At 41.8% G+C, this 230,686-nt stretch carries 221 protein-coding genes and 1 tRNA gene; 88 read left to right on the top strand and 134 right to left on the bottom strand.

Annotated features, from left to right (window positions below):
- Positions 1-11: 11 nt before the first annotated feature.
- Positions 12-377, top strand: coding sequence for a hypothetical protein (locus HC175_RS08995; RefSeq protein WP_168138153.1), 366 nt, complete (start codon positions 12-14; stop codon positions 375-377).
- A 92-nt stretch (positions 378-469) separates the two neighbouring features.
- Here HC175_RS08995 and HC175_RS08990 read toward each other — a convergent pair whose 3' ends face one another.
- From HC175_RS08990 to HC175_RS08955, 8 genes are all read right to left on the bottom strand, one after another.
- Complete coding sequence (locus HC175_RS08990; RefSeq protein ID WP_168138152.1) at positions 470-817, bottom strand: response regulator transcription factor; 348 nt, start codon at positions 815-817, stop codon at positions 470-472.
- A 57-nt stretch (positions 818-874) separates the two neighbouring features.
- Positions 875-3,268 carry a PAS domain S-box protein gene (locus HC175_RS08985; protein ID WP_168138151.1) on the bottom strand — a complete coding sequence of 798 codons (2,394 nt, stop codon included), beginning with the start codon at positions 3,266-3,268 and terminating at the stop codon, positions 875-877.
- 172 nt (positions 3,269-3,440) lie between these two features.
- Positions 3,441-4,874 (bottom strand): glycosyltransferase family 2 protein, encoded by a 1,434-nt coding sequence (locus HC175_RS08980; RefSeq protein WP_168138150.1) that lies wholly within the window; start codon positions 4,872-4,874, stop codon positions 3,441-3,443.
- Positions 4,861-5,724, bottom strand: coding sequence for a hypothetical protein (locus tag HC175_RS08975; RefSeq protein ID WP_168138149.1), 864 nt, complete (start codon positions 5,722-5,724; stop codon positions 4,861-4,863). Before HC175_RS08975 ends, HC175_RS08980 begins: the two co-directional genes overlap by 14 nt.
- Positions 5,708-6,076, bottom strand: a complete 369-nt coding sequence (locus HC175_RS08970; RefSeq protein ID WP_168138148.1) for a response regulator transcription factor — start codon at positions 6,074-6,076, stop codon at positions 5,708-5,710. Before HC175_RS08970 ends, HC175_RS08975 begins: the two co-directional genes overlap by 17 nt.
- A gap of 14 nt (positions 6,077-6,090) precedes the next feature.
- Complete coding sequence (locus tag HC175_RS08965; RefSeq protein WP_168138147.1) at positions 6,091-8,520, bottom strand: ATP-binding protein; 2,430 nt, start codon at positions 8,518-8,520, stop codon at positions 6,091-6,093.
- Between the two features lie 134 nt (positions 8,521-8,654).
- Positions 8,655-9,059, bottom strand: a complete 405-nt coding sequence (locus HC175_RS08960) for a response regulator (RefSeq protein WP_168138146.1) — start codon at positions 9,057-9,059, stop codon at positions 8,655-8,657.
- Positions 9,025-12,735, bottom strand: coding sequence for a PAS domain S-box protein (locus tag HC175_RS08955; RefSeq protein ID WP_168138145.1), 3,711 nt, complete (start codon positions 12,733-12,735; stop codon positions 9,025-9,027). The genes HC175_RS08960 and HC175_RS08955 overlap by 35 nt, the downstream gene beginning before the upstream one ends.
- Positions 12,736-13,009: 274 nt before the next feature.
- Here HC175_RS08955 and HC175_RS08950 point away from each other — a divergent pair, with 274 nt between their 5' ends.
- Positions 13,010-13,351: a hypothetical protein gene (locus HC175_RS08950; protein ID WP_168138144.1), complete on the top strand. Its 342-nt coding sequence runs from the start codon at positions 13,010-13,012 to the stop codon at positions 13,349-13,351.
- A 388-nt stretch (positions 13,352-13,739) separates the two neighbouring features.
- Here HC175_RS08950 and HC175_RS08945 read toward each other — a convergent pair.
- From HC175_RS08945 to trxA, 3 genes are all read right to left on the bottom strand, one after another.
- A tRNA-Asp gene (locus HC175_RS08945) sits at positions 13,740-13,813 on the bottom strand.
- Positions 13,814-13,899: 86 nt separating this feature from the next.
- On the bottom strand, positions 13,900-14,829 hold the full coding sequence (locus tag HC175_RS08940; protein WP_168138143.1) for a DUF58 domain-containing protein: 930 nt from the start codon (positions 14,827-14,829) through the stop codon (positions 13,900-13,902).
- 87 nt (positions 14,830-14,916) lie between these two features.
- The gene (gene trxA / locus HC175_RS08935) at positions 14,917-15,234 is read right to left on the bottom strand and encodes a thioredoxin (RefSeq protein WP_029034062.1); all 318 of its coding nucleotides are present in this window, start codon (positions 15,232-15,234) and stop codon (positions 14,917-14,919) included.
- A 309-nt stretch (positions 15,235-15,543) separates the two neighbouring features.
- Here trxA and HC175_RS08930 point away from each other — a divergent pair, with 309 nt between their 5' ends.
- On the top strand, positions 15,544-15,687 hold the full coding sequence (locus tag HC175_RS08930; RefSeq protein ID WP_168138142.1) for a hypothetical protein: 144 nt from the start codon (positions 15,544-15,546) through the stop codon (positions 15,685-15,687).
- A gap of 87 nt (positions 15,688-15,774) precedes the next feature.
- Here HC175_RS08930 and dnaE read toward each other — a convergent pair whose 3' ends face one another.
- Both dnaE and HC175_RS08920 read right to left on the bottom strand, forming a co-directional pair.
- On the bottom strand, positions 15,775-20,157 hold the full coding sequence (gene dnaE, locus HC175_RS08925; protein ID WP_168138141.1) for a DNA polymerase III subunit alpha: 4,383 nt from the start codon (positions 20,155-20,157) through the stop codon (positions 15,775-15,777).
- A gap of 199 nt (positions 20,158-20,356) precedes the next feature.
- On the bottom strand, positions 20,357-20,806 hold the full coding sequence (locus HC175_RS08920) for a ferritin-like domain-containing protein (RefSeq protein ID WP_168138140.1): 450 nt from the start codon (positions 20,804-20,806) through the stop codon (positions 20,357-20,359).
- A gap of 240 nt (positions 20,807-21,046) precedes the next feature.
- Between HC175_RS08920 and HC175_RS08915 the strand changes: the two genes are divergently transcribed.
- The 4 genes from HC175_RS08915 (at position 21,047) to HC175_RS08900 (ending at position 24,443) form a co-directional block, all read left to right on the top strand.
- The gene (locus HC175_RS08915; RefSeq protein ID WP_168138139.1) at positions 21,047-21,616 is read left to right on the top strand and encodes a 30S ribosomal protein S16; all 570 of its coding nucleotides are present in this window, start codon (positions 21,047-21,049) and stop codon (positions 21,614-21,616) included.
- Between the two features lie 19 nt (positions 21,617-21,635).
- A complete protein-coding gene (rimM, locus tag HC175_RS08910; protein WP_168138138.1) occupies positions 21,636-22,160 on the top strand; it encodes a ribosome maturation factor RimM in 525 nt (174 codons plus the stop codon).
- Positions 22,161-22,290: 130 nt separating this feature from the next.
- Positions 22,291-22,974 (top strand): tRNA1(Val) (adenine(37)-N6)-methyltransferase, encoded by a 684-nt coding sequence (locus HC175_RS08905; protein ID WP_168138137.1) that lies wholly within the window; start codon positions 22,291-22,293, stop codon positions 22,972-22,974.
- A gap of 290 nt (positions 22,975-23,264) precedes the next feature.
- A complete protein-coding gene (locus tag HC175_RS08900; protein ID WP_168138136.1) occupies positions 23,265-24,443 on the top strand; it encodes an acyl-CoA dehydrogenase family protein in 1,179 nt (392 codons plus the stop codon).
- Between the two features lie 275 nt (positions 24,444-24,718).
- Here HC175_RS08900 and HC175_RS08895 read toward each other — a convergent pair whose 3' ends face one another.
- From HC175_RS08895 to trmB, 7 genes are all read right to left on the bottom strand, one after another.
- A complete protein-coding gene (locus HC175_RS08895) occupies positions 24,719-25,057 on the bottom strand; it encodes a 2Fe-2S iron-sulfur cluster-binding protein (protein WP_168138135.1) in 339 nt (112 codons plus the stop codon).
- A 49-nt stretch (positions 25,058-25,106) separates the two neighbouring features.
- Positions 25,107-26,168 carry an NAD(P)/FAD-dependent oxidoreductase gene (locus tag HC175_RS08890; protein ID WP_168138134.1) on the bottom strand — a complete coding sequence of 354 codons (1,062 nt, stop codon included), beginning with the start codon at positions 26,166-26,168 and terminating at the stop codon, positions 25,107-25,109.
- A gap of 26 nt (positions 26,169-26,194) precedes the next feature.
- Entirely contained in the window at positions 26,195-26,437 is a 243-nt protein-coding gene (locus HC175_RS08885; RefSeq protein WP_168138133.1) for a NifU family protein, read from the bottom strand.
- A gap of 2 nt (positions 26,438-26,439) precedes the next feature.
- A complete protein-coding gene (locus HC175_RS08880) occupies positions 26,440-27,567 on the bottom strand; it encodes an Mrp/NBP35 family ATP-binding protein (protein ID WP_168138132.1) in 1,128 nt (375 codons plus the stop codon).
- A gap of 125 nt (positions 27,568-27,692) precedes the next feature.
- Positions 27,693-28,019: an MGMT family protein gene (locus HC175_RS08875; RefSeq protein ID WP_168138131.1), complete on the bottom strand. Its 327-nt coding sequence runs from the start codon at positions 28,017-28,019 to the stop codon at positions 27,693-27,695.
- Positions 28,019-28,642, bottom strand: a complete 624-nt coding sequence (locus HC175_RS08870; protein ID WP_168138130.1) for a LysE family transporter — start codon at positions 28,640-28,642, stop codon at positions 28,019-28,021. The genes HC175_RS08875 and HC175_RS08870 overlap by 1 nt, the downstream gene beginning before the upstream one ends.
- Before the next feature lie 5 nt (positions 28,643-28,647).
- A complete protein-coding gene (gene trmB, locus HC175_RS08865; RefSeq protein ID WP_168138129.1) occupies positions 28,648-29,322 on the bottom strand; it encodes a tRNA (guanosine(46)-N7)-methyltransferase TrmB in 675 nt (224 codons plus the stop codon).
- 67 nt (positions 29,323-29,389) lie between these two features.
- On the opposite strand from trmB, the gene HC175_RS08860 reads away from it, so the two are divergent.
- Positions 29,390-30,445, top strand: a complete 1,056-nt coding sequence (locus HC175_RS08860; RefSeq protein ID WP_168138128.1) for a glycosyltransferase — start codon at positions 29,390-29,392, stop codon at positions 30,443-30,445.
- Here HC175_RS08860 and HC175_RS08855 read toward each other — a convergent pair.
- Positions 30,383-31,459, bottom strand: a complete 1,077-nt coding sequence (locus HC175_RS08855; RefSeq protein WP_168138127.1) for a sensor histidine kinase — start codon at positions 31,457-31,459, stop codon at positions 30,383-30,385. The two genes, HC175_RS08860 and HC175_RS08855, sit on opposite strands and share 63 nt — an antisense overlap.
- Positions 31,459-32,145 carry a response regulator transcription factor gene (locus HC175_RS08850; protein WP_168138126.1) on the bottom strand — a complete coding sequence of 229 codons (687 nt, stop codon included), beginning with the start codon at positions 32,143-32,145 and terminating at the stop codon, positions 31,459-31,461. Before HC175_RS08850 ends, HC175_RS08855 begins: the two co-directional genes overlap by 1 nt.
- 571 nt (positions 32,146-32,716) lie before the next feature.
- Here HC175_RS08850 and HC175_RS08845 point away from each other — a divergent pair.
- The 4 genes from HC175_RS08845 to HC175_RS08830 all read left to right on the top strand — a co-directional run bounded on the left by HC175_RS08845 (position 32,717) and on the right by HC175_RS08830 (position 39,085).
- The gene (locus HC175_RS08845) at positions 32,717-35,509 is read left to right on the top strand and encodes a TonB-dependent receptor (RefSeq protein WP_235942565.1); all 2,793 of its coding nucleotides are present in this window, start codon (positions 32,717-32,719) and stop codon (positions 35,507-35,509) included.
- 45 nt (positions 35,510-35,554) lie between these two features.
- On the top strand, positions 35,555-37,534 hold the full coding sequence (locus HC175_RS08840) for a hypothetical protein (RefSeq protein ID WP_168138125.1): 1,980 nt from the start codon (positions 35,555-35,557) through the stop codon (positions 37,532-37,534).
- A 169-nt stretch (positions 37,535-37,703) separates the two neighbouring features.
- Entirely contained in the window at positions 37,704-38,060 is a 357-nt protein-coding gene (locus HC175_RS08835) for a T9SS type A sorting domain-containing protein (RefSeq protein ID WP_168138124.1), read from the top strand.
- Positions 38,061-38,107: 47 nt separating this feature from the next.
- Positions 38,108-39,085, top strand: a complete 978-nt coding sequence (locus HC175_RS08830) for a LuxE/PaaK family acyltransferase (RefSeq protein WP_168138279.1) — start codon at positions 38,108-38,110, stop codon at positions 39,083-39,085.
- Positions 39,086-39,217: 132 nt separating this feature from the next.
- Here the strand turns inward: HC175_RS08830 and tyrS are convergent, their stop codons facing one another.
- On the bottom strand, positions 39,218-40,513 hold the full coding sequence (gene tyrS / locus HC175_RS08825; protein WP_168138123.1) for a tyrosine--tRNA ligase: 1,296 nt from the start codon (positions 40,511-40,513) through the stop codon (positions 39,218-39,220).
- A gap of 79 nt (positions 40,514-40,592) precedes the next feature.
- Between tyrS and HC175_RS08820 the strand changes: the two genes are divergently transcribed.
- Positions 40,593-41,612: an NAD-dependent epimerase/dehydratase family protein gene (locus HC175_RS08820; RefSeq protein ID WP_168138122.1), complete on the top strand. Its 1,020-nt coding sequence runs from the start codon at positions 40,593-40,595 to the stop codon at positions 41,610-41,612.
- Position 41,613: 1 nt separating this feature from the next.
- Here HC175_RS08820 and HC175_RS08815 read toward each other — a convergent pair whose 3' ends face one another.
- From HC175_RS08815 to HC175_RS08805, 3 genes are read right to left on the bottom strand one after another with little or no spacing between them, the layout of a single operon-like run.
- A complete protein-coding gene (locus HC175_RS08815; protein WP_168138121.1) occupies positions 41,614-42,120 on the bottom strand; it encodes a DUF4296 domain-containing protein in 507 nt (168 codons plus the stop codon).
- Position 42,121: 1 nt separating this feature from the next.
- A complete protein-coding gene (locus tag HC175_RS08810) occupies positions 42,122-43,462 on the bottom strand; it encodes a dihydroorotase (RefSeq protein WP_168138120.1) in 1,341 nt (446 codons plus the stop codon).
- Positions 43,462-44,193: a polyprenol monophosphomannose synthase gene (locus tag HC175_RS08805; RefSeq protein WP_168138119.1), complete on the bottom strand. Its 732-nt coding sequence runs from the start codon at positions 44,191-44,193 to the stop codon at positions 43,462-43,464. Before HC175_RS08805 ends, HC175_RS08810 begins: the two co-directional genes overlap by 1 nt.
- A 101-nt stretch (positions 44,194-44,294) precedes the next feature.
- On the opposite strand from HC175_RS08805, the gene HC175_RS08800 reads away from it, so the two are divergent.
- A complete protein-coding gene (locus HC175_RS08800; protein ID WP_168138118.1) occupies positions 44,295-44,963 on the top strand; it encodes a DUF4271 domain-containing protein in 669 nt (222 codons plus the stop codon).
- An 11-nt stretch (positions 44,964-44,974) separates the two neighbouring features.
- Positions 44,975-45,727: a uroporphyrinogen-III synthase gene (locus tag HC175_RS08795; RefSeq protein ID WP_168138117.1), complete on the top strand. Its 753-nt coding sequence runs from the start codon at positions 44,975-44,977 to the stop codon at positions 45,725-45,727.
- Between the two features lie 73 nt (positions 45,728-45,800).
- Here the strand turns inward: HC175_RS08795 and pckA are convergent, their stop codons facing one another.
- Together pckA and HC175_RS08785 are read right to left on the bottom strand one after the other, a co-directional pair.
- On the bottom strand, positions 45,801-47,402 hold the full coding sequence (gene pckA, locus HC175_RS08790) for a phosphoenolpyruvate carboxykinase (ATP) (RefSeq protein WP_168138116.1): 1,602 nt from the start codon (positions 47,400-47,402) through the stop codon (positions 45,801-45,803).
- A 79-nt stretch (positions 47,403-47,481) separates the two neighbouring features.
- The gene (locus tag HC175_RS08785; RefSeq protein ID WP_168138115.1) at positions 47,482-47,871 is read right to left on the bottom strand and encodes a DUF423 domain-containing protein; all 390 of its coding nucleotides are present in this window, start codon (positions 47,869-47,871) and stop codon (positions 47,482-47,484) included.
- Positions 47,872-47,949: 78 nt separating this feature from the next.
- On the opposite strand from HC175_RS08785, the gene HC175_RS08780 reads away from it, so the two are divergent.
- The 3 genes from HC175_RS08780 to HC175_RS08770 all read left to right on the top strand — a co-directional run bounded on the left by HC175_RS08780 (position 47,950) and on the right by HC175_RS08770 (position 50,334).
- Complete coding sequence (locus tag HC175_RS08780; protein WP_168138114.1) at positions 47,950-49,323, top strand: saccharopine dehydrogenase family protein; 1,374 nt, start codon at positions 47,950-47,952, stop codon at positions 49,321-49,323.
- A 96-nt stretch (positions 49,324-49,419) separates the two neighbouring features.
- Complete coding sequence (locus tag HC175_RS08775; RefSeq protein WP_168138113.1) at positions 49,420-49,731, top strand: hypothetical protein; 312 nt, start codon at positions 49,420-49,422, stop codon at positions 49,729-49,731.
- A gap of 87 nt (positions 49,732-49,818) precedes the next feature.
- Positions 49,819-50,334 carry a ferritin gene (locus HC175_RS08770; protein ID WP_168138112.1) on the top strand — a complete coding sequence of 172 codons (516 nt, stop codon included), beginning with the start codon at positions 49,819-49,821 and terminating at the stop codon, positions 50,332-50,334.
- A gap of 66 nt (positions 50,335-50,400) precedes the next feature.
- On the opposite strand, the gene HC175_RS08765 is transcribed toward HC175_RS08770, so the two are convergent.
- Entirely contained in the window at positions 50,401-51,093 is a 693-nt protein-coding gene (locus HC175_RS08765; RefSeq protein ID WP_168138111.1) for a zinc metallopeptidase, read from the bottom strand.
- Between the two features lie 115 nt (positions 51,094-51,208).
- Positions 51,209-54,025, bottom strand: coding sequence for a leucine--tRNA ligase (gene leuS / locus HC175_RS08760; RefSeq protein ID WP_168138110.1), 2,817 nt, complete (start codon positions 54,023-54,025; stop codon positions 51,209-51,211).
- Positions 54,026-54,177: 152 nt separating this feature from the next.
- Here leuS and HC175_RS08755 point away from each other — a divergent pair, with 152 nt between their 5' ends.
- The 6 genes from HC175_RS08755 (at position 54,178) to HC175_RS08730 (ending at position 58,543) form a co-directional block, all read left to right on the top strand.
- Positions 54,178-55,056 carry a cell division protein FtsX gene (locus HC175_RS08755; RefSeq protein WP_168138109.1) on the top strand — a complete coding sequence of 293 codons (879 nt, stop codon included), beginning with the start codon at positions 54,178-54,180 and terminating at the stop codon, positions 55,054-55,056.
- A 423-nt stretch (positions 55,057-55,479) separates the two neighbouring features.
- On the top strand, positions 55,480-55,734 hold the full coding sequence (locus HC175_RS08750) for a DUF3098 domain-containing protein (RefSeq protein WP_168138108.1): 255 nt from the start codon (positions 55,480-55,482) through the stop codon (positions 55,732-55,734).
- Positions 55,735-55,736: 2 nt separating this feature from the next.
- Complete coding sequence (locus HC175_RS08745; protein WP_168138107.1) at positions 55,737-56,537, top strand: undecaprenyl-diphosphate phosphatase; 801 nt, start codon at positions 55,737-55,739, stop codon at positions 56,535-56,537.
- A gap of 1 nt (position 56,538) precedes the next feature.
- Entirely contained in the window at positions 56,539-57,243 is a 705-nt protein-coding gene (gene truB / locus HC175_RS08740; protein ID WP_168138106.1) for a tRNA pseudouridine(55) synthase TruB, read from the top strand.
- 2 nt (positions 57,244-57,245) lie between these two features.
- Positions 57,246-57,968, top strand: a complete 723-nt coding sequence (locus HC175_RS08735; protein ID WP_168138105.1) for an energy transducer TonB family protein — start codon at positions 57,246-57,248, stop codon at positions 57,966-57,968.
- Positions 57,968-58,543, top strand: coding sequence for a DNA-3-methyladenine glycosylase I (locus HC175_RS08730; RefSeq protein WP_168138104.1), 576 nt, complete (start codon positions 57,968-57,970; stop codon positions 58,541-58,543). The genes HC175_RS08735 and HC175_RS08730 overlap by 1 nt, the downstream gene beginning before the upstream one ends.
- A 57-nt stretch (positions 58,544-58,600) precedes the next feature.
- Here HC175_RS08730 and aat read toward each other — a convergent pair whose 3' ends face one another.
- The 3 genes from aat to HC175_RS08715 form a co-directional block, all read right to left on the bottom strand.
- On the bottom strand, positions 58,601-59,239 hold the full coding sequence (gene aat / locus HC175_RS08725; RefSeq protein WP_168138103.1) for a leucyl/phenylalanyl-tRNA--protein transferase: 639 nt from the start codon (positions 59,237-59,239) through the stop codon (positions 58,601-58,603).
- A gap of 62 nt (positions 59,240-59,301) precedes the next feature.
- Positions 59,302-59,673, bottom strand: a complete 372-nt coding sequence (locus tag HC175_RS08720) for a DUF3127 domain-containing protein (RefSeq protein ID WP_168138102.1) — start codon at positions 59,671-59,673, stop codon at positions 59,302-59,304.
- A 1-nt stretch (position 59,674) separates the two neighbouring features.
- Complete coding sequence (locus HC175_RS08715; RefSeq protein WP_168138101.1) at positions 59,675-60,553, bottom strand: flavin reductase family protein; 879 nt, start codon at positions 60,551-60,553, stop codon at positions 59,675-59,677.
- A 111-nt stretch (positions 60,554-60,664) separates the two neighbouring features.
- Here HC175_RS08715 and HC175_RS08710 point away from each other — a divergent pair, with 111 nt between their 5' ends.
- Entirely contained in the window at positions 60,665-61,825 is a 1,161-nt protein-coding gene (locus HC175_RS08710; RefSeq protein WP_168138278.1) for a sensor histidine kinase, read from the top strand.
- Here HC175_RS08710 and HC175_RS08705 read toward each other — a convergent pair.
- The 3 genes from HC175_RS08705 to greA form a co-directional block, all read right to left on the bottom strand.
- Positions 61,809-62,219 (bottom strand): acyl-CoA thioesterase, encoded by a 411-nt coding sequence (locus tag HC175_RS08705; protein ID WP_168138100.1) that lies wholly within the window; start codon positions 62,217-62,219, stop codon positions 61,809-61,811. The genes HC175_RS08710 and HC175_RS08705 overlap by 17 nt on opposite strands.
- Complete coding sequence (locus HC175_RS08700; protein ID WP_168138099.1) at positions 62,219-62,608, bottom strand: HIT family protein; 390 nt, start codon at positions 62,606-62,608, stop codon at positions 62,219-62,221. Before HC175_RS08700 ends, HC175_RS08705 begins: the two co-directional genes overlap by 1 nt.
- Positions 62,609-62,714: 106 nt before the next feature.
- The gene (gene greA, locus HC175_RS08695; protein WP_168138098.1) at positions 62,715-63,191 is read right to left on the bottom strand and encodes a transcription elongation factor GreA; all 477 of its coding nucleotides are present in this window, start codon (positions 63,189-63,191) and stop codon (positions 62,715-62,717) included.
- 101 nt (positions 63,192-63,292) lie between these two features.
- Between greA and HC175_RS08690 the strand changes: the two genes are divergently transcribed.
- Positions 63,293-63,736 (top strand): Rieske (2Fe-2S) protein, encoded by a 444-nt coding sequence (locus HC175_RS08690; protein WP_235942564.1) that lies wholly within the window; start codon positions 63,293-63,295, stop codon positions 63,734-63,736.
- Positions 63,737-63,798: 62 nt separating this feature from the next.
- On the opposite strand, the gene HC175_RS08685 is transcribed toward HC175_RS08690, so the two are convergent.
- Positions 63,799-66,156, bottom strand: a complete 2,358-nt coding sequence (locus HC175_RS08685; protein WP_168138096.1) for a TonB-dependent receptor — start codon at positions 66,154-66,156, stop codon at positions 63,799-63,801.
- Positions 66,157-66,455: 299 nt separating this feature from the next.
- On the opposite strand from HC175_RS08685, the gene HC175_RS08680 reads away from it, so the two are divergent.
- Entirely contained in the window at positions 66,456-68,870 is a 2,415-nt protein-coding gene (locus HC175_RS08680) for a hybrid sensor histidine kinase/response regulator (RefSeq protein WP_168138095.1), read from the top strand.
- Here the strand turns inward: HC175_RS08680 and HC175_RS08675 are convergent.
- The 9 genes from HC175_RS08675 to HC175_RS08635 all read right to left on the bottom strand — a co-directional run bounded on the left by HC175_RS08675 (position 68,860) and on the right by HC175_RS08635 (position 75,797).
- Entirely contained in the window at positions 68,860-70,203 is a 1,344-nt protein-coding gene (locus HC175_RS08675; protein WP_168138094.1) for a sigma-54-dependent transcriptional regulator, read from the bottom strand. The two genes, HC175_RS08680 and HC175_RS08675, sit on opposite strands and share 11 nt — an antisense overlap.
- 252 nt (positions 70,204-70,455) lie before the next feature.
- A complete protein-coding gene (locus HC175_RS08670; protein WP_168138093.1) occupies positions 70,456-70,818 on the bottom strand; it encodes a hypothetical protein in 363 nt (120 codons plus the stop codon).
- 188 nt (positions 70,819-71,006) lie between these two features.
- The gene (arfB, locus tag HC175_RS08665; protein WP_168138092.1) at positions 71,007-71,411 is read right to left on the bottom strand and encodes an alternative ribosome rescue aminoacyl-tRNA hydrolase ArfB; all 405 of its coding nucleotides are present in this window, start codon (positions 71,409-71,411) and stop codon (positions 71,007-71,009) included.
- Positions 71,412-72,962, bottom strand: coding sequence for a DUF4301 family protein (locus tag HC175_RS08660; RefSeq protein WP_168138091.1), 1,551 nt, complete (start codon positions 72,960-72,962; stop codon positions 71,412-71,414).
- Positions 72,952-73,530, bottom strand: coding sequence for an AAA family ATPase (locus HC175_RS08655; RefSeq protein ID WP_168138090.1), 579 nt, complete (start codon positions 73,528-73,530; stop codon positions 72,952-72,954). The genes HC175_RS08660 and HC175_RS08655 overlap by 11 nt, the downstream gene beginning before the upstream one ends.
- Positions 73,488-74,123: a nicotinamide riboside transporter PnuC gene (gene pnuC / locus HC175_RS08650; RefSeq protein WP_168138089.1), complete on the bottom strand. Its 636-nt coding sequence runs from the start codon at positions 74,121-74,123 to the stop codon at positions 73,488-73,490. Before pnuC ends, HC175_RS08655 begins: the two co-directional genes overlap by 43 nt.
- Positions 74,107-74,367 (bottom strand): YkoF family thiamine/hydroxymethylpyrimidine-binding protein, encoded by a 261-nt coding sequence (locus HC175_RS08645; protein WP_168138088.1) that lies wholly within the window; start codon positions 74,365-74,367, stop codon positions 74,107-74,109. Before HC175_RS08645 ends, pnuC begins: the two co-directional genes overlap by 17 nt.
- 84 nt (positions 74,368-74,451) lie before the next feature.
- On the bottom strand, positions 74,452-75,162 hold the full coding sequence (locus tag HC175_RS08640) for a phosphoglycerol geranylgeranyltransferase (protein ID WP_168138087.1): 711 nt from the start codon (positions 75,160-75,162) through the stop codon (positions 74,452-74,454).
- A complete protein-coding gene (locus HC175_RS08635; protein WP_168138086.1) occupies positions 75,162-75,797 on the bottom strand; it encodes a 4'-phosphopantetheinyl transferase family protein in 636 nt (211 codons plus the stop codon). Before HC175_RS08635 ends, HC175_RS08640 begins: the two co-directional genes overlap by 1 nt.
- A 61-nt stretch (positions 75,798-75,858) precedes the next feature.
- Between HC175_RS08635 and ahcY the strand changes: the two genes are divergently transcribed.
- Entirely contained in the window at positions 75,859-77,175 is a 1,317-nt protein-coding gene (ahcY, locus tag HC175_RS08630; RefSeq protein WP_168138085.1) for an adenosylhomocysteinase, read from the top strand.
- Between the two features lie 85 nt (positions 77,176-77,260).
- Here the strand turns inward: ahcY and HC175_RS08625 are convergent, their stop codons facing one another.
- The 4 genes from HC175_RS08625 to HC175_RS08610 form a co-directional block, all read right to left on the bottom strand.
- Positions 77,261-77,479 carry a putative signal transducing protein gene (locus tag HC175_RS08625; protein ID WP_168138084.1) on the bottom strand — a complete coding sequence of 73 codons (219 nt, stop codon included), beginning with the start codon at positions 77,477-77,479 and terminating at the stop codon, positions 77,261-77,263.
- Between the two features lie 142 nt (positions 77,480-77,621).
- On the bottom strand, positions 77,622-77,882 hold the full coding sequence (rpmA, locus tag HC175_RS08620; RefSeq protein ID WP_029037342.1) for a 50S ribosomal protein L27: 261 nt from the start codon (positions 77,880-77,882) through the stop codon (positions 77,622-77,624).
- 26 nt (positions 77,883-77,908) lie between these two features.
- A complete protein-coding gene (gene rplU / locus HC175_RS08615; RefSeq protein ID WP_168138083.1) occupies positions 77,909-78,394 on the bottom strand; it encodes a 50S ribosomal protein L21 in 486 nt (161 codons plus the stop codon).
- A gap of 92 nt (positions 78,395-78,486) precedes the next feature.
- On the bottom strand, positions 78,487-78,951 hold the full coding sequence (locus HC175_RS08610; RefSeq protein WP_168138082.1) for a DUF4199 domain-containing protein: 465 nt from the start codon (positions 78,949-78,951) through the stop codon (positions 78,487-78,489).
- A gap of 174 nt (positions 78,952-79,125) precedes the next feature.
- Here HC175_RS08610 and HC175_RS08605 point away from each other — a divergent pair, with 174 nt between their 5' ends.
- Positions 79,126-80,445, top strand: coding sequence for a M16 family metallopeptidase (locus tag HC175_RS08605; protein WP_168138081.1), 1,320 nt, complete (start codon positions 79,126-79,128; stop codon positions 80,443-80,445).
- Between the two features lie 14 nt (positions 80,446-80,459).
- Positions 80,460-82,526, top strand: coding sequence for a M16 family metallopeptidase (locus HC175_RS08600; protein WP_168138080.1), 2,067 nt, complete (start codon positions 80,460-80,462; stop codon positions 82,524-82,526).
- A 113-nt stretch (positions 82,527-82,639) separates the two neighbouring features.
- On the opposite strand, the gene HC175_RS08595 is transcribed toward HC175_RS08600, so the two are convergent.
- The 6 genes from HC175_RS08595 to mutY all read right to left on the bottom strand — a co-directional run bounded on the left by HC175_RS08595 (position 82,640) and on the right by mutY (position 87,334).
- Complete coding sequence (locus HC175_RS08595) at positions 82,640-82,813, bottom strand: hypothetical protein (RefSeq protein ID WP_168138079.1); 174 nt, start codon at positions 82,811-82,813, stop codon at positions 82,640-82,642.
- Between the two features lie 69 nt (positions 82,814-82,882).
- Positions 82,883-83,767 carry a DMT family transporter gene (locus HC175_RS08590; protein WP_168138078.1) on the bottom strand — a complete coding sequence of 295 codons (885 nt, stop codon included), beginning with the start codon at positions 83,765-83,767 and terminating at the stop codon, positions 82,883-82,885.
- A 44-nt stretch (positions 83,768-83,811) separates the two neighbouring features.
- Positions 83,812-84,369 carry a gliding motility lipoprotein GldD gene (gene gldD, locus HC175_RS08585; protein WP_168138077.1) on the bottom strand — a complete coding sequence of 186 codons (558 nt, stop codon included), beginning with the start codon at positions 84,367-84,369 and terminating at the stop codon, positions 83,812-83,814.
- Positions 84,366-85,685 (bottom strand): gliding motility-associated protein GldE, encoded by a 1,320-nt coding sequence (locus tag HC175_RS08580; RefSeq protein WP_168138076.1) that lies wholly within the window; start codon positions 85,683-85,685, stop codon positions 84,366-84,368. The genes gldD and HC175_RS08580 overlap by 4 nt, the downstream gene beginning before the upstream one ends.
- A gap of 21 nt (positions 85,686-85,706) precedes the next feature.
- Positions 85,707-86,201: a single-stranded DNA-binding protein gene (locus HC175_RS08575; protein WP_168138075.1), complete on the bottom strand. Its 495-nt coding sequence runs from the start codon at positions 86,199-86,201 to the stop codon at positions 85,707-85,709.
- Positions 86,202-86,293: 92 nt separating this feature from the next.
- Positions 86,294-87,334: an A/G-specific adenine glycosylase gene (gene mutY / locus HC175_RS08570; protein WP_168138074.1), complete on the bottom strand. Its 1,041-nt coding sequence runs from the start codon at positions 87,332-87,334 to the stop codon at positions 86,294-86,296.
- Positions 87,335-87,456: 122 nt separating this feature from the next.
- Here mutY and HC175_RS08565 point away from each other — a divergent pair, with 122 nt between their 5' ends.
- The 4 genes from HC175_RS08565 (at position 87,457) to HC175_RS08550 (ending at position 90,911) form a co-directional block, all read left to right on the top strand.
- A complete protein-coding gene (locus HC175_RS08565; protein ID WP_317172104.1) occupies positions 87,457-87,762 on the top strand; it encodes an HU family DNA-binding protein in 306 nt (101 codons plus the stop codon).
- Between the two features lie 297 nt (positions 87,763-88,059).
- Entirely contained in the window at positions 88,060-89,601 is a 1,542-nt protein-coding gene (locus tag HC175_RS08560) for an Rne/Rng family ribonuclease (protein WP_168138073.1), read from the top strand.
- A gap of 76 nt (positions 89,602-89,677) precedes the next feature.
- Positions 89,678-90,226, top strand: a complete 549-nt coding sequence (locus tag HC175_RS08555; protein WP_235942563.1) for a GNAT family N-acetyltransferase — start codon at positions 89,678-89,680, stop codon at positions 90,224-90,226.
- A 205-nt stretch (positions 90,227-90,431) separates the two neighbouring features.
- Positions 90,432-90,911: a regulatory protein RecX gene (locus tag HC175_RS08550; protein ID WP_168138072.1), complete on the top strand. Its 480-nt coding sequence runs from the start codon at positions 90,432-90,434 to the stop codon at positions 90,909-90,911.
- Here the strand turns inward: HC175_RS08550 and HC175_RS08545 are convergent.
- From HC175_RS08545 to HC175_RS08505, 9 genes are all read right to left on the bottom strand, one after another.
- The gene (locus HC175_RS08545) at positions 90,908-91,333 is read right to left on the bottom strand and encodes an ester cyclase (protein WP_168138071.1); all 426 of its coding nucleotides are present in this window, start codon (positions 91,331-91,333) and stop codon (positions 90,908-90,910) included. The two genes, HC175_RS08550 and HC175_RS08545, sit on opposite strands and share 4 nt — an antisense overlap.
- A gap of 129 nt (positions 91,334-91,462) precedes the next feature.
- Positions 91,463-92,341, bottom strand: a complete 879-nt coding sequence (locus tag HC175_RS08540) for a cupin-like domain-containing protein (RefSeq protein WP_168138070.1) — start codon at positions 92,339-92,341, stop codon at positions 91,463-91,465.
- Between the two features lie 30 nt (positions 92,342-92,371).
- The gene (gene bioB, locus HC175_RS08535) at positions 92,372-93,466 is read right to left on the bottom strand and encodes a biotin synthase BioB (protein WP_168138069.1); all 1,095 of its coding nucleotides are present in this window, start codon (positions 93,464-93,466) and stop codon (positions 92,372-92,374) included.
- 70 nt (positions 93,467-93,536) lie between these two features.
- Positions 93,537-94,697 carry a beta-ketoacyl synthase N-terminal-like domain-containing protein gene (locus HC175_RS08530; RefSeq protein ID WP_168138068.1) on the bottom strand — a complete coding sequence of 387 codons (1,161 nt, stop codon included), beginning with the start codon at positions 94,695-94,697 and terminating at the stop codon, positions 93,537-93,539.
- A gap of 56 nt (positions 94,698-94,753) precedes the next feature.
- Positions 94,754-95,341, bottom strand: a complete 588-nt coding sequence (locus tag HC175_RS08525; RefSeq protein WP_168138067.1) for an SET domain-containing protein — start codon at positions 95,339-95,341, stop codon at positions 94,754-94,756.
- 68 nt (positions 95,342-95,409) lie between these two features.
- Positions 95,410-96,690, bottom strand: coding sequence for an adenosylmethionine--8-amino-7-oxononanoate transaminase (bioA, locus tag HC175_RS08520; protein ID WP_168138066.1), 1,281 nt, complete (start codon positions 96,688-96,690; stop codon positions 95,410-95,412).
- 2 nt (positions 96,691-96,692) lie between these two features.
- Positions 96,693-97,310, bottom strand: a complete 618-nt coding sequence (gene bioD / locus HC175_RS08515; RefSeq protein WP_168138065.1) for a dethiobiotin synthase — start codon at positions 97,308-97,310, stop codon at positions 96,693-96,695.
- Positions 97,307-97,720 (bottom strand): DUF2007 domain-containing protein, encoded by a 414-nt coding sequence (locus tag HC175_RS08510; protein WP_168138064.1) that lies wholly within the window; start codon positions 97,718-97,720, stop codon positions 97,307-97,309. Before HC175_RS08510 ends, bioD begins: the two co-directional genes overlap by 4 nt.
- Positions 97,717-98,850 carry an aminotransferase class I/II-fold pyridoxal phosphate-dependent enzyme gene (locus tag HC175_RS08505; protein ID WP_168138063.1) on the bottom strand — a complete coding sequence of 378 codons (1,134 nt, stop codon included), beginning with the start codon at positions 98,848-98,850 and terminating at the stop codon, positions 97,717-97,719. Before HC175_RS08505 ends, HC175_RS08510 begins: the two co-directional genes overlap by 4 nt.
- Before the next feature lie 26 nt (positions 98,851-98,876).
- Between HC175_RS08505 and HC175_RS08500 the strand changes: the two genes are divergently transcribed.
- Positions 98,877-99,326, top strand: a complete 450-nt coding sequence (locus tag HC175_RS08500; RefSeq protein ID WP_168138062.1) for an MgtC/SapB family protein — start codon at positions 98,877-98,879, stop codon at positions 99,324-99,326.
- Here the strand turns inward: HC175_RS08500 and mnhG are convergent.
- Genes mnhG through HC175_RS08465 form a run of 7 tightly spaced genes read right to left on the bottom strand, consistent with a single transcriptional unit; the run spans position 99,323 to position 105,056 of the window.
- The gene (gene mnhG, locus HC175_RS08495; RefSeq protein WP_168138061.1) at positions 99,323-99,706 is read right to left on the bottom strand and encodes a monovalent cation/H(+) antiporter subunit G; all 384 of its coding nucleotides are present in this window, start codon (positions 99,704-99,706) and stop codon (positions 99,323-99,325) included. The genes HC175_RS08500 and mnhG overlap by 4 nt on opposite strands.
- Complete coding sequence (locus tag HC175_RS08490; RefSeq protein ID WP_168138060.1) at positions 99,706-99,978, bottom strand: cation:proton antiporter; 273 nt, start codon at positions 99,976-99,978, stop codon at positions 99,706-99,708. Before HC175_RS08490 ends, mnhG begins: the two co-directional genes overlap by 1 nt.
- Positions 99,975-100,451 carry a Na+/H+ antiporter subunit E gene (locus HC175_RS08485; protein WP_168138059.1) on the bottom strand — a complete coding sequence of 159 codons (477 nt, stop codon included), beginning with the start codon at positions 100,449-100,451 and terminating at the stop codon, positions 99,975-99,977. Before HC175_RS08485 ends, HC175_RS08490 begins: the two co-directional genes overlap by 4 nt.
- Before the next feature lie 6 nt (positions 100,452-100,457).
- Positions 100,458-101,966 (bottom strand): proton-conducting transporter transmembrane domain-containing protein, encoded by a 1,509-nt coding sequence (locus HC175_RS08480; RefSeq protein ID WP_168138058.1) that lies wholly within the window; start codon positions 101,964-101,966, stop codon positions 100,458-100,460.
- Complete coding sequence (locus HC175_RS08475; RefSeq protein ID WP_168138057.1) at positions 101,963-102,316, bottom strand: Na+/H+ antiporter subunit C; 354 nt, start codon at positions 102,314-102,316, stop codon at positions 101,963-101,965. The genes HC175_RS08480 and HC175_RS08475 overlap by 4 nt, the downstream gene beginning before the upstream one ends.
- Positions 102,317-102,320: 4 nt before the next feature.
- Positions 102,321-102,734: a Na+/H+ antiporter subunit B gene (locus HC175_RS08470; protein ID WP_168138056.1), complete on the bottom strand. Its 414-nt coding sequence runs from the start codon at positions 102,732-102,734 to the stop codon at positions 102,321-102,323.
- A gap of 3 nt (positions 102,735-102,737) precedes the next feature.
- A complete protein-coding gene (locus tag HC175_RS08465) occupies positions 102,738-105,056 on the bottom strand; it encodes a putative monovalent cation/H+ antiporter subunit A (protein ID WP_168138055.1) in 2,319 nt (772 codons plus the stop codon).
- 312 nt (positions 105,057-105,368) lie between these two features.
- On the opposite strand from HC175_RS08465, the gene HC175_RS08460 reads away from it, so the two are divergent.
- Positions 105,369-107,141 (top strand): M61 family metallopeptidase, encoded by a 1,773-nt coding sequence (locus HC175_RS08460; RefSeq protein ID WP_168138054.1) that lies wholly within the window; start codon positions 105,369-105,371, stop codon positions 107,139-107,141.
- A 1,679-nt stretch (positions 107,142-108,820) separates the two neighbouring features.
- On the opposite strand, the gene HC175_RS23855 is transcribed toward HC175_RS08460, so the two are convergent.
- The 6 genes from HC175_RS23855 to HC175_RS08435 all read right to left on the bottom strand — a co-directional run bounded on the left by HC175_RS23855 (position 108,821) and on the right by HC175_RS08435 (position 115,369).
- Positions 108,821-108,964: a hypothetical protein gene (locus HC175_RS23855; protein ID WP_209309958.1), complete on the bottom strand. Its 144-nt coding sequence runs from the start codon at positions 108,962-108,964 to the stop codon at positions 108,821-108,823.
- Between the two features lie 14 nt (positions 108,965-108,978).
- Complete coding sequence (locus HC175_RS08455) at positions 108,979-109,269, bottom strand: FoF1 ATP synthase subunit delta/epsilon (RefSeq protein WP_168138053.1); 291 nt, start codon at positions 109,267-109,269, stop codon at positions 108,979-108,981.
- A gap of 73 nt (positions 109,270-109,342) precedes the next feature.
- Positions 109,343-110,854 (bottom strand): F0F1 ATP synthase subunit beta, encoded by a 1,512-nt coding sequence (atpD, locus tag HC175_RS08450; protein ID WP_168138052.1) that lies wholly within the window; start codon positions 110,852-110,854, stop codon positions 109,343-109,345.
- 273 nt (positions 110,855-111,127) lie between these two features.
- Positions 111,128-112,975: a glutamine--fructose-6-phosphate transaminase (isomerizing) gene (glmS, locus tag HC175_RS08445; protein WP_168138051.1), complete on the bottom strand. Its 1,848-nt coding sequence runs from the start codon at positions 112,973-112,975 to the stop codon at positions 111,128-111,130.
- A gap of 3 nt (positions 112,976-112,978) precedes the next feature.
- Positions 112,979-114,544 carry a BamH family beta-barrel-assembly machinery protein gene (locus tag HC175_RS08440; RefSeq protein WP_168138050.1) on the bottom strand — a complete coding sequence of 522 codons (1,566 nt, stop codon included), beginning with the start codon at positions 114,542-114,544 and terminating at the stop codon, positions 112,979-112,981.
- Between the two features lie 15 nt (positions 114,545-114,559).
- Complete coding sequence (locus tag HC175_RS08435; protein ID WP_168138049.1) at positions 114,560-115,369, bottom strand: glycogen/starch synthase; 810 nt, start codon at positions 115,367-115,369, stop codon at positions 114,560-114,562.
- Positions 115,370-115,476: 107 nt separating this feature from the next.
- Here HC175_RS08435 and panC point away from each other — a divergent pair, with 107 nt between their 5' ends.
- Genes panC through radA form a run of 5 tightly spaced genes read left to right on the top strand, consistent with a single transcriptional unit; the run spans position 115,477 to position 120,220 of the window.
- Entirely contained in the window at positions 115,477-116,325 is an 849-nt protein-coding gene (gene panC, locus HC175_RS08430) for a pantoate--beta-alanine ligase (RefSeq protein WP_168138048.1), read from the top strand.
- Positions 116,326-116,329: 4 nt separating this feature from the next.
- Positions 116,330-116,680 carry an aspartate 1-decarboxylase gene (gene panD / locus HC175_RS08425; RefSeq protein ID WP_168138047.1) on the top strand — a complete coding sequence of 117 codons (351 nt, stop codon included), beginning with the start codon at positions 116,330-116,332 and terminating at the stop codon, positions 116,678-116,680.
- Positions 116,681-116,683: 3 nt separating this feature from the next.
- Positions 116,684-117,649, top strand: a complete 966-nt coding sequence (locus HC175_RS08420) for a lysylphosphatidylglycerol synthase transmembrane domain-containing protein (protein ID WP_168138046.1) — start codon at positions 116,684-116,686, stop codon at positions 117,647-117,649.
- A gap of 34 nt (positions 117,650-117,683) precedes the next feature.
- Positions 117,684-118,829: an alpha/beta hydrolase gene (locus HC175_RS08415; protein WP_168138045.1), complete on the top strand. Its 1,146-nt coding sequence runs from the start codon at positions 117,684-117,686 to the stop codon at positions 118,827-118,829.
- Positions 118,830-118,855: 26 nt separating this feature from the next.
- Positions 118,856-120,220 carry a DNA repair protein RadA gene (gene radA, locus HC175_RS08410; RefSeq protein WP_168138044.1) on the top strand — a complete coding sequence of 455 codons (1,365 nt, stop codon included), beginning with the start codon at positions 118,856-118,858 and terminating at the stop codon, positions 120,218-120,220.
- 76 nt (positions 120,221-120,296) lie between these two features.
- Here radA and HC175_RS08405 read toward each other — a convergent pair whose 3' ends face one another.
- Both HC175_RS08405 and katG read right to left on the bottom strand, forming a co-directional pair.
- The gene (locus tag HC175_RS08405) at positions 120,297-120,500 is read right to left on the bottom strand and encodes a hypothetical protein (RefSeq protein ID WP_168138043.1); all 204 of its coding nucleotides are present in this window, start codon (positions 120,498-120,500) and stop codon (positions 120,297-120,299) included.
- Positions 120,501-120,669: 169 nt separating this feature from the next.
- Positions 120,670-122,931 (bottom strand): catalase/peroxidase HPI, encoded by a 2,262-nt coding sequence (katG, locus tag HC175_RS08400; protein WP_168138042.1) that lies wholly within the window; start codon positions 122,929-122,931, stop codon positions 120,670-120,672.
- A 346-nt stretch (positions 122,932-123,277) separates the two neighbouring features.
- Here katG and HC175_RS08395 point away from each other — a divergent pair, with 346 nt between their 5' ends.
- Positions 123,278-124,030: a M23 family metallopeptidase gene (locus tag HC175_RS08395; RefSeq protein WP_235942562.1), complete on the top strand. Its 753-nt coding sequence runs from the start codon at positions 123,278-123,280 to the stop codon at positions 124,028-124,030.
- 36 nt (positions 124,031-124,066) lie between these two features.
- Positions 124,067-124,339, top strand: a complete 273-nt coding sequence (locus HC175_RS24700) for an SH3 domain-containing protein (protein ID WP_317172103.1) — start codon at positions 124,067-124,069, stop codon at positions 124,337-124,339.
- 2 nt (positions 124,340-124,341) lie between these two features.
- Here HC175_RS24700 and HC175_RS08390 read toward each other — a convergent pair whose 3' ends face one another.
- The 5 genes from HC175_RS08390 to HC175_RS08370 form a co-directional block, all read right to left on the bottom strand.
- On the bottom strand, positions 124,342-125,307 hold the full coding sequence (locus HC175_RS08390) for an OmpA family protein (RefSeq protein WP_168138041.1): 966 nt from the start codon (positions 125,305-125,307) through the stop codon (positions 124,342-124,344).
- Positions 125,308-125,336: 29 nt separating this feature from the next.
- Positions 125,337-126,098 (bottom strand): exodeoxyribonuclease III, encoded by a 762-nt coding sequence (locus tag HC175_RS08385; RefSeq protein WP_168138040.1) that lies wholly within the window; start codon positions 126,096-126,098, stop codon positions 125,337-125,339.
- A 75-nt stretch (positions 126,099-126,173) separates the two neighbouring features.
- Positions 126,174-129,116: a GEVED domain-containing protein gene (locus HC175_RS08380; RefSeq protein WP_168138039.1), complete on the bottom strand. Its 2,943-nt coding sequence runs from the start codon at positions 129,114-129,116 to the stop codon at positions 126,174-126,176.
- A gap of 108 nt (positions 129,117-129,224) precedes the next feature.
- The gene (locus tag HC175_RS08375; RefSeq protein ID WP_168138038.1) at positions 129,225-130,763 is read right to left on the bottom strand and encodes a glycine--tRNA ligase; all 1,539 of its coding nucleotides are present in this window, start codon (positions 130,761-130,763) and stop codon (positions 129,225-129,227) included.
- Positions 130,764-130,828: 65 nt separating this feature from the next.
- Positions 130,829-131,710, bottom strand: a complete 882-nt coding sequence (locus HC175_RS08370) for a hypothetical protein (RefSeq protein WP_168138037.1) — start codon at positions 131,708-131,710, stop codon at positions 130,829-130,831.
- A 73-nt stretch (positions 131,711-131,783) separates the two neighbouring features.
- Between HC175_RS08370 and HC175_RS08365 the strand changes: the two genes are divergently transcribed.
- Together HC175_RS08365 and HC175_RS08360 are read left to right on the top strand one after the other, a co-directional pair.
- Positions 131,784-132,464 carry a ComF family protein gene (locus HC175_RS08365; RefSeq protein ID WP_168138036.1) on the top strand — a complete coding sequence of 227 codons (681 nt, stop codon included), beginning with the start codon at positions 131,784-131,786 and terminating at the stop codon, positions 132,462-132,464.
- Between the two features lie 51 nt (positions 132,465-132,515).
- Complete coding sequence (locus tag HC175_RS08360; RefSeq protein WP_168138035.1) at positions 132,516-134,159, top strand: Ig-like domain-containing domain; 1,644 nt, start codon at positions 132,516-132,518, stop codon at positions 134,157-134,159.
- On the opposite strand, the gene HC175_RS08355 is transcribed toward HC175_RS08360, so the two are convergent.
- A complete protein-coding gene (locus HC175_RS08355; RefSeq protein WP_168138034.1) occupies positions 134,149-134,928 on the bottom strand; it encodes an amidohydrolase in 780 nt (259 codons plus the stop codon). The genes HC175_RS08360 and HC175_RS08355 overlap by 11 nt on opposite strands.
- A gap of 104 nt (positions 134,929-135,032) precedes the next feature.
- On the opposite strand from HC175_RS08355, the gene HC175_RS08350 reads away from it, so the two are divergent.
- Positions 135,033-135,548: a DUF1440 domain-containing protein gene (locus tag HC175_RS08350; RefSeq protein WP_168138033.1), complete on the top strand. Its 516-nt coding sequence runs from the start codon at positions 135,033-135,035 to the stop codon at positions 135,546-135,548.
- On the opposite strand, the gene HC175_RS08345 is transcribed toward HC175_RS08350, so the two are convergent.
- From HC175_RS08345 to HC175_RS08325, 5 genes are all read right to left on the bottom strand, one after another.
- Positions 135,549-136,706 carry a methionine aminotransferase gene (locus HC175_RS08345; protein WP_168138032.1) on the bottom strand — a complete coding sequence of 386 codons (1,158 nt, stop codon included), beginning with the start codon at positions 136,704-136,706 and terminating at the stop codon, positions 135,549-135,551.
- A 76-nt stretch (positions 136,707-136,782) separates the two neighbouring features.
- A complete protein-coding gene (locus tag HC175_RS08340) occupies positions 136,783-137,526 on the bottom strand; it encodes a succinate dehydrogenase/fumarate reductase iron-sulfur subunit (protein ID WP_168138031.1) in 744 nt (247 codons plus the stop codon).
- A 25-nt stretch (positions 137,527-137,551) separates the two neighbouring features.
- A complete protein-coding gene (locus HC175_RS08335; RefSeq protein ID WP_168138030.1) occupies positions 137,552-137,929 on the bottom strand; it encodes a four helix bundle protein in 378 nt (125 codons plus the stop codon).
- A 31-nt stretch (positions 137,930-137,960) separates the two neighbouring features.
- The gene (locus tag HC175_RS08330; RefSeq protein WP_168138029.1) at positions 137,961-139,964 is read right to left on the bottom strand and encodes a fumarate reductase/succinate dehydrogenase flavoprotein subunit; all 2,004 of its coding nucleotides are present in this window, start codon (positions 139,962-139,964) and stop codon (positions 137,961-137,963) included.
- 3 nt (positions 139,965-139,967) lie between these two features.
- Positions 139,968-140,681 (bottom strand): succinate dehydrogenase cytochrome b subunit, encoded by a 714-nt coding sequence (locus HC175_RS08325; protein WP_168138028.1) that lies wholly within the window; start codon positions 140,679-140,681, stop codon positions 139,968-139,970.
- Positions 140,682-140,977: 296 nt separating this feature from the next.
- On the opposite strand from HC175_RS08325, the gene HC175_RS08320 reads away from it, so the two are divergent.
- The 3 genes from HC175_RS08320 to HC175_RS08310 all read left to right on the top strand — a co-directional run bounded on the left by HC175_RS08320 (position 140,978) and on the right by HC175_RS08310 (position 143,502).
- The gene (locus tag HC175_RS08320) at positions 140,978-142,270 is read left to right on the top strand and encodes an aminopeptidase P family protein (RefSeq protein WP_168138027.1); all 1,293 of its coding nucleotides are present in this window, start codon (positions 140,978-140,980) and stop codon (positions 142,268-142,270) included.
- 122 nt (positions 142,271-142,392) lie between these two features.
- A complete protein-coding gene (locus tag HC175_RS08315; protein ID WP_168138026.1) occupies positions 142,393-143,166 on the top strand; it encodes an alpha/beta fold hydrolase in 774 nt (257 codons plus the stop codon).
- Positions 143,167-143,232: 66 nt separating this feature from the next.
- Positions 143,233-143,502, top strand: coding sequence for a hypothetical protein (locus tag HC175_RS08310; RefSeq protein ID WP_168138025.1), 270 nt, complete (start codon positions 143,233-143,235; stop codon positions 143,500-143,502).
- On the opposite strand, the gene thiL is transcribed toward HC175_RS08310, so the two are convergent.
- The gene (gene thiL / locus HC175_RS08305) at positions 143,499-144,551 is read right to left on the bottom strand and encodes a thiamine-phosphate kinase (RefSeq protein WP_168138024.1); all 1,053 of its coding nucleotides are present in this window, start codon (positions 144,549-144,551) and stop codon (positions 143,499-143,501) included. The genes HC175_RS08310 and thiL overlap by 4 nt on opposite strands.
- Positions 144,552-144,826: 275 nt before the next feature.
- On the opposite strand from thiL, the gene HC175_RS08300 reads away from it, so the two are divergent.
- The 14 genes from HC175_RS08300 to HC175_RS08235 all read left to right on the top strand — a co-directional run bounded on the left by HC175_RS08300 (position 144,827) and on the right by HC175_RS08235 (position 155,596).
- Complete coding sequence (locus HC175_RS08300; RefSeq protein WP_168138023.1) at positions 144,827-145,156, top strand: HesB/IscA family protein; 330 nt, start codon at positions 144,827-144,829, stop codon at positions 145,154-145,156.
- Between the two features lie 40 nt (positions 145,157-145,196).
- On the top strand, positions 145,197-145,586 hold the full coding sequence (locus tag HC175_RS08295; RefSeq protein WP_168138022.1) for a four helix bundle protein: 390 nt from the start codon (positions 145,197-145,199) through the stop codon (positions 145,584-145,586).
- 37 nt (positions 145,587-145,623) lie between these two features.
- On the top strand, positions 145,624-147,069 hold the full coding sequence (gene sufB, locus HC175_RS08290) for a Fe-S cluster assembly protein SufB (protein WP_168138021.1): 1,446 nt from the start codon (positions 145,624-145,626) through the stop codon (positions 147,067-147,069).
- 8 nt (positions 147,070-147,077) lie between these two features.
- Positions 147,078-147,488 carry a hypothetical protein gene (locus HC175_RS08285; RefSeq protein WP_168138020.1) on the top strand — a complete coding sequence of 137 codons (411 nt, stop codon included), beginning with the start codon at positions 147,078-147,080 and terminating at the stop codon, positions 147,486-147,488.
- A 29-nt stretch (positions 147,489-147,517) separates the two neighbouring features.
- Complete coding sequence (gene sufC, locus HC175_RS08280) at positions 147,518-148,270, top strand: Fe-S cluster assembly ATPase SufC (protein ID WP_168138019.1); 753 nt, start codon at positions 147,518-147,520, stop codon at positions 148,268-148,270.
- A gap of 58 nt (positions 148,271-148,328) precedes the next feature.
- The gene (gene sufD, locus HC175_RS08275) at positions 148,329-149,642 is read left to right on the top strand and encodes a Fe-S cluster assembly protein SufD (protein WP_168138018.1); all 1,314 of its coding nucleotides are present in this window, start codon (positions 148,329-148,331) and stop codon (positions 149,640-149,642) included.
- Positions 149,643-149,662: 20 nt separating this feature from the next.
- Positions 149,663-150,901: an aminotransferase class V-fold PLP-dependent enzyme gene (locus tag HC175_RS08270; RefSeq protein ID WP_168138276.1), complete on the top strand. Its 1,239-nt coding sequence runs from the start codon at positions 149,663-149,665 to the stop codon at positions 150,899-150,901.
- Between the two features lie 84 nt (positions 150,902-150,985).
- Entirely contained in the window at positions 150,986-151,315 is a 330-nt protein-coding gene (locus HC175_RS08265; protein WP_168138017.1) for an META domain-containing protein, read from the top strand.
- A 1-nt stretch (position 151,316) separates the two neighbouring features.
- Positions 151,317-151,742 carry a SufE family protein gene (locus HC175_RS08260; protein ID WP_369074330.1) on the top strand — a complete coding sequence of 142 codons (426 nt, stop codon included), beginning with the start codon at positions 151,317-151,319 and terminating at the stop codon, positions 151,740-151,742.
- A 1-nt stretch (position 151,743) separates the two neighbouring features.
- Positions 151,744-152,067, top strand: a complete 324-nt coding sequence (locus tag HC175_RS08255; protein ID WP_168138016.1) for an SUF system Fe-S cluster assembly protein — start codon at positions 151,744-151,746, stop codon at positions 152,065-152,067.
- Positions 152,068-152,090: 23 nt separating this feature from the next.
- On the top strand, positions 152,091-152,594 hold the full coding sequence (locus HC175_RS08250; protein ID WP_168138015.1) for a DUF2480 family protein: 504 nt from the start codon (positions 152,091-152,093) through the stop codon (positions 152,592-152,594).
- Between the two features lie 2 nt (positions 152,595-152,596).
- Positions 152,597-153,481, top strand: coding sequence for a DUF3078 domain-containing protein (locus tag HC175_RS08245; protein ID WP_168138014.1), 885 nt, complete (start codon positions 152,597-152,599; stop codon positions 153,479-153,481).
- 126 nt (positions 153,482-153,607) lie between these two features.
- Positions 153,608-154,831 carry a GTPase HflX gene (hflX, locus tag HC175_RS08240; RefSeq protein ID WP_168138013.1) on the top strand — a complete coding sequence of 408 codons (1,224 nt, stop codon included), beginning with the start codon at positions 153,608-153,610 and terminating at the stop codon, positions 154,829-154,831.
- 39 nt (positions 154,832-154,870) lie between these two features.
- On the top strand, positions 154,871-155,596 hold the full coding sequence (locus HC175_RS08235; protein WP_168138012.1) for a hypothetical protein: 726 nt from the start codon (positions 154,871-154,873) through the stop codon (positions 155,594-155,596).
- Positions 155,597-155,654: 58 nt separating this feature from the next.
- On the opposite strand, the gene HC175_RS08230 is transcribed toward HC175_RS08235, so the two are convergent.
- Positions 155,655-157,208, bottom strand: a complete 1,554-nt coding sequence (locus HC175_RS08230) for an NAD(P)/FAD-dependent oxidoreductase (RefSeq protein ID WP_168138011.1) — start codon at positions 157,206-157,208, stop codon at positions 155,655-155,657.
- Between the two features lie 211 nt (positions 157,209-157,419).
- On the opposite strand from HC175_RS08230, the gene HC175_RS08225 reads away from it, so the two are divergent.
- On the top strand, positions 157,420-159,591 hold the full coding sequence (locus tag HC175_RS08225; protein ID WP_168138010.1) for a S9 family peptidase: 2,172 nt from the start codon (positions 157,420-157,422) through the stop codon (positions 159,589-159,591).
- 23 nt (positions 159,592-159,614) lie between these two features.
- Here the strand turns inward: HC175_RS08225 and HC175_RS08220 are convergent, their stop codons facing one another.
- Together HC175_RS08220 and HC175_RS08215 are read right to left on the bottom strand one after the other, a co-directional pair.
- A complete protein-coding gene (locus tag HC175_RS08220) occupies positions 159,615-161,012 on the bottom strand; it encodes a DUF5689 domain-containing protein (protein ID WP_209309957.1) in 1,398 nt (465 codons plus the stop codon).
- Between the two features lies 1 nt (position 161,013).
- Positions 161,014-163,806 (bottom strand): peptidase associated domain and porin domain-containing protein, encoded by a 2,793-nt coding sequence (locus HC175_RS08215; protein WP_235942561.1) that lies wholly within the window; start codon positions 163,804-163,806, stop codon positions 161,014-161,016.
- Positions 163,807-163,915: 109 nt separating this feature from the next.
- On the opposite strand from HC175_RS08215, the gene HC175_RS08210 reads away from it, so the two are divergent.
- The gene (locus tag HC175_RS08210) at positions 163,916-164,974 is read left to right on the top strand and encodes an endonuclease/exonuclease/phosphatase family protein (RefSeq protein ID WP_317172102.1); all 1,059 of its coding nucleotides are present in this window, start codon (positions 163,916-163,918) and stop codon (positions 164,972-164,974) included.
- Position 164,975: 1 nt separating this feature from the next.
- Here the strand turns inward: HC175_RS08210 and HC175_RS08205 are convergent, their stop codons facing one another.
- The 12 genes from HC175_RS08205 to uvrC all read right to left on the bottom strand — a co-directional run bounded on the left by HC175_RS08205 (position 164,976) and on the right by uvrC (position 183,141).
- On the bottom strand, positions 164,976-165,416 hold the full coding sequence (locus HC175_RS08205; protein WP_168138008.1) for a hypothetical protein: 441 nt from the start codon (positions 165,414-165,416) through the stop codon (positions 164,976-164,978).
- Positions 165,417-165,506: 90 nt separating this feature from the next.
- The gene (locus HC175_RS08200) at positions 165,507-167,138 is read right to left on the bottom strand and encodes an Ig-like domain-containing protein (protein ID WP_235942560.1); all 1,632 of its coding nucleotides are present in this window, start codon (positions 167,136-167,138) and stop codon (positions 165,507-165,509) included.
- A gap of 100 nt (positions 167,139-167,238) precedes the next feature.
- A complete protein-coding gene (locus tag HC175_RS08195) occupies positions 167,239-168,978 on the bottom strand; it encodes a hypothetical protein (protein ID WP_235942559.1) in 1,740 nt (579 codons plus the stop codon).
- Positions 168,979-168,990: 12 nt separating this feature from the next.
- A complete protein-coding gene (locus tag HC175_RS08190; protein WP_168138006.1) occupies positions 168,991-171,528 on the bottom strand; it encodes a TonB-dependent receptor in 2,538 nt (845 codons plus the stop codon).
- Between the two features lie 185 nt (positions 171,529-171,713).
- Positions 171,714-173,348, bottom strand: coding sequence for a glucose-6-phosphate isomerase (gene pgi / locus HC175_RS08185; protein ID WP_168138005.1), 1,635 nt, complete (start codon positions 173,346-173,348; stop codon positions 171,714-171,716).
- Positions 173,349-173,350: 2 nt separating this feature from the next.
- The gene (locus tag HC175_RS08180) at positions 173,351-174,589 is read right to left on the bottom strand and encodes a peptidoglycan DD-metalloendopeptidase family protein (protein ID WP_438865920.1); all 1,239 of its coding nucleotides are present in this window, start codon (positions 174,587-174,589) and stop codon (positions 173,351-173,353) included.
- A 12-nt stretch (positions 174,590-174,601) separates the two neighbouring features.
- On the bottom strand, positions 174,602-175,558 hold the full coding sequence (locus HC175_RS08175) for a tryptophan 2,3-dioxygenase family protein (protein ID WP_168138004.1): 957 nt from the start codon (positions 175,556-175,558) through the stop codon (positions 174,602-174,604).
- A 3-nt stretch (positions 175,559-175,561) separates the two neighbouring features.
- On the bottom strand, positions 175,562-176,335 hold the full coding sequence (locus HC175_RS08170) for a DUF3108 domain-containing protein (protein ID WP_168138003.1): 774 nt from the start codon (positions 176,333-176,335) through the stop codon (positions 175,562-175,564).
- Positions 176,336-176,632: 297 nt separating this feature from the next.
- The gene (hppD, locus tag HC175_RS08165) at positions 176,633-177,769 is read right to left on the bottom strand and encodes a 4-hydroxyphenylpyruvate dioxygenase (RefSeq protein WP_168138002.1); all 1,137 of its coding nucleotides are present in this window, start codon (positions 177,767-177,769) and stop codon (positions 176,633-176,635) included.
- An 82-nt stretch (positions 177,770-177,851) separates the two neighbouring features.
- On the bottom strand, positions 177,852-179,012 hold the full coding sequence (locus tag HC175_RS08160) for a homogentisate 1,2-dioxygenase (protein WP_168138001.1): 1,161 nt from the start codon (positions 179,010-179,012) through the stop codon (positions 177,852-177,854).
- Positions 179,013-179,123: 111 nt separating this feature from the next.
- A complete protein-coding gene (locus HC175_RS08155; protein WP_168138000.1) occupies positions 179,124-181,349 on the bottom strand; it encodes a patatin-like phospholipase family protein in 2,226 nt (741 codons plus the stop codon).
- Positions 181,342-183,141 (bottom strand): excinuclease ABC subunit UvrC, encoded by a 1,800-nt coding sequence (uvrC, locus tag HC175_RS08150; RefSeq protein ID WP_168137999.1) that lies wholly within the window; start codon positions 183,139-183,141, stop codon positions 181,342-181,344. The genes HC175_RS08155 and uvrC overlap by 8 nt, the downstream gene beginning before the upstream one ends.
- 316 nt (positions 183,142-183,457) lie before the next feature.
- Here uvrC and HC175_RS08145 point away from each other — a divergent pair, with 316 nt between their 5' ends.
- The 6 genes from HC175_RS08145 to HC175_RS08120 are packed head-to-tail and all read left to right on the top strand — an operon-like array spanning position 183,458 to position 188,223.
- The gene (locus HC175_RS08145) at positions 183,458-183,883 is read left to right on the top strand and encodes an ATP-dependent zinc protease family protein (protein WP_168137998.1); all 426 of its coding nucleotides are present in this window, start codon (positions 183,458-183,460) and stop codon (positions 183,881-183,883) included.
- Positions 183,880-184,752 (top strand): 30S ribosomal protein S6--L-glutamate ligase, encoded by an 873-nt coding sequence (gene rimK, locus HC175_RS08140; RefSeq protein ID WP_168137997.1) that lies wholly within the window; start codon positions 183,880-183,882, stop codon positions 184,750-184,752. Before HC175_RS08145 ends, rimK begins: the two co-directional genes overlap by 4 nt.
- A 3-nt stretch (positions 184,753-184,755) precedes the next feature.
- Positions 184,756-185,757, top strand: coding sequence for a succinylglutamate desuccinylase/aspartoacylase family protein (locus tag HC175_RS08135; protein WP_168137996.1), 1,002 nt, complete (start codon positions 184,756-184,758; stop codon positions 185,755-185,757).
- Positions 185,732-186,304 carry a 5-formyltetrahydrofolate cyclo-ligase gene (locus HC175_RS08130; RefSeq protein ID WP_168137995.1) on the top strand — a complete coding sequence of 191 codons (573 nt, stop codon included), beginning with the start codon at positions 185,732-185,734 and terminating at the stop codon, positions 186,302-186,304. Before HC175_RS08135 ends, HC175_RS08130 begins: the two co-directional genes overlap by 26 nt.
- 48 nt (positions 186,305-186,352) lie before the next feature.
- On the top strand, positions 186,353-187,804 hold the full coding sequence (locus HC175_RS08125) for a sensor histidine kinase (RefSeq protein ID WP_168137994.1): 1,452 nt from the start codon (positions 186,353-186,355) through the stop codon (positions 187,802-187,804).
- A gap of 5 nt (positions 187,805-187,809) precedes the next feature.
- Positions 187,810-188,223, top strand: coding sequence for a response regulator (locus HC175_RS08120; RefSeq protein ID WP_029038145.1), 414 nt, complete (start codon positions 187,810-187,812; stop codon positions 188,221-188,223).
- Here HC175_RS08120 and HC175_RS08115 read toward each other — a convergent pair.
- From HC175_RS08115 to gdhA, 7 genes are all read right to left on the bottom strand, one after another.
- Positions 188,220-188,852 (bottom strand): lipoprotein signal peptidase, encoded by a 633-nt coding sequence (locus tag HC175_RS08115; RefSeq protein WP_168137993.1) that lies wholly within the window; start codon positions 188,850-188,852, stop codon positions 188,220-188,222. The genes HC175_RS08120 and HC175_RS08115 overlap by 4 nt on opposite strands.
- 34 nt (positions 188,853-188,886) lie before the next feature.
- Complete coding sequence (locus HC175_RS08110; RefSeq protein WP_168137992.1) at positions 188,887-189,507, bottom strand: DUF4097 family beta strand repeat-containing protein; 621 nt, start codon at positions 189,505-189,507, stop codon at positions 188,887-188,889.
- 66 nt (positions 189,508-189,573) lie between these two features.
- The gene (locus HC175_RS08105; protein ID WP_168137991.1) at positions 189,574-189,957 is read right to left on the bottom strand and encodes a TraR/DksA family transcriptional regulator; all 384 of its coding nucleotides are present in this window, start codon (positions 189,955-189,957) and stop codon (positions 189,574-189,576) included.
- Positions 189,958-189,962: 5 nt separating this feature from the next.
- Positions 189,963-193,367: an isoleucine--tRNA ligase gene (gene ileS, locus HC175_RS08100; RefSeq protein ID WP_168138270.1), complete on the bottom strand. Its 3,405-nt coding sequence runs from the start codon at positions 193,365-193,367 to the stop codon at positions 189,963-189,965.
- 128 nt (positions 193,368-193,495) lie between these two features.
- A complete protein-coding gene (locus HC175_RS08095; protein WP_168137990.1) occupies positions 193,496-195,898 on the bottom strand; it encodes a TonB-dependent receptor in 2,403 nt (800 codons plus the stop codon).
- Positions 195,898-196,617 (bottom strand): DNA repair protein RecO, encoded by a 720-nt coding sequence (gene recO, locus HC175_RS08090; RefSeq protein ID WP_168137989.1) that lies wholly within the window; start codon positions 196,615-196,617, stop codon positions 195,898-195,900. Before recO ends, HC175_RS08095 begins: the two co-directional genes overlap by 1 nt.
- A gap of 186 nt (positions 196,618-196,803) precedes the next feature.
- Positions 196,804-198,147 carry an NADP-specific glutamate dehydrogenase gene (gdhA, locus tag HC175_RS08085; RefSeq protein ID WP_168137988.1) on the bottom strand — a complete coding sequence of 448 codons (1,344 nt, stop codon included), beginning with the start codon at positions 198,145-198,147 and terminating at the stop codon, positions 196,804-196,806.
- A gap of 183 nt (positions 198,148-198,330) precedes the next feature.
- Between gdhA and HC175_RS08080 the strand changes: the two genes are divergently transcribed.
- Positions 198,331-199,107, top strand: coding sequence for a THC0290_0291 family protein (locus HC175_RS08080; protein ID WP_209309956.1), 777 nt, complete (start codon positions 198,331-198,333; stop codon positions 199,105-199,107).
- 58 nt (positions 199,108-199,165) lie between these two features.
- Here the strand turns inward: HC175_RS08080 and HC175_RS08075 are convergent, their stop codons facing one another.
- Positions 199,166-200,308: a cystathionine gamma-synthase gene (locus tag HC175_RS08075; RefSeq protein ID WP_168137987.1), complete on the bottom strand. Its 1,143-nt coding sequence runs from the start codon at positions 200,306-200,308 to the stop codon at positions 199,166-199,168.
- A gap of 94 nt (positions 200,309-200,402) precedes the next feature.
- Between HC175_RS08075 and HC175_RS08070 the strand changes: the two genes are divergently transcribed.
- The 3 genes from HC175_RS08070 to HC175_RS08060 are packed head-to-tail and all read left to right on the top strand — an operon-like array spanning position 200,403 to position 202,416.
- On the top strand, positions 200,403-201,167 hold the full coding sequence (locus HC175_RS08070) for a DUF3298 and DUF4163 domain-containing protein (protein WP_168137986.1): 765 nt from the start codon (positions 200,403-200,405) through the stop codon (positions 201,165-201,167).
- Positions 201,168-201,176: 9 nt separating this feature from the next.
- A complete protein-coding gene (locus HC175_RS08065; RefSeq protein WP_168137985.1) occupies positions 201,177-201,530 on the top strand; it encodes an arsenate reductase family protein in 354 nt (117 codons plus the stop codon).
- The gene (locus HC175_RS08060; RefSeq protein ID WP_168137984.1) at positions 201,523-202,416 is read left to right on the top strand and encodes a DMT family transporter; all 894 of its coding nucleotides are present in this window, start codon (positions 201,523-201,525) and stop codon (positions 202,414-202,416) included. The genes HC175_RS08065 and HC175_RS08060 overlap by 8 nt, the downstream gene beginning before the upstream one ends.
- On the opposite strand, the gene HC175_RS08055 is transcribed toward HC175_RS08060, so the two are convergent.
- Positions 202,406-202,891, bottom strand: coding sequence for an acyl-CoA thioesterase (locus HC175_RS08055; protein ID WP_168137983.1), 486 nt, complete (start codon positions 202,889-202,891; stop codon positions 202,406-202,408). The genes HC175_RS08060 and HC175_RS08055 overlap by 11 nt on opposite strands.
- Positions 202,892-202,976: 85 nt before the next feature.
- On the opposite strand from HC175_RS08055, the gene HC175_RS08050 reads away from it, so the two are divergent.
- The 6 genes from HC175_RS08050 (at position 202,977) to HC175_RS08025 (ending at position 208,200) form a co-directional block, all read left to right on the top strand.
- Positions 202,977-203,939 (top strand): YheT family hydrolase, encoded by a 963-nt coding sequence (locus tag HC175_RS08050; RefSeq protein ID WP_168137982.1) that lies wholly within the window; start codon positions 202,977-202,979, stop codon positions 203,937-203,939.
- A 69-nt stretch (positions 203,940-204,008) separates the two neighbouring features.
- Positions 204,009-204,842, top strand: coding sequence for a DUF1206 domain-containing protein (locus HC175_RS08045; protein ID WP_168137981.1), 834 nt, complete (start codon positions 204,009-204,011; stop codon positions 204,840-204,842).
- An 82-nt stretch (positions 204,843-204,924) separates the two neighbouring features.
- Complete coding sequence (locus HC175_RS08040) at positions 204,925-205,782, top strand: YicC/YloC family endoribonuclease (protein WP_168137980.1); 858 nt, start codon at positions 204,925-204,927, stop codon at positions 205,780-205,782.
- On the top strand, positions 205,782-206,369 hold the full coding sequence (gene gmk / locus HC175_RS08035) for a guanylate kinase (protein WP_168137979.1): 588 nt from the start codon (positions 205,782-205,784) through the stop codon (positions 206,367-206,369). Before HC175_RS08040 ends, gmk begins: the two co-directional genes overlap by 1 nt.
- Entirely contained in the window at positions 206,369-206,953 is a 585-nt protein-coding gene (gene nadD / locus HC175_RS08030; RefSeq protein WP_168137978.1) for a nicotinate (nicotinamide) nucleotide adenylyltransferase, read from the top strand. Before gmk ends, nadD begins: the two co-directional genes overlap by 1 nt.
- Positions 206,954-207,204: 251 nt before the next feature.
- The gene (locus HC175_RS08025) at positions 207,205-208,200 is read left to right on the top strand and encodes an NAD(P)H-dependent glycerol-3-phosphate dehydrogenase (protein ID WP_168137977.1); all 996 of its coding nucleotides are present in this window, start codon (positions 207,205-207,207) and stop codon (positions 208,198-208,200) included.
- Positions 208,201-208,312: 112 nt separating this feature from the next.
- Here HC175_RS08025 and HC175_RS08020 read toward each other — a convergent pair whose 3' ends face one another.
- From HC175_RS08020 to HC175_RS08005, 4 genes are all read right to left on the bottom strand, one after another.
- Positions 208,313-208,708 (bottom strand): hypothetical protein, encoded by a 396-nt coding sequence (locus HC175_RS08020; RefSeq protein WP_168137976.1) that lies wholly within the window; start codon positions 208,706-208,708, stop codon positions 208,313-208,315.
- Between the two features lie 3 nt (positions 208,709-208,711).
- Entirely contained in the window at positions 208,712-208,876 is a 165-nt protein-coding gene (locus HC175_RS08015; RefSeq protein WP_168137975.1) for a hypothetical protein, read from the bottom strand.
- Positions 208,873-209,892, bottom strand: a complete 1,020-nt coding sequence (pheS, locus tag HC175_RS08010; RefSeq protein WP_168137974.1) for a phenylalanine--tRNA ligase subunit alpha — start codon at positions 209,890-209,892, stop codon at positions 208,873-208,875. Before pheS ends, HC175_RS08015 begins: the two co-directional genes overlap by 4 nt.
- A gap of 99 nt (positions 209,893-209,991) precedes the next feature.
- Positions 209,992-210,348 carry a hypothetical protein gene (locus HC175_RS08005; RefSeq protein ID WP_168137973.1) on the bottom strand — a complete coding sequence of 119 codons (357 nt, stop codon included), beginning with the start codon at positions 210,346-210,348 and terminating at the stop codon, positions 209,992-209,994.
- Between the two features lie 47 nt (positions 210,349-210,395).
- Between HC175_RS08005 and HC175_RS08000 the strand changes: the two genes are divergently transcribed.
- Positions 210,396-210,929, top strand: a complete 534-nt coding sequence (locus tag HC175_RS08000) for a CvpA family protein (RefSeq protein ID WP_168137972.1) — start codon at positions 210,396-210,398, stop codon at positions 210,927-210,929.
- Between the two features lie 28 nt (positions 210,930-210,957).
- Here the strand turns inward: HC175_RS08000 and can are convergent, their stop codons facing one another.
- From can to HC175_RS07940, 12 genes are all read right to left on the bottom strand, one after another.
- Positions 210,958-211,593, bottom strand: coding sequence for a carbonate dehydratase (gene can, locus HC175_RS07995; RefSeq protein WP_168137971.1), 636 nt, complete (start codon positions 211,591-211,593; stop codon positions 210,958-210,960).
- 89 nt (positions 211,594-211,682) lie between these two features.
- Positions 211,683-213,233 carry a SulP family inorganic anion transporter gene (locus HC175_RS07990; protein WP_168137970.1) on the bottom strand — a complete coding sequence of 517 codons (1,551 nt, stop codon included), beginning with the start codon at positions 213,231-213,233 and terminating at the stop codon, positions 211,683-211,685.
- Between the two features lie 162 nt (positions 213,234-213,395).
- A complete protein-coding gene (locus HC175_RS07985) occupies positions 213,396-213,686 on the bottom strand; it encodes a hypothetical protein (RefSeq protein WP_168137969.1) in 291 nt (96 codons plus the stop codon).
- A gap of 132 nt (positions 213,687-213,818) precedes the next feature.
- Positions 213,819-214,568: an SH3 domain-containing protein gene (locus HC175_RS07980; protein ID WP_168137968.1), complete on the bottom strand. Its 750-nt coding sequence runs from the start codon at positions 214,566-214,568 to the stop codon at positions 213,819-213,821.
- Positions 214,569-214,574: 6 nt separating this feature from the next.
- The gene (locus tag HC175_RS07975; RefSeq protein WP_168138268.1) at positions 214,575-216,335 is read right to left on the bottom strand and encodes a BatD family protein; all 1,761 of its coding nucleotides are present in this window, start codon (positions 216,333-216,335) and stop codon (positions 214,575-214,577) included.
- A 6-nt stretch (positions 216,336-216,341) separates the two neighbouring features.
- On the bottom strand, positions 216,342-217,223 hold the full coding sequence (locus HC175_RS07970) for a tetratricopeptide repeat protein (RefSeq protein WP_235942558.1): 882 nt from the start codon (positions 217,221-217,223) through the stop codon (positions 216,342-216,344).
- Positions 217,223-218,263, bottom strand: a complete 1,041-nt coding sequence (locus HC175_RS07965) for a VWA domain-containing protein (RefSeq protein ID WP_168138266.1) — start codon at positions 218,261-218,263, stop codon at positions 217,223-217,225. Before HC175_RS07965 ends, HC175_RS07970 begins: the two co-directional genes overlap by 1 nt.
- An 11-nt stretch (positions 218,264-218,274) precedes the next feature.
- Complete coding sequence (locus HC175_RS07960) at positions 218,275-219,279, bottom strand: vWA domain-containing protein (protein ID WP_168137967.1); 1,005 nt, start codon at positions 219,277-219,279, stop codon at positions 218,275-218,277.
- Positions 219,279-220,913, bottom strand: coding sequence for a DUF4381 domain-containing protein (locus tag HC175_RS07955; protein ID WP_168137966.1), 1,635 nt, complete (start codon positions 220,911-220,913; stop codon positions 219,279-219,281). The genes HC175_RS07960 and HC175_RS07955 overlap by 1 nt, the downstream gene beginning before the upstream one ends.
- Positions 220,914-220,920: 7 nt before the next feature.
- Positions 220,921-221,784 carry a DUF58 domain-containing protein gene (locus HC175_RS07950; protein ID WP_168137965.1) on the bottom strand — a complete coding sequence of 288 codons (864 nt, stop codon included), beginning with the start codon at positions 221,782-221,784 and terminating at the stop codon, positions 220,921-220,923.
- Positions 221,785-221,873: 89 nt separating this feature from the next.
- A complete protein-coding gene (locus HC175_RS07945) occupies positions 221,874-222,878 on the bottom strand; it encodes an AAA family ATPase (RefSeq protein ID WP_168137964.1) in 1,005 nt (334 codons plus the stop codon).
- A gap of 148 nt (positions 222,879-223,026) precedes the next feature.
- Entirely contained in the window at positions 223,027-223,842 is an 816-nt protein-coding gene (locus HC175_RS07940) for a DUF4382 domain-containing protein (protein WP_168137963.1), read from the bottom strand.
- Positions 223,843-223,992: 150 nt separating this feature from the next.
- Between HC175_RS07940 and HC175_RS07935 the strand changes: the two genes are divergently transcribed.
- From HC175_RS07935 to HC175_RS07910, 6 genes are all read left to right on the top strand, one after another.
- The gene (locus tag HC175_RS07935; RefSeq protein ID WP_168137962.1) at positions 223,993-224,760 is read left to right on the top strand and encodes an aldo/keto reductase; all 768 of its coding nucleotides are present in this window, start codon (positions 223,993-223,995) and stop codon (positions 224,758-224,760) included.
- A 21-nt stretch (positions 224,761-224,781) separates the two neighbouring features.
- Positions 224,782-225,534, top strand: a complete 753-nt coding sequence (locus HC175_RS07930) for an SDR family NAD(P)-dependent oxidoreductase (protein ID WP_168137961.1) — start codon at positions 224,782-224,784, stop codon at positions 225,532-225,534.
- Between the two features lie 5 nt (positions 225,535-225,539).
- Positions 225,540-226,676 carry a DUF5929 domain-containing protein gene (locus HC175_RS07925; protein WP_168137960.1) on the top strand — a complete coding sequence of 379 codons (1,137 nt, stop codon included), beginning with the start codon at positions 225,540-225,542 and terminating at the stop codon, positions 226,674-226,676.
- A gap of 1 nt (position 226,677) precedes the next feature.
- Positions 226,678-227,406 carry a metallophosphoesterase family protein gene (locus HC175_RS07920; protein ID WP_168137959.1) on the top strand — a complete coding sequence of 243 codons (729 nt, stop codon included), beginning with the start codon at positions 226,678-226,680 and terminating at the stop codon, positions 227,404-227,406.
- Positions 227,407-227,506: 100 nt separating this feature from the next.
- Positions 227,507-228,511, top strand: coding sequence for an acyl-ACP desaturase (locus HC175_RS07915; RefSeq protein WP_168137958.1), 1,005 nt, complete (start codon positions 227,507-227,509; stop codon positions 228,509-228,511).
- A 333-nt stretch (positions 228,512-228,844) separates the two neighbouring features.
- A complete protein-coding gene (locus tag HC175_RS07910) occupies positions 228,845-229,786 on the top strand; it encodes an EamA family transporter (RefSeq protein ID WP_168137957.1) in 942 nt (313 codons plus the stop codon).
- Positions 229,787-229,800: 14 nt separating this feature from the next.
- On the opposite strand, the gene HC175_RS07905 is transcribed toward HC175_RS07910, so the two are convergent.
- Both HC175_RS07905 and HC175_RS07900 read right to left on the bottom strand, forming a co-directional pair.
- Complete coding sequence (locus HC175_RS07905) at positions 229,801-230,178, bottom strand: hypothetical protein (protein ID WP_168137956.1); 378 nt, start codon at positions 230,176-230,178, stop codon at positions 229,801-229,803.
- A 98-nt stretch (positions 230,179-230,276) separates the two neighbouring features.
- Positions 230,277-230,686: nuclear transport factor 2 family protein (locus tag HC175_RS07900; RefSeq protein WP_209309955.1), on the bottom strand; the 410-nt coding region annotated here is incomplete at its 5' end.

The raw sequence follows: 230,686 nt of genomic DNA, 5'->3' as shown, positions 1-230,686 counted from the left end.
TAGTCATAAAGGTGAGTAGTATCAATAAATACTACGGAGAGCTTTCAGGATTTGTGCGAGAAGCTAATCTCTATGGGGTAACCAACGGAAAGATCCATTTAATGGCCGAAATGATGGAGCCTCCTTACAACCTGTATAACCTCACAGATCAATACCTCATTCCCCTGGGATTAGAGGAAAAAAGGGATTTTGTTTTGGTCACAGAGCAATTGCTGCCAGGGCGCAAGCAAAAATCCAAGCCAGCTCGACCCATCCCCGAATTGGAGAATGTTCCGTGGCTAGATGGCATCATCACTGAAGACGGGTATTACGTTTGGTACCAGGAAAAAAATACTTCTGAAAACTCAAAAGATATTGTACGACGTAAAATTCTATAACTCAAGATTCAGTCTTCTGTCAATTTTTTAAAAAAAATATCTCCTGTTTCTCAGCAATCAGTCTTTATTATTCCTATCCAAAAATCTCCTTTTTAAACCAGTTGTTTTTCAATTCTTTGAAGCAGCTCATCTACATCAAAAGGTTTAGCTATAAAATCATCGGCTCCTTCCATGCGATTAATATCTGCATGTGCAGACATTAGCACTACTGGAATGGCTTGAGTAGATTGGTTCTCCTTCAATTCCCTGCACAATTCCAGTCCGTTACCGTCTGGCAACATGATGTCAAGGAGAAAAAGATCGGGTACCTCATTTGGAACCGCCCGGTGAAAAGCCCTGGCTGTAGGAAAGGTTTTGACAGAATAATTCTGACTTACCAGGAGAAATTCGATAAGTTCCCGGATCCCATCATCATCTTCTACAATAAAAATCTCTTTCATAACAATTTACTTTCAAAAATGGCATTTTTGGCGGGTATTCTCTTCATCTTCATCCCGCTAAACTACCTTTGCATTTTTAATTTTTTTCTTTTTCAAGGGAAGGCTGAAATAAAATTCTGAACCCCTTCCATATTCACTATTTACTTTTATGATCCCGTTATGTCGATCAATGATTTGCTTGGTGAGATACAATCCCAGGCCAAGTCCACTAATCCCTTTGGTATCTTCGGCGCGATAAAAACGGGTAAAAAGTTGTTCCTTCTGTTCATTAGTCAGACCAATTCCTTCATCCCTAACCCGTACTGTAACTTCATCATCTATCACTTCAAGATTTATATATACCTCCTCCGCTTTAGGAGAGTATTTAATGGCGTTGGTCATGAGATTAAGAATAGCCTGCTCAATACGCTGACTATCTCCTTCTATAATTGCTTCGGAATTTCCGAGATCTGAAACGATCTTATGAGATTGTGCCGACCAGGTAAAGGTCTCGATGATCTCTCCCAGCATCACTTTAAGATCAAAGACTTCAATGTTGAAATTGAGTCGGCCAGATTCAATGCGAGACATATTAAGAAGATCTTCCACCAGGGTGTTCAGCTTATCCACCTGGTTCAGAGATTTTTTCAGAAATAATTCCGAAAGATCATCCTGTGATTTCTTTGCCAATACCTGGAGATAACCTTTGATGGTTGTGAGCGGCGTCTTCAATTCATGACTGGCCAGAGCGATAAATTCATCCTTCTTTTCACTAAGAGATTTAACCTGCTCAAAGAGTCGAGAATTATCTAAAGAAACTGCTGCCTGTGCTGCAATATTCACTACAAGAAGTTCATGTTCTGCAGTAAAAACTCCTGGTTCCGGATGGCCATAAAGCAAACCTCCAATCACGCCTCCCGATTTTGAAATGACAGGCACTGCGAGATAACTAACTACTGGAAAATGTCCTTTTGGCATTCCAAAAAAGGGCGCATTCTTGCCGTGGCTGCTGTGCTTGCGAATGTCATCTACCCGAACAACCTTTTTCTCAACAAAAGTTGGCAGGAACATTTCGGTATGTCGCGGCATTGCAAATTGCTCAAAGATTTCTCTTGGTGCGCCAGATAAGGTGAACAGCTGAAAAGAATTGCCTTCCCTGTCCACGTTATTATAAAAGAATGCACCAAATGCAGCTCCAGATAACTTGGTAGTTGCATCTGTAACCCGCTGAAGAATTCCCTGTACATCGAGATTTTCAGAAATGCTTTTTCCAACCGTATTGAGCATTTCGAGATTCCGGGTATATTTTTCCCTGGCCTCATTCGCCTGCACCTGAAAAGAGATGTCTCGTGCTACTTTTGAAGCCCCAATGACCTGGCCCTTTGAATCCATTATTGGAGAGACCGTAATTGAAATGGGAATCTCTCTTCCAGATTTATGCCTCCGTATGGTTTCGAAGTGATCTAAAGCTAATCCATTACGAATTTTGCTGAGAATCACTGTTTCTTCGTCAAGTCTCTCCTTCGGAATGAGAATGGTGATTGACTTCCCAATCACTTCATCTTCTGTATATCCAAAGATCTTTTCTGCACCCTTGTTCCAGCTGGAAATAATCCCTTCCAGGTTCTTACTGATAATAGCATCTCCAGAGGATTCTACAATAGCCGAAAGTCTGGCATGTTTTTCATCGGCCCTAATGCGGTCAGAAATATCACGTGCAACTTTTGATGCGCCCACAATTCGTCCAGACGCGTCCTTGAGAGGTGACACTGTAACAGAAATGGGAATTTGGCGACCATTCTTATCAACACGAACGGTCTCAATATGGTCAACTCTATTCCCCTGCCTAATATTTGAGATGATCTCATCTTCCTCACTAAGACGGTCCTTTGGGATGAGCATGGTGATGTGTTGTCCAATTGCTTCTTCTTCGGAATATCCAAAAATGCGTTGTGCTCCCGCATTCCAGCTGGTGATCACACCATTGAGATCTTTACTGATAATAGCATCATCTGAAGATTCCACTATAGCCGAAAGGGTTGCCTTCTTGACCTGATCTCGCTGCTGTTCGGTGATATCGACAAGCGTATTATTTGCACCACAAAGTTTTCCGTCACTATCAAATAAAGGTCGTGGAAAGGCGAGTAAACTCCTGAAGGATCCATCGGGCCGCTGAATACGGATCTCTGTCTTTTCCTCTGCCTGGCCAGTCTTAACGGCATTGGCCATAGGACTTTCTTCAAGTGGCATGGGAGTACCATCTGCATAAAACTTTTTCCAGGAACCACACCATTTATCCTTGCCTATAACAGGAGACCGACCCCACAGGTTTGAAGCGGCCTTATTGAAGTAGAAAATGTGCCCTTCTGCATCACATGTGTAAAAGGCTATAGGAGATTCATCAAACATTTGCTGAAAACCCACACCTAATGTATCCGAAGGCGTACTTCTTCGATTAATATCATTTCCCATGTTGCTCGTTTATACCTCGTCGTGCAGACGATCTGGATACCTGAAGCCGGCCACAGCCAACTTATTGACTAACAAATATAAGTTTTACTGCTACAAATGATTCTCACAGCTCGTATCTTATGATTCCTTTAACACGGGTCTTTTATAGGGCATATGAATAAATAGGACAATTTTATCCAGTTTGCTTATCGAAGCCTTTTCTGGTCATTTCTCCCCAGCCTTTATTGCCGGTGATCTTTTCCCAATTTCCTCTTACTGCTGCATAAACTGTAAAAGGATGAAACATGAGAGGCTCCAGTAGTGCGGCAAGGGTCAACTTTCGAAGATCTTGTATGGTTTCATACCTCTTAAAGGTAGATTCCTCAGTGAATAATGCGATCATGGAAAACATTACCGCAAAAGAATAGACGAAGAAAAGGAAGAGCAAAAACCATTTCCAGCTAATGATTCCCAATACCGCAAGAAGAACGGTTATTGATATGCCAATGACCTCGATGAGCGGGGCGTAGTACTCAAAGAACAGCCAATAAGGGTAGCTTAGCATGCCCAGTATTTTATACTTCGGGTTGAAAAGCATTTTTCTATGGGTGAATAAAGTCTCAATAGTGCCTCTCATCCACCTGCTGCGTTGTTTTCTTAGGATGGAGTAAGATTCTGGTGCCTCTGTCCAACACAATGGATCGGGGATATACTGCACTGCATATGGCTCTTTTTTCTCGATCATGAACCGTCTCATTCTAACGATCAATTCCATGTCCTCCCCCACAGTTCTTGTATCATAGCCTCCACATCTTACAGCGATCTCCTTATCAAACATCCCGAAAGCTCCACTAATGATCAAAAGTCCATCGAGTTTGCTCCAGGCCATTCTCCCCAAAATGAAAGCTCTTAGATATTCTATTACCTGTATTCTCGCCAGTAAATTCTGCGGCGCCTTTACCTCTACCAGCTTCCCAGATTTTATAATGCAGGAATTAGCAATACGTACAACGCCTCCCGTGGCTATAATCCTCTTATCGGAAAATTCGAGATATGGTTTTGCCAGTTTTAGCAGAACATCTTTATCCATAATACAATCCACGTCTATGCAAACCAGGTATGGATTTTCTGAAACGTTCATTCCAGTATTCAACGCATCTGCTTTTCCACCATTCTGCTTATCAACTACAATGAGCTTGGAAAAGGCCTTATTTGAAGATTGATAGATCGCCTTAACTTCTTTGGTAGGGATCAAGGCCTTATATTTCTTTTCTGAAATTTCCAGTTCAAAGGCTTTTTTGAGAATGGCAATAGAATCGTCCTTACTGCCGTCATTCACCACAATTACGTCGAAATTATTATAATTAATTGCAAGGAGCGATTTGACGTTTTCCACTATGGTCCTGCCTTCATTATATGCGGGAGCAATAAGTGAAACTCTAGGTGCAGTTTCCAGGGCCAGGAGCGTGTTGTAATTTACAAACCGATTTTGCCGCAAATAAGCCTTCAGGGAAAATCCGGAGATGATGGCGAGTACGATGTACGAGAGCATCACCGTCACTGCAAAGATCAGGATGAGGTAATTGAATACCAGAATAAAAAGATCTAAAAAATTATTGCCCGTCATCCTGGATAATAGTTTCGGTTTTGGAAAGAAGACCTGAAATTTCTGTTTTCAATTTCAAACTTTTACACTGGCGTGAAATTTCCATTAACTCCGTTTCAAATTCGGTGGTGCCATAATAGCTAATTAATCTCACTGCCAGCAGTATTAGGGTTTCATTGCGACTTTTAAGCATGAGCCCAAAATTTGCAGGTGGTGGAATCTTATGCTTCTTTATTGTGTAAAGTATACTGCTTTGTATCCAGTCATTGAGCTGTAAGCCCGTATTTTGAAATTTCATGATCTCCTCAATCCCACGCATTTTGATTAGGGCAATAAGCACTTCTGTTTTTACCAGATCATGAGGATGAATGATCCTTGAAGCAATGCGGCTGTACGATGGTTTATGATTAAGCGTGGAGAGATCCCTTATCCCCTCAACGATATATGGCCAACGACTCGATTCGAGCTTTCCAATGGAATAATTCACAAGCCTGCTTTCTTCAAAAAAAAGCTCCAGCTTCCTGCTATAAGTCCCACTATAATTCTTGTGAAGAGAAATTATGGTTTTTATAGCCACACGTTTAAAGAGGGGATCTGCCTGCATTTGAAGATAATCGGGGTTCTCCAAAGCCTGCTGTACACTTAGGTCCTCAAAAAGGTATTTAAAGAGAACATTTTCTACAGAGATCTGGTAAAGTGTTTTCTTTTTATTCCTTTTAAGCCTCCTTAACTTCTTATAAAGAGTAAGCAGAAAGAAGAGTAATGCAGTACCGAAAACAGCAAAAATAACGAACAGGACAAGCTGTTCCATAAATGGAGACAACACATCTCCCATTGCTGAAGCACGGCCCACCTTACTGCTTAACAACAAGTTTGTTGATCCTTTTAAGCAAGACCGGAGGACTAAAAGGTTTGGTAACAAATTCATCTGCTCCCAGGTCAAAAACCTCCAGCTCTGTTGCTTCTACGCTTGACGAAGTGAGCACGATCACAGGGATCTCCTCTCCTGGTTTGTCCTTAACAGCCTGTAGCACCTGTCGGCCACCGGCAAACGGCAGGTTAAGGTCTGTAATTACGAGATCTATCTGGCTTAAAGTATCTTCGATGTATTTGATCGCATCACTACCGTTGTCAAAAGCTTCTACCTGAAATTTATTGGATTGCAGGTAAAAAACAAGGGATCTGCGTAGCATTTCATCATCTTCCACAAATAGGATATTCATCTTGGGGGTAAAATTTAATTCTTTAAAATAATAAAAATTTCAACTAATTGCTTTTCGAGCTCCAACAACAGATCTTTCAGATCCTCCTGACCCTTATTGTTTTCTATTTGATGAAGTAAGTGACTATCTGCCCCTACTACTCCAAAGGAGCCTTTAAGCTTATGAGCTTCCTGAGATAATTCCTTCCACTGGAAATTTTGGAAATGCTCCTGCATCTTGTGCAGAGATTTCTGTGAATTTTCCATAAATAATTGGATCATTTCCTGCTGAAATTCCAAATTGCCGCCAGACATTTGCTCCAGGTGCTCAAGGGAAATACCAGAATAGGCCTGGATTCTTCGTACAGAAAGCTTTTCCTGTTTATATTTAAAGATCCACCTGCCAATGATCTCAAAGAGTTCTGCTTTATTAAAAGGCTTTGAAAGGTAATCATTCATTCCTTCCTTGAGGCATCTCTCCCTTTCAATATTGATAAAATTGGCTGTAAGAGCCACAATTGGCACTGAGGATTTTATCTTCTCCCGAATGATCCTGGTAGTTTCTTTTCCGTCCTGCCGTGGCATTTGGAGATCCATCAACACCAGGTCATATTCACTTCTTTTGAACAGCGCGATCGCTTTTATACCGTCACCTGCAATATCCACTTTATAGTGCTTCTCTTTTAAGATCGCTTCTATAAGGCGTTGATTTAGCTCATTGTCCTCGCACAATAGAATTCTACCTGTAGCAAGATCCAAGCTTTTATCTTCGGTTTCCTCGTGCAGTACCTCTTCTGGAACCTCGCCGGCTGCATAGGGTATTGAAAAGGTGAATTTTGATCCCTTTCCTTCCGTACTTGTTACAGTCATTGTTCCATGTTGTCGCTCGACGAGCTGCCTGGAAATGTTAAGCCCTAAACCTGTACCTCCGTACTTTCTGGAGATACTTTCATCTGCCTGGGAAAACCGCTGAAAAATACGTTCCAGCTTATCTTCGGGAATACCCATTCCTGTATCCCGGACTTCAAAATGTACCATAAAGGTGGCGTCCTCAATTTCTTCCGCAGAGATCACCAGGTCTACGCTGCCCTTTAAAGTGAATTTTAAGGCATTTCCTAAAAGATTGAGAAGGACCTGAGAAAGCCTGTTGCTATCTCCTATTAAAAATTCGGGTACTTCGGGTGCAATTTCATATGATAGCTTGAGCTGCTTTTGCTTGGCTTTTAAATGCAGAATTGAAAAGACATTTTGAACCACCTGCCGTACGCTGAAATTCGAAAGATGCATCTGTATGATCCCGGCTTCGATCTTGGAGAGATCCAGAATATCATTGATGATGAACAGGAGACTATCTCCAGCCGTTTTGACAGATTTTAAATAGGAAAGCTTTTGGGGCTCTGTTTCCTGTTCTAAAAGTAATTCAGTAAAACCCAGAACGGCATGGATTGGCGTTCTTATTTCATGGCTTACATTGGCAATAAAACTATCTTTTTGCCTGTTAAGGGATTCGGCTGCAAGTTTTGCTTCCTGCAGGGCTTTTTCAGCCTCAATTTCCAGGGTAATATCCTGCGCGATCTTGATCACCTTATTAACACTTCCGTCAGGAGATTTTATAGGATTATAGGTCGCTTGCATCCAAACTTCCTGCCCACTCTTTCTAATTCGTTTGAATCTCCCGGCTTTATAATCTCCATTCTGGAGAGCCTGCCAAAATTTGTCACTTTTGACACCCTGGTCACCATCCAGCAACATGGAGTGATGCTGCCCCAAAAGTTCTTCTTCACTATATCCTGTGAAACTTCTGAAAATAGAATTTGTGGAAAGAATGTACCCTTCAGGTGAGAATTCAACTACGCTATTAGATCGTTTAATGGATTCCAGTAAATGCTGATATTCATTTTCCTTCAGAATTAGTTTTTCTTCAGCCTGTTTGATCTTTTCGTTTAGGATGTACTGAAGTTCCTTAGTAAGTTCGCGGTTCTTTTTTCTCGCTTCCAGCAGCGTCATAACCTGCCGGGAAAGCAGCTTTAAAGAACTTTTTTGAGAGGCCGAAAGTTCTCTGGGCTTAATATCGGCAACACATACGGTACCTATGTTGTGACCATTTGGAGCTTGTAGCGAAATACCTGCATAATACCTTATCCCGTTTTCTGCCTTTACATGGGGATTTTCTCGCACCCGTTCATCCTTGAGTGCATCTGTGATTTCCAGGATCTCATTTTGCAGAAGGGTGTACTGGCAAATGGTTTCATTTTTTGGCAACTCTGTGGCATCCATTCCCACCTTGGCTTTATACCACTGGCGTTGATCATCAAGCATGGAAATGATCGCCACCGGCACCTCGCAAATGGCCGCAATAAGTTGTGCTAATTCCTGAAATTCTTCTTCGGGTTCAGAATCAAGGATCCCGTAAGACAGCAGGGTCTTGAGTCTTTTAATCTCCTCGGAATCTGTTGTTTTCTTCACGGCTCAAAAGTAGGATAAAAAGAAACAGTTGCGAATAAATCCCATAAAGGTTTCGTGAATATTTGCCCCATTGCACTTCCTGTTCTGCTCGCATTTGCAGAAGCCAGACTTTTAATAATTGTCGTGCTATTCATTCAGATCATTTTTGCTAAAACTTCCTGCTGAATCTTTTCCAGGTAAGGGAGCTTTAAAGGCTTTGAAAGAAAATCCTTAACTGCAGTAAATTCCTTTGCTTTTGATGAAAAATCTTCAATTGAAGAAGTCAGCATGTAAATCCAGTATTGTTCCCTGACCTCCTTTGGCAGCTTTTCAAAGAGAATTAAAAACTCAAAGCCCGAGAGCGTCGGCATATTCACATCGAGAAACAGAATACAAATTTCATCCTGAAAGCCCGTTTCCTCAATAAAATTTAAGGCTTCGAGCGGATCTCTGAAAAGACTGATCCTCGCTTCCTTATCAAACCTCTGGATAGTGAAATTGCAAATTAAATTACTGGTCGAGTCATCATCGACTACCAGATAGTGATAATGTTTTTTCATTCTCTTCTCTTAGAACAAGCTTTTCTTTAAAAAAAATAGTAAAAGTAGTGCCCTCATTGACTTTACTTTCAATATTGATCTTCCCTCCTAACATTTCGACCTGGGTCTTGACCATAAAAAGCCCCATCCCTTTACCTTCCACATGGTGATGAAATCTTTTATACAAGTTGAAAACCTGATCTCCTCTTGATTCCAGGTCAATTCCCAAACCATTGTCTCTAAAGGATATCAAAAGAAACTCCCCCTTGGTAGTAGCATTGATCTCAATTACGGGGCGAGCCTCTGGTCTTCTGTATTTAATGCTATTGACAATTAGATTGTAAAATATACTGTAGAGGTAGGTTTTTACTGTGGTAATGACTGAATTTTTATCAAAATCACATATTATTTCAGCACTCTCCTCTTTAATGAGACGGGGAATACTTTCCTGAATCCCACGAACAAGTTCATACAAATTAATATTCTCCTTTTTCGCCTTGACATCTACCTTCGCCTGTAAGATACTATTGAGGTCTGTAATTACCGAATCCAGCCGTTCTACGTTCGTAAATATTTCTGAATAGAACTGTTCTTTTACCTCCTGCGGATATTCATCATGTTTTAATAGCTCGGCAAGACCGAGAATATTGGCCACCGGAGATCTCAGGTTATGTGAAACGATATATGAAAATTGCTCGAGACCCTTGTTTGCCGTTACTAACTCCCTGGTGTGGGCCCTAAGGCTTTTGTTTAGTTCCCGCAATTTGGCATTTGACTTTTTTCGCTGGGTCACGTCCTTAAAGAAGACCGAAAGACCTTCATTTGAAGGATATACCATAACCTCATACCAGGCAGAAGTTCTTTCAAAAAACGATTCAAAATGTCTTTTCCGCTTATCTGTCATCGTTGCTTCATAGTTCCGCTGAAAAGCCGTTCCCTCCGCGTCTGGAAAAACATGCCACAGAACTTTATTCAAAATTTCCTCTTTTGGACACCCCAGAAGCGTAGTGGCGTGTTTATTCCAATAGGTTACCTTCCAGTCTTGATCCACACCAAAAAAGGCATCCCCAATGCTATCAAGAAGCGTTTCCTTTTCCTGAGCAGCGCTAAGGATCTCCAGTTCTGCGCGTTTAATTTTGTCTATATCCTGAAAACTTCCGGTAATTCGTACGCATTGGCCATTTTCGAGCTCTGGCTCTCCCATTGCTCTAATCCAGACTTCACGACCCGATGCTGTTATGATTTCCAGCTCCTCATCAAAAGGGGTATGGTTTGCAATAGACATTTCCAGGACTTGCTTTACCCTCTCCCTATTGTGACCTTTTTTATAAAACTGAACTGCAGAATTCAAGTCGGGAATAAAATCTTCTTCTACTTCGTGGATAATTCGGGTCATAGGTGACCAGTAGAGATCGTCATTTTTCAAGTTAAGTTCAAAACTTCCAATACGAGATAATGTATTAGCTTTTTCAAGGAGGACCTCCAGCTTCTTTTTCTCTGTAATATCCTGAATTGCACCTACCATTCGGTATGCTTTACCCTCAGAGTTTCTGAGGATGGATCCTTTTTCAAGCACATTGGCAAATTCCCCATCCTTTTTTCTTAACCTGTATTCGGCGTACCACTTCGTATCTGTTCCATCAATTGCCTTTTTCAAGTTCTCGAGAATTCCAGGAGCATCTACAGGATGAACTATATTACCCCAGGCTTCTAATGTTCTGAGATTTTCTGGTTCATAACCAAACATATTTTTCAAGGTTTTTCCCCAGGATAGATTTCCGGTTCTCAGGTCCCAATCCCAGATCGCATCTGAAGTGGCTTCAGTAATTAGCTGATATCTCAGCTTACTGTCTTTAACCTGCTTTTCGGCTTTTACCCTTGCAGAAATATCTACTCCTACACATTGAATTTCTGAAGGTTCTCCAGCTGCATTCAGAAGACAAACAAAATCCCACAGCGTTGTGCGAATACCTTTCTTCTTGGGCTTATCTAATTCTATCTGAAATGCGGTACCAGGCTCCAACACGCAGCGTTGTATCATTTCCAACACCGATTTGTGATGGTATGGCATAATAGAAGAAAGAGCAGATTCTCCAAGTATCTCTTCTCCGCTATACAGCCATCCAAAATCCGAGCAAAACTTTTCATTACAGTAGGTATAGTTACCTTGCATGTTGGTGCGGATGAGGTAATTGCTCTGGGATTTTAAGATCCCCCGATATCTCGCCTCACTGATGGTCAATTTTTCGATAAATCTCTTATGGTCTGTGATATCCTGGACCGTTCGTTCTACTATGAAGGGTTTGTCATTCTGCCATCTTAGGATCCTCCCTTTTTCCAGGATCCATTTAACATCACCAGCAGGGGAAACGATGCGGTACTCCAGGTCGTGCGTCGCACCCTGGGAGATCGAATCCTCCTGAGCTTTTAAGAATTTTTCCAGATCTTCTGGGTGTATGGTTCCTTTGACTAATGTCCAGGACGGAGATTGATCAGTCTTTTCTAACTCCCAGATCCTGTACATCATCTCACTGAAAAAAAGCTTTTGCGAGGAAACATTCAAAGTCCAGTATCCCACTTTAGCGATTTCCTGAGCTGCAGTAAGTCTGGCTCTCTTCTGTTCCAGTCTTGCAATAGTTTTCTCTCGTTCACTAATATCCATACATGCCACAAGCCTGTAATTCTGATTTCCCTGTTCGAACCTGTACCCAAAAACTTCCACTTTTAGAAGGCTACCATCTTTTCGGCAATGGGAAAATTTTCCATGTCGCACTATTCGGCCAGCTTCGGTATTGTCGTTGAGATGTTTTTCCAGGTTAGGTATTTCTGCTGTTGGTCGTAACTGCAAAATATTGAGCTTCAGAAATTCCTCTCTAGTGTAACCGTAATTTGTTAAAGCCACTTCGTTCACGTCAATAATTTGAAGCGTATCCCGATCATAGATCCAATAAGGGATCGGACTTTGGTAAAACAGGGTTTTATAGCTCTCATGAGAAATCCGTAGCTGCTCCTCTACTTTCTTACGTTCCCCAATATCGCGCAGAATAATTATTGTCCTTAGCTCTCCCTGGGGATTTTGAAAAACAGAAGAAGTAAGTTCTACAGGAAATTTGAAACCACTCTTTTTAATAAAGTTAAGTTCTGTATGAGCCTTGCCCAATTTTTCTCGCTGCGAGATAGCATCCTTTAGTCGAGGATCGGTAAGGTCTACAATCCCAGAACGGCCTGCCTCACAAATTTCTGCCTCGGTCCTCTCCAGCATTTCACATGCTGCCGGATTAGCCGCCAGTATTGTCCCATCGGGTTTGGTCACTAATATGCCATCAAGACTATTCTCGTATACTGCTTTATATTGTTCCCCCAGCTCTCGCTGCTCAAGATCAACTGCATCTTCAAGATTATTCTTAGTTAAGGCCAAATTAGCTAATACAGGTAAGACACCAGAAAGATCTCCATTTGATTCACAGATCATAAGGGGAGACTTCCCGGTCTTTCCAAATGCTTTAAAAGCATCAAATGCTGAAACAGGTGATTCCAAATTACTAAGAATGACATCAGGTTCGAAGCCAGGAGCAGCCAGATTTAGGTCTTTATGCGAATAAACAAATCGCACATCATAATCACCTAATTTTTTTTCGTGGGCCTTATCGTTGAGGGATGCTTTCTTTATATAAAGAATGCGTAGAGATTTGTTCAAATTGGAGTCTGTTAGGGGCGTTAACTCTTAATTCTGAAATACTAAGATAAAATAAAGTTCTTTACTCTTAACATTTTATTAAGATTTCGGATGCAAAGTTATAAGATTATAATCAACAATCTAGACGTAATTTCGAAGCCCATTTTTTCAGCAGGTTCAAAAAGGGCATTTTCAAGAGGAGGCAAAATATATTTTTAAAATATGATTTCGGTCATGTTTTACAGTCGGCTGCTGCTGTTACTTTGTTTATTGATTAACAGGTGATTAAGAGCAGATGAAATCTTTAGAAAAAATTTTGAACCTCATTGAACAGGGAGATCCTATCCCGATCCTCGCAGATGAATCCCTGACAGAAAATTTTAATTTCCTGCTTCAACACGATCTAATTGAAATTCTGGATGCCCGGATAATTCTTACTCAAAAGGGAAAAATTGCGCGAGATAAAGGTTTTGGTAAAATGATGGAAGAACTCAAGGAGCAACAAGAGCTAAGCGTTTTTTCTCCAAGTGTGCAAAAAAAGGAATCCCGAATTTTAAATTTTTGTTTTGGGATTTGCGTCTCCTTTCTCTTCCTTTTCCTGGCTTTTAGCCTTACCGACTGCAGCATTACTTTTTAAAGATGATAAAGCTCAAAGACCGTCTTTCGGCCAAAGATCGTTGGGTATATGTAAGCCTGACACTGATGATGCTCACGCTTATTTATTTAAGCAATTTTTTTTGTCTCTGATTTTTCTCCCCTACAGAATTTCGGAGACGTGACCCCTTGCTGCGGCAGGGGTCTTTTTAATTATAAAAGTAAATTTTTGTGAAAAGAGGAAAATGGATCGATTTTTTGAGTTTCAGCCTGGAAACCTCTACAAAACAAAAAAGCCCTTCCCTCAAAGGGAAAAGCTTCTCATTGGTTTACTTCTAAACCCAGGTAAGTCAAAGACTTACCACAAACAACACAACTAATCTTTATTGCGAAAAAAAGCTCCCCGATGTGAGGAGCTTCTTTGCAATTTGCGGTCTGGACGAGACTCGAACTCGCGACCCCCTGCGTGACAGGCAGGTATTCTAACCAACTGAACTACCAGACCATTGCTTTATTGCGAGGGCAAATATACAGTACATTTTAAATTCCGCAAACCTTTTTTAAAATAATTTGGAACATTTTTTTAAGCCACTAAACAAACTTCTGCCGTTCAACGAGATATGTAGATAAAATCTTTTGAAAATCTTCATTAGTATCTGCTTGTACATACTTAATTCCATACTGTAGGCACTTCAACTGTAGGCGATCAAAGTATTCACTTACGGTTTTTCTATATCCCTCCTTCACATTCTCAGCATATAGATCTATCTTTTCGCCCGTTTCAACATCAGTAAATCTCTGTGGCGTGTTCCCAAATTCAAAGTCAAGCTCCCTTTTCCTATCCAAAACGTGAAACAGCACCAATTCATGCTTATTATATTTTAGGTGCCTTAGGGCGGTAAAGAGTTCCTCTTCTTCTACTTCCTCCTGAAAAAGATCTGAGAAAAAGAAGATCAAAGACCTACGCTTCATTTTTTCAGCAATTTGATGTAGGTAAGTATAAGTATTGGTAGGCGTGCGCTCTACCCGCTTCTTAAGTATATCTTCCAATTTATGTAGCAACATGCGGCGATGCCTTTCACTACCTTTTTCAGGAGCGTAATATTCGTACTGGTCACTGTATATACTTAATCCAACTGCATCTCTCTGTTTTTTTAAGATCTGCATCAAACAAGCCGTAGCAAGCACAGAAAAACCGATCTTGTTCAAATTAGAGAGGGCCTGATCCTTTTTCAGCGGAAAATGCATGGAGGCCGAATTATCAAGAATAACATGACAGCGTAAATTTGTTTCTTCCTCATATCGCTTGGTAAAAAGCTTATCTGTCTTGGCGAACAGCTTCCAGTCAATATGCCGGGTACTTTCACCAGAGTTATATACCTTATGCTCTGCAAATTCTGCAGAGAAGCCATGAAAGGGACTTCTATGCATTCCTGAAATAAAACCCTCTACTATTTGAGTAGCTAGTAACTCCAGATTGGCAAATCCGCCGACACGATGTATCTCCTGCTCTAGTTGCATTTCAAAAATTTAATCTCTGAATATACAGATTAATCCATAAAAAAAGTCCGGCACAAACCGGACTTTCTACTATTGTCTGAAACTGCACTATAGCAACTGATCTAGTGCTTCTGCATATGTATTTTTTGGCGCAACACCAACCTGTCTTCCCACTACTTCTCCATTTTTAAAGATAAGTACGGTAGGTATATTTCTTACACCATATTTCGCAGCAAATTCCTGGTTAGCATCTACATCTAACTTCCCTACTACTGCTTTTCCTTCATATTCTTTACTAATATCATCAATGATGGGACCCACCATTCTACAAGGTCCACACCAGGCTGCCCAAAAGTCTACCATTACAGGTTTGTCGCTTTTCAGCACTTTTTCTTCGAAAGTCGCGTCTGTTATCTCTAAAGCCATTTTTTTCTCTTTAAGTTCTTAATTTTTGTATGGGTAAAAATAAACAAAAATCTATCCAATGTTATTACCAGGGATATTAGATTTGGCTATAACCTCATTATCAGCACCTATTCACCTAATAGAACTTCTTAATTGAAGGAATTTTCTTACAACAATTAAGAGGTTTCCGGTTTCTGCCGAAGATTTTCGGAAGTCATCGTTTTGTAGCCATCTAAATGAAATTATCTCCCTGTTCTTTAGTAAATTTATTACGTAAGTAATTCAAAATCACTAAATATTCAACACATTTACCCCTAAAAATTTATTACAATGACAGCATTATCCCAGCTTTGGAAAAATCAGACTACTGGTTTCTCACTTGTTCAAAAAGCTATTTTAGGACTCATTATTTCTTTTATCCTTATTACAGCTATTTCTGCCCTCGTACTTGTTTATTTAGAATTAACTAAATAGACTCTTACGTATCCAACATAAAAAATCCGGATCAAGTCCGGATTTTTTATTTTCGCTTTAGCCTAAGCACAACAGGATTTTCTATCCCTAATTCAGTTTATACAAAACCTGCTGTTCCTCCAGGGCATTGAGCAGCTCTTGTGAGATTTTCACCTTCTGTTTTCTGCTTGGCATATGTAATTTTATTCGCTCTTTCATCTCATAAACCACAAAATTCAATCGGTTCTCCCCGCTATGACTTCTGAAAATGTCTTCTAAGGCAAGGATCTTTTCCTCCTGAAGCTCATCAATATTCAGTTGGATAGTCAGTTTTTTCGCATAAGTCTCCATCACATCATGCAATAGCTGAATATTATTGAACTGCATTCTAGGTTCTCCTTTCTTTCCAGTATTCCTGTCTGGATATCCTTCCCTTACAAATATTTTGGCGTGAATAAAGGAGTTTGGTACCAGGAAGTGGCGGTATTTCAAGTATTCTTCTTTGTATAGTCTGAATTCGAAGGAACTGGTATAATCTTCTACCACAAAACTCGCCCAACCCTGACCATTTTTGCTTACCCTATGCTGCACATCACTTATCACACCTCCAAAAGTAAGCTCCTTGTTCACGATATCATTCAAATCTTCAAAGTCAGCAAGAATTGCATTACAGAAACATTTCATTTCAGTTCTGAAATCATCTAATGGATGTCCGGAAATATAAATGCCCACTACCTCTCTTTCCCGTTTCAGCTTCTCCATAGTTCCCCATTCTTCACATGGTGGAACTACTGGTTCCGGGATCTGCACTTCGCTGGCATCACCAAACAAGCTCACCTGTGCCGAATTTTCATTTTCCTGGAATTTGGCTGCATACTTTATAGCTTTTTCCAGGAAGGTGATCCCATCTCCTTCGTCATGAAAATATTGTGCTCTGTGAGTATCTCCGAAACTGTCAAATCCTCCTGCCAGAGCCAGATTTTCAAAAGCTTTTTTATTGGCTGCCCTAAGGTCAATTCGCTTAGCCATGTCGAAAATGGATCTGTAATGCCCCTTTTCCTTTCTGTTGTCCACAATGGTCGCGACCGCTCCAGCACCAACACCTTTGATTGCACCCATTCCAAACCGAACCGCATTCTCCTTGTTAACCGAAAATTTATAGTAGGATTCGTTGACATCTGGACCAAGAACATTCAGCTTCATACGTTTACACTCTTCCATGAAAAATGTCACCTGCTTTATATCGTTCATGTTATTCGACAGCACTGCCGCCATATATTCCGCAGGATAATGCGCCTTTAAATAAGCTGTTTGATAAGCGATCCAGGCATAACATGTAGAGTGAGATTTGTTAAAGGCATAAGAAGCAAAAGCCTCCCAGTCTTTCCAAATTTTTTCAAGTACTTCCCGCGGGTGACCATTTGCCTCCCCGCCATCTAAAAATTTTGGTTTTAATTCTTCAAGTAATGAGAAGATCTTTTTTCCCATGGCCTTCCGGAGCACATCGGCTTCACCCTTTGTAAAACTGGCCAGCTTCTGCGACAAAAGCATCACCTGCTCCTGGTATACTGTGATTCCGTAGGTTTCTTTAAGATACTCCTCCATGGCAGGCAGATCATAAACGATCTCCTCATCCCCGTGCTTCCTTGCAATAAAGCTAGGAATATATTCCATTGGCCCCGGCCTGTATAATGCATTCATCGCAATAAGATCATCAAAGACCGTAGGCTTGAGATCCTTCATGTGCTTCTGCATCCCCGGAGATTCATACTGGAAGATCCCCACTGTTTCTCCACGCTGGAAAAGTTCATAAGTCTTTTCATCATCTAATGGAAAATTGTCTGGATCGAGATCAATGTCATGACGCCCCTTTACAATCTTTACAGTATCCTTTATAAGCGTGAGGGTCTTAAGACCCAGGAAATCCATCTTTAGAAGTCCGGCGCTTTCAACTACAGAGTTGTCGAATTGGGTGACGTACAGCTCTGAATCTTTTGCGACAGCTACCGGAACAAAGTTGGTGATATCACTGGGAGTAATGATCACACCACAGGCATGGATACCTGTATTTCTCACCGAGCCTTCCAGGATTCGTGCTTGATTGATGGTTTGCGCCTCCAGGTCATCTCCTTCAGAAATATTAAGGAGCTCATTTACTTTATCAAGTTCTTCACTTCTAAAGCTGCTTCGCAGTTCCTTTTCATCCATTCCGAAGATCTTAGAGAGCTTGGTATTAGGAATCAGTTTCGCGATCCTGTCGGCTTCATTTAAAGGAAGATCGAGCACCCTCGCTGTATCTCTAATAGAAGACTTTGCTGCCATGGTGCCATAGGTAATGATCTGCGCCACCTGGTTAGCTCCATACTTCTTGATCACGTAATCCATTACGCGGCTTCGACCTTCGTCATCAAAGTCGATATCAATATCGGGCATACTCACCCTGTCGGGATTCAGGAATCTCTCAAAAAGCAGGTCATACTTAATAGGATCAATATTGGTGATCCCAAGACAGTAAGCCACGGCACTACCGGCTGCAGATCCCCTTCCGGGGCCAACCGAAACATCCATATTCCGGGCCTCCCGAATGAAATCTTCCACGATAAGGAAATATCCCGGATAGCCGGTATTTTCAATTACCGAAAGCTCAAAGTCAAGACGCTCTTTGATCGAAGGTGTTATTTCACCATAGCGTTCTTTCGCCCCAACAAACGTTATATGTTTTAAATATGCATTTTCCCCTCTTTTGCCGCCATCAAGCGCATCTTCGGCCACCACAAATTCTTCCGGAATAGTAAACGCAGGTAAGAGTACATCTCTTGCCAGTTCATAAGGTTCTATTTTATCCACTACCTCCTGCACATTCGAAATAGCTTCCGGCAGGTCCTTGAACAGCGCTTTCATTTCGTCGCCGCTCTTAAAGTAATATTCATTATTGGGTAGTCCATACCTGTAACCACGCCCGCGCCCAATTGGAGTTGCCTGCTTCTCGCCGTCCTTTACACACAGGAGAATATCATGAGCATTCGCATCTTCCTGCGCACAATAATAGGTGTTATTGGTTGCGACAAGTTTTACTTCATGCTTCCTGGCCAGCTCAACCAGCACAGGATTCACCCTGTCCTCATCTTCCTGGTTATGCCTCATCACTTCCACATAAAGATCCTCACCAAACTGCGCCTTCCACCATATAAGAGCTTCTTCGGCCTGATTTTCCCCAACATTCAATATTTTCCCCGGCACCTCCCCGTAAAGGTTTCCGGTAAGCACAATAATATCTTCCTTGTATTGCTGTATCACCTCGCGGTCAATCCTGGGGACGTAATAAAATCCTTCGGTATATGCGATAGATGACATTTTTGCCAGGTTGTGGTAACCTTTCTTATTTTTTGCCAGCAACACCACCTGGTATCCATTATCTTTCCTGCTCTTATCCTTGCGGTTTTCACACACAAAGAACTCGCATCCCACGATAGCCTTGAGCTCACGTGCAGTGGCAGGTTCATTATTTTCGGTTGCAGCGGCGTTTTTTGACTTAACACTTTTATTGTAGGCGCCCACCTCTTTCACAAAATGGAAAGCACCCATCATATTTGCATGATCTGTAAGCGCCACAGCAGGCATACTTTGTTTCGCAGCTGCATCTACAAGATCCTTGATACTTATAGTAGATTGCAAAATGGAGAACTGGCTGTGGTTGTGAAGATGAGAAAATGCTACCTCATCTAGTTTCTCAAGGTTCTCCTTAATTTCTTCGGAAGAAATTCCTTTATCCTCTTTCTTCTGAAGTCTTTTTCTTATTTCTTCTGAAGCTTTCTTCAGGTTGATGTGCTTCAATCCTATAAGCTGAATAGGCTGCGGATTTACTTCTGAAAAATTTTCAAAATAATCTGGCTTCACATCCAGCTCTTCCGAAGTGAATACTCTTTTCCTGATGAGTTCAAGAAAACAGCGGGTCGTAGCCTCTACATCGGCAGTTGCGTTATGAGCTTCAGCAAAAGGTTCATGAAAAAGGAATTCGTGCAATTCGGTCAACGTAGGTAACTTGAACTTTCCTCCTCTTCCGCCGGGAATACAACAAAGCTGGGCAGTTACTTCTGTACAGGTATCCAGCACTGGGAGTTTCAGCAATTTATTCTCTATTTGCAGCCTGTGAAATTCGGCTCCCATGATGTTGACATCAAAACCAACATTCTGGCCTACAACAAATTGCGAACGGGAAAGAGCTATATTGAACTTCTCCAAAACCTCTTTTAAAGTGATCCCATCTTCCTGGGCAAGCTCTGTAGAGATTCCGTGCACCTTCTCTGCGTCATAAGGAATATTAAAACCTTCGGGCTGCACCAAATAATCCTGATGCTCCACTACCCGCCCCATGTCATCGTGTAACTGCCATGCGATCTGTATACATCTGGGCCAGTTGTCGCTATCGGTTAGAGGAGCATCCCACCGCTTGGGAAGTCCAGTAGTTTCTGTATCAAAAATGAGGTACATAAATGCTATTTTAGAGACTTAAGCATTGATCTTCAGGACCAATGAAAGTAAATCGAAAAAAATTAAGAAGGTAAAAATAAGTATAATTAAAGGTTCCGGAAGGGAAAGTTTTCAGGATTTATTAACGAAAAAAAACAGGTTCCAAAAATGTCATTTTTGGAACCTGTTTCTATTTACATCCGTAGTTTTTCCAGATACATCAATCAAATGCCTCTTCCAGGCCTTTGACCTCGTTCAAGGTGCGTTCAATAGCATTTCGTTGCTTTATAAGGAGATTTACAGTAGAGGGTGGAAGCTCGGCATTATTGATGATCTTATTATAATCTTCTACAGCGACCTTTTCCCCTCTTATAGCTTCTTCAAGTACAGCTTCTTCATTATCTGAAGAAAATGCGGTCTTTAGATCCATCCAGGCCCTGTGTGCGTCTCCTTTCAAACTTGTTCCTTTGTCCGGATCTTCTCCAAGGTTTCTTATTTCACTCTTAAGCTCGTGGCCAAAATCATACCGCTGCTGCGCCTTTTGTTCAAAATAGGATTTTAGCCTGCTGTTTTTTACATCTTCAGCAGCATTCTTAAATCCTTTCTCGGAATCGTAATTCTTTTCCAGCAACTCATTGAGCTGCTCTGCCATTTCTTTTGTTGTACTCATAATGATTTTTTTCGTTAGCAATTTTTTTCTCTTTCACCCCTAATATAGTACGCTTCATACAACTTAACCTCATGTTTAACAGGGTTTAGCAAATCTTTACGAAGTGAATAGTACAAAGAAAAATCCCGCAGTAGTTGAAGCACGATATTTTTTTATAACTCCTTAATTTACAATCAAAAATAATAGTATCTTTGCCCCCTCATTAATAACCGGGGTCGGGAACCCCACAAATTAATTTTTATGCCTGTAAAGATCAGATTACAAAGACACGGTAAAAAAGGAAAGCCTTTTTTCTGGATCGTTGCTGCGGACTCACGCGCAAAAAGAGATGGTAGATTTCTTGAAAAACTAGGAATTTACAATCCAACCACCAATCCTGCAACTATTGAGATCAATGTTGACAAGTCTGTACAATGGTTACAGAATGGTGCACAGCCTACAGAGACTGCAAAAGCTATCCTGTCTTACAAAGGAGTACTTCTTAAAAATCACCTTGCTGGTGGTGTAAGAAAAGGCGCTTTGACTCAAGAACAAGCAGATGAGAAATTCAATGCATGGGTTGAAGAAAAAGAGGGTAAAGTTGATGCTAAGAAAGAGAACTTAAGCAAAGAGCAGCAAGCTGCCCGTGCTAAAGCTCTTGAAGCTGAAAAAGAAGTGAACGCAAAACGTGAAGCCGAAGCTGCTGCCGCTGCACAACCTGAAGTTGAGGAAACTACCGAAGACCAGGAAGCTGCTGCTGCAAATGAAGTGGATGACGCTACTGCTGCTGAAGCAAACGCTGAAGAAAAACAAGACCAGACTGGTTCTTAAATTTTCATTCTAACGAGCAATGACAAAGGAAGAGTGTTTCTATCTTGGCAGGATCGTTAGTAAATTCAGTTTTAAGGGGGAGGTATTGATCAAACTCGATACCGATGAACCCGAAAGTTATTTAGAAATGGAATCAGTTTTTGTCGAATATGACAATAATCTGGTTCCATTTTTTATTGAAAGAAGCTCTCTCCAAAAAAGTAGTCTGTTAAGGGTGAAATTTGAAGAAGTAGATTCTGAAGAGGACGCCGAAGACCTGATGAAATGCGATCTTTACCTGCCGCTCAATCTGCTACCCGAGCTCGGCGAAGAACAATTCTACTTCCATGAGATCATAGGTTTTACTGTTGAAGATGCAAATTACGGTACCGTTGGCACCCTCACCGGAATTAACGATACCACTACCCAGGCCCTTTTCGAGATCGAAAAGAACGGCAAACAGGTACTTATCCCCATGAATGACCAGTTCCTGGAAAAAGTGGATAAAAAGAACAAAACGATCTTTGTGAAAACTCCGGAGGGATTGATCGATTTATATCTTTAAGAATTCAACGTTTTAGGTTTAAAGTTCAAGGTTCAAAATCCCTTTTTTAACCTTTCTCAATACACACCACTAAATTCTCGATATTATTTTTAGGTTTAAAAAATTTTCTATACAGCAGGATCGCACAGCCATGAAAGTCGGCACCGACGGAGTACTACTTGGCGCCTGGACATCTCTTGCACATGACCCCTCTTCTATCTTGGACGTTGGTACCGGCACGGGAGTTATAGCGCTTATGCTGGCGCAACGCAGTAGCGCAGAACTCATTGATGCGCTGGAAATAGATGAAGATGCCTACGAACAGGCAGTGGAGAATTTTGAGAACAGCGACTGGGGCGACAGGTTATTTTGTTATCACGCAGCCTTTGATGAGTTTGTCGAGGAGATGCAGGATGAAGGAATGGAAGAAGAAGAAGAAAAGTATGACCTTATAATTTCGAATCCGCCGTTTTACTCAGCCGATTATTCTTCAGGAGATGCGAAGCGGGATCAGGCAAGGTTTGCAGAGGCGCTGCCGTTCAAAGAATTATTGGAAGGTGTTTCCCTACTCCTCTCAAAAAGGGGAAAATTCAGCCTTGTTCTTCCCATTTCAGAAGAGAAGAAATTTCTCTCCCTCGCGTCAAACTTCGATCTTTTTCCACAACGAATCACACGTGTAAAAGGAACCCCCGATTCTCCGGTAAAAAGATGTCTGCTGGAATTGTCATTTTTGGAAGGTGAGCCAATTGAAGATGTGTTGGTAATAGAAACCGCGAGACATCAATACACCCCGGAATACACCGACCTGGTGAAGGATTTTTATTTGAAGATGTAGGAGAATATTTACCAACCCTTTCAGGGTTTGAAACCCTGAAAGGGTTCACAATTCTGTATAAAATTATTAATACCCTGAAATAAATTCAGGGTGACGCACTCCTGTAGTCCTTTCTATAACTCCCTGTGCTATTCGTCATGCTGAACTTGTTTCAGCATCTTCTTGTTTTTTCCCTCCTGATTTCTGGTTTTTTTATTAGAAAGAAGCGCCCTTAATCTTCTTTTCCCACTATCTTTTAATTTTTGATTGCTTAAATTTACTCTTCCAGACAAATAACAAACAAACCCACAATGAAAGCAGACCAATTTCAGGCTCCAGATTACTATAATCTTGACGAATTACTCAGTGATGAACATAAAATGGTACGCGACGCTTCCCGCGAATGGGTGAAGCGTGAAGTATCTCCCATTATAGAAGAAGCGGCTCAAAAAGCCGAATTTCCGAAGCAACTAATAAATGGCCTGGCAGAGATCGGTGCTTTTGGCCCTTACATTCCTGAAGAATATGGCGGCGCCGGATTAGACCAGATCTCCTACGGCCTAATCATGCAGGAAATTGAGCGTGGTGACAGTGGTGTTCGATCCACAGCTTCAGTGCAGTCATCATTAGTAATGTATCCTATTTTCAAATATGGAACTGAGGAGCAGAAGAAAAAATATCTTCCGAAGCTCGCTTCAGGAGAAATGATAGGCTGCTTTGGATTGACCGAGCCCGATCACGGCTCTAATCCCGGGGGAATGACCACAAATTTCAAAGACAAAGGAGATCACTACCTGCTTAACGGCGCAAAAATGTGGATCTCTAATGCACCTTTTGCCGACATTGCAATTGTATGGGCAAAGAATGAAGAAGGTCGCATTCACGGTCTTATCGTGGAACGTGGAATGGAAGGCTTTTCAACTCCTGAAACCCACAACAAATGGTCTTTGCGCGCAAGTGCAACCGGGGAACTTGTGTTTAACAATGTAAAAGTTCCGAAGGAAAACCTAATGCCCGAAAAAAGCGGATTGGGAGCTCCTCTTGGTTGTCTAGACTCAGCCCGCTACGGAATTGCCTGGGGCGCAATTGGTGCTGCGATGGACTGCTATGACACGGCCTTACGTTATGCGAAAGAACGAGAGCAATTTGGCAAACCTATAGCGAGTTTCCAGCTGCAGCAAAAGAAACTGGCCGAGATGATCACCGAGATCACTAAAGCGCAGTTACTTGCCTGGAGATTGGGTGTAATGAGGAATGAAGGTACTGCAACCTCTGCCCAGATATCGATGGCAAAAAGAAATAACGTGGCCATGGCAATAAACATTGCCCGGGAAGCGAGACAAATATTAGGTGGTATGGGAATTACCGGCGAATACAGCATCATGCGTCACTCGATGAACCTGGAAAGTGTGATCACCTATGAAGGCACTCATGATATTCACCTGTTGATCACCGGCTTGGATATTACAGGTATTCCGGCTTTCGAATAAAAACATAAGACCTCACAGGTTTTGAAAACCTGTGAGGTCTATAAAAGAAACAGATCTAGAAATCTAAATCAAAACAAGGGCAACGCTTGCAGCGTTTGCCCTTTTTATATTTTTCACAGCATTCGCTTTTAAGCTCAACCGGCTTTTTGGAGATGACTCCATCCAGCTTAAGATAGTCTTTCGACTTATTTGAATAAAAAACGATCACATTGAGGTTCATCCTGCTTTGAATTTACATACCCTCCAAAAAGGGCAAAAACTGAACCCTTTTTTGGCTAGTCTGCGTTAAAGGGAGCGATTTTTACTTCAAGACCCTCCAGTTCTTTTTCCATAGGAATCTGGCAGCTTAAGCGACTGTTTTCCTGCACAAAGAATGCCTGGTCGAGCATATCTTCCTCCTCATAAGATTTCTCCGGAAGTAAATGATCTTTATTCAGCATATAACATTGGCAGGAAGCACACATGGCCATTCCGCCGCAAATGCCAATAGTACCTTCTGGTGCCAGTTCGTGCAGACGAATCACCTCCATCAAGTTCATGTTCATATCTGTAGGTGCATCTACAAGATGCGCCTCTCCTTCGCGGTCAATAATGGTGATCTTTATATCTGACATATCGAAACAGATGACATCACAGGTTTTTGAAACCTGTGAGGTCTGGTTTTCAATTAATACTTTTTACTACTTCTCTTTTCGCTTCCTTCTTGCTGCCGTCAAACCCATTTACTCCACTTACGGTAGTGTATTTCATGACATATTTCTTATCGGGGAAGATGCGTTGGTAGGCACTTTGGCACATGATCGCAGCTTCATGGAACCCACAAAGGATCAATTTTAGTTTTCCCGGATATGTATTTACATCGCCAATGGCATAGATTCCCGGCACGTTAGTTTGGTAGTCATAGCTGTTGTCGACCTTGATCGCGTTCTTCTCGATCTCCAGCCCCCAGTTCGCAATTGGTCCCAGTTTTGGGGAAAGTCCGAAGAGCGGAATAAAGTAATCTGTCTCTTTGACCTCTTCTTCTGAAGCATTCCCGTTGTGTCTTATCACTACCGATTCTAATGCACCTTCACCATTCAGGCCTACTACTTCTGCCTGGGTAATGAGGTTGATTTTTCCTATTTTAGAGAGTTCAGAAACTTTCTCTACGGAATCTAATGCGCCACGGAATTCATTTCTTCTGTGAACCAGGGAAACTTCCGAAGCTACTTCAGAAAGATAGATGGCCCAGTCCAGAGCCGAATCTCCACCCCCGGCGATCACCACACGTTTGTTGCGGTAATCTTCAGGTTCCTTGATCATATAAGCCACTCCGTTATTTTCGTATTTTGAAATATTAGGAATAGGTGGTTTACGGGGTTCGAAACTTCCAAGTCCGCCGGCAATTACAACTACCGGTGCCTGGTGTCTTGTCCCTTCGCTTGTAGTAACTATAAAAGAACCGTCTTCCAGTTTTTCTATGGTCTCTGCCCTTTCCCCAAGTGTAAAACCTGGTTCAAAAGGACGAATTTGCTCCATGAGGTTATCTACAAGGTCGCCAGCCAGTATCTCTGGAAATGCCGGAATATCATAAATAGGTTTCTTTGGATAGATCTCTGAACACTGTCCTCCTGGCTGAGGCAAGGCGTCTATCAAATGACATTTCAACTTTAATAATCCTGCTTCAAACACGGCAAAAAGGCCCGTAGGCCCCGCGCCGATAATCAACATATCTGTTTTAATCATTCCGTCTTGTTTTGTGAAGTGCCTTGTTATTTCTCGATATTCAGCACTTTCTCGATTTGAGGTACGTATCGTTTAATGGTCATCTCAACGCCGGACTTAAGGGTCATGGTATTCACACTACAACCTACGCAAGCTCCCTCGAGCTGCACCTTTACCAGCCGGTCATCTTCTATGCTGATAAGAGAAATATCTCCTCCATCATTTTTAAGGAAAGGTCTAATTTCTTCAAGAGCCCTTTCTACGTTTAACCTAACTTCTTCGCTTGTCATGACTATTTATTAACTGCACTACAGCCGGCCATAGTGGTGATTTTAATTGCTTCGGTAGGAGGTAAGCTTTTGTTGCGCTTCACCGTTTCCTGTACCACGTTTTGGGTAAGTAGCTCCAGGGCATCAGATAATGGTGTATTTTCCTGTAAGGCAGCAGGATGACCTATATCACCCGCTTCTCTTATACTCTGCACCAATGGAATCTCCCCCAGGAATGGAACCTGCAGGTCTTCGGCCAACAACTTAGCTCCTTCCCTTCCAAAAATGTAATATTTATTATCTGGCAGCTCTTCCGGAGTAAAGTATGCCATGTTCTCTATAATTCCGAGAACAGGAACATTAATACTTTCCTGCTGGAACATAGCTACTCCTTTACGGGCATCGGCCAGAGCTACGTTTTGCGGAGTACTTACCACAACTGCTCCAGTTAAAGGAAGGGACTGCATGATCGAAAGATGAATATCTCCTGTTCCCGGAGGAAGATCTACCAATAAAAAATCCAGCTCGCCCCAGGCAGCATCAAAGATCATTTGATTCAATGCTTTTGCAGCCATTGGTCCCCTCCAGATCACCGCCTGATTTGGCTGCGTGAAAAAACCTATTGAAAGTAATTTTACACCGTGATTCTCGACAGGTTTCATCTTTGATTTTCCATCTACATTCACAGAAAGCGGCCGCTCTGTTTGTACATCAAACATTATAGGCATCGATGGGCCGTAAATATCTGAATCCAGAAGACCTACTTTAAATCCCATTTTTGCGAGGGTAACTGCAAGATTTGCAGTTACAGTAGATTTACCTACGCCTCCTTTTCCAGAAGCAACAGCAATGATATTTTTAATTCCGGGAATAGATTTCCCTTTGATCTCAGTTTTCTCGGGTGCCTGTACTTTGATATTTACCTTCACCTTTGCTTTTTGGTGAACATGTTCATGAATGGTCTTCATCACGTCAACCTCTGCACGTTTTTTAATATGAAGTGCTGGCGTAGTGAGCAGGAGATCCACAACTACCTCGTCACCAAAGGTCATAATGTTCTGAACCGCACCACTTTCCACCATATTCTTACTATCCCCAGAAACCGAAATTTTTTCCAGAGCCTCTAATATATCTTTACGATTAAGTTTCATGCTGTATTACTTGATATTTCTGAACCTTATATAGATTCATTCTAAATGCAAATATAAGCGGAAAAGCTAAGATAACGAAGTTATTACCCTTTTTTAAAGATCAGAAAAACTGATGGTGAAATAAGCTAAAGTTCTGCTGAAGGATCCCAAAAATGCTGCTGAAAATTGACGATCTTATCTTCCTCGATCTGCACACCTTCAGCCTCGAGCATCTGCTCCATAAGCCTAGTCCCTGGAAAATGATGTTTGCCTGTAAGAAGACCATTTCGGTTAACCACTCTGTGTGCCGGAATATCCTCCATCTTTGATGCATTATTCATAGCCCAGCCCACCATCCTGGCACTCCCGCTGGCTCCTATAAAATTGGCAATGGCTCCATAACTGGTGACCTTTCCTCTGGGAATTTGCTTCACCACCTCATAGACCCTGTCAAAGAAAGAAGTTTCGGTCATTACTGCGTATAAATTCTAATGAAGGTGATGATCACAAGGATGAGCATTAATCCGGCCATAAAGTAATTGGAGTACTTCGCGAAGAAGGTACCTTCGGCTTCTATTTTCGCAAAAAAAAGGGCGTACAAATAGAGGGTTGTAAAAGTGCCGAGCGCAGCGGCAATGACAAATACAGTGTTGTTAAGCAGATGATAATCTACATCTCCATTGACATTTAGAGCTGCAGCAAGAGCAACGAAAAAGGGAATTGGAAAGATATTAAGCGCTCCTATGACCATTCCCTTTAGCACACTTTTCACGCCTGAAGTTGAGGTTACCTCGACCTCTTTTCTTCTTCGCTGTGCCATTAAGAGAAAATAAAACATCATGATAAGGAATATCACAAAACCAGCTCTTAGCAGTATACTGTTGATATAGGCATTATCGAATATATAGCGGGCCAGCATAATGGCTAAAGCAGCCTGCAGTACAACAACTAAAGATGCACCAAAAGCCATAAAAACCCCATTTGCCTTTCCTCTTTTAAGGCAGGTCTTGGCAACACTCATGTTCACCAATCCCGGCGGGACCACCCCAAGTAAGGCCGCAAAATAGGTAATAAGGAAAATACGGGTTTCCTCCAATGCTCTTATTTTATCCTAAACTGTACATAAGTTATAGGCTTTCCCTGCTCAAGATACTGTTTTTCGTAAAATGTCTGGATACCTGTTACTTCTTTTGGAGAATATTCATTTTTGTAAACATCATGATTTGCCTGGATCACTTCATGCCCTTCACCATGCAGGAGACCTAACGTATAACCATGCATGAATTCACTATCGGTCTTAAGATTGACCAGCCCCTGGGGCTTGAGGATCTTCTTGTACTTTTGAAGAAATTCAGAATTTGTCATGCGGTGCTTGGTGCGCTTGTATTTGATCTGTGGATCGGGAAAGGTGATCCAGATCTCGTCAACCTCATCTTCGGCAAAGAGAAGGTCGATCAATTCGATCTGACTTCTAAGAAAGCCCACATTATCGAGCCCTTCTTCCAGAGCGGTCTTTGCACCTCTCCAGAATCTGGCACCTTTGATATCAATTCCTAAGAAATTCTTTTCGGGGAAAGCCTGGGCAAGGCCTACACTGTACTCTCCTTTTCCGCAGCCTAATTCGAGTACAATAGGTTTATTGTTCTTAAAGAAATTTTCACTCCAGTTACCTTTTAAATAAAAATCTCCATCAACGACTTCTTCCCGGGTAGGTTGAACCACATTTGCAAATGTTTCATTTTCTCTAAACCGCCTTAATTTATTTTTACTTCCCACCTGAAAATTTAATATTTTGGTAAAATTAAATAAAATCCCTCACAGGCCTTTAATTTATATTTGTTTTATGCGAAGTAGAAGGGTTCTGGTTGCGCCAATTAACTGGGGATTAGGCCACGCCACACGATGCATTCCACTTATAAAAAAGCTGGAAGAAAAAGGTTTTACTCCTATCATAGCATCTGATGGTGCTGCACTTCAACTGCTGAAAAAGGAATTTCCGCAGCTAAAAGCTTTCGAGCTACCCGCCTATAACATCACTTACACAAACAGAGGAAGTCTTTTGAAATGGAAGCTCCTTTTGGATAGTCCGCACATCCTGAAGAACATCAAAAAAGAAAAACAAGCCACTCGCGCTTTGGTCGAGAAGCTGAATTTACACGGGATAATTTCTGATAGCCGGTTTGGAGTGCGACATAAACATTTGCCTAATGTTTTTATTACCCATCAGCTCAACGTTCTCTCTGGCAACACTACTTTCTTAAGCAGCAGGCTTCACCAGCGCTATATAAGAAAATACGACCAGTGCTGGGTGCCCGACTCGCCGGGCAGGCCCAATCTTAGTGGTTACCTTGGTCATGCCAGCAAACAACCCGATGTTGTAAAATACATGGGAATTATTAGCAGGTTTCAGAAAAAACAGACCTCTCAAAAATATGATTTTATGGTGCTGCTTTCCGGGCCCGAACCTCAAAGGTCACTTCTTGAAACACGATTGTTGAAGCAACTACATTCTTTGAACAGCAGCATACTGTTCGTTAGAGGAATTATAAAAGATGAACCACCCATTACTGGATCAAAGATCGAGGTCAAAAATTACCTTTTTGGAAAAGAACTGGAGGACGCTCTTAACAGCAGTGAGGTAATCATTGCACGTTCCGGGTACACCACCCTGATGGATCTCGCGAAACTTGAAAAAAAGGCTTTTTTCATTCCCACCCCAGGTCAATTTGAACAGGAATATCTCGCAGAGCGAATGTTGAAACTTGGTTATGCACCTTATTGTAAGCAGGAGGAATTCAGCTGGGAAAAATTGGAGGAGGTGAAAAATTTCAGCGGATTAAAGGACCCCGGATTTATCTGCGACTTTTCTCGCCTTTTTGGCCTTTTTAAGGGTGAATGAGAATTCACTGCCTATGCCATGAGTACTTTCCACAAAGATCTTTTCCTTGTGCGCTTCAAGCAAGTGTTTGACAATGGCCAAACCAAGACCCGAGCCACCTTCTTTCCTGGAGCCACTTTTGTCTACCCTGTAAAAACGTTCGAAAAGCCTTGGAATATGCTCCTTTTGGATCCCCTCACCATTATCATTTATTCTAATGATGATCTTTCTTTTTGAATGCTCTTCTATTGAAACCTCTGTAGTTCCGTCATTTTTACCATACTTTATAGAATTGACAATAAGATTGGTAATGACCTGTTGTATCCTTTCCTTATCTGCCTTTACCCACATTGGAGCGTATTCAGACTCGAAATTCAGGGTAATATTTTTCTTGGCCGCTTTCATTTCCAGCAGATCAAAAACATTCTGCACCAATTCTACCACATCAAATGCTTCAGGCTTCAGTCTTAATTCTCCTGTTTCCAGTTTTGTGATCATGTCCAGATCCTGAACTATATAAACCAGGCGCTCCACTCCTTTAGCAGCACGCGACAAATATTGCTTTCTTACTGTTTTGTCTTTCATTGCTCCGTCCAAAAGGGTTTCAATATATCCCTGCACGGTAAAAAGCGGGGTTTTTAGTTCATGGGAAATGTTACCCATGAATTCCTTACGGTAGGAATCTCGCACCTTTAAAGCTTCAATTTCCAGTTTTTTGCCTTCGGCGAATTTCTGCACCTCTTGAGAAAGCGTAGTCATATCTGTAGTGACTTGTTCTGGATTTAAAGGAGTCGCACTAAGCATGCTCACATTTTCGTAGATCTTTTTGATCTTCTTGTAAATGAAAAATTCTACCCGATACTGAATAATAAGAAAGGCAAAAATGAAGCAAGAAAAAGCATAAAGCAGCAAAGCCCATTCTGAATAAGCGTCATAAATAACAAGGAAAACAGCAGAGACTGCTGTTAAGAAAAGACTGACGTAAATCGAGGTCTTTACCGCAAATTTATATGAGCGCCTAAAAGTTTTTGCCATTATTCTACAAACTTGTAACCTACGCCTTTGATGGTTCTAATGCTTTCATCTCCTATCTTTTCCCGTAATTTTCTAATGTGAACATCAATGGTGCGGCCGCCTACTACTACTTCATTACCCCAAACTCTTTCCAGGATCTCATCTCTCTGAAAAACTCTGCCTGGCTGAGAGGTCAGTAAGTACAACAATTCGAATTCTTTGCGAGGCAACATGATAATTTCCTCCCCTCTTGTCACCTTATACTCCTCACGATTGATCTCAAGATCGCCCGCAGTTATTATTTCGGCTCTCGCAGGTGCACCTTCGTTGAGACGCCTAAGCAAGGCCTTTACTTTACTTATTAAGACCTTTGGCTTAATAGGTTTGGTGATATAATCATCTGCCCCGGCATCAAAACCTGCCATTTGAGAATAGTCTTCCCCCCGGGCGGTTAGGAATGTGATCAACGTATTGGCAAGCTCTGGATCTTTTCTCATTTGTATACAGGTCTCCATACCATCCATCTCGGGCATCATTACATCGAGGATGATAAGATGAGGTTTTTGTTTCCTGGCCACTTTTAAGGCTTCCACCCCGTTTTCGGCGGTAGTTACTTTATAGCCTTCTGCAGCGAGATTGTACCGAATGATCTCTATAATATCTGGTTCATCATCGACTAACAAAATACAAATGTCACTTTTTTTCATCTTATCTAGTTCTTTTACAAATATCGTTTAAAGAGATCTTAATTCATAGCTATGTGAAGACTAAGGTTGTGAGGTGGCAGATGCTGTTTTTCTGCACCCACAAAGCCCCTCAAAAATATCTATTCTCCCCCTTTCTAATGTAAACTAAAAATTATCAAAAGATTACTGAAGCGTTAGGCCATTCCATATACTGCAGGTTCTATTGCTCTGATTTTTTCTGCGGAAAATACTTCTGACCATTTTACATCCTGAAAAACACGCACTTCTACCTGGCGAAAACCCTTACATGATTTATGCATCAGGGGTTTAAAACGCCACGACTTCTACTTCCACAGGAAATGGATCAGCCAAAAATATCTGAATTAATAAAATCCTGCACCCTCGCCACATGCTGAAATTAACAGTGAGGAAACCTGGCGGAAAGGGTTATTTAACAATGATTACATAATGTCCGCCCGCCAAAGTGCTGCACTTAATATTGGGATAACCTAGAAGTGATAGTTGTTTAAAATGAGGTTAACACTGCATTTACACTTCAAGTCTTTCTTTGCGGCATAGAAATTCGACAAAAATGAGAAGTATTTTATTTTTTGCAATTATGGCTTTTTCGACACTCGCCATTCAAGCGCAAAATCCAGAAACCGGTACTATAGCCGGAAAACTCGTAGACAAAGAAATGCAGGGGGAACCGTTGCCTTTTGCTAATGTTTTACTAAAAGGGTCTACCAAGGGAGCCACTACAGATATGGATGGGCTTTATTCCCTGGATAACCTGGAACCAGGGATTTACACTATTGTGTTTAGCTTCCTTGGATATGAAACTCTTGAAGTTCCAAATGTAGAGGTGGTAGCCAACAAAGTTACCGAAGTAAATTCAGAATTAGGGAGTAGCGCAGCTTCTCTTGACGAAGTAGTAATAAATACAGTTTCAAGAAGAGATTCAGAAGTCGCCCTGCTCCTGGAACAAAAGAGAGCAATTGACATTAAAGAAAGTATTGGAGCAAAACAGTTGTCAAAAATGGGAGTTTCTGATGTCGCTACTGCTACTTCAAAGATTTCGGGCGTTACTACAAGTGAAGCTTCAGGAGATCTTTTTGTAAGAGGGCTTGGAGACCGTTACCTCTATACGACCTTTAATGGCCTGCCTGTTCCTTCTGATGATGTGGAGAGAAAAAACATAGATCTGGGATTATTTTCGACAAGTGTAATTCAAAATGTTAGTATAAGCAAAACCTACTCCGCAGAAAATTCAGCCGATCAGGCTTCCGGAACAATTGATATTACCTCCAGGGAGCTGGCAGGGAAAAAGGAATTTGAGCTGGGGCTTGATGCCGGGATTAATACAAATGTAATTGGGCAGTTTAAAAGCTTCAAAGTTTCTACCAACCAGAAAGATGTGACTGCAGGTTTCTATAGCCAAAAAATGTCCACTGAAAGTGCGTTGAATAACCAGGCCTGGGATCCGCAGATCAACGATTTCCCTGTGAACCGAGGTTACTCTTTAACAGCAGGAACAAATATTGGTGGAAAGGCAAGACTCCTGTTTACAGGATCACGGGATATCTCTTTTGAATACAACGAAGGAACCTTTCGAGAATTTAGGAGCAATAACCTTTACGATCTTTTCTCGGATGTAGAAATTTTCAGGAAAACTGAAAATATAACGGCTTTATTGGACCTTGGCTACAGATTAAACGACAGGAACAGGATCAAAGTCACCAGCTTATTCATTAACAAACTTACTGATGAAGTTTATGAAAGCGGCCGAAATGCTGAAGGCGTAGTATTCGAAGAGACTTCTCCTTCAGAAAATCTGAACCAGTTTGTTCGCGATCAAAATATAAAACAAACACGACTTTGGGTTAACCAGCTCCATGGCAGCCATGACCTCTCGGAAAGAAACGAACTGGAATGGGCTTTAGGATATAACCTTGTCAATGCCGATGAACCTAACAGGATAAGGAATGAGGTAAACATAGATGGAGAAGGCTTTGTACAATTAGGTCGCATGGGGGGATTTCAACAAAGAAAATCTTCTCAGAGAATTGATGATACAGAGATCAATGCCTTCCTTCAGGATAAAATCACCTTCCTAAAAGAGCATGAAGACAATAAGGATGTATTCCTTTTATTAGGTGCTAATTTCAGAAATAAACAACGTGACTTCATTTCACGATTTTTCGGGGTAACAGAAAGCAGCTTCAACACCATTCATCCTCCCTCTATAGATCAGCTTTCTGAAGTCTTTACTACCGAAAATTTCCAGAATGGAAAGCTTAGAATACGAAGATTATCTCCAGATGTTTATGATGCCAGGCTACAGTCCTATAGTGGTTTTGCTAATTTAAACTTCGGCTTTGGAAAATGGAATTTCAATGCTGGAGCAAGGTATCAGGTCGACGAACTGGATGTGAATTTTGATGTAAATAATTATCCTTCCACGCTGCCCCAGTTCACAAATAAGGATTACGACAATATCTATCCAAGCCTAAATTTAAAATATTCTTATACTGAGAATTCAAACTTCAGGCTGGCGGTGAGCAGGACGATCACAATTCCTGAATTTAAAGAAATCGCGCCGTTTGAATACGTTTCTCAAACCGGCCAGATCACCAGAGGAAATCCAGATCTCGAAGCTTCTACAAATTTCAACCTCGATCTCAAGTATGAATTTTTCCCAAGCGCAGGAGAGCTGATCTCCCTTACCGGATTCTTCAAAGAGATAAAGGATCCCATAAACAGAGTACAGGACAGAGGGGCGGCCGGTGTCTTTTCCTTTTTTAATGCAGGAGAAAAGGCCAATGTTTTTGGGATTGAATTGGGCACTAATGTAGATATTATAAAAAATGAAGATTCTCAAGGTATTGAATTACAGGCAGGCCTTAATGCCACCAGGATGTGGCATGAACAGGATCTTAAAAATGTCTATAGAGATGGCAGGTTTATAAGAACTTTCCAGTACAATGGTAAATCTTCTGTAGGACTACAAGGTGCTTCAGACTGGATCTTTAACGGATCAATAAACCTTAGCACCCAGTCTTCCAATCCTTTTCAGGCTACCCTGGTAGCTAATTATGCGTCAGACAAAATTTATGCTCTTGGGGCACCAGAGGTTCAAACTCAGACAGCAGTTTTTTATAACGATGAGATCATTGAAAAAGGTTTTGTAACGCTGGATCTAGTGCTCAACCAGAAATTTGGTGAACACTGGGATCTTCAGCTAAGCGGAAAAAACCTTTTAAATCCGGAAGTAAAAAGAGTACAGAATATTAGACCCAGCACTACGGGTGTCGAAAATGCCGAAACTGTAAGGTCTTATACCAGCGGCACTGTACTAAGCCTCGGAATAAACTATTCATTTTAACCACATATACAACAAACAACTATTTAAACTTTAATCTTTTTGAAAATGAAAAACGCAACTAAAACCATTTACCTATTACTCTTTATTCTTATTGGACTTGCTGCTACAGGCTGCAGTAATGACGATGAAAATTTGGAGCCAATTGATCCCGTTGGCGGGAATATTGACCCTGCTAATCTTGAGGGCAGCGTAGACAACAACGTGACCTTCGACCCGACAGAAACCTACCGACTTACAGGAATCCTTTCCGTTGAAAGCGGCGCCACCCTTACCATTCCCGCAGGCACTCAAATCGTAGCCAATACTGATGCCGATGAAAATCCTGCGACAGGTATTTATATCGTTGTACAGCAAGGAGGAAAGATCAATATCCAGGGAACAGCATCTGCCCCTGTCGTAATGCGCTCTGCAAGTGGTGAAGCCGGAAGCTGGGGCGGCCTTATCATCGCCGGGAATGCCAACTCTACTGCAGGAATTGATGCAACTGCCGAAGTTGGAGGAATAATTTACGGAGGTGATGATACTTCAGACAATTCGGGTTCTATTAATTATCTCGTACTTTCTGATGCAGGGGCTCAGATCAACGCAGATTCTCAGTTCAACGGGCTATCTCTCTATGGTGTGGGATCAGGAACTTCGATCCAGAATGTCGCTATCCTCAATGGATCTGATGACGGTGTGGAATTTTTTGGAGGTGCTGTTTCAGTCACCAACCTGTACCTCGAAAACAACGAGGATGATGCCGTAGACTGGACCGAAGGATGGAATGGTTCTGCCAACAATGTCTATGTACTTCACACCATCGAAAACTTTTCTACAGCAATTGAAGCCGATGGAGCTAACGGAAATCCTTTGATCAATAATTTTACTGCAGTTTCCACAACAGGAGGTACCGCTTTGCAGTTCAAAAAGCAATCTGGAGCAACAATTACGGGATTATCGCTGTCGGGTTATGATACTTCTGTTGACATTACTGAAGCCGGAAGAACAGATCTTTCTGCAATCCAGATAGATGGAGAAGATGCCGATCCTTCTTTAAATTACGCCGTAACCCCTACTGTAGATGCTGCCAGTTTCAATTGGGTTAATAACAGGGCCGAAGTTTCTGTACTTCCAGCAACGATCGATACAGATTTTTCTCTCGAAGCGAACGCACACTACCTTATCAACGGAGTAGTTTCTGTAGAAGAAGGTGCCACCCTAACCATCCCTGAAGGTGTAAGAATTACAGCAAGAACTGACGATAATACCGAAGCTACAGAGGTTTATATTGTTGTGCAGCGTGGTGCAATGATAGATATCAATGGCACCGAAAACAATCCGGTGATCATGTCATCCACTTCGGGGAATTCTGGAAGCTGGGGCGGACTGGTTATTGCGGGAAATGCCAGATCTACGGCCGGAATCGAGGCTACAGCTGAGGTTGGAGGAATAATTTATGGAGGTGAAAATTCTGAAGATAGCTCGGGTTCTATTGAATACCTCATCATTTCAGATGCTGGAGCACAGATCAATCCTGAATCCCAGTACAATGGCCTTACTCTTTATGCCGTAGGATCTGGCACCACTATAGAGAACGTCGCTATTATGAATGGCGCAGATGATGGGGTGGAATTTTTTGGAGGTTCTGTTTCAGTGACTAACCTTTATCTTGAAAATAACGAAGATGATGCCGTAGACTGGACCGAAGGATGGAATGGAACTATTACGAATACCTATGTGCGCCATACCATTGAGAATTTTTCTACTGCTATTGAAGCCGATGGAGAAAACGGAAACCCAAAAATCGAAAATTTCACTGCTGTCTCAACAACAGGTGGCACGGCTCTGCAATTCAAAAAATATTCTGGAGCAACTATTACCGGCCTTTCTCTCTCTGGCTATGATACAAACCTGGAAATTACGGAAGCAGGAAGAACGGATCTCTCTGGAATTCAAATAGGTGGGATAGCAGCAAGTATTACCGCCGCTTATGATGCTGCTGCCACTGTTGATGTAGCAAGCTTTGCATGGGTTAACTTTTAACCTTATTTGTTTTAGCCAATTAAGAAGTTGATCTTCAAGTAAAAAGGCTGCCTAACGGTAGCCTTTTCTTATTTATTGTGTAATTTTTTCAATTTAACTTTTCTGAAGGTAAAATTTGGTGCGGTTTTTGAATTTTTTATTGTAATTTTGATTTGATACTTAGCTGAAAATGAAACAACTCTACTTGTACCCCCTTATGATCATTGGCCTTTTGCTTTTAGCAAGTCCGGCCTCTGCACAGGTATCTCCGCAGGAAACTGCCGCTAGAATGGATACTTCTGTTAAAGAAGTACCTATTGACGGGCTTTCCATTTATCCTAATCCTGCATCAGGTCAGAAAGTGTATATCAATACCAGAGAGGGTAAACCTAAGAAAGTAGAGATCTATAATGTCCTAGGAAACGCTATTCTTTCTGCCCAACTCATTGGTAACGAGCTCAATATTTCAGCTTTAGAGCCTGGAGTATATATCATGAAGATCCAGGAAGGTAAGAGTACAGCAACCCGAAAGCTAGTAGTGCGTTAATTATATTCCTTCTATTTATTAATTAACTTTGCGGCTTCACAAGCATGATGAAGCCAGAACACATATTTTCTATTTCCTCCTCAAAAGAATTTGCAGATATTTCACTGCAGGTTTTTGAATTTCAATACACTTCTAATAAAGTATATCAGCAATTCTGTGACCACCTGGGGCGCAATCCCAAAAATGTGAACCATCTCCGGGAGATACCCTTTTTGCCCATAGAATTCTTCAAATCGCATCGCATTCTAACTTCAAATACGAATGAAGAAATTACTTTTACGAGTAGCGGCACAACGGGGCAGCAAACCAGTAAACATTATGTTTCAACTGTGGCCATTTATGAGGAAAGTTTCCGCAGGTGCTTTGAGATTTTCTACGGAAGTGTGGAAGACTATAATATTCTTGCTTTACTGCCATCTTATCTCGAGCGATCCGGGTCTTCGTTGATCTACATGGTTCAGGATCTCGTCAAAAACAGCAAAAAGGAAGACAGTGGTTTCTATTTGCATGACCTGGATGCCCTGGCCCATAAACTTAAAAAGCTGGAACAGAAGAAAGAGAAAACTTTGCTCATTGGAGTTTCGTTTGCGCTACTTGATCTTGCCGAAAAATATGATCTGCAACTAAATCACACTGTTGTAATGGAAACAGGAGGCATGAAGGGCCGCCGAAAAGAAATGATACGCGCAGAACTTCATGAGATACTTAAAAAGGGATTGGGCGTAGAAAATATCCACAGCGAGTATGGCATGACCGAATTGCTTTCCCAGGCATACGCCCTCAAAAATGGCATTTTTGAATGCCCTCCCTGGATGCAGCTCGTTATACGAGATCCTGAAGATGCACTGACATTATCGCCCACAGGAAAAACCGGTGGTATCAACGTGATCGATCTGGCCAATATTAATTCCTGCTCTTTTATTGCTACTCAGGATTTAGGAAAGACTTTGGAAGACGGAAAAACAGAGATTCTGGGGCGATTCGACAACAGCGATATAAGAGGGTGCAACCTGATGGTTTTTTAACAAAAAAATTTTTAATGCACCTGTAAGGAACTGATTTTCTGCCGACTTACTTTACGGTTAGATTATGTTTTCATAATTGGTTGGTTAGTTAGTAGCCCCCTTAGCTCCAAAAGCAAGGGGGCTTACTTTTTACTATTCAACCCTTATGATATAGGTATTTCTTTTGCCTTTGTTGATGATCACATACTTGTTGTTGAGCAAGTCCTGACTGGTGATCGTATAATCTTCACCAACTTTTTCCTTATTCACAGAAATCGAATTCTCTTTTAGTGCTCTTCGGGCTTCCCCATTGGAACTTAAAAATTCGGTTTTAGCAGAAAGTGCAGCAATCATATCCAAACCAGCATCAATATCTTCTCTAGCCACCTTTGCTTGTGGCACGCCTTCAAAAACATCCAGGAAAGTTGCTTCATTCAGGTTCTTGAGGTCCTGTGCAGTACTCTTACCAAATAGAACGTCAGAGGCTTTAACTGCATTGTCGTATTCCTCACGAGAGTGCACCATCACAGTGATCTCTTCTGCCAGTTTTCGCTGTAACTGTCTTAAATGTGGCGCTTCCTTATGTTCTGCAACCAAACCTTCAATTTCCTCTTTTGAAAGGAAAGTAAATATTTTTATGAACCGCTCTGCATCTTCATCACTGGTGTTAAGCCAGTACTGGTAAAATTTGTATGGCGAAGTACGTTCTGCATCCAGCCAAACATTGCCGGCCTCACTTTTTCCGAATTTAGTTCCATCGGCTTTAGTGATCAACGGGCAGGTAAGGGCATATCCCTTACCGTCACCAATTCTTCGAATAAGCTCTGTTCCTGTCGTGATGTTTCCCCACTGGTCACTTCCGCCCATTTGAAGCGTACAGTTCAACTCCCTGAACAAATGCAGGAAATCATATCCTTGAACGAGCTGGTATGTGAATTCTGTAAAAGACATTCCTTCGGAAGCATCTGAAGAAAGACGTTTTTTCACGCTTTCCTTAGACATCATATAATTAACTGTAATATGCTTTCCTACGTCTCGTATAAAATCGAGAAAACTGAAATTTTTCATCCAGTCGTAGTTATTCACAAGGATAGCAGCATTATCTGCATCACTGTCAAAATCAAGGAAGCGTGCCAGCTGATTTTTAAGGGCATTCTGGTTCTGAAGCAGGGTAGCTTCATCAAGCAGGTTTCGTTCATTTGATTTTCCTGAAGGATCGCCAATCATTCCGGTTGCTCCTCCCACAAGAGCAACGGGCCTATGCCCAGCCTCCTGTAAATGTTTCAACATCATCACTCCTACCAGGTGTCCAATATGTAAAGAATCGGCCGTGGGATCTATACCCACATAGGCAGACCGTAGTCCCTCCATTAAGTGTTCTTCGGTACCGGGCATCACATCGTGGATCATGCCTCTCCAGGTCAATTCCTTTACAAAATTCTTACTCATCGTTCAATTTTTGAAATAACAGCCGTAAAGATACCATAAACCGCCATTTTTCCTAAGCGCTTTTAGCTATATTTACCCCATGATTTTAGTTACCGGAGGCACAGGTTTAGTAGGATCTCATTTGCTTCTCGACCTTGTAAAAGCAGGAAGAAAGGTGCGCGCTATTTACCGAGATCCCAATTCCTTTGGCGCCGTCAAAAAAGTTTTTGGTTATACCCATTCCCAGGAGGAAGCCTTACTCCTTTTCGGTAAGATCGAATGGTTGAAGGCAGATGTGAATGATGTGCCTAAGCTTGAAAAGGCTTTTGCTAATATTGAAGTTGTTTATCATTGTGCGGCAATGATAAGTTTTGATTCTTCCAGGGATACAGACTTAAGAAAGATCAACATTGAAGGCACTGCAAATATTATCAATTTTTGCATAAGTAAGAGAGTAAAAAAGCTTTGCCATGTGAGTTCTATAGCCACTTTTGATCTTAAACCTGGTGAAAAGACAATTTCTGAAAATTCACACTGGAACAAGGAATTGAACCACAGTATGTATGCCATTACAAAGTACGGTGCAGAAATGGAAGCCTGGCGTGCGAGCCAGGAAGGAATAGATGTAGTCATCGTCAATCCTGGGGTGATAATTGGACCGGGCTTTTGGAATAGCGGCACAGGTAAGATCTTCAAAAAGGTCAATTCTGGCCTTAATTATTTCTTCCCAAAAACCACCGGTTTTATCGGGGTGTGGGACGTAGTAAGGCTGATGCAGACCATTACTGAATCCCCTGTCAAAAATGAACAATTCATCTTGGTTTCAGAAAATCTCTCCTTTGAGGAAATATTTAAAGTGGTCGCAAATGATCTGGAGAAACCTGCCCCTTCAAAAAGGTTAAAAAAATGGATGATCTTTTCAGGATGGCTATGGCAGGAAATCGCTGGAGTAGTTTCAAAACGAGAAAAAAAGCTGGATAGGAGATCTCAAAAAAGCCTTTTTGCTCATACCTTTTATTCGGCTGAAAAAGCAAAGCAGGAATTAAACATTAGTTTTGAACCTATGAGGGAGGTAATAAAAAGAACTGCGGAAGCTTTTAAACGAGATCATAAAAACTGATTTAATTAATAGTATCCCTGAACTGAATGTTTCCTCTTCTTCTCGAAACAGGTGGCGGTAAGCTTCTAAACACAGAATCCTGCCGCAATGAGTCTGCCTCGGGGCCCACCAGGGAGTCTTCCTTCTCCAATTCCTTTATAGAATCGCGAATCTTTTCTTCGATCACTCTTAAGGAATCATATTTCTTCACGAGCACTTCCAGCCTTTGCTGCACCCTGTCATAGATCTTCTGGTATTCCTTGTAATTTTCGGCATAATAATTATTGCTCCTCACCAGTTGAGCACTGTCTATACTGAATTTCTTCATGAGGTAAGGATAAGGATTAATACCTTTTTCTTCCATCAGATTTTTATTGTAACTGCGCGCTCCATGTAGCAACGATATCTCCGTTAGGATCTCCACCATTTTATCTTCAGCAATTAGATCGTCTGGTTTTGACATGCGCTTTACCTCCTGGCAGGAAGTAAGCAACATTAGTGAAATGGCTAAAATGGAAAACTTTTTCATGTTAACGGTCAAACGTAAGGCGTTCGGCTTTAACGAAAGGATTAAAATTAAAATTTCGATATACGAGATTTCCGTTAACAAAGGTATGCGTTACTCTAGATTTAAAAGTAATACCCTCAAACGGAGACCAGCCACATTTGTAAAGTGTATTTCCAGGCTGTACGGCCCATGGGGCATTTAGATCTACGAGCACAAGATCTGCCTTATAGCCTTCCCTGATAAATCCTCTCTTTTCGATATTAAAAAGAATTGCCGGATTATGACACATTTTTTCAACGATCTTCTCCAGGCTTATCTTACCCTGGTGGTGCATTTGCAACAGGGCTGGCAAAGCGTGTTGTACCAAAGGGCCTCCACTTGGTGCTTTGGTGTACACATTTTTCTTTTCCTCTTTGGTGTGCGGCGCATGATCTGTCGCAATGACATCGATCTTATCTTCTATCACTCCCTTTAATAAAGCCTCCTGATCTTTTTTCGTCTTTACCGCAGGATTCCACTTTATAAAAGTTCCTTTCTTCCTGTAATCTTCATCATTGAACCAAAGGTGATGAATGCAGACTTCGGCAGTTATCTGCTTATCTTTAAGTGGCTTTTTACTATCAAAAAGCTTGAGTTCCTTGGCAGTGGAAATATGGAAAACATGTAATCTCGCCCCTGTCTTCTTTGCTAAGGCAACAGCCTTTGAAGAAGAAAGATAACAGGCTTCCTCGCTTCTTATCTTTGGATGCAGTTCTATGGGAATGTCATCTCCATAACGTTCCATACACTCCTGAAGATTCTTCTGAATGGTTTTCTCATCCTCACAATGTGCAGCAATAAGTACAGGTGACTCTTTGAAGATTTTCTCCAGTACCTTCTCATCATCTACGAGCATATTTCCTGTAGAGGATCCTAAAAAAAGCTTTAAAGCAGCGACCTTTTTTGGATCTATCTTTTTGATCTCCTCCAGGTTGTCATTAGTACCACCAAACATGAAGGAGTAATTGGCATAAGAAGAGTTTTCAGCAATTTTGAATTTCTCCTCCAGCAATTCTATGGTAGTAGTTTGGGGCTGAGTATTAGGCATTTCAATGAAGGTAGTAATTCCACCTGCAACTGCAGCCTTAGAACCTGTCTCAATGGTCTCTTTATGGGTTAGCCCTGGTTCTCTGAAATGGACCTGATCATCTATTAATCCCGGAAAGAGATAATTTCCTTCCGCATCGATTATGTTCAGATTAGGAGATTTCGCACTTATGCTATGGGAAATCTCTTTAATTATTCCTTCTTCAATAAAAACATCCCCTTCGAAGATCTCTCCCTCGTTGACAATCTTTGCATTCTTAATTAAAACCTTCTTCATTATATTGTCATCTTGTTAAACAAGCTATTTACTTTCATCTTAATCACTCCAAAAACTGCTTCCCAAATTATAGAACCACTCATTTTTGAAGTTCCCCGGGTCCTGTCGGTGAAAATGACAGGCACTTCTTCTATTGTGAATTTTGCCAGATAAGCTTTGAATTTCATTTCTATCTGAAACGCATATCCCACAAATTTAATTTTATCGAGATGGATCCTTTCAAGTACTTCTCTTTTATAACACACAAATCCCGCGGTAGTATCTTCTACAGGCATTGCCGTAATGAGCCTTACATATTTTGAGGCCAACCAGGAAAGCAGTACTCTGCTCATTGGCCAGTTCACCACATTTACTCCTGTTTTATACCTCGAGCCAATGGCAAGATCTGCTCCCCTACGCTTACAGGCATTATACAACCTTATAAGATCATTGGGGTTATGAGAGAAATCTGCATCCATTTGAAAGATGTACTTATAATCTCTTTTCAGCACCCATTTAAATCCTTCTATATAGGCAGTACCCAGGCCAGATTTCCCCTCTCTTTCTATTAAAAAAAGTTCATTTGGAAAGGCCGGCTGCATCGTCTTAACAATCTGAGCAGTACCATCGGGAGAGTTGTCATCTACCACCAAAATATGAAAATTGCGCTGAAGGGAAAAGACATTTCTAATGATCCGTTCAATATTTTCTTTTTCGTTGTAGGTGGGTATTATTACAATCCCATCGGGCATAAAAATCTTTTGGACAAATGTAACTATTTTTAAAGTTTAGCATTTAGTTTTAGGGTGTCTTTTAATCGTATAAATTTTACCTTTGTAGAAAATATATCTTATTGGAAGCAATAGAAAGATACACAGTTTCGCAAGACTGGATCACCCTGCTACTGGTGTTGGCTTTTGTGTTACTGGTAGTGGCAAAATATGTGTTCACCCAGCGGTTTTCACATTTCACTATGCTTTTTGCCACAGATAAATATCTATTGCTAAAAGGCAAGGACCCTAATCTCTTTCATCCTTTCAATATATTGTTTTTCGTGATCAACGTGATCTCGGTGGGGCTTTTCATCTATGTTTTTTATCTCACCTTTGTTGAAGTGGTACCAGAGAGGCCTAAAATTCTCTTTCTTCGGATTATCACAGCCTACACCGCTTTTGTACTGCTCAAATTTTCTTTGGAAAAGATCATTGCAGATGTAGTTTCGGTAAACCAGAAAATGAATTATTACCTATTTTACAAACTGAGTTACCGGAATTTTATTTCCCTTGCACTTTTACCCGTTTGTATCTTCCTTATTTACGTTCTGGAGCCTACAAAAACTCTGCTCTTCGTGGTCCTGGGCATCATCCTGCTAATGAATTTCATAACTTTGCTAAGCGTATTCAGGAAAAACAGCCAGTACATTTTCAATAACTGGTTTTATTTTATTTTGTATCTTTGCGCACTTGAAATTGGCCCCTATTATATTTTATATAAGACGGTTACCAGCTTGCAGGGCGAATAAAAAAAATGTATATGAAAGTGAAAACAATTTTGGTTTCCCAGCCAGAACCGAAGGTTGAAAATTCTCCTTATTTTGATCTTGAAGAAAAGCAAAAAGTAAAGATAGATTTCATCCCTTTTATTCATGTAGAGGGAGTTTCCTCAAAAGACGTTAGACAGCAAAAAGTAGATCTTTCTCATTATACTGCGATAATTCTTACCAGCCGAAATTCTGTAGATCATTTCTTCAGGATCGCCGACGAAATGAGGTTCAAGGTGCCCGATACGCTGAAATATTTTTGTCAAAGTGAAGCTGTGGCGTATTACCTGCAGAAGTACGTAGTTTACAGAAAAAGAAAAATATATGTAGGGAAAAGGAATTTTGCTGAACTTTCCCCTTTGATCAAAAAGTATAAGAACGAAAAATTTCTCCTGCCTTCTTCAGATATGCTGAAGCCCGATGTGCCAAAAACTTTAAACAAGCTTGGAGTAGACTGGAAAAAAGCGATCTTTTATAAAACAGTAGTGAGTGACCTGTCACACCTGCGAGAGGTGTTTTACGATATCCTGGTATTTTTTAGCCCCAGCGGGATCAAATCTCTTTTTGAGAACTTTCCAGACTTTAAACAGAATGATACTAAAATAGCAGTTTTTGGTAACACAACTGTAAAGGCCGCAAAAGAACATGGCCTTGTTGTTAATATCCAGGCGCCCACACCAGAGACACCGTCTATGACTATGGCTTTGGAAAAATATATCAAGGAACAAAACAAGAAAGCGCTCTAAGCTCTTCCCCCCTCAAATAACAAAAAACCCGGCAGTAGCCGGGTTTTTTGTTGTCTCAGGTACGCAATACATATTACGAACCGTTAGGAGCTCCAGACAAAATTTCCTCGTTTGCCTGTGCTTCAAATTTCTCAAAGTTCTTCTGAAAAGAATCTGCCAGAGTCTTGGCCTTCTTATCATAAGCCTCTTTATCCTTCCAGGTATTTCGCGGATTAAGAATTTCTGATGGCACATTTTCACACTCCACAGGCATTTGGAGTTTGAAAACAGGATGCTCCTGAAATTCGACATGATCAAGCTTTCCTTCAAGCGCCGAGGAGATCATCTCCCTGGTATATCTTAGCTTCATTCTACTTCCAACTCCATACGGCCCTCCAGTCCACCCAGTATTTACAAGCCAGACGTTCACGTTGTTCTCCTTCATTTTTGCACTCAGCATCTCGGCATATCGAGCAGGATGCAAAGGCATAAAGGGAGCTCCAAAGCAGGCAGAGAAACTTGGAACCGGCTCATCGACTCCTGCCTCTGTTCCAGCTACTTTTGCGGTATATCCACTAATAAAATGGTAAGCTGCCTGGCCGGGAGAGAGTTTACTGATGGGAGGAAGTACTCCAAAGGCATCTGCAGTCAAAAAGAAGATATTCTTTGGATGCTCTCCAATAGATGGTTCCTTGATGTTTTTAATGTGGTAAATAGGATAGCTCACTCTTGTGTTTTGAGTGATCTCGGTATTTTCAAAATCCACTTCTCCTGCCTTATCCAGGATGACGTTTTCCAGAATAGCACCTTTCTTTATTGCACGAAAAATATCAGGTTCGTTCTCTTCAGTAAGATTGATGACTTTTGCATAGCACCCCCCTTCAAAATTAAACACCCTGTTCTCTTTGGTCCAGCCGTGTTCATCGTCTCCAATCAATCTTCTTTCGGGATCTGCCGAGAGTGTTGTTTTTCCTGTTCCCGACAAACCGAAGAAGATAGCGGTATCACCTTCCTCGCCTACATTGGCAGAGCAGTGCATGGGTAAAGTATTCCTATCTACAGGGAGTATGAAATTTAAGGCAGAAAATATTCCCTTCTTAATTTCTCCTGTATAACCTGTTCCTCCAATGAGTGCAATCTTCTTTGAAAAGTTCAGGATAGCAAAATTATGCTGGCGGGTACCATCAATTTCAGGATCGGCCTCAAAGCCCGGTGCATTTACCACAAGCCAATCTTCTTTGAAATCTTTAAGTTCGCTTTTTTCCGGCCTTAAAAACATGTTATATGCAAACAGGTTTGACCATGGATACTCATTAACTACTCTAATGTTTAGTCGGTAATCGTCATCTGCACAGGCATAAGAATCCCGCACAAAAACTTCTTTCCCCGAAAGGTATTTAGTTACTTTCTCATACAGCGCATCGAACTTTTCTGGTGCAAATGGAATGTTGATATCTCCCCACCAAACTTCATCCTTTGTGACCTCGTCTTCAACTATAAAGCGGTCTTTAGGAGATCTTCCAGTGAACTCCCCCGTATTCACGGCCAAAGCTCCAGATGATGCTTCCACTCCCTGGCCTTTCCCGATCGTGATCTCATGCAACTCATCTGGAGAAAGTTGATATTGTACTTCGGCATTCTCAATGCCATATTTTTCCAGCGCAATCGTTTTCGTAATTTTCTTTTTAGCCAACATAAAATTGTTTAGTTGTGAGTTTGTTTAGGGCAACAAAAGTAGAAAACTTCAAAAGAAACAGAAGGAGGTAAAATCTTTTTTATTTCTTTTTTAACTTAGAAAAGCTGATTAGTAACACAATCCATGCGGAAATCATCAATAATCCCCCGACCGGAGTCACAGGACCAAATATCGAAAAATCAAATGAAGTCAATGGATTTGTAGCTAAAAGGTAAATAGAACCCGAAAAAAACAGAACGCCAAAAACTGTTAAGTAGAAGCAAATATTTTTAACTTTTTCAGAAGCTACTGGCAAACCACCCAAAAAGAGGAGAAATAAAGCATTGTACATCTGGTATTTTACTCCCGTTTCAAACGTCTGCATACGTTCCACACTCAGCTCTGGTTTTAATCCGTGAGCGGCAAACGCTCCAAGGATGATTGCCAGAATTCCAAAAAGACTGCCCGCGATTAATAATTTCCTGTTCATACTATATTTTAAAAGCCGCTATCAATTAAGTACATTCGTTATCCAAACAAATGACAAACATACTCAAAGTTTCAGCTTATGCGCAAGATTCTTATTATTGGTGCAGGAAAATCCACCTCTGTACTTACCGAATATCTTCTAAAAAAATCAACTTCTGAAGATCTCCAGATTACAATTGGTGATCTCGAAATTGGGAATGCCACAAAGCTCGCAGGAGATCATCCAAGAGCAAAAGCACTTACTCTGGACATTTTTCAGAAGGAAGAAAGAGAGCAGGCAGTAAAAGACGCCGATATAGTAATTTCCATGTTGCCCGCAAGATTCCATATAGAAGTGGCCCGCGACTGTTTGCGATTTGGTAAGAATATGGTTACCGCCTCTTATATAAGTGATGAAATGCAGGACCTTGACAAGGAAGTAAAGGAAAAAGGTCTTGTCTTCATGAATGAAATTGGCGTGGATCCGGGAATCGATCACATGAGCGCAATGCAGGTAATTGACAGAATTCGGGAGGAAGGTGGTAAAATGCTGCTTTTCGAATCTTTCACTGGTGGCCTAGTTGCTCCAGAAAGCGACACCAACCTCTGGAATTATAAATTCACCTGGAACCCAAGAAACGTCGTTGTTGCCGGACAGGGCGGAGTTGCGAAATTTTTACAGGAAGGAAAGTTCAAGTACATTCCATACAACCGTCTCTTTAGACGCACCGAATTTCTGGAAGTCAAGAACTACGGGAAATTTGAGGTGTATGCAAATAGAAATTCCCTGAAATATAAGAGCATTTATGGATTGAACGACATTCTTACCTTATATCGAGGTACAATAAGAAGAGTAGGATTTAGCAGGGCCTGGAACATGTTTGTACAATTAGGAATGACAGATGATAGTTATATCATGGAAAATTCTAAAGAAATGAGCTACCGCGATTTTGTCAATTCCTTTTTACCTTATTCCCCTACAGATTCTGTTGAACTAAAATTCAGGCATAACCTGAAGATAGATCAGGATGATATCATGTGGGATAAGCTTCTTGAGCTTGATCTTTTCAATCCAAATAAGAAAGTAGGCATTAAAAAGGCTACTCCTGCCCAGATGCTTCAGAAGATCTTAATGGAAAAATGGTCCCTTTCAGAAGAGGATAAGGATATGATCGTGATGTACCATAAATTTGGGTATGAGCTCAATGGTGAGAAGAAGCAAATTGATGCCACCATGGTTCATATAGGCGAAGATCAAACCCGAACCGCAATGGCAAGAACTGTTGGACTGCCTGTGGCTATTGCCGCTTTAAAGATCTTAAATGGAACAATCTCGACTCCTGGGGTTCAACTTCCAATAAGTAAGGAAGTATATGATCCCATCTTAAAGGAGCTGGCCGAGAATGGAATAACATTTCGAGAAGAGGAGAAAGAATACCTTGGATATAACCCTTTTGGAGAGGTAGGAAATTAGGAAGTGGCAAGGCTTGGTGATCTTCCTCAGGATTTCACATTTTTTGTTTTCTATTATTTGGACTGAATCTGAATAAGAATTACATTTGCTGTCGAAATGAACCTGCTCTATAATTCATATTATTTTGCCTCCTATCAATGTGACCGAAGTCGTAGTTTTTATATTGACTTTGGGCATAAGCAGGTAAAACTGAGTTTTTGTCAACTCCTGGCCCTGCGTCAAAAGGTACTTTCTATTGACATTTCTACTCATTTTGATAAGAACCAGAATTACAACGGCATTGAGATCATTAGCCTCTGTAACAGGGAGCATCTGTTCGTTTTCGACACTTTACAGATCCTTGACCTAAAGGAACTTCTTACTGCAACCTTCGGAGTTTTTGAGCTAAATTCACTGGTAGCCCATTAGGACCATCTGAATTTAGATTAAGTATAAATTCACAGCCCTCTCAGGATTGAGCTTTTCTTTTTGTAATTTTAGGAAAAAGACAACAAGATGAAAGATCTAGTTAGACAAAAGATAGGAATCAACGTGGATGTGATGGATCTGCTCAACCAGCAGATCGCGAAGGAAGCACATTCGGCAGCAGCATATTTAGCCATGGCTTCGTGGTGTGATCATAATGGTTTAACCAATAGTGCTGAGTTCTTCTACAAGCAATCTTCAGAAGAGCGGGAACATATGCTCAAGATCTTCAGGTTCATTAATGAAAATGGAGGCACAGCTTATTCTCCTGAAGTAAGTAATATTAATCACGAGTTCAATTCTCTCCAGGAGATTTTTGAAACAGCTCTTGATCAGGAGATCCAGATTACTAAATCCATTAATAATATTGTTGCCAGATGTAGAAAAGTTCAGGATTTTGGATCAGAAAACTTCCTGCAGTGGTTTATTACTGAACAGATGGAGGAGGAAAATCAATTCCGCAGAATTCTGGAAATGTTTGACCTAATGGGTACAGACGGAATTGCACTCAAGCTTATCGACGAACGAATCAAACATGGCGAATAGATTAAAATTAAAACAAAAAAAGGACGCCGCCGGCGTCCTTTTTTATTTGCTTAAAATATTCTCTGCTTAATCTCTTCCCAGGTAAATACTAAGGAAGTAAAGTAAAGTTGCAAGAGAACCAATAGCGGCTACAACATAAGTACGTGCGGCCCACTTAAGAGAATCCTCGGCTGCTTTGTGTTCCTGGGCGTTTAACATGTTTCCCGTTTCCAGCCACACCAATGCCCTTTTACTTGCATCATATTCTACGGGCAATGTAATAAAACTGAACAAGGTCCCCATGCCATAAAGTATTATACCTCCAAGTAGCACCGTTTGCCCGACTCCTACAGAGACCATGGTCATTAGGATCAATCCTCCGAAGATCGCCCACTGTGAAAACTGAGAGGCCACTTGTACCACAGGCACCAGTTTGCTCCTCATTTGCAACCAGCTATATGCACTTGCGTGTTGAATGGCGTGTCCACACTCGTGTGCTGCAACAGCGGCCGCAGCAGCATTGCGCTGGGTGTAAACCGCTTCACTCAGGTTAACGGTCTTTTTTGCGGGATTGTAATGATCTGTCAACTGTCCCGGAGTAGAGATCACCTTAACATCAGTGATCCCGTTATCACGAAGCATTTTTTCGGCGATTTCCCGGCCACTCATGCCATTCTGAAGATGCACTTTTGAGTAATGCTTGAATTTGCTTTTCAGTTTGTTGCTCACATATAGACTCACAACAAAGATGAGTCCCGCAATTATATAATATCCTATCATAATCTTTTAAGGTTGTTTGATTAAGGTTGATAACAAAAATCCAGCCAATTTATTATTTGCAATTCTCCTGAAATTTTGTCCTGTCGCAAGGCTGCTGCAGCCTAACAAAAAATCTTTAGCCTACAATATTCACGATCTTCCCCGGAACTACTATGACCTTTTTGGGCGTCCTGCCATTCAGTTGCTGCTGAGTTTTCTCATGCTCAAGAACTGTTTTCTCGACCTCCTCTTTGCTCATATCTAGCGGAAGCTCCAGTGTGAATCGCATCTTTCCATTGAAGGAGATAGGGTATTCCTTAGTGCTTTCTACCAGGTACTTCTCTTCGTACATCGGATAGGCTGCCGTAGTGACCGAACTGTCATGTCCAAGCCTCTGCCACAGTTCTTCAGAAATATGTGGTGCGTATGGTGCAATAAGCACAGCTAGCGGTTCTAACACCTCTCTAAAATGACATTTTTGAGAGGACAGTTCATTTACACATATCATGAAAGTACTCACGGAAGTATTAAAGCTGAAATTCTCAATATCCTCTGTCACTTTTTTAATGGTCTTGTGCAGTGTCTTTAAAGAATCTGCTGAAGCTTTTTCATTTCTGACAGTAAAATTATTCTCCTGGTCATGATATAGGTTCCAGAGTTTCTTCAGGAAGTTATGCACTCCTGTAATTCCTGCAGTGTTCCATGGTTTTGCCTGTTCCAGCGGACCAAGAAACATTTCATACATCCTCAAAGTATCGGCGCCGTAATCCTCACAAATATCATCGGGATTTACTACGTTGTATTTGGATTTTGACATTTTCTCCACCTCACGGCCTACAATATATTTCCCGTCTTCGGTAACGAATTCGGCATCTGCAAATTCCGGTCTCCATTTCTTAAAGCCTTTGATGTCCAGTTCATCTGAAGCATTTACTAAAGACACATCTGCATGAATTGGCTGCAAATTATGAGCTTCAGATAGTTTCTTAGAAACAAATTTGTTTTCTCCTTCAAGTCTGTAAACAAAGGCACTCGTCCCCAGGATCATTCCCTGGTTGATCAATTTCTTAAAAGGTTCTTCTACGGTGAGGAAGCCTCTGTCCTTTAAAAACTTTGTCCAGAATCTTGAGTAAAGCAGGTGCCCAGTGGCATGTTCGCTCCCTCCAATGTACAGATCCACGTTCTCCCAGTATTGTTGCGCATCTTCAGAAACAAAACGCTCTTCATTGTGAGGATCCATATACCGGAACAGATACCAGGAACTTCCCGCCCAACCCGGCATTGTGTTAAGCTCCAATGGGAAAATGGTTTTGTGGTCGATCTTTGAATTTTCTACTACCTCATTCTTTTCTGTATCCCACGCCCAGGTGGTTGCATTTCCAAGCGGCGGCTCTCCTGTTTCTGTGGGAAGATATTTTTCTACCTCCGGAAGACGCAACGGCAAATGTTTCTCTTCTATCATCTGCGGAAGACCATTAACATAATATACCGGAAAAGGTTCTCCCCAGTATCTTTGTCGGCTAAAAACAGCATCTCGTAATCTATAGTTCGTTTTGCCTTTACCCTGTCCAATTTCTTCCAGCTCTAAAATGGCTTTTTGGAGGGCTGCTTTATATTCCAGTCCGTCCAGGAAATCTGAATTTGCGATCACTGTTCCTTCCTTACCGGAATAAGCTTCTTCAGAAATATCTACATCTTTAAAAATGTTCTTGATAGGCAGATCAAAATGTTTGGCAAAATCATAATCTCTTTGATCTCCACAAGGAACGGCCATCACCGCTCCCGTACCATAACCTGCCAGCACATAATCCCCGATCCAGATCGGTACCGGCTCTTTTGTGAATGGATGTTCGGCATAAACTCCGGTAAAGACGCCGCTAATACTTTTAACATCGGCCATACGATCCCGCTCACTTCTCTTGGCAGTGGCTTCTATATAAGCTTCAACCTCCTCTTTTTGCTCAGCCGTTGTGATCTTTTCCACAAGCTCATGTTCGGGAGCCAGGGTCATGAAGGTAACTCCGTAGATGGTGTCAGGTCTTGTGGTGAATACAGGAATTTTAAATTCAGAATTTTGAACCCGGAATTCCACCAGTGCTCCCACCGACTTTCCTATCCAGTTCCGCTGACTCTCCTTTAGACTTTCGGTCCAGTCAAGATCATTCAATCCCTGAAGCAATCGTTCAGCATAAGCCGAAATCCGCATGCTCCATTGGGTCATTTTCTTCCTTATTACAGGAAAACCACCTCTTTCGGAAACTCCGTTGACGATCTCATCGTTCGCTAAGACTGTTCCCAACTGCGGGCACCAGTTTACTTCAGTTTCGGCTAAATATGTAAGCCTGTATTTTAGAAGTTGTTTTTGTTTTTCTTCAGGAGAAAAGCTGTTCCATTGTGATGCTGAAAATTCCTCCACATCATCATCACAAGCCGCATTTACACCAAGATTTCCTTCCGTAGCAAAAATCTCCTCCAGCTCGCTTATTGACCTTGCCTTTTCAGCTTCATTATCATACCAGGAATCGTACAGCTGAATAAAGATCCACTGCGTCCATTTATAGTAATCTGCATCACTGGTACGAACTTCCCTGCTCCAGTCAAACGAAAATCCTATCTGGTCCAGTTGTTCCCGGTACCTATTAATATTCGCTTCGGTAGTGATCGCAGGATGCTGCCCCGTTTGAATAGCGTATTGCTCAGCTGGAAGTCCAAAACTATCATAGCCCTGTGGATGCAAAACATTAAATCCTTTGTGCCTTTTAAAACGGGCATAGATGTCACTGGCTATGTAGCCTAGTGGATGCCCCACATGCAATCCTGCTCCCGATGGATATGGAAACATGTCCAGCACGTAATATTTCGGTTTATCAGAATTATTCTCAGCTTTGAAAGTCTGGTTTTTGGCCCAATACTCCTGCCACTTTTTTTCAATCTGGTTAAAATTGTACCTCATTTTAATGATTCAGCGTCACATTATTACAGCTCCCTGAGACCTTCAGAGAGGGGCAAAAATACGTTTAATGTACGAAAGTGAAAAGTTTGGGCGTTTTAAAGAAAGGGATTGATTTACTTTCTTATTTTTACACAAATTTACGCAGCCGCCCTATGAGTTCATCTTTTGAAAAGTATCAAAAAAGACGTCTTATTTCCTCCTATTTCTCTGTCGTCATTAGTATTGCGTTAGTTCTTTTTTTACTGGGTTTGCTGGGCCTTCTGGTGCTTAATACCAAAAAAATTGCAGATCATTTCAAAGAACAGATCGCTCTCACCATTTATCTCAAGGACACAGCGAAAGAGGTAGAGATCAACCAGTTGAACAAGAGTCTTGCTTTAGCAGAATACACGAAATCCACAACTTATGTGACTAAAGAGGAAGCGGCCGAAGCTCACAGCAAGGAAATTGGAGAAGATTTCATGGAATTCCTCGGATATAATCCACTTCAAAATTCCATAGATGTATATCTCAAAGCCGATTATATCACCTCTGGTGAAATCAACTCCATTGCAGATGAATTAACCGCAAAAAGTTTTGTTGATGAAGTGGTTTATGACAAACCCCTTATCTCCCTGCTCAATGAGAATGTTACAAAGATCAGTTTTTGGATCCTGGCGATAAGTGCAATCTTCACGTTTATTGCTGTTCTGCTTATCAATAGTTCCATAAGACTTTCTGTTTATTCAAAAAGGTTCATCATCAAGACCATGCAAATGGTAGGAGCTACAAAAAGATTCATTAGAAAACCTTTTATCTGGAAGAGTGTTAAACTAGGAATGATAGGGGCTGTTTTGGCCTTGATAGGAATGGCGATAGTTCTGTATTACATGAACAATAGTTTTCCCGAGCTGGAACTGCTGAATGACACCAGTCTTCTTGCAGCACTTTTTATTGGTGTTTTCCTAATGGGAATCTTAATAACCTGGCTAAGCACCTTTTTTGCCACCCAGCGCTTCCTAAACCTGAAGACCGATGAGTTGTACTACTAGGTTTTTTTCCACAGATGCACGGATAATTCTTTAAAAGGACCGAAAGCCCTATCTTAGAAAAAAGTTAGCATAATTAACTCTAGTCTATTAAACTAGAGACTATACAACTGTTTATTTTGAAACAGCTACACAGATATCCTTAAATAGAAGAAATATTTAAGAGCAACTAATAGTAATCTCTCCATAAGGCAGAAAAAGAAACATCCATGCATCCGTGGCTCCTTAGAAGATTGAAAACTAATATTCCTTTTTTTGACCACCGGAAGGGCTTTATAGTCACTGCACTAACCGCTTTAAAAAGAAACATTAGTGTAACCGTGGCAAATAATTTTGATTGAAGACTATTATTAGAATGACCATTAAAAATGCTATTTTTGACACCTCATTCACCCGGTGCATACGTGGCTCATTAACAGGAAAAGCATGAAAAAAGACAAGAAACCACTTCACAAACAAGATCTTAATTTCGTTTTTGAAAAGAAGAACTACGTAATTATGGGAATTGGTCTGGCGGTTATTGCGCTGGGTTTTATCCTCATGGCGGGAGGCGGCAGTAATGATCCAAATGTCTTTAATCCAGAGATCTACAATTTTAGAAGAATACGCCTTGCTCCAACCTTGGTCCTTATTGGCTTTGGAATTGAGGTTTACGCCATTCTTCTTAACCCCAGAAAATAACAATGGAAGTCATTGATGCTGTATTCCTTGGAATCATCCAGGGCCTTACTGAATTCTTACCGGTTTCATCCAGCGGACACCTCGAGATAGGAAAAGCGCTGCTTGGGGATCACACCATTCCAGAAGAATCTTTAATGATAACGGTAGTACTACATTTTGCTACTGCTTTAAGCACAATTGTGGTTTTTAGAAAGGATGTTTTTGACATTTTTCGTGGGCTGTTTTCGTTTAAATGGAATGAGGAAACACAATTCTCACTAAAGATCATACTGTCCATGATTCCTGCTGTAATTGTTGGACTTATGTTCGAAGAGGAACTAGAGGCGCTTTTTGGCGGGAATCTCACTTTTGTAGGTTTTATGCTCTTGATCACCTCCTTATTGCTTTGGCTGGCCGATAAGGCAAAACATACAGGAAAGCCGGTTAGTTATAAAGACAGTATCGTAATAGGCGTGGCCCAGGCAATTGCCATTTTACCGGGAATTTCGCGAAGTGGGGCAACGATATCGACGTCTGTTCTGCTGGGAAATGACAAAGGCAAAGCAGCGAGATTTTCTTTTCTTATGGTAGTTCCTCTTATTTTAGGAAAGATCGCAAAAGATCTTATGAGCGGAGATCTCGCCAGTTCCAGTATTGAATTTATGCCGCTCCTGGCAGGATTCATTGCAGCTTTTATTGCAGGTTTTGCTGCCTGCACCTGGATGATCGCGCTGGTAAAGAAAAGCAAACTTTCCTACTTCGCCATTTATTGCTTCATAGTTGGAATTATCGCCATTACCTGCGAATATTACTTTGCTGCTTAAGATGACGGAAGAGGAATTCAAAACCGGACAGATCCTGTTATTCGACAAGCCTTTGGAATGGACTTCCTTTCAGCTTGTGAATAAGGTGAGATGGTTGATCAAGAGAAATTTCAGGATCAAAAAGATCAAGGTAGGCCATGCAGGGACTCTGGATCCACTTGCAAGCGGATTATTGATCCTTTGCACCGGTAAATCTACCAAGCTTATAGAAGGCCTTCAGGGGCAGGAAAAAGAATACACCGGCACCTTTAGTCTTGGCGGCACTACGCCCTCTTATGATATGGAGACCGAAGTAGATCAAACTTTTCCGATAGATCACCTGACGGAAGAAAAAATTCGGGAGGCAACAAAATCCTTTCTCGGCGACATTCAGCAGCAGCCACCAGTGTTTTCAGCATTAAAAAAGGACGGAAAGAGGCTTTATGAATATGCCCGAAGTGGAGAGGATGTGGAGATCCCTGCACGAGCGGTGAATATATCGGCCTTTGAGATCACCAAAATCGAACTACCAGAAGTGCATTTTCGAGTAGTATGTAGCAAAGGCACCTATATTCGCAGCCTCGCCCATGACTTCGGAAAAGCACTTGACAGCGGCGCCTATCTCTCCTCTCTTCGCCGCACGCGAATTGGAGAATACCGGGTGGAAAATGCCTTAACAGTAGATTCCTTCATAAATGAGTATCTTTCGAGAGAGGAAGAGACTTAACAATGGATTTTTTTGATAGACATAAGGCCCTGATCATCACCATCCTTATCTTTTCGATATTGATCCTGTCCATGTACAATATCAATATCTCCAACGAATCGAAGAAAATAAGAGAGACGCTTATTGAGCTGAACAACATTCCTCCCACTCCACCGCCGCAGGAACAACAACCAGTAGAACCTGAACCCCCTGCGCCTCAACCTCAGCGACCCAGTTTTGAAACCCACAGAGCATTTAATCAGAATCAACAGGAAAGTCAGGGTAACCTTGAATCCAGGCTCGATGAGATCTTTCAGAAGAATTCGGCCCAGCAGGAAGCATCGGAAGAGAACGCCACCGAACCTGCCAGTGGAGATGTAGCCCTGAACAATAACAAAACCTCCGAAAGAAAAAAAGCTTCTGAAGGTGATAACAGCAGCAAAGACACTTCAGTAAAAAAGGGAACTATGAGAAACAGCTCTATTTCTTTTTCCCTGGTGGGGCGAAGTGCAGTAGACATTCCAAATCCTATTTATACCTGTGACAGGCGTGGTCGTGTGGTGGTTAATATTACAGTAGACGCCAGGGGAACTGTCATTAGCACTTCAATTAATAAAAATGCTTCTTCTACTACCAACGAATGTCTTACAGACATGGCTTTGGAATATGCTGCAAATGCCAGATTTTCTCCGCTTGCCGGAAGAAATTCGCAGCCCGGTACAATAACTTATAATTTTCAGAACTAATGGAAGAAAAGATTCGATGTGGCTGGTGCGTTGGCGACAAGCTCTATGAAGACTACCATGATAATGAGTGGGGAGTCCCGGTAAGAGATGATGCTTCCCTCTTTGAATTTTTGACGCTTGAAACATTTCAAGCTGGGTTGAGCTGGATCACTGTGCTTCGGAAAAGGGAGAATTTCAGACTGGCTTTTGATAATTTCGACTACAGGAAAATCGCGGACTACTCAGAAGAAAAGCAACTGGAACTCATGCAAAACAGCGGAATTATTAGAAATGGCGCTAAAATAAGAGCTGCCATTAGTAACGCTACTGCATATATGGCAATACAAAAAGAATTCGGAAGTTTTTCTCAATATATCTGGAGCTTTGTAAATAATGAGCCCATCCAGAACAACAGGGAAGACCTTAAGCAGGTTCCTGCCACAACTGTCGAAGCTGAAGCCTTGAGCAAGGATCTTAAAAAGCGAGGTTTTAAATTTGTAGGTCCTACGGTGGTATATGCCCATATGCAAGCTACAGGAATGGTGAATGATCATATAACCGAATGTTTTAGACATTCTGAGGTTAAGAATCTTTAAAATCTCCCGGTGAAATACCTGTCAAAAATGTCATTTTTGACAGCTTTCTTTCAGCATCTATTCCAGGTACTTCAGGAATTCGCTTCTGGGAATTTCACCCGCTCCCAGGCTTTCCAGGTGAGGAGTATAAATTTGACAATCTATTAATTTCACACCTTCGGCTGCTAGTTTTTGTACCAGGTGAATAAATCCGGCTTTAGAGGCATTACTTACTCTACTGAACATGCTTTCTCCACAAAAGATTTTCTGTTCCTGGAGGAAAATCCCGTAGAGGCCGCCTACCAGTTGATCTTCCTGCCACACCTCCACAGACCGGGCTATTCCCATATGATGTAATTCAAGGTAGGCCTGTTTCATTTCGGCTGTGATCCAAGTTCCGGTTTGCCCTTCCCGCTGAATATTTGCACATTGATCCATGACTTCAGAAAATTCGCTGTCAAAACTCACTCTAAAAACTTCTTTTTTGAGAAGTTGTTTCATGCTTTTGGAGATCTTGAGGTTTTCAGGGAACAACACCATTCTGGGATCGGGGCTCCACCATAAAACTGGCTGCGAACTATCATACCAGGGGAAGATTCCGCGGGAATAGGCGGCTATGAGCCTTTTAGGAGACAGATCACCCCCATAGGCCAGCAAGCCTTCCTCGGAAGCGGTTTCCACTGGCGGAAAATCATCTTTTGGTCTTAGAAATTTCACCTTCCGAAAATAAAAAAAGCCCGACACTTATAGTATCGGGCTTCAGAATATTATTCTATTAATTAAAAAGGAAGATCGTCGTAATCTTCATCATTAAGGTCGTTGGCAGGTTCAAATTGATCGGCAGGGGGAACTGGTGCACCACCCTGAGATTGCGCTGCAAGATTCTCTATTCTCCAGCCCTGCACAGAATTAAAATATTTGGTCTCTCCCTGAGGGTTCACCCATTCGCGACCTCGCAAGTTTACGCCGATCTTCACCGGTTGTCCCACTGCATAATTATTCAAAAGATCACATTTATCCTGTACAAATTCAACAAGTATATGTTGAGGATACTGCTCCTCTGTAGTTACCACCACCTCACGTTTTCTAAAGCCATTGCTTCCAAAAGTCTGGGTTTGTCCAATCATCTTAATTTTTCCTTGTACTTCCATATCACACGTTTTTTGCTAATAATATTTTCCAGGCTGTCCCCGGATCGTCGTTTTCTAAATATTGTTTGGCCTTCAAATGAATTTTCTCTTCCTCGTTCTCCTCGATCAATTTTGAAAGCTCGTCATTATTCTTCAGTAGTGCCTTAACCTCCTGCGCCGTTGGCAACTTCTCCACATTTCCAAGCCTCCCGAGGTCATTTCCAGATAAGTATTTGCTGTTCCTGATTTCTTCAGCAATAGCATCTATTCCTATTCCAAGGGTTTGTAGCGGCTTTGGCACCTCAAACATGCTAGGAGTAGCCCTGGTGTACCAGTTCCCTCCCATTCTTGCCACGAGGTCAATTTTGTGCTGATCAATATAACCCTTTTCATCTAAAATTTCTTCCTGAATATGCATTTTTAGCACCTCACAGATCACAAGATTCCCTGCACCGCCTTCTTCGCCTAATTCCACTACTTCATTGATCCTGCATTCAAAATGCACCGGAGATTCCTTGACCCGAAATGGCCTTACCACTTCAGATCGAACCATGGTCAAACCCGCTTTTTTAAACTCATTGACACCTTCAGCATATTCTGTGCTCGAAAGAGAAACCTGCTGTACAATGTCATAATTTACCACATTGATCACCACCTCTCCCGTAGCTTTTGCGTTGTTGTAAGTATGTTTAACAGTATTGTCTCTTCCGCGGCGTGCCGGTGAAAAAATAAGTATCGGCGGATTCGCTCCAAAGACATTGAAAAAACTAAAAGGAGATAAATTTGGTCGCCCCTGCTCATCAATGGTACTGGCAAAGGCTATTGGGCGTGGGCCCACAGCCCCCAGTAAATATTGATGCATCTGGGCTACAGGTATTTCTTTAGGATCTATCGTCAGCATTAAAAATATTTTGTCAAAGGTAACGAAACAGGTCAAGAAGTGAAAAATACCCTGTACAATATTAGTTCCCTTAAAACGCTTATATTTATTGACAAATTAAGTTTGCCCTACATGAGGTTTTCAGACAAACGAAACTTTCGCCGCTGGTTTATTACAGTTTCTTCCCTCATTATCATCACCCTCATTGTTTGGAATGCTGTTGCCTTTTTTCAGCGAATAAAAGAAGAGGAAAGACAAAAGATGAATATCTGGGCAGCTGCGCAGGTTTACCTCGACCAGGCAGATACCGACACGAATCTCGACCTGCACCTTGCCATTATCAACAGCAATTCCAGTATTCCTACAATTCTTGTAGATGAGAATGGAGAAATAAAAGGCGCTATCAATATTCCAGAGGAGATCGCCTCAAATGAAGACAGGCTGCAGGATTATTTTCAGGACCTAAAAGGCTCTAATGAACCTATAGCCATGGATCTGGGAGAGGGAAGGGTGAACCAGGTCTACTACGGAAATTCTCCCATGCTCAACAAGCTTAAATATTTTCCTCTGGTGCTCATAATCATCATCATCCTCTTTATCTCGGTGATCTATTTCTTCTATAAGACCACCAAAAGCAGCGAACAGAATAAATTATGGGCAGGAATGGCAAAGGAGACTGCTCACCAGATAGGAACGCCGCTTTCTTCTCTCATTGGCTGGACCGAGATCCTAAAGACAGAAAACGTCAATTCCACCTATATTATTGAGATCGAGAAGGACGTTGACCGCTTGAGAACCATAACCGAGCGTTTTTCCAAAATAGGTTCGTCTCCTACGCTTGAACCGGAAGATATTGTCGAAAAAACACGGGAGTCTTTCGAATACCTCAAAGCCAGAAGTTCGAAACTCATCAATTTCAGCCTTGACCTCCCTGAAGAAATTATTCTTGTAGAGATGAACGCACAGCTCTATAGCTGGACAATTGAAAACCTGGTGAAAAATGCGATAGACGCGATGAAAGGGAAAGGATCTTTAGAGATAAAACTAAAGCATGACCCTAAAAACGTGCATGTTCTTGTTAGTGATACAGGAAAAGGAATTCCAAAAAGCAGTTTTAAAAGGATCTTTGAACCTGGCTTTACCACCAAAAAAAGAGGCTGGGGCCTGGGTCTTTCCCTTGCCCGCAGAATCATTGAAAAATATCACCGCGGGAGGATCAGGGTATTGAAAAGTGAGATCAACAAAGGAACCACTATCGAGATACTCCTGCACAAGGCTAATACTGCTGCATAACCTCCTTAAGTTCGAGCGGAAGAGGCAGGGATTTATCATGGGTGAAATCAAAGAAAACGGCAATATCCCTTCCTTCAGCACAAATTTCACCTTTGTCATTCAGGATCAACTGGTCTAAGGCAAAACTACTGTTCCTTATATAAGCCAATTTGGTCTTGACCGTTGCAGTACCGGGATAAAAAAGCGATTTCTTAAAATCGCAGTGGGTCGACACCAGGATGGCTCCTTTATTTGATTCAGAAAACATTTTTGCCAGTCCGGTTGCTTCCCAGAAGTTCACCCTGCCCGATTGAAGGAACCTGATAAAAGTGAGATTATTCACGTGCCTGTACATGTCGAGATCACTAAAATCGATTCGCAGGTCCAGCGACAGCTTATACTCTGAAAGATCCACTAAAGTTGCGCTTTTATGTTTGCTGCAATCTGCCGGAACTCCTCCTCTTCCAGGGAAACACTTTGTGCAAAGTTCATGTCTCCCATATTGTTCAGCGGGATTAAATGTACATGTACATGTGGCACCTCAAGCCCCACTACTGCCATTCCAACACGCTTACACGATACTGATTTTTCAATAGCTTTGGCAACTTTCCGGGAAAAGGCCATTAGCCCCAAATAGGTTTCCTCATCAAGGTCAAAGATCTTATTTACCTCTTCCTTTGGAATACAGAGGGTGTGGCCTTTGGCATTGGGTCGAACATCAAGGAAAGCCAGGAACTTTTCGGTTTCCGCCACCTTATAAGCGGGTAATTCTCCATTGATGATCTTTGTGAAAATGGTTGGCATAGCTTTTAATTTTTTGAGATAACAAGTTAATATTTTCAACTTAAAACAGGAGCATAAAAAAATCCTTTCACAAGGAAAGGATCTTTAAAACCTCTTTTTTGACACCTTAGTCCCGCGTGATCTCCAGGATCTCGAATTTCATAATTCCGGCAGGAACATTGACCTCTGCGATGTCACCCACCTTTTTCCCTAATAGACTTTTTCCTATAGGGCTGTCAACAGATATCTTACCTGCTTTAAGATCGGCCTCACTTTGGGCTACGAGCTTATACTTCACCTCAGCAGCATTTGTTTGGTTTTTGATTCTAACCGTCGAATGAACCAGCACCTTGGAAGTGTCAAGTTGTGACTCGTCAATTAGCCGTGCATTTGAATACACCTCTTCCAGCTTTGCAATTTTCATCTCCAGAAGACCCTGGGCTTCCTTCGCTGCATCATATTCAGCATTTTCACTAAGGTCTCCTTTGTCACGAGCTTCGGCAATGGCCTGCGAAGCTTTTGGACGCTCTACATCTCTAAGTTGATTAAGTTCGTCTCTTAATTTCTTTAGCCCTTCTGCAGTATAATATGATACTTTACTCATAATTTCGTCGTTTATATAAATAGAAAAAATCCCATTCGCAGACGGGATTTCAAACAAATATACTAAATTAAAATATCCAGTACAATTATAATCCTGTAGCTTTGAAAAAACCTTTTATGCAGCGCATTTTCTTAATTTTTTCCCTGATCTTCATTTTTTTAGGATGTTCTTCAGATGATGATCTTCGTCAGAATCCATATCTGCCTCACCTGAACTTCTCTGTCAATTTCGACCTGAGCCTTCCCGAATACAATCAGCTTAATTTCCCCGGAAATAAATATGTCACCCGCAACTACGGAATAAACGGCATCGTAATTTTTAACCTCAACAATGACCAGTACCTCGCTTTTGAGCTTACAGATCCAAATCACGTACCCCAAACCTGTTCTTCGCTGACTGTTACCGGAACTGAAGCTTCCTGTTCCTGCGGAGATGGTAATAAGTACACCATAATTACCGGCCAACAAATTGCAGGGGAAGGAGAATACTCTTTAAAACCTTACCGGGCCCAGAAAATAGGTGGCGTGCTGCAGATCTCTAACTAAATAAGACAAAAAAAGGGCATTTTTGAAAGGTCTCAAAAATGCCCTTTTTGGAAGTATATTTTTTAAAACTTCAGGGTCATTCCTAAGAGGAAATTTCGTGTCGCCTGCGGGTAATAACCTGCACCATCGTAGGTCACTCCATCCCAGTCATAGGTGTAATAATAACCATTCGAAACATATTCTTCACCAAAGATGTTATTGATCAATCCAGTAAACACAACTTCTTTAAATAAAGGCGCAGTACTCCAGCTGTATTGTATGTTGAAATCATTGACAAAATAACTTTCAAGCAAAGAAGCCTCATTTTCGAGATTGCTCATATACTGTTCCCCTACATATTTGCTGAGAAATTTCAGCTCCAGTCCATTTACAGGACGATATTCAAGAATGTTTCCGGCAACCACACCAGGAGAATAGGAAATATCTGTTTTTCCGAAGTTTTGCAACTCGCCATTCCATGAGGCAATCCACTCGTCGTTCTTATTTCGGCTAATGGCGATGTTGGGCCTCCAGGTCACTTTTGAATGCAAGTTCACCGCGGCATCGATTTCTAATCCTAATCTATAACTGTTCCCACTATTTCTTCTAATTGGCGCTCCCACATCATTGAGCTCCCCGGTAAGCACCAGTTGATTGCGGTAATCCATATAATAGAGATTGGAATTAAGTTGAAATTTTCCTGAAAACAACCTCCAGCCAAGTTCAAAATCATTTAACTCTTCTGGCTCCGGATTTCCAGCCTCATAATCAGATCGGTTTGGCTCTCTGTGTGCCCTGGCAAATGAAAAATAAAGTCGGCTGTTGTCTGAAAATGAATATGTGAGGCCAGCCTTCGGATTAAAAAAGGTGTGGCTGTCATCAACAACAAATGGAACATTCTCTTCCTCAACTCCTTCCACTTCATAATGAATTCTGCGTAACTGAAGGTCGCCATAAAGACTAAGTTTATCTGAAATCGCCACCGTAGCTTTCCCAAACATATTAAAGTCGCTTTTTTGGGAACGGTTGTCGTAATACCGCTCCAAGGGAAGGCTGGGTGCGAAACGAGTAAAAATGATTTCCCCAAAATGATCTCCTTCATAGTTATTCCATGCTCCTCCAAAAATAATTTCGAGGTCTTGTTGGTTGTATTGAAGGTTAAATGTAGTACCATAAAAATCATTTACCAGCCACTTTCTTGTCACCAGGTCACTTGTGGTGATCTCTTCCTCGTTAGCGTTGAAAGGCTGCAGTCCATATTCCTCCAGGTCACTTTCGGCTCTGTAGGATTCATAAAAGCCCCTGCCATAGGTGTAATGCAGCGCTAAATTTGAAGACCAGCCATTTCCATAGCGTTCATTCCACAGCAGTTGAAAATGATCCTGCTTGTAATCATCAACATGATCCTCGTAAAATTGAAGATTACCTTGATCATCCTTATAAGCCCCAGCCGGATTAAACCTGCGATTTTCCCCTAACTGGTCTGCATCGATCCCATCCCAGGCCTGGTAGGTGACTTCACTTCCGCCGAAGGTTAGCGCCTTTATCAAACTTGTTTCGCCGACATAAGTCCCCTGAAAGAAGTAGGATTTGAGATCTGTTGAAGCACGATCAATATAACCGTCACTTTTTATTACTGAAGCTCTTCCGCTGAACTCCCAGTGATCATCGAAAATTCCAGTACTGAATTTTACTGTGTGCTTATGGGTATTATAAGACCCAAAACTATTCGCTATTTCTGCGGAAGGTTTATAATTATAACTATCGGTAAGTACATTGAGACTTGCTCCAAAAGCTCCTGCCCCATTCGTTGATGTCCCCACGCCACGTTGCAGCTGCAGGTCTTCTACCGAGGAAGCAAAATCTCCAAGATTGACCCAGAAGGTGCCCTGGCTCTCTGCATCATTATAAGGAATTCCATTTATAGTAACATTAATTCCCCTGGCCTCTGTTCCGCGAACTCTCAAACTGCTGTAACCAATTCCGGCACCTGCATCACTTGTAGTGACTACGTTTGGCATGTACTGCATCAAACTGGGGATATCCTGCCCTAAATTCCGATCTTCGATCTCCTCATTAGAAAGATTGCTGTAAGTAATCGGTGAACTGGCTGTCACTCTCACTGCGGAAAGGAACACCTCATCAAGAACCTCCTGGGCACTGCTCATGTCCACGTTCAGAATGAGGTCTCCTTCGACTTCGACTCTTACCCGTTTTTGATTTCCGAAGGAAAAGATCAGATAATGAACACCTTTGTTAAGGAGCAGGGAATAATTTCCCTCAGAATTTGTTTGTGTAAAGCGGGAAGTTCCTTCTATCTTCACCAGGACTCCGGGAATTGGAACTTCTCCGTTTGTTACTGTACCAGAGACCTCAAAGTCCTGAGCGACCCCGCTGACAGTGAAAAGAAAAAAACTGAAAAATAAGAAAACATGTTTCATTCGTAATAAAAATGGTTTACGAATAAAAGGGGCTGTTATTCCTGTTGTTATTAAATAAAAAATCCTGATAACCTTATTAAGGCTAACAGGAGTGCGATACTTAGAAGGTGCAATTTTGCACCTGTCCCTTGGCAGCATTACCTGCCCAGGTTCTTTGGGTATGATCTCAGCTTTCTCCTGCTACTGCAGGATTGGCACCCCTTTGAGACGCCGCAAAGGTAAATGCTTTTTTTCGATTTAACCTAATTTTTGAATGTTTAGAAAAGAAAGCATATAATTTTACAACTTCAGGCTCAGCTATGGCTAAAAAAAGGTCTTCCATAACATTTACGGTATTTGCCGGATATTTTATTCTAACCATCCTTATGGGACTTGGGGTGTGGTTCATTTATAACCAGATCATCAATTACGCGAGCATGACCGAAAGGAGTTCTGCAGGAAATCAAAAGCTGCTCCTTGTGGGCGAGGCCGCCACTAAACTTTATGAAGCAGAAAGCCTAAGCAGGCAATTGATACAAACCGGAAATCTCGAAGGACTCGACAATTACACTGCAAAGATCGATTCTATCAAAACCACGCTGGTTTCTCTTCAGGATTTTAGAAGCGATAGTTCTCTCGATCGCGAAATTGACAGCATTAATATTCTTTTATCCCAAAAGACCAGCAACCTTAAAGAACTTCTCGAGCTAAGAGCAAGGGGCGAAACCGATTCCTATTATTCAAGAGTACTGAATGAACTTCAGCGTGTAGATGAAAATTTTGAACGGCGAAATTATGAGCAGCGCTTTAAGGACCTGCAACCGCATCAACGCCAGCTCCTCATAAAACTACTGCAATATTCAGATGCAGAAAATCCGGAACCGGCAGGGATCACCATAGATTCTTTAGTAAACTCAGTAAAGACCGTTTTAAGCCAGCTCGAAACCAGAGAACGCAGATATCGTGCTGCATTAAAAGCTCAGGAAGACCAGTTACTGGCTAATGAGGTACAACTGAACAGCAAGTTGCGAATTCTCTTTTCGACCCTGGAAACCGAAGAAAGACTCAACTCCTTAGACCAGGTTGCGGCCTGGCAGGAGACCGTAGAGGAAACTTCCCAGATCATCGCTGTTCTTGGAGCTGCAAGTCTTATCGTTATTCTCACCTTCGTTTTTCTGGTCACCCAGGATGTTATAAGGAGTCAGCGATACAGAAAGGAGCTGGAAGCGGCCAAAACTTATGCAGAATCTCTCCTGTCCAGTCGGGAGCAGTTCATGAATACTGTTACTCATGACCTGCGATCTCCACTGAACTCGGTGATAGGTTACACCGGGCTCCTGGAGAAAAGTGGCCTGAATAAATCCCAGAATCGGTACCTGAGCCAGCTGAAGAAATCTTCAGATTACCTTTTGCACCTGGTCAACGACCTGCTTGATCTCTCCCGACTGGAAGCCGGGAAAATGTCTATTGAAGAACTGGCCTTCAATCCTAAGAATCTAATTGAAGAAACTGTCGAAAATGCCGTTCCGCCAGAGAAACCACGCGAGGTTAAAGTAATTACCGAGGTCGATGAAGAGCTTGACAGAGCAGTGATCACAGATCCTTTCAGGATCAAACAGATCCTCACAAACCTGGTGAGCAACGCCTGTAAATTCACGCCTAAAGGCAGCGTGGAGGTAAAGGCATGGTTAAGGCAGGCTCGCAGAAATCCCGTTTTATGTATAGAAGTAAAAGATACCGGAATAGGAATTTCAGAAGCCCAAAAAGAGAAAGTATTTGAGGAATTCTCGCAGGAAGACAAAAGCATTGAAAAACGCTATGGCGGTACGGGTCTTGGCCTTGCTATCAGCAAAAAACTTACAGACCTGTTACAGGGAAGGATAAGCCTTGAAAGTGAACCTGGTAAAGGCAGCACCTTTCTGCTGGAGATCCCAGTAGAATATGCTCCACAGAAGGAATCTCTGCCTTCCCAATCAGCAATCCCATTAAATGACCCAAAAAAGTTTTCGGTACTCATCGTGGATGATGAACCGGCACAGCTTGGACTTTTAAAGGAATTGATACGCAGCACCGGAATGTCTTTTACAACTGCCAAGAACGGCAGGGAAGCACTGAAAAAACTGGAATCTTCCCTCCCCGACCTGGTGCTGTCAGATATTCAAATGCCAAAGATGGACGGCTTTGAGTTATTGAAAAAAATAAAGGAAAATCCGCATTTTCAACACCTCCCCGTTATTGCGCTTTCGGGACAGCCAAACGTAAGTCCTGCAGACTATCTAAAAATGGGTTTTAGCGGAAGTCTTCTAAAACCGTACTCTTCTCAAAAACTTTTGAAAATGATTGGCGACCTGCTTCAAATTGAAGTTCCAACAGAAGGCCATTCCAAAACTTTCCCTAAAGATCGGGATAAAATTTACAGCCTGAATGAGATAAGAAGTTTTGCGGGAGACGATTCAGAAGCTATGGATGCTATATTAAAAGCGTTTATAGAGAGTACAAGGGCAAATATAGTAGCACTTGAAATAGCCTGTGAAAGAGGGGATGAAAAGAAAGTGTCGGCAGTTGCACATAAAATGCTGCCAATGTTTCGGCAACTACAGGTGTCTAATATTATTGCTGACCTTGTAAAGTTGGAAAACTCCGAGGGAAAGGTCCAAGAAAAAGTAGATACGCAGCTTTTAATTTCCAGGATCAATGAGCTTCTCTCGCAGCTGGAACAGGAAATTAAAGGTTAATGTCGTACTGTTTAAGTTTATTATAAAGCGTCTTGCGATCTATAGAAAGTAACCTCGCGGCCTTGCTTTTGTTACCATGAGTTTTTTCCAGGGCGTCGAGAATAAGTTCCTGCTCATTTTTACTTTTGAACAAGCTGAAATTCTGTTCTTCCTTAGGTTCATTTTTCGCCGCCAGTACTTCGGAAGGAAGGCAGCTGGAAGAAATATATTCTGTGTTCGACAACAACACAGCTCTCTTCACCACATTTTTAAGCTCCCGCAAATTACCGGGCCAGTGGTAAGCTTTAAAGGCTGCTACGGTTTTCTCTGAAAATCCGGCTATGTCCTTTTCAAGTTCCTGGTTTGCATGGTCAAGGAAATAATTGGCAAAAATCATAAGATCTTCTTCCCGGTCTTTGAGAGACGGCACCTTTATGGAAAATTCATTAAGACGGTGATAGAGGTCTTCTCTGAAATCTCCCTTTTTCACCAGCTCAAAAAGATCTTCGTTTGTCGCCGCGATCACCCGAATATTTACGTGGATCTCTTCATTACTCCCTACCGGTTTGACCTTTCGCTCCTGCAGGGCTCTTAGTAACTGAACCTGTAGTTCATAATTCAGATTTCCTATTTCATCAAGAAAGATCGTACCGCCATTGGCAGCCTCAAAATGCCCGGTCTTATTGTTTACTGCACCCGTAAAAGACCCTTTTACGTGCCCAAAAAATTCGCTGGACGCCAGCTCTCTTGGAATAGCACCACAATCTACAGCTACAAAAGGTGCAGAATTCCTCTTACTTTTATCGTGAATGCTTTTAGCTATCTGCTCTTTTCCTGTCCCGCTTTCGCCCATAATAAGCACAGACATATTGGTAGGCGCGACAAGATCAATGTAATTATTCAATTTAGCAGAAGCCTCACTCCCTCCTTTGATATAAGTAGCCTCAGGTCTTACAGTCTCTGCCTTTGGAGATCCTCGCATCTGTGAACTCCCGCTCTCCTGTAAGGCTTCATTGATCGCCTTCATAATCACTTCTGGATGAAAAGGCTTTGCAATATAATCTAAGGCTCCTTCCTTGATCGCGTTTACAGCCATGCTTATTTCAGCATAACTTGTCATCATGATCACTCCTGTCTTTTCCCCTTTTTTGTTGACCGCCTGTAGAATTTCCAGCCCCTCTTTATCTGGTAAGCGAACATCGGAGATCACTACATCATATTTATGTTTAGCCACCATGGTTAAGGCCTCTGTTGCAGTGTAAACGGCATCAACTTCGCATTCTTTTTTAACCAGGAATGTCTTGAGCATTGTACAAAATGCCACATCATCTTCAACTAAAAGAATTTTAGCCATAGGGTTTTAAGGATTATTGACAAAATTAGAGTTTTATGTACCTCAAAAACCAAAAATAAGCATAAAAAAAGGGAGCTAATACAGTTAGCTCCCTTTTTGAAATTTTACCCTAAGCGGGTTCATTTTATACTCCATTTTATCAGACCACCGGCTACTATAATTCTACTCTAAAAAATTATATAGATCTAACACATGTCCAGTCGGTGATGCTGCCACCAGGAGTCGGTTTCTCCTAATTAGGGTGGTTAGGATCTACTCTTGATCCTGGTTCTCATCATGCTTCTTCTCTTTGTCTATCCAATTTCCCTGTGCATCGGCGTATAGTTCCTTTTCTTCACCTTCGGCAGTTGTAACTTTCAATTTGAATTTTTGTTCTCCTTCATGTTCCTTAACGTGCGCTTCAGCAATTGTTGCTCCGGCGAAATCGCGCTCTACAGCTTGTTGTACTTCGGCAGGAAGTTCCTCTATTTCTATTTGTCTGAAATCATCCTGCACCCTTTGAGTTACTGTTTCTTCTACCTCAACATTGGCCTGCGCTACTTCCTGTGCAGAAACTGTTTGAGTAGAGAATATTAATGCAGATGCTGCTAGTACGGTAAGACATATCTTTTTCATAGTTCAAAATTTAAGTTTTAAATTCTAGTTTTAGTTTCTTTCCTAATCCTATTGGAAAAAGTAGGCCAGATTTTTTGGCCTACGTCTAAACTCAGTAAAAATGGGTAGTTAACTTAAATTTTAGAAGAAGAATTATGTGGGATATATGTATATTCTCCACAAAATTCTGTGGATTTTTTCCCCAGACCCTAGTCTTTCATAGGGTCTTTTCGAGATGCCTTTTTATCTGAAAGTTGTTTTTTCTCTCGAAGCCGCTTTAACTTTGCAGCTTTTGAAGGTTTCGTTTTTTTTCGGGGTTTGCGCTTCTTTAAGGACTCCTTAAGCAGGTTCAGAAACCTTTGAGTTACCAGTTCCTTATTTCGATGCTGACTGCGGGACTCGTCGCATTGCAGGATAAGTTCGCCTGCATTGGTAAGTCGGGATTCAAGTTTTTTAAACAACCTGGACTTCTCTTCTTCAGAAAATGCTGAAGTTTCAGATAGCTGAAAGTGAAGCTCCACTTTAGAGGAAACTTTATTGACATTCTGGCCTCCAGCCCCCGAACTTCTTACTGCTTTGTACTGCGCCTCCTGTATGAGCTGCTTTTCATTCACTTACTTTACCTGGTGTGAAGGTTTTATAAGATCGGCCACTGTTTTCACAGGATTAAAGGTCTCAACAGGCACCTCAACAAAAATGCTGTTCCATTTTGCCATTGCACCGTTCCATAGGCCTGGCAATTCCAGTGCCTTTAGCTCTTTGCCATCTTTTGTTTTATTAGCAATAAAACTAGTTTCTTCATCTATATATTTAAAGAGGTCAAATTTTTCCCCTTTAAAATTTTTGAAGGAGCAAACTACGTCTACGGGATTAAAGTGAGTCGCTTCCTGCGCAATCTTACTCTGTTGGTAGTTTTCGTGGTCGATCTGGGAACTTTCTACGATTTGGAGCGATATCTCTCCATTTTTGTTGGTCACCCAAAAAGGACCGCCTCCAGGTTCGCCCTCATTTTTGACCATTCCACAAACCCTTATTGGCCTGTTAAGGTGTTTCTTTAAAGCCTCTATTTTCTCCCCTTTTTGAAGCTCCTGAAAATTAATATTTAAGCCGGCGTTGAGTTCCTGCTGAAGAAAATGCACCATCTCCTGAAGCTGCTCCTCGCGCACCCCGCTCTCGAGATCTTTTAAATATTCAAAGCTCTTTTCCTGGAGTTGCAGGAGTTTCCCGGCCAGCATCTTCTTATATTGAGCTAACAACGGCCGATGTTTTGGAGTCACAACATTATCGATGTTCTTAATGAAGATGAGATCGGCTTTCTGGTCATTTAAATTCTTGATCAACGCACCATGCCCTCCCGGCCTGAAGAATATTTCACCATTCTCATCTCGAAAAGGCTCATTATCCTTGCTTACCGCTACTGTATCGGTCCTGGGATCCTGGTAAGAGTAAGTGACTTCAAACTGGTAGCCGGTTTCCTTTTCCAGCTTTGGCCGGACTTTCTTCACTTCCTTTTCAAATTTCTCGCGGTGTTCTTCAGAAACCGTAAAATGCACCCGCACCTTCTTTCTGGAAGAAGCATAGTCAATAGCTTCTATCAGGTGTTCTTCAACCGCAGTAGCCAAATGATCCTCATACCTGTGAAACGGCACCAGACCTTTAGGCTGGTCTCCAAGATCAAGACCATCTTGCTGCAGCATATATTTTACGAACAAGTATTGCTGCTGGTCTTCGGGTAGAGTTTCATAATGATCTTCGGCACGCTTAATTACTTTTAGCACCTCATTATAAAAAGGCAAATCCTTTATTCTACTGAAAAAGAGTTCCAGGCTGCTGTCATTTTTCTTTTCGATGTAGGTTTCGAGCGATTCATTTTTCGCGTCAAATTCCTCTAGCAGATTATAAAATGCTTTAAACATACGGGTAGCTGCACCCGATGCCGGTACGAATTTTAATATTTCAAGTTCTTCCTTAGAAGATTCGTAATGTTTTTTGAGAGCAGTGCTCTCTTCTTCAGAAACAGCTAAAATCCCATTTTTTACGGTAGCTGCCTCTCTAATATTTACAGCAATATTTCCTCTTTTAAAGATCTCTATTTGTTCCTGTACTTTTTCAGGAGTAATTCCTTTTTTTTGGATCTGTGAGATATCCTTTTCGCTAAAGTCCAATTTCCTTATTTTTTAGTTGGTCAATAATTTGAACAGCCGCATCAAATCGCTGCTGCAAACTTCCCTGCAACACCCGGTACGGCAAATCATTCTGAATGAGGGTATTTTCAAATCTGGCAAACATAAGATCCCGCTGCAGGGGCCGGTCACGCAGATCATCTTCAACCCAGGGAACGTCAATATACGTTAAAAAATAGAGATCATATTTGGCCTTTAACGCAGGTTTAAGAAGGGAGGGATCAACAAATTCATTGTAATACGCTCTGGAATAAACCACCAGTTCCAGGAGATTGGTGTCACAAAACAGCAGTTCACTGGCAGTGGCTGCTTTCTTATTTTCTAAGAGAATTTGTCCTTTTGCAATTGGCAGAAGATCATGAGGTTCACAGATCTTTTGCTCCTTGTTCCATTTTTTCTGAAGGTATTCCCTCATATATTCGGGCACCCACTCTGTCTCGTAATGCTCGGCGAGCATTTTGGCCAGGGTTGTCTTCCCAGTCGATTCGGGACCAAAAAGAACGATCTTTATGACGTTACGTGTCCGCCGCTGCTCAAGCTCTCCTTCCATGTTTTATATCCATATATTGCTATGACAGTAAATAACAGGTACTGCAAACTGGTAAACGTAAGGCCTTTGTAAAAATAAAGTGGAACCGAGATGATATCTCCAATGATCCAGTAGATCCAGTTTTCAAGTTTTTTACGAGCCATAAGCCACATGCCCACAAAAAAAATGGCTGTAGTAACCGTATCGATGTAAGCTGTCCAATGATTCCATTTGTCGAAATATTCATAGACCCCAAAGGTGAAAAGCCAGGTGCCCACAAAAATTAAGAGGCTCCAAAAATGCTCTTTTTGAGAGGTCTTTGTAATAGGTATAAAATGAACTGCATCTACTTTTCTCGTCCATACATACCAGCCGTAAATGCTCATACTTGCGTAATAGAAATTGATCATCATATCGCCCAGCAGCTGCCATTGCCACAGGAGATAAACAAAAATGACCGTACTCACAATACCGGTGGGATAAACCAGAATATTTTCCTGTTTTGAATACCACACAGAAAGGAATCCGAAGATCACGGCTATGATCTCCAGGACAATGTAAAGCGTAGGGTAATCTGAATACTGCTGAAAAAGAAAATCAAAAATCGGCTGCATAGTCGCTTCTGTTTCCCTTCACAATTTTCATGGTTAGCAACACATGATCTGAAGCCTGAAAAGTTTCCTTCACTTCTTCGGTAAGAAATTCCATTACCCTGTCATACTCGCCGAATACCTGGGTACTTAATGGATTTTCCATCACCGTTAGTCCCGAAGCGCGTAGTTTTTTTATAAATGCCTTGATAGGCGCTTCAAAATCATCCTGCAGCGGTGTAAGCGCAAGTTCTACTGAAATTTGCATAATTCAATGTTTTTGTCTTTTCAAAATTAGGAAGATTAAGACGTAAAAAAGCCCTTTTTGGAAACTTTCAGTTTTCCTCTTATTCTAAAGGCTAAAGAAATCTCCATTTTCAAAGGCGGTACCTATCACCACCATGTTGGCACCTGCTTCATAGGCAAGAGATAGTTGTTTTGAGGAACGAATTCCGCCACCCACGATAATTGGAATATCGACAGTCTCTTTTACTGCTGAAATGATATCGGAAGAAACAGGATTGAGTGCCCCACTTCCGGCTTCGAGATAGATGAGTTTTTTCCCGGCATAGAAACCTGCCATGGCAGTGTCTACAATTTCAGAGATATTATTCTGCGATAAAGGTTGAGTTCCACTTACCTTCTCCACGGCACATTCTTTTCCGCCGTCAATGAGAAGATACGCAGTGGGAATTATTTCCAGGCTGGTTTTCCTTATCAAAGGCACTGCCTTCACCTGTTGCGTTATAAGATATTCAGGATTTCTTCCGGAGAGCAGACTTAGAAAAAGCAGCGCATCAGCCGAATCAGAAATCTGCCGATAATCTCCAGGAAACAGAATTACCGGGAGATCTGTTTGTTCCTTGATCGCCTGGACACAGACTTCAAGATCTTCAGCAGCAACCGTGCTGCCACCAATTAAAATATGGGTAGTCAAAAATGGGATTTTCCGAAGGAATTCTTTTGCGTTATGTGGGTCAAATTTTTCGGGGTCAATGAGAACTGCCAGAAGTTTTTGTCCAGCTTTTTTCGAAGCTATGATTTCCTGGAGTACCCGCGGCATCAGGAAACTTTTCTAAGAGTATATACACAGGTAAAACCTTCAAATTCGAGAAATTCGAATTCATACCAGCTCGTTATTCCATTAAAAGTGATCTTGCCGGTAGTCTTGTGATCGTCGAAATCAAAATCGGTAATGTTGATGTGCTGTAAAAAACTAACCTTTGGCTGGGCATATAGTTTATAAACCGCTTCTTTCGCCCCCCAAACAATAGTGAGCTTTCTAATAAGTGCATCTGCGTTTGCAAGGGTGCGATATTCTTCAAGCGGAGTGAATTTTTGAGCGATCAACAGGATCTTATCCCGCTGTTTTTCGATATCTATTCCTACTTCCCTTTCACTTACAATAATTCCCGAAAAAGTATAGGAATGGGTTATGGAAATGAACTTCCCGTCTCGCAGGTGAGGTTTTCCAGCCTCGTCATAAAAAAGATCATGATCTGTGTAGCCTGCAGCAGCCAGTAAATGTCTCACACTCATAAATCCGCGTCGATGCAAGTCACTTTTCATGCCTTCCACCCGCTGCCTACAATGAGTTGTGAGCTCCATTCCCTCACTAAGTTTTTCAAATGGCTCTTCTATCTTCCAAATGAGCACATTAGTTCCCGGACTTATTGTTATTGTTTTGTAAAGGGGCATAAAAAACTCTTAGATATTCTGTACTTTTGCAGTTCTGAAAAACGTAATCAAATATAATAATATGTCAACGAAAACGGTGCCTTATACTAAGTATAAAGTTAAAGATATTTCCCTTGCAGACTGGGGAAGAAAAGAAATAGAACTTGCTGAAGCCGAAATGCCCGGGCTTATGTCGCTTCGTGAAGAATATGGTGCAGAGCAGCCATTAAAGGGCGCACGCATTGCAGGTTGTCTTCATATGACCATACAAACAGCCGTTCTTATTGAGACTCTTGTTGCACTTGGAGCCGAGGTAACATGGAGTTCCTGTAATATATTCTCTACACAAGACCAGGCTGCAGCTGCAATTGCCGCTGCCGGTATTCCTGTTTATGCCTGGAAAGGTATGAATGCCGAGGAATTTGACTGGTGTATCGAGCAAACCCTTTTCTTCGGTGAAGATCGCAAACCTTTAAATATGATCCTCGATGATGGTGGGGATCTTACCAATATGGTTTTGGACAAGTATCCAGAGCTAGCTGAAGGAATCAAAGGACTTTCTGAAGAGACCACAACAGGTGTGCACAGGCTTTATGAGCGTATGAAAAAGGGAACGCTTCCTATGCCGGCAATTAACGTTAACGATTCTGTTACCAAGTCAAAGTTTGATAACAAATATGGATGTAGAGAGAGTGCTGTAGATGCGATTCGTCGTGCTACAGATGTAATGCTTGCAGGAAAGCGTGTTGTGGTTTGCGGTTATGGAGATGTAGGAAAAGGTACTGCTGCCTCATTTAGAGGTGCAGGCTCTATTGTAACGGTAACAGAAATTGATCCTATTTGTGCGCTGCAGGCGGCAATGGATGGCTTTGAAGTTAAAAAGCTGGAAACTGTACTTCCAAAAGCAGATATTGTGATCACCACTACGGGAAACAAGGACATTGTTCGCGGGGAACACTTTAAAGCTATGAAAGATAAGACCATTGTTGCCAATATTGGACATTTCGATAATGAGATCCAGGTGGCGTGGTTGAATGAGAACTACGGAAATACCAAAAATGAGATTAAACCACAGGTAGACAAATATACTATTGACGGAAAAGATATCATTCTTCTTGCTGAAGGCCGCTTGGTAAATCTTGGTTGTGCTACAGGACACCCGAGTTTTGTGATGAGTAACTCATTTACAAATCAGACCCTGGCTCAGATTGAACTTTGGAAGAACACAGATCAATATGAGAACAAGGTTTATATGCTTCCGAAGCACCTTGATGAAAAAGTAGCTGCACTTCACCTTGAGAAGATTGGAGTGGAATTAACCGAGCTTACCGAAGAACAAGCCGAGTATATTGGAGTTACAGTAGAAGGACCATTTAAGCCGGAATACTACAGATATTAAATCAATTTCCAATACCACCTGGTATTGAGATCAAAATCCTTTTAAATATCCTGTCAAAAATGACATTTTTGACAGGATATTTTTTTTAAGAAAAGCCTCGACTTTTAAGGATGCTGACTGCTTTTTCCTGCTGGCCTTCGGGCACCTGGACCCTCATTCCTGAAATTCCGAGACCGGCAAGGCCCGAAGCACTATCTGTAGCCATATCGGGCAAGACAAAATCAATGTCGTTTTCTTCTAATAAATTCCGAATTATAGCTATTTCGGAAGTATGGATGGTGTTGTAGATCGTAATGAATTTCATGGCTTAAGTTTAGTCGCTTGTCAATGAAGATAGCAAATTCTTTAAAATTCTAATCTCACCTCAACTCATATCCCGAAAAACACCACAAAAAAAACCCTTCTGAAAAAATTCAGAAGGGTTTTAAGCTCTTAAAAAGAAAATATTAAGCCTGGAACGGTTCTATAGAAACGTAAGACTTGTTGTCTTTCTTTTTAGTAAATTTTACGATACCATCAACTCTGGCATGTAAAGTATGGTCTTTTCCTGCGTACACATTCTCACCTGGATTGTGTGCAGTACCTCTTTGTCTAACGATGATGTTTCCGGCTACGGCAGCTTGACCTCCAAAAATCTTCACACCTAAGCGTTTCGATTCAGATTCTCTACCGTTCTTGGAACTACCAACTCCTTTTTTGTGAGCCATTTTATTTCGTTTTTACTATTAAACTTTTAGCTTAATGCAGCTACTAATTCGGCTTTTTTCATTGAAGAGTATCCCTCAACGCCCTTCTCTTTAGCCATTTCTCTTAATTCAGCAACAGTGTTGTTGTTAAGGTCGTTGTTAGAAGTCTCCTCTTTACTAGCTTTTGGAGCTTCTTTTTTAGCTGAAGTGGCTTTTTTACCGTTAACAGAAATTCCTTCGATAGAAATTTCGGTCAAAGCCTGGCGGTGACCGTTCTTCACTCGGTAACCTTTTCTTCTTTTCTTTTTGAAAACAATTACTTTGTCTCCTTTAAGGTGCCTGGTGATTTTAGCATCAACCAAAGCTCCTTCTATAGCTGGGGCGCCAAGAGTGATGTTGTCACCGTCACCTGTTAGAAGAACTTTATCGAAAGAAACACTGTCTCCTTCTTCTCCTGCAAGCCTGTGAACAAATACCTTCTGGTCTTTTGCAACTTTAAATTGCTGCCCTGCTATCTCTACAATTGCGTACATAGCGTCTTTAATTAAGGGTTTACATTCTCGCCCTGAAATTTTTCAAGGCGGGTGCAAATATACTCCTAATTAATTAATTTGCAAAGGCTTTATTAATAGGTGTGTTTTTTTCCTTCGGAAGTATTCCAGGTAGGTTTATAGAGCTGCATTATTGCGAGAGTAACAACAAAAGAAGTTGCAAAACCCATGAGTGCAACTGTAAAGACCAACATTCCAATGGGCACGAACCAGTCTGTCTCCCACATGGTGATCAACTCCTCCTGAAATCCTGGATTTAATTCACTGGTGTACAAGGCAAAGAATCCTGTGAAAATGACTGTAGCCACAAACCCTGCAGAGATCCCTGCTGCAAAGCCCTTTTGATATTTGAACTTTCCACCTTTCTTCGCTCTGTAGGCTTTTATAGCTAAAAAGATCCCTCCTCCTGTGATGACCATATTGAAGATGCTGTAAGCGGGATTCACATGTAATCCAAAAATAGACAGCAGTAAGAAATAAGCGATCAACGCAATGGCAATAAATATCCCATATAATAATGGAACAGATAATTTTTTCATGGAGTTGGTTTTAGTGATTTTTATAAATTTCTAAAAAATAAGAGGAATTATCCCTTAACAGCTTGTTAATTTAGAGAACGCCTTATTTTGAATCCTCAGAAATTCCTTTAATCTTGTAACGTGACTCCTTTTTTCCCTACTAATAGGCTGTATTTAATTGTAAACCTTAATATAATGATCAACAAACTTAGATTAACTGCCTTTGCATTGTTTGTGGGTGTTACCTCAAGTGCACAGGAAGTTGAATTTGTCCAGTACACACTGGATAACGGGCTGGATGTCATCCTGCACCAGGACAACACAGCACCTGTAGTAACTACCTCGGTAATGTATCACGTGGGCTCCAAAGATGAGAATCCTGAAAGAACCGGCTTTGCACATTTCTTCGAGCACCTGCTGTTTGAAGGCACCAAAAATATTGGAAAAGGAGAGTGGTTCAAGATCGTAACTTCCAATGGAGGGAGCAATAACGCAACCACCTCTGATGACCGAACTTACTACTACGAGAATTTCCCTTCTAACCAGTTAGAACTTGGTCTTTGGCTGGAATCTGAAAGAATGCTTCATCCCGTGATCGACCAGCAGGGTGTGGACACTCAGAACGAAGTGGTGAAGGAAGAAAAGAGATTGCGTATAGACAATGCGCCTTATGGAAATATATTAACTGCAGTTAAGGAAAATCTTTTCAAAAACCATCCTTACAGATGGTCACCAATTGGTTCCATGGAACATCTTGACGCTGCCACGCTGGAAGAGTTCAGAGCCTTTAATGATAAGTTCTATGTTCCGAATAATGCAACCCTCGTTGTAGCAGGTGATATCGACATTGAAAAAACAAAGGAGCTCGTAAAAGCTTACTTCAGTGAAATTCCTAAAGGTGAGCCGGTACAGAAGGAGAAGTTTGTGGAGGAACCCATTACACAACAAATTGAGGCTTCATATCACGATCCAAATATTCAAATTCCTGCCATCGCACTGGCCTGGAGAACTCCATCAATGAAAGAAAGAGACGCTTATGTGCTGGATATGATCTCATCTGTACTTTCTGACGGAAAATCTTCCCGCCTTTACAAAAAACTTGTTGATGACCAGAAGCAGGCTCTTCAAATCGGAGCTTTTAACATTGCTCAGGAAGATTACGGCCAGTACGTTATTTTTGGACTTCCATTGGGGGAAACTTCCCTTGACACCCTGGTATCTGAAGTTGATGAAGAGATCACAAAACTTCAAACAGAGCTTATTAGCCAGAGAGAATACGAGAAACTTCAGAATAAATTTGAGAACAGATATGTAAATTCCAACAGCAGTGTAGCAGGAATTGCAAGTTCCCTTGCCACCTACCACCAACTTTATGGGAACGTTGACCTCATCAATGAGGAGATCGATATCTACAGATCTATTACTCGCGAAGAAATTAGAGAGGTTGCCAAGAAATATCTGAACGCCAACCAACGCCTAAAACTGGAATATCTTCCAAAGGCTTCTGAACAATAAAATAAGAAATTAAGATGAAAAACAAATTAATAGCTTTAGCCGTATTTTTCCTTGCAACCACAGGAATTCAGGCGCAACAAATAGATCGAAGTCAGCAGCCAGAAGCAGGCCCTGCACCAGAGATCAATCTTGGGAAACCAGAAACTTTCACATTAAAGAATGGATTAAAGGTACTGGTGGTTGAAAACCATAAGTTGCCTAGAGTTTCAATGACCTTAACTATGGATAATCCCCCACATGCCGAAGGCGCAAAAGCTGGGGTAGCATCTTTGATGGGTGGTATGCTTGGGGAAGGAACGAAGAGCATTCCAAAAGAAAAATTCAATGAAGAAGTAGATTATTTGGGAGCAAACATGAATTTCTTTTCAAGAGGTGCATCTGCTAACACTTTATCAAAGTACTTCCCGAGAGTGCTGGAACTTATGGCACAGGGAGCGCTTAATCCTGATTTTAATCAGGAGCAGTTCGCAACTGAAAAGGAACGCAGTCTTGAAAACCTAAAAAGCGGTGAAAAAGATGTTGCCTCAAATGCCCGAAGGATTAGCAGTGCTCTTAGTTATGGAAAAAATCATCCTTATGGAGAGTTCACAACTAAAGAGAGCGTTGAGAAATTAACGCTTGCAGACGTTCAACAGTACTATCAAAATTATTACGTGCCTCAAAACGCTTATCTAGTGGTAATAGGAGACGTGAAAACGGATGAAGTAAAGAAACTTGTTGAAAAGAACTTCAGTTCATGGAAGAAAAAAGAGCTTCCTAAAACTACACTTCCAGAGGTGAAGAACGTACAACAAACAGAGGTCAATTTTGTTGATTTTCCTAATGCCGTTCAAAGTGAGGTACAGGTAACGAACACTATTCAGCTTAAAAAAGGAGATCCAGATTATTTTCCGGTTTTGATGGCCAACAAGATCCTTGGAGGGGGTGGTGAAGCGAGATTGTTCCTTAATCTGCGCGAAGACAAAGGATATACATATGGTGCCTACTCAAGTACTGGAGATGATAAATATGTAGCTCGTTTTGTTGCAAGTGCCAGCGTACGTAATGCAGTAACAGATTCGGCAGTTGTAGCCTTCCTTGATGAGCTGCACAGAATTAGAACAGAGAAAGTATCTCAGGAAGAACTTGCCAATGCAAAAGCTAAATATACAGGCGACTTCGTAATGGCTTTAGAACGTCCTTCTACTATTGCACAATATGCGCTGAACATAGAGACAGATCAACTACCTGCAAATTTCTACCAGACTTACCTGCAAAAAATAAATGCCGTAACTGCCGAAGATATTCAGCGTGTAGCCAAAAAATATTATTTGGCAGACAATGCCCGCATCGTAGTAGTTGGAAAAGGTAGTGAAGTGGCCCCTGCTTTGGAAAAACTTTCTTACAATGGAAAATCCATTCCGGTGAAATATTTTGATAAAAATGCTAATCCTGTAGACAAACCAGATTACAACAAGAAGATAGATCCTTCTGTGTCTGTAGATAAAGTCTTTGCAGATTACATTTCAGCCATAGGTGGTGAAACAGCTGTAAAGGAGATCAATTCTCTTTACATGATCGCACAGGCAGAGATTCAGGGCCAGAAAATGGATCTTGAGGCAAAGACTACTACCAGCGGAAAATCTTTGACAGAAGTTGGAATGGGTGGAAATGTAATGCAAAGGCAGGTTTTTAATGGTGCAACAGGATTTGTTGCCGCCCAGGGACAAAAAATTCCTTTTACTGAAGAGCAGGTAACTGCTGCAAAGGCGGAAGCTCATCCTTTCCCGGAGTTAATTGCTCAAAATGCTACACTGCAGGGTCTTGAAGAGGTAGATGGAGAAGAAGCCTATGTAGTGCAGATGAATGAGACCACTACAAATTATTACAGCAAGGAAACTGGCTTGAAGATCAAGCAGGTGAAGACTGTAAAGCAAGGTCCGCAAACAATGAGCATTCCAATAGTTTTTAATGACTACAGAGAAGTTGATGGTGTGAAATTCCCATTCGAGTTGACACAAACAATGGGAGCTATGGTGCTAAAGTTTGAAGTATCAGACATTAAAGTGAATGAAGGCGTTGCAGATGCCGATTTTGAATAATAACATCTTTATAAAAAAAAGAACCGGCCTTTGGGCTGGTTTTTTTTTATGCAAGAGATTATGAATCAGCTTAGATCGCGATTAACTAGTAATGTTATGGACTTAGAGAAGGTTTAAATAAACAACCCCTGTTCCTCGCTGGTAGAAGCTAACTCCGTAGTCTTTTTCTGTACAGAATTTTTACTTTCGTTCTGAAGATCAGCAAGTTCTGCTGCAGCAAATTGCCAGGCTACTAAAATAAAGAAGCCTATAAAGAAGGCAAAACCAAAGAATAAGCGTTTTTTCATAGGATTAGGGTTTCCAAATGTTTAACTAACGTAAAGTTAATTAAAAGTTAAAAACACTCCAAATGGTATTTACACTTTTCTTCTTCGGCTATTCACTATTAACACTCCCACGATGATAATCAGGCCTGAAAAAAGCTGAAAAAGACTGAAAGTTTCTCCATCTAAAAATCCCCAACCCAGCGCCACTATTGGAACAAGGTAAGTAACAGAGGTAGAAAACACCGGATCTGAGATCTGGATCAATTTGTTGAAAACTATTAAGGCTGCTCCCGTGCCTATGACTCCCAAGATGCCAATGTAAAATAGGCTGAGAGGCACCTGCGAACCGGCTAATACCTCTTGCGAAAAAAACCCTGTAGACCATAGCACCACAAAGGCCGGAATGGCTATGACCATGAAATTGCCGGTGGTGATCGCTAAAGCAGGCAGACTTTGAAGATGGGTTTTGATCACATTTGCATTGAACCCGTAAAATAAGGAAGCTAATATTACCAGGAGAGAATACCAGTAATTCTGGTCGGGGTTGACGTTAGCCCCGCTCCAAATCAAAGCTGTTGTTCCCGCTAGTCCCACCATTACTCCCACAAATTTCTTTCTTACAAATGCAGCCTCAAATAAAATGATTCCCACTATCATAGAAAGTAAGGGAGTTGTGGAATTTAAAATAGATACAATAGCACTATCGATCTCAGTTTCGGCAAAGGAAAAAAGATAAGCAGGAAAAAAGGTTCCGAAGAATCCAGAAAAAGTGATCCACATCCATTGTTTTCCTTTGATATGTTTCAACTTTCTGAACCCGATGGCCAATAGGAAAATAGCAGCAAAAAGTGTCCGCAACGAGCCAACCTGAAGCGGCGTGAGACCAACAAGGCCCTTTTTTATCAATATAAAGGAGCTGCCCCAAACCACAGCGAGGAGGCAGAGGTAGATCCACTTTAACTTATCATTGGACATGCAAAAGAATTAAGAGGCGCCAAAAATAGGAAATCAAAGAGACATTATTGCCACTCCAGGGTTTCCATCAAGTGTCTCATATCTCTTTTGATGTAAGCAGCTGCCGGAAGAATTGAGTCAAAATTGGGCTGGGCATCAAAATAAACTGATCCTGTAAGAAAATGATTTATGCTGTCAGTGAGATAGAACTGCGCCTGGGAGGCGGCATTACCACTCACCTGATAGAACATGCCGTAGGTTCGGTGGTAGTTATTCGTATAAACAGATCCTTCAATAGCATCGGCCTTGATCGTGTGCCGCAAAGGCAATTTTTGAGCATCTGTAAGCAGGGAATCAAGATTATTCTTTACCGGCTGGTAGGTGATAAAGATCGTTCCTCTCAGATCTTCGTATTCCAGATTGATCCAACAATCCTGCCCTCCTCTTTCCGTCTTAAGACTGGTAATTTTGTTCCTCTCAAAGCTATAAGGACAGGAGGTGTCAAGAATAGTGTATTCTGCAGGGGGATAGTCGAGGGAAAGAAAGCCACTTGGTTTAGGCTGCACCTCATCCCCGCAGGAAACAAGTAAAATCAACAGCATTAAAAAGATCAAAGTTCTCATATTCCCTTAATACTAACTTTTATTTGTTTGATCCTTTTTTTATCGACTGCCTCTACTGTAAAGCTATACGCATCAAACAAAATAACGTCATTTTTTCTTGGGAAGCTCCCAGATATCTCGAGAAGGAATCCTGCCAAAGTCTCTGCCTCGCCTTTATTCTCCTCAAAGAGCTCAGGATTCTCAAGCTTTATAACTCTGTAAAAGTCCTTAAGAGGCGTCTTACCTTCAAAAACATAATTATTTTCATCAAGCTTTGAAAAGATAAGATCTTCATCATCAAATTCGTCACTTATATCCCCAACAATTTCTTCGATGATATCTTCCAGTGAAATGAGACCGCTGGTCCCGCCATATTCATCGACAACAATGGCAAGGTGATTCTTTTTATTCTTAAAGTCATTAAGAAGGTCATCCAGCTTCTTATTTTCGGGCACAAAGTATGGCTCCCTTAGTAAGGAGGTCCATTCGTAATCCTCTTCTTCTAGAAACGGCAACAGATCCTTTACATAAAGGATTCCAGTCACATTGTCAATATTCTCTTTATAAACCGGAATTCGGGAGTAACCATTCTCGATGATCTCCGGAATTATATCTGAGTATACTTGATTTTCATTAAGAGCAAAAATATCCATTCGTGGGCGCATCACCTGTTTTGTGTCGGTGTTTCCGAAGGAAACAATTCCACGCAGAATTTTCTGCTCTTCTTTTGTGGTATCGTGCTGACTCGTCAATTCCAGAGCCTGCGAAAGCTGATCCACGCTAAGTCCCGCCTTTTGATTGCCCAGTCTTTGATGTATACCCACCGTGATAGCACGCATAGGAATGCTTAGAGGAGAGAAGAACCGGTCCAGAAAATTAAGAGGATAGGCCATGAAATGTGCAAAGAACACTTTGTTGCGACTTGCATATACTTTAGGCAGGATCTCTCCAAAAAGCAGGATTAAAAAAGTCACCACCACCACTTCCAGTAGAAACTGAAGGTCAACTCCCATCACTACTGTGTCTATGTTCTCAAAAGCCCTGTCGGTTAGATTGTCGAATAACAGGATGATCGCAATATTGATCATGTTGTTAGCAACCAGAATGGTGGCCAGTAATTTCTTTGGCTTATCAAGCAGGCTAATAACAATTTGTTCTTTTACACTCCGCTTTGATTCGTCAACTTCAAAATCGGCCGGAGTAAGAGAAAAGAAAGCCACCTCGGCACCAGAAATAAGGGCTGAAGATGTCAATAATAGCAAAGCCGCTATTACACCAAAAAGCTGTGAGAAATTATCTAGAAAAAGTGGAAAGAAACTGGCAGGATCGGGATCCAAATGTTTAGCTTTTAATTAAACTTAGAACGGCAGGTCATCATCATCTTCCTGGGAAAATCCCTGGGATTGATTTGAAGCCGTATTTTGTTTAGGCTGATTCTGTGCCTGATTTTGATTGGTGTTCTGAGATTGCTGCTGCCCATAAGAAGAGCCGGCCTGATCCTGCGAACCACCCGAATCCTTAGGTGTCAAAAAGGTGAAATCTGTACAGTGAATTTCTGTAGAATATCGTTCCATTCCTTTATCATCCTGCCACTTCCTGGTCTTGATTCTACCTTCTATGTAAACTTTATCTCCTTTTTTGAGGTACTTCTCACAAATCTCGGCCGCCTTATTTCGAACCACTACATTATGCCACTCGGTATTGGTAACTCGTTCGCCACTGGTTTTGTTAGTATACACTTCATTAGTAGCGAGCGGGAATCTACCAATAGACCCACCTCCTTCAAAATAGTGCATTTTCACATCGTCTCCAGTATGGCCTATCAGCATTACTTTATTTAAGGTTCCGGTCATTTTTTGTAAATTTTATAAATCTAAAATAGGAAAAATTGTAAACAGTGATCCTCCTCAAAAATGTAATTTTTGGAAAGGATCTTTCCTAAGAATTAAAGATCAAAGGTATCAATAAAATTTTCGATTAAAACCGGCACCGGATATTTATTTACTTCTTCAAAGCGCACGCCTTGAGCAGGTAAGGTTTCGCAGCTGCATATCCAGAATTTGGTATAGAGATGTTGATGGGTAAGTTTATGCACAATAGGGATCTCATTATATAGGTAAAACTCTTTTGGAGAATTGCTAAAATAATCCTGCACGCCCGCTTCCATTACAAGATTCTCTACAGAGGCCTCTGCAGGGGTCTCAACGAGAGGAAACTCATACAAACCTTCCCAGATTCCCTTGCCGCGCCTTTGCTCCATTATAGTTTCTCCGTTTTCAGAAACAAAGACAAGGTAATTAAAGTGCCTTTTTCGCACCTTTAATTTCTTCAGCTTGACCGGAAGCTGAGCAATTTTATTTTGATTATAGGCTACACATTCAGAAGAGAAGGGACAGGTATTGCAAAGAGGATTCCGAGGTTTACATTGCTCTGAGCCAAATTCTATTAGGGCCTGATTGAAGTTAGCCGGATCGTCTTTAGATATCAGCTCCTGGGCCAGATTCCGAAATTGTTTTATTCCTGCGGAAGAATTCGTAGGAGTTTCAATGCCAAAAAGCCGAGCTAGCACCCTGTACACATTACCATCTACAGCTGCCTGTGCCTCGTCAAAACAGATAGAGGCAATAGCGCTGGCAGTATAATCTCCTACTCCTTTAAGCTTGACTAAGTTCTTATGATTATTAGGAAACTCTCCCCCCAAGTTGAAAGCCACGTGTTGCGCTGTATACAGCAGGTTCCTAGCGCGGGAGTAATATCCCAGCCCCTGCCACAGTTTCAGTACCTCTTCTTCGGAAGCATTTGCAAGCGAAAAGACGTTAGGAAAGGCCTGGAGAAACTTGAAATAATATGGTTTTCCCTGTTCTACTCGCGTTTGCTGAAGAATAATTTCACTAAGCCATACTTTATATGGGTCTTTTGTCGCTCTCCAGGGTAAATCTCTTTTGTTCTCTAAATACCAAACAATCAATCTTTTGGCAAAATTCATCAACACAATTTCTTTGATGCAATGATAATTCTTTATTCTCTTACTATTTAATGATTTAGGATTGAAAAGTTGCCGATTTAATTCATATATTTGCCCCTCGAAAATTTACAAACCCCATTTTAATAAATCATACGAAAATGACGAAAGCAGATATCGTGGCAAAAATCTCCGAAAAATTAGGAATGGAAAAAGGAGATGTTCAGGCTACTGTTGAAACCTTTATGGAAGAGGTGAAAACTTCATTAGAGGCTGGTGATAATGTTTACCTTAGAGGATTTGGAAGCTTTATCATTAAAACAAGAGCTGAAAAAACTGGAAGAAACATTTCCAAGAACACCACAATTAAGATTCCCGCACATAACATCCCGGCTTTCAAACCAGCCAAGGTATTTGTTGAAGGCGTGAAAAGCAACGTTGAGGTAAAATAGTATATCCCTGCCCGAGGGCAGTACCAAATAATTATTAATTAAAAAGTCACACTATGCCAAGTGGTAAAAAGAGAAAAAGACATAAGGTAGCTACGCACAAGCGTAAGAAGAGAAGAAGAGCTAACCGTCACAAGAAAAAGTAGTTTTCATACTACTTTTTTTATTTAAAACGTTCTTTGAAATCGAGATTTAAATTCAGGAGTTTTCTGAATTTAAATTTCTTCAGGATTTTAAAAACCCTGTGAATTTTATTGTTTAATCCACCCCGATTTTTTTCGGGAATAAAATCAATTTAGAGTGAACAAAGAGTTAATTATCAGAACCGGTTCCTCTGCTGTAGATTTTGCCTTATTAAAAGATGGAAAACTAATAGAACTCAACAAGGAAGAAGACGACAGTAATTTTGCCGTAGGAGATATTTTTCTCGCCAAGGTAAGAAAATCTGTTCCCGGCTTAAATGCCGGCTTTGTAAATGTTGGCTATACCAAAGATGCATTTTTGCATTATCATGATTTAGGCCCGCAGGTACTTTCTTTGCTGAAGTTCATAAAACGTGTAAGCACAGGTAAATTAAAGGATTACTCCCTAAAAGATTTTCCTTTAGAAAAGGATATTGATAAGGACGGAAGCATCGCCGATGTCTTAAAATCAAATCAATCGCTACTGGTACAGGTAGTAAAAGAGCCAATTTCCACCAAGGGCCCCCGAATAAGTTCTGAACTTTCTCTCCCGGGCCGTTATATCGTATTAGTCCCTTTTTCCAACCGCGTCTCTGTTTCACAGAAAATAGAAAGTAAAGAAGAAAAAGATCGCCTTAAACGACTGGTAAAAAGTATAAAACCTAAGGGCTTTGGAATTATTGTTCGTACCGTAGCAGAAGGCAGAAAAGTAGCAGAACTTGACAACGACTTGCAGAATTTAATGAGTCGCTGGACAGGTATGTGTAAAAAGCTGTATAAAGCACCTCATCCCTCAAAAGTATTAGGAGAATTAAATCGTGCATCTTCCATTTTAAGAGATGTCTTCAACGATACCTTTACTTCCATTTGTGTGGACGACGAGGCTTTATACACGCAGATTAAAGATTATGTGAGCGAAATTGCTCCAAAAAAAGAATCCATTGTAAAATTGTACGACTCAAACATTCCAATTTTCGAAAAATTTGGAATCGAACGACAGATTAAAACTACTTTTGGCCGCACCGTATCTATGAACAAAGGGGCATACCTGGTCATTGAGCACACCGAAGCTATGCACGTCATTGACGTGAACAGCGGAAATCGCTCAAACAAATCCAAAAACCAGGAAGATACGGCACTTGAGGTTAACCTTATAAGTGCTACCGAAATTGCCCGCCAGCTGCGCCTCCGAGACATGGGAGGAATCATAGTTGTAGATTTCATAGACATGAACAAAGCTGAAAACCGAAAAGCTTTGTACGATCATCTCAGAGAAGAGATGAGCGACGACCGGGCAAAACATAAAATTTTGCCACCTAGTAAGTTTGGTCTGGTACAAATTACCAGGCAAAGGGTTCGACCCGAGATGAATATCAAAACTAGGGAAGAGAATCCCAATAAAACTGGAGAAGAAATTGAAGCTCCAATTGTTTTGATAAACAGGATCAACCAGGACCTGCAAAAGCTTCTAAAAAAAGACTATAAAAAGATCACCCTTAGTGCACATCCTTTTATAGCAGCCTTTTTAACCAAAGGTTTTCCATCACCTCGCTCCAAGTGGTTCTTTGACCACAAGAAGTGGGTAAAAATTGTACCTAGAGATGCTTACACGTATCTTGAATACCACTTTCACGACAACGACGGGGAAGTGATTCAATAAAACTTTAAAGACGCCTTTCATTTATTTGGGAGGCGTTTTTTTTTGTTTATTAGTTGGCAGCAACGAGAAAATTACCATGATGAAATTTAATCCCTTCCCGGAATTAAAATCAAAAAGACTGTTCCTAAGAAATATTAAGGAATCAGACTGTGATACTATTCTTTTTTTACGTTCCGATGAGACCATCAATAAGTTTATCCAAAGACCTGAACATAGAAGAACGAGGAATAAAATTGATTCAATAAATTTTATAAAGGAACTAAATGATAATATCACGAATAACAAATCAATAGCTTGGGGAATTACACTTAAAAATGATCCTCAAATTATTGGAACAATTTGTTTGTGGAACTTTTCTCAGAATAAAAAGATTGCTGAAGTTGGATATGATTTAAACCCCGAATTTCAAAAAATTGGAATCATGAGTGCAGCTTTAAAAATGATTCTTGATTTTGGATTTAATGAACTAAAACTTAATAAAATAGAAGCTTATACACATCATGAAAATGAAAGTTCTAAAAAACTCCTGGTTAACAATGGGTTTCGTCAAATCAAAAATAAAAAAGATGTAGATAATGAGTCTAACATCATTTTTGAACTTGAAATTTACAGCCAACAACATTGAACCCTACAGGGGGCCTAGCTTTTCAAAAATGGCATTTTTCCAATCATTTAAAATAGCCCTTAACTTATTCCGCGAGCAGGATTCTTCGGGACGATATGAGAGGTGAGAAGCAGAATTGAGATATGAGGTTTAGCAGCATAGCCTATTGGGAACCTGCTCATCTCAAAAAAGCTTATTTTTAGACCTAGAATCTTGAATCTAAATTTTGAATAAGGAATCCGGAAAATCTTATACTGTCAAGGAAGCTACTTTTAAGCTCATGCAATACTGTGCCTATCGGGATCGCTCGCAAAAAGAAGTGGAAGATAAACTAGTAGAGATGCGTATGATACCCGTAGCAAGGGAGGAGATCATTATTAAACTTATGCAGGAGAATTTCCTGAACGAAGAACGTTTTGCACGCAGCTTTGTCAGAGGTAAATTCCGTATCAAGAAATGGGGGCGCTATAAGATCAAACAAGAACTCAAACTTAGGGAAATATCGTCACCGATCATTAAACTGGCCATGACCGAGATCAATGAGACTGAATACAGGAATACCCTCTATACTCTGGCCGAAAAAAAGCTTAACCTTCTTTCTGAAACCGATATTTATAAATTAAAAAAGAAGCTGTCCGACCATCTTTTGAGGAAAGGCTACGAATCTGCCCTTGTCTTCCAGACGGTAGATGAAATTACGGGCTAAGGCTTTCTTATAGTTACTTCTGCGCCTATTTGCTTCAGGATTCCCAGCTCATCACTACTTCCCCACCTTTCTACCATTTTCCCATTTTCAAATCGGCTTATTTGCATTCCTCTTACTTCTATGGGTTTATTTGTAGCACCTACACCCATAAAATCTCCTTGATGTGTCCCGGTAAGGGTATAGGCAAAAGCGACATTATCTTCATCTGCAACCAGCTGTTCCACCTCAACCTGCATATCTGGAAAGGCATTCCGCATCATGGTGAAGAAGTCAATATAACCTTGCGGGCCAGATGCTTGATTGGGTGCAGGATCGTGATCCTTTACATCCTGCGAAACAAGATCCCTCAAGTTATCTAAATTTCCACTATTAATTGCATCTCCAAATTTTTGCTGTACTTCTTTGTTCTCTTCTCTTGACATCTTAGATTAATTTTGATTAACCCATTTAAGATCAATATTATAAAGAGAATTTAAAACTAAAATTTCCCCAATTGGCTTAGATTAACAGGACTTAACAACAAATTAAAAACGATTTCTGAAATTGTTGACTTAAGAAACTTTGTCCCTGTCGTTGGTTTTTTCCAAAGCCTGTCTGTTCTTATAATCGATCCATTTTTGCCCTTTCCACTGTCTCATAAGATTATCAAAATGACGCATAAAGAAGAGGTTGTAAAGCGCCTTGCTCAAGTGAGGAAGGTTCCTTGGGGCAGCACGTAAGCTCATGGAAAAGCCGGGTGTTAGGTAGGTCATTTGATGCCAGTAACCTTCTGGCATATACAGCGTTTCACCATGCTGTAATTCTGTGACCATTCCCTTAGCCTTTTTAAGCGCCGGAAATTTCTCGAAATCCGGTTCAGTAAAATCAATATCCTCTCTCGCGATCAAAGCGTGAGGAACTTTATAAAGATATTTTGTCTGGGAAGGTGGAAAGAGAATACAGCGCTTACTCCCGTGAAAATGGAAATGCAGGATATTAGCCAGGTCTATGTCGTAATGCATGAAGACCTTTGAATTCTCTCCCCCAAAAAACAACATCGGGATCTGCTTAAGAAGCCGTAGCCCAACTTTTGGGTACTCAAAATCCTTCTGTAATGCCGGTACTTCCCGCAGTAAATGGTACAAAAAGATCCTGTAGCTGGTTGGGCCCTGTTCGAGCAGGTCCAGATACTCCGCCATCTTCATATGAAGATGTGGCTCATTAAATTTATATTCTGAAGAAATATTCTTTCTCCCGTCAAAAAGAGGAACTGTTTTTTCTCCGGCTACTTTTCTTATATAATCTATGTTCCACTTCTTATATGCCGGCCAGTCATCAATGAGATGTTCTATCACAACCGGCTTTTGAGGCTTTACATACCTCTCTAAAAAGTCATTTTTTGAGATCTTTTTTTCTCGAGGGATTTCAGCTAAATCAAGTCTCTCTTTCATCTTTCCCTTTTTACAGTTTTCCTGAAGTGCCTATACCTTGGGCTCCTTCTTATACTGCGCAGCCAGGTTCCTTTCAATGACATGTCCCGGCCTGGTCCATCGCGGTTTTTCTCCCAATGCCTGGTACTGTGAATTCTGCGCATCTACCGTCTCGGGTTGTGCCTTCTTGACAAACGGCTTTTGAGGCTGAAGTCCCAGAAGTTTGAACATTTCCATGTCTTCATTTACATCGGGATTGGGTGTGGTCAATAGCTTATCACCGGCAAAGATCGAATTTGCTCCCGCAAAGAAACACGTGGCCTGCCCTTCCCTGCTCATCTGAGTTCTACCCGCAGAAAGCCTTACCTGAGTTTCGGGCATTACAATACGTGTGGTTGCAATCATTCGTACCATTTCCCAGATCGAAATTGGCTCCTGCTCTTCCATGGGAGTACCTTCAACAGCCACCAGCGCATTGATGGGCACAGATTCGGGCTGCGGATTAAGTGTAGAAAGGGCTACCAGCATCCCTGCACGGTCTTCTGCACTTTCCCCCATTCCAATAATTCCGCCGCTGCATACCGTCACGGCAGTTTTTCGCACGTTCTCTATCGTATCCAGCCGGTCCTGGTATCCACGGGTAGAAATTACTTCCTTATAATATTCTTCGGAAGAATCAAGATTATGGTTGTAGGCGTATAATCCGGCTTCTGCAAGCCTCTTCGCCTGATTCTCGGTGATCATTCCCAAGGTACAGCATACCTCCATCCCAAGCCTGTTGATGGTTCTTACCATTTCAAGCACATCGTCAAATTCCTGCCCATCCTTTACGTTTCTCCAGGCAGCACCCATGCAAACGCGCGAACTTCCCGCTTCCTTAGCTCTAAGTGCCTGAGCCTTGACCTGGTTCACGCTCATTAGGTCATTCCCTTCCACATTTGTATGGTATCTGGCAGCCTGTGGACAATAGCCACAATCTTCAGAACAACCCCCGGTTTTTATGGAGAGCAACGTGGAAACCTGCACCGTATTTGGGTCATGGTGTTCCCGATGCACTGAAGCCGCCGCGTAGAGCAGATCCATAAAAGGTTGATTATATATTTTTAAGATTTCTTCTTTTGTCCAGTCGTGTCTAGTCATTGCCATGAAACATTATTTATTCAAAAATAACAAAAGCCTCTGTTTAGAAGGGCTAATTAGAAAAGTTTTCTTCAAACTACTGCGGAAGGGCTACAATTACGGAAACTGCATTCCCTCCAAAACCTACTGCGTTTACCATGATCTTCTCCATCTTTTCTGGCTGCTTCGCTTCTGAAAGGTAGGGTACCGGAATAAATTCCTGGTGTTGTAACATCATTACAGCCAGCTCAAGACTTAGTATTCCAGATGCTCCATAGGTGTGACCCAGTTTCCATTTATTGGTAGTCAAAGCTGGAAGATCATCTCCAAAAATGCCTTTTAAGGCCTCGACTTCAGAAAGATCTCCTTTTATAGTTCCCGGGGCATGCATTACTACCACGTCAATATCCTCGGGAGAAAGATCGCCAAGAGCCATGCTCATGGACTTTTGAAATGCAGAACCGTTTGCCGAAATAGAAACTGAATGCTTCAGCTCCTCTGTGGCATATCCAATTCCTAAAACAACAGCTATGGCATTGTCAAGCTGCCCAGCTTCCAAACAAGCCACAGCAGCAGCTTCCCCAAGCACCATCGAATTTTGCCCTTTTTGAAGATTCAGTGCCTGGCAAGGATAGTCAAGATCCTGCCGGGCATTGATCTTCATTGCCTGTACCTGCGCCATTGTAAAAGGCGTTAAGGCCGCCTCGCTGCCACCGGCAAGAAATTTTTTAGCCATTCCCGACCTTAGCCAGGCTACTGCATTTAATATGGCGTGAAGCCCTGTGGAACAGGTAACCGAGTGAGATATTTCAGGACCACTGCTCTGCAGGTCCTGAGCTACCCATGAAGATATATTTCCAAGAGTTGTGCTGGGAGATGAGAGTGTTGCTGCTCTCCCCAACTCCATAAATTCCTGATAATGTTTCTCGAAGAGAGAAGTTGCCCCTCTCGAACTACCAATATTGATCCCTACCTCGGTTCCTTTTCGCCAACCTGCTTTCTCAATAGCAATTCGCGAGGCATAGATCGCGTACAAGACAGAGTCATCTACAGCCTGCAAATTCGCACTTGCTGCTCGCAGCTCATCAATTTCCAGTTTTAGGTCACGAGGCAGATAGGCCGCAAAAGCCTCATTCCCATTGAAATTTGATTTTCTAAGAAAATGATTAGGAGTTTTATAATGCTTCCAGACTTCTCCAGGCGTCGATCCCAATGCAGAGACAGAAGCCATGGAGGTAATTGAAACAAGAGTATTCAAAACGATTTTTTTGACAAAATTAGGGGTATAATTGTCATTTTTGGCCCTGCTGCAATTTATTTTTCTTTGTAGTAAAGATTAAGAATAGAATCTAAAGGCCGGTTTTCTCTCAGGCTCTTGAGTACTTTCTCCAGGACTGGAGTGGGAACAAGATTCTTTAATGGCTGCTCCACCGTTTCAAAACTCTGAAAGGCTTCCTGCAGCTGTTTATCCCATTTTTCATGAAATTTTAGAAGATCATCCGGGTAAACAGTATCTCTCCCGGTGCCTTCATCAACTGCTTTAAATGGCTCTGAAATATTGAGGTAACCATAATCATCGGTCAGCTGCTCTCCTGGCTGGATATCTCTCACTGCGATCTCAAAATCATATGCCGAAGAGAGACAGGTGGCATTAAAACTATGATTTACATATTTTGCCTGGTCCCAGCAAAGCACAAGCTGCCCTTTGTTATTCCGGAAAGAGAATTTCTCTACCTGCTGTTGCATTTCGGGATGCATATTTTCTACCTCAGCCGCTGTCAAGATCCTGTCGAGATCATCCTGAACCCATGTGATGGTGCCACGAGGAATGAACTTCTTTGCCACCACACCATATCCAATAACTTCATTAATAAACCGAACTTCTGTATCGGGATGCATCATAATTGATAGTTTTATCTATCCTAAAATACAAAAATGCACTTCCCGAAATCTTAAAATATACTTACAGTTTAAAATTTCTTCAAAGCCCTGTCAATGCTCGAATAGATCCTTTCTAATTGGGGATCGGTGATCACATATGGCGCCAGAATGTATATGGTATTTCCAAGAGGCCTCAGAAAAACTCCCTCTTCCATAAAGTGGGAATACAACTTGTTGCGGAGATTTCCATAGCGTTCCATTTCAACATCAAGCTCAAAAGCCAAGATCACTCCTAATTGTCGCAGATTCTTTACTTTTAGTTCATTCTTCAGCTTATTTGCATAATTGCGGTGTGAAGCCTCTACTCTTTTGATGTTCGACTGCATTTCAGCAGACTGAAGCAATTCTATTCCTGCTAAAGCCGCAGTACAGGCCAGGGGATTCGCAGTATAGGTGTGACCATGAAAAAGACCCTTCGAAATTTCTTCAGAATAAAACGCCTCGAATACTGCCCTGGTACATGATGTCACGGCCATTGGCAGCAAGCCAGCTGTTAGAGCCTTAGACATACAAATAATGTCTGGCTTCTCGCTAAGATAGTCTGAAGCAAAGTTTTTCCCTGTTTTTCCAAAACCCGTCATCACTTCATCTGCAATGCTGAGGATCTGATGCTGTTTGCAGAGTTTCAGAATTTGGTCTAAGCCATCAGCATCTACGAATTTCATTCCTGCCGCTCCCTGTACAAGAGGTTCATAAATAAAACCCGCAATATTATTTTCAGCTATAAGTCCCTGCAGCTGGGATAGGACCTTCTGGTTGTTTTCACCTACAGGAACCGGTAATCGCAGCACCTTCAGAAAGTGCTCCTCAAAGGCTCCATTATATACCGAAAGTCCTGATACCGACATGGCTCCAAAAGTATCTCCGTGAAAACCCTCCTCAAAAGCCAGAAGCACCTTCCGGTCATTCCCAAGATTATGATGATACTGCAGCGCCATTTTTATTCCTATCTCTGTTGCAGTTGAGCCATTATCACTAAAGAATAACTTTTCTTGATTCTGGGGTAAAATCTGTATGAGGGCTTCAGACAGGGCGACGGCAGGTTCATGAGTAAAGCCGCTAAATACCACCTGGTCAAGCTTCTGCATCTGGGCGGCCACCTTTTGGGTGATCATCTCATTACAATGTCCGTAAACCGCAGTATACCAGCTCGCTATACCATCAATATACTCCTTTCCATCTTCATCAATTAAAATGGCTCCTTTTGCCTTTGCAATGGCCAGCATCTCGCCCGATGTTTTATGCTGCGTCAAAGGATGCCAAAGGTGCTTTTTATCCCGTTGCGATATGGTTTGATCCTGATTGTTCATTCTTATTTCAAGTTATTCCTGAATTTCTCTGCATATTCCAGAACCACGTTCTTGTCAAAATAAGGCTCTGTTTCGATCCTCCCAATCACCGGAAGGCCCGTCATTTTAATAATTATTTCTTCGGTAGATAGATTTTCTTCCCCGCTAAAGATGATGCCCGCGCAGGTAAGATTCCTCGCCCTTAGAGCTTCAACGGTTAAGAGTGTATGGTTGATGCTCCCAAGATAATGTCTCGATACAAGGATCACCTTATATTCCGGTTTTATAAGGTCAGCTATGGTCTGGTGATCATTGATGGGAACTAGTAATCCTCCGGCACCTTCTATAACCAGGGAATTCCTGGTTTCTGGCTCCACTACTTCATTTGCATGTATCTCAATTTCATCGATTTTCGCCGCCGCATGCGGGCTCATTGGAGTCTTTAGGGCAAAGGCATTCTGGTGAAAGACTGTCTTTTTATTGGAAATAAGCCGCTTAACTTTATGAGTGTCAGAATCCCGGAGATCTCCCGCCTGGATTGGCTTCCAGTAATCGGCTTCAAGCGCTTCAGTAATAATGGCCGCGGCAATAGTTTTTCCCACCTCTGTTCCTATGCCGGTTATAAAATATTTTTGTGTCATTTCAGGTCAAATTTCATATTACAGGTTCTGCAATGATAATCTCGTTTAATATAAATGGGCAGTGCATTAAAGAGAAAAGAAAGTCCGAAAAAGAAAATAGATCTAAAACCTTTTACTTTGGTCAATAATTCTACTTCCTTACTATTACAATACTGGCATTGGAGATCCAGACCTTCATCGTCTACAGCAAATTTTTTGATCGAGTTCAGGACATGTAATGCGCCTGTCTCATCTTCTTTTCGCACATTTAGTTTTACCCCGCCAATGGCGTTGCTTACCAAAGGATCTGTGTCGATAGTGTGATTATCTGTCAGGAAACATTCAAATCCTTCAGACTGGAGTCTTCCTTTTATGATCTCTGCTTCTGCTGAATACTGAAAGACCGCCACTGTTGAAAAGAAACCACTCATATTCTCGTTATTAACTTGATTAATTGTCCAATTTCATCTTCTGAATTATAGCTGTGCAAGCAAATTCGCAGCCGTTCCTGGCCTGCAGGTACAGTAGGCGAAAGTATTGGCCTCACATCAAATTTCTCCTCCTGAAGTTTCCCTGCTATTGCCTTAACTTCTGAATTTCCCGAAACCACACATGCCTGAATTGCAGAATCGCTTTCTAAAAACTGCTTCTGAAATCCCTTTTTTGACACCTCAGCTTTAAAGTATTTAATGTTGGCCTGAAGCTTTTCCCGCTCCACACTCCCATTTGTTTTCAGCTGCTCATAAGCTGCCAGAACAGATGCTACAGAGTGCGGCGGAAGTGCTGTACTGTAAATTAGACTTCGGGCGAAATTGACCAGAAATGATTTTAACGTACCAGAACCAAGGATTGCAGCTCCATGCACCCCCATTGCCTTTCCAAAAGTTATTAGCCGTGCAAATACCTGCTCTTCGAGTTCGGCTTCAGCAATAAGTCCGGGACCGTGTACTCCGGCAGCATGAGCTTCATCGACGACCAAGTGAAAAGAATTTTCAGTAGCAAAATTTGCAAAAGAGACTAAAGGTGGCGTATCGCCATCCATAGAAAAGATACTTTCGGTAACAATATATACCTCTCCAAAAATGTCATTTTTGAGCCTGCTTATTTTTTCTCGTAGATCATCCAGGTCATTATGCCTGAACTTGAATGCCTTTGCCTGACTTAAATGAATGCCATCTCTTATGGAGGCATGTATGAGCTCATCGAAAAAGATCACATCCCCTCTTCCCGGCACTGCCGAGAAGAATCCGATGTTTGCGTCATATCCGGAATTAAAAATCAGCGCAGCTTCAGCCTTGTGGTATTCGGCGACAGTTATCTCGGCCAGCGGATAGAGCTCATGATTTCCTGTAAGTAATCTTGAACCGCCTGCGCCGTTAAAAAGAACTCCTTGCTCTTCCAGAATTTCCCCTGCACGTCGATATATTTCTTTATTCCGCGCAAAGCCGAGATAGTCATTTGAAGAAAAATCTACAGCATCTTTAGAAAATTTTAATTCTCTAAAAGAGCCGGCGGTTTTTCTCTTCTCAAGGCTTTTGACTACTTTTAATGGTAACCTCATATAAGAACAAAATTACTAATTAATATATGGAGCTATTCGAATTTGGATTGAGAATTGGAGCAGCCTTGATTTCGGGCCTGTTCATTGGTATGGAACGTGAAATACACAATAAAAATGCTGGTCTCAAGACCAATGCACTCGTTGCACTTGGTGCTGCCAGTTTTGTTCTTATTTCGCTCCACTTTGAAGGGGAACCATATGTTGATACAACCCGGGTACTGGGGCAGGTGGTGACAGGAATAGGATTTATTGGGGCTGGTGTCATACTGCACAAAGGAACAGTAGTAAGAGGTCTCACAACCGCAGCGACAGTATGGTGTAGTGCAGGAGCTGGCTGTCTTGCGGCCATTGGCGAATTCCAGGAGCTTTTTCTCCTTACCGCCATCATAGTTCTTGTAAATATCTTATTTAATCCCGTAGACAGATTTATCGCCCGCATATTCGGGCACAAGGAGGAGGACAGGACAGATGATTAATGGTCTTCCTTATGCTTATCCATATTGCGTGGAAGGCTGAAATTCTTTCCGGTTTTGCGGTATTTCCCTTCCAGATCATCCATCACCGTCTTTTCCCATAGCTGGTTTCCAGTGATATATGCAGCTTTACCAATTAAATGCGCACCCACCGGCGCCGTGAGCAAAATAAATATGATTACCGCAAGCACACGGGTAGTAGTTGAAAGATCATTAAAATAAATGGCCGCAGCTACCATGATCAAGCCAATTCCAAGGGTCGCCGCCTTAGTAGTAACTGCCATTCTTAAATAAGTATCGGGCATGCGAAGTATTCCTACCCCTGCGAGCAGCACGAATAGTGTTCCTAGTGTGGCAATAATGCCTATAAAAGTATCTGTCATTACTTGTTCTTTCGTTTCTGAATATAATAAGAGTAAGCAACTGTAGCCAGGAAGCCTATCAACGCCAGGATCAATGCAATGTCCAGAAAAGTTGGCTGGTGTGTAAGAATACTGTAAATCGCGATTATCCCAATTCCAATAGTAACCAAAAGATCTACCGCAACCACGCGATCGGAGATCGAAGGCCCCTTAAAAAACCTGATGAACACTAGCAGGATCGAAAGCGACAACACCGGCAGAATGATATAATATAAATAATCGTCTAAGGTCATGAAGAGATCTCTAAAATGCGTTTTTCAAATCCATTTTTAATTTCCTTTACAAAATCTTCCCTATTGGTGATGTACATGGAATATACGTATAGCACCTTTTTATCTTCAGAGACATCTAGACTAAGTGTCCCCGGAGTGAGGGTAATGAGATTGGCAAGCATAGTTATTTGCCCGTCTGACTGCACGTCCAGCGGCACCCCAACAATTCCCGGTTTCATATGGAAACTGGGAGTTCCCACTTCCCATGCCACCTGCACATTTGCCTTTACCAGTTGATAGATAAAGTAAAAGAAAAAGGAAATTAACTTAGGTACCAGCTTAAAATACCTGGCTTTTGCTGCGCCCCTGGTAATTACGAAAAGTAAAAAATAACTTAGTACAAAACCAAAGAAGATGTTGGCAAAGGAAAAGCCTCCGGTAAGGGCAACCCAGATAAATGTGAGCAGTAAATTTGCTAAAAACCGGTTTTTCATTTTCTTTTATTTTCTAAGTACGGCGTTGATGTATTCCTGATTATCCAATAATTCAAAGGCAATTCTGTTAGCCAGGGTTTGAATGTTCTCTGCTCCAAATCCAAGGTACAGACTAATGAAGGAAAGCATAATAATAGGCGCTACCATTTGTACCTTTTTTACCTTTGACAAATTCTTAAAATACGGAAAATTCCTGAGTTGAGGCAGTTTCTCTCCTGACTTCCAGAAAACTTCTCCCCACATTTTAACGATCACAAAAAGGGTCACGAAACTCGCGAACAAGATCCCAACGATCACCATATAATTGCCGGTACTCCAGCCTTCTCCAACCAGGGAAAGCTTAGGCCAGAATCCTGAAAGTGGTGGAATTCCCACCAACGAAAAAATAGGAATAGCAAACAGAAGGCTCATCTTAGGATGATCTGCATAAAAATCTCCCAGTTTCCTGATGTTATGATTAGCTTTGATCTTATAGATCACTCCGCTCACCATGAATAAGTTCGTTTTTACAAGAATATCATGTATCAAATAGAAAACAGCTCCTGCAATTGCCATTTCGGTCATCATTCCCAAACCTGCAATCATATATCCAATATGGCAAATTACCAGGTAAGAAAAGATCTTCCTGATGTTATTCTGCACAATGGCTCCAACAGCACCGCTAAATAGTGTAAGTACAGCTACTGCCAGCAATACGTTCTCCAGGAAGGGATCAATCTCGAAGATCAGGGTGAATACCCGCACCAGGGCATAAACTCCCACCTTGGTAAGTAAGCCTCCAAAAATGGCAGAAACTGCCGAAGGCGGTGTATGATAAGATGCCGGTAGCCAGAAATACAGTGGAAATAAAGCAGATTTTATTCCGAAGCCAACGAGGAACAGCAGGGCATTTACCTGTACCAGAGTCCTGTTTTCGACTTCGGCCACTTTAGATGCAAGATCGGCCATGTTCAGACTTCCGGTGAGACCGTATAGAACGGCAATGGCTGTAAGAAATACTATAGATGCCAGGATATTAAGGGTGAAGTATTTCACTGCTCCCTCAAGCTGCGCCTTTTCTCCTCCAATGGTCAATAATACGAAGGAAGTAATGATGATGATCTCAAACCATACGTAAAGGTTAAATATGTCACCGGTAAGAAAAGCACCATTCAATCCCAGTAGCAGAAAATGAAAAATAGGAAAAAACCCAAATTTCAGTCTAGGTTTAATAACAGAACCTGCCGAAAAGCTTGAAACTGCGAGCCCGGCAATAGCAGTGAGCAATACGAGCGTAGCTGCAAAGGTATCGGCAACAAAGGTAATTCCGAAGGGAGCTTCCCAATTCCCAGCCTGTATTGTGAGTGTGCCGTCATTCCATACAGAAATGAAAAGCCATACAGCCACTCCCAGGTTAAGGATGCTTCCGGAGATACTGATAATTCTTTGCCAGTTAATTCTGCTCCACAATGCCATGAGAATGATGGCAAGAAGCATTTGCACTATGAGGGGATATATAACTATCTGTGGAATCATGAGTATTCGTCTGTTGCGTTCATTTCATCAAGGTCATCAGTCTTGACCACCTTGTGCGCTCTCTTTACAAGTACAATTGCAAAAGATTGTAAACCGAAACTAATAACAATGGCTGTTAAAATTAAGGCCTGCGGCAGGGGATCTGAATAGGCATCTAGAAAAACCTTAGAATCTCCAGGAATAATAGGAGGTGATCCTTTTGCGATCCTTCCAAGAAGAAAAATGAGCAGATTTGCCCCGTTTCCTAAAAGAATGATCCCAATGATCAACTTCACAAGGCTTCGTCTTAAGATCATATAGATCCCAGAGGCATATAGTGTTCCAATGATAATAGCTAAAAGTATTTCCATTGATCTAAGTTGATTCTGAAATTGAAAAAATTATTGTGAGGGTAACGCCCTGCACTACCAGATATACGCCAATATCAAAAAACAAGGCCGAACCTAAGTTTCCAACAATGGGTAGTGAATCTGGGTACCACAACCCCGTCATAAAAGGTTTTCCTGCAAAGATCATGGGAGCAACACCACTAAAGAAAGACACTGCAAGCCCGGCGGGCATAAGAAAACCTGGATGAAATCTCAGGAGCTTTCGTGTATCTCCAAGACCATTGGCAAAAGCGTGCAGCACCCATGCAATAGACGCGATCAAACCGCCTACAAATCCTCCTCCTGGAAGATAGTGCCCCCGCAACAAAATGAATACCGAAAACAAAAGCAGTAACGGAAGCATATAGTTGGATGCAGTACGTAAAATTATTGTCTTCATTTCTTAATCTTTTAATTCCCGGTCATCTCTTCTTAACCTCAACTTTAGCAAACTAAAGACCCCTATTGCAGCAATAGTAAGCACCGAAATTTCCATAAGCGTATCAACTCCTCTAAAATCTACCAGAATAACGTTCACCACGTTCTTCCCCTTTGCCAGAACATAAGAATTTTCGGCATAAAAATTACTGATCTCCTTATCCACCGGCTCTCCTAGAACCTGTAATGCTATTAGAGTGATCATAATTCCGAAGGAAATGGACAGGACACCGTCAATTATTTTCATCTTATAATCTGAAATGGAAAGATATTTCGGTAAACTCGATAGTACCAGCACGAACAGAATAACCGTAAGTGTATCTATTGAGAATTGCGTCATAGCAAGATCGGGCGCACTGTAGATCACGAACATCAGGCAGATGGCGTAACCCACTACCCCCATTGCAACAACAGCTGTTAACCTTGATCTGGATCCCACCACAAAAAGAATAGCTAAGAACATGATCCCCATAATGATCATCTCGTAATAGGTCATTCTGGAAAAAGAAGAAAGATCAAGAGGAATTTGATTCTGGTTCGTAAACATTGCGTATCCAACAAGTACTACCAGAAATAAAATGATGGTCGAAACATAGTTTCTCAAAAAGCCATTCTGAAAGATACGTGTCCACCAGTTTGCAAATTCCCTGAATCCATTCCCGAAACCAATGATCAAATTCAATGGTGAAATTGAGTCCAGACGTGCAATTCCTTTTTCCTTTTTTGCTGAAGGCTTGAAAAATATATAAAGAAGGACCCCTAAGGCCAAAGTAACTGCACTAAGTCCCAGGACTAAATTAAAGCCATGCCATAGCTTCAAATGCACTGCGTTCCCATTAAGACCAACAGCATTTACAAATGGTTTAACTATTGATTGATCAATAAGGCCAGGAAAAATTCCGAAAATGATGCCAAGAATTGCCAGTAATAAAGGAGGTGTCCACATTAAAAAGCTGGGCAGGTGAACTTTTGAATATTCTTCTGGTAATTTTCCGGTGAAGGGTTTTATGCCGGCTACAAATCCCGCATAGAGAATTAAGACGTTAGTGGCAATCGCCAGGATGGTAAGTGCGACAGACCAGGATTCGAAGTGAAGGGTAGATTCATAAACGAGATCCTTCCCCACAAATCCGACGGTAGGTGGCATTCCCGCACTGGATACTGCAGCCAAAAAACCTGCGATAGCAACAGGTAACATTACCTTCCGCAGTCCTGCGAGACGTGTGACATCTCTACTTCCGGTTTCGTGATCGATTATCCCCGTAACGAGGAAGAGCGTCGCTTTATACAGGGCGTGCACAACAATATATACAGCAGCAGCTGTAAGGGCATACTGAGTACCTAACCCAATGAGAAATACCAAAAGTCCGAGCACCGAAATTGTAGAGTATGCAAGAACTCCTTTAAGATCTGTTCGAAACAGCGTGTGAACTGCAGCATAAAACATTGTGACACCCCCAACCGTTAACAAAGTTGTGTGCCATAATTCCTCACCTCCTAAAACAGGGGTGAATCTCAATAAAAGATATATTCCCGCTTTTACCATAGTAGCCGAGTGCAGATAGGTAGAAACAGGGGTGGGTGCTTTCATAGCTCCCGGAAGCCAGAAATGAAAAGGAAACTGGGCAGATTTTGTAAAGGCAGCTCCAAAAAGCAGGATCACTATCCATGTATAATATTCATCCTGAACAATTGTATTGCTTAGCTCCACCATTTCGGTAATGCTGTAAGTTCCAGCCACGTTGCCAAGCAAAAGAGCTCCCGCAAGCAATAAGAACCCTCCAGAACCTGTAATAGCAAGGGCGAGAATAGCCGACTTTCTGGAAGCCTCACTTGTGTTATTAAACCCAATCAGGAAAAATGAACTAATACTGGTAAGCTCCCAGAAAATGAACATCGAAAGCAGGTTATCACTAAGAACCAGCCCCAGCATTGCTCCCATAAACATTCCCAGGTAACCATAAAAGCGGTCTAAATAATCATGTCCCTTTAAATATGCCGCGGTATAAGTAAAAACCAGAAAACCAATTCCTGTGATCAACAGTGTAAAAAGCAGAGATAGACCGTCAAGGCTGAAATTAAGATTCAGCCCAAGGGAAGGCACCCATTCATAATTTTGTCTAAAGACCTTTCCTTCAGAAATTCCTGGAAGAAATGAAAGGAAATAAATAAACAATGAAAGAGGAATGAGAGCAGAAAGTACAGCAAGTTTCCCTTTAATAAATTTCCCGGCAAAAACCAGGAAAAGAGAAAAGATGAAACCTAAAAGTATAGCTGTTAGCATAGGTGAACGTTCAAAATTCCAAGAAACACAAATATAGCAGGAAAAACTGAGGATTTAAACCAGGCCATACCTTTTTAATAATTGAAAAAAACAATGTAGGAATAGAAGGATCGTTAGAAGATCACCCCTTTAAAATGACATTTTTCAATCTCATTTTTTAAAGCCCTTAGAAAAGAAATCAGGACACCTTGATTCCCAAAGTTTTATAAAAATATCGAAGCGCGCTTTATTGTGTAAGTTGATACTTTAAAAAAAACTCCTCCCCAGCATCCCGCCGATTTTTATATATTTCAACTTCCAAAAAAACAACTTATGCGATTTCTTTTCATCCTCCTCATTTTTAGCTGTACCTGTTTTGCTCAGACGAATTCATACCACATTTCCTTTGAGAATGCAGTTCATCACGAAGCAAATGTAAAGGTGAAATTTCCAGATCTTGAGCAGGAAGATCTTATAGTACGAATGAGTCGCACCTCTCCCGGCCGCTACGCTCTTCATGAATTTGCTAAAAATGTTTATGGAGTAAAGGCAACAAATTCAAAGGGAGAAGCATTGTCTGTTTCCAGACCCGATCCATATTCATGGCGTATAACAGGACACGACGGCACTGTGAATTTAGAGTACACCCTTTTTGCCGACAGGGCCGACGGTACGTATTCCCAAATTGATGAAACTCATGCTCATTTGAATATTCCGGCAACTTTTATATATGCAGAAACCCTTGAGGCCCGACCTGTTGAAGTCTTTTTTGACACTAAAGCTCATCCCGAATGGAAAATTGCTACTCAGCTGAAACCCGAGGGAGGCAACAGATTTTCGGCACCTCATCTTCAGTATTTCATGGACAGTCCTACAGAAATCAGCGATCACGTAGTTGGGAAATTTGATGTCAATGATGCCAACATAAGATTTGTTCTTCACGGGCCCGCAACCAAGGAAGAATTTGAAGAATACTTTGACAAAGTCAAAAAAATAGTAACCGAACAAAAAGCCATTTTTGGCGAGTTACCCGATTTCGATTTTGGCACTTACACCTTTCTAGCATGCTATCTGCCTCATGCATCTGGAGATGGTATGGAGCACCGCAACAGCACGATCCTTACCAGTTCAAGAACCCTTGAAGAAGGAGGAATGGCTGGAAATATTGGCACTGTAGCACATGAATTTTTTCACGCCTGGAATGTGGAAAGGATACGACCGCAGGATCTTGAACCTTTCGATTTTACTGAAGCCAACATGAGCGGACTCCTTTGGTTTGCTGAAGGTTTTACCAGTTATTACACTCCGCTAACACTTGTGAGAGCCGGAATTATTTCCCACGATGATTACGCAAACGGCCTTAATGGAACCTTTAATTATGTATGGAATTCTCCTGCCCGGGAATATTTTAGTCCGGTAGAGATGAGCTATCAGGCTCCTTTTGTAGATGCCGCCACTTCAGTAGATCCAGTTAATCGTGAGAACACTTTCATTTCTTATTATTCCTATGGAAGTATGTTAGGCTTAGCCCTGGATTTACAACTGCGTCAAAAAGGGCTAAATCTGGACAGTTTTATGAAAAATGTTTGGGAGCAGTATGGAAAAAAGGAAAAACCATACACTCTCAACGATCTGCAGACAGTTCTCTCTCAATATGCAGGTGAAAATTTTTCCTCGGAATATTTTGAAAAGTACATTAACGATAGTAAAATACCCGATTTTGACCAGCTGTTCAAACATGTAGGACTGAAAATAGAAAGGACTTCTGGAAATGCCTTTTTTGGCACCTCAGTTCAGGCTGATGAAGATAAATTATACATCACCGGAAATCCTCAGAAGAACACACCCGCCTACAAAGCTGGCCTTGACCGCGGAGACATGATCATTTCGGTAAATGGTTCGGAGATAAAGACGGAAGAAGCCTGGAAGGAAATGCTGGCAAATTCAAAAGCAGGTGATGTTTTGAACCTGGAGATAGAGCGATTTGGAAAGATCATAAAGAAATCTGTGAAGCTCGAGCAAGATCCAACATACAAGATCTCCATTGATGAAAAGGCATCATCAAAAGCAGTGAAAGCGAGAAAAGAATGGCTCGAGGGGAAATAATCCAGGATTTTGAGATTTATTATTAAATGGATATTTCCAGTTCTAGTAAAATGTATTGGGCTAAAGCCCTCTATTCTGCTTTCTTTTGACCACGGGCTGAAGCCCGTGGCAATTAATTCATAGAGGATTTATAACCTAAAGGTTATATGTCGCTCCGCTGGAGCTCAAAATCACTACATAAAAACTTACTTCTAAAAATATGCCGCCTCGCTGAGGCTCAGATCTCCGAAAATTGTTTGACTTTTGAATTCCCTCCGGCTTTAGCCGGAGGAATGAAAAGTTCCCGCCCCAGGGCTTTAGCCCAATGCTCCTTCAGAACTGATGAAAGTTTACAGAATATGATATCTCCACTACTAAAAGTGCTAACGACATAAATTCCATCCGACTTCAGCCGGAGGAGCAAAAAATATCCTTTCTTAAGGCTTTAGCCCAATGCTCCTTCAGAATTCCGAAGGAGCGAAATACTTTTATGGAAAAACAAATTAAAGCGCTGAAGCCCGTGGCAATTCATAGAGGGTTTATAACCTAAAGGTTATATGTCGCTCCGCTGGAGCTCTAATTCACTACATAAAAACTCTATAAATATGCCGCCTCGCTGAGGCTCGGATCTCCAAAAGGTGCCTAACTTTTGAATTACCGCCGGCTTTAGCCGGAGGTATATAGAATATTCTTTTCAAGGGCTTTAGCCCAATGCTCTCGAGAATTGTTGAAAGTTTCCAACATATGATATCCCAACTACTAAAAGTGCTAACGACATAAATTCCATCCGACTTCAGCCGGAGGAGCAAAAAATATCCTTTCTTAAGGCTTTAGCCCAATGCTCCTTCAGAATTCCGAAGGAGCGAAATAACTTTATGGAAAAATAAATTAAAGCGCTGAAGCCCGTGGCAATTCATAGAGGGTTTATAACCTAAAGGTTATATGTCGCTCCGCTGGAGCTCAGAATCCCCGAATAAAAACTTTCTTCTATAAATATGCCGCCTCGCTGAGGCTCAGAACTCCGAAAGTTGCCTGACTTTTGAATTACCTCCGGCTTTAGCCGGAGGAATAAAAAGTTCCCCACAAGGGCTTTAGCCCAATGCTCAATCAGAACTCCGAAGGAGCGAAATACTTTTATGGAAAAATAAATTAAATGGCTGAAGCCCGTGGCAATTTATAGAGGGTTTATAACCTAAAGGTTATATGTCGCTCCGCTGGAGCTCAAATTCACTACATAAAAACTTTCTTCTATAAATATGCCGCCTCGCTGAGGCTCAGATCTCCAAAAATTACCTGACTTTTGAATTACCTCCTGCTTCAGCCGGAGGAGCAAAAAATATCCTTTCTTAGGGCTTTAGCCCAATGCTCAATCAGAACTCCGAAGGAGCGAAATACTTTTATGGAAAAATAAATTAAATGGCTGAAGCCCGTGGCAATTTATAGAGGGTTTATAACCTAAAGGTTATATGTCGCTCCGCTCGAGCTCAAATTCACTACATAAAAAACTCTATAAATATGCCGCCTCGCTGAGGCTCAGATCTCCGAAAATTGTTTGACTTTTGAATTACCTCTGGCTTCAGCCGGAAGTATAAAAAGCTTCCACCTGGGCTTTAGCCCAATGCTCTCCAGAACTGCTGAAAGTTTCCAGAAAATGATATCCCTACTACTAAAAGTGCTAACGACATAAATTCCACCCGACTTCAGCCGGGGGAGCAAAAAATATCCTTTCTTGAGGCTTTAGCCCAATGCTCCTTCAGAACTCCGAAGGAGCGGTGTATGGTATTTTCCTTTGATAATAAAACCAAAAGACCTGTTGCTTTCACAACAGGTCTTTTCTTTTTCATATTTTTCTTTCAGCTTAATCGGCCAGGACGATGACTTTATTGTCTTTCATTTCAACAACACCGCCGGCAACCTGCAGAATAAGGATCTTACTATCTCCAGCATCTCTTCTGAATTCTTTAGAAAGATCGTCAGATTTAACCGGATGAGAATGTGTAAAGACTTTAATCTCGCCTTTTGTAAGTACTGAAACTATGGGGGCGTGATTATTCAGCATCTGAAACTGACCTTCAACTCCCGGAACACTAACAGAATCAACTTCTGCGCTAAGCAGTACGGCTTCTGGAGTAACTATTTCTAAGTACATATATTTTCAGTTTACAGTAGGCAGTCAACAGTTGGCAGTACTGCATACTGCCGACTAATTACTGCTTACTTTTTTACGCTTCAGCTAACATTTTCTCACCTGCTTCGATCGCTTCTTCAATGGTTCCTTTAAGGTTGAAGGCAGCTTCCGGTAGGTGATCCAGTTCCCCGTCCATAATCATGTTGAAACCTTTAATGGTTTCTTTGATGTCTACAAGTACTCCTTTAAGTCCTGTAAACTGCTCGGCTACGTGGAACGGCTGAGAAAGGAAACGCTGAACACGTCTTGCACGTGATACAGCGAGCTTATCTTCTTCAGAAAGTTCTTCCATACCAAGAATGGCAATGATATCCTGAAGTTCCTTATATCGCTGAAGTAACTCTTTTACTCTTTGTGCACAGTTATAATGGTCTGCACCTAAAATGTCTGCAGTAAGAATACGAGAAGTAGAATCCAAAGGATCTACCGCCGGGTATATCCCTAGCTCGGCAATCTTACGTGAAAGTACTGTGGTAGCATCAAGGTGGGCAAATGTTGTTGCCGGCGCCGGATCTGTCAAGTCATCTGCAGGTACGTAAACCGCCTGTACAGATGTAATAGATCCATTTTTTGTAGAAGTAATACGTTCCTGCATCGCACCCATCTCTGTTGCAAGTGTAGGCTGATATCCTACCGCAGATGGCATGCGCCCTAGAAGTGCAGACACCTCAGAACCTGCCTGGGTAAAACGGAAAATATTATCTACGAAGAAAAGTACGTCCTTCCCCTGTCCTTCACCGGCTCCATCACGAAAGTATTCAGCAATGGTAAGACCAGAAAGGGCTACACGCGCACGTGCTCCCGGTGGCTCATTCATTTGACCGAATACGAAGGTTGCTTTTGAATCAAGAAGTGCAGTTTTATCTACTTTTTGAAGATCCCAGCCTCCTTCTTCCATTGAATGCATAAAGTCATCACCATACTTGATAATTCCAGATTCAAGCATCTCTCTTAAAAGGTCATTTCCTTCACGTGTTCTTTCACCAACTCCGGCGAAAACAGAAAGACCTCCGTGACCTTTTGCAATGTTGTTGATCAATTCCTGGATCAATACCGTCTTACCAACCCCAGCACCTCCAAAAAGGCCAATTTTACCTCCTTTTGCGTAAGGCTCAATAAGGTCAATAACTTTGATCCCGGTATATAAAACTTCTGTAGAAACAGATAAATCTTCAAACTTTGGTGCTTCACGGTGAATTGGCAGTCCGCTTTCATTTGCTTTAGGCAAGTTTCCAAGACCGTCAATAGCATCTCCTATCACGTTGAACAAACGACCAAAAACCTCTTTTCCAATTGGCATCTGGATAGGAGCACCAGTAGCAACCACCTCTACGCCACGGCTCAAACCATCGGTAGAGTCCATAGAAACTGTTCTTACTGTGTCTTCTCCAATATGCGATTGTACCTCAAGAACCAATATTGATCCATCTTTCCTGGCAATCTCAAGAGAATCATAGATCCTTGGCAATTCAGCATTCTCTGTGTCAAACTTTACGTCAACAACAGGGCCAATAACTTGTGCAACTTTACCTGTAACTTTAGACATTATCTATTCCTTTAATATTGTGTTTTTATAAATATCTAAAAAAGAACCACTAACAACTTTTTTAAAAGTCAGACTTGAGCATCTCTTTTTCAGGCTGCAAAGATAGTTTTTTTGTGTAAAAGTCTATAGGAGAATTTATAACTTTTTATCGCTAATCTCCTGGAAATAGTTCTCATTACTAATTCTCTCCAAAAATGTCATTTTTGGATGGTTTTTATAAAAAAACCTGCAACAATAATGCTGCAGGTTTTTTCTATTCTTGTCTGTATTCGCTTATTCGACGGTAACAGATTTTGCCAGGTTTCTGGGTTGATCTACATTCTTGCCAAGCAGAACTGCAATATGGTAAGACAGCAACTGCAAAGGAATGGTAGTTAACAAGGGAGTAAGAGACTCAATAGTATCTGGCACCTCAATTACATAATCTGCCAGGTCGCGAACACTCGTATCACCTTCGGTCACAATTCCAATGATCTTTCCTTGTCTTGACTTTATCTCCTGAATGTTGCTCACCACTTTTTCATAGTGCCCTTTACGGGTAGCAATTACTACTACTGGCATTTCTTCATCGATAAGCGCAATTGGTCCGTGTTTCATCTCGGCTGCAGGATATCCTTCTGCGTGAATATAGGATATCTCCTTCAGCTTTAAAGCCCCTTCCAAAGCAACAGGGAAGTTAAAGCCCCTTCCGAGGTATAAACAGTTTCGTGCATCCTTGTACTTAAAGGCCACTTCCTTGATATGATCGTTCTCCTGAAGTGCTACCTCTATTTTCTGCGGAATTGTCTCCAACTCCTGAAGGTGCATATGGAAATCTGTATTTGAAATACTGCCCTTTGCTTTAGCAAGTTTAAGTGCCATAAGGGTTAGAACAGTGATCTGGGTTGTAAAAGCTTTAGTCGAAGCAACTCCAATTTCTGGTCCTGCGTGGGTATAAGCCCCGGCATTCGTTTCTCTTGAAATTGAGGAACCAACCACATTACATACACCAAAAACGAAGGCTCCTTTTTCCTTTGCTAATTTAATGGCTGCCATAGTATCTGCCGTTTCACCACTTTGTGAAATGGCAATAACTACGTCGTCGGAATTAATAATAGGATTCCTATAGCGAAATTCTGAAGCGTATTCTACTTCCACCGGAATCCTCGCCAAATCTTCAAAAATGTATTCAGCTACAAGTCCGGCATGCCATGAAGTACCACAGGCAACGATAAGGATCCTTTTTGCATTGAGGAATCGCTCGAGATTGTCATCAACCCCGGCCATTCTTATAATGCCTTCTTCTGCATGGAGTCTACCACGGTAAGTATCGCGAATTGCACTTGGCTGCTCATAGATCTCCTTTAGCATAAAGTGCTCAAAATTGTTCTTCTCGATCTGCTCCAGGTTCAATTGCAGCTCCTGTATATATGGATCAACTAGAGAGTCGTCTTTGATCTTTCTTACTTTTACGCCCTTATCTCTTCTTACCACAGCCATTTCTCCATCTTCAAGATAGATCGCGTTATTGGTAAATTCAATAAAAGGAGAAGCATCTGAAGCTATAAAGAATTCTTCTTTCCCAACGCCAATTGCAAGGGGACTTCCAAGCCTCGCCACTACAATCTCATTGGGTTTGGTCTTGTCAAATACTGCAATAGCGTAGGCACCTACAGTTTGGTTCAAAGCAATTTGTACTGCTTTACCTAATTTCACATCTTCCTCCTTGATCACATCTTCAATAAGATTGACCAGCACTTCGGTATCTGTATCAGATTCAAACTTGTAACCTCTTTTGGTCAATTCCTTTTTCAGAGATTCGTAGTTCTCGATGATCCCGTTATGAATAATAACGAGGTTCCCGGAATTTGACAGGTGAGGATGGGAATTCACGTCATTTGGCACTCCGTGTGTAGCCCAACGAGTATGTCCTATACCCAGTGTTCCTGAAGTATCTATTTCACTTTCAATCTTCTCTTTTAAATCGGCAACCTTTCCTTTGGTCTTGCTTACCTTAAGCTCTTTATCATCGAAGAGCGCAATCCCGGCACTATCATAACCCCTATACTCCAGCCTTTGAAGGCCCTTCATCACAATGGGATAGGCTTCTCGATATCCTATATACCCTACTATTCCACACATATTCTAATTCTTTGGTTCTGTATAATAAATATTTAATTTCAGTCGCTTCTCTTCGTCTTCAGCATCAGGTCCATAAAGTACCGTTCCAAGAGGAGTGATCAAAGAAGCTACGGGTATCGCAGTAGCTTCACGACCTTCTTGAGGACGGATAGCCGACATGGATACCAGATTTATATTTTGGGAAACTACAAGGCCAAGACGAACGTTTGTAGAATCATTGTTCAGAACATTATTTACATGTCGCGTGATCCTCACCTTATAACTTAAGCCCTCCCCGTTCTCATTTCTTGTCAAAGGAGCTAAATGTGCATTATTTGAAGTTGATGCAGGATTATTTTCCTGTCCTTGAGCGTCAAGAACATAATCTGCCAGCATCACATTATTATTGATATCATAAAGATACACCCGTTCTGGTTCTGCTAAGCCAGTCATGTAATTTCTGTTAACATGAAAGATAAGATTGGCTTCGTTGATGAGCCAGTTATTCTCCCTAAGGTGTTCAAGTTCATCTGAAACTCCATCTCCATCTGCATCGGGCCCGGCAAAAAGATCAATTACCGCAAGAGAACCTTCTCCTCCTTTGAGGAACAGGTTTTCATCATCATTAAAATCTGGTGTATCCTGATCAAAAATATTCACCCTGCTATTTCCAAAGCCCAGCTTAAAGGATCTGCGAACCTCTATTAGCTCTTCTTCATCCCCGTCATCATCTACATCCTGAGTATCTGCAACCCTCGTTTTGTAATATAGAGTTATACCAGCATTTGTGTTCAGTAAATTGAGAAGCATCATGCTTCCATTGTTCCCTGCTTCGTCAGCTTTTATATAAACTCCACGGAAGTAATCTCGGAAACTATTAAAGTTCAGAAGATCTGCACTTCCCCCTTTGTCGAGGATCTTAGATTGAAAAAAGTCTTTCTTAAGATGTACCCGGAGGGCAGGACCAAGATTGAGAGTATCGGTTTCACCATCTATCCCCGGAACATATTCGGTCACAGCGTTTGCAGATGGTAAAAAACTTTCATTTTCATAAAGAACAGTACCCAGGTTGGCCAGCACCTGTGGCTCCATGTCTGAATAATATTTCTGGGTCTTCTGAAAATCGGTCTCCGGATCGAAACTGTTCAGATAAAATTTAGATTCTATTACAGAAAGTTTTATTGGTCCATTACCATAGATGGAATCGAGCTCAAATCGCGTCTCTTCATCTTCAGTAACTTCTTTTGAAAAGTAAGGTATGGCCATTACAACACTGTCTAAAACCGGCTGGGTGCCGAAATCTGGATTAACAGCAGTCATCGCTACACTAGAAAGTATGCTTGCTTCCTGAGTACCAAATAATGGATCCTTGTAAACCCCCAAAAGGTTTAACTGAAGGTTATTAGTTTGCACAGCACCGGGACTATAGGTAAAGGCATTAATTTCGGCATCATCATAAAGATCTGCGTTAAAACCAGGTCCGCCTAAAACATCGCTCCCTATAGTTTCAAAGTCGTCTTCACAAGCTATAAACGAAAAAACAACAGCTACAACTGTTGTTATTCTCAACATCTTATTCTTTAAATTCATTAAGTTTTTTTCTAATTAAGAAAGTACCTGTTTGGTGTAGAATTCCTGGTACGCCTGCGCAAATTCCTCGCGGTTTTTATACTCCAACACCGGCTTGGCAAGTTTACTCAAATATTTTTTAAGTTCTTCAGGAATGTTATCTCCTGCGATTATCGCTGCATCTGAATTGTCAACAGCAGTTTTCATTAGGTTGACGTAGTTAGGCTTCTTTAAATGTTTTACCTGCTCATTCTCCAAACCATCAAATAATACTTTTTTATACATGTCACTATCTAACGTGCCATCAAAGTCTTGATTGTACACAGAGGTCACAATTTTTGCAGTATTGAAAAGAGGTTCGTTCCCATAATAGTTTCTCAGGTACAGCGGAAGCATGGAAGCCAACCACCCATTCACATGAATAATGTCTGGCGCCCAGTTCAGTTTTTTGACCGTTTCAATAACTCCTTTTGCAAAGAAGATCGCTCTTTCATCGTTATCTGGAAAAAGATTTCCCTCTTCATCTGTTAGCGTAGCCTTTCTTTTGAAGTAATCTTCATTATCAATGAAATAAACCTGCATTCTCTCCTTTGGAATGGAGGCAACCTTTATGATCAAAGGCATGTCAAGATCGTTAATGACAAGATTCATTCCCGAAAGCCGAATCACTTCGTGTAACTGATGCCTGCGCTCATTTATATTTCCGAAACGAGGCATAAAAATACGTATTTGACCGCCATGGTTATTGACCATTCGAGGGGCTTCAAAAGACATAGACGAAATTTCGGTCTCGGGTAAATATGGGATTACTTCAGATGATACGTATAATATCCTCTTATCTTTCATAGGATCGCTTTAAATGCTTTTGTGAAATAAAAACACGCAAAAATACAAAATTTTATGCAGATTGCCAGTATTATATTAAGTTTGCACGCCGCTAAGTTTGGAATAAGATGCAGATTTTAAAGGAGAAGGACGCTCTAAAAAAGCTTGTCAAAGCTTTAAAGAATGAAAGGAAAAGTATAGGTTTTGTACCCACCATGGGAGCATTACACGAAGGTCATCTTTCCCTCATAAAGCAGTCACTTTCCTCATGTGATAAAACAGTGGTAAGCATTTTTGTCAATCCCACTCAATTTGACAACCCTGCCGATCTTGAGAAGTATCCCCGTACGCTCAAAGATGATGTCTCCAAAATTCAAAGCCTGAGCCCAGAAGTTATTGTCTTTACCCCTACTGCTACAGAAATCTACGGTGACCAGATTTCTTCTGAAGAATTTTCCTTCGACGGGCTGGAGCACCAAATGGAAGGAAGGTTCAGAAAAGGGCATTTTAATGGGGTTGGTACCATTGTGAAGAAACTATTTGAGATGGTGGAGCCAGATAGAGCTTATTTTGGAGAAAAGGATTTTCAGCAGTTACAGATCATCCGAAAACTGGTGGAGAAGAACAGCCTTGATGTTGAGATCATAGGATGCCCCATCTACAGAGAATATAATGGCTTGGCAAGAAGCTCCAGAAATGAAAGGTTGTCGCCAGATGCTCGACAAAATGCTGCATTTATCTTCCAAACCCTGCAAAAGGTAAAGGATGATTTTGGCACAAAAAGTGCATCAGAGATAACTACCTGGGTATCAGAAGTATTCAAGGCTCAACCCGGTTTTGAACTGGAATATTTTGAGATCGCCGATTCCGAGACACTCGAGAGCATGAAAGATAGGGGATCAAATCACAAGTATAGAGCCTTTATAGCCGCATATTCTGGCGAAATAAGATTAATTGATAATATAGCTTTAAACTAGCATTATGCAAATTCACGTCGTTAAATCCAAAATCCATCGAGTAAAAGTTACCGGAGCAGATCTCAACTACATCGGGAGTATTACTATAGATGAAGACCTTATGGATGCCGCGAATATAATTGAAGGAGAGAAAATTCAGATCGTTAATAATAACAATGGAGAACGCCTTGAAACTTATGCAATTCCCGGACCTCGAAACAGCGGTGAAATAACGCTTAATGGCGCAGCAGCCCGTAAAGTGGCAAAAGGAGATATTCTTATTCTCATTACATACGCCATAATGGATTTGGAGGAGGCAAAGAATTTTAAACCTGCACTGGTGTTTCCTAACGAAGAAACCAATTTGCTGAATTAAATTTTGAAGAAAAAGCTTATAAAGTTTGCAAAAACTTTCCTGCCTCTTTTAATAGGCATTTTCCTGATATGGTACTCCTTAAGCAGCGCCACACCACAGGAAAGGCAGGAGCTTTGGAATAATATCAAGCTCGCAGATATGAAGTGGGTGGTTCTAAGTGTGATCTTCGGAATTCTCTCTCATGTTTCCCGTGCGTACAGATGGAAATATCTTCTAGAACCCCTGGGGTACCGACCGCGATTCGCAAACAGTTTTATGGCAGTGATGGCAGGATATCTTGCCAATTTGGGGATTCCCAGATCGGGAGAGGTGCTTAGAGGCGCTACGCTCTCCACCTATGAAAAAGTACCTTTTGACAAAGCCTTTGGCACTATTGTTTCCGAAAGGATCGCAGACCTTACCATGCTCCTTATCATTACCATTTTTGGCTTTTTGATCCAGACAGAGCACCTTATTACATACTTCAGCACCAACAACATCAATCCCTTTGTGTCCATAGGAATTCTCCTGGCGATCATTTTCTGCGGAATTCTCTTTCTCAACCTGGTGAGAAAATCCAGTCACAGATTCATGCAAAAGATAAGAGAATTTGCTCGGGGCCTTCTTGAAGGGATGCGCAGTATTCTGCGAATGAAAAAGAAAAAGGAATTCCTGTTTCATACCCTCTTCATTTGGCTCATGTATCTCCTGATGTTTTATATCATCAAGTTTGCCATCCCCGAAACTCACTCCCTTACTATCGCCGGATTTATGGCAGCCTTTATTGTGGGTAGTTTCGCCATCTCTACAACAAATGGAGGAATAGGAGTCTATCCAATTGCCATGGGTGCTGTTTTACTGCTGTTTGGGATCAATCAACAGGCAGGAGAAGCTTTTGGCTGGATCATGTGGGGATCCCAGACCTTAATGGTCCTTGTGCTGGGTGGTTTTTCCTTATTATTTCTTCCGATTTACAATCAAAAGAAATAATATTTATATTGCCCTAGGAAAAAACCTACTGCTTATGAGGAACTTATACTTTATAATCCTGCTTTTATTTAGCTCCTACTCCCTACAATCCCAAACCTTATACAAGACTATCACCTCTGTAAAACTAGGTAACGAACGTGAATTGAAGATCCAGCTGCCTCGCAATTACGATCAAAATTCTCAGAAGAAATACCCCCTTATCATTGTACTTGATGGCGATTATCTCTTCGAGCCAATGGCAGGAAATGTAGATTATTATTCTTACTGGGATGAGATCCCCGAGGCCATTGTTGTTGGTGTCAATCAGGCAAAAACCAGAAATGACGACAGCAGTTATGATCCACAACGGTTTTTGCCAGAAAAAAAAGGAGCTCAGTTTTTTGAGTTTTTGGGCATGGAGCTCTTGCCCTTTTTGGATAAGACTTACCGCACCTCAAAATTTGTAGCTATTGCGGGCCACGATCTCACTTCAAATTTCATCAACTATTACCTGTTCAAGGAAAATCCACTGTTTCACGCATATATCAACCTTAGTCCAGATCTAGCGCCCGAAATGTCCAATAGATTATCCGAAACCCTTTCGGCTGCTAGCCAGCCCAGATGGTTCTACCTCTGTACAGGCTCTAACGATGTGCCCGAGCTTAAAAAAGAGATCGCTCAACTTGATGCACAATTAAGCCTCATCGAGAATCCTTACCTTAAATACCGCTTTGATACCTTTGAGGCTGCAACCCATTATACGCTGGTAAGTCAGGCTTTACCTAAGGCGCTGGAATATATTTTTGCAGCTTATAAACCTATGGGGCTAAAAGAGTATGATGAGATAGTGCTTGAAGGGAACTCACCTTACGATTATTTAACTGAAAAATATAAGGTGATCAATGAAAATTTCGGAATTCAGAAAACGATTCGTATCAACGATTTTCTCGCGGTAGGGAAAGCCCTGGAATTTGTTCAGAACTGGGATGACCTTGAGCGGCTGGGAGAACTTGCCCGAAAACATTATCCACAGTCTGCCCTGGGCACTTATTATCTAGCTCGTGCTTATGAGGCCAACGGCCAGCCAAAAAAGGCCATGAAGACTTATCAAAGTGCATATGGACAAGAGGAGGCAGCCTTTGTAACGGTAGATTTTATGTTGAAAAAAGCAGAACTAATTAAACAAGATTTCGGTTATTAGCTGTCCAATTTTGAAGCTTAATCCGAATGGCAAAACCAAAAACCTCCTTTTATTGTCAGAATTGTGGCGCCCAGCACAGTAAATGGCAGGGTCAATGCAATTCCTGTAAGGAATGGAATACCCTTGTTGAAGAAGTTCTAGAGAAGGCAGACAAGCAAGGCTGGAAATCTCCAGCCACAGCAGCCGTCAAAAAAATTGCAAAGCCACTCCGGATATCTGAAATTGAAACCTCCAGAGAAGAACGCTTAAACACCAACAATCAGGAACTCGATAGAGTACTGGGAGGAGGAATAGTTCCCGGCTCCCTCACATTACTGGGTGGAGAGCCAGGGATTGGAAAGAGCACCCTCCTGTTACAGATCTCTCTAAACCTCAACTATAAAACTCTCTATGTTTCTGGCGAGGAAAGTCAGCAGCAAATCAAAATGCGGGCCCAGAGAATCAATCCTGAATCCAATAACTGCTTTATTCTCACCGAAACCAAGACACAGAATATCTTTAGCCAGATCGAAAAGCTGGAGCCCGAAATCGTGATCATTGATTCTATCCAGACTTTGCACAGTGATTACATTGAAAGCGGGCCTGGAAGTATCTCACAAATCAGAGAATGTACTGCCGAATTGATCAAATTCGCTAAGGAAACTGCAACCCCAGTAATTTTAATAGGACATATTACCAAAGAAGGAAGCATTGCAGGGCCCAAGGTATTGGAACATATGGTCGATACAGTCTTGCAGTTTGAAGGTGACCGTAACCATGTGTATCGCATCTTGAGGGCGAATAAAAACAGGTTTGGCTCGACCAATGAGCTTGGCATCTATGAGATGCAGGGGAATGGGTTAAGGGAAGTAAGCAATCCTTCGGAAATCCTTATCTCTAAAAATGACGAAGAACTAAGCGGCACTGCCATCGCTGCAACCCTTGAAGGTATGCGTCCGCTTATGATAGAAATTCAGGCGCTGGTAAGTTCTGCTGTTTATGGCACACCTCAACGCTCGGCAACTGGATATAACGCGAAGAGATTAAATATGCTTCTCGCCGTTCTGGAAAAGAGGGCAGGATTCAGGCTAGGGGCCAAGGATGTTTTTCTGAATATTACAGGTGGGATTTCTGTAGACGACCCTGCTCTTGACCTAGCAGTTGTAGCGGCTATACTTTCTTCCAATGAAGATATTGCTGTACCAAAGGATATTTGCCTGGCAGCCGAAGTAGGTCTCGCTGGAGAAGTACGCCCTGTAACCCGCATTGAACAACGCATTCTGGAAGCCGAAAAACTAGGTTTCAGCACCATAGTAGTTTCTACTCAGAGCAAGCTACCTAAGAATAACTTTATCATAAAAATTCAAAGGGTCTCAAAAATAGAAGATGTAGTAAGCTTTTTATTTGGATAGCTCATCTAAAAACAGAAAGGATGAGCCCTTGGTAAAAGTGGCTCATCCTTTTGTTAATTAAGTTCAGATCAAAATATTAATGCCTGTGTTCGGCAGCAACTTCATCTGTATCCTTTCTATATTTCAGCATGGAGATCCCTGAAACAAAAAAAACAAAACCCAGGATCGCCAAAGCCCACGGACTGAACATTAGGGCGATATTCCCAAAAATTCCTAGAACGCCCATTACGAGTGCAACTGCACCACCTATTAACATTATGAATGCTAAGATCTTGATCATAACTTCAAGTTTTGGTTAGGGGATAAAATTAAAATATCTCAGCTGTACCTTTAGAAAATTAACAACATCTAAAGATAATTTTCAGCAAAAAGTATCCAAAATTATGATTTACTCAGTTGGCCAAGAAAAAAGGCAGTCTTTAATTCGACTGCCTTTTCTATAGGATCTCCTATTTCTTTAGATCAAAGCGATCTAAATTCATAACCTTATCCCAGGCCTTTACAAAATCTCTAACAAATTTTTCTCTGGAATCGTTGCAGGCATAAACTTCTGCCAGCGCTCTTAGTTCAGAATTAGATCCAAAAATAAGATCTACGCGAGTTCCTGTCCATCTCGCATTTCCTGAAACACGATCTGTTCCCTCAAAGACGTTTTGAGCATCGGTCTTAGCCTTCCAGGTTGTGCTCATATCCAGTAAGTTCACGAAAAAATCATTGGTCAATTGTCCAGGACGATCAGTAAAAACTCCATTTTTGGAACCATCATAATTCGTATCCAGCACGCGCATTCCTCCAACTAATACGGTCATTTCTGGTACTGTAAGGTTGAGCAGCTGTGCTTTATCCACAAGCATTTCTTCGGCAGATGCTGCGATATGATCCCGGTTACGGGAATAGTTTCTAAAGCCATCTGCATTTGGCTCTAAAGGTTCGAAAGCTTCCACGTCTGTCTGTTCCTGGCTGGCATCCGTACGGCCGGGTGCAAAAGGAACACCAATATCAAAACCTGCGTCTTTCGCTGCTTTCTTAACGGCCAGGCAACCTCCCAGCACAATAAGATCGGCAAGAGAGATCTTCTTATTTCCCGATTGCGCAGCATTAAATTCATCTTTAATTTTTTCGAGAGTCATCAACACCTTCTGCAACTGCGGCGGATTATTTACTTCCCAGTGTCTTTGTGGTTCCAGACGGATTCTTGCCCCATTGGCACCACCTCGCTTATCTGAATTTCTGAAAGTAGAGGCTGAAGCCCAGGCTGTAGAAACTAATTGACCCACTGTGAGATCTGTCTTGAAGATCATTTTTTCAAGGGTCGCGATATCATTACGATCAACAAGAGCATGGTCTACTTCAGGAATTGGATCCTGCCAAATCAATTCTTCTTTTGGTACTTCTGGTCCCAGGTATCTTGACACAGGCCCCATATCTCTATGCGTTAATTTATACCAGGCTCTGGAGAAAGCTTCTGCAAATTCATTGGGGTTCTCGTGGAAATGCCTTGATATCTTGTTATATGCAGGATCTTCTCTTAATGCAATATCGGAAGTCAACATAAATGGAGCGTGCTTTTTTTCAGGATCATGAGCGTCGGGAATTAGGCCTTCCCCTGCTCCGTTCTTGGGTCGCCATTGATAAGCGCCTCCCGGACCTTTATGGCACTCCCATTCAAAACCAAATAGATTTTCAAAGAAGTTATTGCTCCATTTAGTAGGCGTTTGAGTCCAGGCGCCCTCAATTCCACTAGTAATAGTGTCGGCACCCATTCCTTTTCCGAATTTATTCTTCCAACCCAGACCCATCTCCTCTATAGGGGCACCTGCAGGCTCTGCAGCCACGTTTTCTATAGGATCTGCCGCGCCGTGCGTTTTTCCAAAGGTATGACCCCCTGCGATGAGCGCTACGGTTTCATAATCATTCATAGCCATACGTCCAAAAGTTTCCCGAATGTCTTGTGCTGACCCAAGAGGATCGGGATTTCCGTTTGGACCTTCTGGATTGACATAAATAAGCCCCATATGCGAGGCTGCTAGAGGTTGTTCAAGTTTGTTCCCATTGGCGTAGCGCTCTTTGTTTCCAACCCATTCCCCTTCAGAGCCCCAGTAAATATCTTCTTCAGATTCCCATATATCTTCCCGGCCACCACCAAAACCAAAGGGTTTTAGCCCCATTGATTCCAGAGCTACATTCCCGGCAAGGATCATAAGATCTGCCCAAGAGATCTTTCTGCCATATTTTTTCTTGATAGGCCAAAGTAAAAGCCGGGCTTTATCCAGGTTCGCATTATCGGGCCAGCTATTTAAAGGAGCAAATCTTTGGGAGCCAGAGCTTGCTCCCCCACGGCCATCACTTATTCTATACGTTCCTGCACTGTGCCAGGCCATACGTATGAATAATCCGCCATAATGGCCAAAATCTGCAGGCCACCAGTCCTGTGAGTCGGTCATGAGTTGATGGAGGTCATTCTTTATAGCATCAAAATCCAGAGTTTTAAATTCTTCTGAATAGTTAAAATCTTCTTCCATGGGATCGGACAAGCGCGAATGTTGCCTTAGAATGGAGAGATTGAGCAAATTTGGCCACCAATCCCGGTTAGAGGTTCCACTACCGGCGGTTTTATTCATGGCACCGCCCAGGAACGGACATCTGCTGGATTCATTTACCTCCCAAACCTTGTGAGTTCCAGGGGAATTTCTATGTTCGTTGTTTTCCATTTTTAAAGGGTTTAGATGATTAGAACAATAAAACTAGAATAATTATATCTTATGATTTTAAATAAACTATTGCTTATGTCTATAGTAAATATGCAATAGTCAATAATATCGCTGACCGATTTGGGAGGTACTTAGCCTTCTAAATTTAAAGAAATAGGAGTTGAAATAAAAATTAACGCCCTCATTTAGAATAAATCCCAATAAAGAAAAAACATCTGCCTCAAGGAATTCATTTTTTGATTGGCACGTTTTCTGCACTCTGTAAAGGGTGATAAAGAAAAAATTTTCAAGGGTACCTTTTCTACTGCTCTTGCTAGTAGCTATAATTTTTGGTTCCTGCTCAAGGATGAAAAAAGTGCAGGGCCTTTTCGAGAAACCTTCTGCAAGGGAAAAATATGTGCAGCAATTCGATCAGGATCCGCACGATTTGGCACTCTGGAAAAAAGCCTTCGAAAATGCCATTTTTGACAGTATAACTGTTCCTCTTCCCTACAGCGAAGCAGGAACATTTTCTCCCGGGTCTTTTCCGGTATATTCCTATAATTTTGAATTGGCTCCCGGAGAGCGACTAGAAGCCTTAGTGGCCACAGACTCTTTACCGTCATTAGTTTTCCTCGATCTCTATCAACAGCAAAATGATTCACTTGTTTCGTACGATCATTTAAAGTCGGCCGAATTCGAATCGGGCAGTTTGCGTTATGAAGCGGAGGAAGCCGGGATCTACAAATTGATCGTTCAGCCTGAAATCTCAGCCTCCAGGCCTTTCAGAATTCATCTTAAGAAAGTACCTGTGTATACTTTTCCCGTTGCGGGGAAAGGAAATGCTAATGTTCAGAGCTTTTGGGGTGCTACCAGAGATGGTGGCCGAAGAAGCCACGAAGGAATTGACATTTTCGCAGCTCGTGGCACTCCAGTGATCGCCGCTGTTGATGGCCGAATCTCTTCAACAGGAAATAAGGGTCTTGGTGGAAAACAGGTATGGCTTCGAGACAGGAAAAGGGGTAATTCTCTTTATTACGCGCACCTGGACAGCATTATTGCAACTCCCGGAATGAATGTAGTAGCAGGTGATACCTTAGGGCTGGTAGGAAATACCTGAAATGCCCGAACCACTGCCCCTCATCTTCACTTCGGAATTTACAAAGGTTATCGCGGCGCCCAGAATCCGTTACCATATGTACATGAACCTCCCAAACATCAGGAAACCCCGGCTGGTTTAACTTCCCAGCTACTAGTTGCTACAGGCACTGCAAATCTTCGGAAAGGCCCTTCTACCAGAGCTGAAATAGCTTTTAAGGTAAAAGCTGAAGATACACTTGAAGTATTAGGAGAAACAACAGATTGGTATCACGCCAGGATAGCAGATGGAAATTTTTTCATCCACAAAAGCCTGGCGCGACCCCTCTAAAACTATTCTATTTCCTGAAGCAGTTTATTAATCTCGTCCAATTTTGGGGTAAGGATCACCTCTATACGGCGGTTCCTTGCTCTACCATCGGCATTATCATTGGGTCCTACCGGCGCAAATTCTCCTCTTCCGGCAGCAGTGAGGTTCTGCGGATCTATACCTGAATTTTCCTGCAACAGCTGAACGATGGAGGTAGCTCTTTTAGTAGAAAGATCCCAGTTATCGGTTAATTGTCCGCTGCCATTATAAGGTACATTATCTGTATGGCCCTCGATTAACACGGCAATGTCAGGATTCTGAGCCAGGACTGCAGCCAATTGTTGCACTGCTTTTCTACCTTCAGCTCCTACTGCCCAGCTGCCTGAGTTAAAAAGCAGTTTGTTCTCCATGGAAACATATACTTTTCCATCCCTTTGTTCCACAGTTAGACCTTTTCCTTCAAAATTAACAAGTGCCTTGGAAATGGCATTTTTGAGGGCATTCATTTTGGCATCTTTGGCAGCGATAACACTTTCCAGCTCGTCCACTCTTTTAGATCGGGCGGCAAGATCCTTTTCCAGCCTTTCAAGCCGTGCCTTTTCTGCGGCAAGAGCTTTCTCTTTAGAATCAAGTTCGGCTAGAAGCTCCCTGTTTCGCTTTGAATTTTCAGCAAGAGCAGAAGAACTGTTTGCTTCCAGGGCATCATAGGAAGTTTTTAGTTTTTCATAGCTGGTTCTGGTAGTGGTATATTCCTGTTGCAGGCGGTCTCTTTCTGCCTTAGTACGTTCGTATTCAGCTTGTAGTGCAGCAAGATCAGATTCATTTTTTTCATTTCGCGCCTGGAGGTCGCCAAAATTTCTTGTAAGCTCCTGATTTTCCTCCTGTAATTGATTGTGCCTGCTTTCGAGATCCTTATAAACCTTAGAAGATACACATGAAGTGAGCAGTACAGAGCTACTCAAAAAGGCAATAAAAAGATGTCTTTTCATAAAAGGGGGGATAAAATGGTTTTGGTTGATTATGCTATTTCCAAAAGAACGGGACAATGATCACTATGTTGTGCTTCGGGCAAAATAACTGCGCGCTTCACTCTTTCCTGCAACGGCTCACTTACCAGATGATAATCAATTCTCCAACCTTTATTGTTGCCCCGTGCTCCGGCCCGGTAGCTCCACCATGAATAGTGGCCGGGATCTGTATTGAACTGCCTGAAAGAATCTACAAATCCACTCTTGATGAACTTGCCAAGCCACTCTCTTTCGACAGGTAAAAATCCTGAAGTATTTTTAAGCCTCACAGGATCATGAATATCAATCTCCTCGTGACAAATATTGTAGTCACCGCAAATAACAAGGTGAGGGATCTCCTGCTTTAACTCGTTCACATACTCCTGAAAGTCGGCCATGTACTGCAGTTTGTGATCCAGCCTCTTAATATTTGTTCCTGAAGGTAAATACATGCTCATCACAGAAAACTCCTCAAAGTCTGCTCTCACATTCCTGCCCTCAAAATCCATGTAGTCTATTCCGGTTCCAAAAGTGACATTTTTGGGTTCAATTTTACTGAGGATCGCAACACCACTATATCCTTTTTTTACCGCCGGAAACCAGGAATTAAATTTGTAACCTAAATTTTCAAATGGTTCCTGGTCAAATTGTTCGGGGGTTGCCTTTATTTCCTGCAGGCACACTACATCGGCATTCGTTTTTTCCAACCATTCAATAAATCCTTTTTTAATCGCTGCTCTAATGCCATTGACATTATAAGAGATAATTTTCATTCTAATAAATTTAATACTCCTCAAAAATAGCATTTTTGAGGAGTCATCTTGTAGGAATAAAGTATGAAAGGAGAATTATCGAACGATTATACGCTGTACCCTACCTTCGTCTCTGGTGCCCAGCCTCACAAGATATACACCCGGCGCGGCGTATGACATGTCAAGAGTATAGGAATAGCCGGAGTAATTTTTTCTCAGCATATTTTCCACCAGTTTTTGTCCCAGTACATTATGGACAGTTAGCCATAGCGGCCGCTGATAGGTAGTGGTGAAATTGATCTCAAAAATATCTTCTTCTGAAGACGTGATCACGAGCTCTCCCTGCTGAAGTTCAGATTCATCAAGACCGTCTACAATGATCACAGAATAATCATCTGTTGTTCCATATTCCATTACGTCACAAGGGTCATTCAGCTCTCCACGATACTGAGGCCTCACATCTCCCGCCCTGGCACGAAGAATATGTTCTCCTAGCGGAGCATCTTCTGGAATGGTAAACTCGAAGATCGTTACAGCACTGGACGATATGATGTCACCAGATCTCACCAGCATTTCACTTGGCTCAAAGACCGCATTATCATTAAAATCGATCCACATGGAGAATTCACTGGTGGCCCTCGATTTTACCCCAACCTGGTACACGCCTCGCTGGCGATCCAGCCTGGTGGACAATCCAATGAAATTATTATAGCCTGTGGTACAATATATATTTTCATTGACGATCTCCTCAAGATAAAAACTATTGATCCCATCGGAAAAAGCACAGGAAGAGCCATCGGGAATGCAGTCGAGATTAGCAATTGTGGTCTGGGTACTGTCGTTATCGGGCTCTGAGTCTTCAGCCAGAAAGGTAGAAACCACAACATTGTATACTCCGCTTTCAGAAAGATCTGCATCATTATTGAAAACATAAGAAATTTCTGAAGCTGGCAATAAAGTTTGTGTTACTGTTTCTCTAATAAATGGTCCTTCATTGATACTATAGGCTATCTCAAAATTACTTTGTGGTTCTCCTCCAAAATTCTTAATCGTAACTACAACCTCTTCCATTCCTAAATTACTTCCGGAGACAGGACTGTGAATTTCTGTAACACCAATATCATTTGGCGGTAAATTTTTAACTGTCTTAGACTGAAAATCATTGCTGAATTCCATATCACCTTCTAAGTTGGTCTTTGCGGCAATGGTATAACTTTGCCCCTCTTGAGAAAGATCGACGGTTTGGGAGAAGGTAAATTCCATCTGACTAGTAGGAGGAATAGTGCCTGTAAAAATCTCGGTGATCATTGGGCCGGTACCAACTCTGTACCACACGGGAAAATTCGACTGAGGCTCACTTCCAAAATTCCTGATCACTATAGTGACCTGCTCTGCCTGGCCCAAAGTGGAAGAAATGGGTCTTAGAATATCTGTAACCCCCACATCTTTTGCGAATTGGGGTGCGATCTTAAAGACTCCCACTTTATTAAGCCTTGATCCTGCGCTAAAGTACTCCCCGTTAAACCAGAACGTTTCGTTATCCACCGGGTCTATACTGGTATGGCTGTAATCTCCATAACGATTACTGTCATTGGGAACACTGCTTTCTGCAGTTGTTTCTTCCTGCAGGGTCATGATACCCAAAGGATCGCCTGCATACCTTCCGGTGTATCTTAAAGTAGGATAAATGGGTTCTTCAGGATTATCGTTAACCACGGTGAATCCCATTCCTATATTTCCATTTTTATCGATCCCAATGCTTCCGCACCAGCGGTCATTGATATCGGGCGCATAAGTTCCTTCCTGATAAACCGACCAGGGACCACCTGTAGCGTCCTGTCGTAACTCGTACCAGCGTATGCCTGCATGTTCTACCAGAGAAGGATCCACGTCTACCACAAAATTGAAGACCACAGAATTGTGTGTTTCGAAACGCCGGTAGGAGGTGGGATACATGATTGCTCCCTGAAGGGCATCAACATCGGGTGCATCACCAGGTTGAGGAAGATTTCTGAAACTGCCGCCATCAAAGGTGCTATGGAACGGGGTGACGCCCTGAGACGGCCCTAATTCCTGAGATTCAGAAATAGTGGAGTTAGCTATATTGTTCCAGTCAACATTGACCAGCCATATTTTAAGGATATCTTCATTTACTCCCAGCCATGCGTCGTCCTGAAAATACAGGATTGGAGAATTGCCGGGAGCAGGCATTTCCTCCCCTACAGCATTAAAAGCTGCAGGACTATAAAATCCATTGATACGCACGCCCGGCAATGGAAAACCTACATGCTGGGCTTCTTCTCCCTGAAGCATTTTATCTCTTTCCAGGACAAAAACAACCTCATGTATATCTTCATCTTCGGGATCCTGATTTGTAGTCACATAATACCCATCACTCCAAACAAAGAACTTAGGATAATCTGGAAAGGTACCGGTCTCAAAACGATAAGTGTACCAGCCATCATTCACAGGATCGGGACCCTGAGAAATTGCTACTAACAGGCTGTTAGGAGAATCACTGAACTGGGTGATAAGAAATCTATCGGCAAATTGATCATAAACAACAATAGGATCTCCCAGATCTTCATTTGTAAATTCTCCTCCAAGGCTTTCCAGGTCGGCCGGTGGAGAAAGTATATTCCCCTGCTTATCATAAATCGCAAAGGCACTATTCCAAGCATTCACATAATGATTAGGCCCTACAGCACCTGTGGGATCTGTAGGTTTATGGAAAGTATTGGCGGCATCAAAGGTTAAAAGTGGTTCTTTTGTGGGCGTGGTTCCCGGTTTTTTTTGCCAGGCGGCATCTGGTGACTTTGGATAACCCTTTCCAGGTACCACCCTGTTGGCACTGCGGTTCTTGGGATTAACTTCCTTGACTACCTTATTGGGAGCTACAAGCTCCTTTGTGGATAAGGGAGCAGTATGCGATGGTTTTGCCACCCCATGTGAAACGGGACCTAATTTTTCCTGATCTTGACCGTACAGCCCTATGTGCAGAAGCAGCATGAGAACCGGAAATATGTATTTCTTCACCATGTAGGGAGCTTTAAGCCTTAAATTTAAGGATTTACTAAGAGTACAAACAAAAAAAAGAACAATTCAGGAAGAACTGCTCTCTTTTAACTCAATTTAAACAGAAAAGCCTTACTTTTTTAGCCAGCGCTTAAAATCTGTTTCTGCAGCAATCACTTCTGAAAGTTCAGAAATGGCAACTCTTTTTTGTTCCATAGTATCGCGGAAGCGTACTGTTACCGATCTGTCTTCCAGGGAATCATGATCTACTGTAATACATAAAGGAGTTCCTGCAGCATCCTGTCTTCTATACCTACGGCCTATTGCATCTTTCTCGTCATACTGAACATTAAAATTCCATTTAAGTTCTTCCACGATTTCCTGCGCAAGTTCTGGTAGGCCATCTTTTTTCAGCAAAGGCAGAACAGCAGCCTTATAAGGCGCCAGTATGGCCGGTAACTTTAAAACTGTTCTGGAGCTACCATCTTCAAGCTCTTCTTCCTTAAGGGAAGATGAAAGCACAGCTAAAAACATTCGGTCAAGACCAATTGAAGTCTCGATAACATATGGCACATAATTTTCCTGTAGCTCGGGATCGTAGAACCTCAGTTTTTTTCCCGAATGCTCTTCATGAGCCTTCAAATCAAAATCTGTACGGGAGTGAATCCCTTCAAGCTCCTTAAAGCCAAAAGGAAAATTGAATTCAATGTCTGTTGCAGCATTTGCGTAATGCGCAAGTTTCTCGTGATCATGGAAGCGATAGTTTTCCTCCCCAAGACCAAGGGAATAATGCCATTTTAGACGCACCTCTTTCCAGTGTTCGTACCACTTAAGTTCTTCTCCCGGCCTCACGAAGTACTGCATCTCCATTTGCTCGAATTCGCGCATTCTGAAAATAAACTGCCGCGCAACTATTTCGTTTCTAAAAGCTTTTCCGGTTTGGGCAATTCCAAACGGGATCTTCATTCTTCCAGTTTTCTGTACATTGGAAAAATTCACAAAAATTCCCTGTGCAGTTTCTGGTCGTAGATAAAGATTCGATGCCGTTTCTGCCGAGGCACCCAGTTTAGTGCCAAACATCAGGTTGAATTGACGCACTTCGGTCCAGTTTTTTGAACCTGTATCTGGGTCGGCTATGCCCAACTCTTCAATTAAGGCTTTTACATCTTTCAGATCTTCATTAGTAAGAGAACGCCCCAGTCTCTCAAGTATTTCTTTTCTTTCTGAAAGATATCTTTGAACCCTGTCGTTCGTATTAACAAACTGCTCTTCATTAAAGGCATCTCCAAACCTCTTGCGTGCCTTTTCGATCTCCTTTTGAGCTTTTTGCAGGATCTTTTCGGCATGATCTTCTACAAGAACATCTGCCCGATATCTCTTTTTTGAATCCTTATTATCTATTAATGGATCATTGAAAGCGTCTACGTGGCCCGAAGCCTTCCAGGTAGTAGGATGCATAAGAATAGCTGCATCTATTCCTACTATTTCCTGGTGCAGCTGCACCATTCCCTTCCACCAGTACTCCCTGATGTTTTTCTTTAGCTCTGCGCCGTTTTGCCCATAATCATAAACGGCACTTAAGCCGTCATAAATTTCTGAGGATGCAAAGATGTACCCATACTCCTTTGCATGGGAAATAATATTTTTAAAAAGATCTTCATGTTTTGCCATGGCACAAAAATAAAAAAACCGCCCCGATTGAAGTCAGAGCGGCTGAATTAATTAAAAAATAAGTTTTATCTAAGGCTAAAGCTAGTGGCCCCAATCAAGTTAGCTCCCTGGTAGACCAGCACTTTGTAATTTCCTTCGATAAGCCTGTCAGAGACAGTATTTGCAAGAATACAAACATCGAGTTCTTCATTTTCATAGAAAACTTTTGTTGCAGCACTATAGACCATAACGCCGCCATCATGTTGCACAGCTATTTGATCTCCAACCAGTTCATTGTTTGGATTATAAACCTGCACGTAAAGATCCTTCTCTCCTGCAGCAGCAAGTGCATTTGGAGTTAAAGAAAAACAGGTCCTTATTTTATCCACTCTTCTGGTTCGGTCGTTTTTCACGAGCCTTCCACTGTTTCTTTCAATAACACCCTGACCTCTAAGATTACTTACCTTTAATTGAGAAGCCTGGTCGATCTTGACTCCCATTGCCTGGGTTTGCACCTTCAGGGAATCTGAAATTCTGGTTCTCTCAAGGAGCACATTGTTAGTGCTGTCGATCTCGGTGATGAGTCTCTGATTTTGATTGCTAAGGCTGTCTACAACTCTGAACAATTGTTCCTTTTCAGCCTTAAGATTGCTCACTTCCCTTCTGTATCGGGCAATGAGAGCTAAATTTGCTTCCATGTCCTGAACAGAATCGCGTAGTGCCACGATCCTTTCACGGGCAGCAACAAGCTCCCGGTCAAGTTCTTCGTTACTTCCTATCGCTTCGTCATATTTAATGATGAGGTCATTCAATTCGCCCTCTATTACTGCTTTTTCCTGCTGAAGTAATTGCTGATTCTCTTTTTCTTCGTTATAAAATTTAATTGTATAAATACCCAATGCAACCAAAGCTACTGCCAAAACTCCGGTTAGGATCTTTAAGGCATTGTTACTTTTGTGGTCTGTCATAATAAATGGTTTTTAACGGTTTGCTTTTGTAAATTTAGGAGTTTTAACCACCCCAAGGCTAATTTCTTAACAAATGTTTCACGATTTCTTAGACTTAGTGTTTCCCAGAATATGTCATGCCTGTGATACTGCCCTGCATTCTAAAGAAGAAATTCTCTGTACCTCCTGCTTACATGAGCTGCCTTTAGCTCAACATCATCTGGATAACTCTAATGAAATAGAAAAGATCTTCTATGGAAGAATCCCGGTTGAAAACGCAACTTCTCTCCTTTTATTTGAAAAGAAAGGGCTCGCTCAAAAATTGATACACAATCTTAAATACAGAGGTTATGAAGAAATTGGAACCTATTTTGGCCAGTGGCTGGGTAATGAAATAAAAGAAATTCCGAAGTGGCAACAAATTTCTGCTGTTGTTCCGGTCCCCATTCACAAGCAAAAATTCCGGAAAAGAGGTTATAATCAAGTGACACGGTTCGGGATGGAGATCGCTGCTGCATTAGAAGTACCTTATATTGATGATGTACTGCTTAAAATAACTGCAACTCAAACTCAAACGGTTAAAAAGAGGTTGGCACGCTGGGGAAGTTTCGATGAGACGATGGTGATCTCAAATTCCGAAAAATTAAAAGACAGGCATGTACTCCTGGTTGACGATCTGGTAACCACAGGCGCTACCCTGGAAGTCTGCGCTCAAAAATTATTGAAGATAGAAGGCGTGAAAATAAGCATCGCCACTATAGCTGTGACTCACTAGAGCTTCAGGATTACAGGAATTAATTGTTTCTTTGTAATAAAATTTTACCCTATGAAGCGTCACGCAGTAAGGTTAATGGTCGTCTTGTCTTTATTTTCCTCAAGCTTAAGTTGCGCAAAGCGAGGAACACCAGATGGCGGACCTTTAGATGAAGAAGCTCCAAGGTATGTAAGGGCAAGGCCAGAAAATTTCACAACGAATTTTGATGCGAGGGAAATAAGGATCTACTTCGATGAATATGTAAAACTGACAGATCCACAAAGGCAGATCATCATTTCGCCCCCCATGGATCCAAGACCCGAGATCACTCCGCTGGGTACTGCCAGTAGGTCAATTCGCATAAGGATCAACGATACATTACAACCCAGAACAACCTACACGATTAACTTTGGCCGTAGTATCACAGACAATAACGAAGGTAACCCATTAAGCTTCTTCACCTATGCCTTCTCTACCGGTCCTTATATAGATTCGCTTTCCCTGCGCGGCCAGGTAAGAGATGCCCTGCTCATGGCACCAGACCCATATATCTCGGTGATGCTTTACGAGGTAGATTCCACTTATACAGATTCTGTAGTATATACTCAGGTTCCGAGATATGTAACCAATACCCTTGACAGCGCAACAACCTTTCAGCTCAATAACCTTAAGGAAGGAACATACCAACTGGTTGGTATGCGAGATGTCAACAACAATTACACCTTCGATCCACAAACCGATAAGATCGCTTTTGCTGAAGAGTTGATCACTTTACCTACCGAAGAAGAATTTGATCTTACACTTTTTAAGGAGTTGCTGGAAGGAAGTTTTGAACGCCCGCAACAAAAGAATGACCAACATCTCATTTTTGGATATCGGGGTCTTGTGTTAGCCGATAGCGTTTCCATTAGCGCCCTCGATGTACCAGAAGGATTTGAATCCCGAATTACGAAAGATGTTGCAACAGATACGCTTCACTACTGGTACAAACCTAATTTGGAAAGAGATACGCTAAAATTTGTGGTAGCAACTCCTCGACGAACCGATACTTTGATCGCACGATTGAAAACCATGAAAAAAGACACTTTGCAGTTCACTTTTGAACCTACTTCGGGTCTTGGGTTGAATCAGCCTCTTAAGATAAAACCCAGCACTCCCTTGACCATAATTCAAGATTCCCTGGTAAAGATCGTAGATCAGGATACTCTTTCTGTGCCCTTCACGGCCTCTTATGATCAATGGAATAATGAGTATCTGGTTAATTTCAGCAAAACTGAAAAGCAGACCTACAGGGTCACAGCCCTACCTGGTGCTTTTACCGATTTCTTCGGAAGGGAAAACGACACCCTGAGATCACAGGTGAGAACTCCAGCCCTTGCAGATCTAGGAAATCTGGTGATCAATCTCCTTCGCGTAGAAGAATTTCCTGTAATCGTTCAGCTGACTTCTGAAAAAGGGGAAGTAGCAGCAGAAAGGTACAGCACCGGCAGGACGAGCTTAAATTTTGACAATATTAAACCCGGAAATTATTTTCTTCGGCTTATTTATGATCGTAATGAAAATGAGCAATGGGATACCGGAAGTTTTCTTGGCAGGCAACAACCCGAAGAAGTAGTATATTTTCCTGAGTTAATAAACGTAAGAGCAAACTGGGATGTGAGTCAGCCATTTGATGTAAGTCAGACCCGCCCTGTTTCTGTTCCGGCTAGTGAATAGTAAACCTATCGCGGTCCTGTAGAAATTTCAGCTGGGAACGAGTTTCCCTTAAATGCTGCTTATCAAGCTCTATTACTTCAGTGAATTCGTCTTCCTCATTATACTGGGAGACCTGTTTTCCGAGGCTGTCGTAAATGGCAGAATGACCCACATAATTCAAATTACTTCCATCCTGTCCCACACGATTTAGTCCTGCACAGTAGCTCATGTTCTCAATAGCCCGAGCTTTAAGAAGGGTGTCCCATGCAGCCACTCTCGCAGCCGGCCAGTTCGCTACGTAGATCAAGAGATCGTAATCTTCAGTATTCCTTGCCCAGACCGGAAATCGCAGATCATAACACACCAAAGGGCAGATCTTCCAATCTCTGAATTCCACAACCAGCCTCTCCTTGCCTGATGCATAGGTCTCATTTTCCTTCGCCAGGGTGAAGGTGTGCCTTTTGTCATACTTCTGAAAGCTGCCGTCTGGAAAAACAAAATATAAACGATTGAAGAATTTGCCATTTTCAGAGATGATAAGGCTTCCCGTAACAGCTGCATCTTTTTCTGAAGCCATTCTTTGCATCCATTGAAAGGTAGGACCATTTACTGGTTCAGCCAGGTTACGGGCATTCATGGAAAAGCCGGTGGAAAACATCTCGGGAAGAATGATAAGATCCACCTCTCGTGGCAGCTGCTTTATTTTTTTTTCAAATTGAGAAACATTCTTCTGAATATTTTCCCATTCCAGGTTGGCCTGGAGCAGTGCTGTTCTTAAAATTTGTGCCATAAAGTAAAGTTATTAAAAATCCCTGTCCTCCTGCTAAATGCATGTTAAATGGTTGCACTGGCCACAGAAGTTAGATAGCTTTAATCCACTAAAAAATCAAAGCTATGAGTTTACAATCGTTTTTTGAAAAAGATTCCTTTCCTTCAAATACTTCCAGAGGCATTCTTGCAGGATTTGTGGCCGGGTTGGTAGGAACTGCTGTTAAGGCGGGAGTGGAACGATTTCTTGAAGTACGAAAGATAGACCAGAGATCGGCACAGATCAAGGTCATGGATAAGTTTTCTACAAAACTGCTGGGTTCTCCCATAAAACTGGAAAATGAAGGTATTGTGGAACAACTGGTGAATCTTCCTCTTGGCGCTACTGTTGGTGCTATTTATGGCTACGGTAAGCGCGATAAGGACGAAATGAATATTGTAGATGGAGCCATTCTTGGTGCAACAACCTGGGCTTCTACTCACGAAACAAGCTTACCCCTGATGGGGCTCGAAAAAAGCCCGGAAAAAGTTCCCTTTAAGACACAGGCCAATGAACTTGTAGCTCATGTAGTTTTTGGAGTTACAACAGAGATCGTACGCGCCTATATTACAGACAGCCTTCGAAAACATGTAGAGGAATAACTATTTTATTCCACTTAGGATCTCGCCTGCTTTTTCCAAAGTCTCGTCGGTTTTGGCGAAGCAGAATCTCAATTGCCTGTAATCAAGTTGATCCTTGTTAAACACCGAAACCGGAATACTTGCAATTCCATATTCTGTAATGAGCCTTCGGGAAAAATCAACATCAGGTTCTGTGGAAATTTCAGAATAATCAACGAGTTGAAAATAGGTGCCTTTTGACGGCACAGCTCTGAATCCTGTATCTCGAATGAGATCCAGAAATTTGTTTCTCTTTTCCTGGTAAAATGTGCCCAGTTCCAGGTAGTGGGAAGGCATTTTCAGGTATTCTGCAAAAGCCCGCTGGGTAGGGTGATGTACACAAAAAACATTGACCTCCATCACCTTTTGCATTTCAACCATTAATTCTTCGGGAGCTACACAATATCCCATCTTCCAGCCTGTATTGTGAAAGGTCTTTCCAAAAGAAGCACATATAATTGCCCTTTTTGAGAGGTGAGGAAAAGAGGATGCACTCCAGTGTTTTTCCTCATCAAATATAATATGCTCATAAACCTCATCACTCAGCAGAATAACATTTGTATCCTTAAGCAGGTTTTCCAGCTGGGTCATTTCGTCCTTACTAAACACATTTCCGCTGGGATTATGCGGCGTATTAATGATAAGCATCCTGGTTTTTGAATTTATCTTTTCCTTCAGGGTTTTAAAGTCGAGCTTATAATTTTTTCCTTCCAGTTGGATGGGAACAGGAGTTCCTTCAGCAAAGGCTATGGCCGGTTCATAGGAGTCATAGGCGGGTTTCAGCACGATCACCTCATCTCCCGCTCGTACAAAAGCAGTTATAGCAAGATAAAGTGCCTGCGTTGCGCCATTAGTCACTGTAACTTCAGAATCTCTATCATACCTCTTCCCGTGCAGATTTTCAATCTTCTCCACGATCTGCTCCCTTAGCGGCTGTATTCCGGCAAGTGGTGCGTATTGATTATAACCATCATTCATTGCTTTTGAAACCAGGTCTTTCAGTTCCTTGTCTGTCTCAAAATTGGGATAACCCTGGGATAAATTCACCGCTCCATGCTTTAACGCCATCTGCGTCATGACCGTAAAGATGCTCGTGCTGTGACCGGGAAGTTTCGAGGTAATATTGGTTATAGCTGGCATTTTTCTTTTTTTAAAAAGATCCAAAAAAAATCCCGAACTACAAAGTCCGGGATTGGTATGTGGGTCTTCAAAAAGCTTATTTCACACTTGCCTTAAGATACTGTCTGTTCATTCTTGCAATGTTTTCTAAAGAGATCCCTTTTGGACACTCTACCTCACAGGCACCTGTGTTGGTACAATTTCCAAATCCTTCCTTATCCATTTGTTCCACCATAGCAACCACGCGACGATCTGCCTCTACCTCTCCCTGCGGAAGCAAAGCGAACTGACTTATCCTGGCCGAGGTGAATAATGCCGCACTTGCATTCTTACAAGCTGCGACACATGCTCCACATTGAATACATGTCGCTGCAAAAAAGGCGGCGTCGGCTTTATCCTTTGGAATCGGAATACTATTCGCATCCTGTGTATTTCCCGAAGTATTTACTGAAATGTATCCTCCCGCCTGCTGTATTCTTTCCAGAGCAGTTCTGTCAACAACAAGATCTTTGATCACAGGGAACGCTTTTGCTCTAAAAGGTTCAATGGTAATCGTATCTCCATCTTTAAACATTCTCATGTGCAATTGGCAGGTCGTTACTCCACGATCAGGCCCATGAGGCTCTCCATTGATCTGTAAGCTGCAGGTTCCGCAGATCCCTTCGCGACAGTCATGGTCAAAAACTACCGGCTCTTCCCCTTTGTCTATGAGTTCCTGATTGAGTACATCCAGCATTTCAAGGAAAGACATATCTGGATCAACACCTCCAAGTGGGTAGGTTTGAATTCCTCCTTTAGAAGTGGCATCTTTTTGACGCCATATTTTTAGTGTAAGATTCATTAGTTGAATTGTTAAATGTTAAAAGTTATTGGTTGGCTTCCGCACTCTTAAGGTACTTTATGTACCCATTAAGAATGGTAATGCACTCCACCACCTTTAACTTTTTTTCCAAATAATATTTATTGTCAATATAACCCTCATCCAAAGCAGTTATAAATTGATCCTGTAATTCATATAAAGATCCTCTGGCAACTCTGCAAAACTGAATGTTTTCTTTAAAGTGAAATCTTCCATACCCTTCTGCAATGTTATGAGTAACCGACCTCGAGGCTCTTCTCATTTGTGAAACTAATTCAAATTTTTCTGATTCCGGAAAATTCTTGATAAGATCTGAAATTTCAATCCTTAGTTCTCTTGCCGCTTTCCAACAATTGAGATCTTCAAACGACTTCAGCTTATCCATTTTCCATTAACCATTAACTTTTAACTAACTTCTATTTATAACTACGCGTTTTAACTTCTATATTCTCGTAAACAAGGTTTTCCTTATGGAGTACGGCGTTTGAAGGCTCTCCTGTGTATTCCCAGGCTGCAACATACATGAAGTTCTCATCGTCACGCAAGGCTTCTCCTTCTTCGGTCTGGAACTCCTCTCTAAAATGTCCTCCACAGGACTCTTCCCGGTGAAGTGCATCTTTTGCGAACAATTCTCCAAGTTCCAGAAAATCGGCCACTCTTCCTGCTTTCTCCAGCTCAGGATTCATACCTTCCATGATTCCCGGCACTCGTACCTCTCTCCAGAATTCTTCTCTAAGAGCTTTGATCTCGGAGATTGCTTCCTGTAGTCCGGTAGCATTTCTTGACATTCCAACCTTATCCCACATGATCTTTCCTAGGCGTTTATGGAAATAATCGACAGATTTGGTTCCTTTGGTATTCATGAAACTCTCCAACTGCTTACGAATGTTCTTTTCTGCTTCCTCAAACTCAGGAAGGTCGGTAGATATTTTCCCTGTTCTAATGTCATCAGCCAGGTAATCTCCCATAGTATAGGGCAACACGAAGTAACCGTCGGCAAGACCTTGCATTAATGCTGAAGCTCCCAATCTGTTAGCTCCATGATCTGAGAAATTAGCCTCTCCTGCTGCGTAAAGTCCGGGAACTGTAGTCTGCAGGTTGTAATCTACCCAAAGCCCACCCATAGTGTAATGTACCGCGGGATAAATTTTCATTGGCGTTTCATAAGGATTCTCATCCACGATCTTTTCATACATCTGGAAGAGGTTTCCATATTTTGCCTCTACAACTGCCTTCCCTAATTTTCTGATCTCTTCTTCTGAAGCATTTTCTATTTTCTGAGTTGCAACTGCTTCTCTTCCATAGCGCATAAATGCTGAACTAAAGTCCAGATATACCGCTTCTCCTGTTTTATTTACTCCAAACCCAGCATCACAACGCTCTTTTGCTGCACGAGAAGCAACATCTCGTGGCACGAGGTTTCCAAACGCAGGATAACGCCTTTCCAGGTAGTAATCACGATCTTCTTCGGCTAATTGCGTAGGTTTCAATCTTCCTTCTCTAATTGCCTTGGCATCTTCCAATTTCTTTGGAACCCAGATTCGACCATCATTCCGAAGGGATTCAGACATTAAAGTCAGTTTTGACTGATGTTCTCCCGAAACCGGAATACACGTAGGGTGGATCTGAGTAAAGCATGGATTTGCAAAGAAAGCTCCCTTTTTATGCACTTTCCAGGCTGCCGTTACATTACTCCCCATTGCATTTGTAGAAAGGAAAAATACATTCCCATATCCGCCTGACGCAATTACCACAGCATGTGCACTATGTCTTTCTATCTCACCTGTTACGAGATTCCTGGCAATAATACCTCTGGCTTTCCCGCCTACCAGCACCACATCAAGCATTTCATGACGCGTGTAAGACTGAATTTTTCCCCGGTTGATCTGCCTGTTCATTGCAGAGTAGCAACCCAGAAGTAGCTGTTGACCTGTCTGTCCTTTGGCATAGAATGTACGGGATACTAGAACTCCACCAAACGAACGGTTATCCAGAAGTCCGCCATACTCCCTTGCAAAGGGCACTCCTTGAGCGACGCACTGGTCTATAATATTTCCTGAAACTTCAGCAAGGCGGTATACGTTGGATTCACGGGCCCGATAATCCCCTCCCTTTACTGTATCGTAAAACAGGCGGTAATCTGAATCTCCGTCTCCCTGGTAATTCTTGGCGGCGTTAATTCCTCCCTGAGCTGCAATGGAGTGAGCACGACGTGGTGAATCCTGGTAACAGAAAGTCTTTACGTTATATCCAAGTTCTGCCAAAGTAGCGGCAGCACTTCCTCCTGCCAATCCGGTTCCAACAATGATAATATCAATATTACGCTTGTTTGCAGGATTGACAAGATTGATCTTATTCTTATGATTGACCCACTTTTCGGCCAAAGGCCCTTGTGGTACTTTTGAATCTAATACTCCCATAGCTTAAATTTTTTCCAGGACAAAATAGATGTAAAACGGAATGATCGCAAACAACAAGGGAACGATGATGGAAAAACCAACTCCCACCCTTCTAACGAAGGTGTTGTATTTTGGGTGATTAATTCCAAGGGACTGGAAACCACTTCCAAAACCATGGTACAAGTGCAACCCGATAGCGATCATCGAGATCAAATAAAGAAACGCCCATACCAGTCCCAGTTCAGGATCCTGAAAGGTCTTGATGGTTAGCGTGTAAAGATCCTTAACTCTTTCTCCATTCGCAGTTTCGTAAACCGTATTATCAAGGCCTCCAAACTTCATTTCTCCCCAAAAGTTGATAAGGTGAATGATGATAAAAACAAGAATAACGGTTCCAAGGATCCCCATATTTCGTGAAGGCCACTTGGTATTTCTAGAAGGCTTAAAGCTTACATAGCCTTTTGGTCTTGCTTTACGATTTTTGACCGTTAACAAAATCCCGTCAATTACGTGAAACAGGATACTCGCAAAAGTTACTATTGACAGCACGCGTACAATAGGGTTTGTGGTCATAAAAAGAGCATATTCATTGAATTGGTCTCTCGCACCCTCTCCTGACACCAAGAGCTGAAGATTTCCTGCGAGGTGACCTACCAGAAATAAACACAGGAACAACCCGGTGAAAGCCATCCAGTACTTTTTTGCAAGTGATGACTTTAATAGCGCAGATTTTGCCATAAAATTTATGATTGTTTTAATAAAGTGAAACAAAAATACGCCCTTTCATTTCATTAACAAACATTCCTTCTCATTTACTTATTATTTAGAACAGATATAAAGAAGCTACCCGCAATCCTGTTGACGACACGTCTTTATACCCCTGAGAGATAAATTCTGAGCGCAAATAAACCCGGCAGTCAGTGACAAAAAAAGAGGTGTCAAAAAAGCCATTTTTGACACCTATGCTTCTGGTAATTTTCAAGGCTTCCCGAGTTTAATTTTTTAAATTTGTGGCACACTCAAAAATAATATCCATGAAATATCACCAAATAGACAAAAACCTGTTTATTAAAAACAGGAAAAACTTTACTGAAAAAATGGAACCACGAAGCCTGGCGGTTTTTAATTCCAATGATATTTATCCTATTGGTGCCGACAGCACTATGCCCTTTCAGCAGGCTCGGGATCTGTTCTATTTGAGCGGTGTGGATCAGGATAAAAGCATTCTTGTTCTTTTCCCCGATGCGCCTTCAGAAAAGCACAGGGAGATGCTGTTTCTCACCGAAACCAATGATCATATTGCCGTTTGGGAAGGTGAGAAATTGACAAAAGAAAAAGCTTTTGAAGTATCGGGCATCAAAAATGTCTTTTGGCTCAAGGATTTTGAGAAAGTTTTTTTCGAAGTAATGACCCAATGCGAGACTGTTTATTTCAACACTAATGAGCATTACAGAGCTAATGTTGAAACAGAAACAAGGGAAGCAAGGTTCATCAAATGGTGCAAGAAGAATTTTCCGGCGCATAGAGTTGCAAAGAGCAATCCAATTTTACAGCGCCTGCGTTCTGTTAAAGATCCAATAGAGCTGGATCTCATGCAAACGGCCTGTGACATCACAGAAAAAGCCTTTCGCAGAGCTCTGAAATTTGTAAAACCAGGGGTTTGGGAGTACGAAATTGAAGCAGAGTACTGGCATGAAATGATAAGAAACCGTTCTAAAGGATTTGCATATACGCCCATCATCGCCAGCGGAAAGAATGCGAATGTGCTTCATTATATTGAGAACAATCAGCAATGTAAGGAAGGAGAGCTCATCCTTCTCGACACTGGTGCCGAATACGCCAACTACGCCAGTGATCTTTCTCGTACTATTCCAGTTTCCGGAAGATATACAAAACGACAAAAGGAAGTTTACAACGCAGTTAACCGCGTGAAAAATGACGCTACAAGTATGCTGGTGCCAGGAACAGATTGGGCAGAATATCATAAGGAAGTTGGGAAACTAATGACTTCTGAACTTCTTGGACTCGGCCTGCTAGACAAAGCCGATGTGCAGAACGAAGATCCTGACTGGCCTGCATATAAAAAATATTTTATGCATGGCACGTCTCACAATATTGGGCTTGACACCCATGACTACGGATTGCTTTATGAACCCATGCAGGCTAATATGGTCTTTACTGTAGAGCCGGGCATCTACCTGCCCGACGAAGGCTTCGGAATTAGACTGGAAGACGATGTGGTGATCCAGGAAAAAGGAGAGCCTTTCAACCTTATGCGAAACATTCCTATAGAAGCAGAAGAGATTGAGGAGATCATGAATAGCTAATATTAGCTGATTGAAAATAGTTAATGGTTAGTAGTTATATGGGTGGTCAATAATTCCAACAATATTCAAAAACAGGAAAATTTGGACCAACTATTAATCCTTAACTCTTAACCGAAGAACCAATGACATTAAACTTCCAGGGAGCAGAAATTCACTATTCGGTAGTGGGAGAAGGAGAGGCAACTGTGCTGCTTCATGGCTTCCTGGAGTCTTCCAAAATATGGGAGGAATTTCTTCCGCAGTTCTCTGAACATGGAAAAATCATCACACTGGACCTGCCGGGCCACGGCAGGTCGGGATGTGTTTCAGACATCCACAGTATGGAGCTCATGGCAGCAGCTGTTTTTGAAGTACTGTCCAGCTTAGGTGTCAAAAAGGCTAATTTTATAGGACATTCCATGGGAGGCTATGTGAGCCTTGCTTTTATAGAAGCACACCCCAAAATGGTCAGTGCCCTTATGCTGCTGAATTCTACTCCACAGCCCGATACTGAGGAAAAAAAGGAGATAAGAGATCGCTCGATCGCACTGGTCGAAAAAAACAAAGAGGCTTACGTGAGCATGGCTATAAGAAACCTTCTTTCTCCTTCCAATACTAAAAGATTTTCAGAAGAAATTGAAGCTCTCATTCAAGAAGCTTTTCAATTCCCTACGGAAGGAATTACCGCGGCATTGAAAGGTATGAAAATTCGTACAAATAGAGCGGAAGTGCTGCGGCAGTTTGAAGGAAAGAAACTCTTAGTAGCAGGCGAGGACGATCCTCTGGTTAATCTTCAAGACCTCAAAGAGATAGCAGCCCTCTGTAATTGCGGGTTTATCAGCTTTAAAGGCGGACATTTATCATACCTCGAAAACAAATCAGAATTTCAGAAATTGTGTATTTCATCGAAAAAATGATGTTTTTTGTCGATTTTTAGGAAAGATTTGATATTTTTCACTTCATAACCTACAAAATCTTCTAAGATGAAAAACAAAAAGCCCCATTTGTTTTCTCCCGGAGCCCTAATTTGTGCGGTCTTCGACCACAGGTTTGAAGTGTCTCAGAACATCACAGATCACATCAAGGAATATCGATGTACACGATGCGGACAAGAAATGACAGATACCGCACAGGGATTTATGGCCAAACTCACTCCTAAATTCAGGGAGACTAATGCCTTTCTCGCAAAATTCCACCAACGCAGGTGTTCAAGAAAAATGTTTCAGCAAAAGGTTTTTTCAGAGGCTTCCTAATCTTCCTTTTTCATTGCATTCCAGCCGCGAGCGATCAAAGGGATCTTTTGATTTGCTCTGGTCACCAGGTGCATTCCTTCGGCCTCCTCGGTCATATGCCCTATCACGGTAAAATTTGGATTAGCCTTGATCTTTTCAAAATCTCCCTGGTCGACTGTAAATAACAGCTCGTAATCCTCACCTCCGCTTAAGGCAATGGTGGTGCTATCAAGCTGGAACTCCTCACAAACAGAAATAACCGAAGGATCTAGCGGGATCTTTTCCTCATAAAGATTGACACCTGTCTTTGAATTCTTACACAGATGAAGCGTTTCCGAAGAAAGACCGTCACTAATATCGATCATGGAGGTAGGCTTTAGATCTAAAGCCTTGAACAGAGGTGGAATATCCTGTCGTGCCTCAGGCTTTAACTGCCTTTCTATTAGATAAGCATAAGGATCAAGATCTGGCTGACTGTTTGGATTCACATTAAATACCTGCTTTTCCCGCTCCAGGATCTGTAAGCCCATATATGCGGCTCCTAAATCTCCTGTCACCACAAGCAGATCATTGGGTTTTGCCCCGCTGCGGTAAACTACATCCTCTTCCTTCACGGCGCCAAGTGCTGTGACACTTATCATCATGCCCGAAGTTGAAGAAGAAGTATCCCCTCCCACAACATCAATCTTATAAAGTTTTGCCGCAAGCTCAATTCCCGCATAAAACTCTTCAAGGGCCTCTACAGGGAATCTATTGGAAACGGCAATTGAAACAGTGATCTGCCTGGGTATCGCATTCATTGCAAAAACATCTGAAAGATTGACCATTACCGCCTTATACCCTAAATGCTTTAATGGCATATAAGAAAGGTCAAAATGCACTCCCTCTACCAGAAGATCTGTGGTCACAACAACCTTTTCATCTTTAAAATCAAGAACTGCTGCATCATCACCTATTCCTTTAAGGGTATGCTCTTTAGTGATCCCAAAGTTGCCTGTGAGGTGATCAATTAATCCAAATTCACCATATTCTGAAAGGTCTGTTCTGCTTTCCCGACTGTTCTCAAACATAATCCTGATTCAATAATTTTTACAAAATTAAGGCTAATAAGTTCAATTCGGGAAAGATCCTCTGAAAATCACATTTTTCGAACTCTATGGATTTCTCAGTTTTTCTTTTAGACCTGATTTTCAATAATATATAACAAGCCTGCAGGAGCTGGAAAAGAATTTTAAGGAATAGCTGAAACCAATGCGGTAATTCTTTTTTCTAATGAGTTTTACCATGGTTAAACCTATTGTTTGTATTATATTTGCACTTAATTTAGAATAAATCTTTATAAGCAATGATAAAGGTAAGTGAAAGCGCTAAACGCAGGATAACCAGCCTCATGCAAGAGGATGGTTTTGACGCCATGCAGGATTTTGTGCGAGTTGGCGTGAAGAGCGGCGGTTGCTCTGGCCTGTCTTACGAATTGAAATTTGATAAGACCCAGGCAGAAACAGATCGTCTGTTCGAAGATAACGATGTAAAGATCGTAGTTGATAAGAAAAGTGTGCTTTACCTGGCCGGTACGATCCTGGAATATTCAGGCGGACTAAATGGTAAAGGTTTTGTTTTTAACAATCCAAACGCGCAGCGTACCTGTGGGTGCGGGGAATCATTTTCGCTCTAAAGGAATTCAGGATTTAAAATTTAGAAATCAAAATTAGTTAATGAGTAGCATTACAAAATTTGAAGATTTAGAGATTTGGAAACTTGCCCGAGAGCTTTGTCAGGAGATCTATCTTCTTAGAGAGAAGACCAATTTAAAAAATGATTATCGGCTTTACGATCAATTGAATGGCTCCTCCGGTTCAATTATGGATAATATAGCAGAAGGTTTTGAGAGGAATGGGAATAAAGAGTTTGCCCAGTTTCTTTCAATTGCAAAAGCATCATGCGGGGAAACACGATCTCAGTTATATCGTGTGCTCGACAGAAACTACATTTCAAAAAAAGAATTTGACCTGCAGTATGAAAAACTGCAAATGCTGAGCAAGCAAATTGGAGGTTTTAGAAATTACCTTCAGAACAGTGATTTAAAGGGGAGCAAGTTCAAATAATTTCGAATCTTGAACCTTAAATTTTGAATTAGACAAGATGGCATATACAGAAGACGATTTAAAGAAAGAGCTTGACAACAAGGAATACAAGTATGGATTCTATACAGACATAGAATCTGACACCTTTCCTGTTGGGCTAAATGAAGAAATAGTACGAGCGATCTCGAAAAAGAAAAATGAGCCGGAATGGATGACCAACTGGCGATTAGAGGCTTACAGGGCGTGGCAGGAAATGAAAGAGCCTAATTGGGCGAATGTTCATTATGAGAAACCAAATTTTCAGAATATATCTTATTACTCTGCCCCCTCAAAAAAGCCAAAATACGACAGTCTTGATGAAGTAGATCCTGAATTGCTGGATACCTTCAAGAGATTGGGAATTTCTCTTGATGAACAAAAGAAATTAGCAGGAGTTGCCGTAGATGTTGTTATGGATTCAGTTTCTGTGACCACAACCTTTAAGAAGACCCTTGCTGAAAAAGGAATAATTTTCTGTTCTATTTCTGAAGCGATCCAGGAACACCCGGAGTTGGTAAAGAAATACCTGGGAACTGTAGTTCCTCAAAAAGACAATTTTTACGCCGCCTTAAATTCTGCCGTCTTTAGTGACGGATCCTTCTGTTACATTCCGAAAGGTGTGAGATGCCCTATGGAGCTGTCTACATATTTCAGGATCAACCAGGCGGGAACAGGGCAGTTTGAAAGGACCCTTGTGGTGGCCGATGAAAGCAGTTATGTAAGCTATTTGGAAGGCTGTACTGCGCCTTCACGAGATGAAAATCAGCTGCACGCAGCTGTGGTTGAACTTGTCGCTTTAGATGGGGCCGAGATCAAATATTCTACAGTGCAAAACTGGTATCCCGGCGATAAGGAAGGAAAAGGAGGAGTTTACAACTTCGTTACAAAACGTGGTATTTGCGAAAAGAATGCGAAAATTAGCTGGACTCAGGTAGAAACAGGATCTGCAGTCACCTGGAAATACCCGAGCTGTATTTTAAAAGGAGATAACTCGGTTGGAGAATTCTATTCAATTGCTGTGACCAATGATTATCAGCAGGCAGATACGGGAACAAAAATGATCCACATTGGGAAGAACACCAAAAGTACGATCATTTCTAAAGGTATATCTGCAGGAAAGAGCCAGAATAGCTACCGCGGCCTGGTTCAGATAAACGCAAATGCCGACAATGCCAGGAACTTCTCTCAATGTGACTCTCTACTTATGGGTAACAAGTGTGGTGCACATACTTTTCCTTATATAGAGACCAAAAATAAAACTGCCAAAGTAGAACACGAAGCTACTACGAGTAAGATTGGAGAAGACCAGATCTTTTATTGTAATCAACGTGGTATTGATACAGAAAAAGCGATCGCTTTGATCGTAAATGGTTTTAGCAAGGAAGTGCTCAACAAGCTGCCAATGGAATTTGCGGTAGAAGCACAAAAATTACTGGAGATCTCTCTGGAAGGATCTGTAGGATAATAAGGATCATGAAAAAACACCTTTTTGGCATACTAGTAGCGCTCATTTTTATTTCATGCGGGGAAGAGAACAATCCGAATGAAGAGGTGGTGAATGCACCCGTGGCAGAAAAGGATAGTATTCCAACCATCACAGGAGAATTCATTTTTCTTTCTGATGCAGCGGTATTAAAAGGAAAGAATTTTATTTATGGAGTGCAGATAGATTCCATTAGTAAAAGACTTGCAGATAGTGTAGCGCCTTTAAAAAGAGACGAATTTCATATGATCCCTGTGACTGTCAAGGGAAAAATAATAAACAATTCTGGCCGTGAAGGCTGGGAGGAGCTGGTGGTTATCAAGGAGATCCTGGAAATATCACCCGATGCGATGGACACAACAGCTCCAAGAGTAACTCAAGATTTAGAAAGACCTAGATAAACCCTGAAATTTCAGGAAATATTCAAATTATGCTTAAAATAAAGAATTTACACGCCAAAGTAGAAGGCCTTAAGATATTAAAAGGCATCAATCTCGAGATCAATGCAGGAGAAGTGCACGCTATCATGGGCCCCAATGGCTCCGGAAAAAGTACACTTTCATCTGTAATTGCCGGGAAAGAAGAATATGAAGTAACTCGGGGAGAAATTGTTTTTGAAGGAGAAGAGCTTACCGAATTTGATGCTGAAGAAAGGGCTCATAAAGGAGTTTTTCTTTCCTTTCAATATCCCGTGGAAATTCCAGGCGTTACTGTTACCAACTTCATGCGTACAGTGATCAACGCCAATAGAAAAGCAAAAGGCCTGGAAGACATGCCGGCAAACGAAATGCTGAAAAAAATAAGAGAGAAATCTGAACTGCTCGAAATTGACCGCAAGTTCCTGTCGCGTTCCCTTAACGAAGGATTTTCGGGTGGTGAAAAGAAAAGGAATGAGATCTTTCAAATGGCAATGTTGGAACCTAAGCTTGCCATCCTGGATGAAACAGATTCAGGTCTTGACATCGATGCGCTGCGTATTGTTGCAAACGGCGTGAATAAACTCAAAAGACCAGATAATGCGACTTTAGTGATCACGCACTACCAGAGACTTCTGGATTACATCATTCCAGACTTTGTACATGTAATGCTCGATGGGAAAATCGTGAAATCTGGCGGAAAAGAACTGGCTTACGAGCTGGAAGAAAAAGGTTACGACTGGATTAAGGAAGAAGTAGGAGCGTAAGCTTCAAGGAGAAATACCTTTGAATTTTCCCCTTTTTGGGGAGTAAGAAAAAAGAACAATGGAATTAAAAGATAAACTATTATCCTCATTTCTGGCATTCGAAGAGAACGTTGATGTCAATACAGATCTTCACGAGATTCGAAGCCGGGCGATCAAAGAGTTTGAGGAACTAGGATTCCCAAACAGGAAACAGGAAGCGTGGAAATACACTTCCCTGAACAAGGTCCTGAAGCACGATTACACTGTTTTCCCTAAAAAAGAGGAAACTATAGAATATCGCGATGTAGAACGCTACTTCATTGATGACATTGACACCTACAAGATCGTGTTCATTGATGGGATCTATGCCTCTCATTTATCGTCTACAACGCATGAGAAGATCGATGCCTGCCTAATGTCTTCGGCTTTGAACAACCCGAAATACAAGGCTGTAATAGATAACTATTTTAACACTGTTGCGCCTAAAGAAAGCCTTACGTCTCTGAATACAGCTTTTTCAAGAGAAGGTGCTTTTATTAATATTCCGAAGAATACCATGGCCGATAAGCCCATACAGGTGATCAATTTCTCAACAGGAAATGAATCTGCCCTGCTGGTGCAACCACGGAATCTAATTGTGGTGGGTGAAAATTCTCATGTTCAGATAATTGAGAGACATCAAAGTCTTACAGATCATCCTGTGCTTACAAATTCGGTAACCGAAATTTATGCCGACAAAAGAGCAATTGTAGATTATTACAAGATACAGAACGATAATCACGAAGCTTCTCTCATAGACAATACGTTCATTGAACAGCACAGGGAGAGCATTTGCTCTGTCCACACCTTTTCATTTGGCGGAAATCTTACCCGGAACAACCTTAATTTTTATCAGAAGGGAGAGCGAATCGACTCTACCCTGAAAGGAATTACTGTTATTGGCGGAAAACAGCACGTTGATCACAATACCCTCGTGCATCATATTGAGCCTAATTGTGAAAGTCACCAGGATTACAAAGGAGTGTTTGCCGAAGCTTCCACCGGAGTTTTTAACGGAAAGATCATTGTAAATAAGGAAGCTCAGAAAACAAATGCTTTCCAGGCTAATAACAATATCCTGCTGGACGATAAAGCGACTATAAATTCAAAACCGCAGCTGGAGATCTTTGCCGATGATGTAAAGTGCAGTCACGGTTGTACTATTGGTCAGCTAGATGATGATGCCTTGTTCTACCTTCGTTCTCGCGGAATTCCGTTAAAAGAAGCGCGCGCTCTGCTCATGTATGCCTTTGCTAACAATGTGCTGGAAAGCGTGAAAATTCCGGAGCTTAAGGCCAGGATCACAAAAATAATAGCATTGAAATTAGGAGTGAACGTGGGTTACAGCCTCTAAACTTCAAAAAAATCCCTTTGATGAAAGTTGCCTCTACAGAAAGATCTTTTGACGTCGAATCTATCCGTAAGGATTTTCCCATCCTTTTGCGGGAGGTAAATGGAAAACCTCTCGTTTATTTCGACAATGCGGCAACTTCTCAAACTCCGCAGCAGGTTATCGACGCTATTGTAGATTACTACTCTCGATATAACGCAAACATACACCGTGGGGTACACACCCTATCTCAGGAAGCTACAGATGCTTATGAGGAGGCACGGAGAAAGGTACAGCAGCATTTTAATGCAGCCAAAGCCCATGAGATCATATTTACCTCGGGCACTACCCACGCTATTAATCTCGTGGCCAGCGGTTTTTCCACACTTCTGAAAGTGGGAGATGAGATCATCGTTTCAGCCTTAGAACATCACTCTAACATTGTACCCTGGCAAATGCTCGCTGAGAAAACAGGTGCAATACTCAAGGTGATCCCTATGAATGAGCAGGGCATGCTGAAGATGGATGAATACCAGCAATTGCTTTCAGAAAAGACAAAACTGGTTTTTGTAAATCATGTATCTAATGCACTGGGAACGGTTAACCCAATAAAAGAAATCATTGACAGCGCTCACAATCGTGGTGCCGCAGTACTGGTAGATGGAGCACAGGCAGCACCTCATATTAAAGCAGACATGCAGGAACTGGATGTAGATTTCTACGCCGTTTCAGCTCATAAGATGTGCGGCCCAACCGGAGTGGGAATGCTTTACGGAAAAGAAGAGTGGTTGAAAAAACTTCCGCCATACCAGGGTGGAGGTGAAATGATCGCCACTGTAACATTTGAGAAAACAACTTACGCAGATCTTCCACATAAGTTCGAGGCCGGCACCCCCGACATTTGCGGTGGAATTGCTTTTGGAGCTGCTTTGGACTATATGAACAGCATAGGTTATGAGAACATTGCCGCTTATGAACATGAACTTCTGGCGTATGCGACCCAGGAACTTTTGAAGATAGAAGATCTGAGGATCTATGGTACTTCCGTAGAAAAAACTGCAGTGATCTCCTTCAATATTGGTAGCATACATCCATATGATATAGGAACTATTATTGATAAACTCGGTATTGCAGTTCGTACCGGCCACCACTGTGCTCAACCTATTATGGATTATTATAAAATACCAGGAACCGTAAGGGCCTCATTTGCATTTTATAATACCAGGGAAGAAATCGATAACTTTGTAGGAGCTGTAAAAAGAGCAAAAAACATGTTATCTTAACCTGAGGTAATGAGGAATATTGTTTTTCTAATAAGCACATTAATTTTGTTTTCCTGCGCAAATACAGTTGAAACCGTTGGAGAGATGACCTTAGACGGAAATTACAGAGTTCTTGAAGTAAAGGGAGAAAAAGAATTACCCCAGGATATTATCTTCAACTTCAATCCCGTAGGAAACCGGGTTTCCGGAAATGCCGGATGCAATCAGTTTTCGGCTTTGTACCACTTAAAAGGTGCGCAACTTGAATTCTCCACACCTATGAATACTAGGAAATTTTGCGAAGGAAGAATGGAGATAGAAAGACAGATCCTTGCTTCGCTTGAAATGGCCAGCAGGATCGAAGAAACAGAAAGTGAAGTGGTCTTATTTGCAAAAAATGATGAACCACTACTCATTTTAACTAAAATTGAATAACGTGAGCAACATAAAAGAAATACAGGACGAGATTGTTGATGAATTTGAAATGTTCGATGACTGGATGCAGCGTTACGAGCACATGATAGAACTGGGAAAATCTCTTCCCCTCATTGAAGAAAAATACAAAACTGAAGACAACCTCATTAAAGGTTGTCAAAGTAAAGTTTGGGTGCATGCAGAACTGCAAGGCGAACGTCTTGTCTTTACTGCAGATAGTGATGCAATCATTACAAAAGGAATCATCGCCATTCTGGTAAGAGCTTATTCAAATCAACACCCCAAAGATATCCTTGAAGCCGATACCGCGTTTATCGACGAAATAGGGCTCAAGGAGCATTTATCTCCAACTCGTGCCAACGGGTTGGTAAGCATGATCAAGCAATTAAAAATGTATGCTGTTGCATATCAAACACAACTGAATTAACATGGAACACGCACAAAATTCGGAAGTACTGGGAGAAAAGATCGTTACTGTACTAAAAACGATCTACGATCCCGAAATTCCGGTAGATATATATGAATTGGGATTGATCTATGACGTCATGGTAAGTGAGGATTATGAGATCAAGATCCTTATGACACTTACGACTCCAAACTGTCCTGTGGCTGAATCCTTACCCATGGAGGTTGAGGAAAAGATAAAATCCATGAATGAAGTTACAGATTGCGAGGTAGAGATCACTTTTGATCCGCCATGGACGCAGGAACTCATGAGTGAAGAAGCCAAGCTGGAGCTTGGGATGTTATAACCTGTTTTAGTTCCTTTCTACAAATGCCAGAAGAGATAATTAACCGCGTTGCGAATAGCAAATTAGTGACCTTCGATCTTGAGGATCTTTATCCCAAGGGAGAGAGGGTGCTTTTTGATATTAAGGACTGGCTGTACGAAGGATTTGTTCTTAGAGAGAAAGAATTCAGAGCAGCCGCAAAAGATCACGATTGGACGCAGTATTCTGGTAAGTATGTAGCCCTTACCTGCTCAACAGAAGCTATAATTCCCGGTTGGGCATATATGTTAATAAGCACCTGTCTCGCGCCTCATGCTAAGAAAGTAGTAGCAGGTGATCTTGAGATGCTGGAAACAGTATTATATACAGAAATACTGAATCAACTTGATGTTTCCCAGTATAAGGATATGCCGGTTATTATTAAAGGCTGCTCGCGCAAACCTGTGCCGCAAAACGCTTATCTACAAATAATAAATAAATTGCAGCCGGTAGCCAGGAGCATCATGTACGGTGAAGCCTGCTCCTCTGTCCCGCTATATAAGAAATAACTATGAAGAATCTTTTACTTGCAGCTTTTGTTCTAATAGGTTTAAATGCAAATGCCCAGGAAGAAGAGACACCACCACAGGGATGGAGCACCGAAGGAAAGTTCCAGTTGCTGTTTAACCAATCGGCTTTCAACAAAGAATGGAGCGGCGGAGGAACTTCCAGTGTAGCCGGAAATTTAATGCTCGACTACAACCTCAATTATAGAAGCGGAAGTTTTACCTGGGATAACAAATTGCTCGCCAACTACGGCCTTACAAAGTTGAAAGGCGATGAATTTACAAGAAAGACCAGTGACCGGTTAGAGCTGAATTCCATTGCTGGAAAACAACTGGAAAATTCTAACTGGTATTATTCCTTTTTCGCCAACTTCAGATCCCAGTTCAGCAAAGGATATGCTTATTCTAAAAATGAAGACGGAATTGAGATCCGAAGGGAAACCACCCACTTTATTTCACCTGCTTACCTGCAGTTTGGTCCCGGGATGATGTGGAAGCGAAACGAGGATCTTTGGATCAATATCGCACCAGCCACGGCAAGATTTATTTTTGTAGATCCTGATTTTACCAGCGTTCCGGGATATAAAGACGGCGCCTATTTTGGAGTGGATCAAGGAGACAGCTCCAGGTTTGAACTGGGCGCTTCAGTAAATGCCTATGCTAAATACGAGCTGCTTACAAATGTGACGTTGGAGAATTCTCTTAGCCTGTATTCAAATTATTTAGAAAATCCGGAGAATGTTGATCTGGACTACCTCATGAACCTTGAAATGGGGGTCAATAAATACATAACTGCCAACTTCATTTTTCAGGCGATCTACGACGATAACACTATTGGCGCCTTCCAGATTCGCGAAGTATTTGGTGCAGGACTCACTTATAATTTCTAGAATTCCTTCAGGAGAAAAGTCTCCCCTTATCCTTTTTAAATTAGCTTATGTTTAAGAGGCCAGGCCGACCCATACCTGTGCTTGTAGCGCATAATTGTGTAACTTTGTTTGTATAGCAAATCCTTTATGTTAGAAAAGAACAATTTAGAATACGAGAAAGTAGTATTAATAGGGATCATCACCCGAGAGCAGAATGAAGAAAAGCTCGAAGAATATCTGGACGAACTGGAATTCCTCACCTATACTGCCGGGGGGGAAGTAGTAAAGCGCTATACTCAGAAGATGGAGCGTCCCGACCCTAAAACATTTATAGGTTCGGGGAAGATGGAGGAGGTAAGACAGTACATCACTGAAAATGAAGTAGGTACTGCAATTTTTGATGATGAGCTCTCCCCTGCCCAGCAAAAGAACATTGAAAGAGTCCTAAACTGTAAGGTTCTGGATCGTACGAATTTGATCCTTGACATTTTCGCACAAAGAGCTACAACAAGTTACGCCCGCACCCAGGTGGAACTAGCCCAGTATCAATACCTGTTGCCTCGTCTTGCAGGTATGTGGACTCACCTTGAGCGCCAGCGTGGAGGTATTGGAATGAGAGGTCCCGGGGAAACTGAGATCGAAACCGACCGTCGTATCGTTCGGGATAAGATTTCCTTACTCAAGAAAAAACTGGAAACCATTGATAAACAGATGGAAGTTCAGCGTGGAAACCGCGGCCAGCTCGTTCGCGTTGCCCTTGTAGGATATACGAACGTGGGGAAATCAACTCTTATGAACGTAATAAGCAAAAGTAAAGTCTTTGCTGAAAATAAATTGTTTGCCACCCTGGATACTACGGTAAGAAAAGTTGTTATTCGAAATTTACCTTTCCTGCTCACAGATACTGTAGGTTTTATTCGAAAACTGCCCACCCAACTGGTAGAATCCTTTAAGTCTACCCTGGATGAAGTTCGGGAAGCAGATCTTTTGCTGCACGTGGTTGATATTTCCCATCCACAGTTTGAAGATCACATAGCCTCGGTGAACCAGATTCTTGCTGAGATCAAGAGTGCCGAAAAACCGACTTTAATGGTATTCAATAAGATCGATGCTTACGAAGCAGAAAAGATAGAAGAAGATGATCTCATGACCGAGAAAACCAGCTCCCATAACACCCTTGCAGAGTGGCAGAATACCTGGATGAACAGGCTGGGGGAGAATGTGCTTTTTATTTCGGCGTTGAATAAGGAAAACCTGGAAGAATTCAGAAAAAAGGTATACGAAGCGGTACGTGAGATCCATATTACCAGATTTCCTTACAATAATTTCCTTTACCCCGAATACGAGGCCTATACAGATGAAGAAGAATGATCTCAGAATTTGCTATTTTAGAGAGGTAATATTTTGACTATGAAAAAACTACTTATTTTATCTGCTCTGCTATTCTTCGGGATCTCCACTGCACAGGATCTGGAAGGTTCCTGGACTTTGATCGAGGTCAACGGAGATGCGGTGACCAATCAGGAGACCGTTCGTATATACCAAGACGGCTATTTCGCCTACGGAAAAAAGAAAACCAGCACTAATGAATTTATTGAGGCCGGAGGCGGTGAATATGAAACCAAAAACGGGTACAGCGAGCGCTATGATTTCAATACTGCCGATAATTCTATGGTGGGCAAACGGCTTACCTATGAGATTAAAGAAGATGATTCCAGCTTTACCCTCACCACTACTGAAGGAAAGACGCAAACCTGGAAAAGAATTTCATCCAGTAAAAATGATCTTTCAGGAAACTGGGTCATTACAGGAAGGCAGCGCAATGGGGAACTCAACCGCAGTACACCAGGTGATAGAAGAACCATAAAGATCCTGAGCGGCGATAGATTTCAATGGGTTGCTTTTAATTCCAAAACAAAAGAATTTTCGGGTACCGGCGGGGGTACATATACTGCCCAAGACGGTAAGTACACAGAAAATATTGAGTTCTTTTCAAGAGATGATAGTCGTGTTGGGGCCAGCCTTGATTTCGATTATAAAGTTGAGGATGGGGAGTGGCATCACAGTGGCAAGAGTTCTAAAGGAGAACCTATCTATGAGATCTGGTCTCCTTATGCTGAGGCTTATAAAAAGTAGAATTCCTAAAACAAATATCGGGCCTCACAGGTATTCTAAACTTGTGAGGCTTTTTTTTTTAGTTCATGGTATAAACAGCTTTTTCAGCACATTTTTCTCCATCTATAGCTGCAGAAACGATTCCCCCGGCATAACCTGCCCCTTCCCCACAGGGATAAAGGCCCTTGATCTGTACATGCTCGAGTGTTGCAGGATCTCTGGGAATACGCACTGGAGATGAAGTTCTTGACTCTGTAGCGTGAACTACAGCTTCATTGGTAAAATATCCTTTCATGCTCTTTCCAAACTCTTCAAATCCCTTCTGAAGGCTCTTATAAACGAAGGCAGGCAGCACCTCCCCCAGCTCTACAGATGTTACACCGGGTTTGTAGGAAGTTTCGGGTAGAGAGGTGGACGCTTTTCCCCTGCTGAAATCTACAAGTCTTTGTGCCGGGGCAGTCTGGGTTTTCCCACCTGCCATCCAAGCCTTTTGTTCTACCTGTTGCTGAAACATTAGAGCTGCCAAAGGAGAGTCTCCAAAAATGGCGAAATCTGAAGGTTTTATTTCCACGACAATTCCTGAATTTGCCGTCGCCTGATCGCGTTTGCTGGGTGACCAGCCGTTGGTCACGATCTCGCCGGGACTGGTTGCACAAGGAGCAATGATCCCACCGGGGCACATGCAGAAGGAATATACTCCTCTTCCCCCCACTTGTTTTACAATACTATAGGCAGATGGCGGCAAGAATTCCCCTCTATTCGGCGTGTGATACTGGATCTGATCTATTAATGCCTGTGGATGCTCTACTCTTACCCCAAGCGCAAAAGGCTTGGCCTCAATTAATATCCCTTTGTTATGCAGCAGGTGGAAAATATCCCTGGCCGAATGACCAGTGGCTAAAATGACCTTTTTGGCACCTATCTTTCTGCCATCTTTGAGGCTGACTCCCGTTACCTCTCCATCCGTAATAAGCATATCTGATACTCTCGAATCGAAAAGCACCTCTCCCCCGAATTCCCGGATCGTTTTTGTAATATCCTGAATAATTCCGGGTAGCTTATTTGTTCCAATGTGCGGATGAGCTTCCACCAGAATTTGGTCTGTAGCTCCAAAAGCCACAAGAAGTTTTAAAATGCGATTTACGTCTCCTCTTTTTTTGCTTCGGGTGTAGAGTTTTCCATCAGAATAAGTTCCGGCGCCGCCTTCACCAAAACAATAATTCGAATCTTCATTTACTACATGTTCAATATTCAACTTCTTAAGGTCTCTGCGGCGGGCGCGAACGTCCTTTCCTCTCTCAATTACAATAGGTTTCTTGCCAAGCTCAATGCAGCGCAAAGCAGCAAAAAGTCCGGCAGGGCCTGCTCCTACGATGATAATTTCTTCAGCTTTAGAGACATCTTTATAAGAAGGTGGTGTAATTTCCTCTTTTTGAAAATCCTCCTTCAAAAACACCTGTGCCCTGAGATTCACCTTAATATTTCGCTGCCGCGCATCAATACTTCTTTTAAGGATTTCAATGTGATTGATATCATCATAGGGCAAACCGTACTGCCTTGCCAGGAAATGTTTTAGAGCTTCCGCATTGGCAGCAGTTTCCGGGGAGACCTGAAATGAAAATTCTTTATGCATTTATGCTTTTTTGCGTCTGCAAATATACGTTTTAAGGCTGCGGAAATAAAAGATCATTGCTTGACACCTGCACCTCATTTCTTCAAAATTTGCAGAGAAATCCTTTATTCAGCAGTAGAAACAGGTATAACTTCTGAAGAAAATACAAAAAACTGAAAATAAATTTGCAAATTAGCTATAGAAACCACCTCTCTTATAAATTTATAATAGCATGAAAAACTTACAGTTATTAATTCTCAGTGTGCTTTTTGGCTTTCAGAGCTTTGCTCAGGTAGTTGTTGAGTCTCAAGTCTCGGCTTCAGATTATCCTGAAGCACCAGATGTTATGCAAAAGGACTCGGTGCTAACCGTTCATGGGCATACGCGGAAAGATCCATATTTCTGGATGAGGCTTACAGATGAGCAAAAGCTCACAAAACAACCCGATGAACAGACAAAGAACGTGCTTCACTATCTTGAAGCCGAGAATGCCTACACAGATATTGTAATGGCAGATACTGAGGCACTTCAGGAGCAGCTCTTTAATGAAATAGTTGGGCGAATAAAGCAAACAGATGAATCTGTTCCTTATTTTAAAAACGGATACTGGTATTACACGAGATATGAAGAAGGGAAAGAATATCCTATTTACGCTCGTAAAAAAGGAAGTCTCGAAGCGAAGGAAGAAGTTCTTATCGACGCCAACAAAAGGGCAAAAGGACATGACTATTATGCAGTTAATGGCCTGGAAGTGAGTCCCGATAACAAGATCCTGGCCTTTGGAGAAGATACTTTGAGCCGAAGAGTTTACCACATTCAGTTCATGAACCTCGAAACCGGAGAGCTCCTGCCCGACAAATTAGAAAATACCACAGGAGGCGGGGCCTGGGCCAATGACAACAAAACTTATTTCTACACCACAAAGAACAAGGTTTCCCTGCTCTCTGAGAAAATTTTCCGGCACACCCTAGGGAAAGCTCACAGTGAGGATCAATTGGTATATGAAGAAAAGGATCCGTCGTTTTATATTGGGGTGGGAAAATCAAAGTCAGACGAATACATTATGATCTATACGGGAAGTACGCTCACCAGCGATTTCCATATTCTACGTGCAGATGATCCTAACGGAAAATTCAGACAATTTACCCCAAGAGAGGAAGGCCTGGAATACAGTATAGACCACTACGAAGATAAATTTTATGTTGTCACCAATCTCGATGCTAAGAATTTCCGACTCATGGAAACTCCTGAGAACTCCACTTCAAAGGAAAATTGGAAAGAGGTGATCCCTCACCGGGAAAATATTTTGCTTGAAAGCATTGAGGTTTTTGATAATTATTTAGTGGTCAACGAGAGAGGCAATGCTTTGACCCAAATGCGGATCATTGATCAAAACAGTAAGGAAGAACATTATCTTCAATTTGAAGAACCAGCTTACGTAGCCTTCTTTTCGGTGAATCCTGAATTTGAAACAAGCAAGCTCCGCTACATTTATTCGTCTTACACTACTCCTGTTTCTACGATCGAGTATGATATGGAAACCCGGGAAAAGGAGACCTTAAAGGTACAAGAGGTAGTTGGGGGCCATGATCCCAACGAGTATGTGAACGAAAGATTTTTTGCTGAAGCCAGAGATGGCGCGCAGGTTCCTGTTACTGTCGTCTACAAAAAGACCACAGAGAAGAGCGCCGCAACTCCGCTTCTGCTTTACGCCTACGGCTCATATGGTTCCTCTATGGATCCGTACTTCAACTCTGCCAGGCTCAGTCTACTTGATCGCGGCTTTATTTTCGCCACCGCTCATGTAAGAGGTGGCCAGGATATGGGCCGACAGTGGTATGAGGATGGAAAAATGTTTAAAAAGAAGAATACCTTTTATGACTTTATAGACGTTGCAGATCATCTCATCCAGAACAACTACACCTCTCCAGAACATTTATATGCGCAAGGTGGCAGCGCTGGCGGCTTACTTATGGGAGCTGTTGTAAATATGGCTCCGGAAAAATTTAACGGCGTAATTGCAGGTGTACCTTTTGTAGATGTTATTTCTACAATGATGGATGAAACAATACCGCTTACTACCAACGAATTTGATGAATGGGGCAATCCAAAAAATAAGGAGAGCTATGATTATATGTTGTCTTATTCTCCCTATGATAATGTAGCAGAACAGGAATATCCACATCTGCTTGTAACAACGGGATTATTTGATTCTCAGGTACAGTATTGGGAGCCTGCAAAGTGGGTTGCGAAATTAAGAGATAAAAAGACAGATGATCACCTGCTCCTGCTTCATACAAATATGGAAGCTGGACACGGTGGTGCTTCAGGCAGGTTCGAACGTTACAAAGAAACAGCATTGGAATATGCTTTTCTTTTAAAACTTGAAGGAAGAGTTGAATAAAAAATTTGAAGGTTTCTGCGGAATTATTCCGCAGAAACCTTTATATCATCTAACTCATATACTCCATTATAATAAGGAAGATCACTTCCTATGTACTTAAAAGCAATATATCCCTTTCCTGAAGCACAGGAAAGATCAACAAGACCTGAAGATATCCAATCCCCAAAAAAGTCATTGTTGTTGGCCACATAAGCTGCAGAAAGAATTTGCCAGTCGGCCCTAAGCAGAGTCTCTTCGTTCCCATCCCAGTTATTGGAGAACAGAACCTCCAGCATGCTTCCATTAGCAAAGCTGGTGGACGTCTTAAAGCTAAGGACCTCGCCAGAGCTGCTGTCAAAATTGATTCTAGGAGTAATAAGCCAGCTTATGCTTCTTACATCTCCAGAACCTGATGGTCTCATTCGTGCCGACCTGCCGAGAGAAGCATTAGCCCCAGTTGCGGTATACGCCTCCCAGGGCCTCGATCCCTCCTGAACAATATTTTTCCAGCCCTTACCCTCTACGGGTTTATTATTCTTCTGATTGCTAAAATCCTCTTCAAAAAGAATTTTACTTCCGTTCAAAGAGACATTCTCACATGAAAATTCCATTTTGTCACAACGGCTGTTATTTGAGAAATTTACGTCTTCGGAAGAATTTAGGTAAATGGTGTAAAACTTATCATAGTAGTCACGAGTGAGGATACCTCGCAAATTTCCAGATCCCTGAGGTAATTTGAGACTCCTGAAGTCGGCATAAGTACTTGTACTGAGAATAAACGGAAAATCTCCGCCGCAGCTCTCCACCATTCTTTCACCGTCAAACTCATCGTTAGCTTCAGATGCATAGGTGAAAGGATTCGCAGGATCCACATGGATCTTATTGAACTGCACATTTTCTATCTCCACATATAAATTTTCAAGCTGATCACTAAAATCTGATGAAGTTATTTTCTTCGGAACTATGGTTGCGGTTTCTGTATCCCGGATAAGATGATATGCAATTCGCGATTGAGGAATATTCCCTATTTGCTTCCCCTGTACCGTTCCCAGGGCGGGCACTCCATTAGCTACTCCCAGGCTAAGGCCTTTGAGGTTGATGTATACCTTTCTTCCAAAATTGTAGAACTGGTAGTAGGAGGCCATGTTGATCTTAATGTTGAGACCGGCACGTGGATCTACCTTTTTATCCTGTACTACCAATTCTTTATAAAAATTTCCAGCCTCATCACTTGATACAACATAGGCTTCCAGGATCAAGTCCTCATTAAAAGTGATGACTTCACCATCTTGTTGGTAGAAAAGGCCAAGAACAGCATTTAGATCAGTGTTGACCTGAGTTGAAATATCAGCCGAAAGCTTAGCTTCGGGTACAGAAAACTCATCCTCTGGCGAGCATGCTGCCGCTATGATGAAAATAGGAAACAGTAGCAATTTCTTCATCTTAAAATCTGTAATAAACGTGAGCATAGTATGTTGTGCCGGCACCAAACCAGTATTTTGATCCAAATAATGGCTTCTCTCTTTCGGCATCTGCTTTGAGTAGCGCGTAATTCACATTCCTGGATTGTTCATAGCCTCCGGTCTTATAACTGGTATTGAGAATGTTGTTCAGGCTTCCAAAAAAGCCAACGAACCTGTTCTTTAATCGCCAGGATTTTCCTCCCACCATGTTCACGAGAACATAATCTTCAAATTCTTCCTGCTGCAACAGTTTATTGGCGATCTTTTCATCATACTCTAAAAGAGGCAAGCCATCATGGTCTGTGTAGAAGTTCCTTGTTCTGGTAAGAGGCGCGATATCTACAAATGCCCTGGAAAAATGATTTGCAGTTGTAGCAATCCACCAGTAGCTGGGATCGCGATACTCAAGGCCAATTTGCATTGCCTGCTGTGGCCCGCCCGAAAGTCGGTAGCCTTTTAGAAGGGCCGACCCGAATTCCCGATTTTCAGGGAAATTATCGGAAGTTAAATAAAGATCGGGACTGGAGCCGTAAATGTATTTTCCAGAAGAACCAGCTGACTTTATTTTTAAGGTAGAAGTGATAGGCACTTCTACGCCGAATTCCACTCCTGCATGTCGTTTCTCAATTCCGCTGAGAATTTCCTGTACAAAGGCAGTAGTTGCATCTCTTCCCCCGCCCGCAAGGCCATCGGCATAATAAAAAGAAATTTCTGTAGCATCCTCAAAAAGGCCATAAAATGTTGTAATTCTTCCGGTAAGAAAAGAGGAACGAAAAATATAGCCTGCATCTGCAGTAAAAAGCTTTTCATTCCTAAGCTGTTTCACCACCTCATTATTTTGCCTTGCGTTTGCAAAGGAGTTACGCAGCGTAGGTGGTTTTGTTTGATGAGCCGCATTAACACTGAACAAATGCCTGCCAGTGTATTTATAAGTTACGCCCAATTTTACCCCATAATTACCAAAATTAAGCAGCCGACTTTCTCCCAGGGAGTTTTCGGGAAAGTTGCCATTCTGAAACCTCCCAAACCGCTGATAAGAACTACCCGATACCTCTGCGCTGAGATAAGTATCGAATTTTTTACCTTTCCCTTCGGCCTGTAAAAATCCCCCGGCATTTTTAACCCGAAGATCATAATGGTACTTAAAAATGTCATTTTCAGATACCATTTTATTTGGGGTTTTAAGATTATTCTGGGCAGCGGCTCCTTCAGAAAAAGCATCAACATCTAAAAAATAGTTCGCGCCAAAAAGATCAAGTACAGAAGCGAAATTTTCGCTTTCCAGGAACCTGGACTGGGCTCCACCAGTCAGCACAAGGTGTTGCCCCATGATGTACCTGAAATTAGTACTTGCAGAAACCTGCCTGTCATCTGTGCGATCTTCGTAAAGGGCATAAATTGCATTTCCACCAGTAGACGCTGCAGTTTGATTTGCGAGATAGATAGCATCCCAATTGATTTGCCCGTTTTCCCTAAACTCTTGTTCAGCCAGGTAAGCAGACTGGTAATCTGGGTTATTCTCAAATCTTAAAAAATAGGAGGGTAATTTCTGATAGTATGCCGGGTCTGGATTACTCCCCCCTCCAATAAATATTTCAGCAGAATTGCTGTCAACCAAACTACGACTTCCACCGTAATCGATCCTGCTGTTTCCGGTTGTTCCAAATTGATAGGCGAGATTGTTATCAAGGCTTAATCTCTCACTTATCTTCCAGGAATGGTTGAGCATCATGACAGGTTCTGCTACCTCCTTCTGTCGGGAATTCCTGATCTTCCCATCCTGATATCCCCAGTAACTATTGTACTGCTCTCCCCGAAGCTCATATACCTCCTGAGTGTTGGGTGAGTTTTTACCACGCAGATTTGGCGTATAAAAGGCGGTAAGGTTCAAATCGTGAGCTTCATTAAATCGCTTTCCTACGGAAACAAAGAACGAATTGGCATTATAGGTGCTGCCTTCAACAAAGCTTTCTTCAGCAAATCTTTTTGCCCCCGACACAGAATAAGCCCATCCGGAAGGCAGTAGTCCGCTGTGATAACTGGCCATCGCTCTGCCGGTATAGCTACGATTGGCCATCGCATACGAGAATTTTCCGCCGTGAGCATATTGTGAGGCTCGCATAATAATATTTGTAGTGCCAGCCGGCCCGCCAAAGGAAACTTCTGAAGCAGCACTGCCCTGTGAAAAAACCTGGTTTCGCTGTACGTCATTAAGTCCTCCCCAGTTGCTCCACAAAGGTCTGCCATTAAAGAATTTGTTCATCTCAACACCGTTGATAAGGACTTTGCTCAATTCACTGTCATAACCTCTGGGTCTAAAGAATGTAGAGCTAAAATCAAAAGCCGCAGCATTCAGAAATACATCTTTTGAAGCCTGTAAAAGACCGGCAACATTTGAATAACTTGCATCCTCCTCATCAAGTTCATGATCTGCAAGGGAAATGGAAGCTGTTTGCTGCTGTAACTCAGGAAGGTTAGGTTTTAAAGAAATAACCTCCAGGTCAATTGCTTCCGAAGAAATTCTCACCGGAAAATACCTGTCAAAAAAGCCATTTTTGGAGCACATGATTACAAAGGAACCCTCGGGTAGATCCTGCTGAAAAAGAAATTTTCCATCAACATCAGAATATTGCTCAAGTGCAGCATTCAAAATTTTTATGTGCACGCCCTGAAGAGGTTGTCCGGTATCTTCATCAACCAATCTCCCAGTCAGGGTTTGTCCCCCGGCAGATGCTATAAAAAACAAGAGCACGATCAAAAGCGTCCTCTTCAAAAAGGATGTTTTCATAAATCATTATAAGGGAGGCAATTAGCGCGCAATAATACATTAATTATTCTATCTTTGGCCCTTCAGTAAAAATATTTAACACAAAGAAAATCAGGTGTTTAGAACAAGGTCTCTTCTGCTGCTGTTTACGCTTTTATTCCTTGGTTCTTATGTGCTGCAAGCGCAGCGAAAAGAAGAATTCGAGGTAGTGAGCATTGGTTTTTATAACCTGGAAAATCTTTATGATTTCCATGATGATCCCAATACTTTTGATGATGACAGAGCCCCTTCCGGAAAAGACAGATGGACGCAAGATCTATATCAGAAGAAATTAAACAACATGGCTTATGCCATTAGTGAAATTGGCAAAGAGTTTACAGGCCGACCTCCAGATATTTTAGGAGTATGTGAGATAGAAAATCTTCAGGTTTTGGAAGACCTTGTAAAAAACCCTTTTTTGAAACCTTATAATTACGGGATAGTGCATTTTGATTCTCCTGATCGCCGCGGAATTGACGTGGCCTTATTGTATCGCAGAGAGATCTTTTCCCCTAAGCAGGTGTCCAGGCATGAACTTGTGCTTTTTGAACCAAAGGAGCCCACAAAAAGAAGCTTTACGAGAGACCAACTGCTGGTAAGTGGTTCAATGGCGGGAGACCAGGTGCATTTTCTAATCAACCACTGGCCTTCCAGAAGCGGGGGAGAAAAATTAAGTAGCCACAGGCGGGAAAATGCTGCGAAATTGAACCGAAAGATTGTGGATTCGTTAAATCGAATAGATCCTTATGCCCGCATCATGATCATGGGCGATTTCAACGACGATCCACACAACACGAGTCTTACAAAAATCTTAGGCGTCAAATCCAGAAAGGAGCAACTCTTATTAAAGGACCTGTATAATCCTTATGCAAATCTTGCAAGACGTGGAGCCGGATCTTTAGCTTATCGTGATCAATGGAATCTTTTTGATCAAATAATTCTTTCTACTCCATTAGTAGAAAAAGACCCTTCAAAATTCTCCTTTTTCAAAGCCTATATTTTTAATGAGCCATTCCTCACAACTCCCACAGGGCAATATAAAGGCTATCCCTTTAGAAGTTTTGGCAGCACAGGTTTTACAGGGGGATATAGTGATCACTTCCCCGTATATGTCCTGCTAATTAAAAAGAAATAGGTTAGAACCAGGCCGACCAGGGAATTCGCGAGAGTACAAACAGGAGTGCCAGAGCATAAAATATAGAAAGGATCTTGAACTTAGGTCTTGATACCAGTTTCTTCTTATGCTTGGAATATCCTACGGTCACGAGCACAACGGCAATCAACATTATAAGAGGATGCTCTACCAGGTATAGACGGAGACTGGAATCTTTCATAACCGCACCCATTCCTCCTTCTCCAGAAAAAGCCTGTAGCCTTGGAGAAACCAGGTAAAGAACGATCCCTACAAGTAATTGTATGTGAGTTACTATAAGCGTAAACAAGGCTAACCTGAAATCTGTCGCGCCATAATCCTTTTTAGATGTGAATCCAATAATAGAATTAAGAGTTGCGATGATTAAAACGATCAACACAAGGTAAGCCCACCACGAATGAATAAAAGAAACGGTTTCGTACATGATCACAATTTTATGGTCGTAAAGATAACTTTTTTCAATAAAAAAACCGCTCCTTATAAAGAGAGCGGTTTTTTAAGATGTTACAATAATTTAATCCCAGGTGTTTTCGGCTTGTGGCCCACCCCAGATCAAGGTTGCAAGATATGGGTTGTCAATAAATGGGTTTCTGTTTCCTTGAGCAGATTCAATGACATTGTTTCTCTGTACCTCAAAGGCAGATACAGGGTCTTCGGCATTCCACTTCAGGAACAGGTCGAGACCACCCACTTTTGAAAAGGATTCTCCGTATCTGATATTCAGGTAAAGTACCATTCTGGCGACATCGCCTTTCCATTCATCGCCAGGATACCAGGCATCGTCACCAACTAGTCCGTAGTCACCACTACCTTCAGTAAAAGGATGGTTAAGTCTAAGAGAGTTAACATCATCTGCTGCAACTCTAAGGTGATGAAGATCTGTTACTGCCAATTCTGAAGATAATCTGGACTGAGGGTAGATGTGTTCAGTATTAAAAGTTTGTGGAGAATAAGAATTACTACCTGAAGTATATTCCCTCCAGTACCTTTCTTCTCCTGAATACATTAACACCACATTCTCTGGATTTTCAAGACTTGCATCTGCATCATACAAATAATTGTGACGCTCCCCATATGATAAAATCGTAGTATGGGAAATGATGGTGATATCCCCTAAAAGGGCACGGTTGATATCGGTATCACTAGTAAAAAAGAAATCGCTGTAATAATCCTGAATATCTGCCGGAATATTAAAAGATACCGCCACGATCACCTTTACCGTTACGGTTGCGGTGGAACAGGTAGCATCTGGCGTATCATCATCGCAAAGCGTGTAAGTGAATGTATCTTCTCCAGTGAAAGCAGTTTGCGGAGTGTAGGTTACAGTTCCATCTTCATTAAGCACTACGCTACCATTGGACCCAGCCTGTACAGAAGTGATAACAGCGTCATCCACTACAACGTCATTGGCCAGAAGACTGGAAATTGTAATACTCGCGTTCTGCGAATTCATAACTACAACATCATCTACAGCATCTGGCGATCCTTCGTCTGTTACAGTTACCGATATCGTCGCAGTTGCACATGTAGGTTCCTCATCATCATCACAAATGGTGTATGTAAAAGTATCTACTCCCGTGAATCCATTCGCCGGGGTGTAAGTGATACTTCCATCTTCCTTAAGTTCAACTTCCCCATTGGTGTCATCTGTCCCCACCGAGGTTACAACAGCGTTATCTACCAGGTTGTCGTTATTAAGATGAGTGTTGATGAACAAGACCTTTTCCTCTTCTGTTTCATAGCTGTCGTCTACAGCCTCTGGAGAAGCAGCAGTAACAGAAACGGTGACAGTTGCGGTTGAACAGTTTCTTGGGGTCTTGTTGTCACACATGGTATATTCGAAGGTATCGTCACCTATGAAATCTGCAGGTGGCGTGTATGTATAAGTACCATCACGGTTGTCAACAATAGACCCGCCATTTGATGATTCACTATCCATGCTACTGATTCGTGCATATGCATGTACCGTATCATTATCTAATAAGCCACTGAACTTCAATGGCGTATTTTCTGAGGTCGCCAACTGGTCATCAACAGCTTCCGGTAGTTCTGCTACCGGGTCCACAGGAGGGTTGCTCCCACCTTCATCATCCTTACTGCATCCTAAAAGCATTACAGCTGTGATCAAAAATAGAATCTTCTTCATTTAAATGTTTTTCTGTTAGGCAAATGCCCGTAAGTTAAAGAACAAAAACCTCTTAGCTTATAAAAGTTAAGAGGTTTTTGCTGAAAAAATAATTATTAGGCTATTGTACAGGAACCCATACACCATCTTCTTTGATAAGGTGCATTTGTTCTATAGTATTAGTTCCATTATAAATTGCAAAGCTAAGCAGGTACTTTTGTCCTTCTTCAGCATTTGGCGCTACACGTTCAGAAAGCAGGATATTAAATGCCTCCAGTAACATTGCGTCTGTCCACTGGTTTGCGTTTCCTGGTCTTCTGTCAAAGTTGTTGTAGTTTCCAACACTCCATGAAGGATCTTCATACGTATCAGAAAGCTGCTCCCCAATGAAATCGTAATCTCCTGGCGCCAACTGGTAAACAATAGTATTATCTACAACCCAACCAGTACCTTCATGTCCAAACTGAAGAGTTTGTTCAATTACGCTAGGAATGAAATCCCATTCTCTCTCCTCTTCATTATAGATGAAGCTGGCATAACGATCAACAGTAGCCGAACCGTTGTAGTATTTATATCCTACAGAAACAAAATCTCCCTGCTGTGCATATGGGAAAAGAGGCTCAAGATATCTACCAATGTAGAAACCTGCATCAGATTCACTGCTGAAGTTGTTAAATCTTTGACCGAATTCCTGAGAATAGATATTTGATGGCAATTCCATTGGCATCATCCATCTTCCATCTCCAAAGGCAAATACAGAAGTTTCCATGATCGTTGAAACTGAAGCAGTTTCATCAATAACATATTCACCATCTGTAAGGATAACCGATTTGATCACAGCATTCACAGAGCCACTGTAAGCGTCATAAGTAACATCAAACTGCGCACCTTCGGTAGCAGAAGGAAACTGTTCCTTTAACACGACATTGATCGCTTCAAGAAGCATAGCCTCGCTCCAGAAATTTCCACTTGTAGATCTTACGTCAAAGCTGTTGTATTGCGCAGCATTACCGGCAGGACCAGGATAGTCATCACCTAACTCAGCACCAACGAAATCGTAATCATCATTATCCAATTCATATGCTGTACCTCCTATCATTACGTACTCGGTACCATTGAACTTAACATCCATAGTCTCTGTACCTGGGCTACCATCATAAATTCTATAGCTAACTTCATAGGTTTGACCTTCAACATCAGGGAAGTTATCACTTAAAACTACATTTATAGCATCAAGTATCATATCGTTGCTCCAGTAAGCATCTCTTCCTTCTCTCCTGTCAAAGTTGCTGTATTGAGCAGCACTAGAAGCTGGATCTGGATACGTCTCATCAAGGGCTTCACCAATAAGATCAAAATCATCATTTGAAATGTCATAAGCCATTTCTACTGCGATAGTTCTGTAGGTCAATTCAACATAATCGTTGGTTTTGGCCTGTGGAAACTCAGCCTGCAAAAAGCTAGTGATCTGAGAACTTGAAGTGAAATAATTCACATCAAGACCCATTGCTTCATAATCTGCATCAACTACAGTATAAGCTTCAGCATCAATTGGCGCATAAAGATCAAAAGTCACTCTTGCCAAAGATCCTTCACCCCAAACCGGAAATTTGTTCGAAAGCAATTGAGGGATAAGCTCTGAAGCCTCATCAAGAGAGCTAAAGTTCGGGAAATTCAACCCTAGACCACCATCTTCAACATCTTCGGTATAATCATCTGCTGTAAGTGTGTAATCGGTAATACCTTCTATAGCACGACTGTCTAGATCCCTGTCTAGGTCATCATGAAGGTCTTCCATTGGCTCACAACTCGTAAGAGCAAGACCAAGGAACATCATTAATAAATAAATTGAATTTTTCATCTTCATAATTTTTTAGAAATTAATTTTTGCACCCACGTTGAAGGTTCTTCCGAAACCGTAGAACACTCCGTCGTTAAGTCCGCCACGTGCAATAGAAATATATTCTGTATCAAGTACGTTGTTAACGTTTCCAATCAACATTGCCTCAAGATCTCCAATATCAAATTTGTGAGTTACCCCAAAATCAACAAGGCCATATTCAGGTAATTCCCAAGACTGTCCTAGTTCTCTCGTGCTACGAGTTTCCGGGTCAAATTCTGCATAAAGATCATCATAGTAGTTCCAGTCAACGCGAACTTTTGTTCCTTCCCATACTTCATAATCTGCACCTGCAGCGAAAGTAGTTTGAGCAGAACCTCCTACTTTAAGATCGGCCACATACAGATTTATAGTTCTCACAAGATTTTGCTCCTCATCATAAATTGCAACATCTGTAATATCATTTTTCCATGTCCAGTCTCCAACAGAAGCCATACCTGTTAGGGTAAGGTTCTCAATTGGACGGTAGCTGAATTCAAGCTCTACCCCCTGGTGAAGTGCATTAAGACCAAGAATGTTAGCAGAACCAGTTGTATTATCTGGATTCTGGAATCTCTGTACTAGAGTTTTATCATTCCATGCTGTGCGGTAAACGTTAAGGTCTGCTCTAAAGTTTGCACTTCGGTAACCGTAACCTAGCTCTGCACTAAAGATCTTCTGGTTCTCTGCTCCAGTATTGATATCATTTCTAAAGTTAAGGAAAACGGCGTTAGAAAAAGGAGCTTTTTCGAAGTAACCTATGTTAGCAAAGATGTTGTTATTGCTATCAAGGTTGTAGTTAGCTCCACCTTTTCCGCTATATCCGAAGAAATGCTGATAATCTGTCTCCTGTGCTGGATCTGAATCTAAATAATTGAAGAAATCCTTTCTCTTGTATGATGTATTAGAAGCAGCAAGTGTAACAAAGGCTGAGAAGTTGTTTTTGTCATATTCTGCCTGCGCAAAAAGACCTTCCCAAAGAACTGTTCCTATATCGTGATAAAGAATTTTATCGCCAACACCTGCGGCATTTAATGGGTTATTATCATTGCTTGTATCAAGTACATATGCACCTCCCAAAAGATCTGTCACTTCTGTAAAGTGCTCTCCCTGGTAATATCTAAAATCAAGACCTCCTGTAAATTCAACATTAGGAAGTATTTGTGAAGACAAAGTAGAAAGAACTCCGTACCACTGGTGATCATTTCTTGAAGCTCTTAAATAAGTTTCAGAACCTAGTGCGCCACGCGCAACATTCTCTTCAACGATAAGATCAAAGTTGATTGGCTGAAGATATCCATCACGGTAAGGAGAAGGATTCTGAGCAGTACCAAGACCAAATTTATTTACACCGGTAAATCCACCACCACCTCCAGATCCAAAGGATGCGTAAGCAGAAGTAGAAAGTTGAGTGTCTTCAGAAATATCCCAGTAGTGGTTTAAAGACATTTGAGGCTTGTGGTAGAAGTTGTCCTCTACATGAAGAACTTCCCCATTTCTGTAACCCCAGTCCTGGTTGAAACGTGTTCCTCTTTCACTAATTCTGTAGATCTCCATTGGTAAAGCGTTTTGACGCTGTCCATGTCTTTGTTGTGCTCCAAAAGCTGTGAAAGACAACTGGTGATCTTCGTTAAAATCCTTCGCAATGTTCACGAAGTAAGAAAATCCGCTGAATTCTGTTCCGTCTACGTATCCATCTCCAGTTGTTCTTGCTCCAGAAACTGTAGCTGCCCAACCGTTGTCCATTTTTCCAGTAGACACAGTAGCAGATATTTTTTGATATCCATCGTTACCTAAAGAATAGAAAGCACTACCGCCTTCTTCAGCATCAGTAGTTCTTGTAACAATGTTAATAGTTCCTCCAATAGAAGGCACTGCAACTTTTGAAGCCCCAAGACCTCTCTGAACCTGCATAAAACGAGTAACGTCTGAAAGACCAGCCCAGTTAGACCAGTAAACACGACCGTTTTCCATATCATTCACAGGGATACCGTTAATTAAAACAGCGATGTTCTCAGATTCAAAACCTCTTAAGCGAATTTCTGAATCTCCAAAACCTCCACCTCCTTTGGTAGCATACACCCCAGGAGTAGATTTAAGGATTTCAGGGAATTCCTGGTTTCCAAGCTGAGTCTCAATAGCCTCTGCTCTAATAGTGGAAACTGCCACCGGAGTCTTACGATCTATAGCTATAGAGTAAGTAGTTACAATCACTTCTTCCAGCGCATCTGCATCTGGAGCAAGAAGGATACGACCTAGATCTACAGTTTGACCATTTGCCACTGTAAAAGGCACTCTCTTGGTTTCGAAACCTACATAACTAATCTCAAGAAAGCCACTCGCTTTATCTACCTCAAGATTAAAAAGCCCACCAAAATCGGTAACTGTTCCTTGCGTACTACCTTCAACCCTCACGTTTGCGCCGGGAAGAGGAGCATCCATGTCAGAATCAATTACCGTTCCGGTAACAACTCCTTGTGCAAAAATAGTAGCTGACGTTAAGAAAAACGCTAATGCTAAAAATTTCCTCATTGTGTAATTTGTTAGTTTGTGTTTTAAAAGTTGTTGCAAAAGAACAACTTTCTTTAAACATATCCTTTAACTTAAGGTTAAGAGTTTTTCACAAAAGGGAAGAGCTTTTCAACACCACAAAAATAAAACAACCCCTTGAAATACAAGGGGTTGCCGCTAACCTGTCTAAAATGGCTAAACTGCTGTCAATCTTCAAGATAAAATTTTAACATTTTCGAAGTCGAAGAATCGTGTTTTCCCACGTCATTTCCTTCGATTTCATTAAGGATATTGGTCGCTAATTGCTTTCCTAATTCTACCCCCCATTGATCATAACTATATATGTTCCAAATAATTCCCTGTACAAATATCTGATGTTCGTACAGCGCAATTAGCTTTCCTAAACTTTTCGGGGTAAGAGAATCTATAAGGATTGTGGTAGTTGGATTATTTCCTTTAAAGATCTTAAATGGCAACAATTCTTCAATTTCACTCGCAGCCATTCCCTTTCCTTTCAGTTCCTGAGAAACTTCAGCAGCATTTTTCCCCTGCAGCAAAGCTTCCGTTTGAGCAAAGAAGTTGGCCATCAATTTATTGTGATGATCTTTCTCCTTGTGAAGGGATCTCTTGAACCCAATAAAATCGGCAGGAATCAGCTTGGTTCCCTGGTGAATTAACTGGAAGAAAGCATGCTGGGAATTCGTACCTGGTTCTCCCCAAACAATATTACCTGTCTGGTAAGAAATATTTTTTCCATTCCTGTCTACTCCTTTCCCATTACTCTCCATGATCGCCTGTTGCAAATATGCAGGAAACCTATGCAGGTACTGGGTGTATGGAATTACTGCCTGCGTCTCGGCCTTAAAGAAATTATTATACCAAATAGTTAAAAGCGCCAGTTGTACCGGTATATTTTTTTCAAAGGCTGTCTCTTTGAAATGCACATCCATTTCACGTGCCCCTTCAAGTAAGGCTTCAAAGTTGTTAAATCCAATGGAAAGGCTAATAGACAATCCTACCGCGCTCCAAAGGGAGAAACGGCCGCCAACCCAATCCCACATGGGAAAAATATTTTCTGCCTCTATTCCAAATTCCTCTACAGCTTTTACATTACTGGATACCGCAACAAAATGCTTAGCAACAGCATCTGCCGGTGCCTTTGAAGTAAACCATTTTCTAATAGTAGTTGAATTAGAAAGTGTCTCCTGTGTTGAAAAGGACTTTGAAACCACAACAAAAAGTGTGGTTTCAGGATTTAGATCTTTTATGACTTCCTGAACGTGATCTCCGTCTACGTTGGAGACAAAATGGAGCTTAAGGTGATTCTTGTAGAATTCCAAAGCTTCTGTTACCATCACGGGACCAAGATCGGAACCTCCAATGCCAATATTCACAACATCTGTAAATGCCTTTCCTGTAAATCCTTTTTTCGCGCCTGTAATGACCGAGTAGCAGAAGTTCTTGATCTTTTCCTTAACCTCAAAAACTTCGGGCATTACGTTTTCGCCATCAACTTCTACAGAGTTTTCCCTCTGTGCCCTCAAAGCTGTGTGAAGTACCGCACGGCCTTCAGTTCTGTTTATTTTACTCCCTCCAAAAAGGGCATTTATAGCTTCTTCTAATTTCGCCTCTTTTGCAAGGTCAACAAGCAAAGCTTTGGTTTCATTTGTAATGAGATTTTTAGAATAGTCTACATAGAAGTCATCCCACAAAAGAGTTAGTGCTTCTGCCCGCGCCGGATCTTTTTTGAATTCCTCTTTTAGGTCTATTCCCTTTATCTGCGCATAATGCGCTTCTAATTTCTTCCAGGCTTCTGTCTTGGTTGGATCAACGTTGGTCATTCCTATATCGGTTCTTTAAATTCTATTTGCCCCAGTTCATTTTTTAAAGGCTCAATAGCAGTAAAATATGTTTCAATGTATTTGTCTTCTATAGGTTCAGCCGAAGGGAGGTTTTGCCTAAATGGATCCACCTGTACTCCGTTTTTCCAGAAACGGTAGCAAACGTGAGGTCCGGTTGCAAGTCCTGTACTTCCTACTTTTCCAATGATATCTCCCTGTTTTACTCTTTGTCCCTGCTTCACAAGACGTTGAGACATATGTAAATACTGGGTTGTATAGGTGTCATTGTGCTTGATCTTTACATAATTACCATTCCCCGCTGTATAAGAGGAGGCAATTACCACTCCATTTGCTGTACTTTTTATAGGCGTTCCATGTGCCGCAGCATAATCTGTACCCTTGTGAGCCTTCCATCGCTTTTGTACAGGATGGAAACGGTTAGGACTGAAACGAGAGGAAATCCTGAAAAAATCCAGGGGTGCCTTCAGAAAAAAGCTTTGCAATGGCCGGGCCTTTTCGTCGTAATAATCTCTTGCTCCCGATACGGAATCTACCATAAAATTAAATGCATAATATGGCTTCTCCTGATGATAGAAAACCGATGCCTCTATATTTTCGATACCGGCATAGATCGTATCATTAATGTATTTTTCATTGTATACGATTTTGAACCTGTCACCAGGCTGTAACCTGAAAAAATCGATACTCCATTGATAAATATTGCTCATTTCATGAGCTATAAGGTAGCTAAGCCCCTCTTCCTGAATGGCTTCGGTAAGACTCGAATTGATCACCCCGGCCACGGTGCGTTTCGTTATTTTTACTGGTTTCTTAGCTGTGTAAACTGAAACACTATCCCTTAAGTCAACTACAGTGTAATTGATAAGATCATTTTCGTAAATAAAAATTTTAGGTGTTTGAGAAGAATCCTTAGCTTTTAAGATCACGTAAGGCTTTCCAAGAATAATTTTCCGGGGATTAAAGGTATCCCTAACCTTGTTAACTATCTCAAAGATCTGGTTTGGATCTACCCCGTGAGTTCCTAAAATAAGACCAAAACTATCACCAGATTTAATTGTGTCTCTTACAACCTCATAATCATTAAGAACAAAACCGAACTCCTTTACAATGGCAGGTTTCGGTTTTACTTTTAGGTTATCGGCTATTTCATTTTTTTCTTGCGGCTCATTACAGGCTATAAAAGCCATCATCATCATTAGCAGGTAACTAAATTTTTTCACTCTTTGTTGTTTTTATTGTGTTATCATTTCTTCAACCCATTGCTTTCCCCAGTTTTTCAACTCTTCTTCATTCCAAAGTTCAGGAAAAAATGTAATTTGCTGGAAACTAGGCGGTAAAAATTCTTTCCAGTTGGTTCCGCCTGTAGCTTTTACAGCACTCTTCTTCCCCATCAGGTATCTTTGAGCCGCACCAATATGAACAAGTAACCAATTCACATTAACTGCGGTATCCAAAGTACGCAACGCTTCTATTAATTTATTATTGTTTTTTTCTTCCTCCGGAAGGGATTTATATAGATCCCAGATAGTTTTTCCCTGAAGCTTTTTCGCCAGTCTCACAAAAACTTCATCATATTCCTTTTCAAACTGCCGAAGGGTCAACGTTTTCTCTCCGGTGTCTGAATTGATCCCGCCTTTTTTCCAGTAAATGTTTTGATACAGCTCCTCCTGATCTTCATTACTAATATAATTCTTCCTCACCGCCGCATGTACAAGATTCTGAAGTGGTGTTGCATAAATTTCGATCATTCTGAACTGGGCCGACTGGAAACCACTTGCAGGCAATAAAGCCATCCGGAATTTTAAGAATTGTTCTCTTTCCATTCCCCTAATCATCACATCAAAAGAATTCGTCTGGATCCTGAAGTATCGTATGATGCGATTTATTCTTTCAATAAAAAAGTCGGAGGTAAGTTCTTCAGCTTCGGTTAACTGCTTTAGCTCGTGCAGCACCAGCTTAAAATACAGCTCTGTGATTTGGTGGTAACCTATAAAGATCTCTTCATCAGGAAAATGCGTTTTAGGATTTTGCAGGCTTAGAAGCGTGTCCAGATGAATGTAATCCCAGTAGGTAAGGTATTTATCATATAATAAGCCGTCGAGGTAGGAGCCGAGATCCTGCCCGGAATTTTTAAATTTCTCTTCCAACTGGCGAACCTTTTCGGCAATCTCAGGCTTTATACCTTCCATTTTCTATTTCATTATAATATTCAGAGGATGTTTAAGACCCTTGAAAGCATCGATAGATGCATTTAAAGATCCCACAGCAAGATCTGCTTTAATTTTAAGAGGCATGCGATTTTTATCGTCACTCACCCAAATAGTTAGGCTCTCTTGTTTTTTAAATACCCTTCCTGCAAGCACATACGGCTGAAATTTCAATGCCGCAATATTACCCAATTTTGTGTTTACTACCTCCCTCCCAAGAAACTTTAACTTGAAATCGTGGTACTCATCATCAAGGAACATCTTTAAATTATAGGTCCCGCCTTCTTTTAAATTCTCTACATCTAAGGTATTACGCATATGATAGAATGAAGACAGCATATCATGTACATTCTGCGGAATGTCATAGTTGTGGCGCTCATTATATTTCCTGTTGAAAACATAAGCCTTCCCAGAGTCGTGATCAAAATCCACCTGCAAATCTCTGGTGTGGCCGCCTTCGTCGATCTGCTTGATAAATCTCAAAGGAGCACCAGTTTTTTTGTGCATGTAGGTTTCATAATTGTCATCTACTTTAAAAAAGAGGTGCAGTAGCCCGGTAGACTTACCTTTTCCTACCACGTGATAAACAGGCTGGCTCTTAAAGGTAGTTTCTTTGACTTCTAATGTAGCATAACTCGCATTGAACATTCCGTAGTGAATTCTGAAACGGAACCATTCGCCTGCGCCAAAGGCCTGGTGGGATTGTGCTGTAGCATTAAGGGCGATAAGGGAAACTATAACTGCAATTATTCTTTTCATATATTAAGTAGGTTTTCTCCTTTTGGAACTGACAATTACAATTTCCATTCCAAAGGTATTAAATCAATAAAACCCCGTCAAAACAATGACGGGGTTTTAATCTTATTAACCAACTAAAACTTAAATTATGAAAAAAAGTAATTTTTTTCTCAATTCTGGTAACCACTCCAAAATTGCGGTGCAAAAGTCTTATATAAATCCATTGATAGCAACAAAAAAATAAACTTTAACTACACCCGAGGGTAAAACCAATAAATTTAAGTGTTTAGCTGAAAATAGCGTGGTGTTTTAAAAAAATTAAAGCGTTCCTCGTAAATTCTGCTCTCTTTCAATTGCTTCAAAAAGGGCTTTAAAGTTTCCTTTTCCAAAAGATTGCGCCCCTTTTCGCTGAATGATCTCAAAAAACATTGTAGGCCGGTCTAATACCGGTTTGGTAAATATCTGTAGCAGATAACCTTCATCATCGCGATCAATGAGGACTCCAAGTTCCTTTAGCGGTTCAAGCTCTTCATCAATTTCGCCCACTCGATCCAACACATCGTCGTAATAAGCTTCTGGCACATATAGAAACTCAACACCCCTGTCACGCAATGCAGTTACCGTTTCGATAATATTATCTGTCGCCACCGCGATATGCTGTACTCCTGCTCCATTATAGAAGTCAATATATTCTTCTATCTGTGATTTCTTTTTGCCTTCGGCGGGTTCGTTTATAGGAAATTTTATTCTGCCGTTTCCATTGCTCATCACTTTACTCATCAAGGCAGTATAATCTGTCGAAATGTCTTTGTCATCGAATGACACCAGCTGTGCAAACCCCATGACCTTAGCATAAAATTCGCACCATTTATTCATTTCGTTCCAGCCCACATTACCTACCATGTGATCTATATACTTAAGCCCAACCTGTTTTACCTGAAAATTTGGCTTATACTCCTTATACCCCGGAAGAAAAGGTCCGGAATAATTCTTTCTTTCTACAAAAACATGTACAGTTTCGCCATAAGTATGAATCCCCGAAACAACCACATGTCCATGTTCATCACTCATTTCCCTGGGCTCGAAATATGACTTGGCACCTCTACTTGTCGTCTCTTCATAGCTCTTTCTTGCATCATCAACCCACAATGCCACAACTTTCACTCCATCCCCGTGCTTTTCTATATGCTCATTAATTTCTCCCCCTGGTTGTAAAGGGCTGGTAAGCACCAGTCTTATCTTTCCCTGCTGCAGCACATAGGAAACGCGATCCCTGCTTCCAGATTCCAATCCGGAATAAGCAACCGGCTGGAATCCCCATGCCTGTTGATAATAAAATGCTGCCTGCTTTGCATTTCCAACATATAGTTCAACATAATCTGTTCCCAATAAAGGCAGAAAATCTTCGGCCTGTGGGACAGTCTTTTTTAATTGAGTGGTGTTTTCTGTAGACATATTTTGATATTTTGAGTCGCAGTGCGACGGAATTTATAATTTTAATACCTCCCAAAAATAGCATTTTTGAGACCGGTGTTTTTTAATGATCCAGCCAGGACTGGTGATATTTTTCATCTGCAATTTCCATGGCATCTTCAGTCACCATCAACGGCCTGAAGGTATCTACCATCACGGCAAGTTCTTCAGTTTCGGTTTGACCTATGCTCCTTTCCACAGCGCCTGGGTGTGGCCCATGCGGAATTCCCGCAGGGTGCAGGGAAATATGTCCTGCTTCAATATCATTGCGGCTCATAAAATCACCATCTACGTAATAGAGTACCTCATCACTGTCAATGTTGCTATGGCTGTACGGCGCAGGTATACTTTCTGGATGATAATCATAAAGCCGAGGGCAGAACGAGCAAACCACGAAAGCATCAGTCTCGAAAGTCTGGTGTACCGGTGGTGGCTGATGGATCCTACCCGTAATGGGTTCAAAATCGTGAATGGAAAAGGCATAAGGATAATTGTACCCGTCATAACCCACCACATCAAAAGGATGAGAAGCGTAGACCATGTCAAAGATCTTTCCCTGCTTCTTTATTTTAATGAGGAATTCTCCCGATTCGTTATTTGTCTCCAGTTCATATGGCCGCCGAATGTCCCGCTCACAAAATGGGGAATGTTCCAGGAGTTGCCCAAAATGATTCCTATACCTTTTTGGAGTGTAGATGGGTCTTCTTGACTCGACAACAAATAACCTGTTGACCTCATCGTCAAAATCAAGTTTATAGATGGTTCCCCTGGGAATCATCAAATAATCTCCGTATTTGAAGTCGAGATTACCCAAATGTGTCCGCAGTTTACCGCTTCCTTTGTGGATGAAAAGCAACTCATCTGAATCTGCGTTCTTATAAAAGTAATCTTTCGTTGAACCCTGTGGTGCGGCAAGTGCAATGTCAACATCAGAGTTGGTGAGCACAACTTTCCGACTCTTCAGGTAATCTGGATGCGGTTTTATTTGAAAACCCTTAAAACGATAAGATTTAATATTTTTTTCTGTTGCCACCTTTGGTGTGACATCATAACTCCCCTTTATTTCCTTTACCTGTGTAGGCCGCTGCTCATGGTACATATTGGAATACATTCCATCGAAACCAATTGTTCCAAAAAGCTGCTCATAATAGAGGCTGCCATCAGGTTTCCTAAAGACTGTATGTCTTTTGTGGGGAATTTTTCCAAGCTTGTGATAAAATGGCATTTTTGACTACTTTATTTGAAAACGTTTTCGTAACTATAAAGTCGTGATCAAAATTGAGACGACCTGCTACAAATATCTGTAAAATTTAGGGGAAAACCAGTTAAAGGTCCTTTAAAACCAAAAGCCAATACTAAAAATCCAGTTGCTTTCCCGTAGTTCAGGAGATATGGAATATTTTACTTCCATTGGCCCCAGGAAAGTCTCCAGCCCGTAACCTACAGCATACCCAGAATAATCGGGCCAGGTAAACCATTCCCCTCTTTCAAAGAGTTCATTCTGAACATTGGCATAATTCGCACTTAAGATAAAATGGTTCTTGCGGTAGAATTGATAATCTATTTCTACCAGACCTTTTATATAACTATCTCCAGACAACCCTATGTAAGGATATCCGTAAAAGGGAGTGAAATTATTAATAAAATCATTCCCATAGCCTCCAAGAAAGAAGTCAAAAATGTTGTTACTGCGGCTGCCAATCCTGAATCCGGCTTCAGAAGATAATCGCGTGGCAATATTTGAAGTTGGCGAAAAAACGTAGCCTACCGTCCCTTTTGCTACAGAAAAAGGAGAAAAGTTCTCCTGAAAATCTGATGAATGAACATACCAATGGAAATCTCCATCGAAGTAGATCCCTTTTGTTGGGAAATACTTGAAGTCCCGGCTGTCATAAAGTAGATATCCGAAGCTGCTGAAGTAGTTGCTCCTGTCAAAGGTGCCTGTAGTAGGCTGATCGGGCTCTGTTGTCCCTAAGGTTTCAGAAGTGATTTCGAGCTTTTTATGTTCCAGTCCCATTCCGAAGGAAAAAACCTGCTGAAAAAGGGTCTCTATATAGATCTGATTAGTGAAATCTTCGTAATCTATCTCCAGTTGATTGATCCCCTCGCCTTCAAATCCCGCATTCTCCTGCGCAAAATCGAAGGAGACACCCTGGCTAAAACTATTGAACCTGGATCTTATCCCAAAACTCCAGTAGTAACCTTTATCGAGATAATAGTTAAAGTTATACCTGAAATTATCACCCAGCGCAACATCCAAAGAAGTCACATCATTGGTCACCAGCAGACTTTTATGGGTAAGATTGACAAGGGCCGCGCTTTGATAGATCTCATCATAATGCAAACCGAGACGCAATAAGGTCTTGCTGGGATTCTCCTCGAGTTCCATCACCAGAACATAACCTTTGTGCAATGGAACAAGCCTGTAGTTAATTCTGTGAAAGTTTCGGGTGGCAGCAAGGTTATTAAGCCCCTCGTGAAGATCCTTGTAAGGAATAGTGGCGGGATACTTCAGCTTTAGCTTACCAAGTATGTAGGCTTTAGGATATGAAGTGTTTCCTTCAATACGCACATCGTTAATATACAGAGATTCAAATGCGGGAATGGGTTCTCTTTTCGTAAAAGTATCTCTTTGCTTTTCAGCAACAGCTTTTATTTCCTCCAGCTTTGATAATGCTGCTTTTTCCCCTGCCAGCATGATCTCTTCTCCTTTTTCAAAAGACATCACCGAGAATGGCCGAATATCTGGTTTAATAAAAATATCTGTGTTGGCGATCTTTTCAGTCATGTCGGCAATCGTACCAAAGTTGCTGATCTGGGTCAGGATCTCAAAGACAGATCTTAAATTCTCTCTCCTTCTCAATGTATCCTGCACATCAACTCCAATGATGATATCTGCGCCGCGTCTTCTAAGCTCTTTGACCGGGTAATTGTTCACCACACCACCATCTGTTAACATTCTGCCATCTATCATCACCGGACTAAACAAACTGGGGATCGCCGCACTCGCCGAAATTGCCTGCGGAAGGTGACCCCCGTCAAGAATGACCTCTTCTCCCGTTTCAACATCGGTCGCTACTGCAAAGAATGGAATTGGTAAATCGCTGAAATCCTGCTTATCGTTGAGATGCAGAGTAAGCTTAGACATGAGATTATATACATTCTGGCCTCTTGAAAAGGCTGAAGGAAAAGAAACATTGAAATTATCGAAAGGGAGCGTAATGGCGTATTTTTCCGAATCTCTTTTTTCATAAAATGTCTTTGCACTTCGGGGCAGGTCATCCTGAATGAGAATATTAAAATTGGTTTCCTGGAAAATACTATCCAGCTGATGTGCGGTATATCCCGCCGAATAAAGTGCTCCAATGATAGCACCCATGCTGGTGCCTCCAATATAATCTACTCTTACTCCCGCCTCTTCCAGGACTTTAAGGACTCCAATATGCGCAAGTCCTTTGGCGCCTCCGCCACTTAGCACAAGGCCCACCTTAGGATCATCCTGCTGTGCATGTCCCAGAAGCCCTGTCAAAAAGAGCAAAATGAAGAGTATTTTTTTATTCATCCTGTTGATGATAGAAGTTAAAGATCACCTTTGCCTTCGATTTCCCTATCACCGAAGATAAGCTTTCCAAAGATGCTTCCTTAACTCTTTTTAAAGATCTGAAATTCTTAAGCAACTCCACCACCGTTTTTTCCCCAATTCCAGGTATCTCCTCCAACTCTGTATTGAGTGCTACACTGCTTCTCTTTTGTCGATGAAAGGTAATTCCAAATCTGTGGGCTTCATTACGCAGTTGCTGAATGATCTTTAGACTTTCAGATTTCTTATCCAGATATAAAGGAATGGAATCTCCAGGATAAAAGATCTCTTCCAGTCTTTTTGCAATCCCTATAATGGCGATCTTCCCACGAAGCCCTAAGGTTTCGAGTGCCTTGACCCCCGATGATAGCTGGCCCTTGCCTCCATCAACTATGATCAAATGCGGCAAAGGTTCCCCCTCCTCCAGCAGCCGGCGATACCTTCTAAACACCACCTCCTCCATCGAAGCAAAGTCATTTGGCCCCTCTACAGTTTTGATATTGAATTTTCGATAATCCTTTTTACTTGGCTTTCCATCTTTAAAAACAACACAGGCAGCCACAGGATTAGTACCCTGAATGTTGGAATTATCAAAACATTCAATATGCCTTGGCTCTTCATTAAGCCGAAGATCCTGTTTCATCTGTGCCATTATCCTGTTCACATGTCTGTCTGGATCCACGATCTTCATTTGCTTAAAGCGCTCCTGTCTAAAATATTTTGCATTCCGTGTTGAAAGTTCTACGATCTGTTTTTTATCACCCAGCTTTGGAACAGTGACCCTTATTTCTTCCCCCGCCTCGACCTTAAACGGCACATAGATCTCCCTTGTGGTAGAATTGAAGCGTTGCCTTATCTCGGTAATTCCAAGTTCCAGCAACTCCTGGTCACTTTCTCCAAGTTTCTTTTTCATCTCAATAGTATGCGATCTTATAATTGCACCATGAGATAACTGCAGAAAATTGACGTATCCATAACCTTCATCACTTACAATGGAAAAGACATCCACATTGTTGATCTTTGGATTCACCACCGTGGATTTCGCCTGGTAATTTTCAAGAATGTCAATTTTTGTCTTGATCTTTTGGGCTTCTTCAAATTCCATTTTTTCGGCATGAGCCTTCATCTGCTGTCGAAACTGGAGTAGGGAATCTTTGAAATTTCCCTTCACGATCTGCCTTATGGCTTCTATTTTCTCCTGGTAATTTGCTTCGCTCTCGTAGGCTTCGCAAGGGCCTTTACAATTTCCAAGATGATATTCCAGGCAGACCTTATACCTGCCGTTTCTAATTTTTTCTTCTGAAAGATCGTAGTTACAGGTACGCAGCTGGTACAGGCCTTTAATAAGGTCAAGTAAAGTATTTACGGTTTTGAAGCTGGTATAGGGACCGTAGTACTCACTGCCGTCTTTGACTAATCTACGGGTGGGAAAAACTCTCGGAAATCTCTCATTTTTGATACATATCCAGGGATAGGTCTTGTCATCCTTGAGCATCACATTAAAACGCGGCTGATGCTTTTTTATAAGGTTGTTCTCCAGGAGCAGGGCATCTGTTTCTGAAGATACCACGATGTGCCTAATCTCATGGATCTTTTTCACCATTACGCGAATGCGATGGCTGTCATTGTTCTTGGAAAAATACGATGTGACCCTTTTTTTTAAATTCTTGGCCTTTCCGACGTAAAGAATTCTTCCGTTCTTATCGAAATACTGGTAGACACCAGGGCTTTCGGGAAGCGTTTTTAGTTGTAGTTCCAGCTTGTTTTCCTCCATTCCTCCAAAGGTAAAACATTAATGAATGAGGCTCTAAAAGAGCTTCTTATTAAAAGTTAAAATTTTATTAATTCGAATGTGCCCTAAGCTCCTGACCTTAACCGTCATTTGATGAAAGCAGCTTGACAAAATGATCAAGCTTTCTCCTTTTTGCTTCAGGTGTTCGGATTAATCGAACCGAAAGTTAGAAATTCAAAAATCGTATGTATACTAAAAGAATGCCGCAGCCTATTTTAGCCAAACTTGCTCATACTCAGTAAGGATATTTTCAGAAATACTTAAGATTTTAGAATTCTGCTTTTATTACCTTGCAGCTATGGAAAAAATTACCATCGGCCGATTTGACAAGGCAGATTTCCCCGATCTGCACCTGGAAGATATAGCCATAAAGGTGGATACCGGTGCTTATACCTCTTCCATTCACTGCGACCATATAGTGGAAGAAAAGGGGATCCTTAAATGCACCTTTCTGGATGAGGAACATCCTTTATACAATGGGAGAACCTTTAGATTTAAAGACTATGATGTTGTTTTTGTAAAGAGCAGCAACGGCATTGTACAAAAGCGATATCAAATTCAAACCACTATAACCCTGTTTGGAAAGAACCGAAAAATTTCTCTTTCACTTTCTGCAAGGCAGGAGATGAGATTTCCCGTACTTTTGGGCCGGAAATTTATAACTCGGAAGTTCGTAGTGGATACAGAATATTACGATCTCTCATTTAAGAAAAAACAAGAATGAACATTAAGATCCTTTCCAGGAACAGCAGCCTTTATTCCACGCAGCGTCTTATTGAGGCAGCTAAAAAAAGGAACCACGATATTGAGGTAATAGACCCTCTAAAATGTGATCTCATCATTGAGAAAAAACATCCCAGCATATATTACAGGGGTAGACATATCGAGGATGCCGATGCAGTAATTCCCAGAATTGGAGCTTCTGTGACCTTCTACGGTACTGCTGTTGTGCGTCAATTTGAAATGATGGGCGTTTTTTCGACAACAGAGTCCCAGTCTCTTGTGAGAAGCCGTGACAAGTTGAGAAGTCTGCAGGTTCTTTCCAGAGCGCGTTTAGGACTTCCTAAAACAGTTTTTACCAACTATTCAAAAGATGTAGGTGAAGTGATCGACCATGTGGGAGGTGCGCCTTTGATCATCAAGTTATTAGAAGGGACCCAGGGTTTAGGTGTTGTATTGGCAGAAACAAAGAACGCTGCCGAATCTGTGATTGAAGCCTTTAATGGTTTACAGGCCCGAGTGATCGTTCAGGAATTTATCAAGGAAGCTGGCGGTGCCGATATCAGAGCATTTGTTGTTGATGGCCACGTGGTAGGAGCTATGAAAAGACAAGGTAAGGAAGGAGAATTTCGTTCAAATCTACATAGAGGCGGAACTGCTTCCATCATCCAACTTACCGATGAAGAAGAAAATGCTGCAATCAAAGCGGCAAAAGCAATGGGGCTGGGAGTTGCAGGGGTAGATATGCTTCAAAGTTCCCGCGGACCTTTAATTCTTGAGGTGAACTCTTCTCCCGGCCTGGAAGGCATAGAAGAAGCAACGGGAAAAGACATTGCAAAAACCATAATTCGCTATATTGAGCGAAACGTTTAACATATGGCTTCTATTGACGAGAACAATGTTCTTGAAATTTTAGGTAAAAAAGTTCCTCCCGGTAAAAGCGCCACGATCAATTTCAACATGGCCAAACTTTACACTACCACAAATGTGGAAGTGCCAATTATCATCGAAAGGTCAAAAAAAGCCGGGCCTGTTGTACTCATAACTGCCGGAATTCATGGAGATGAGATCAATGGGGTGGAAGTGGTGCGCCAGCTCATAGTAAAAGAGATCAATAAACCCGCCAGGGGAACTATCATCTGTATTCCAATTCTCAATGTGTTTGGTTTTCTGAACATGTCACGGGAATTTCCTGATGGCCGGGATCTAAATCGGGTTTTCCCCGGTGCCAAAAATGGCTCTTTAGCCAGTCGTTTTGCTTATCAGTTCGTCCAGAAGATTCTTCCGGTGGCCGATTTTTGCATGGATTTTCACACTGGAGGCGCCAGTCGTTTCAATGCACCTCAGATAAGGATAAAAAAAGGGGAAGAAATGGCCATGCACTACGCCCAGATCTTCAATGCCCCCTTTACAATTATTTCCAAGACCATTACCAAATCCTACCGAGAAACCTGCGCAAAACAAGGCAAGCCGGTACTTCTTTTTGAAGGCGGAAAGTCGCAGGACAGTAACAAGAGCGTGGCAAAGCACGGGGTAGAGGGAGTCATGAGAATCCTGGCACATTTCGAAATGCTGAAACCAAAATTTGATGTACCCGATCCCACCGGAGATACTATTGTTATAGAGTACAGCACGTGGATGCGCGCGAAATACAGTGGCCTGCTCCATGTGAAAATTCCCTGCGGAAAACATGTGGAAAAAGGAGAATATATTGCTACGATCACAGATCCTTATGGAAAGCTGCGGCATAAAGTAAAAGCTCCTAATGCCGGATATATCATTAATGTCAATGAATCCCCAATAGTTTACCAGGGGGATGCCATCTTCCATATTTCGCTTTCAAAAGAAACCTATGAACAAGAAGGAGCTTCGGCTTAAATATAAAGACTTAAGAGAAAAGCTCACAGCAGAGGAGGTAGAAGAAGGAAGTATAGCAATTGGCAATCAGCTTATCAACCTCCCTATCTGGAAATATTCCTATTACCATCTGTTTTTGAGTATAGCAGAAAAGAAAGAGGTGGACACGCAGATGATCCTGCACATCTTACAGGGAAAAGACAAGCATGTCGTTGTTTCAAAAGCCGATTTTGAGACCGGGAATTTGCAGAATTTTCTTTTAACAGACGCAACAGTCATTAGAACTAATACCTGGGGAATTCCTGAACCTGTAGATGGCATTGAAATTCCTGCAGAAAAGATGGAGGTAGTTTTTGTTCCGCTACTGGCGTTCGATACCCACGGAAACAGAATTGGATATGGAAAAGGCTTTTATGACAGATTCCTGTCACAATGCAAAACTGATGTTGTAAAGGTGGGACTTTCATTATTCGAGGCCGAAAAGCAGATATTAGATGTAAATGCCCTGGACGTACCCCTTGATTTTTGCGTTACCCCTGAAAAAATATATGATTTCAAAAATTTGTAAACCAGGAGGTTTTCAATTACTTTTATTCCAACTAATTATAAAATTTTAATGCTTAACGACCTCCAGTTAAACAGTATTCTAGAAGACTTTGACGTTGCCTACTGGAAAATAAACCTGTTAACGAAGGAAATCCATTGGTCTGAACATTTTAATCACCTTATTGGTAACCCTGATCCGGGTACAGACAAGTTTGAATTTTTTCTTAATCATATTCTGCACAAGGATTACCGCTACGACTTCAGGGATCATTTTGACAATCTTACAACCCGATACAAACCTTTTACTGCAGAAATTCGGCTGAAACTTGAAAACGGTAAATACCGCTGGTTTGAATGCCGAAACCTAAAGAGCAGGGAAAAAGGTCTTGCCGATGCTGCAGTTTTGCTTTTCGTCAATATTCACCAGGCAAAACGGGATCAATATACTATAGAAGAAAATTTCTTCTACTATCGTGAAACGGCAGAAATGACCTCTACAGGCGGTTGGTATCTCGATGTGACTACACAGGCCGTTTACTGGGATAATGTCACAAAGAAAATATTGGACTGCCCAATGGATTATGAACCTCATCCCGATGATAAGATGCGGTTCTATGCTTCTGAACATCACGACAAGGTGGAGACCATGTTCAAAAAATGTTCAAAATTTGGAATTCCATTTAAGGTAGAGATAAAAATGCGCACTCTGCACAACAGGGAATTTTGGGTAAGGGCCACGGGCAAACCTGTTTACAATAATGAACAGGAAATTATAGGCATTAGAGGTGTTTACCAGGATATTGATGAACACAAAACAAATGAGCTGAATCTTCAGAACTCCCTTGATATCATAGCTTCGCAAAATTCGCGGCTTTTTAATTTTGCTCATATTGTCTCTCACCAGCTACGCTCCCATAGCAGCAACCTGAGCCTTATAGCACAGCTTTTGAGAGAAGCAAGGACTGCCGAAGATAAGCTGGACCTGCTCATCAATGTAAATGATATCTCTGAAAACCTGGAAGAGGCCATTAATGAGCTCAACGAAGTCGTCACCAGGCAAAATAACTTAAAAAAGGAGAGACAGCTGGTAAAATTTGAGGAGGCTCTTGACGTAGTTATTGCCTCCACTTCGTCTCTTATAAAGCGCGAAAATGCGGAGATCATCGCCGAATTTGATAAGTTGAACGAAATAAATTACATTTCAGAGTATCTGGAGAGTATTTTATTAAATTTGATCACAAATGCCATCAAGTACAAGTTCAAAGGCAGGAAACCTGTAATTTTTATTCAGTCCTACAGGGAGAATGGAGAAAATTATCTGGAGGTTAGTGACAATGGAATGGGAATAGACCTCGATGAGCATGGGGATAAGATGTTTGGTATGTACAAGACCTTTCACCGTCATCCCGAGGCTAATGGAATTGGCCTTTTTATCACGAAGAATCAGGTGGAAGCAATGGGCGGAAGTATCTCGGTCACCAGTACGGTAAACATTGGCACCACTTTTAAGATCAAATTTTAGATATTATGGACCATCCAATAGAACTTGCCTGCATAATAGATGACGACAAGATCTACGTCAATCTGGTAAAAAAGATCATTGAGATCAAGAAGCTTTCTCAAAATCTCATCATCTTCAAAAATGGCAAAGAAGCTCTCGATTATTTTAAGGCTATTCTTGAGAATGTAAGTGAGGAGCGCCTGCCCGATATTATCTTCCTGGACCTTAACATGCCCGTGATGGATGGATGGGAATTTCTTAGTGAATTCGTAAAGATCAAGAATACCTTCAACAAAAAGATAACTTTATATGTAGTGAGCTCCTCAATAGATCCCAGAGATCTCGAAAGGGCGAAGTCATTCAATATGGTTACAGATTACCTGATAAAACCTATCGAACTAAAACGTTTTGAAAAGATCTTTGAAAGAGAAGTAGCTTAGCTATACGCCTTTTCAGTTCTTTTTTCCTCTTTACTTTCCGGAAAGGCCTGTTTGTTGAAGATCAGCAAAAGCGCTACACCTATGGTAATAGCAGAATCGGCGATGTTGAATACAGGTTCAAAAAAGGTAAAATAATCTCCTCCCCAAAACGGAATCCAATCCGGTAGATATCCCGACCATAGTGGAAAATAAAGCATATCCACTACTTTTCCATGCATTAGGGTGCCATAGCCTCCTTCTTCAGGAAGAAAAGTAGCTACCTGATTATAGCTGTGATTGAAAATTTCTCCGTAAAATACAGAATCAATAATATTCCCAAATGCACCAGCAAAGATCATGGAAACAGCGACTATCAAGACCCGTGATCCATTTTTCCTTACCGAATCCCATAACCAGTAGGCAATACCTACAATTGCAACAAGCCTGAAGCTTGTAAGTAGTAATTTACCATACTGTCCCGGGATCTTTGCGCCCCAGGCCATTCCCTCGTTCTCCACAAACAAGATCCTGAACCAATCAAAAACTCTGATCTCCTCCCCTAACATGAAATTCGTTTTAATGTAGAATTTTGAAACCTGGTCAATGATCAGGATAAGGACGATAATGGCAGAGGCTTTCTTTAAGGACATCTATAATAAATTGGACGCGGCAAAAATACTAATATTATTTAGTTTCGGTGAGCTTAATATTTCCGTTGATACTGGTAATTACCATTTTGTGGCCATTCTGTGTGTTTTCCGGAACATTCACCACCCCATGCCGGGATTCAGCTTCAAAATTGCCTGCAGCTACATCTCCCAGGATATTTCCGTTGAAGGTATTCACAACAGCATCACCATTGAAATCTTTAAAATAACAGGAGCCGGAATTCAGCTGTACGAGCACATGTTCAAAGTCTCCTGAAATGTAAACCGAGGCCAAATTTGAAGTAACTTCTGCTATCATATTTATTGGAACTTCCAGGGTCACCTCCATCGAAAAAACCTTGTGGGCACTTAGTTTATCAAAGCCCCCCTGCAGCATTTCCCTGTATCTCGAAGAAACCTGTAAAGTATTGGACTGCACCTCTGTGTCCAGGCTAATATTATTGTAATATTCCCCTTCGGTATGGGATGTGATCTTTATCTCATCTCCGGGAATTGCTTTGAGGTGAATGCGAAAGACCTCATCACTCGAAAAGACGATTCGAGTAATACCCTTGGCATCTATAACTTCTTCAGTATGCTTTTGTGCGTTTGCTGAAAAAAATAGAAAAGTTAATACAATGGAAAATAGAAGCTTCATAGGCATCAGAAAACAAAAAACGCTCCAAACCTATGGCTGGAGCGTTTCTAATGCATTCAAATTAAATTATCGTTGCATATTTTTAGCTTCAATGCTCAAGGTAGCATGCGGTACCAGTTTTAGACGCTCCTTTGCTATTAATTTTCCTGTCACCCTACAAATCCCGTAAGTTTTGCTCTCAATACGCACAAGCGCGTTTTTAAGATCCCGGATAAATTTCTCCTGACGAATGGCAAGTTGAGAATTCGCCTCTTTACTCATTGTTTCACTGCCTTCCTCAAAAGCTTTAAACGTAGGAGAGGTGTCATCTGTACCATTGTTCCCGTCGTTCATGTAGGCGCTCTTGTAAAGTTCCAGCTGCTCCTTAGCCTTTTCGATCTTGGCCTGGATCAATGTCTTGAATTCCGCCAGCTCTGCATCGCTGTAACGTTCTTTTACTTCTGTTGACATAGTTCTTAATGTTTTTTAATTAACAACCTGGTGGTCACTTCATCAAAAGAAACTTCCAATCCGTTGTTCACTTCTTCTGCTAAGTCGAGATTTGCAGTCAGGGTTTCTGTTTTTATATAATCAATATTTTGTTGAACGGCCTCCTCGACAGTACCATCCTTTTGTAGGGTCACATCTATTTTATCGGTTACTTCAAACCCAGAATCCTTTCTTATGTTCTGGATCCTGTTCACCAATTCTCTTGCAATTCCTTCCTTCTTGAGATCTTCAGAAATGGTGATATCAAGGGCTACGGTTATATTTCCTGAATTCGCTACCAACCAGCCTTCAATATCCTGAGATGAGATCTCCACATCACCAATTTCTAATGTAAGCAATTTCCCGTTAACGTCAACCTTTATTTCCCCTTCACGCTCAATTTTCTGTATTTCCTCGGCGGAAAAACCATTGATCTTTTGAGCGATATGCTTCATATCTTTTCCGAAACGCGGTCCTAATACCTTGAAGTTAGGCTTAATTTGCTTTACCAGTATACCTGAAGCATCATCGATTAACTCGAGTTCCTTTACATTAACTTCAGATTTAATGAGATCGGCTACAGCTTCTATCTCTTTTTTCTGTTGCTCATCCAGAACTGGGATCATCACTCTTTGCAAAGGCTGTCGCACTTTGATCATCTCCTTCTTCCTCAGTGAAAGTACAAGAGAAGATACGGTTTGCGCCTTCTGCATTTGACGCTCGAGCTCTTTATCAACGAATTTATCATCTGCCTCCGGGAATAGAGCTAAATGTACAGATTCAAATTTCTCTTTTTGGGTGGCACGATTTAGATCTTTATACAACCTGTCCATAAAGAACGGTGCAACCGGAGCTCCAAGTTTTGCAACGGTTTCAAGGCAGGTATATAGGGTTTGATATGCAGAGATCTTGTCTGTTCCGTATTCTCCCTTCCAGAATCTTCGACGACAAAGTCTCACGTACCAGTTGCTCAAATTCTCCTGAACAAATTCTGATATTGCTCGCGTAGCCTTAGTGGGCTCGTAGTCTGCATAGAATTTATCCACATTCTCAATCAGCGTATGCAATTCGGAAAGGATCCAGCGATCTATCTCGGGACGTTCCTCCAGCGGCACATCAGCCTCAGAATAAGTAAAATTATCAATGTTCGCGTACAAACTGAAGAAGGAGTACGTGTTGTATAAGGTTCCAAAGAACTTGCGTCTTACTTCTGAAATCCCTTCGATATCAAATTTTAAATTATCCCAGGGATTTGCATTTGAGATCATATACCAGCGGGTGGCATCGGGCCCAAAAGCTGCAAGCGTTTCAAAAGGATCTACAGCATTGCCAAGACGCTTGGACATCTTCTGTCCATTCTTGTCAAGCACAAGTCCATTAGAAACAACATTTTTGTAGGCTACATCATCAAAAGTCATGGTAGCAATAGCATGGAGCGTATAGAACCATCCTCTCGTTTGATCCACACCTTCAGCAATAAAATCGGCTTTGCGCCAGGTGTTCTCTACTTTTTCAGCATTTTCGAAAGGATAGTGCCATTGCGAATACGGCATAGAACCGGAGTCAAACCACACATCAATAAGATCTGCTTCCCGCTTCATGGCTTTTCCTGAAGCTGAAACCAGCACGATCTCATCTACCACATTCTTATGCAGGTCTACCTTGTCATAGTTCTCATCGCTGAAGTTACCAGGTTCAAAGTCGGCAAAAAATTCGGCATCCATAAAACCTGCTTCGACAGATTTCTGCATCTCCTGCTTCAATTCCTCGATGGAACCAATGATCTTTTCTTCTCTTCTATCTTCGGTTCTCCAGATAGGCAGAGGAATTCCCCAGTACCTTGACCTGGAAAGGTTCCAGTCATTGGCATTTGCAAGCCAGTTCCCAAATCTTCCTTCTCCTGTAGACTTGGGCTTCCAGTTGATTTGCTGGTTAAGCTCAAACATACGTTCCTTAACATCTGTGATCTTAATGAACCATGAATCCAGAGGATAATATAGAATAGGTTTATCTGTTCGCCAGCAGTTTGGATAGCTGTGAACATATTTTTCGACCTTGAAGGCTCTGTTTTCTTCTTTCAATTTTATGGCCAGCTCTACATCTACAGATTTCTCTGGTGCTTCGCCGTCATTGTAATATTCATTCTTGACATATTTCCCACCAAATTCACCTAATTCAGGACGGAATTTCCCCTGCAGGTCTACAAGCGGAACAAGATTGTCATTCTCATCTTTGACCAGTAGCGGCGGAACTTCAGGCTTTGCCTGCTTCGCAACCATGGCATCATCTGCACCAAAAGTGGGGGAAGTATGAACGATTCCCGTTCCATCCTCTGTGGTCACGAAATCCCCGAGGATGACCCGAAATGCGTTTTCAGGATGCTCGTAAGGCAGCGCATATGGCAGCAGCTGCTCGTATTTTACATTTTCCAGATCCTTTCCGCGGAAAGACTTACCTATCAAAAATGGTATTTTCTTGTCTCCTTCTTTGTAAGCTCTTAAGGCTTCTTCAGAATCCACTTTTTGGAACTTCTTGTCGAACTGCTTTTCAGCAAGATCTTTTGCTACAACTACAGTTATAGGTTGAAAAGTGTACTGATTATAGGTGCTTACGGTAACATATTCGATCTTAGGACCTACTGTTAAAGCGGTGTTTGACGGCAAGGTCCAGGGCGTAGTCGTCCAGGCTATAAAAAATAATTCCCCTTCAACTGAAGATAAAAATTCTGGCAGGGTTTCTTTTTTTGCCTTGAACATGGCCGTTACCGTGGTATCGGTCACATCCTGATAGGTACCAGGTTGATTCAGCTCGTGAGAACTCAAACCTGTTCCCGCCTTTGGAGAATAAGGTTGTATTGTGTAGCCCTTATAGATGAGGCCTTTCTTATAGATCTGGGAAAGCAGCCACCATACAGTTTCCATGTATTTTGACTTATAGGTGATGTATGGGTCGTCCATATCCACCCAATAACCCATTTTTTCGGTAAGGTCATTCCACACATCAGTGTATCGCATAACTGCATTTTTACATGCTTCGTTATACGCTTCAACACTTATCTTTTTCCCAATGTCTTCTTTGGTGATCCCCAGTTCTTTTTCCACACCCAACTCGATAGGAAGACCATGAGTGTCCCATCCTGCTTTCCTCTTGACCTGGTAACCTTTTTGAGTTTTGAAGCGACAAAAGATATCCTTAATGGCACGGGCCATAACGTGGTGAATACCTGGCAGACCATTAGCCGACGGCGGACCTTCAAAAAATATGAATGGCTCCTTGCCTTCACGGGAAGTGACACTTTTCTCAAAAACATCATTTTCCTTCCAAAAATGGAGAATTTCTTCAGCCACTTTTGGCAGGTCAAGTCCTTTATATTCAGGGAACTTTGCGCTCATCATATTGTTCTTTCCAAATAGTTGCGCGAAAATAACGATTTTTAATAAATCGGACGGTTTAAAAAAGGAAAACATGAATTTCCGAAGAAATTCAACAGATCTAATAGCTTTGTTTTCTGAATTTTAACCTAGAAGGAGTACTGCAGCGCGAGGATCAAGTTGCGTCCTGCCGCTGCAATGCCCGAAGAGTAGGTGCGATAACGCCTGTTGGTAATATTTTCCAACGCAGCAGTTAACACCCACATTTTCCCCAGTTCATAGCGAGAACTAAAATTAAGAGTATACCATTCCGGGGCATAAGGATCTCCATTTTCATCCAGAGCATATAGATAATCCTTATCTCTTTCTGAAGGTGCCAGCTCTCCCGCAGCAATCTCTCCGTTATACTCTCCAAAAAGGTCAAATTTAAGATCTCCTTTTTCCCAAACAAGATGCAGGTTCCCAAATAAAGGCGCTGCATGTCTCAAGGGCGCACTGCTGCCATCATCGAGCTCTTCCTCTCCTTTGGTGACACTTACCTGAGCCAGCAGTTTCAGCTGCTCTGTAAATTTTACCTTTGCCCCGGCTTCAAATCCATAGACATGAGCACGGGCTGCGTTCTGAATGGCCTGCACTCTGCTCATTTCCCCGTGATACTCAATGAATTCCTCACCCTTCAGCTCAAAATCCCTTCTCACCAGGGCTTCATCAAGCAAGGTGTAGTATCCTGCAAGATCCAGATGTACGACCTTATCAAAATTCAGCCTTAGTCCCAGCTCTGCATTATACGCTTTTTCTGGCTTAAGAACTGGGTTGGGCACCACTACCAGCCCCGGCGCCGAATCAAATATCTTCCCTACATCATCAATATTTGGCGCCCTAAAAGCAGTGGATAGATTGAATTGCCATCCAAAAATGTCATTTTGCTGCCAGTTTATTCCCGCACTTCCTGTGAGTGCTCCTGTTTCTAAATCAGCATTCGAAAATGGAAAATCGTAAACCTCTTCATCAAACACCGCATTGAGAAGAACATAGCTGTACCTCGCACCGGTTTGTACTGTGAGTTGTGGATTAAGTTCCCATTGTAGATTCCCGTAGGCGGCAAGTGACTGCCAGGTGGCGTCATCTGGATACCGGGAGGTACCGGGAAATTGATCGCCGGTAATTATATTTGATTCAGAACCTGTTGAGTTCACCCTATTGAAAACATACTCACCTCCATAGAAAAATGTGGTCTTTGCGAATAACTTTTCAAAATCAAGATTGAGGGAAAACGCATCAACCTCTTCGGTAGAATGATATTTGATATCATCTCTCAGGTTTCGGTCGTGACGGCTTTCCTCAAAGAATTGATACGCTGCTGTTAGCTTGGCTTCGTTGTAAAACCTGCCGCTTCCTGCTTTGTCTATTTGAAAATTCGTCTGCAGCCATTCCTGCGGACCGTAATACCATTCCGCCGACCTTAATTCGCCATTTCTCTTCCGATAGAGTCTGTCATATCTCGGGTAATTTGAGGTGGTAGAATAAATGAGAGCCAAAGAAAAATCGTATTCTTCTGATGGCTTATAGCGCAGCTTTTGCAAAAGATTGATTTGATCATATCCCGTTGGCACCTGGACTCGGGGATCGTCATTCTGCAGAGTTATATCCTCCCCACCTCTGCGAATAACGAATTCATCTCTTAAATATTCTTCGGGACCATTGCTCCCCATTTTTAGATCATCAAAATCTGAATAGGTAACAGCGCTGAATAACGCCCAGTTCTTTTTTCCATAGCTAAGGCTCAAATGACCAGTTTTTTCATTGTTTGCCGTGGCATAGCGGGAATAAACTTTTCCCGATAAATTTCCGCCCCTGGCCACTGAGTAAGCAGGGTTCGTGGTATAGAAATTCATCACCCCGCCTATGGCGTCACTGCCAAAAATATTGGAGCCGGGGCCAAGAACTACTTCCACGCGCTCCAATGCCAGCGGATCTATGGAGATTACATTCTGAACATTTCCTCCTCTAAAGATCGCTGTGTTCATCCGCACCCCATCAACCGTTATGAGCAACCTGTTAGTAGCAAAACCTCTTATCATTGGGCTCCCGCCACCCAGCTGACTCTTCTGAACATACACCTGCCCTGTGCTTTCCAGGAGGTCTGCAGATGTCTGTGGCGCGACGGCAACAATGTCGGCCTGGTTAATGCCAATTACCTTATTAGGCACATTTCTTCTGCTTTGTTCAAATTTTGACACCGAAAGTACTACCTCATTTAATTCATTACTGGAAGGCAACAGAAAGATTTCCCTGCCACTTCTAATGATCTGTCTTTTGGTAGCATGAAACTGAATATGCGACACATGCCTGAAAAAAATAATTTCTCCAGGAGAGAAGATGCTTAAATCGGCTTCTCCATCAAAGTTGGAAAGCAAATGCTTGCTTTTATCTTTATTAAAAACTGCAACGTTAAAAATTGGTTGTTGCGTTTCTTTATCCAGAATTTTTATTTGTTGTGCAGAGGTAACAGAATATATCAGGAACAAAAAAAGACTGATTATAGAGCGCATTAACTGTAGATTTCGTTTAAAACCGCAAGAGATTTTGGCTTGTGAAAACCCTGCAGATGGATCTCGTAATATTTAAGAAGCATTAGCAAAAATTTCGACCGGCTGGTTTGGTTGAGTTTGATCTCTCCCAGGCCCTCAAAATCTGTGCCCAGAAGCTGCTGTAGCACCTCAACATTCTGGTCTGTGATACAGGCATCATTAGTTTCAATTTCTTGAAAATTCCCGTCGAGAAGATTAAAAACAGGCTTATTTTTTTGAGTATCATCTGGATAGAATCCCAGGTAGCGGGTTAACTTCAACAGAAAAAGCAGGTGAAAATTCACAGTTTTTTCGTGGGTATCAAACCACATTAAGCTGTTCTCAAGAAAGTCGTAAAGGGCAGCATTAGCCTCTTCTTCCTTTACTGCATTGCGAAGTACTTCAGAAAGGAACATTACAACGGTAGATTTTAAAACATGCGTATGCAAGGTTTCGTAGGTAGCTCCAAGTCGCGCCTCCCTCATATATTCCATTGTTCCCTTGTCCTTATGGTTTGCGACGATCTCCAGCTGTGTGAGCGGCTGAAAAAGAGAAGCCTTGATCTTGCCCTTCTTGGATTTCAATATGCTACGCAGTAAATATGTTTTTAAGCCATTCCTTTCGGTGAAGCATTTCACGATAAGATCGGCTTCTCCATACTTCAGGGCACTAAAAACAATAGCTTTGGTATTGATCAACATTAAAGGCTAATTTTTCTGCTGAAAACATTTCCTTCCAAAAATGGCATTTTTGAGCAGTAATATTTCAGAAGGATTACCTGTCAAAAAAGGCATTTTAGGCAGGTATAATTCCGAAGCAATAAATGTAAGCGAAAAAAAGAAAAAGCCGCTTTTTGCGGCTTTTTAAGATCTTGTATTCAGTAGAAATTATACAACTCCCTGTGCAAGCATTGCATCGGCAACTTTTACGAATCCGGCGATGTTGGCTCCTTTTACGTAATCAACATACCCATCTTCTTCGGTTCCGTACTTCACACACTGGCTGTGAATATCGTTCATGATCTGCTTAAGCTTGGCATCCACTTCTTCGGAAGTCCAGTTGAATCTCAATGAGTTTTGAGACATTTCCAGTCCTGAAGTCGCAACACCACCCGCGTTAGAAGCTTTCCCCGGAGAGAAAAGTATTCTCGCTTCCTGGAACACAGCAATAGCCTCGGGCGTACAAGGCATGTTAGCGCCTTCTCCCACAAGTTTACAGCCATTCTTCACAAGCGTTTTGGCATCCTCTTCCTGCAGCTCATTTTGAGTAGCACATGGAAGAGCGATATCACACTTCACATCCCAAGGAGTTTTCCCTTCATAATATTTGGCATCTGGATATTGATCAAGATATTCTTTGATCCTTCCTCTCTTTACGTTCTTAAGATCCATAATGAACTCGAGCTTACCAGCATCGATTCCTGTCTCGTCATAAATATATCCTGAAGAATCTGACATGGTTACAACCTTACCACCTAATTGAGTAGCTTTTTCGGCTGCATACTGGGCCACGTTTCCAGAACCTGAAACCACTACAGTTTTTCCTTTAATGGAATCATCTTTGGTCTTCAGCATATTTTCAGCAAAATATACATTCCCGTAACCTGTAGCCTCAGGACGAATTAAAGAGCCGCCGTAAGAAAGGCCTTTTCCGGTAAGTACTCCGGTGAATTCATTTCGAAGCCTCTTGTATTGTCCATAAAGGTAACCCACTTCACGACCTCCAACTCCAATGTCACCCGCAGGCACATCTGTATTGGCACCAATATGGCGCTGCAGTTCGGTCATAAAGCTTTGGCAGAATTTCATTACCTCATTATCTGATTTCCCTTTTGGGTCAAAATCAGATCCTCCTTTACCACCGCCCATTGGCAGCGTAGTAAGGCTGTTCTTGAAAACCTGCTCAAAAGCAAGGAACTTCAAGATGGAAAGGTTTACCGATGGATGGAAACGCAATCCCCCTTTGTAAGGACCAATGGCCGAATTCATCTGAATTCTGAAGCCCCGGTTCACCTGCACTTCACCATTGTCGTCGATCCACGGCACACGAAACATGATCACACGTTCGGGCTCTACCATGCGCTCGAGCAATTTTTTATTCTGGTATTTTTTATTTTTCTCAATGAAAGGAATAACGGTTTCAGCAACCTCATGAACGGCTTGTAAAAACTCCGGTTCATTGGTGTTTCTTTTCGAAACGCTATCTAGAAACTCTTGTACATTTTTTTCCATGGTTTTGGCTAAATTATATTAACGAAAACGTTTTTTACGATTCGGTGCAAATATACATTATCTGCAAAAAACAGCGGAGAATTATTTGTTATTCCTTTTATAATTAATGAATTCATGAAAGGGCCATAATTCCGATATTCTTTGGGATGTTTTTATATATTTGCTTTGACTGGATCGCCGCTTATGACCAAGATTTTCAAAACTTTACTCCCTGCATTACTGCTCTTTTTCTTCGGAAGTAAAGCAGCTGTTGCACAGGTGGGGATGGTAGGCCAGGAGATAGGGATAGTGGCGGGTCCCGTAGCTTATTATACTGACTACGGATTGCGCTGGAACGCCGAAACGAATTCTTCCAATACCGGTATTGGAGTGGGGCTTGTATATTACCTCAACTTCGCATATAAGGCAGATTGTGACTGCTACGCCCGATACACCTATTTTAACGATCATTTTAGAATTCGTGCAGAACTGGATTATCATGAAGGGGAGCTGAACCACTATGGAGATATTGCTCAAAAAGATAATTTGGGAGGAGAGCAGCTACGCGGCATGATTGGCAAGGCTAAAGTCTACGAGATTGGTGCACATCTTGAATATTACCCTTTAAGTATACGTGATTATACGGCTTTCGCTTATCCCATTGCGCCTTACGTGAGTCTGGGGTTCAATTTTGTGGGCTATGATCCTTACACCTATTCTACTTTAGGCCCGTTGGAAGACAATCTTTTTCACACCTTTAGAGGCTATGTGAGTCAGGAAGCCGGCTCCACCTGGAGTGTGGTTGCAGGTGCAGGAATGCGATACAAGCTCAATGCGGTTAGTGACCTGGTCATGAACATGCAATGGAGGTATTATGATACAGACTGGCTGGACGGGCTGGATCACGATAATCCACAGAACAAGTTTGACGATATGATCTTCTGGTTAAACTTCGGATATATCTATTATCTCAATTTCTAATCTAGATTGTAGGTAGAGACGTTAGAAAATCCTTCCGAAAAATGCCATTTTTGGAAGTCTAGTCCAAAGCCTGTTTCAGGTCATTAATAAGGTCTTCCTCATCCTCGATCCCCACACTAAGCCGAATCAAGGAATCCACAATCCCCGTTTTTTCTCTTTCCTCCTGCGGAATAGAAGCGTGGGTCATGGTTGCCGGATGTCCTGCAAGCGATTCTACGCCGCCAAGGGATTCGGCAAGAGTAAAGATCTTCAGCTGCTCTACGAGTTTAACAGCGCTTTCAAGAGTTCCTTCAGCAGTTGTAAAGGAGATCATTCCGCCGAAATTTTTCATTTGTTTTTTAGCGATATGATGATTTGGATGCTCTTCGAAACCAGGCCAATAAACCTTACCTACTTTAGGATGAGCTCTAAGAAAATGAGCAATTCCCTTCCCATTCTCGCAATGTCTTTGCATGCGCAGGTGAAGGGTCTTGATCCCTCGCAACACCAGGAAACTGTCCTGCGGCCCGCAAACAGCACCACTTGATTTTTGGATGAAGTAAAGTTTTTCAGCCAATTCCTTGTCCTTTACTACAAGTCCGCCTAACACTACATCACTATGCCCGCCCAGGTATTTAGTTGCACTGTGCATCACAATATCGGCGCCCAACTCGAGGGGTTGTTGTAAATATGGTGTGGCAAAAGTGTTATCTACAATTAATATTAAATTGTGCTTTTTAGCTATATGTGACATGGCTTCAATGTCGATGATATTCATCATTGGATTGGTGGGTGTTTCAATCCAGATCATCTTTGTATTTTCATTAATGTACTGCTCAACTTCACCTGCATTTTGCATGTTCACAAGATGGAACCTGATGCCGAAGTTCTCGAAGATCCTAGTAAAAAGACGATAAGATCCTCCATAAAGATCATTGGTAGAAATGATCTCATCCCCAGATTTAAAGAGCTTAAGAACTGCATCTACGGCTGCAAGTCCCGAGCTAAAGGCCAGACCAAAGTTTCCGTTCTCCAAACTAGCGAGAGATCTTTCGAGAGCTGCCCTGGTTGGATTTCCGCTTCGGGAATATTCAAAACCTTTATGACCGCCGGGAGTAGATTGTTTGTAAGTACTGGTTTGATATATTGGTGGCATGACAGATCCATAAGCGGGATCTGTATTCTCTTGACCTCCATGAATGGTCTTTGTATTGAACTTCATATTTTAGCCTTAATTTAATATACAAAAGTAGCATTAGCTTTGGGCTTTCTCAAAATAGCCCGTACCTTTCAGATCAGTTTAACATTAGCTATTTATGTTCCGCATCTTTTCACGTCTCCTGCTCATCATGATCGTTTTCACGGGTTGCAGGAAGGACAAAGAAGAAAAAGTCTCCGCCCTAAACTTCAAAAAGGAAAGTATTGTAAAAAAAGCAGGTGCCAATTGTGACACTGCAGAATATGATTGCTCGGTGATCACTCTTGATGTAGTACGTGCCCGTGGTGCATCACGGGTTTCTGAGGCTATTAACAAGAACCTCGACGCCCACATCATCAATATCATTGCTTCTGATGCAAAGCCCGAAATTTCTGATCTGGATCAACTATCAGAAAAATTTCTTGATGATTACCGGGAGGCAGCCGAAAGTTTTTCTGAAGAACCGCCCTGGGAAGCATATATTAATGAGAATCTGTATTTCAAAAGCGACAGCCTCTTATCTATAGGCGTAACTACCGAGATCTTTAGTGGAGGAGCTCATGGTTATAAAACCCTCACTTTTCTGAATTTTAATCCTAATACCGGGGAAGTCTTATCTGCTAAGGAGATTTTCACTTCAGAATTTTCCTCGTTTGTAGAGCAGCGGTTTAGGCAGGAACAGGGTATTCCTGAAGGTGAAAACATCAACAGTACTGGCTTTTGGTTTGAAAACGACTCCTTCAGCCTACCCGAAAATGTAGGATTTACAGAAGACAAGGTCATCCTGGTGTACAATTCTTACGAGATTGCACCATATGCAGCCGGGGATATTGTCATGGAAATTCCTCTTGAAGAAGTGCGGCAGTTTGTTAAGATTGAATAATTTTACCGCATGAAAAAGATGTACTACCTCTCAACCTGTGATACCTGCAATAGAATTTTAAAGGAGCTGGAGCTTCCATCTGATTTTGAACTTCAGGATATCAAAAAAGATCCTTTAACACCAGAACAGCTGCTGGAGTTAAAACATCTCTCGGGCACTTATGAAGCCTTGTTCAGCAAGAGAGCCCGGCTTTATAAAGAAAGAGATCTGAAAAATAAGCAACTCTCTGAAGAGGATTACAAAAACCTACTTTTGGAGCATTACACTTTTCTTAAACGGCCGGTGCTGGTAATGGATCAAAAGATCTTTATAGGCAATTCAAAAAAAGAGGTAGCAGCAGCAAAAAAAGCGCTTAGTGAATAAAAGGGTCCTGGCAATCCTTGCCGCACTGGGAGCAGGAACCATCTATGGCATTAATCATACTGTGGCCAAAGGATTAATGCCGGTATATATCCAACCTTTTGGGTTCATCTTATTACGTGTATCGGGTGCGGCCTTGCTTTTCTGGCTAATCTCCTTCTGGGGACCAAAAGAAAAAGTTGCTACAAGTGACTGGCCTAGATTGCTGGGCTGTTCGGTACTGGGGATGTGCATTAACATGCTCTTTTTCTTTAAAGGCTTGAGCCTTACTACTCCCATTAATAGTTCGGTCATTACTACCATTACACCTATTATCGTACTGGTGCTGGCTGCAGTACTAATAAAGGAAAGGATCACGCTACGAAAGACAGCAGGAATAATTGTGGGGTTAGCTGGTGCTCTCGGTCTCATTCTTTTCAGTAGCAATACGCTGCACAACGCTCCGAATATTCCTCTCGGGAATTTACTTGTTCTTGTAAATGCTACCTCCTACGGACTTTATTTGATCCTGGTAAAACCTCTTACCTCCAAATACCATCCCTTCACCCTAATGAAATGGCTGTTCCTGATGGCTGTAGTCATTAATTTACCCTTTACCCTGAACGAATTTCTGGAAGTACAATGGTCGAACTTACCTACAGATGCCGTCCTTGGAATGAGTTTCGTGGTGTTTGGCACCACCTTTCTCACTTATCTTTTGAACGTATACGCCCTGAAGCAGTTAAGTGCATCGACCATAAGTGCTTTTGTCTATATGCAGCCCCTTATTGCTATAGTTTACGCTGTTACAACAGGTGCAGATTCTCTTGATATGCTTAAAATAGTGGCTGCCTTGCTGGTTTTTGCAGGAGTGTATATGGTGACTCGAAAACCGCGAACTACAGCATAGGATCTATATCTCTGGGTTTTTTATTAAACTTACGGGTATCCTCCTTAGTAAGGACCTTAAAGTCTTCGGTGTGGTCAAGGTGATTGAGGTTTTGAAATAACGCTTCCGGCAGACCTGTAAGTTTTCGTTCCTTAAGGTCAATCCAGCCGCCCATCATTTCACAACTGGCAAAGTTTCTACCTTTATGATCATAGAAGTCGTGGACAAATTCAAAATACATTCCATCTTCCGAAAGACCTTTTAATTTCAGTGTCACAGTTACGGGCTTTCCGGGGAAAACCTCTTTAAAGTAATAAACATGCTCATAGAACACCACGGGTCCAAGATTGTGCTGCGCCATTTCCTTTTGTCCGAAACCGTTCTCCATTAGGAAACCCATGCGGGTATGGCTCATAAAATTAATATATGCCGTATTCGCCAAATGTCTGTTGGCATCAATATCACTCCATCTTATTTCAAAATTCTTCTTGTACATATTTAGTTTTTGAGATAAAATTACAAATTTATATTATGCATGCATAGCGATTTTCTTTTCCTTTACAGATCTATTGCAATTGAAGATGCCAATAATTAAAAGTAAATATCAGCCCTCATTTCTCTTTAGGAATTATCACGTTTCCACCGTCTATTCGGCGACCATTCGACGTATATCTTTACCTCAGCAACGGGAACGGGTAGATCTTAGCGATGGAGATTTCCTAGATATTGATTGGAGCTTTTCTCCAGAGCCTGCAACAAAGGTGCTCCTGATAGTTCATGGTTTAGAAGGAAGTGCGAAACGGCCCTATGTGTTGGGCCTCGCGAAATATTTTGTGCAAAATGGTTGGGATGTGGCCGCCATGAACCTTCGCGGATGCAGCGGAGAATTAAATCGTCGCTTTAGATCCTACCATGCAGGCGCAACTGGTGATCTTCAGGAAATAGTGGAACATATCCTGAAAAAACAGAAATATAAGCATGTTTGCTTCAATGGTTTTAGCCTGGGGGGAAATTTAATGCTCAAATACCTGGGTGAAAACAGAGAAGTCCCCAAAGAAATTTCTGCCGCAGTTATGGTCTCTGTTCCTTGTGATCTACATGGTTCTCTTAAACAGCTTCAGAAGAAAGAGAACTTCATTTACGCCAGGCGCTTTTTATATAAACTCCAGGACCACCTGCGACAAAGGGCTTGTGAATTCCCTGATGAGCTGTCGCAGGAAGAGGTTGCAGCCTGCGATTCCCTATTAGACATTGACGACCTTTATACCAGCAGAGCTCACGATTTCGAAAATGCCCTCGACTACTACAATAAGAACAGCTCGCTTCAATTCCTGAAAAAAATTAAGGTGCCTACACTGCTTATCAATGCAAAAAATGACGGATTTCTCTCCCCCCAATGCTATCCCGTTGATACGGCTGGCATAAACCCTAACTTATTTTTGGAGATGCCCGACTATGGTGGTCACGTTGGCTTTATACAACAACAGGAATTCACCTACAATGAAGAAAGAGCGATGGAATTTATTGGCAAACAGCTGGAATGACTTTCAGGAAAAAAGTTCTCTCCCTGTGAAAAACCAGAGTTATTATAGCATATTTTAGTAGAAAAAAGAATGGACCTTGAACCAGACAAAGGCCACGTGGCTAAAGTGCGTATTGCAGGTTTCTTCACAAAAGGAGCGGTTTACCTTTTAATTGGGACGCTCACATTTTTAGCGGCGTTTAACCAGGGGGGTGAAATAAGCAGCACCGACGGGGCTGTGAAATACTTGATGACCCTGCCATTTGGAAGAGTATTGGGCGCGGTGATTTCACTGGGTCTCATCGCTTATACCCTATGGCGATTCTACCAGGCCCTGTTCCTGCCTAACACGAGGATCGAGGACCGGAATATTAAAAGTGGGTTCAAAAGGATCAGGTTTTTCTATTCGGGAGTTTTCTACGGAATTATCGCTTACTCCTTTCTTAAACCTTTGCTTTCCTATTTCTCCCTCAAAGACGAAGAGAGCCAGGAAGGAGATTTTGAAGAAAAAGCGGCCTTATGGGAACTTTTATCTTCATATTGGGGGAAGGTGTTACTTTGGATCCTGGCAATTATCGTAGCCGGACAGGCTCTATGGCAATTCAAGATAGCAAGAGATGGAAAATTCATGAAGAAGATCGATAATTATCCTGAAATCAAACATGAATATGATTTTATTCGCAGATCAGGCAAATTGGGTTATATAGCCCGCGGTGTAGTTTTTGGGATCATTTCCTTTTTCCTTGTTAAAGTGATCCTGCAACACAATGCCAACATCTACAGAGGGACAGAAGGTGCATTCCAGTACCTGCTTTCCTTTTCATATGGCTCATTGCTACTCGGTGCCACAGCTCTAGGATTAATGGGATATGGGATATTCCATATCATGGTTGCACGTCACGCAAATCTTACTACGCTGCAATAGTATTCATTATAGCCACAAACACAGGCAGTCGCTTTGTCCTGCTACATAATTGCTTATCTTTGCGAAACCTTAAAATTCAAGCATGATCCAGTCGATGACAGGCTTCGGGAAGAGCATTAAACAGCTTCCCTCCAAGAAAATCACGGTAGAAATTAAATCCCTTAACAGCAAGAATCTCGATCTCAACGCGCGAATCTCGTCGCAGTACAGAGAAAAGGAATTGCAATTACGCAATAGAATTGCGAAGGAATTGACCCGCGGAAAGGTCGACTTTTCAGTGTATGTAGAGGCCACGGGAGAAGAAACCAGCTCGGCGGTAAACGCAGCAGTTGTGAAGAAATACATGACCCAATTGAGGGCAATTTATCCAGCAAGTGATGTTGATCTATTGCAAATGGCGGTGCGTATGCCAGATGCCTTTAAAACGGAAAGAGAAGAGATCAACGACGACGAGTTCAATGCCATAGAAGAAGCTGTTGATGAAGCTCTAAGAGAGATCAATGACTTCAGGTCGGCTGAAGGTAAGGCCTTAGAAGACGAACTGGAGCAAAGGGCTGCCAATATTCAGGACCTCCTAAGACGTGTGATCGAAATGGATCCCGAGCGAATTGCCGGGGTACGGGAAAGACTGGCCAAAGGAGTAGCCGAGCTTAAGGAGAATGTTGATGAGAACAGGTTCGAGCAGGAATTGATATTTTACATAGAAAAATTTGATATTACCGAGGAGAAGGTAAGGTTGGAAAATCATATGGATTATTTCCTGAAGACCCTGAAATCTTCGGACTCAAATGGTAAGAAACTGGCCTTTATTTCTCAGGAAATGGGGAGGGAGATCAACACCATAGGCAGCAAATCAAACTATGCTCCCATGCAACAACTGGTTGTGCAGATGAAGGATGAGCTCGAGAAAATAAAAGAACAACTCTTAAACGTACTCTAATGGCCGATGGAAAATTGATCGTTTTTTCGGCACCTTCGGGTTCAGGAAAAACGACAATCGTAAAATATTTACTGGCGCAGGAAGAACTGGATCTCGAATTCTCAATTTCGGCCACCTCCAGGGAACCAAGAGGTACCGAAGTTCATGGCAAGGATTATTATTTTTTGAGCTTAAGAGAATTCAAAGACAAGATCAAAAATGATGAATTTTTGGAGTGGGAAGAAGTCTACAGGGATAATTTCTACGGCACCTTAAAAGCCGAAGTAGAGCGCATATGGTCCCATGGCAAAAATGTCATTTTTGATATTGATGTGGTAGGTGGTTTGGATATCAAGAATATCTATCCGGAAAAAACACTTGCAGTCTTCGTTAAACCACCCAGCATAGAAGAATTGAAAATAAGGCTGAAGAAGAGGGAAACCGAATCCATGGATAAGATCAATATGAGAGTTGCCAAAGCCTCTATTGAACTTGCTACAGCCCCTCAGTTCGATCACATTATTGTAAATAATGACCTTAACACTGCTCTAGAAGAAGCATATACTTTAGTTTCAGATTTCGTTGGAGCCAGTAAAGTATCCAAATAGTGAAGAAAAAAATTGGTCTCTTTTTTGGCACTTTTAACCCCGTACATGTGGGGCATCTTATTTTGGCTAACCATTTATTACAGTATACAGATCTTTCAGAAGTATGGATGGTTGTAACCCCGCATAATCCCTTTAAAAAGAAGAGCAGCCTTTTAAATAACCACCATCGATTTGAAATGGTGTGGCAGTTATGCGAAGAATATCCAGGGATAAAACCCAGCGATGTAGAATTCAAACTTCCGCAGCCAAACTACACGGTCTTCACGCTCGCCCATTTAGAGGAGAAATATCCGGAATACGATTTTGTCCTTATAATGGGAGAAGATAACCTGAAGAGTTTCCCAAAATGGAAAAATTACGAGGTAATTTTAGAACGCCATGAGATCATCGTCTACCCTCGATATTCTGAAGGAGAAACTGAAGCAGAATTGATCGACCATCCAAAGATCACCCTTACCAATGCACCACGAGTGGAGATCTCTTCAACTTTTATAAGAAATGCCATTAGGGAAGGAAAAGATGTTCGGCCCCTTTTACCGCCCAAAGTCTGGAAATTCATAGATGAAATGAATTTTTACAGATAAAAAAATTGCCCCCGAAATATGGAAATTCCGGAGGCAATTCTTCACTAACTAACCAACCAAAAAAGATTAAACTCTTCAAATAATAATCTTTCTAAAATAATAACGCACAATCCCTGGCCTTCGTACATAAAACTAAGGATCTAAATGTTAAAGTTTTAGCTCCAGAATTTCTCATTTAGCTCATTCTTTGGAACAGCCATTCTTTACAAGCCTTTTATTTTGCTTATTTTTGGAGGCAGAACCAATTTTTTATGGAGAGATCGCCGAAATTCGCTGTAATAGGTGGAGGAAGCTGGGCTACAGCTAATGTTAAAATGCTTTGTGAGAACCTGGAAGAAGTGACCTGGTACATGCGCAGTGTATATGCCATTGAACACATCAGGAAACAGGACCACAATCCCAATTACCTTAGCTCGGTTGAATTTGATAATGATCAATTACATCTAACCAATGACATCAATGAGGCCGTTAGAAGAGCAGATGTTCTCATTTTTGCCATTCCCTCGGCGTTTTTAAAGCGGGAATTAGATAATCTTACTGAATCCCTTGATGGGAAAATAGTTTTTTCGGCCATAAAAGGTATTGTTCCCGAAACCAGCCTTATCGTAGGCGAACATTTTCATCAAACCTATAACATTCCCTACGATAATATTGGAGTGATCACAGGACCCTGTCATGCCGAAGAGGTAGCCTTGGAAAGACTGTCCTACCTCACTATTGCATGTTCTGACGAGGAAAAAGCCAAGCTGGTAGCTAAAAATCTCAGCAGCGACTATATTACCTGTAAGACCAGCGACGATATTGTTGGCACCGAGTATGCTGCAATGCTTAAGAATATTTATGCTATTGCCGCAGGAATTGCGCATGGCCTGGGTTATGGCGACAACTTTCAGAGTGTACTAATGAGCAACGCCATTAGGGAAATGAAGAAGTTCATCAAAAAGGTGCACAAAATGAAGCGGAACATCAATGATTCGGCTTATTTGGGTGACCTTTTAGTGACAGGTTATTCCATCTTTAGCCGTAACAGGATGTTTGGAAACATGATTGGAAAAGGCTATACGGTAAAAAGTGCACAGATGGAGATGAGCATGGTGGCAGAAGGCTACTATGCTACCGACAGTGCGTACAAGATCGTACAGGAAACCGGAGCCAAAACCCCAATTATCAATGCCGTTTACGGAATTCTTTACCAGGGAAAAGAACCTAAGAAGGTGTTCAAAAAACTGGCGGAAAAACTGGACTAGTTAGTTATTCGTTAAAGGTTACTGGTTAATAGGCTGGAGTTTGAAGTGGTTGAAATATTGTAAAAAGGATCAATTCTTCCAATTAACTAATAACTCTTTATTCACCAATCAACTACTTAAGCAGCACTCCTTTCTTCTGCATCACAGGGATCTCCTGTAATGCTTTTTCATTGATGCTGTTCTTCTTAAAGACAAACTTCTTATGGAACATTTTACTTTCAGCAAAAAAGGAAACTGAAAATTCATTGTTCAACTGCAGTACATCATCCTGTAGAAATTCCACTTTGGCAAAAGACTGTGGCGGCAATTTGCTTATGCTGTGCCTCATGGTGGAAGTCTCTCTTTTACCATCATAGCCTTTAGTAACGATCAATACACCTTCAATAGCTTCTGCACGGTCGTTGATGAGATAAGCATTCCAGTCAAGAGTTTGGTACTCCTCGTGTTTTTCACGCACGGCAGCAACATATACATCTTCAATTACAGGGATCTCTATATCCTTTTTCACCTGCTATTCGAATCTGCGTTTAACCTTTCGCCATAACCACCAAACGATTCCCAGGGCTATCAATAGCAGAACGGCTCCTACAGCAAGCTCAATGATCTCCACTACTATAAGCACAACGATCACTGCAAGTGCAATTAGGCCGAGAATTACAACACCAAATGTTTTCATATAGATGATTTAAACTGTTCGAGGAACCTCATGTCATTCTCATAGAACATTCGAATATCACCAATTTGGTAAAGCAGCATGGCAATTCTTTCTATTCCCATTCCAAAAGCAAAACCTGAATATTCTGAAGGATCTATATTACAGTTACGCAAAACATTAGGATCTACCATCCCGCAGCCCATGATCTCCAGCCAACCGGTACCCTTTGTGATACGGTAATCGGTCTCGGTCTCAAGGCCCCAATAGATATCAACCTCTGCACTTGGTTCTGTAAACGGAAAATAAGAAGGTCGTAACCTGATCTTGGATTTCCCGAACAACTGCTTAGTAAAGTACAACAAAGTTTGCTTCAAATCGGCGAACGAAACATTTTTATCAACATAAAGCCCCTCTACCTGATGAAAAATACAATGAGATCTTGCAGAGATCGCTTCATTTCTGAAAACTCTTCCGGGGGAAATAGTTCTTATAGGCGGTTTGTTATCTTCCATATACCGTACCTGTACAGATGAGGTGTGGGTGCGCAACAGCACATCTGGATTCGTCTGAATAAAGAAGGTATCCTGCATGTCTCTTGCCGGATGATATTCCGGAAGGTTCAAAGCCGTGAAGTTATGCCAGTCATCTTCCATTTCGGGCCCTTCAGAAACATTGAAGCCAATATTCGAAAAGATCTCAATGATCTGGTTCTTCACTATAGAAATAGGATGCCGGGCACCAATTTCAACAGGTTCTCCCGGGCGGGAAAGGTCTCCATACACACCTTTTTCCTCTTCCTTGCTCTCAAGCTCCTCCTTAAGCTGCAGCACCTTGTTGTTTGCCGCATCCTTCAGCTGATTCACCGCCTGGCCAAAAGCTTTCTTCTCCTCATTCGGCACGGCTTTGAATTCAGCAAAATATTGATTCAAAATGCCCTTTTTGCCAAGGTATTTAATTCGGAAATTTTCTACTTCCTCCTTCGTCTTTGCTGTGAAGGCTTCAATTTCAGAGATATGCTCCTTTATGGTTTCTGTCATGGTCCCTTTTCTTTAGGAAGCGCAAATTTAAGAAAATAATACGGCACTTCAATTGCACCCACAAGTGCAATTCAACGCCAGCTTACCTCTCAAAAATGGCTATTTTATGTACTCTTTTTCCAGGAAATACTGCACTATAGCTTCTTTCATAAGCACCTGTTGCTCACCTGCACGCAGCTGCGGCAGCTGTTCCAGAACCTTGTAATGCGGCCAGCCCTCGTCATCAAAGTAATCGAATTCATAGTACCCATATGGCTCCAGAAGTCGGCAAATAGCAATATGCATAAGGTCCAGCTTATGATCTTTTTTGAATTTTCTATGCAACTGCCCCAGTTCCTGAAGGCCGATTATGTATATAATAGCATCGAGTTCCAGCTTCTCTCCATCGGCAAATTGCCGCGACAGCTTTTCCTCTACCTGTATCCAACGCTGTTTTAATTGTTCATCTCTTGACATTTGGCAAAGATAATTACTAAGAACGGGAAATTGCTATCTTTGAGAACATGAATATCCTGGATCTACTCCTTAGTATTTTTCTTCTTATGGGCCTGGTAAGAGGACTATTTAAGGGATTTTTTACAGAGCTCGCAGGCCTGCTTGCCTTAATTGGCGGAATTTATGCTGCCATTCATTTCTCGGATGCCATCTATTCATTTCTGAATGTCTTTATAGACTGGAATGAACGCTACCTTACCATCCTTGCCTTTGCCATCACCTTTTTTATTGTAGCGCTGCTTATCTCACTTGCCGGAAGTTTCCTGACAAAAATGGTGCACATGGTTGCCCTCGGAATTGTGAACAGACTGGCTGGAGGAGCATTAGGCCTTCTTAAAATGGCATTTTTGGCGAGTATTTTTATTATGTTCATCGAGCGCTTTGAAATATTTGACGCCGAAGAATCTACAAAAGAAGAATCGGTTCTCTATGAGCCGGTAAGGATCCTTGCCCCGGCTATCTTACCTACTATTATTGAAGAAGTAAAAGAAGGGGACCTTTTCGAAACCTCTTCTGAAGCTGAAGAAGCCTCAGAAAGCTAATGAAAAAATCCCCTTTTTGAAGGGTCTATTAGAAGTTCAACTGGTAAACCTCATCCAACTCTGAGTTGTTGCTGATGTTCACTCCCAGATCCTGAATGATCCCAGAACCAACTCCATATACAACCCCGTGCAAATACAAAGGCTGCTTGTTATTCCAGGCGTTTTGAACTATGGATGTCTTCGCAAGATCATAAACCTGTTCCCTTACGTTAAGCTCCACGAACCTGTCAAACCTTTCCTTTTCATTTTCTATCGCATCAAGTTCTTCCTTGTGGAAACGATATACGTCCTTGATGTGACGAATCCAGTTATCGATAAGACCTATGGACTGGTTCATCATTGCAGCCTGTACGCCACCACATCCATAATGACCACAAACCATCACGTGCTTTACTTTTAGATGATTAACCGCATAATCCAGCACACTTAGCATGTTCATATCACTGTGCACTACCATATTCGCGATGTTCCTGTGAACAAACACCTCTCCTGGTTGTGCTCCAATAATTTCGTTGGCAGGAACACGACTGTCTGCACACCCTATCCATAGAAGAGGTGGCTGCTGTCCTTTCTCAAGGCGCTTAAAAAATTCCGGGTCTTTGTCTAACTGATGCTTAACCCAATCTTTATTGTTCTTTAGTAATTGATCGAAAAGTTGACTCATATTGTTTGTTTTTAGTATTGTAAAATTAAGTTTTTGTTATTCTATAATTGAATCTACGGTAACTTCAGAGAATTACAGCTGTAGATCTATTAAGCTGTCTTAGGTCTGAGAAAAAATTGCTGATAACTCTCGGGATTTTCCACCGTTCCTCTTTCAGAAATGATCTTGATATTGATATTTTTCTCCTCAGCCTTGATCTTAAAGTCATCCAGAATTTCCACGATATCACTATCAAGGTAATGAGTTTTGGTCACATCCATAATAAGATATGAATTTTCCTCAAGCCTGTTCAATTCTTTGATGATGGCACCTTTATTAATAAAGGTAACTTCCTCGGCTAAAGTCATTTTTACAGTTTTACTTCCGTTCTCCACGCTTTCCTTGTGAAGGAAGTAAGAATTCTGGTAACTCTTAATAAGGATCACACAAATTCCAACAAGCAGGCCTAAAGTAATTCCCACAAGAAGGTCTCCAAAGATAATACCTGCCACGGTGACCATAAAAGGTACAGATTGCTTCCAGCCCGCATTGTACATTTGCACAAAAAGCTGAGGCTTGGCAAGTTTGTAGCCTACCAGGAACAGCACGGCGGCAAGTACAGATAGGGGAATATAGTTAAGAACCTTCGGAATTACGATCACAGAGATCAATAATAAGAACCCATGGATAATGGCCGAAAGTTTCGTTTGTCCGCCAGACTGAATATTTGCCGAACTCCTCACGATCACCTGGGTGATAGGTAAACCGCCAATAAATCCTGACACCAGGTTCCCGGTTCCCTGGGCAAATAATTCGCGATTGGTTGGCGTGGTTCTCCTATGCGGATCCAATTTATCTGTAGCTTCCACACACAACAAAGTTTCAAGACTGGCAACCAATGCTATGGTAAATGCAGTGATCCAAATCTCTGTGCTCCCAATTCTACTGAAAGATGGGAAGGTAAATTGCCCTATAAATGAATCAAAACTGTCGGGCACAGGCACATTTACCAGGAACTTTTCATTAATGGCAAACATTTCTGAATCGCGGGTTATTAAAAAGAAAATAATCCCAACTACCACCGCAACCAAAGGCCCCTGGATCAATCTAAAAATCTTGCTCTTTTTGGTTAGTACAGAATCCCAGAGAACAAGAATTCCCATTCCAATTACAGCTATAAGAGTTGCCCCCGGACTAATGTTGCTGAAGGCATTTGAAAATCCGTCCCAGGAATATATATCGCCCAGGTTCCCGTCAAATCCGAAGAAGTGCGGGATCTGTTTAATAATGATAATGATCCCGATCCCGGTTAACATCCCTTTGATCACCGAAGACGGGAAATAGTAGCCAATAATTCCGGCTTTAAGAACTCCAAATAAGATCTGGATAACTCCCGCGAGAACTACGGCGAGTAAGAAGTCTTCATAGCTTCCAAGACTGGCTATTGCAGCCAGTACAATTGCTGCCAATCCGGCAGCAGGACCACTTACTCCCACGTGAGAACCACTTATGGCTCCAACTACAATACCTCCAACAATTCCGGCAATTAATCCCGAGAATAATGGAGCGCCACTGGCCAGTGCAATCCCGAGACATAAAGGTAATGCTACAAAAAATACGACAATACTGGCTGGCAAATCACTTTTTAAGTGCTTGAACATAAAAATATACGTTTACTGACAGGAGAGATCCTCCTGCCATAGATTATTAAGAATGAATACGGGAAATACGATCTACACTGGATGATTCTGAAGAAAATCAGAACGATCCTTCCTGGCCACAATAAAGCAGCCGAAAAAAAGCAGATCTAAAAAACGAATATATTATGTGTGTTTAGGCGGTGGGGAAACTACCTCGAGGTACACCTGGTGATAGTTATTGGAATAGGAATAACCCCGCTTTTGGTGGGTTCTGAGATATTCAATGCTCTCGTGATTTGAATAGCTGTCTTCCACCAGAGATTCGAAAGAAACCAGGTTCTTTCCGGAGTTCTCTTCCTCATTAACAGTAAAGGCAAAGGAGATATCTACCGAATCATCAATAAGACTGATTATGGTAGGCCCCGAGACAAAACTGAGGAAGATAATGGATAATATGTAAGCAATATTTTTCAAAGGTCACAAAAATAGCACTTTTTAAAAATGAGGCAAAGATTTAAACCTTAAAGTTTAGGTTAAATCCAGCAGCAACAGGCGCTGGCCAATAATAAAGAGCTTAAAAATTCGATTTTACAAACAATAGAAGATCTACAATCTTCTGAGAGCTTCCTGTGGCATCCAACCCCTGCTTTGGTTAGGCAGCTCTATTTCCACCCACTCCTGAAATTCTTCGATGATCCTCACCTTTGCTCCCTCATGAAGAGTGAAGGCATCATTGGCACGGGAAGATGGTTCGTTCTTTAAAACGACTTCTTCCGCAAAAACAATGGCATAATCTCTTTCCTCCTGTAAACTTTGCTTGGTAACTGCCACAAGTACAGAAGAGATTGCCAGGACAAGGAATACCATCGCCCCGATAAAAATTAACCTTTTAATAGCTGTTCTTTCACTGAAGTAATAGACCAGGAAAAAGGCCACAAAGCCGAGCATACAAAAAATAGCAATCCAGCTCCAGCCGGTTATACTAAAGGCCGATGTAGAGGTGTCAAAAATGCCTCTAAAGCCAGAGCTTTCTTCTTCGCCTATAGCATCAATGGCCATGTTACGTGCAAACTCAAGATTATTTTGAATATCGTCATCCCCAGGCTTCAACTGTAAAGCTTTTTCGTAATGAAATATACTTGGAGCGATCCTGTTCAATTTATAGTACGAATTCCCGAGGTTGTAATGCAGCGCAGCAGAGGTCTCCCCATTGGTGAGAATTTGCTCGTATTGCATTGCAGCTTCTTTATAATCTCCCTCGGCATATGCATTATTTGCTGCTTCGAAAAGTTGCTCGTTCTGAGCGAATCCAACGAAGTTTATAAACAGGGCGAGTAGAAAGCAGATCTTTTTCATACTTGTTTATACTTGTTTATCCAGTTCAGATATTACACGTACTGCCTTGTCATAATCCTGCTGCATAGCCACATTGGAGGCAGGGGTATAACGGGCAAATTCACAGCTTTTAAGAAGTTCATTAAATTCTGTCACAGTGGCTGCGTCTGCGCCCTTGCTTTCAAGCAGTTCCTTAATGCGCTCCTTGCTCATTTCACTCGTTTGTATGTGGAGCTTTGCCTTGAGGTAATTGTGCAGCGCACGTTCCAGCGACTCATAAAATTTCACCTGGTCTCCCAGATTCCTTTTTGCTTCTGAAAGATATTTACGAGCCAGCTTGTCGGCTTTTCGTATGCGATTTCCCTTTATGTCTCCTGCTCTGGCGCGTTTTTTCTTTCCGAAGAGAATGACCAGGGGAATGAAAAGAAGTGGTGTTAACAATAAGCTCCAGAAAAGGACCGAACCCATAAAAGGCTCTTCTCCTACAGGTCTTAGGGAAGTGTTCAGTTTAATATATCTGAATTGATTTGTTACCGCCGGCACCTGCTGTGCTACTTTGCCAGAAGTTCCAGAAGCCTGTTGATTACCAGCTGGAGCAGCTGCAACGTCCAGAAGGATCTCTTCTGAAGTCAGCGTTTTGTACGATTGAGAATTAAGATCGAAATAACTGAAGCTTACAGGTGGGACGACAAGTTTCCCAGGAGCTTGTGGCACGAGGGTATAAGTGTTCGAAATACTTCCCTGCATCCCATTTATAGTAGTATTTACCTTTTCAAGGTACTCGGGTTCATATTTTTCCATAGAGGCCGGCACCGTGAGTGGAGGAAGGTCGAAAAGTTTTAAATTCCCCTGTCCAGTCACTTCTGTTTTTGCCTGCAGCGACTCTGTGGCGCGTAATTCGGTTTTATCTGTTGTTACCCTGAGCCTGAGATTCTTCCCAACTGCCCCGGTAAAATCTGCAGGTTTTCCTTCTTCAGGTAAGGGCTTGACGTTTATCACCCGGTTTCCTGCCGCGACTACCTTATCTACTGTTTCATAAAACCTGTTCCCAAAAATATCTCTCCTGTTTCCCGGTACTTCAACTGAAATATTCAAGGTAAGTGGCTCGATGTTCAACTTCCCGGTTTTTTGCGGATACAACACCGTCTTCCGAAGTACCACAAATCGGTAAGGCTCTCCCTGATAGGTCCCGTTTTCAACCTCCAGCCTGTTGATATCTATATTCTGACTCCAAAAATCACTGAACTTTGGGTTATCCAGTTGTCGCCAGTCACTCACATTGATACGTGGGCTTACATACAGTTTGTAAACTACAGTGATCGCCTCATTGAGATATGGATTAGTATTGGAGATCTCTGCAACGAGGTGCAGATTTTCTGATGCTATGTAATCTGAATTTTCCCCATCTGTGGGTTGATCTACAGCTGCGGTAACTTCCACCTGCACCGGGGTGGTTTTGTAAATGTTTCCTTCAATGGTGATCTCTGCCTGCCCAATGGTAAAGGTGCCTCGGCTCTTGGGTGCCAGGAAATAGCTGTAGGTCTTGGAATAACTCCTCTTTCCATTGATCCAGCTGTTGCTAACCGCCTGATTAGGGCCTCCTACCACAGTAAAGTTGGAAAAGGATGGCGGATTAAAATTATCACCATCTTCATTCATCACGAAATCCACCCGAAGGCGCTCATTCACCCCAAGTTTACTTTTACTCACTTTAGCTTCAAACTGCACCTGGCCTGTGGCCAGTCCAGTAACCAGGAGGGTAAATAAAAGTAGCAGTTTCGTCTTCATCATCTGTTACCAGTCTTTTTCGGTTTTTACAGGAACTCCTTTTTCTTTACGTGCATTGATCTTTTCCTGTACCTTTTTTTCTTCATTCCCCATGGCCTCTAGCAGGTTCTTCACCTGTTGTGGCGAAAGTTGTCCCGGTCGTTGCTCGGGCTGCTTTGGCTGCTCTCCTTCCTTGGGCTTTTGATTCTTTTGATCCTCTTTATTGTCTGGGTCACCCGAATTTTCCTTTTTCTTCTCTCCTTCTTTATTCTCGTCTTCCTTTTTATCTCCGCCCTCTTTATTATCGGGCTTTCCGTCCTCATTCTGTTCCTTCTCGCCCTCGCCATCCTGTTGTTCATTCTTATCCTGCTGGTTCTGCTGGTCCTGCTTATCCTTCTCCTTGCTATCACCACCGCCACCGTCTTTTTTCTCTTCCTCCAGCATTTTCTTAGCCAAAGCAAGATTGTATCTGGTCTCGTCGTCCTTAGGATTGTTGCGCAAAGAATGCTTATAAGCCTCTACAGCTTCACTGTACTTTTTCTGTTTCATAAACGCATTACCCTTATTGTGAAATGCGTCATGTTTTAAGGGTTTCTCCTTTGCAGTTGTAGCTGCATCGGTATGACGTTCCAAGGCCTGGGCTGTGATCTCCTTATTGTAATAAAGATTGCCAAGATTGTATTTGGCCTCTGCATTCTCCGGGTCTTTTGCTATTGCTTTTCTGTAAAAAGCTTCGGCAGTGGCCATATCATTTTCGGCCATGGCTTCTTCGGCCTCCTGCATGTATTTCTTCGCCGCTTTCGCAGCTATCTCAGGATTTTCCTGTGCAAATCCATTAAAAGTGCCGGCGATAAAGAGCGCCAAAAATGCCATTTTTGACAGGGCTTGTTCCATGTTCCTTTTCATCATCAGCTTCTTTTTTCGTTAAACAGATTCAATCTTTTCAACCAGGCAGTCTGCCGTTCCAACAACAGGATATCGAGTAGCAGAAAGAGCAGTCCCAACCCTAAAAACCATTGGAATTGGCTTTTATACTCGGCGATCTGTTGTGTTTCAAACTCTTTTTTATCCATGTTCTGCAAAATTTCTGTTGCCTCTTCAACGACGCGGGCGGTCACTGAGCCGTCAATATATTTGCCGTTCGCTGCCGCAGCTATTTCCTGAAGTGTATTTTCATCCAGCCTAGTGATCACCGTTTCGCCACTATTATCTTTCTTGTAATTCTGAATTACACCGTTCCGTCGCTCAGGAATTGGTCCGCCTTTAGGCGTTCCTACCCCAATAGTTACGATCCGTATTCCCTGGTTCGCAGCTTCCTGTGCAATTGCATCTATATTACCCTGGTGATCTTCTCCATCGCTTATTAGAAAAAGCACCCTGTTCGTTTGTTCGGCATCATTAAAATATGTCTGTGACAGCTCAATAGCCTCTCTTATCGCTGTACCCTGGGAAGAGAGCATGTCTGTATTCATATTCTGCAGGAACATTTTGGCAGCCGCGTAATCTGTAGTTATTGGCAACTGCGGAAAAGCGCTGCCTGCATAGGCAATTATCCCTACCCGATCACTTGCGAGACTATTGATGATCTGGGTCACCAGTTGTTTGGATTTTTCAAGCCTGTTTGGCGCGATATCTTCTGCCAGCATACTCTTGGAAACATCTATTGCGAAAACAACATCAACTCCTTCTCTTTTGACAGTTTCCAATTTTGTGCCAAACTGCGGATTGACCAGAGCTATGACAAAACTGGATAAGGCCAGGCACAGCAGTATGATCTTTAACACCTGTTTTCCTGTAGAGCGATTCGGGCTCAGTTTATCCAGAAGTTCCTTGTCGGCAAACTTTCTTTGGGTACGCTTCTGCCAGAAGACGACCATAGCATATAACACGACAACCACAGGAATGCCTATCAATAACCATAAATATGTTTTATCTTCTAACTGGAACATCATTTGACTTCTTATACGAAACTTCTAAAAATAGTGAATCTGAGCAGGACCTCGATCAACAATAACAAACCGGCTAATAAAATGAGCGGCCTGAATTTCTCCTGATAATTATAATACCTGAATTCTTCGATCTCCGTCTTTTCAAGGCTATCTATCTCCTCATAGATCGCTTCCAAGGACTCATTGTCTGTTGCCCTGAAGTATTTCCCTCCGGTCATATCTGCGATCTCCTTCATTAAGACCTCATCGATCTCAACTGGTACTCTTCCGTATTGAAAATTTCCATTTGGAAGAATGTTGATTGGTGACAAGGCGGTGCCATTACTTCCTACGCCCACGGTGTAGGTCTTAATGCCAAATTCTGCAGCAAGTTCACTGGCAATCTTTGGATCTATAAACCCGGCATTGTTCATTCCGTCTGTTAGCAGGATGATCACCTTGCTCTCTGCCTCACTGTCTTTAAGCCTGTTTACTGCTGTGGCCAGTCCCATTCCAATAGCTGTACCATTTTCCAGAACCTTATTATATTCAATTGCTTCAAGGGAGCTCAATACAATACTTTTGTCGCTGGTAATTGGCGTTTGAGTGAAACTTTCGCCCGCATATACCACTAATCCTATCCTGTCACCAGGGCGATTTCGAACAAAATCGGCAGCCACCTGCTTTGTGGCTTCCAGCCTATTTGGATCCAGGTCTCTGGCCAGCATACTCGCCGAGACATCTATTGCCATTACTATATCAATTCCAAAATTACTGCTTGTTCTTGAGGAAACGTCAACAGTTCGTGGGCGGGCCAGGGCGGTGATCACCAATGCAAGGACTAGCAATCTCAGCACAAAAAGTATGGGTCGCAGCTTTCCTATAAATCCCGATTTGGCCTCAAAACCTCGAATGCTGGAAATGCGCAACTCGGCTGTTTGCCTGTTCCTTTTCCAAACATACCAGGCAAGAACAAGTGGCAAAAGCAACAAGAGCCAAAAGAACTGCGGATCCTCAAATACAAATCTGTCGAACATTAACTCTTCCTATTTTTTATTAATTCCACCGAAGTCTCCATGCGCTGTGCTATCTCTTCGGCGTATTTATCATTTTCATTATAGATCATCACAACTTGCTGAAAGCCTTCTCCCATTCCGAAATTGAGAATTGCGTATTTTTTAGAAACAGGCTTCTCGTTTTCCAGTTCCAGGGTCATAGTGCCAAAAACCTTAAGACCGGGCGCACCATTTATCGTGGTGATCTCCTCCTGCTTTGTTATAATATTTTTTGCCCCGTGAGCTTCCAGGTAATTATAGACTTCTCCTACCGCGAGGTCCATGTTAAAATCTTCCTTTGCAGGACGGGTACTAAGGCTTACAAACAAGCTGTTCTTTAAGCTGCCATAATTAAAGGTCTCTTTTCCTGCAGCCATTCCGGTAGTATCGGTTATGTCGCGTACCAAAACATCGGGTGTGGCAATGGTCACAGACGGGCTGCCATACTCACTGGAGATCCATTCTCCTTCCAGCATTTCCTTGCTCGAATTTCCTATATAAGTGTCGGCAAAATATTCTATGCCTCGCGTAGAAATGATGTAAGCAGTGCCGGCACTAAGCAGCAGGATTACTGCAAGGACTCCAAAAATGATCTTTTTTACTTTCTTTTTTCTCTCCAGTCTCTCTCGATATGCCTGATCTTTCAGCAGCTCCTCTTCTGAAGGCTGAGGTATGGAAGCCCGCGTGTCCTTAATCACGTTTTCAACGCTACTGCGATCTTCTTTTGCAGTCAGCACATCGGGACGGGAATTCGCAAATTTTGCAAGGTCGGCCCGCTCCAGGATCTCCTTTAAACGCTTTATTGTAGCAGATTCCAGCTTCAATTTTCCTTTATCCCGCTCGGCTTCGAGATAAGCTATAAGTTCATTTGTTGTGCTCTCCAGGGCATGATCATATATTTCCCCATCAAGATATCGCCTTACGGCGGCAGAAAGCTGGGAATAATATTCCTTTAACTCCCTTTGTTCCAGAAGATTAGAATGATCCAGCTGTTCTAATTCAAAAAGCGCCTGTTCATAGGGAGGAAGTTTTTGAGCAGCTTCTCTTCTCCTTTGTCGGCTTTTATATAAAAGGTATAGGACGATCCCTAAAACGATAAGCCCTAGTAGCCACCACAGCCAGGTTGGGAAACTGAAGGAAGGTGGAACTTCAACTGAAGGTTTAATGGGGAACATCTTCTGTTTGGTAGTGTCAACAACCACGTCATTCACAACTACAGCAAAAGAGTCTGTACTGTATTCGCGACTTCCAATGAGCAAGCGCTGTCGAGGAATGACATAGCTGCCAGAGTCGAACTGGGTGAGGGCATATTCCCTGCTCAACCTCAGCTTATCGTCAATCCTGCTGGTGTCAATCTTAAATGCTTCGATCATTTCGAGCGGAGAAAAGCTCTGTCCTTCTGGAAAAACAACGGTTTCATTCTCCCGGGTCTCTACGGAAAGGAGATAGGTGATCTGCTCTCCGATCTTTATTTCTGTAGTGTCTATAGAAGCCTGTACCTCCTGCGCCTTTACGGAAGAAGAAAAAGAAATGACAAATAAGAAAAAGCAAAGGAAGAGACCTCTGGATATAGGGGTGTCAAAAATGTGATTCTGCCTTAAAATTTTTTCAGTCATAACTTTTCTATCTGGCTTTAAAGTAGCCCAGTAACTTCTTTACATAGCTTTCATCTACCCTTGTGCTAAGGCTCCCCGCACCACTGCGGCGAAAGCTCTCAGTATAATAATCTACTCTTTCCCGGTAATATCTGGAATAATTTTTTCTCACCGCCCTGGAAGAAGTGTCTACCATAATTCGTTTTCCGGTTTCTTCGTCCTGCATTGCCACAAGTCCCAAATTGGGAATCTCTTCTTCCCGGGCGTCAAAAACTCTTATTCCGGTGACATCATGACGGCCACTGGTGATCTTCAAGGTGCGTTCATAATCTTCCGCAATAAAGTCGGACAGCACAAACACGATAGCCTTTTTCTTCATTACCCTAGACAGGTAACTTAAGGCATTTTCAAGATCTGTTTTTCGGCTTTTGGGCTCAAACTCGAGTAATTCCCGAATGATCCTCAATACATGGGAGCGCCCTTTTTTGGGAGGTATATATAACTCTATAACATCTGAAAAAAGAATGAGTCCAATTTTATCATTGTTCTGTGTGGCAGAAAATGCAAGAGTGGCGGCAATTTCAGTAATGATATCTTGCTTGAAGCTGTTTCTGGTTCCAAAAAGCCCTGAACCCGACACGTCAACCACCAGCATCATGGTAAGTTCCCGCTCCTCTTCAAAGACTTTGACAAAGGGCTCTGAATAGCGGGCCGTTACATTCCAGTCTATATTCCTAACATCATCCCCAAATTGATACTGGCGGACTTCGCTAAAGGTCATTCCGCGGCCTTTAAAAGTAGAATGATATTCGCCACCAAAAATATGATCACTTAACCGGCGGGTCTTGATCTCTATTTTTCTAACTTTTTTAAGTAGCTCCTTAGTATCCATTCTTCAATTAACAATAAACAATTATATGATCAATCCTTTCACAACCCCCAGCCAAAGCTGATAATTGCTACTTGATAATTGCCCATTGATTAAGGGACTTCGATCTCGTTTACAATCTTGTTAATGATATCTTCAGAAGTTACATTTTCCGCTTCTGCTTCATAGGTAATTCCAATTCTGTGGCGCAGTACATCATGTACCACAGCGCGAACATCTTCAGGAACTACGTATCCGCGACGTTTTATGAAGGCGTAACATTTTGCTGCCGTTGCCAGGTTGATACTTCCCCTTGGCGAAGCTCCAAAATTGATCAAAGGTTTAAGACTCTCCAGACCATACTTCTCCGGGAAACGAGTGGCAAAAACAATGTCAAGTATATATTTTTCTATTTTCTCGTCCATGTAGACTTCTCGAACTGCCTGTTGCGCCCGAGCTATCTGCTCCAGGCTCACCACCGGGTTGACCTTTTCGAAACTGCCTTTAAGATTTGCACGAATGATCATCTGTTCATCGGCCATTTCCGGATATTTGATCACTGTCTTCAACATGAAACGGTCCACCTGGGCTTCAGGTAAAGGATAAGTTCCTTCCTGCTCCACAGGGTTTTGAGTGGCCATAACTAAAAAGGGACGATCAAGAATAAAGGTTTCTTCTCCAATGGTCACCTGCTTCTCCTGCATTGCCTCCAGCAAAGCCGACTGCACTTTGGCAGGTGCTCTGTTGATCTCATCGGCAAGGACAAAATTTGCGAAGATGGGACCTTTCTTGATGCTGAAGTCATTCAGCTTCATGTTGTAGATCAAGGTACCTATAACATCTGCCGGCAATAGATCTGGCGTAAACTGAATACGACTGAAGGAGCCATGCACGGCTTGTGACAGTGTATTTATAGCAAGTGTCTTAGCCAGCCCCGGCACTCCCTCGAGAAGAATATGTCCCTGGCCCAGCAACCCAATCAACAAGCGTTCAACCATATGCTTCTGGCCCACAATGACCTTTTTCATTTCTGAACTCAGGATATCAACAAAAGCGCTTTCACGTTCAATTTTTTCGTTAATACTTGCTATGTCTATTGAGCTGTTATTTTCCTGCATGAATACCAAAATTTTATTAGGTGAAGATACTTATCTATGGTCAACGGCGCAACCTCAACAAATATTCAACCAAATTATCTTAAATTTATGTTAAAAAGAAAAGCAGCGGGTTTTCCGCTGCTTTTGATCTTGCTTATATTTTAAATTCTTATTCTCCGTCCAGGAAAAGATCTTCAAGAGTAACGGTCGCCCCTTGTGCTACGCTGACATTATTCACCACTGCAACGTTGAGACCTATCCCGGCGGCAGGAGTAGCTGTTACCTTATAAGTTCCTGCTGGCAGCCCATGCACCTGAAAGTTTCCATTAACATCTGTATAGGCCGATGCGTTTACAGATGCATTTTGTACGGTAATTAGGACTTGCTCTGTAGTAGGATGAACACTTCCTACAATAGAACCGGAATTTTCCTCTACTGCCATTCTAATCACAGGATGAAGGTTATAACCATCGGTGGTAGTAGATTTAACAGACTTGTCTACGTCGAAATCCAGGATAAAGGTGTAAGTCGCGTTGGCCTCCAGTTCCTGGTTTACCATCACCTTAAGACCCGATTGTTGGGCGCTTGGAGTCTTCAACGCAAATTCCTGCTCCTGCTCTCCATTCTTCACTACAATGGTATTATTATCACCTAGCACAAGACGAATTTGATGTAAATATCCTGCCTGCAGTTCGGTATCAACCAGCAGCTCGGTCACTCCTCCAGTGAGGCTCAAAAGATCGATAACTCCTGTATTCACACCTTCAAGGCTGGTCCAGCCTTCTTCTTCACTACCCTCGGCAGTGGTTTTGATCATTACATCTTCAACTTCAACATACACATGCTCGTAATCTCCCGGCGCATCGGTTAATTTAACTGCCACTCTTGCAGTGCCATCTCCAGATCCCGAATCGTCATCTGAACTACAACTAACCAGCCCGGTAACCAGAGCAAAAAAGAATAAAAATAAATGATACTTTTTCATAAAAAATTGTTTTTAGGTTTAGGCATGATAACGCTCGGTAAAGAGGTTTAATTTATCGATTAACGAAGTTTAACTCTTTTTAACTAACCCGCCTATTCCTTTAACAACAACGGTTTCAGCTAAAACTCAGGAGTTCACTACTTTTAAAAAATGAGGCAAAGAAATTCATATTCCCGAATTGTGCAGGATCCTGTTCAATGGGAAGAAGTATCAAAAGGAAAAAAGATCCAGCTGTTTCACCACTGCATAGAAAAAGGGATTTCCACTTTTCTGGTAGATCTTTCTTCTTCTGCCAGTTACAGTCATGATCTTGGCACCGCCTTTAGTGAAAGTGGCCTTAGTCGTGATCAGGTTCAGTTGATCGCCTGCCCCGGCAGGGAGCTAAGGGAAGAGGAGGAGATCCTTACCCGCGTAGAGAAAATCCTGGATCTCCTGGACACAGATTATCTCGACCTGCTGCTGCTCGACTTTGAGGCTCCTGCAGATGTACTTCTTAACAGCACTGAAAAACTTCGGGCGCGTGGCAAAATTGTGGAACTTGGAATCCTGAAGAAAAATTTTGGTGAGCTCAGGGATACTTCTGAAAAATTCCCGGCCAGCGCTACAATTTCTACCTTTTCGTTTACTCCGGCAGCCTTCAAAAGTCTTACTTTAGCAGAACCTGCTTCCAGCGAAACCACGCAGATGATCATTCCAGAGAGCAGCACCTGGGAAAATGAGCATAAGGAATTGAAATTGCTTGCACAGAAATACGAGCTGCGGCCAAAAGAGCTGCTTTTTTCGTGGTTGCTTCAGCACCGGGCTCAGTATCATACGGTCATCAAAGGTAATACAGAGACAGGAATAGATTCGGCATACAAGGCATTTCATACATCTCTCATTGAAGAAGATTTCGAAAACCTTCCGAAGAAACTATAAAAAAACCCATTTTTGACACCTATGAGTAAAACAGCCTTAGTGACAGGAGCAAGCAGCGGAATTGGAAGAGCAACAGCCATTGCCCTGGCCGAAGCCGGTTTCCAGCTCGTGATTTGCGGCAGAAGGAAAGAAGCCTTGCAAAGTCTCCAGTCACAACTTCAGCAGAAAACGAATGTAAAAGTACTTCAGTTTGATGTACGTAATAAACAGGAGGTTGGTAAGACCATTAAAAGCCTTCCACAGCAATTCAGTAAGATCGACGTGCTTATTAATAACGCAGGCAATGCTCACGGCCTGGATCCAATTCAAAGTGGAGATGTTGAGGATTGGGATGCTATGATCGATATTAACGTTAAAGGTTTGCTCTACGTAAGCAGGGAAATCATACCTCAAATGGTGGAGAGAGGTGCTGGAGATATTATTAATATTGGCTCCATAGCAGGCAAGGAAGTTTATCCCAATGGCAATGTGTACAGTGCAAGTAAACATGCTGTAGATGCCCTCAATAAAGGAATGCGAATTGACCTCAACGGAAAAGGTATAAGGGTTGGCGCCATACATCCCGGCCTTGTAGAAACCAATTTCAGCGAAGTTCGATTTAAGGGAGATGCAGAAAGGGCGAAATCTGTTTATGAAGGATACCAGGCCCTGAAACCTGAAGACATTGCAGATCTTGTGGTCTTTATGCTCACGCGGCCTCCGCATGTTAATCTAGCCGATCTACTCATTCTGCCAACTGCTCAGGCCAGTTCTACCATTGTGCATAAGGAATAATAGAGATGATCAATAAGCGGCTTCTTATTAAAAATCTGCTCGCACACAATAGTGAAAACAGTTTTTACGATAAAAAGCGGCAGATCAACCTGGCTGAAAAAGAAGGTAAAGCCAAATTCCTGAAACACATCTGTGCCCTTTCAAATTCAAACCCCAACAACAATTCTTACATGGTGATTGGCGTAGAGGATGCCGATAATGAAATAAAAGGGGTGGATTTTTTTGATGACAGCAAGATCCAGAACCTGGTCAACGCATACCTGGAGCACCCGCCTTTGGTGGCTTATGAAAATATACCTTTCCCGCATTTACCGGTAGATCTTGTAGTGGGCCTGGTGAGCATTCGACCCAATAAAGGCAGGACATGCTCGCTGCGCAAAAGCATCTGGAAATATCCTGCAGGTAGTATTTTCTTCAGGGAAGGCAGTATAAGCATTGCTTCTGAATTTTCTCGCGGCACCCAAAGTGACAACTCGGCTATTGTAGCCTCCATAGAATCTCATTCCCAGAACAATATCGAAATGACCCTTGACGGAGTTTTCGATTTCATGCGGAAACACGACAACCTCAATTCTACTTATAAGGTCTTTCAGGAATACTTTGTGATCTGCTGGAGCGGAAAAAAAAAGGAACAAGGCGGAAAAACCTATTTTTCAAGAGTAGATATTGAATTGATCAATGAGCAGGTGAAATTATTCTATTCCGATCTTGATGAAGTGCGTATTGAAATTTCTGATGATGTATTTACCATTTTGGAATTTGTTCGACTTGGGCTTAACGATCGGTTCAGGTATTATCCGCTGGAAGAGGTAAAGATCTTTTTTAAGGAAAATGCGACCTATGAGATCAAGACAAATATGTTGTTTGAACCTCCGCAATTTGAAAAGAAGACCCTGTTTCATATTTATAATGCGAATACGGCGCTTATTGCCAAACTAAAGAAAGGACTTCCGCTAAGTTTGTCTGAAGAAAAAGATCTGTACAATTTGCCAGCCACTTTTCTTTTGTGTTATTTCAATGGCTTTGATGAGGCGCTTGAAAGAATGGAAGAGGTCAAGGAAGAACTAAAGATCTATGATCCAGGGATCTACCAGCAGTACAAGGAAAGCCTGAGGATCCTGCGAAAAGTAAAATATAATTAAAATGGCAAGAACACTTGTAATTGGAGATATACACGGAGGCCTTAAAGCGCTCCTTCAGCTTTTGGAGAGAGCAAAGGTCACCCCTGCAGATAAGCTGATCTTCCTGGGAGATTATGTGGATGGCTGGAGTGATTCGGCCAATGTAGTTTCTTATTTGATCACCCTTGCAAAGCAGAATACCTGCATCTTTTTAAGAGGCAATCATGATGATCTCACTCATCGCTGGTTGAAGACGGGAGAACTTAATGACCAATGGCTGCAGCATGGCGGCCAGTCAAGCATTGATGCGTATCGACGATTTTCTGAAGATCAGAAAAAAGAGCATATCATTTTTTTCGACCAAATGGTCAACTACTATATCGACAAGGAAAACAGATTGTTCGTGCATGCCGGCTTCACAAATCAAAAAGGTCCTGCGGAAGAATACACCCCAACCCCTTTCTACTGGGACCGCACTTTGTGGGAGATGGCGATGTGTATAGATCCAAACCTGAAACCCGGAGACACTGGTTTTCCAAAACGGCTGGAACTTTTTAGAGAAATTTTTATAGGCCACACGCCTGTCACCAGGATAGGCAGAGATCAACCTACTCGTTTTGCCAATGTTTGCAATATGGACACGGGTGCCGCTTTTATGGGAAAACTTTCTTTAATGGATGTAAATTCCAGGCAGATATTTCAAAGTGATCCCGTTCATTCTTTGTATCCTGACGAATCGGGTAGAAATTAAGAATATTTTTGATGTCCTCCTTTTTTAACTTTCTATCTTTGTAGATTACCAATAATAGAATGGTTCGGTTATTGACAACCTTACTGAACAAATAATTTATATGGCCCTAGAGAATATTAGATTAGAAGTAATGAAGACTGTTGAAAAGTCTATCGATGAATTTGTGGAGAAATATTTAATTCCCGTTGAAGACATTTGGCAGCCAACAGATCTATTACCTAATTCGCAGAACGAGAACTTTTTTGAAGAAGTCACCCAGATCAGAGAAGAAGCGAAAGAATTGGGTTACGATTTCTGGGTAGTGCTTGTTGCCGACATGGTAACAGAAGAAGCCTTGCCCACTTATGAATCCTGGCTTATGGATATGGAAGGGGTAGAACAGCACGGACAGCAAAAAGGAATGCAGAATGGTTGGGCCAAATGGATACGCCACTGGACGGGAGAAGAAAATCGTCATGGCGATACGCTCAACAAATACCTTTACCTATCGGGTAGAGTTGATATGAGGGAGATCGAAAAGACAACACAGTACCTCATCAATGACGGCTTCGATATTGGTACGGGAAGAGATCCTTATCGCAATTTTGTCTACACGAGTTTCCAGGAGCTTGCAACAAATATTTCGCATAAGAGAGTGGGGCAACTTGCACGTAAGAAAGGCAATAAGATGCTCGCTAAAATGTGCAACATCATCGCCGGAGACGAAATGCGTCACCACCTGGCATACAGAGAATTCGTAAAGACCATCTTTGAATATGACCCTAGTGAAATGATGCTTGCTTTTGAAGACATGATGAAAAAGAAGATCGTTATGCCGGCTCAATTTATCAGAGAATCAGGTCAGGGAATTGGCGAGGCCTTTGAAAATTTCTCCAATGCGGCTCAACGTCTCGGAGTATATACTACCGAGGACTATATTGATATTTTGCAAAAATTGAATGAATACTGGGAGATCGATAAGATCACTTCTCTTACAGATAAAGCAGAAAAAGCTCGGGATTACCTTATGAAATTACCAGACAGGATGACCCGTATAGCCGAAAGGATCAAAGTACCCCAGGATCCACATCAGTTCGCCTGGGTTGCTCCCAACGGAACTTTATAGCATCAAGCCCTGCAGTAGCAGGGCTTTTTTATTGTTGTCTTTTTCTTCGGAAAGAACGCTCTCCAAAAATGTCATTTTTGGAAGGAAATTATTTCCATTCCTCCAGAAGTCCTGATTTTCCACCTGCCCTATTCATGTCTTGTCTTGACCTCGGAAATCTTCCCGCGTTTTGCCATTTTTGACGAGTCTTTTACGGCTCATATCTTAATTGGAGATCTCACCGATTAAGCTGATTAGAGACCCAATACTTTTGAAAATTTTAGCGTTTTGGGTAGGTTTTATCTGAAGCCTTGCTGTCTTTTTATTGCTAAGTTTGCAAACGAAAATTTTCAAATGAGTCACTCAAAGAATCCCCTTTTTATAATTCTCGCTTTTTTTTCCATTTACATCATCTGGGGTTCTACTTATTTGCTCAATAAGATTGCAGTCACAGAATTACCGCCATTCATGCTAGCTTCAATAAGATTTATCACCGCGGGATTGCTCATTTTTGGGATAAGTAAGGCCATGGGTAAAAGCCTGAGACTCACCCGCGCCCAATTCTGGAACACAGTAATTGCAGGATTTCTTTTTCTCGCCTTTGGAAACGGGGTTGTGGTATGGGCACTCCGGTTTGTTGACAGTGGGTTCGCTGCACTGGTCATCTCTGCTCAGCCTCTGGTGGTTTTGCTCTTTATGCGAATTCTTGAAGGAAAGAAGATCCTGCCAATGTCAATGGTAGGCGTGATCTTAGGGTTGATTGGAATTTATCTTCTTGTAAGTCAGAGGCAGGTGACATCATCCGAAAATTCCATTTTAGGCATCCTTATGATCTTTGCCTGTTTACTTAGCTGGTCCTACGGCAGTTTGTTTGTAGGGAAAGCAAATCTTCCCAGCAATCACTTTGTCAATACCGGATACCAGATGTTCACAGCCGGCATCATTCTCGGGATTTCCAGTTTGCTTTTTGACGAGCCCTGGAGCTCACCTGCTGCCTGGAGTACCCCGGTTCTTTATTCCATGCTGCTGCTTATCATTTTTGGCAGCATTGTAGCTTTTACTGCCTTTAATTATCTTCTGAAAGTGGTCTCACCAGAAAAGGTTGCAACTTCGACCTATGTAAATCCTGTGATCGCGATGATCCTTGGGTGGTATTTTCTGGATGAGCAAATTACGCTACAATCGGCAATTGCAGCGGCCGTATTGCTGACGGGAGTATATTTTATAAACACTAAAAAAAAGCTGGCTGTATTGTCCAGATTTACTACGAGAGCTTCAAAAGACCTTAATAAGTAGATCATTTTCCATAGCTACTCAACCTCCAGAACCCTGTGCTCCACATTCACACTTTTTTCCTGAACATTAAAAATCAGAGTCCTTTTCACCGCTCCTTCCTCTTCCTCAAGATAACTGCCTGAGACCGACTCCTGCTGCCCATTGCTTCTAATGAACCTGAAGATGTATTCACCATCGGCGACGCTTTCCTTTACCTGCAGAGTATGTCCAATCTCCTGTCCCGGAGGAAGATTGTCAGCTTCAAAACTCAGCCTGTCTTTGGCCGTACTTAACCTTATACTTTGAACAGGCTCATCGGTATGATTCACAATCTCTATTTCCAGCACGTGATCTTCGGGTACACAGGCAAAGAAGAACATGGAGAAAATTAGAATGAGAGGTAATCCTTTCATAGCTTAATTGGTAGTTCTTCTAAAATAAGAAAATCAATCTTTTTGAAGCCAAAAAAAACCCGACTCTGTTGAAATCGGGTTTCAAAAAAAATCATCTCCTATTCCCTTGGTACCACGATCTCCAGGAGGTTCGCATTGACTGTATTAAGAATTGGAGTCCTGTCGTAATAGGTGTAGATCCTGTCGATTAAGCTGTCTTCATTAAAGTGAGTAGCTATATTCATCCGAACATCCACCGGTTGACCATTGTAAATCATTTCGTTGGAAACGTAGCTAAGCACGATCACTCCTGTTAATCCGGAATAATTTAGTTCCTGATTTGCCTTCACCGGAATATATACCGGATTCGTAAAGCTCATTTTCTCTATGCCCGAATTTTTCTTCCAATCCTTCCACCATTTCACAACTTCCTCTTTCCCCGATAAAATTGTGCGGGTATCTGCATCTCCGTCGGGAAAATAGTACTCAACGTCATCAGCCAACATTTTCCCCCAGGATTCAAAATCCA

It is taken from the genome of Salinimicrobium oceani (assembly GCF_012037645.1).
Note: the sequence above shows the minus strand (reverse complement) of the source record. Positions and strands in the feature narration are given on the sequence as shown.

Excerpts from the sequence above, each read along its gene's own strand:
- HC175_RS08990 (WP_168138152.1), bottom strand. The coding sequence starts at position 817 with ATGAAAGAGATTTTTATTGTAGAAGATGATGATGGGATCCGGGAACTT.
- HC175_RS08985 (WP_168138151.1), bottom strand. The coding sequence starts at position 3,268 with ATGGGAAATGATATTAATCGAAGAAGTACGCCTTCGGATACATTAGGT.
- HC175_RS08980 (WP_168138150.1), bottom strand. The coding sequence starts at position 4,874 with ATGACGGGCAATAATTTTTTAGATCTTTTTATTCTGGTATTCAATTAC.
- HC175_RS08970 (WP_168138148.1), bottom strand. The coding sequence starts at position 6,076 with ATGAATATCCTATTTGTGGAAGATGATGAAATGCTACGCAGATCCCTT.
- HC175_RS08960 (WP_168138146.1), bottom strand. The coding sequence starts at position 9,059 with ATGAAAAAACATTATCACTATCTGGTAGTCGATGATGACTCGACCAGT.
- HC175_RS08950 (WP_168138144.1), top strand. The coding sequence starts at position 13,010 with ATGAAATCTTTAGAAAAAATTTTGAACCTCATTGAACAGGGAGATCCT.
- HC175_RS08940 (WP_168138143.1), bottom strand. The coding sequence starts at position 14,829 with ATGCAACTAGAGCAGGAGATACATCGTGTCGGCGGATTTGCCAATCTG.
- trxA (WP_029034062.1), bottom strand. The coding sequence starts at position 15,234 with ATGGCTTTAGAGATAACAGACGCGACTTTCGAAGAAAAAGTGCTGAAA.
- HC175_RS08930 (WP_168138142.1), top strand. The coding sequence starts at position 15,544 with ATGACAGCATTATCCCAGCTTTGGAAAAATCAGACTACTGGTTTCTCA.
- dnaE (WP_168138141.1), bottom strand. The coding sequence starts at position 20,157 with ATGTACCTCATTTTTGATACAGAAACTACTGGACTTCCCAAGCGGTGG.
- HC175_RS08920 (WP_168138140.1), bottom strand. The coding sequence starts at position 20,806 with ATGAGTACAACAAAAGAAATGGCAGAGCAGCTCAATGAGTTGCTGGAA.
- HC175_RS08915 (WP_168138139.1), top strand. The coding sequence starts at position 21,047 with ATGCCTGTAAAGATCAGATTACAAAGACACGGTAAAAAAGGAAAGCCT.
- rimM (WP_168138138.1), top strand. The coding sequence starts at position 21,636 with ATGACAAAGGAAGAGTGTTTCTATCTTGGCAGGATCGTTAGTAAATTC.
- HC175_RS08905 (WP_168138137.1), top strand. The coding sequence starts at position 22,291 with ATGAAAGTCGGCACCGACGGAGTACTACTTGGCGCCTGGACATCTCTT.
- HC175_RS08900 (WP_168138136.1), top strand. The coding sequence starts at position 23,265 with ATGAAAGCAGACCAATTTCAGGCTCCAGATTACTATAATCTTGACGAA.
- HC175_RS08895 (WP_168138135.1), bottom strand. The coding sequence starts at position 25,057 with ATGTCAGATATAAAGATCACCATTATTGACCGCGAAGGAGAGGCGCAT.
- HC175_RS08890 (WP_168138134.1), bottom strand. The coding sequence starts at position 26,168 with ATGATTAAAACAGATATGTTGATTATCGGCGCGGGGCCTACGGGCCTT.
- HC175_RS08885 (WP_168138133.1), bottom strand. The coding sequence starts at position 26,437 with ATGACAAGCGAAGAAGTTAGGTTAAACGTAGAAAGGGCTCTTGAAGAA.
- HC175_RS08880 (WP_168138132.1), bottom strand. The coding sequence starts at position 27,567 with ATGAAACTTAATCGTAAAGATATATTAGAGGCTCTGGAAAAAATTTCG.
- HC175_RS08875 (WP_168138131.1), bottom strand. The coding sequence starts at position 28,019 with ATGACCGAAACTTCTTTCTTTGACAGGGTCTATGAGGTGGTGAAGCAA.
- HC175_RS08860 (WP_168138128.1), top strand. The coding sequence starts at position 29,390 with ATGCGAAGTAGAAGGGTTCTGGTTGCGCCAATTAACTGGGGATTAGGC.
- HC175_RS08855 (WP_168138127.1), bottom strand. The coding sequence starts at position 31,459 with ATGGCAAAAACTTTTAGGCGCTCATATAAATTTGCGGTAAAGACCTCG.
- HC175_RS08850 (WP_168138126.1), bottom strand. The coding sequence starts at position 32,145 with ATGAAAAAAAGTGACATTTGTATTTTGTTAGTCGATGATGAACCAGAT.
- HC175_RS08845 (WP_235942565.1), top strand. The coding sequence starts at position 32,717 with ATGAGAAGTATTTTATTTTTTGCAATTATGGCTTTTTCGACACTCGCC.
- HC175_RS08840 (WP_168138125.1), top strand. The coding sequence starts at position 35,555 with ATGAAAAACGCAACTAAAACCATTTACCTATTACTCTTTATTCTTATT.
- HC175_RS08835 (WP_168138124.1), top strand. The coding sequence starts at position 37,704 with ATGAAACAACTCTACTTGTACCCCCTTATGATCATTGGCCTTTTGCTT.
- HC175_RS08830 (WP_168138279.1), top strand. The coding sequence starts at position 38,108 with ATGAAGCCAGAACACATATTTTCTATTTCCTCCTCAAAAGAATTTGCA.
- tyrS (WP_168138123.1), bottom strand. The coding sequence starts at position 40,513 with ATGAGTAAGAATTTTGTAAAGGAATTGACCTGGAGAGGCATGATCCAC.
- HC175_RS08820 (WP_168138122.1), top strand. The coding sequence starts at position 40,593 with ATGATTTTAGTTACCGGAGGCACAGGTTTAGTAGGATCTCATTTGCTT.
- HC175_RS08815 (WP_168138121.1), bottom strand. The coding sequence starts at position 42,120 with ATGAAAAAGTTTTCCATTTTAGCCATTTCACTAATGTTGCTTACTTCC.
- HC175_RS08810 (WP_168138120.1), bottom strand. The coding sequence starts at position 43,462 with ATGAAGAAGGTTTTAATTAAGAATGCAAAGATTGTCAACGAGGGAGAG.
- HC175_RS08805 (WP_168138119.1), bottom strand. The coding sequence starts at position 44,193 with ATGCCCGATGGGATTGTAATAATACCCACCTACAACGAAAAAGAAAAT.
- HC175_RS08795 (WP_168138117.1), top strand. The coding sequence starts at position 44,975 with ATGAAAGTGAAAACAATTTTGGTTTCCCAGCCAGAACCGAAGGTTGAA.
- pckA (WP_168138116.1), bottom strand. The coding sequence starts at position 47,402 with ATGTTGGCTAAAAAGAAAATTACGAAAACGATTGCGCTGGAAAAATAT.
- HC175_RS08785 (WP_168138115.1), bottom strand. The coding sequence starts at position 47,871 with ATGAACAGGAAATTATTAATCGCGGGCAGTCTTTTTGGAATTCTGGCA.
- HC175_RS08780 (WP_168138114.1), top strand. The coding sequence starts at position 47,950 with ATGCGCAAGATTCTTATTATTGGTGCAGGAAAATCCACCTCTGTACTT.
- HC175_RS08775 (WP_168138113.1), top strand. The coding sequence starts at position 49,420 with ATGAACCTGCTCTATAATTCATATTATTTTGCCTCCTATCAATGTGAC.
- HC175_RS08770 (WP_168138112.1), top strand. The coding sequence starts at position 49,819 with ATGAAAGATCTAGTTAGACAAAAGATAGGAATCAACGTGGATGTGATG.
- HC175_RS08765 (WP_168138111.1), bottom strand. The coding sequence starts at position 51,093 with ATGATAGGATATTATATAATTGCGGGACTCATCTTTGTTGTGAGTCTA.
- leuS (WP_168138110.1), bottom strand. The coding sequence starts at position 54,025 with ATGAGGTACAATTTTAACCAGATTGAAAAAAAGTGGCAGGAGTATTGG.
- HC175_RS08755 (WP_168138109.1), top strand. The coding sequence starts at position 54,178 with ATGAGTTCATCTTTTGAAAAGTATCAAAAAAGACGTCTTATTTCCTCC.
- HC175_RS08750 (WP_168138108.1), top strand. The coding sequence starts at position 55,480 with ATGAAAAAAGACAAGAAACCACTTCACAAACAAGATCTTAATTTCGTT.
- HC175_RS08745 (WP_168138107.1), top strand. The coding sequence starts at position 55,737 with ATGGAAGTCATTGATGCTGTATTCCTTGGAATCATCCAGGGCCTTACT.
- truB (WP_168138106.1), top strand. The coding sequence starts at position 56,539 with ATGACGGAAGAGGAATTCAAAACCGGACAGATCCTGTTATTCGACAAG.
- HC175_RS08735 (WP_168138105.1), top strand. The coding sequence starts at position 57,246 with ATGGATTTTTTTGATAGACATAAGGCCCTGATCATCACCATCCTTATC.
- HC175_RS08730 (WP_168138104.1), top strand. The coding sequence starts at position 57,968 with ATGGAAGAAAAGATTCGATGTGGCTGGTGCGTTGGCGACAAGCTCTAT.
- HC175_RS08720 (WP_168138102.1), bottom strand. The coding sequence starts at position 59,673 with ATGGAAGTACAAGGAAAAATTAAGATGATTGGACAAACCCAGACTTTT.
- HC175_RS08715 (WP_168138101.1), bottom strand. The coding sequence starts at position 60,553 with ATGCTGACGATAGATCCTAAAGAAATACCTGTAGCCCAGATGCATCAA.
- HC175_RS08710 (WP_168138278.1), top strand. The coding sequence starts at position 60,665 with ATGAGGTTTTCAGACAAACGAAACTTTCGCCGCTGGTTTATTACAGTT.
- HC175_RS08700 (WP_168138099.1), bottom strand. The coding sequence starts at position 62,608 with ATGCCAACCATTTTCACAAAGATCATCAATGGAGAATTACCCGCTTAT.
- greA (WP_168138098.1), bottom strand. The coding sequence starts at position 63,191 with ATGAGTAAAGTATCATATTATACTGCAGAAGGGCTAAAGAAATTAAGA.
- HC175_RS08685 (WP_168138096.1), bottom strand. The coding sequence starts at position 66,156 with ATGAAACATGTTTTCTTATTTTTCAGTTTTTTTCTTTTCACTGTCAGC.
- HC175_RS08680 (WP_168138095.1), top strand. The coding sequence starts at position 66,456 with ATGGCTAAAAAAAGGTCTTCCATAACATTTACGGTATTTGCCGGATAT.
- HC175_RS08675 (WP_168138094.1), bottom strand. The coding sequence starts at position 70,203 with ATGGCTAAAATTCTTTTAGTTGAAGATGATGTGGCATTTTGTACAATG.
- HC175_RS08670 (WP_168138093.1), bottom strand. The coding sequence starts at position 70,818 with ATGAAAAAGATATGTCTTACCGTACTAGCAGCATCTGCATTAATATTC.
- HC175_RS08655 (WP_168138090.1), bottom strand. The coding sequence starts at position 73,530 with ATGGAAGGAGAGCTTGAGCAGCGGCGGACACGTAACGTCATAAAGATC.
- pnuC (WP_168138089.1), bottom strand. The coding sequence starts at position 74,123 with ATGCAGCCGATTTTTGATTTTCTTTTTCAGCAGTATTCAGATTACCCT.
- HC175_RS08645 (WP_168138088.1), bottom strand. The coding sequence starts at position 74,367 with ATGCAAATTTCAGTAGAACTTGCGCTTACACCGCTGCAGGATGATTTT.
- HC175_RS08640 (WP_168138087.1), bottom strand. The coding sequence starts at position 75,162 with ATGCCGCGGGTACTCCAGGAAATCATAGCTTCGAAAAAAGCTGGACAA.
- HC175_RS08635 (WP_168138086.1), bottom strand. The coding sequence starts at position 75,797 with ATGCCCCTTTACAAAACAATAACAATAAGTCCGGGAACTAATGTGCTC.
- ahcY (WP_168138085.1), top strand. The coding sequence starts at position 75,859 with ATGTCAACGAAAACGGTGCCTTATACTAAGTATAAAGTTAAAGATATT.
- HC175_RS08625 (WP_168138084.1), bottom strand. The coding sequence starts at position 77,479 with ATGAAATTCATTACGATCTACAACACCATCCATACTTCCGAAATAGCT.
- rpmA (WP_029037342.1), bottom strand. The coding sequence starts at position 77,882 with ATGGCTCACAAAAAAGGAGTTGGTAGTTCCAAGAACGGTAGAGAATCT.
- rplU (WP_168138083.1), bottom strand. The coding sequence starts at position 78,394 with ATGTACGCAATTGTAGAGATAGCAGGGCAGCAATTTAAAGTTGCAAAA.
- HC175_RS08610 (WP_168138082.1), bottom strand. The coding sequence starts at position 78,951 with ATGAAAAAATTATCTGTTCCATTATTATATGGGATATTTATTGCCATT.
- HC175_RS08605 (WP_168138081.1), top strand. The coding sequence starts at position 79,126 with ATGATCAACAAACTTAGATTAACTGCCTTTGCATTGTTTGTGGGTGTT.
- HC175_RS08600 (WP_168138080.1), top strand. The coding sequence starts at position 80,460 with ATGAAAAACAAATTAATAGCTTTAGCCGTATTTTTCCTTGCAACCACA.
- HC175_RS08595 (WP_168138079.1), bottom strand. The coding sequence starts at position 82,813 with ATGAAAAAACGCTTATTCTTTGGTTTTGCCTTCTTTATAGGCTTCTTT.
- HC175_RS08590 (WP_168138078.1), bottom strand. The coding sequence starts at position 83,767 with ATGTCCAATGATAAGTTAAAGTGGATCTACCTCTGCCTCCTCGCTGTG.
- gldD (WP_168138077.1), bottom strand. The coding sequence starts at position 84,369 with ATGAGAACTTTGATCTTTTTAATGCTGTTGATTTTACTTGTTTCCTGC.
- HC175_RS08575 (WP_168138075.1), bottom strand. The coding sequence starts at position 86,201 with ATGACCGGAACCTTAAATAAAGTAATGCTGATAGGCCATACTGGAGAC.
- mutY (WP_168138074.1), bottom strand. The coding sequence starts at position 87,334 with ATGAATTTTGCCAAAAGATTGATTGTTTGGTATTTAGAGAACAAAAGA.
- HC175_RS08555 (WP_235942563.1), top strand. The coding sequence starts at position 89,678 with ATGATGAAATTTAATCCCTTCCCGGAATTAAAATCAAAAAGACTGTTC.
- HC175_RS08545 (WP_168138071.1), bottom strand. The coding sequence starts at position 91,333 with ATGTCAAGAGAAGAGAACAAAGAAGTACAGCAAAAATTTGGAGATGCA.
- HC175_RS08540 (WP_168138070.1), bottom strand. The coding sequence starts at position 92,341 with ATGAAAGAGAGACTTGATTTAGCTGAAATCCCTCGAGAAAAAAAGATC.
- bioB (WP_168138069.1), bottom strand. The coding sequence starts at position 93,466 with ATGGCAATGACTAGACACGACTGGACAAAAGAAGAAATCTTAAAAATA.
- HC175_RS08525 (WP_168138067.1), bottom strand. The coding sequence starts at position 95,341 with ATGATGCATCCCGATACAGAAGTTCGGTTTATTAATGAAGTTATTGGA.
- bioA (WP_168138066.1), bottom strand. The coding sequence starts at position 96,690 with ATGAACAATCAGGATCAAACCATATCGCAACGGGATAAAAAGCACCTT.
- bioD (WP_168138065.1), bottom strand. The coding sequence starts at position 97,310 with ATGACACAAAAATATTTTATAACCGGCATAGGAACAGAGGTGGGAAAA.
- HC175_RS08510 (WP_168138064.1), bottom strand. The coding sequence starts at position 97,720 with ATGAGTGGTTTCTTTTCAACAGTGGCGGTCTTTCAGTATTCAGCAGAA.
- HC175_RS08505 (WP_168138063.1), bottom strand. The coding sequence starts at position 98,850 with ATGAGGTTACCATTAAAAGTAGTCAAAAGCCTTGAGAAGAGAAAAACC.
- HC175_RS08500 (WP_168138062.1), top strand. The coding sequence starts at position 98,877 with ATGGAGCTATTCGAATTTGGATTGAGAATTGGAGCAGCCTTGATTTCG.
- mnhG (WP_168138061.1), bottom strand. The coding sequence starts at position 99,706 with ATGACAGATACTTTTATAGGCATTATTGCCACACTAGGAACACTATTC.
- HC175_RS08490 (WP_168138060.1), bottom strand. The coding sequence starts at position 99,978 with ATGACCTTAGACGATTATTTATATTATATCATTCTGCCGGTGTTGTCG.
- HC175_RS08485 (WP_168138059.1), bottom strand. The coding sequence starts at position 100,451 with ATGAAAAACCGGTTTTTAGCAAATTTACTGCTCACATTTATCTGGGTT.
- HC175_RS08480 (WP_168138058.1), bottom strand. The coding sequence starts at position 101,966 with ATGATTCCACAGATAGTTATATATCCCCTCATAGTGCAAATGCTTCTT.
- HC175_RS08475 (WP_168138057.1), bottom strand. The coding sequence starts at position 102,316 with ATGGAAATACTTTTAGCTATTATCATTGGAACACTATATGCCTCTGGG.
- HC175_RS08470 (WP_168138056.1), bottom strand. The coding sequence starts at position 102,734 with ATGAAGACAATAATTTTACGTACTGCATCCAACTATATGCTTCCGTTA.
- HC175_RS08465 (WP_168138055.1), bottom strand. The coding sequence starts at position 105,056 with ATGCTAACAGCTATACTTTTAGGTTTCATCTTTTCTCTTTTCCTGGTT.
- HC175_RS08460 (WP_168138054.1), top strand. The coding sequence starts at position 105,369 with ATGCGATTTCTTTTCATCCTCCTCATTTTTAGCTGTACCTGTTTTGCT.
- HC175_RS23855 (WP_209309958.1), bottom strand. The coding sequence starts at position 108,964 with ATGAAAAAGAAAAGACCTGTTGTGAAAGCAACAGGTCTTTTGGTTTTA.
- HC175_RS08455 (WP_168138053.1), bottom strand. The coding sequence starts at position 109,269 with ATGTACTTAGAAATAGTTACTCCAGAAGCCGTACTGCTTAGCGCAGAA.
- atpD (WP_168138052.1), bottom strand. The coding sequence starts at position 110,854 with ATGTCTAAAGTTACAGGTAAAGTTGCACAAGTTATTGGCCCTGTTGTT.
- glmS (WP_168138051.1), bottom strand. The coding sequence starts at position 112,975 with ATGTGTGGAATAGTAGGGTATATAGGATATCGAGAAGCCTATCCCATT.
- HC175_RS08440 (WP_168138050.1), bottom strand. The coding sequence starts at position 114,544 with ATGAATTTAAAGAATAAGATGTTGAGAATAACAACAGTTGTAGCTGTT.
- HC175_RS08435 (WP_168138049.1), bottom strand. The coding sequence starts at position 115,369 with ATGAAAGATAAGAGGATATTATACGTATCATCTGAAGTAATCCCATAT.
- panC (WP_168138048.1), top strand. The coding sequence starts at position 115,477 with ATGCAGATTTTAAAGGAGAAGGACGCTCTAAAAAAGCTTGTCAAAGCT.
- panD (WP_168138047.1), top strand. The coding sequence starts at position 116,330 with ATGCAAATTCACGTCGTTAAATCCAAAATCCATCGAGTAAAAGTTACC.
- HC175_RS08415 (WP_168138045.1), top strand. The coding sequence starts at position 117,684 with ATGAGGAACTTATACTTTATAATCCTGCTTTTATTTAGCTCCTACTCC.
- radA (WP_168138044.1), top strand. The coding sequence starts at position 118,856 with ATGGCAAAACCAAAAACCTCCTTTTATTGTCAGAATTGTGGCGCCCAG.
- HC175_RS08405 (WP_168138043.1), bottom strand. The coding sequence starts at position 120,500 with ATGATCAAGATCTTAGCATTCATAATGTTAATAGGTGGTGCAGTTGCA.
- katG (WP_168138042.1), bottom strand. The coding sequence starts at position 122,931 with ATGGAAAACAACGAACATAGAAATTCCCCTGGAACTCACAAGGTTTGG.
- HC175_RS08395 (WP_235942562.1), top strand. The coding sequence starts at position 123,278 with ATGAAAAAAGTGCAGGGCCTTTTCGAGAAACCTTCTGCAAGGGAAAAA.
- HC175_RS08390 (WP_168138041.1), bottom strand. The coding sequence starts at position 125,307 with ATGAAAAGACATCTTTTTATTGCCTTTTTGAGTAGCTCTGTACTGCTC.
- HC175_RS08385 (WP_168138040.1), bottom strand. The coding sequence starts at position 126,098 with ATGAAAATTATCTCTTATAATGTCAATGGCATTAGAGCAGCGATTAAA.
- HC175_RS08380 (WP_168138039.1), bottom strand. The coding sequence starts at position 129,116 with ATGGTGAAGAAATACATATTTCCGGTTCTCATGCTGCTTCTGCACATA.
- HC175_RS08375 (WP_168138038.1), bottom strand. The coding sequence starts at position 130,763 with ATGGCAAAACATGAAGATCTTTTTAAAAATATTATTTCCCATGCAAAG.
- HC175_RS08370 (WP_168138037.1), bottom strand. The coding sequence starts at position 131,710 with ATGACAGACCACAAAAGTAACAATGCCTTAAAGATCCTAACCGGAGTT.
- HC175_RS08365 (WP_168138036.1), top strand. The coding sequence starts at position 131,784 with ATGTTTCACGATTTCTTAGACTTAGTGTTTCCCAGAATATGTCATGCC.
- HC175_RS08360 (WP_168138035.1), top strand. The coding sequence starts at position 132,516 with ATGAAGCGTCACGCAGTAAGGTTAATGGTCGTCTTGTCTTTATTTTCC.
- HC175_RS08355 (WP_168138034.1), bottom strand. The coding sequence starts at position 134,928 with ATGGCACAAATTTTAAGAACAGCACTGCTCCAGGCCAACCTGGAATGG.
- HC175_RS08350 (WP_168138033.1), top strand. The coding sequence starts at position 135,033 with ATGAGTTTACAATCGTTTTTTGAAAAAGATTCCTTTCCTTCAAATACT.
- HC175_RS08345 (WP_168138032.1), bottom strand. The coding sequence starts at position 136,706 with ATGCCAGCTATAACCAATATTACCTCGAAACTTCCCGGTCACAGCACG.
- HC175_RS08340 (WP_168138031.1), bottom strand. The coding sequence starts at position 137,526 with ATGAATCTTACACTAAAAATATGGCGTCAAAAAGATGCCACTTCTAAA.
- HC175_RS08335 (WP_168138030.1), bottom strand. The coding sequence starts at position 137,929 with ATGGATAAGCTGAAGTCGTTTGAAGATCTCAATTGTTGGAAAGCGGCA.
- HC175_RS08330 (WP_168138029.1), bottom strand. The coding sequence starts at position 139,964 with ATGGGAGTATTAGATTCAAAAGTACCACAAGGGCCTTTGGCCGAAAAG.
- HC175_RS08325 (WP_168138028.1), bottom strand. The coding sequence starts at position 140,681 with ATGGCAAAATCTGCGCTATTAAAGTCATCACTTGCAAAAAAGTACTGG.
- HC175_RS08320 (WP_168138027.1), top strand. The coding sequence starts at position 140,978 with ATGAAATATCACCAAATAGACAAAAACCTGTTTATTAAAAACAGGAAA.
- HC175_RS08315 (WP_168138026.1), top strand. The coding sequence starts at position 142,393 with ATGACATTAAACTTCCAGGGAGCAGAAATTCACTATTCGGTAGTGGGA.
- HC175_RS08310 (WP_168138025.1), top strand. The coding sequence starts at position 143,233 with ATGAAAAACAAAAAGCCCCATTTGTTTTCTCCCGGAGCCCTAATTTGT.
- thiL (WP_168138024.1), bottom strand. The coding sequence starts at position 144,551 with ATGTTTGAGAACAGTCGGGAAAGCAGAACAGACCTTTCAGAATATGGT.
- HC175_RS08300 (WP_168138023.1), top strand. The coding sequence starts at position 144,827 with ATGATAAAGGTAAGTGAAAGCGCTAAACGCAGGATAACCAGCCTCATG.
- HC175_RS08295 (WP_168138022.1), top strand. The coding sequence starts at position 145,197 with ATGAGTAGCATTACAAAATTTGAAGATTTAGAGATTTGGAAACTTGCC.
- sufB (WP_168138021.1), top strand. The coding sequence starts at position 145,624 with ATGGCATATACAGAAGACGATTTAAAGAAAGAGCTTGACAACAAGGAA.
- HC175_RS08285 (WP_168138020.1), top strand. The coding sequence starts at position 147,078 with ATGAAAAAACACCTTTTTGGCATACTAGTAGCGCTCATTTTTATTTCA.
- sufC (WP_168138019.1), top strand. The coding sequence starts at position 147,518 with ATGCTTAAAATAAAGAATTTACACGCCAAAGTAGAAGGCCTTAAGATA.
- sufD (WP_168138018.1), top strand. The coding sequence starts at position 148,329 with ATGGAATTAAAAGATAAACTATTATCCTCATTTCTGGCATTCGAAGAG.
- HC175_RS08270 (WP_168138276.1), top strand. The coding sequence starts at position 149,663 with ATGAAAGTTGCCTCTACAGAAAGATCTTTTGACGTCGAATCTATCCGT.
- HC175_RS08265 (WP_168138017.1), top strand. The coding sequence starts at position 150,986 with ATGACCTTAGACGGAAATTACAGAGTTCTTGAAGTAAAGGGAGAAAAA.
- HC175_RS08255 (WP_168138016.1), top strand. The coding sequence starts at position 151,744 with ATGGAACACGCACAAAATTCGGAAGTACTGGGAGAAAAGATCGTTACT.
- HC175_RS08250 (WP_168138015.1), top strand. The coding sequence starts at position 152,091 with ATGCCAGAAGAGATAATTAACCGCGTTGCGAATAGCAAATTAGTGACC.
- HC175_RS08245 (WP_168138014.1), top strand. The coding sequence starts at position 152,597 with ATGAAGAATCTTTTACTTGCAGCTTTTGTTCTAATAGGTTTAAATGCA.
- hflX (WP_168138013.1), top strand. The coding sequence starts at position 153,608 with ATGTTAGAAAAGAACAATTTAGAATACGAGAAAGTAGTATTAATAGGG.
- HC175_RS08235 (WP_168138012.1), top strand. The coding sequence starts at position 154,871 with ATGAAAAAACTACTTATTTTATCTGCTCTGCTATTCTTCGGGATCTCC.
- HC175_RS08230 (WP_168138011.1), bottom strand. The coding sequence starts at position 157,208 with ATGCATAAAGAATTTTCATTTCAGGTCTCCCCGGAAACTGCTGCCAAT.
- HC175_RS08225 (WP_168138010.1), top strand. The coding sequence starts at position 157,420 with ATGAAAAACTTACAGTTATTAATTCTCAGTGTGCTTTTTGGCTTTCAG.
- HC175_RS08220 (WP_209309957.1), bottom strand. The coding sequence starts at position 161,012 with ATGAAGAAATTGCTACTGTTTCCTATTTTCATCATAGCGGCAGCATGC.
- HC175_RS08205 (WP_168138008.1), bottom strand. The coding sequence starts at position 165,416 with ATGTACGAAACCGTTTCTTTTATTCATTCGTGGTGGGCTTACCTTGTG.
- HC175_RS08200 (WP_235942560.1), bottom strand. The coding sequence starts at position 167,138 with ATGAAGAAGATTCTATTTTTGATCACAGCTGTAATGCTTTTAGGATGC.
- HC175_RS08195 (WP_235942559.1), bottom strand. The coding sequence starts at position 168,978 with ATGAAAAATTCAATTTATTTATTAATGATGTTCCTTGGTCTTGCTCTT.
- HC175_RS08190 (WP_168138006.1), bottom strand. The coding sequence starts at position 171,528 with ATGAGGAAATTTTTAGCATTAGCGTTTTTCTTAACGTCAGCTACTATT.
- pgi (WP_168138005.1), bottom strand. The coding sequence starts at position 173,348 with ATGACCAACGTTGATCCAACCAAGACAGAAGCCTGGAAGAAATTAGAA.
- HC175_RS08175 (WP_168138004.1), bottom strand. The coding sequence starts at position 175,558 with ATGGAAGGTATAAAGCCTGAGATTGCCGAAAAGGTTCGCCAGTTGGAA.
- HC175_RS08170 (WP_168138003.1), bottom strand. The coding sequence starts at position 176,335 with ATGAAAAGAATAATTGCAGTTATAGTTTCCCTTATCGCCCTTAATGCT.
- hppD (WP_168138002.1), bottom strand. The coding sequence starts at position 177,769 with ATGTCTACAGAAAACACCACTCAATTAAAAAAGACTGTCCCACAGGCC.
- HC175_RS08160 (WP_168138001.1), bottom strand. The coding sequence starts at position 179,012 with ATGCCATTTTATCACAAGCTTGGAAAAATTCCCCACAAAAGACATACA.
- HC175_RS08155 (WP_168138000.1), bottom strand. The coding sequence starts at position 181,349 with ATGAATAAAAAAATACTCTTCATTTTGCTCTTTTTGACAGGGCTTCTG.
- uvrC (WP_168137999.1), bottom strand. The coding sequence starts at position 183,141 with ATGGAGGAAAACAAGCTGGAACTACAACTAAAAACGCTTCCCGAAAGC.
- HC175_RS08145 (WP_168137998.1), top strand. The coding sequence starts at position 183,458 with ATGGAAAAAATTACCATCGGCCGATTTGACAAGGCAGATTTCCCCGAT.
- rimK (WP_168137997.1), top strand. The coding sequence starts at position 183,880 with ATGAACATTAAGATCCTTTCCAGGAACAGCAGCCTTTATTCCACGCAG.
- HC175_RS08135 (WP_168137996.1), top strand. The coding sequence starts at position 184,756 with ATGGCTTCTATTGACGAGAACAATGTTCTTGAAATTTTAGGTAAAAAA.
- HC175_RS08130 (WP_168137995.1), top strand. The coding sequence starts at position 185,732 with ATGAACAAGAAGGAGCTTCGGCTTAAATATAAAGACTTAAGAGAAAAG.
- HC175_RS08125 (WP_168137994.1), top strand. The coding sequence starts at position 186,353 with ATGCTTAACGACCTCCAGTTAAACAGTATTCTAGAAGACTTTGACGTT.
- HC175_RS08120 (WP_029038145.1), top strand. The coding sequence starts at position 187,810 with ATGGACCATCCAATAGAACTTGCCTGCATAATAGATGACGACAAGATC.
- HC175_RS08115 (WP_168137993.1), bottom strand. The coding sequence starts at position 188,852 with ATGTCCTTAAAGAAAGCCTCTGCCATTATCGTCCTTATCCTGATCATT.
- HC175_RS08110 (WP_168137992.1), bottom strand. The coding sequence starts at position 189,507 with ATGAAGCTTCTATTTTCCATTGTATTAACTTTTCTATTTTTTTCAGCA.
- HC175_RS08105 (WP_168137991.1), bottom strand. The coding sequence starts at position 189,957 with ATGTCAACAGAAGTAAAAGAACGTTACAGCGATGCAGAGCTGGCGGAA.
- ileS (WP_168138270.1), bottom strand. The coding sequence starts at position 193,367 with ATGAGCGCAAAGTTCCCTGAATATAAAGGACTTGACCTGCCAAAAGTG.
- HC175_RS08095 (WP_168137990.1), bottom strand. The coding sequence starts at position 195,898 with ATGCGCTCTATAATCAGTCTTTTTTTGTTCCTGATATATTCTGTTACC.
- recO (WP_168137989.1), bottom strand. The coding sequence starts at position 196,617 with ATGTTGATCAATACCAAAGCTATTGTTTTTAGTGCCCTGAAGTATGGA.
- gdhA (WP_168137988.1), bottom strand. The coding sequence starts at position 198,147 with ATGGAAAAAAATGTACAAGAGTTTCTAGATAGCGTTTCGAAAAGAAAC.
- HC175_RS08080 (WP_209309956.1), top strand. The coding sequence starts at position 198,331 with ATGACCAAGATTTTCAAAACTTTACTCCCTGCATTACTGCTCTTTTTC.
- HC175_RS08075 (WP_168137987.1), bottom strand. The coding sequence starts at position 200,308 with ATGAAGTTCAATACAAAGACCATTCATGGAGGTCAAGAGAATACAGAT.
- HC175_RS08070 (WP_168137986.1), top strand. The coding sequence starts at position 200,403 with ATGTTCCGCATCTTTTCACGTCTCCTGCTCATCATGATCGTTTTCACG.
- HC175_RS08065 (WP_168137985.1), top strand. The coding sequence starts at position 201,177 with ATGAAAAAGATGTACTACCTCTCAACCTGTGATACCTGCAATAGAATT.
- HC175_RS08055 (WP_168137983.1), bottom strand. The coding sequence starts at position 202,891 with ATGTACAAGAAGAATTTTGAAATAAGATGGAGTGATATTGATGCCAAC.
- HC175_RS08050 (WP_168137982.1), top strand. The coding sequence starts at position 202,977 with ATGCCAATAATTAAAAGTAAATATCAGCCCTCATTTCTCTTTAGGAAT.
- HC175_RS08045 (WP_168137981.1), top strand. The coding sequence starts at position 204,009 with ATGGACCTTGAACCAGACAAAGGCCACGTGGCTAAAGTGCGTATTGCA.
- HC175_RS08040 (WP_168137980.1), top strand. The coding sequence starts at position 204,925 with ATGATCCAGTCGATGACAGGCTTCGGGAAGAGCATTAAACAGCTTCCC.
- gmk (WP_168137979.1), top strand. The coding sequence starts at position 205,782 with ATGGCCGATGGAAAATTGATCGTTTTTTCGGCACCTTCGGGTTCAGGA.
- HC175_RS08025 (WP_168137977.1), top strand. The coding sequence starts at position 207,205 with ATGGAGAGATCGCCGAAATTCGCTGTAATAGGTGGAGGAAGCTGGGCT.
- HC175_RS08015 (WP_168137975.1), bottom strand. The coding sequence starts at position 208,876 with ATGAAAACATTTGGTGTTGTAATTCTCGGCCTAATTGCACTTGCAGTG.
- pheS (WP_168137974.1), bottom strand. The coding sequence starts at position 209,892 with ATGACAGAAACCATAAAGGAGCATATCTCTGAAATTGAAGCCTTCACA.
- HC175_RS08005 (WP_168137973.1), bottom strand. The coding sequence starts at position 210,348 with ATGTCAAGAGATGAACAATTAAAACAGCGTTGGATACAGGTAGAGGAA.
- HC175_RS08000 (WP_168137972.1), top strand. The coding sequence starts at position 210,396 with ATGAATATCCTGGATCTACTCCTTAGTATTTTTCTTCTTATGGGCCTG.
- can (WP_168137971.1), bottom strand. The coding sequence starts at position 211,593 with ATGAGTCAACTTTTCGATCAATTACTAAAGAACAATAAAGATTGGGTT.
- HC175_RS07990 (WP_168137970.1), bottom strand. The coding sequence starts at position 213,233 with ATGTTCAAGCACTTAAAAAGTGATTTGCCAGCCAGTATTGTCGTATTT.
- HC175_RS07980 (WP_168137968.1), bottom strand. The coding sequence starts at position 214,568 with ATGAAAAAGATCTGCTTTCTACTCGCCCTGTTTATAAACTTCGTTGGA.
- HC175_RS07975 (WP_168138268.1), bottom strand. The coding sequence starts at position 216,335 with ATGAAGACGAAACTGCTACTTTTATTTACCCTCCTGGTTACTGGACTG.
- HC175_RS07970 (WP_235942558.1), bottom strand. The coding sequence starts at position 217,223 with ATGATGAAAAGGAACATGGAACAAGCCCTGTCAAAAATGGCATTTTTG.
- HC175_RS07965 (WP_168138266.1), bottom strand. The coding sequence starts at position 218,263 with ATGTTCCAGTTAGAAGATAAAACATATTTATGGTTATTGATAGGCATT.
- HC175_RS07960 (WP_168137967.1), bottom strand. The coding sequence starts at position 219,279 with ATGTTCGACAGATTTGTATTTGAGGATCCGCAGTTCTTTTGGCTCTTG.
- HC175_RS07955 (WP_168137966.1), bottom strand. The coding sequence starts at position 220,913 with ATGACTGAAAAAATTTTAAGGCAGAATCACATTTTTGACACCCCTATA.
- HC175_RS07950 (WP_168137965.1), bottom strand. The coding sequence starts at position 221,784 with ATGGATACTAAGGAGCTACTTAAAAAAGTTAGAAAAATAGAGATCAAG.
- HC175_RS07945 (WP_168137964.1), bottom strand. The coding sequence starts at position 222,878 with ATGCAGGAAAATAACAGCTCAATAGACATAGCAAGTATTAACGAAAAA.
- HC175_RS07940 (WP_168137963.1), bottom strand. The coding sequence starts at position 223,842 with ATGAAAAAGTATCATTTATTTTTATTCTTTTTTGCTCTGGTTACCGGG.
- HC175_RS07935 (WP_168137962.1), top strand. The coding sequence starts at position 223,993 with ATGAGGCAAAGAAATTCATATTCCCGAATTGTGCAGGATCCTGTTCAA.
- HC175_RS07930 (WP_168137961.1), top strand. The coding sequence starts at position 224,782 with ATGAGTAAAACAGCCTTAGTGACAGGAGCAAGCAGCGGAATTGGAAGA.
- HC175_RS07925 (WP_168137960.1), top strand. The coding sequence starts at position 225,540 with ATGATCAATAAGCGGCTTCTTATTAAAAATCTGCTCGCACACAATAGT.
- HC175_RS07920 (WP_168137959.1), top strand. The coding sequence starts at position 226,678 with ATGGCAAGAACACTTGTAATTGGAGATATACACGGAGGCCTTAAAGCG.
- HC175_RS07915 (WP_168137958.1), top strand. The coding sequence starts at position 227,507 with ATGGCCCTAGAGAATATTAGATTAGAAGTAATGAAGACTGTTGAAAAG.
- HC175_RS07910 (WP_168137957.1), top strand. The coding sequence starts at position 228,845 with ATGAGTCACTCAAAGAATCCCCTTTTTATAATTCTCGCTTTTTTTTCC.
- HC175_RS07905 (WP_168137956.1), bottom strand. The coding sequence starts at position 230,178 with ATGAAAGGATTACCTCTCATTCTAATTTTCTCCATGTTCTTCTTTGCC.